Source organism: Bacillota bacterium (genome assembly GCA_013178125.1).
In the GTDB taxonomy this organism is placed as follows: Bacteria; Bacillota; SHA-98; order Ch115; family JABLXJ01; genus JABLXL01.
In genome coordinates, this window is the sequence record JABLXJ010000005.1 from 1 (window position 1) to 209951 (window position 209951).

Annotated in this window: 172 protein-coding genes, 1 pseudogene, 1 riboswitch and 1 other annotated feature; of the genes and pseudogenes, 43 read left to right on the plus strand and 130 right to left on the minus strand. The window is 55.8% G+C overall.

The features are described from left to right. Nucleotides 1-355: 355 nt before the first annotated feature. The 3 genes from HPY71_05560 to HPY71_05570 all read right to left on the minus strand — a co-directional run bounded on the left by HPY71_05560 (nucleotide 356) and on the right by HPY71_05570 (nucleotide 2208). On the minus strand, nucleotides 356-889 hold the full coding sequence (locus HPY71_05560; GenBank protein ID NPV52972.1) for an FkbM family methyltransferase: 534 nt from the start codon (nucleotides 887-889) through the stop codon (nucleotides 356-358). Then, a complete protein-coding gene (locus tag HPY71_05565; protein ID NPV52973.1) occupies nucleotides 786-1142 on the minus strand; it encodes an FkbM family methyltransferase in 357 nt (118 codons plus the stop codon). The genes HPY71_05560 and HPY71_05565 overlap by 104 nt, the downstream gene beginning before the upstream one ends. A 70-nt stretch (nucleotides 1143-1212) precedes the next feature. Continuing rightward, complete coding sequence (locus HPY71_05570) at nucleotides 1213-2208, minus strand: hypothetical protein (protein NPV52974.1); 996 nt, start codon at nucleotides 2206-2208, stop codon at nucleotides 1213-1215. A gap of 1606 nt (nucleotides 2209-3814) precedes the next feature. Between HPY71_05570 and HPY71_05575 the strand changes: the two genes are divergently transcribed. Further along, on the plus strand, nucleotides 3815-4933 hold the full coding sequence (locus HPY71_05575) for a radical SAM protein (GenBank protein NPV52975.1): 1119 nt from the start codon (nucleotides 3815-3817) through the stop codon (nucleotides 4931-4933). A gap of 145 nt (nucleotides 4934-5078) precedes the next feature. Here HPY71_05575 and HPY71_05580 read toward each other — a convergent pair whose 3' ends face one another. The 4 genes from HPY71_05580 to HPY71_05595 are packed head-to-tail and all read right to left on the minus strand — an operon-like array spanning nucleotide 5079 to nucleotide 12261. Further along, a complete protein-coding gene (locus HPY71_05580) occupies nucleotides 5079-6611 on the minus strand; it encodes a hypothetical protein (GenBank protein NPV52976.1) in 1533 nt (510 codons plus the stop codon). After that, nucleotides 6562-9897: a hypothetical protein gene (locus tag HPY71_05585; protein ID NPV52977.1), complete on the minus strand. Its 3336-nt coding sequence runs from the start codon at nucleotides 9895-9897 to the stop codon at nucleotides 6562-6564. Before HPY71_05585 ends, HPY71_05580 begins: the two co-directional genes overlap by 50 nt. A 4-nt stretch (nucleotides 9898-9901) precedes the next feature. After that, entirely contained in the window at nucleotides 9902-10804 is a 903-nt protein-coding gene (locus HPY71_05590) for a DUF4194 domain-containing protein (protein ID NPV52978.1), read from the minus strand. After that, entirely contained in the window at nucleotides 10801-12261 is a 1461-nt protein-coding gene (locus HPY71_05595; GenBank protein ID NPV52979.1) for a hypothetical protein, read from the minus strand. The genes HPY71_05590 and HPY71_05595 overlap by 4 nt, the downstream gene beginning before the upstream one ends. A 618-nt stretch (nucleotides 12262-12879) precedes the next feature. Between HPY71_05595 and HPY71_05600 the strand changes: the two genes are divergently transcribed. From HPY71_05600 to HPY71_05615, 4 genes are all read left to right on the plus strand, one after another. Beyond that, nucleotides 12880-13437 (plus strand): O-acetyl-ADP-ribose deacetylase, encoded by a 558-nt coding sequence (locus HPY71_05600; GenBank protein ID NPV52980.1) that lies wholly within the window; start codon nucleotides 12880-12882, stop codon nucleotides 13435-13437. 220 nt (nucleotides 13438-13657) lie between these two features. Further along, complete coding sequence (locus HPY71_05605) at nucleotides 13658-13876, plus strand: hypothetical protein (GenBank protein NPV52981.1); 219 nt, start codon at nucleotides 13658-13660, stop codon at nucleotides 13874-13876. Then, the gene (locus HPY71_05610; GenBank protein ID NPV52982.1) at nucleotides 13873-14331 is read left to right on the plus strand and encodes a PIN domain-containing protein; all 459 of its coding nucleotides are present in this window, start codon (nucleotides 13873-13875) and stop codon (nucleotides 14329-14331) included. Before HPY71_05605 ends, HPY71_05610 begins: the two co-directional genes overlap by 4 nt. Before the next feature lie 242 nt (nucleotides 14332-14573). After that, nucleotides 14574-18098 carry a glycosyltransferase gene (locus HPY71_05615; protein NPV52983.1) on the plus strand — a complete coding sequence of 1175 codons (3525 nt, stop codon included), beginning with the start codon at nucleotides 14574-14576 and terminating at the stop codon, nucleotides 18096-18098. 145 nt (nucleotides 18099-18243) lie between these two features. On the opposite strand, the gene HPY71_05620 is transcribed toward HPY71_05615, so the two are convergent. The 8 genes and pseudogenes from HPY71_05620 to HPY71_05655 all read right to left on the minus strand — a co-directional run bounded on the left by HPY71_05620 (nucleotide 18244) and on the right by HPY71_05655 (nucleotide 29588). Continuing rightward, a complete protein-coding gene (locus HPY71_05620; GenBank protein NPV52984.1) occupies nucleotides 18244-19074 on the minus strand; it encodes a flagellin in 831 nt (276 codons plus the stop codon). A 477-nt stretch (nucleotides 19075-19551) separates the two neighbouring features. Further along, nucleotides 19552-20757, minus strand: a complete 1206-nt coding sequence (locus tag HPY71_05625) for a hypothetical protein (protein ID NPV52985.1) — start codon at nucleotides 20755-20757, stop codon at nucleotides 19552-19554. Continuing rightward, on the minus strand, nucleotides 20757-23420 hold the full coding sequence (locus tag HPY71_05630) for a DEAD/DEAH box helicase family protein (protein ID NPV52986.1): 2664 nt from the start codon (nucleotides 23418-23420) through the stop codon (nucleotides 20757-20759). Before HPY71_05630 ends, HPY71_05625 begins: the two co-directional genes overlap by 1 nt. A gap of 340 nt (nucleotides 23421-23760) precedes the next feature. Beyond that, on the minus strand, nucleotides 23761-25347 hold the full coding sequence (locus HPY71_05635; GenBank protein NPV52987.1) for a HAMP domain-containing protein: 1587 nt from the start codon (nucleotides 25345-25347) through the stop codon (nucleotides 23761-23763). Nucleotides 25348-25622: 275 nt separating this feature from the next. Then, nucleotides 25623-26084, minus strand: a complete 462-nt coding sequence (locus HPY71_05640) for a winged helix-turn-helix transcriptional regulator (protein NPV52988.1) — start codon at nucleotides 26082-26084, stop codon at nucleotides 25623-25625. 156 nt (nucleotides 26085-26240) lie between these two features. Next, a pseudogene (locus HPY71_05645) lies at nucleotides 26241-26621 on the minus strand (response regulator). A 268-nt stretch (nucleotides 26622-26889) separates the two neighbouring features. Further along, the gene (glpK, locus tag HPY71_05650) at nucleotides 26890-28464 is read right to left on the minus strand and encodes a glycerol kinase GlpK (protein ID NPV52989.1); all 1575 of its coding nucleotides are present in this window, start codon (nucleotides 28462-28464) and stop codon (nucleotides 26890-26892) included. A 275-nt stretch (nucleotides 28465-28739) separates the two neighbouring features. Next, a complete protein-coding gene (locus HPY71_05655; GenBank protein ID NPV52990.1) occupies nucleotides 28740-29588 on the minus strand; it encodes an aldo/keto reductase in 849 nt (282 codons plus the stop codon). Between the two features lie 582 nt (nucleotides 29589-30170). On the opposite strand from HPY71_05655, the gene HPY71_05660 reads away from it, so the two are divergent. Next, nucleotides 30171-30800: a periplasmic heavy metal sensor gene (locus tag HPY71_05660; protein NPV52991.1), complete on the plus strand. Its 630-nt coding sequence runs from the start codon at nucleotides 30171-30173 to the stop codon at nucleotides 30798-30800. A gap of 165 nt (nucleotides 30801-30965) precedes the next feature. Here HPY71_05660 and HPY71_05665 read toward each other — a convergent pair whose 3' ends face one another. After that, nucleotides 30966-32384, minus strand: coding sequence for a DUF401 family protein (locus tag HPY71_05665; protein ID NPV52992.1), 1419 nt, complete (start codon nucleotides 32382-32384; stop codon nucleotides 30966-30968). Nucleotides 32385-32532: 148 nt separating this feature from the next. Between HPY71_05665 and HPY71_05670 the strand changes: the two genes are divergently transcribed. Then, nucleotides 32533-33555, plus strand: coding sequence for a hypothetical protein (locus HPY71_05670; protein NPV52993.1), 1023 nt, complete (start codon nucleotides 32533-32535; stop codon nucleotides 33553-33555). 216 nt (nucleotides 33556-33771) lie between these two features. On the opposite strand, the gene HPY71_05675 is transcribed toward HPY71_05670, so the two are convergent. The 7 genes from HPY71_05675 to HPY71_05705 form a co-directional block, all read right to left on the minus strand. Continuing rightward, a complete protein-coding gene (locus HPY71_05675; GenBank protein ID NPV52994.1) occupies nucleotides 33772-34107 on the minus strand; it encodes a phage holin family protein in 336 nt (111 codons plus the stop codon). 133 nt (nucleotides 34108-34240) lie between these two features. Then, nucleotides 34241-35095: a class II fructose-bisphosphate aldolase gene (locus tag HPY71_05680; GenBank protein NPV52995.1), complete on the minus strand. Its 855-nt coding sequence runs from the start codon at nucleotides 35093-35095 to the stop codon at nucleotides 34241-34243. Nucleotides 35096-35323: 228 nt separating this feature from the next. Next, a complete protein-coding gene (locus HPY71_05685) occupies nucleotides 35324-36994 on the minus strand; it encodes a hypothetical protein (GenBank protein ID NPV52996.1) in 1671 nt (556 codons plus the stop codon). A 51-nt stretch (nucleotides 36995-37045) separates the two neighbouring features. Continuing rightward, nucleotides 37046-37885, minus strand: coding sequence for a carbohydrate ABC transporter permease (locus HPY71_05690; GenBank protein NPV52997.1), 840 nt, complete (start codon nucleotides 37883-37885; stop codon nucleotides 37046-37048). Nucleotides 37886-37903: 18 nt separating this feature from the next. Beyond that, nucleotides 37904-38809 (minus strand): sugar ABC transporter permease, encoded by a 906-nt coding sequence (locus tag HPY71_05695; GenBank protein NPV52998.1) that lies wholly within the window; start codon nucleotides 38807-38809, stop codon nucleotides 37904-37906. A 190-nt stretch (nucleotides 38810-38999) separates the two neighbouring features. Continuing rightward, nucleotides 39000-40307, minus strand: coding sequence for an ABC transporter substrate-binding protein (locus HPY71_05700; protein NPV52999.1), 1308 nt, complete (start codon nucleotides 40305-40307; stop codon nucleotides 39000-39002). Between the two features lie 116 nt (nucleotides 40308-40423). Next, the gene (locus HPY71_05705) at nucleotides 40424-41287 is read right to left on the minus strand and encodes a MurR/RpiR family transcriptional regulator (protein ID NPV53000.1); all 864 of its coding nucleotides are present in this window, start codon (nucleotides 41285-41287) and stop codon (nucleotides 40424-40426) included. Between the two features lie 218 nt (nucleotides 41288-41505). Between HPY71_05705 and HPY71_05710 the strand changes: the two genes are divergently transcribed. Both HPY71_05710 and HPY71_05715 read left to right on the plus strand, forming a co-directional pair. Then, the gene (locus tag HPY71_05710) at nucleotides 41506-41712 is read left to right on the plus strand and encodes a type II toxin-antitoxin system HicA family toxin (protein ID NPV53001.1); all 207 of its coding nucleotides are present in this window, start codon (nucleotides 41506-41508) and stop codon (nucleotides 41710-41712) included. A gap of 16 nt (nucleotides 41713-41728) precedes the next feature. After that, the gene (locus HPY71_05715) at nucleotides 41729-42157 is read left to right on the plus strand and encodes a type II toxin-antitoxin system HicB family antitoxin (protein NPV53002.1); all 429 of its coding nucleotides are present in this window, start codon (nucleotides 41729-41731) and stop codon (nucleotides 42155-42157) included. Nucleotides 42158-42198: 41 nt separating this feature from the next. Here the strand turns inward: HPY71_05715 and HPY71_05720 are convergent, their stop codons facing one another. The 8 genes from HPY71_05720 to HPY71_05755 form a co-directional block, all read right to left on the minus strand. After that, nucleotides 42199-43035: a lipoate--protein ligase family protein gene (locus HPY71_05720; protein NPV53003.1), complete on the minus strand. Its 837-nt coding sequence runs from the start codon at nucleotides 43033-43035 to the stop codon at nucleotides 42199-42201. A 111-nt stretch (nucleotides 43036-43146) separates the two neighbouring features. Further along, nucleotides 43147-44268 (minus strand): radical SAM protein, encoded by a 1122-nt coding sequence (locus tag HPY71_05725; protein NPV53004.1) that lies wholly within the window; start codon nucleotides 44266-44268, stop codon nucleotides 43147-43149. Further along, complete coding sequence (locus HPY71_05730; GenBank protein ID NPV53005.1) at nucleotides 44265-45062, minus strand: radical SAM protein; 798 nt, start codon at nucleotides 45060-45062, stop codon at nucleotides 44265-44267. The genes HPY71_05725 and HPY71_05730 overlap by 4 nt, the downstream gene beginning before the upstream one ends. Then, nucleotides 45026-46669, minus strand: coding sequence for an aminomethyl-transferring glycine dehydrogenase subunit GcvPB (gcvPB, locus tag HPY71_05735; protein NPV53006.1), 1644 nt, complete (start codon nucleotides 46667-46669; stop codon nucleotides 45026-45028). The genes HPY71_05730 and gcvPB overlap by 37 nt, the downstream gene beginning before the upstream one ends. Nucleotides 46670-46794: 125 nt before the next feature. Beyond that, on the minus strand, nucleotides 46795-48459 hold the full coding sequence (gene gcvPA / locus HPY71_05740; protein NPV53007.1) for an aminomethyl-transferring glycine dehydrogenase subunit GcvPA: 1665 nt from the start codon (nucleotides 48457-48459) through the stop codon (nucleotides 46795-46797). Between the two features lie 33 nt (nucleotides 48460-48492). Continuing rightward, nucleotides 48493-48885: a glycine cleavage system protein GcvH gene (gcvH, locus tag HPY71_05745; protein ID NPV53008.1), complete on the minus strand. Its 393-nt coding sequence runs from the start codon at nucleotides 48883-48885 to the stop codon at nucleotides 48493-48495. 82 nt (nucleotides 48886-48967) lie between these two features. Next, entirely contained in the window at nucleotides 48968-50458 is a 1491-nt protein-coding gene (locus tag HPY71_05750) for a glycine cleavage system protein T (protein NPV53009.1), read from the minus strand. 308 nt (nucleotides 50459-50766) lie between these two features. Then, nucleotides 50767-50886: riboswitch (glycine riboswitch) on the minus strand. Between the two features lie 398 nt (nucleotides 50887-51284). Beyond that, nucleotides 51285-52187 (minus strand): radical SAM protein, encoded by a 903-nt coding sequence (locus HPY71_05755; protein ID NPV53010.1) that lies wholly within the window; start codon nucleotides 52185-52187, stop codon nucleotides 51285-51287. A gap of 157 nt (nucleotides 52188-52344) precedes the next feature. Here HPY71_05755 and HPY71_05760 point away from each other — a divergent pair, with 157 nt between their 5' ends. Further along, on the plus strand, nucleotides 52345-52494 hold the full coding sequence (locus tag HPY71_05760; GenBank protein NPV53011.1) for a hypothetical protein: 150 nt from the start codon (nucleotides 52345-52347) through the stop codon (nucleotides 52492-52494). 24 nt (nucleotides 52495-52518) lie between these two features. Here HPY71_05760 and HPY71_05765 read toward each other — a convergent pair whose 3' ends face one another. The 18 genes from HPY71_05765 to HPY71_05850 all read right to left on the minus strand — a co-directional run bounded on the left by HPY71_05765 (nucleotide 52519) and on the right by HPY71_05850 (nucleotide 78502). After that, nucleotides 52519-53202, minus strand: coding sequence for a DUF554 domain-containing protein (locus HPY71_05765; GenBank protein ID NPV53012.1), 684 nt, complete (start codon nucleotides 53200-53202; stop codon nucleotides 52519-52521). Between the two features lie 467 nt (nucleotides 53203-53669). Then, nucleotides 53670-55001, minus strand: coding sequence for a type I glutamate--ammonia ligase (gene glnA, locus HPY71_05770; GenBank protein NPV53013.1), 1332 nt, complete (start codon nucleotides 54999-55001; stop codon nucleotides 53670-53672). Between the two features lie 49 nt (nucleotides 55002-55050). Beyond that, nucleotides 55051-55494 carry a MerR family transcriptional regulator gene (locus HPY71_05775; protein NPV53014.1) on the minus strand — a complete coding sequence of 148 codons (444 nt, stop codon included), beginning with the start codon at nucleotides 55492-55494 and terminating at the stop codon, nucleotides 55051-55053. 146 nt (nucleotides 55495-55640) lie between these two features. Further along, nucleotides 55641-56504, minus strand: a complete 864-nt coding sequence (locus tag HPY71_05780) for a hypothetical protein (GenBank protein ID NPV53015.1) — start codon at nucleotides 56502-56504, stop codon at nucleotides 55641-55643. A gap of 51 nt (nucleotides 56505-56555) precedes the next feature. Then, complete coding sequence (locus HPY71_05785; protein ID NPV53016.1) at nucleotides 56556-58055, minus strand: 4Fe-4S dicluster domain-containing protein; 1500 nt, start codon at nucleotides 58053-58055, stop codon at nucleotides 56556-56558. Between the two features lie 112 nt (nucleotides 58056-58167). Continuing rightward, complete coding sequence (locus HPY71_05790; GenBank protein NPV53017.1) at nucleotides 58168-59373, minus strand: glutamine amidotransferase family protein; 1206 nt, start codon at nucleotides 59371-59373, stop codon at nucleotides 58168-58170. Continuing rightward, nucleotides 59370-61784 carry an FAD-dependent oxidoreductase gene (locus HPY71_05795; protein NPV53018.1) on the minus strand — a complete coding sequence of 805 codons (2415 nt, stop codon included), beginning with the start codon at nucleotides 61782-61784 and terminating at the stop codon, nucleotides 59370-59372. The genes HPY71_05790 and HPY71_05795 overlap by 4 nt, the downstream gene beginning before the upstream one ends. Nucleotides 61785-62146: 362 nt before the next feature. Next, entirely contained in the window at nucleotides 62147-62365 is a 219-nt protein-coding gene (locus HPY71_05800; GenBank protein NPV53019.1) for a hypothetical protein, read from the minus strand. Between the two features lie 64 nt (nucleotides 62366-62429). Further along, the gene (locus tag HPY71_05805) at nucleotides 62430-64871 is read right to left on the minus strand and encodes a beta-glucosidase (GenBank protein NPV53020.1); all 2442 of its coding nucleotides are present in this window, start codon (nucleotides 64869-64871) and stop codon (nucleotides 62430-62432) included. A 1089-nt stretch (nucleotides 64872-65960) separates the two neighbouring features. Next, nucleotides 65961-68402: a beta-galactosidase gene (locus tag HPY71_05810; protein NPV53021.1), complete on the minus strand. Its 2442-nt coding sequence runs from the start codon at nucleotides 68400-68402 to the stop codon at nucleotides 65961-65963. 192 nt (nucleotides 68403-68594) lie between these two features. After that, nucleotides 68595-69524, minus strand: a complete 930-nt coding sequence (locus HPY71_05815) for a hypothetical protein (protein ID NPV53022.1) — start codon at nucleotides 69522-69524, stop codon at nucleotides 68595-68597. 257 nt (nucleotides 69525-69781) lie between these two features. Beyond that, nucleotides 69782-70633 (minus strand): carbohydrate ABC transporter permease, encoded by an 852-nt coding sequence (locus HPY71_05820; protein ID NPV53023.1) that lies wholly within the window; start codon nucleotides 70631-70633, stop codon nucleotides 69782-69784. 6 nt (nucleotides 70634-70639) lie between these two features. Then, nucleotides 70640-71530, minus strand: coding sequence for a sugar ABC transporter permease (locus tag HPY71_05825; protein NPV53024.1), 891 nt, complete (start codon nucleotides 71528-71530; stop codon nucleotides 70640-70642). Nucleotides 71531-71623: 93 nt separating this feature from the next. Beyond that, complete coding sequence (locus tag HPY71_05830; protein NPV53025.1) at nucleotides 71624-72928, minus strand: sugar ABC transporter substrate-binding protein; 1305 nt, start codon at nucleotides 72926-72928, stop codon at nucleotides 71624-71626. Between the two features lie 582 nt (nucleotides 72929-73510). Beyond that, nucleotides 73511-74599 carry a hypothetical protein gene (locus HPY71_05835; GenBank protein NPV53026.1) on the minus strand — a complete coding sequence of 363 codons (1089 nt, stop codon included), beginning with the start codon at nucleotides 74597-74599 and terminating at the stop codon, nucleotides 73511-73513. 387 nt (nucleotides 74600-74986) lie between these two features. Then, nucleotides 74987-76009, minus strand: coding sequence for a LacI family DNA-binding transcriptional regulator (locus HPY71_05840; GenBank protein ID NPV53027.1), 1023 nt, complete (start codon nucleotides 76007-76009; stop codon nucleotides 74987-74989). Between the two features lie 517 nt (nucleotides 76010-76526). Further along, on the minus strand, nucleotides 76527-77807 hold the full coding sequence (locus tag HPY71_05845) for a hypothetical protein (GenBank protein ID NPV53028.1): 1281 nt from the start codon (nucleotides 77805-77807) through the stop codon (nucleotides 76527-76529). A 167-nt stretch (nucleotides 77808-77974) separates the two neighbouring features. Beyond that, nucleotides 77975-78502 carry a hypothetical protein gene (locus HPY71_05850; GenBank protein ID NPV53029.1) on the minus strand — a complete coding sequence of 176 codons (528 nt, stop codon included), beginning with the start codon at nucleotides 78500-78502 and terminating at the stop codon, nucleotides 77975-77977. 24 nt (nucleotides 78503-78526) lie between these two features. Between HPY71_05850 and HPY71_05855 the strand changes: the two genes are divergently transcribed. After that, nucleotides 78527-78967, plus strand: coding sequence for a PIN domain-containing protein (locus tag HPY71_05855; GenBank protein ID NPV53030.1), 441 nt, complete (start codon nucleotides 78527-78529; stop codon nucleotides 78965-78967). Nucleotides 78968-79113: 146 nt separating this feature from the next. On the opposite strand, the gene HPY71_05860 is transcribed toward HPY71_05855, so the two are convergent. After that, a complete protein-coding gene (locus HPY71_05860; GenBank protein ID NPV53031.1) occupies nucleotides 79114-80481 on the minus strand; it encodes an SIS domain-containing protein in 1368 nt (455 codons plus the stop codon). 576 nt (nucleotides 80482-81057) lie between these two features. Between HPY71_05860 and HPY71_05865 the strand changes: the two genes are divergently transcribed. Beyond that, the gene (locus HPY71_05865; GenBank protein NPV53032.1) at nucleotides 81058-81438 is read left to right on the plus strand and encodes a hypothetical protein; all 381 of its coding nucleotides are present in this window, start codon (nucleotides 81058-81060) and stop codon (nucleotides 81436-81438) included. A 99-nt stretch (nucleotides 81439-81537) separates the two neighbouring features. On the opposite strand, the gene HPY71_05870 is transcribed toward HPY71_05865, so the two are convergent. From HPY71_05870 to HPY71_05895, 6 genes are all read right to left on the minus strand, one after another. Beyond that, on the minus strand, nucleotides 81538-83412 hold the full coding sequence (locus tag HPY71_05870; GenBank protein ID NPV53033.1) for a GTP-binding protein: 1875 nt from the start codon (nucleotides 83410-83412) through the stop codon (nucleotides 81538-81540). 498 nt (nucleotides 83413-83910) lie between these two features. Then, entirely contained in the window at nucleotides 83911-84339 is a 429-nt protein-coding gene (locus HPY71_05875) for a PIN domain-containing protein (protein ID NPV53034.1), read from the minus strand. After that, the gene (locus HPY71_05880; protein ID NPV53035.1) at nucleotides 84329-84571 is read right to left on the minus strand and encodes a CopG family transcriptional regulator; all 243 of its coding nucleotides are present in this window, start codon (nucleotides 84569-84571) and stop codon (nucleotides 84329-84331) included. Before HPY71_05880 ends, HPY71_05875 begins: the two co-directional genes overlap by 11 nt. A gap of 132 nt (nucleotides 84572-84703) precedes the next feature. Continuing rightward, entirely contained in the window at nucleotides 84704-85264 is a 561-nt protein-coding gene (locus HPY71_05885) for a flavin reductase family protein (protein ID NPV53036.1), read from the minus strand. 22 nt (nucleotides 85265-85286) lie between these two features. Continuing rightward, nucleotides 85287-86117, minus strand: a complete 831-nt coding sequence (locus HPY71_05890) for an amidohydrolase (protein NPV53037.1) — start codon at nucleotides 86115-86117, stop codon at nucleotides 85287-85289. 12 nt (nucleotides 86118-86129) lie between these two features. Next, on the minus strand, nucleotides 86130-86579 hold the full coding sequence (locus HPY71_05895) for a D-tyrosyl-tRNA(Tyr) deacylase (GenBank protein NPV53038.1): 450 nt from the start codon (nucleotides 86577-86579) through the stop codon (nucleotides 86130-86132). 116 nt (nucleotides 86580-86695) lie between these two features. On the opposite strand from HPY71_05895, the gene HPY71_05900 reads away from it, so the two are divergent. The 3 genes from HPY71_05900 to cadA all read left to right on the plus strand — a co-directional run bounded on the left by HPY71_05900 (nucleotide 86696) and on the right by cadA (nucleotide 90479). Then, nucleotides 86696-87280, plus strand: coding sequence for a hypothetical protein (locus HPY71_05900; protein ID NPV53039.1), 585 nt, complete (start codon nucleotides 86696-86698; stop codon nucleotides 87278-87280). A 564-nt stretch (nucleotides 87281-87844) separates the two neighbouring features. Beyond that, nucleotides 87845-88222: a helix-turn-helix transcriptional regulator gene (locus tag HPY71_05905; protein NPV53040.1), complete on the plus strand. Its 378-nt coding sequence runs from the start codon at nucleotides 87845-87847 to the stop codon at nucleotides 88220-88222. Nucleotides 88223-88463: 241 nt separating this feature from the next. Next, on the plus strand, nucleotides 88464-90479 hold the full coding sequence (cadA, locus tag HPY71_05910; protein ID NPV53041.1) for a cadmium-translocating P-type ATPase: 2016 nt from the start codon (nucleotides 88464-88466) through the stop codon (nucleotides 90477-90479). Between the two features lie 95 nt (nucleotides 90480-90574). Here cadA and HPY71_05915 read toward each other — a convergent pair whose 3' ends face one another. The 10 genes from HPY71_05915 to HPY71_05960 all read right to left on the minus strand — a co-directional run bounded on the left by HPY71_05915 (nucleotide 90575) and on the right by HPY71_05960 (nucleotide 100247). Then, nucleotides 90575-92101 carry a hypothetical protein gene (locus HPY71_05915; protein ID NPV53042.1) on the minus strand — a complete coding sequence of 509 codons (1527 nt, stop codon included), beginning with the start codon at nucleotides 92099-92101 and terminating at the stop codon, nucleotides 90575-90577. Nucleotides 92102-92153: 52 nt separating this feature from the next. Beyond that, nucleotides 92154-92945 (minus strand): aldolase, encoded by a 792-nt coding sequence (locus HPY71_05920; protein NPV53043.1) that lies wholly within the window; start codon nucleotides 92943-92945, stop codon nucleotides 92154-92156. Between the two features lie 129 nt (nucleotides 92946-93074). After that, nucleotides 93075-94076, minus strand: coding sequence for a dihydrodipicolinate synthase family protein (locus HPY71_05925; GenBank protein NPV53044.1), 1002 nt, complete (start codon nucleotides 94074-94076; stop codon nucleotides 93075-93077). Nucleotides 94077-94243: 167 nt separating this feature from the next. Beyond that, nucleotides 94244-94933 (minus strand): amino acid ABC transporter permease, encoded by a 690-nt coding sequence (locus HPY71_05930; protein NPV53045.1) that lies wholly within the window; start codon nucleotides 94931-94933, stop codon nucleotides 94244-94246. After that, a complete protein-coding gene (locus HPY71_05935; GenBank protein ID NPV53046.1) occupies nucleotides 94902-95657 on the minus strand; it encodes an amino acid ABC transporter permease in 756 nt (251 codons plus the stop codon). Before HPY71_05935 ends, HPY71_05930 begins: the two co-directional genes overlap by 32 nt. 220 nt (nucleotides 95658-95877) lie before the next feature. After that, nucleotides 95878-96723: an ABC transporter substrate-binding protein gene (locus HPY71_05940; GenBank protein NPV53047.1), complete on the minus strand. Its 846-nt coding sequence runs from the start codon at nucleotides 96721-96723 to the stop codon at nucleotides 95878-95880. A gap of 264 nt (nucleotides 96724-96987) precedes the next feature. Next, nucleotides 96988-97719, minus strand: coding sequence for an amino acid ABC transporter ATP-binding protein (locus HPY71_05945; GenBank protein ID NPV53048.1), 732 nt, complete (start codon nucleotides 97717-97719; stop codon nucleotides 96988-96990). Between the two features lie 106 nt (nucleotides 97720-97825). Next, nucleotides 97826-98980, minus strand: coding sequence for an aminotransferase class I/II-fold pyridoxal phosphate-dependent enzyme (locus HPY71_05950; protein ID NPV53049.1), 1155 nt, complete (start codon nucleotides 98978-98980; stop codon nucleotides 97826-97828). A gap of 61 nt (nucleotides 98981-99041) precedes the next feature. After that, nucleotides 99042-99371 (minus strand): hypothetical protein, encoded by a 330-nt coding sequence (locus HPY71_05955; protein ID NPV53050.1) that lies wholly within the window; start codon nucleotides 99369-99371, stop codon nucleotides 99042-99044. Between the two features lie 18 nt (nucleotides 99372-99389). Then, on the minus strand, nucleotides 99390-100247 hold the full coding sequence (locus tag HPY71_05960) for an IclR family transcriptional regulator (protein ID NPV53051.1): 858 nt from the start codon (nucleotides 100245-100247) through the stop codon (nucleotides 99390-99392). A gap of 390 nt (nucleotides 100248-100637) precedes the next feature. Here HPY71_05960 and HPY71_05965 point away from each other — a divergent pair, with 390 nt between their 5' ends. After that, nucleotides 100638-101528 (plus strand): hypothetical protein, encoded by an 891-nt coding sequence (locus HPY71_05965; protein ID NPV53052.1) that lies wholly within the window; start codon nucleotides 100638-100640, stop codon nucleotides 101526-101528. 363 nt (nucleotides 101529-101891) lie between these two features. On the opposite strand, the gene HPY71_05970 is transcribed toward HPY71_05965, so the two are convergent. Next, nucleotides 101892-102383, minus strand: a complete 492-nt coding sequence (locus HPY71_05970; protein NPV53053.1) for a tryptophan transporter — start codon at nucleotides 102381-102383, stop codon at nucleotides 101892-101894. 305 nt (nucleotides 102384-102688) lie between these two features. After that, nucleotides 102689-103097: a binding site (T-box leader), on the minus strand. 124 nt (nucleotides 103098-103221) lie between these two features. Continuing rightward, complete coding sequence (locus tag HPY71_05975; GenBank protein ID NPV53054.1) at nucleotides 103222-108234, minus strand: DEAD/DEAH box helicase; 5013 nt, start codon at nucleotides 108232-108234, stop codon at nucleotides 103222-103224. A gap of 272 nt (nucleotides 108235-108506) precedes the next feature. Between HPY71_05975 and HPY71_05980 the strand changes: the two genes are divergently transcribed. The 3 genes from HPY71_05980 (at nucleotide 108507) to HPY71_05990 (ending at nucleotide 113120) form a co-directional block, all read left to right on the plus strand. Further along, nucleotides 108507-110288: a hypothetical protein gene (locus tag HPY71_05980; protein NPV53055.1), complete on the plus strand. Its 1782-nt coding sequence runs from the start codon at nucleotides 108507-108509 to the stop codon at nucleotides 110286-110288. Between the two features lie 91 nt (nucleotides 110289-110379). After that, on the plus strand, nucleotides 110380-111483 hold the full coding sequence (locus HPY71_05985) for an NADH:flavin oxidoreductase (GenBank protein ID NPV53056.1): 1104 nt from the start codon (nucleotides 110380-110382) through the stop codon (nucleotides 111481-111483). Between the two features lie 188 nt (nucleotides 111484-111671). Further along, nucleotides 111672-113120: an NAD(P)/FAD-dependent oxidoreductase gene (locus HPY71_05990; protein ID NPV53057.1), complete on the plus strand. Its 1449-nt coding sequence runs from the start codon at nucleotides 111672-111674 to the stop codon at nucleotides 113118-113120. 138 nt (nucleotides 113121-113258) lie between these two features. On the opposite strand, the gene HPY71_05995 is transcribed toward HPY71_05990, so the two are convergent. From HPY71_05995 to HPY71_06010, 4 genes are all read right to left on the minus strand, one after another. Beyond that, nucleotides 113259-114461, minus strand: coding sequence for a methyltransferase (locus tag HPY71_05995; GenBank protein ID NPV53058.1), 1203 nt, complete (start codon nucleotides 114459-114461; stop codon nucleotides 113259-113261). A gap of 289 nt (nucleotides 114462-114750) precedes the next feature. Beyond that, the gene (locus tag HPY71_06000; protein NPV53059.1) at nucleotides 114751-115893 is read right to left on the minus strand and encodes an ABC transporter ATP-binding protein; all 1143 of its coding nucleotides are present in this window, start codon (nucleotides 115891-115893) and stop codon (nucleotides 114751-114753) included. 43 nt (nucleotides 115894-115936) lie between these two features. After that, nucleotides 115937-116149, minus strand: a complete 213-nt coding sequence (locus HPY71_06005; protein NPV53060.1) for a hypothetical protein — start codon at nucleotides 116147-116149, stop codon at nucleotides 115937-115939. 14 nt (nucleotides 116150-116163) lie between these two features. Next, entirely contained in the window at nucleotides 116164-116574 is a 411-nt protein-coding gene (locus tag HPY71_06010) for a hypothetical protein (GenBank protein NPV53061.1), read from the minus strand. A gap of 131 nt (nucleotides 116575-116705) precedes the next feature. Here HPY71_06010 and HPY71_06015 point away from each other — a divergent pair, with 131 nt between their 5' ends. Further along, nucleotides 116706-117542: a hypothetical protein gene (locus HPY71_06015; protein NPV53062.1), complete on the plus strand. Its 837-nt coding sequence runs from the start codon at nucleotides 116706-116708 to the stop codon at nucleotides 117540-117542. Nucleotides 117543-117580: 38 nt separating this feature from the next. On the opposite strand, the gene HPY71_06020 is transcribed toward HPY71_06015, so the two are convergent. From HPY71_06020 to HPY71_06080, 13 genes are all read right to left on the minus strand, one after another. After that, complete coding sequence (locus HPY71_06020; GenBank protein ID NPV53063.1) at nucleotides 117581-118801, minus strand: class I SAM-dependent rRNA methyltransferase; 1221 nt, start codon at nucleotides 118799-118801, stop codon at nucleotides 117581-117583. A 10-nt stretch (nucleotides 118802-118811) separates the two neighbouring features. Then, nucleotides 118812-120194 (minus strand): NAD(P)/FAD-dependent oxidoreductase, encoded by a 1383-nt coding sequence (locus tag HPY71_06025; GenBank protein NPV53064.1) that lies wholly within the window; start codon nucleotides 120192-120194, stop codon nucleotides 118812-118814. A gap of 76 nt (nucleotides 120195-120270) precedes the next feature. Continuing rightward, on the minus strand, nucleotides 120271-121566 hold the full coding sequence (gene asnS / locus HPY71_06030) for an asparagine--tRNA ligase (GenBank protein NPV53065.1): 1296 nt from the start codon (nucleotides 121564-121566) through the stop codon (nucleotides 120271-120273). A 288-nt stretch (nucleotides 121567-121854) separates the two neighbouring features. Then, nucleotides 121855-122691: a DUF4384 domain-containing protein gene (locus HPY71_06035; protein ID NPV53066.1), complete on the minus strand. Its 837-nt coding sequence runs from the start codon at nucleotides 122689-122691 to the stop codon at nucleotides 121855-121857. Between the two features lie 249 nt (nucleotides 122692-122940). Continuing rightward, nucleotides 122941-124416, minus strand: a complete 1476-nt coding sequence (guaB, locus tag HPY71_06040) for an IMP dehydrogenase (protein ID NPV53067.1) — start codon at nucleotides 124414-124416, stop codon at nucleotides 122941-122943. 100 nt (nucleotides 124417-124516) lie between these two features. Then, nucleotides 124517-125434 carry a hypothetical protein gene (locus tag HPY71_06045; GenBank protein NPV53068.1) on the minus strand — a complete coding sequence of 306 codons (918 nt, stop codon included), beginning with the start codon at nucleotides 125432-125434 and terminating at the stop codon, nucleotides 124517-124519. 175 nt (nucleotides 125435-125609) lie between these two features. Continuing rightward, on the minus strand, nucleotides 125610-126806 hold the full coding sequence (locus HPY71_06050) for a hypothetical protein (protein NPV53069.1): 1197 nt from the start codon (nucleotides 126804-126806) through the stop codon (nucleotides 125610-125612). Nucleotides 126807-126901: 95 nt separating this feature from the next. Continuing rightward, on the minus strand, nucleotides 126902-127765 hold the full coding sequence (locus tag HPY71_06055; GenBank protein ID NPV53070.1) for a hypothetical protein: 864 nt from the start codon (nucleotides 127763-127765) through the stop codon (nucleotides 126902-126904). 356 nt (nucleotides 127766-128121) lie between these two features. After that, nucleotides 128122-128643: an NAD(P)H-dependent oxidoreductase subunit E gene (locus tag HPY71_06060; GenBank protein ID NPV53071.1), complete on the minus strand. Its 522-nt coding sequence runs from the start codon at nucleotides 128641-128643 to the stop codon at nucleotides 128122-128124. A gap of 198 nt (nucleotides 128644-128841) precedes the next feature. After that, complete coding sequence (locus HPY71_06065) at nucleotides 128842-130677, minus strand: 2Fe-2S iron-sulfur cluster binding domain-containing protein (protein NPV53072.1); 1836 nt, start codon at nucleotides 130675-130677, stop codon at nucleotides 128842-128844. A 98-nt stretch (nucleotides 130678-130775) separates the two neighbouring features. Then, nucleotides 130776-132674, minus strand: a complete 1899-nt coding sequence (gene nuoF, locus HPY71_06070; GenBank protein ID NPV53073.1) for an NADH-quinone oxidoreductase subunit NuoF — start codon at nucleotides 132672-132674, stop codon at nucleotides 130776-130778. Between the two features lie 70 nt (nucleotides 132675-132744). Beyond that, nucleotides 132745-133092 (minus strand): (2Fe-2S) ferredoxin domain-containing protein, encoded by a 348-nt coding sequence (locus HPY71_06075; GenBank protein NPV53074.1) that lies wholly within the window; start codon nucleotides 133090-133092, stop codon nucleotides 132745-132747. A gap of 103 nt (nucleotides 133093-133195) precedes the next feature. Beyond that, on the minus strand, nucleotides 133196-133657 hold the full coding sequence (locus HPY71_06080) for a hypothetical protein (protein ID NPV53075.1): 462 nt from the start codon (nucleotides 133655-133657) through the stop codon (nucleotides 133196-133198). 527 nt (nucleotides 133658-134184) lie between these two features. Here HPY71_06080 and HPY71_06085 point away from each other — a divergent pair. Continuing rightward, the gene (locus HPY71_06085; GenBank protein NPV53076.1) at nucleotides 134185-134613 is read left to right on the plus strand and encodes a hypothetical protein; all 429 of its coding nucleotides are present in this window, start codon (nucleotides 134185-134187) and stop codon (nucleotides 134611-134613) included. A gap of 490 nt (nucleotides 134614-135103) precedes the next feature. Beyond that, nucleotides 135104-135850, plus strand: coding sequence for a hypothetical protein (locus tag HPY71_06090; protein NPV53077.1), 747 nt, complete (start codon nucleotides 135104-135106; stop codon nucleotides 135848-135850). 283 nt (nucleotides 135851-136133) lie between these two features. On the opposite strand, the gene HPY71_06095 is transcribed toward HPY71_06090, so the two are convergent. The 4 genes from HPY71_06095 to HPY71_06110 all read right to left on the minus strand — a co-directional run bounded on the left by HPY71_06095 (nucleotide 136134) and on the right by HPY71_06110 (nucleotide 143547). After that, nucleotides 136134-137192 (minus strand): SIS domain-containing protein, encoded by a 1059-nt coding sequence (locus HPY71_06095; protein ID NPV53078.1) that lies wholly within the window; start codon nucleotides 137190-137192, stop codon nucleotides 136134-136136. Between the two features lie 114 nt (nucleotides 137193-137306). Next, nucleotides 137307-139001, minus strand: a complete 1695-nt coding sequence (locus HPY71_06100; protein NPV53079.1) for an AAA family ATPase — start codon at nucleotides 138999-139001, stop codon at nucleotides 137307-137309. Nucleotides 139002-139138: 137 nt separating this feature from the next. Continuing rightward, nucleotides 139139-140626 (minus strand): sigma-54-dependent Fis family transcriptional regulator, encoded by a 1488-nt coding sequence (locus HPY71_06105; protein ID NPV53080.1) that lies wholly within the window; start codon nucleotides 140624-140626, stop codon nucleotides 139139-139141. 101 nt (nucleotides 140627-140727) lie between these two features. Further along, on the minus strand, nucleotides 140728-143547 hold the full coding sequence (locus HPY71_06110; protein ID NPV53081.1) for a PAS domain-containing protein: 2820 nt from the start codon (nucleotides 143545-143547) through the stop codon (nucleotides 140728-140730). 285 nt (nucleotides 143548-143832) lie between these two features. Between HPY71_06110 and HPY71_06115 the strand changes: the two genes are divergently transcribed. Both HPY71_06115 and HPY71_06120 read left to right on the plus strand, forming a co-directional pair. Continuing rightward, nucleotides 143833-144906 (plus strand): isocitrate/isopropylmalate dehydrogenase family protein, encoded by a 1074-nt coding sequence (locus tag HPY71_06115; protein ID NPV53082.1) that lies wholly within the window; start codon nucleotides 143833-143835, stop codon nucleotides 144904-144906. 494 nt (nucleotides 144907-145400) lie between these two features. Next, entirely contained in the window at nucleotides 145401-146537 is a 1137-nt protein-coding gene (locus HPY71_06120) for an aldo/keto reductase (protein NPV53083.1), read from the plus strand. A gap of 34 nt (nucleotides 146538-146571) precedes the next feature. On the opposite strand, the gene HPY71_06125 is transcribed toward HPY71_06120, so the two are convergent. From HPY71_06125 to HPY71_06145, 5 genes are all read right to left on the minus strand, one after another. Next, nucleotides 146572-147723, minus strand: a complete 1152-nt coding sequence (locus HPY71_06125) for a TolC family protein (GenBank protein ID NPV53084.1) — start codon at nucleotides 147721-147723, stop codon at nucleotides 146572-146574. Between the two features lie 150 nt (nucleotides 147724-147873). Then, nucleotides 147874-149088, minus strand: coding sequence for an FtsX-like permease family protein (locus HPY71_06130; protein NPV53085.1), 1215 nt, complete (start codon nucleotides 149086-149088; stop codon nucleotides 147874-147876). After that, on the minus strand, nucleotides 149085-149786 hold the full coding sequence (locus tag HPY71_06135) for an ABC transporter ATP-binding protein (protein ID NPV53086.1): 702 nt from the start codon (nucleotides 149784-149786) through the stop codon (nucleotides 149085-149087). Before HPY71_06135 ends, HPY71_06130 begins: the two co-directional genes overlap by 4 nt. A gap of 88 nt (nucleotides 149787-149874) precedes the next feature. Continuing rightward, nucleotides 149875-151215, minus strand: coding sequence for an efflux RND transporter periplasmic adaptor subunit (locus HPY71_06140; GenBank protein ID NPV53087.1), 1341 nt, complete (start codon nucleotides 151213-151215; stop codon nucleotides 149875-149877). Nucleotides 151216-151311: 96 nt separating this feature from the next. Further along, nucleotides 151312-152901 carry a TolC family protein gene (locus tag HPY71_06145; protein NPV53088.1) on the minus strand — a complete coding sequence of 530 codons (1590 nt, stop codon included), beginning with the start codon at nucleotides 152899-152901 and terminating at the stop codon, nucleotides 151312-151314. 823 nt (nucleotides 152902-153724) lie between these two features. Here HPY71_06145 and HPY71_06150 point away from each other — a divergent pair. Next, the gene (locus tag HPY71_06150; protein ID NPV53089.1) at nucleotides 153725-154621 is read left to right on the plus strand and encodes a class I SAM-dependent methyltransferase; all 897 of its coding nucleotides are present in this window, start codon (nucleotides 153725-153727) and stop codon (nucleotides 154619-154621) included. A gap of 14 nt (nucleotides 154622-154635) precedes the next feature. Here HPY71_06150 and HPY71_06155 read toward each other — a convergent pair whose 3' ends face one another. Beyond that, a complete protein-coding gene (locus HPY71_06155) occupies nucleotides 154636-155016 on the minus strand; it encodes a MerR family transcriptional regulator (protein NPV53090.1) in 381 nt (126 codons plus the stop codon). Nucleotides 155017-155305: 289 nt separating this feature from the next. Here HPY71_06155 and HPY71_06160 point away from each other — a divergent pair, with 289 nt between their 5' ends. Both HPY71_06160 and HPY71_06165 read left to right on the plus strand, forming a co-directional pair. Next, on the plus strand, nucleotides 155306-156988 hold the full coding sequence (locus HPY71_06160; GenBank protein NPV53091.1) for an ammonium transporter: 1683 nt from the start codon (nucleotides 155306-155308) through the stop codon (nucleotides 156986-156988). Between the two features lie 16 nt (nucleotides 156989-157004). Next, a complete protein-coding gene (locus HPY71_06165) occupies nucleotides 157005-157343 on the plus strand; it encodes a P-II family nitrogen regulator (GenBank protein NPV53092.1) in 339 nt (112 codons plus the stop codon). Nucleotides 157344-157382: 39 nt separating this feature from the next. On the opposite strand, the gene HPY71_06170 is transcribed toward HPY71_06165, so the two are convergent. Both HPY71_06170 and HPY71_06175 read right to left on the minus strand, forming a co-directional pair. Further along, nucleotides 157383-157574 carry a hypothetical protein gene (locus HPY71_06170; protein ID NPV53093.1) on the minus strand — a complete coding sequence of 64 codons (192 nt, stop codon included), beginning with the start codon at nucleotides 157572-157574 and terminating at the stop codon, nucleotides 157383-157385. Continuing rightward, nucleotides 157567-158475 carry an HAD family hydrolase gene (locus HPY71_06175; protein ID NPV53094.1) on the minus strand — a complete coding sequence of 303 codons (909 nt, stop codon included), beginning with the start codon at nucleotides 158473-158475 and terminating at the stop codon, nucleotides 157567-157569. Before HPY71_06175 ends, HPY71_06170 begins: the two co-directional genes overlap by 8 nt. A gap of 419 nt (nucleotides 158476-158894) precedes the next feature. Between HPY71_06175 and HPY71_06180 the strand changes: the two genes are divergently transcribed. The 4 genes from HPY71_06180 to HPY71_06195 all read left to right on the plus strand — a co-directional run bounded on the left by HPY71_06180 (nucleotide 158895) and on the right by HPY71_06195 (nucleotide 163958). Beyond that, entirely contained in the window at nucleotides 158895-159590 is a 696-nt protein-coding gene (locus tag HPY71_06180) for a response regulator transcription factor (GenBank protein ID NPV53095.1), read from the plus strand. Beyond that, nucleotides 159590-161407, plus strand: a complete 1818-nt coding sequence (locus HPY71_06185) for a PAS domain S-box protein (protein NPV53096.1) — start codon at nucleotides 159590-159592, stop codon at nucleotides 161405-161407. The genes HPY71_06180 and HPY71_06185 overlap by 1 nt, the downstream gene beginning before the upstream one ends. A gap of 84 nt (nucleotides 161408-161491) precedes the next feature. Next, nucleotides 161492-162259 carry a phosphate ABC transporter ATP-binding protein gene (locus tag HPY71_06190; GenBank protein ID NPV53097.1) on the plus strand — a complete coding sequence of 256 codons (768 nt, stop codon included), beginning with the start codon at nucleotides 161492-161494 and terminating at the stop codon, nucleotides 162257-162259. Nucleotides 162260-162479: 220 nt separating this feature from the next. Further along, complete coding sequence (locus HPY71_06195) at nucleotides 162480-163958, plus strand: proline--tRNA ligase (GenBank protein ID NPV53098.1); 1479 nt, start codon at nucleotides 162480-162482, stop codon at nucleotides 163956-163958. A gap of 121 nt (nucleotides 163959-164079) precedes the next feature. Here HPY71_06195 and ltaE read toward each other — a convergent pair whose 3' ends face one another. The 14 genes from ltaE to HPY71_06265 form a co-directional block, all read right to left on the minus strand. Beyond that, nucleotides 164080-165147 (minus strand): low-specificity L-threonine aldolase, encoded by a 1068-nt coding sequence (gene ltaE / locus HPY71_06200; protein NPV53099.1) that lies wholly within the window; start codon nucleotides 165145-165147, stop codon nucleotides 164080-164082. 119 nt (nucleotides 165148-165266) lie between these two features. After that, nucleotides 165267-165998 carry a dTMP kinase gene (gene tmk, locus HPY71_06205; protein ID NPV53100.1) on the minus strand — a complete coding sequence of 244 codons (732 nt, stop codon included), beginning with the start codon at nucleotides 165996-165998 and terminating at the stop codon, nucleotides 165267-165269. A 194-nt stretch (nucleotides 165999-166192) separates the two neighbouring features. Next, nucleotides 166193-166630 carry a F0F1 ATP synthase subunit epsilon gene (locus HPY71_06210; GenBank protein NPV53101.1) on the minus strand — a complete coding sequence of 146 codons (438 nt, stop codon included), beginning with the start codon at nucleotides 166628-166630 and terminating at the stop codon, nucleotides 166193-166195. Between the two features lie 45 nt (nucleotides 166631-166675). Continuing rightward, nucleotides 166676-168238, minus strand: coding sequence for a F0F1 ATP synthase subunit beta (gene atpD, locus HPY71_06215; protein ID NPV53102.1), 1563 nt, complete (start codon nucleotides 168236-168238; stop codon nucleotides 166676-166678). Between the two features lie 91 nt (nucleotides 168239-168329). Beyond that, nucleotides 168330-169217, minus strand: coding sequence for an ATP synthase F1 subunit gamma (atpG, locus tag HPY71_06220; protein ID NPV53103.1), 888 nt, complete (start codon nucleotides 169215-169217; stop codon nucleotides 168330-168332). Further along, nucleotides 169196-171028 (minus strand): F0F1 ATP synthase subunit alpha, encoded by a 1833-nt coding sequence (locus tag HPY71_06225; protein ID NPV53104.1) that lies wholly within the window; start codon nucleotides 171026-171028, stop codon nucleotides 169196-169198. The genes atpG and HPY71_06225 overlap by 22 nt, the downstream gene beginning before the upstream one ends. Nucleotides 171029-171098: 70 nt before the next feature. Then, on the minus strand, nucleotides 171099-171599 hold the full coding sequence (atpF, locus tag HPY71_06230) for a F0F1 ATP synthase subunit B (protein NPV53105.1): 501 nt from the start codon (nucleotides 171597-171599) through the stop codon (nucleotides 171099-171101). A gap of 200 nt (nucleotides 171600-171799) precedes the next feature. Then, nucleotides 171800-172036: an ATP synthase F0 subunit C gene (gene atpE, locus HPY71_06235; GenBank protein NPV53106.1), complete on the minus strand. Its 237-nt coding sequence runs from the start codon at nucleotides 172034-172036 to the stop codon at nucleotides 171800-171802. Between the two features lie 70 nt (nucleotides 172037-172106). Continuing rightward, the gene (atpB, locus tag HPY71_06240) at nucleotides 172107-172772 is read right to left on the minus strand and encodes a F0F1 ATP synthase subunit A (GenBank protein ID NPV53107.1); all 666 of its coding nucleotides are present in this window, start codon (nucleotides 172770-172772) and stop codon (nucleotides 172107-172109) included. 233 nt (nucleotides 172773-173005) lie between these two features. Next, entirely contained in the window at nucleotides 173006-173293 is a 288-nt protein-coding gene (locus HPY71_06245; GenBank protein NPV53108.1) for a hypothetical protein, read from the minus strand. Then, the gene (locus tag HPY71_06250) at nucleotides 173290-173472 is read right to left on the minus strand and encodes an AtpZ/AtpI family protein (GenBank protein ID NPV53109.1); all 183 of its coding nucleotides are present in this window, start codon (nucleotides 173470-173472) and stop codon (nucleotides 173290-173292) included. The genes HPY71_06245 and HPY71_06250 overlap by 4 nt, the downstream gene beginning before the upstream one ends. A 381-nt stretch (nucleotides 173473-173853) precedes the next feature. Beyond that, the gene (gene dgt / locus HPY71_06255) at nucleotides 173854-175089 is read right to left on the minus strand and encodes a dNTP triphosphohydrolase (GenBank protein ID NPV53110.1); all 1236 of its coding nucleotides are present in this window, start codon (nucleotides 175087-175089) and stop codon (nucleotides 173854-173856) included. A gap of 96 nt (nucleotides 175090-175185) precedes the next feature. After that, on the minus strand, nucleotides 175186-176523 hold the full coding sequence (locus tag HPY71_06260; protein NPV53111.1) for a hypothetical protein: 1338 nt from the start codon (nucleotides 176521-176523) through the stop codon (nucleotides 175186-175188). Between the two features lie 330 nt (nucleotides 176524-176853). Next, entirely contained in the window at nucleotides 176854-177930 is a 1077-nt protein-coding gene (locus tag HPY71_06265; GenBank protein NPV53112.1) for a hypothetical protein, read from the minus strand. A gap of 568 nt (nucleotides 177931-178498) precedes the next feature. Here HPY71_06265 and yyaC point away from each other — a divergent pair. Further along, on the plus strand, nucleotides 178499-179113 hold the full coding sequence (gene yyaC, locus HPY71_06270) for a spore protease YyaC (GenBank protein NPV53113.1): 615 nt from the start codon (nucleotides 178499-178501) through the stop codon (nucleotides 179111-179113). 42 nt (nucleotides 179114-179155) lie between these two features. On the opposite strand, the gene HPY71_06275 is transcribed toward yyaC, so the two are convergent. The 19 genes from HPY71_06275 to rpmH all read right to left on the minus strand — a co-directional run bounded on the left by HPY71_06275 (nucleotide 179156) and on the right by rpmH (nucleotide 195495). Then, nucleotides 179156-179416, minus strand: coding sequence for a YkuS family protein (locus HPY71_06275; protein NPV53114.1), 261 nt, complete (start codon nucleotides 179414-179416; stop codon nucleotides 179156-179158). Between the two features lie 103 nt (nucleotides 179417-179519). Beyond that, entirely contained in the window at nucleotides 179520-180161 is a 642-nt protein-coding gene (locus tag HPY71_06280; protein NPV53115.1) for a phosphoribosyltransferase, read from the minus strand. Nucleotides 180162-180256: 95 nt separating this feature from the next. After that, nucleotides 180257-180427, minus strand: a complete 171-nt coding sequence (locus tag HPY71_06285) for a hypothetical protein (GenBank protein ID NPV53116.1) — start codon at nucleotides 180425-180427, stop codon at nucleotides 180257-180259. Between the two features lie 114 nt (nucleotides 180428-180541). After that, nucleotides 180542-180970: a polymer-forming cytoskeletal protein gene (locus tag HPY71_06290; GenBank protein NPV53117.1), complete on the minus strand. Its 429-nt coding sequence runs from the start codon at nucleotides 180968-180970 to the stop codon at nucleotides 180542-180544. A gap of 150 nt (nucleotides 180971-181120) precedes the next feature. Continuing rightward, nucleotides 181121-181987 carry a peptidoglycan DD-metalloendopeptidase family protein gene (locus HPY71_06295; GenBank protein NPV53118.1) on the minus strand — a complete coding sequence of 289 codons (867 nt, stop codon included), beginning with the start codon at nucleotides 181985-181987 and terminating at the stop codon, nucleotides 181121-181123. Between the two features lie 900 nt (nucleotides 181988-182887). Continuing rightward, nucleotides 182888-183448, minus strand: a complete 561-nt coding sequence (locus HPY71_06300) for a DUF4446 family protein (protein NPV53119.1) — start codon at nucleotides 183446-183448, stop codon at nucleotides 182888-182890. A 204-nt stretch (nucleotides 183449-183652) separates the two neighbouring features. Next, entirely contained in the window at nucleotides 183653-184510 is an 858-nt protein-coding gene (locus HPY71_06305; GenBank protein NPV53120.1) for a ParB/RepB/Spo0J family partition protein, read from the minus strand. A gap of 4 nt (nucleotides 184511-184514) precedes the next feature. Beyond that, nucleotides 184515-185372, minus strand: a complete 858-nt coding sequence (locus HPY71_06310; protein ID NPV53121.1) for a ParA family protein — start codon at nucleotides 185370-185372, stop codon at nucleotides 184515-184517. A 70-nt stretch (nucleotides 185373-185442) separates the two neighbouring features. Then, on the minus strand, nucleotides 185443-186786 hold the full coding sequence (locus HPY71_06315; protein NPV53122.1) for a hypothetical protein: 1344 nt from the start codon (nucleotides 186784-186786) through the stop codon (nucleotides 185443-185445). 517 nt (nucleotides 186787-187303) lie between these two features. Beyond that, a complete protein-coding gene (locus HPY71_06320) occupies nucleotides 187304-187477 on the minus strand; it encodes a hypothetical protein (protein ID NPV53123.1) in 174 nt (57 codons plus the stop codon). 29 nt (nucleotides 187478-187506) lie between these two features. Further along, the gene (locus HPY71_06325) at nucleotides 187507-188478 is read right to left on the minus strand and encodes a ParB/RepB/Spo0J family partition protein (GenBank protein NPV53124.1); all 972 of its coding nucleotides are present in this window, start codon (nucleotides 188476-188478) and stop codon (nucleotides 187507-187509) included. Nucleotides 188479-188666: 188 nt separating this feature from the next. Then, entirely contained in the window at nucleotides 188667-189464 is a 798-nt protein-coding gene (rsmG, locus tag HPY71_06330; protein ID NPV53125.1) for a 16S rRNA (guanine(527)-N(7))-methyltransferase RsmG, read from the minus strand. 20 nt (nucleotides 189465-189484) lie between these two features. Then, nucleotides 189485-191329, minus strand: coding sequence for a tRNA uridine-5-carboxymethylaminomethyl(34) synthesis enzyme MnmG (mnmG, locus tag HPY71_06335; GenBank protein ID NPV53126.1), 1845 nt, complete (start codon nucleotides 191327-191329; stop codon nucleotides 189485-189487). Between the two features lie 398 nt (nucleotides 191330-191727). Continuing rightward, complete coding sequence (gene mnmE / locus HPY71_06340) at nucleotides 191728-193107, minus strand: tRNA uridine-5-carboxymethylaminomethyl(34) synthesis GTPase MnmE (protein NPV53127.1); 1380 nt, start codon at nucleotides 193105-193107, stop codon at nucleotides 191728-191730. A gap of 195 nt (nucleotides 193108-193302) precedes the next feature. Beyond that, nucleotides 193303-193968, minus strand: a complete 666-nt coding sequence (locus HPY71_06345) for a protein jag (protein NPV53128.1) — start codon at nucleotides 193966-193968, stop codon at nucleotides 193303-193305. Next, entirely contained in the window at nucleotides 193943-194734 is a 792-nt protein-coding gene (locus tag HPY71_06350) for a membrane protein insertase YidC (GenBank protein NPV53129.1), read from the minus strand. The genes HPY71_06345 and HPY71_06350 overlap by 26 nt, the downstream gene beginning before the upstream one ends. 46 nt (nucleotides 194735-194780) lie before the next feature. Then, on the minus strand, nucleotides 194781-194993 hold the full coding sequence (yidD, locus tag HPY71_06355) for a membrane protein insertion efficiency factor YidD (GenBank protein NPV53130.1): 213 nt from the start codon (nucleotides 194991-194993) through the stop codon (nucleotides 194781-194783). A gap of 1 nt (nucleotide 194994) precedes the next feature. Beyond that, complete coding sequence (rnpA, locus tag HPY71_06360; GenBank protein NPV53131.1) at nucleotides 194995-195345, minus strand: ribonuclease P protein component; 351 nt, start codon at nucleotides 195343-195345, stop codon at nucleotides 194995-194997. Nucleotides 195346-195360: 15 nt separating this feature from the next. After that, complete coding sequence (gene rpmH, locus HPY71_06365; protein ID NPV53132.1) at nucleotides 195361-195495, minus strand: 50S ribosomal protein L34; 135 nt, start codon at nucleotides 195493-195495, stop codon at nucleotides 195361-195363. 1072 nt (nucleotides 195496-196567) lie between these two features. Here rpmH and HPY71_06370 point away from each other — a divergent pair. From HPY71_06370 to HPY71_06420, 11 genes are all read left to right on the plus strand, one after another. Beyond that, nucleotides 196568-197407, plus strand: coding sequence for an ATP-binding protein (locus tag HPY71_06370; protein ID NPV53133.1), 840 nt, complete (start codon nucleotides 196568-196570; stop codon nucleotides 197405-197407). 311 nt (nucleotides 197408-197718) lie between these two features. Then, nucleotides 197719-199065: a chromosomal replication initiator protein DnaA gene (dnaA, locus tag HPY71_06375; GenBank protein NPV53134.1), complete on the plus strand. Its 1347-nt coding sequence runs from the start codon at nucleotides 197719-197721 to the stop codon at nucleotides 199063-199065. A 357-nt stretch (nucleotides 199066-199422) separates the two neighbouring features. Then, nucleotides 199423-200529 (plus strand): DNA polymerase III subunit beta, encoded by a 1107-nt coding sequence (gene dnaN / locus HPY71_06380; GenBank protein ID NPV53135.1) that lies wholly within the window; start codon nucleotides 199423-199425, stop codon nucleotides 200527-200529. A 128-nt stretch (nucleotides 200530-200657) separates the two neighbouring features. Beyond that, complete coding sequence (locus HPY71_06385) at nucleotides 200658-200882, plus strand: RNA-binding S4 domain-containing protein (GenBank protein NPV53136.1); 225 nt, start codon at nucleotides 200658-200660, stop codon at nucleotides 200880-200882. Nucleotides 200883-200923: 41 nt separating this feature from the next. Continuing rightward, nucleotides 200924-202057, plus strand: a complete 1134-nt coding sequence (gene recF, locus HPY71_06390) for a DNA replication/repair protein RecF (protein ID NPV53137.1) — start codon at nucleotides 200924-200926, stop codon at nucleotides 202055-202057. Nucleotides 202058-202189: 132 nt separating this feature from the next. Then, nucleotides 202190-202738 (plus strand): DUF721 domain-containing protein, encoded by a 549-nt coding sequence (locus tag HPY71_06395; protein NPV53138.1) that lies wholly within the window; start codon nucleotides 202190-202192, stop codon nucleotides 202736-202738. A gap of 2 nt (nucleotides 202739-202740) precedes the next feature. Next, nucleotides 202741-203016 (plus strand): DUF370 domain-containing protein, encoded by a 276-nt coding sequence (locus HPY71_06400; protein ID NPV53139.1) that lies wholly within the window; start codon nucleotides 202741-202743, stop codon nucleotides 203014-203016. Between the two features lie 192 nt (nucleotides 203017-203208). After that, nucleotides 203209-205119, plus strand: coding sequence for a DNA topoisomerase (ATP-hydrolyzing) subunit B (gene gyrB, locus HPY71_06405; protein NPV53140.1), 1911 nt, complete (start codon nucleotides 203209-203211; stop codon nucleotides 205117-205119). Nucleotides 205120-205190: 71 nt separating this feature from the next. Beyond that, nucleotides 205191-207623 carry a DNA gyrase subunit A gene (gyrA, locus tag HPY71_06410; protein NPV53141.1) on the plus strand — a complete coding sequence of 811 codons (2433 nt, stop codon included), beginning with the start codon at nucleotides 205191-205193 and terminating at the stop codon, nucleotides 207621-207623. A 12-nt stretch (nucleotides 207624-207635) separates the two neighbouring features. Then, the gene (locus tag HPY71_06415; GenBank protein ID NPV53142.1) at nucleotides 207636-208112 is read left to right on the plus strand and encodes an archease; all 477 of its coding nucleotides are present in this window, start codon (nucleotides 207636-207638) and stop codon (nucleotides 208110-208112) included. Between the two features lie 92 nt (nucleotides 208113-208204). Then, the gene (locus tag HPY71_06420; protein NPV53143.1) at nucleotides 208205-209671 is read left to right on the plus strand and encodes an RtcB family protein; all 1467 of its coding nucleotides are present in this window, start codon (nucleotides 208205-208207) and stop codon (nucleotides 209669-209671) included. Nucleotides 209672-209951: the final 280 nt, after the last annotated feature.

Below are 209951 nucleotides of genomic sequence, written 5' to 3' on the forward strand. Positions count from 1 at the left end.
CATTTGACCATTGAATTCTTGGCCTTACTCTTCGTGGTGTCATTCACAATCCCCCCAAATTCCTTTGAGAAGATTATACACCACTATCAACCATATTGCAATGTTATTTTACGAACTGACTACTAGTTCTAACACCCACTTGTAGCTTCGCGACTGTCAGCACCGCCTTTTCCCCAAGTCGAATTACCGCTAATCAGCAAGATTCAACGAGGCATTGCGCGGATCCGGTTATAGAGAGCCTTTTTAATTCACTAGATATTTCCCAGATAATATGGCTGTATTGTCTTGTATCAAAATGTAATTCCTTTAACCGGTATTTTCGGCATGTCCAGCCTCGATCCGGTCTATTTCCCTTTTACTTCATGACAACGTGAGGGCTGGACCCATGATGGAGCAATAATGAAAGATCTGCCGGAATGGGTTCACCTTCCGCTGAAAGCGCATAAAAGGATAACCCTATGCTGTTTCGTAATTCGTAGAGAAGGTTGCAGAGCGCATCCCAGTCATCTTGGAGCATAGGTTTGTTCAATTCAAAAATCAGAGTACCTATGGCTCTTCCATATAAAAATTTCCGCATGCCCAAGAGGGCATGATATTCACCACCCTCGATGTCCATCTTTACAAGATCTAGCCTAGGAGTTTGGGCCAAGAGGGTATCTATAGATTCGGTGAAGACTTCCACACTCTCCACAGTATCATTATAATGGAGGAAATAATCATCGCCATGTTTATGGATCGACGAATTACCGGTAAATCTCTTGGTACAATGAAAGCTGAGGGTCCCTTTATGATGAATATATCGCTTTATTAATGATGCTAGTACGATCGCTAAGGTAGTTAATTGACAAATTGTCTGCGAGAATCGGTATGAGATAGGGATTGGCTTCACAGGCGAATACATGCCCAACCGGACCTACAAGGTGGCCCAATAAGACCGAATAGTAGCCGATATTCGCCCCTATGTCCACCACCACCTGACCTGCCTTTACTTGATGCAACAGGAATTTGGTCAGAGGCAACTCTATTACTCCATTGATGATTAGATCGGGGCTAATACTTAAATCATCCGCGGGGACGATTAGCCTCCCGCCCCATAATGGCGAAACCAGCATCCTATTATTGCCTATATATACTCCGTGCATCCTATATACTCCTCACTCTATTATGACTGAGACTATTAGTCTATCGGCCCTATTATCAAAGAATGGGCAGTTACTCGATCCACCTAATCAAGTTGGGTTGCGGGTCCAGGATAGACTCATACTGTGGCAAAATACCATATACTCCTTTGGGATCGAGCGTCACATACCGTTGGTACTTGATCTGCCGATCCTCTAACGTCGCCCACCCAAAATGTTTAACTCGCAAGTCTGTCCGAGTTCCTGGCAAAAGGAAAAGGTTATTTGGCAATCGGCCACAATGTAGCGGCGTCTCACGCCATGTATAAACAAAATCGGGCTGATACCTCACCAAAAGGACTCTGTATGTCTTATGGGCCTGCCAATAGAGGTCCTCTCGATAATGCGTAGCATCCCAAAAGTCGTAAAGACGAAAGGAATAGTGGTCGTAGAAGGGCTGGTCGATGAGACCCCGGATGGTCGAGGCCGCTCTATCCTCCAGCATCTCATCTGCATCGAGGACTAGAATCCAGTCAGGGTTTGTACTTACGACAAGGTTCCATAGTTGCTTTCGTAGCTCGATTTCATTGGCAAAACCAGGCTGTGCATTTGATACTATCGTAAGTGGAATACCTTTGAGGGTCTCCTTACATATCTGAACTGTATTATCCTCACTAGCATCATCAAGGATCACTGCACTATCAATATATTGGGCGGCATGTCTGAGTACCTTGCAAAGATATCGATCAGCTTCATTTCTTACGAGCATGGCTAGAGTAAGCTTATTTCTTTCATATTTGATAATGCGATTTTCCGGGAATTTCGCCGGATCGACCTGGGTACCCTTCCTGAATTCGACGCCTCCTACTAGCCATTGCCCGTCGCATCCATCCTTTGCTGCCAGAATAGTACAATCGTAGTATTCTCGAAAATATCTGTCATTCTCAATCCCGTGTGTTAATACGCGGGCACCCAATAAAGCCTCCTGTGCATTATCATCTAAGTCGATAACGAAATCACTCAAGACCTCCGTCTTTGAGATTAGCTTTGCCTGTATTGAGGTAATGGAATCTTTCTCATATCCCTTCATAATCTGATCGCGATACCCTGGCGTAAAGAGCTCTATACCATCAAGCCCTCGCGGACGCCTGAAGTCAAAGCTCCAGAAGCGCTCAATAGTCTGTTTGGCGACTTTTAGAGCTTCCTCAGCCTCCTGCTGCGCACCAGCCGATTTCAACAGTTTTATTGCGATATCATGGTTGCCTGGATCGGCCTTCGTGATATTTATAATGCGATATTCCTGTACCCCTGCAAGATCCGATTCCCTGTAAATATGGTAAGCAGGATAGCAGGTATCCACATACAGCTTAAATCCAAGTGCTGCTGCCCGTATGCAAAAGTGCCTGTCTTCACCCCAGAATGAGACATTTGGAATCTCACTAAATGAGACGCCGGCCTTCAATGCGTCCCTACTAAGCAGCGTACATGCTCCTAAGCCCCCTATTTCATATAATCCAGGAACCCTTAAGCGCTCTAGAAAAACTCGGAGCCTCTTATTCTCTTCTTCTCGAGTAAGGCGTTCTCCGCGTGTGTGTTCGAATAGTGTATACTGATCGTATAACCAGACTTGCGGCAGCGGATCGGCCTCTGGCTGCCACTTTGTCCAAAAAACCTCTGACACGATAGGTCTACAGCAGGAGATTAGATGCCGGAGAGTCATGGGGTGAAGGACAAGGTCGGAATCTACCAGAAAAAGAAAATCATAGCCCTGATCTATCGCTAGATCAATCATACGATTCTTGTATGACGCAACCTTCCAGATCAGTCTCTCATTCCAGCGGTGGGTTTGATCGTCACGTACATACACAGTGCTTTCTTCACGATTTTCCCCTTCCCATATAATAACTGAACCGGCCGCACTCGAAGACCGAAATTCAGAAAGAAGGATAGATGAGTCCTTTAATTCGTTGTCATCAACGAACACATAGTCTACTGAGAGACCATTAAGATCCATATCAATAAGCGATTGTAAGAATTCCTTGAGGATTATAGGTTTTTGGTTGATCGGACTACCAATCAGCGCCCTGGGAACGCAAGACAACGCTCTCATCCTTTCAAAGCACATGGGGGTTGGTATTTCTTGTGATACTACCTCTTGCATAAGCACATCCTGTGCCAGGGATTAAATGCAAGGTTCAAATGTTCGAGCCGGAAACAACCAATTGCCGAAGTGTGGAGAATGTCGCTTGAGTAGGTGAGTTCCAATGCCATGAGACTGCGCCAGCCTTTGTTTTGCGGAGGATGGGAAGAAGGGGAAATGAAGCGCGAAAAGGTTAACAAAAAGTGAGTAGTTTCTTCACACCCCTGTTCGCTCAAAGAAGGTCCACCGACTATCTATTGTCTGTTTCAATCGGTTATGTTAGCGTATCAGATAGGATGATCTCCATGTGTCCCTGCTTTTCTGTCCCGGAGGAGAGAAAGGCTATAGATAGCATCCTAGACCGGATTACAAGATACGCTGGGCACCCCAAGAGTGGAATCGTCCTGGAACCGCTCAAACAACATTTATCTCTTGTGGCTCCAATCACTCTCGGGGAGTCTGGCCCGGTCAAAATGAACTTGGCTGCTGGGCCTGATATCTACAGAGAAAGGCTAGACCCTTGATGCCGGTAGATATAGCGGGATCAATGAACCATATGAATATCAAAACCATCGAAAGCAAATCAGCTCTAAACAAATCCGGTATCGGCGGCGTGGACTATGTCATCAACCCCTATGTAGGCTGCGCGCATGCCTGCGTGTACTGCTACGCTGATTTCATGCGCCGGTTTACAGGACACGAGGGTGAGGTTTGGGGGACTTTTGTGGATGTAAAGACCAACATCGTCGAGCGGTTGAAGCGGGAGATCTTTGGAAGAATTGACCGGTCAAGGGAGACGCGGCTGCGGCAGCCTGGTTTACCGGGGTCTCTACCTGGATTGTCCAGCTTCCCCCCTGGACCGCCCAGCTCTGCCCACCCGGCTGTTCCCCACTCAGCTGTTCCCCGCCCGGCCACCCACCGCGCCCGCTACACCGGCGAAATCATGTTCTCCAGCGTAACCGATCCCTACCAGCCCCTGGAGGCCGAATGGAGGCTTACCCGAGGTTGCCTTGAATCGCTTCTCGCAGTGGAATCTATGGAGTTGGCAGCAGAATCTGGCGAGGTAGAGATAGGAACAGGAGCAAAACCAGGGCCTCGGCCGGGGGCCGCCGGGCCTGAGAGCTCCCCACGCAGGGCCCGCAGGGCCATTTCCATCCTCACCAAATCCGACCTCGTAACGCGGGACATAGACATCTTGAAAGACTTTCAGGACTGCACCGTCGGCCTCACCATAACGACGGCTCGCGATGAAGTGGCAAGAATCTTCGAGCCTGGCGCGCCCTCACCATCTAGGCGCCTTGCCGCCCTTGAAAAGCTCAATGAAGCCGGGATCAAAACCTGGGTCTTTATGGCGCCGGTATTGCCTTACTTCTCGGACCGGCCTGAGGAAATGGAGCTATTATTCAAGGCTGTCGCGGCTGCAGGCACGCAGGAAATATCCATGGACCCCATGAATTTCTACCCATCTGTGAAATACCGGATGAGCAGCCTGTTCGACCGCGTCTCCCAAAGTGGGAACCGCACGAGCGCGGGACACACAGGTGGAGAGCATGCAGGCGCACTCGCTTACTTAAATAAAGTCATGCGCGATCCGGAGGGCTGGAGAATAGATATCAAGGCTGGCGCGCATAAGGCGGCGGACAAATACGGGATTCATATGAAATTCGCCTTTTAAGTGTAGGTTCATGAGACCGCTTCTTATTCCCTCTCTTGGACCCACTTTTCCGGCCACTCGGCAGGGACACCGGATGTGCCTTATACCCGCGCTGCCAGCCATTAATCTCAGAAGGCGGACTCCGGCAGGCATCGCGGCGGGAGAATCAAACCAACGCCTCCTGCTCCAGCCTTATGCCTTTCTCCAGCATATACTCTATCACCGGGTGGAAGCATTCAAATTCAGGGTTATCCAGCAGCCGGTGGAGGCGGGCGGCGTAGCCTCTTGGCAAGGGTTTCGCAAACTTCTCATATCGAATCAAAGTGTCCAGGTCCATCATGTAAGGCTTGATCTCGATTCCGAGGCTCTTCCGGAGATGCACGAATATGGAGAACCCGCCATAATCGATGTCGCCCCAATGGTAGAAGTCGCAGGCGACGCCCGGAACTGGATTATCCCGAGATTGGCGGGAATTGTCCCGAATACTGCGGAGGTTGTCCTGAACCCGCTGAAGATTGCCCGAAACGCGGCGAAGATCGTCCCGGATGCGGCGACAATTGTCCTGAGTATAGCGGTAGATGCGCCGGAGCAGCTCCCTCCGGGGTCGATTGTGATAGCCTCCAAGGTAGATCGCGAGATATCTTCGGCCCGAAGCATCACGGTGGCCTGGATTGGCCCTCAGGAATTCATGGTAGCTGGTGAGGTTTTCTATTGTTATCACATAATCCGCCGCAAGATCTATTATTTGGAGATGCTCTATCATAGGGGTGGGGAGACCCACATCCGGCATGAAGCATCCAAGGTCTAGCGATCGCCCGCGCGATTGGCGCTCGACATGATCTGGAGACCTCCCGCCATGATTTGCCTCAACGATATCTAAAAGCCTCTCGTCAAGTTGGACCTCTATCTGGCCACTCAGGTATACATATTGAAAGGTGTCTACCAGGCCGAGCTCTGCCAAAATCTCCTGCGAATCCCCTCCCATGGGATGGAAATCCCTCAGGATCGCCCTAACCCGCCCTTCGATCCGCCCAAACGCCTTGCTATCACCGAGCGCCCGCGCGCTGAATACCCTCTTGGGCGTTTCCTCATCGAGGTCCAACAGCGCCACAAGCGCGCAAAAGATCTTCTCCGCCTCCTCATGGTCCGCTATATCAAAATACCGAGCCACACTTTCCCGCTTCAAAAGCCTCTCAAGGGCATAATCAAAGAACTGCGAAAGCCAGCCCTCGGATCCCACCCTATCCCGGTAGGTCCGGATCAACTCAATCGATCTGGTCACATGATCATACTTGGGCGTCCTCCCGGCAAACTCGTATGCCGCCTGCACATGGTCAAGCGCAAGGTCTATCCTGTCAATGAGGTTCCCGCGCTCGTGCTTTACCCACCTGATGCAGATGATGCCTCGCTGCTCCAGCATTTCCGCCCCCTGATTGATCTCCTTCTTGAATCGCGCGGTGGAATCATCGAAGTACGCGGGCAGAGTGTCAGGCCTCACGGAAAATGAGATCCGCCTCTTAACCAGGCTGTCGCCGCGATAATGGGCGCTCCGCTCGTATCTATCGAGGAGCGCGTTTAAAATAGAGCGCAGGTAATCCATGGTAATCCCAACGGCTGTGATAGCATCGATAACGCTCGGCCTCCCGGCGTCATACAGCGTCCTTGAGCTGTTCGCCGTCCTCGAGTTGTTTATATTCATAGTCCTTGAGCCGTTTGTAATCCTCAACCCAGTTGTAGTTGCCATTGCGCATCACAAGCAAGGTGGTGGTCACGTGCGGCGTAATATATTCGCACTTTTCAGTAGGGGCCGCGATGATGCACTGGAGCCCCAGCGAGGAGATGAACCTCAGGCTGTTTTCGATCCTGTCGCTGTCCATGCGGTTGAACGCCTCGTCAAACATCATCAGCCTGATTGTCTGTTCGCTGGTGCGCGCGCGATAGAGCTGCAGGAAAGATGCTACAATGGCTACATAATACGGGGTCTGGGTCTCCCCGCCGGACTTTTCCCGGCAGACCCTGGAAAAGAACGCTTGCTCGCCGGCTGAATTCGTGATCCGTATGTCGTAGTCCAGGAATGTTCTGTAATCCGTAAAGAGGTCAAGGCTTTCATTCAGCTCTTCCTCTGATTCCGTGAGAATGCGTTCAAAGAAGGTATCGATGGCCTCCTTGTGCCTCGACTGGAACGCGTCATCAAAGAGCGAGCCTTCCACCAGGTGGACGTCCATTATCATGTCGTAGAATTTCTTGTATTCAGCTGCCGGCGTGACCATGAAGTGATAATGATCGCCTCCGAATTCTACCTCCTTCAAGGCATCATTCAGGAGGTTGAATTCCATCTGGGCGGTTTCGATATTCTCCTTGAGCCGGTACACGAAATGCTCCTTGAATTCCTCCTCGGCCTCCTTCTTGGCCACATTGATCTTTTCCTCGTATTCAGGCAGCTCGCTCTCAATGAGCTTCTTGCGCTCTGCCTCGTATTCGCCGATATCGTCCGGATTCGTGAGCCCGCCGAAGTGATAGGCGCTGTTGTAATTCATCTGGAGAAGGGTGAGCTCCTCCCGCTTCTTCGCTATTATCGTCTCCAGGCCCTTACGGCTTGCAGTGAAGTTGGCGATGATCTGCGCTGCCGGCTTGCTCGCTCTTTCGCGCCTGTAGCGGTCTTCCCATGCCTCTTCCCGCCCTGGGTGTCTGGCCAGGAATGACTCCAGATCAGCTGCCCTCTGCTCCCGCGCCAGGTTTGCTTCGACCTGGCGTTCCTGGCAGGCCTTGATCTCCGAGGTGAGCTGCCCCTCCTGCCGGCTCAAGCTGCGAATGCGCTCCCGCGCGCGGTCCAGCTCGGCCTTGATTTGCGCCATCTCATCCTCGATGCGCTTTACATCGGAAACATCGATCGAATCGAGCTCCCTCTCCAGCGCGGCGAGCCGGCGCTCGAGGTCCTGCAAGTCCTCGAACGCGCCGAGGTTTTCCCGTATCCGGTAAAATCGCTCATCCTTGCCGGCAGTGAGGTCCACGAGTCTCTTCCCGCGCGCGCATTCCGCCTTCAAGGCCTCGCGGGATGCGTCTATCTCGCGAAGCTGTGCCTCCTTGAGCGCAATCTGGCGGGCATAGGCTCTCTGGCCTATAAATGGCGTCTCATAGACGTGGAAAGGAATCTGCCGCGCCACGTTGTTTCGGTATGTCATGCATGTCGACGTGATGGCCTGGCGATAGCGTTTCAGCTCCTGCTCATTCTCGCACTTGATCACGCGGCCCAGCAGCTGATTGATGTAGGCCCTGGCATGGGGATCGTTGGTTTTGACCTCGGTGGCCAGGGAATTCGGTTCGGCGCGGTATCCGCCCTCCAGCACCTTGCCCGTGTTGACCAACCCCACGCCGGATATGTTCTTGGCCCGCTTGTACTTTTCATATATTGAAAGGGCAAAATCGAAATACCTCGGTGGCACTATGAGATCGAACCTTTGCGTATTGAGGAAGCCCTCCACTGCATCCTGCCATTTTTCGTTGGGCACCTCCAGGAGCTCGCACAGGATAGCCGGCTTCACGTCCGCCTGCAGGTCCTCCCAGGCCCTTTCGGCGATGAGGTCCCGGAGGTCCGTGATCTTCCTGTCATACACGAGCTTGTGGGCGCGCAGGCTCTCGAGTTCCTTCTCCAATGCGCGAGCCTGCTGATCAAGGGACTGCAATTCGTTCTGGCGCTCCCAAAGTTCCTTGCTCCACCTGAAATTGAGGTTGGCGAATAATTCTCTGGCCCTCTCAACCGTCGAGGCGCAATCCTTTACCCCTTCATCCTCATGCTGGATTGCATCAAGGAGGTGGCGGAGCTCGTCCAGGATCTTCCGACCTTCCTCCAGGGCTTCAGGAGAAGCCGCCTCGACAAGGGCTGAGACCTCTCTGGATTCCTCCGCAGCAAGCCGCTTCAGATCCGAAATTCGGACCCTGATATTGCTCCTCTCCTGATTCAGCCGGCCGATCTCAGCCTGGAGCTCCCGTATGCGTTGGTAAGTGGCGTTCGCCGCAAGCAGGTCGCGGCAGGCGATGTAGCGCTGGTCCAGGGAATCCTCGTCCTGACGCGCCTCACCCAACGCGGCCAGCACCCGGTCCAAGGCGGCATTCTTCTGGGATTCCCCGTTTGAGAGCTCCTGGAGCCGCTCCTCCTCCTGCTCCAGCGTCGCCCGGCAGATCAGGTAATCCTGGGTGAGCGCGCGCTCATGTTCCTGGCCGATATCTTCATACTTGGCCCGAATTCCCTCGAGCGCGGCGATCTTCGCCTTCGTCTGTTCGACCAGATCGCTGTATTCCTTGTACCGCTCGAAATTCTCGCGCATGATGTCTATGTTCACGCGCTTTTCGTCCAATACATAGGAATAGACGAATTGGCGGATATCAGTGATCGGCTTGAATGAAATAGCTTTCACGAAGAGGGTGAAAAAGCGCTCCCCGAGAGAGCCCAGCTTCATGAGGAGGTCTTCTCTATATTGCTCGACAGAAGGATAGACAATCGCGTCATAGCCCTTCATGTGAATCTTGAATTCGCGAATATTGCGCGGGCGCTTGCCGGCGAGAAAGAGGTCGTCAGTTATCCGCTGTCGCTCGATCTTGAAGAAGTTGGTCTTGTAAGTCATCCCATCCGCATATGAATCCATCACCGCGCCGACGATGAAGTATTCGCCTTTGGAATGGTCGCAAAACTCAAGGGCGATGTACGAAGTGATATCTCCCTGACGTAGGGACTTCTCGCCGTTTTCGGTAGCGACGCCGGTCTTGCAGCGGAGGTAGCCGAGAAGGTCGCGCCTTGTTTCCTCATGGGCCGATACGTTGAATCTCACCTGGCGCAGATCAGCCACGAGGACATATTGTATGGCATCGAGGATCGTAGACTTCCCTGTGCCGTTATCGCCGGTGAGAAGGACGCTCCCCTTGATATTGAGCTCCTCGTTACTGAAATAGTGCCAGTTGATGAGCCTGATCTTGGTCAATTCCTTCATGGATTCACGCTCCCCTTGTCGCCGCGACTTCAGCCGCGACTTCAACTTGAATAGCCTCGAGCTCAGCCTCAACGGCGGCGGTCTCGTCGCCCGTAGTATCGCCTTCCACGGTATAGCCCTCCATGGCTTCAGCTCCCGCGCCGCCGTTCCCCCCGGCTTCAACCTCCGTGGCTTGAGCCTCCATAGCGTCGCCCGCAGCAGCGTCGCCCTCGCTGGCGTCACTCTCGGCAGTGCCACTCCCGGCAGTGTCACTCCCGGCAGTGTCACTCTCAGCAGCCTCACCCTCGTCAGCTTCGCGCCCGGCCTGGCGATAAGAAGCCAGCTTCTCATAAACCTGGCGTATGTCGTCCACCCGCACGGCAAGCAAGATCGAAGGCAAAAGGACCAGCCGGCAGTCGGGATCAATAGGGTTTCGATCGAGGACATCCACCAGGTTGAACCTCTTCATAAGGGAAATCGCATCCCGGAGCCCTTTCTTATCTATGGGTCTATCTCGTATTTGAAGGGCGGCATACTTCTCCTGGATCTCCCGCACCCTGATTACCACGTTTTCGGCAAGCGTAAGCTCTCGCCGCTTCTCCTCATAGCAAAGGCGGGCCAGAAGCAAGATTATGCTCTCCTGGAGCCTGAGCTGCAGCCGGTTGAACCCGTCCCGGTTCACAGCCTGGTATACCCCGAGCCCCTTGTCCCCTATCAGGTCCCACCCGGACATCCCCAGGTATTCACGAATCATGGACTCATGCCGCTCGATGAAATAGTAGTCACGCCGCTGGTCTTCTTTTCTCTTGGTAATGTAGGTCTGCGCGAGGAGCTTGTTCACTATTCTCCTAAAATCCTCGCGCTGCCCCGCGGTGAAAGCCTCATACTCAACAACCCAATTCATCATCGGCACCATCATCGGCATCATCGGCCCGCCTTTATCTTTCGCTTGATCAGAATATCCTTGAGCTCAAGTAAACCGTCAGCGCCCATTGCACTAAAACGCCGGCCGTCAAATTCCGCGGTATAGTCCACCATTCTGGAATGGCTGTATGCCGCAACATAGATCATGCGGACTAGATCTTCTATTGTCTCCAGGGGGAATTGGGACACGCGCGCGCTTTCTCTCTCGCCAAGTTGCTGCAGGACAAATTCATTTATATGTTCACGCGTCATTTTGTTCGCGAGTCGTTCCTTGATCCTGGCGAGCGTCCGGGCGCGCTCCTTTGGATCCAGCTCCGCAAGGCTCACAAGGTCCTCCGGGTTGTGGCCCCTGCTGATTTCCCTTGCCGTATAGAGGGAGGCCACATCAAGGAAATTTTGTTCATAGATGCTGAAAAGCCCTCTTATTGGAGCCGGCACGCTACTATCCTTTCCAAATGAAGATTCCTTTAACAAACCTGCCAGGTATTTTAATACCTCCAGTAGCTGGCCCTCTGTATCCCTGCTGCTGTTGAGGATGTATTTTATCTGCATAAACGAGGAATTCGCGTACTGGGCGTTGCGCCTGTCGATTTCTTCGAGGAGGTTGTCCATGTTGAGGTAGCTCTGACGAATGAAATCCAGGCGCCGGTAAGCATCCTGCTTCGCCTCGTCAATGGTCCTAAACCGGCCGCGCCTGACATCCGCCGCCGCTATCTCAGCGACCCACAGGTCATTCTCGTACCATTCGCTGATCTTGCTGATAATCCGCGGCCGGTATTTGGAGACGTTGTCCGAGGTCTTGAGGCGGTGGTACGAACGGTCCAGTATCTCCTGCTTGTAATCCTCGAAGTGAATCTTGAGGATCTCCTGAGGCTTCTTTTCCTTGAGCACGAGCTCGATGTAGCGCTTGATATTATGGTTTAGCGACTTTAGCCCATTGATCAGCTGCTCGGTCTGCTCATACGCCTTTTCGAGGGCAATATGTCCCTGTTTCCCCGCTTCCTCAGAATAGAGCAAGGTATAGGTGGCATACACGTAGCCCTGGTACTCCGCCTGGTAGCTGCGCCTGATCTTGTCCAGCGTGTCAATGATTCTGATGGCGTAGTCAGTGAGATTGACATATTGCTCATAGTTGCTGTAGGTCTCGATTGCGACCCATCCGCATTCCTCGAGCTTACGCAGGATGAAACTGGCCCTATCCCTAACGGTGGCGGCGGCAAGCATGGAATTCTCCCATATTTCGTCATCCAGGGCCCGGGTCAGAGAAGCATCTGAGTTACTTGCCATTTCCTCCTCGATGACTTCAACCAGGCAATCTATGACGACCTCCCGCGGGAGACCGAAGTTTATGAGGAGGTATTGCTGGTAAATGGCAAAGATGGCCTCTGAATACAGGGCTTTTAGTGGGCTCGCAAGAATACTGAAAAACTTGTCCGGGACAATGTCAAATAGCTTTGCCATGAGCACCGTCCTGAATAGCATTTTATGCCGCTGAGTGCAGGTTCCTTAATCTGCGCTAATTTACCAACACATTCCAAGACTCACGGTGCTTGCGCGACGGGATCTTTGAAACCTGGCAGGGCCCTCGCGCCAAATTTCAACGGAGCCGCGCCGCAAGCGCGTCGCCCCCGGCGTGCAACACCGTAACTTGCAACACCGTGACTCCTAGAAAAGTAGCGATAGTCTTCGAACCTACACTTGGCGGTTAGATCAGCCCGGCCCACGGGCACTACTGATGACGGGCACTACAGATATTATAGCATAAACAATTATGGCATAGATAATATTCGATATCACGTTCCTGCCACGCCCCTCACACCCCTCGCGCCTTCACGCCCCGGCACTTGCCCATCAGCCCCGACATTTGCGATCCAGGGTTCCATCAGACGTAGATCACGGGTGGAGCGGGAAGAGTAATATGAGTCACGAGCTAGGTGGGGCGTATGATGTATAACAGCGTTTGGGTCCGCTACCCTGGAGCGGCGCGGCGCCTGTCATTAAGCTTTACATTATGATAAAATACCTTTGAAGAGTTCTTTCTAAAAGATCGTTTCGATGTTTCAATATGGGGGAATCTATATGGAGATCAAGGTCAATGGCGCATCACTCCGGCTAGTCCGGGGCGATATCACGGCACAGGAGACCGAGGCAATCGTCAATGCCGCCAATTCAAGCCTCATGGGCGGTGGCGGGGTGGATGGGGCGATACATAGGGCCGGCGGGCCGCAGATCCTTGAGGAATGCAAGAAGATTCGCCGGGAAAAGGGCCCCTGCCCGCCCGGGAAAGCGGTGATTACCACCGGAGGGCGGCTCAAAGCCCGCTATGTGATTCATACTGTCGGCCCGATCTGGCAGGGCGGGAATTACGGTGAGGATCAGGTCCTCGCCAACGCATACCAAAGCAGCTTGAAGTTGGCGAAGGAACACGGGATACGCACCATCTCCTTCCCGTCGATCAGCACAGGGGCTTACCGGTTTCCGATAGAGCGGGCAGCCAAGATAGCCCTCAGCACCGTAAAGGAGTTCCTGGCAGCCGAGGACGGGTTCGACGAGGTGCGGTTCGTCCTGTTCAGCAATGCGGATTTGAGGGTTTATGAGGAGGCGGCAACCCCTTCCGGCCCCCTTTCGGATTTGTAAGATATATTATACCGTACAATCCCGGGATTAGGCGCCCGAGCGAGAAATTATCCTCACCGCGGGGCGCTCTAAACATGTTATGTCAGTTGGCATAGGTTATCCCAGGCGGATCGCGAGTCTCGACCCTTTTCGTCTTACAACATCTTGGGACGATCCATAAACTTTATGCCTATTGACTATATCTATTGATTATGCTACTATGCTACTGGAGGTGATTCCCGTGCAACTCAATATCTACATTCCTAAAGAGAAAAGTGGCATATTAACGGCCCTAGACCGGGTCGCGGAAACGACCAAGCGTCCCAAGAACGAAATAGTCCTTGAAGCACTCGAACGTTATTTGCCCGCCGTAGCTCCAGTTACGCTCGGGGAATTCGGCCTGGGAAAGATGAACAAGGTCAGCCGTGCAGATCTCTATGAGGGAAGGTTAAAGCCTTGATTCTCGTGGATACAAATGTCCTGGTCTATGCCATTAACACCGATGTTCCGCAACATGAAATGAGCCGGGCGCTAGTAAAGGCTGTCCAAACAAGACAACTCGACGGCGCATTATTACCTCAGATCCTCCTTGAATTCTTCGCCATAATCACAGATCGCCGCCGCGTTACAAAGCCTCTCGGAGCGAAGGAAGCATGGGAGCAGGTGGAGCTATTGAAGGCCATCTTTCCGGTGCTGGATGCGGGGCTCAAGTCTCTGGACTACCTCAAAGAGGTGCTAACAGAAGGGAAGGCAAAGGCCAGCGACATTTTCGATGCCTATTTAGTTGCCCAGATGAGAGCTTGCGGCATCTCCGTCATTTGCACTTACAATACCAGGGATTTCCGCAAGTATAGCGGTATCATCGCACAAACACCCGAATCACTCATCCTTCACCGGCAAGATTCGGCACATTGAGGATTCTCCCCGCGTCACTCTATGTTTTGCTTATCGGCGGACGCGTCTCGTGCATCCGTGAAATATTTTCCCATGGTTCTGTCTTTCCTAGTATTCCTTATCGGTTTTACCCGCCTTTCTGCATGTGATCCAGCCACTGGCCCCACATAGTTATAGCTTGCCATGTACCCTCCTCATGCCGCCGCATCCGTGTTCCCCGTCGGTATGAATATTGCTATAAATTGGGCCGAGGGGGGATAGAATTGATACCCGAAATCGAATATATGACGTGTTATCTTGACGGCAGGTTGGGCCGCGCAAAGGAAATTCTGCGCAAGCTGATTGCTGAGCATCCCGATTATGCCGCTTTTCACGCCGACCTGGCGCTGGTGTATTTGCAGCAATGGGAGATCGCTGAAGCGCGAGAGGCAGCGGAAAAAGCTCGGGCGCTTGTGGCCTCCGGAAACGACGCTACGCCGCCAGGCGAGGAGCTTTCGAGCGATACTTCCTCAAGCAATATGTCCTCCGGAGGATCAGTTCCCGCCCGTCCCGGCATCCTAGCTGCAGTCGGATTCGTCCGCGAAAGAATCGGCGACCATGAGGGTGCGCTGAGTCTCTATGAGGAAGCTAAGTCCGCTACCTCATCAATGGGTAGGCGACGGCTCTGGATCGACTATGCCATAGAACGGGTGAAGAAAAGGCTATCGGGCCATGAGGGCCTGGAAGAAGATAAGGAAGGCCAGAACGATTCTAGACCTCGACATGTCCAGGCTCAGCTTAGAATTTCATATTTCTTAGATCCAAACCTCGGCCCTGACGCGCTTCGGTTGGTATGCGAACACATGAATCGGCTCATAGCGCGAGGTCACAAGGTCTATGCAATTGCGCGGGTAGACAAGCTAGACGGGCTTTTGGCAGAGATCATCCGTGTGCCGGCGAGAGAAGAACTCTATGAAAGGACGCCTGATTCCGATATAGTCGTGGCGACATCCTGGAGGACTGCATTCGATGCGGCGCGGGTCCCCGGGGCAGCACCTTTCTATCTTGTGCAGCCTTCGCCGTGCCTCGAGCCGAAGAGGGGGCTAGCGGAAGGAAGCGGGGCGGAAAGCGCCGACCAGGCCTCAAAGAACCTCGAAGCCTCATTCAGGCTCCCCTTGAGACTCATTGCCTCCAGCGATTATGTGCGCAGCGTTCTGAAAGCGCGATATAACCGGAAGGCTGATGTAGTCCCTTATGGGGTGGATCTTAATATGGCGCCCAGCTTCCCTGGTAGGGTAGTACGGGCCGACAGTATATCCGGTACCAGCAGTATGCCCGGTGCCAAAGGTCAGACGAATGGGTCCACCGCCATGGTTCCGGATCCCAGTATGCAGGAAGTTGGTAAACTTCAAAGCGCAAAAGACCGTCTCACCAGACTTCTAGTGGTCGGTTCCGATGAAGATGAATGGATGGAAAATATCTATGCTGCGCTGAGGCTCATCGTCGAGCGACGGCAGAATGAGGTGGAAGTGGTCCGGGTTTCCTCATCCCGGCGGCTGGACTTTTCATTCCATGTAGCAACGTGGGTCGAAAACCCCGACAGTAGCCAGCTCGCCCGAATCTTCTCCGATTGCGATGTTTTCATCACGGGCTCTCCCGAGGGTATTTTCTCACAGGGAGCGCTGACAGCCATGGCATATGGCCTACCCGTGGTTCTTTGCGCGCGGGAAGAAGGGATTTCTTCGTATATGGGTAAAGAGATCGCTTCGCATAAAGAAGAGATCGCTTCTCATACAGATGGGGAAGAAAGAACCCGTATCAGCAATCTCGCGACGGGGCACGATATAGCGGAAGGATACACCGAATCTGCCCCATATCTGCTAGTGCTATTGAATGATGCAGAAGCGATAGCCAGAGCTATCGAAACCCTGATCGACGATGAGGATCTCCGGAAGAAGGTCGGCTCGAACGGTCAAGAGATCGTGAAGGCTCATACTTGGGACCGGGCTATTGACCAGCTTGAAGGGCTCCTCCTGGCTGCAGTAACCGATGTGCAATTGGCTTACCCTTCAGCCGCGGCGCTCGGGGTTACGCCTGCTACCGGGAGAGGCATGGGTGGTGATCGCGTCACTTTCGAATCGTCACCCCATGAATCAGTCTCCCAGGCATCCAGATTATCACCCAGGCGCCGCCCCACCCTCAGCCTCTGCATGATCGTCAAGAACGAGGAGCGCTTCCTCGCCCGCTGCCTCGATAGCGTCAAAGATGTCGTAGATGAAATGATCATCGTTGACACAGGCTCCACCGACCGCACCGTCGAGATCGCCAAGAGCTACGGCGCCAAAGTCTACTTCCATGAATGGAAGAACGACTTCGCCGAGGCACGCAATGCGTCGCTGGAGAAGGCGACGGGGGACTGGATACTGGTGATGGATGCGGATGAGGTGCTAGTGCCGTCAAGCGTGGAGGAGCTCTACAGGCTCGCTGCAGCTGAACCTAAAGCTGTCTACTGTGCCCGGATTGTAAATGAAACAGGTTGGGATGACAATCAGGGCGAGGGATATGGGTTTGAGCATTATATGGCGCGGTTTTTCCCGAATGAGCCGGGGATAAAATATCATGGCGCGGTGCACGAGAGGATTGTCCCCGAACCCGGCGCTGAGGTGCCGATCCTCGCGGCAAGCGGCATCATTATACGGCATGCCGGGTATCGGAATGACATATCCCTCGGAAGGACGAAGCGCCTCAGGAATCTAGAATTACTTGAAAAAACCGTAAAGGATTATCCTGACCACCCTTTCTATCGTTATTCTCTCGGCGGAGCCTATTACGAGGCGGGGCGTCTTAGGAGCGCCCTTGAGCAGCTGCAGATTGGGTATGAGACGGCTCTTAAATGGCCAGACGAACTCTTCAGCAGGGGAATCGTAGTAGCAATCCTACAGCTCATGTCCACTATAAGTGACGGACTAGAGGAATCAGATTTACCCAAACGTTACCTGGAGCACGCGCTGGCGATCGAACCCAATAACCCCGATACTCTCTTTGCACTGGGTGAATTCTATAAAAAGACCGGTGATTTCGAGAAGGCGATTGACTTCTACAACAAGGCTGCTGAGCCGGGTTCCAGGCAATTTGTAGGTATGAGTCATAACCCTTCAACAAACACATGGGGGCCGAGACTTGGACTGTGTGCTACATATTGTGCTATGCAAGAATGGGATAAAGCCAGAAATGAACTCGTCACCGGGATACGTCTTTTTGGCAACGATAAAGAATTCGTGACTGCATGCAGACGCCTTTCCAAAATCATTGGAAAAGAGAATAATCCCGAAGCAGGTCGGATTGATTCCTGTCTGAAGGAATTCCTGTCTCAACATGAATCTGCAAACAATCATGTTCTGAGCTCGCCTGTCGATGGCCTTAGGAAAGTAGAATCTAATAGCCAGCAACCATTGCAGCTCGATGAGAGGGCGATGCCTATAAGTCAGGATGGACCCGAAAGCAGCATCACTTTAATGGGCGGGAAGCACGGCGATAGTAATGAAGAGACCCTTAAAGCAGCGGCGACGGCTTACGACATGGGCAATTATACAGAAGCTATTGCGCTTTATGGGAGAGTGCTCGATATTGACAATGTAGGTAGTCCAGATCTTTATCTTCGATATGGCCGCGCCCTCAAAATGGCTGGATATAAGAGGGAAGCCTTGCCTGTACTACTGAAAGCGCTAAATTACCAACCGAACGACCTGATCCTCATACAGGAACTAATAGACCTCACTGCGGAACTCAAAGCTCAGGTAAGTCTCTAGCAAGGCAAACCGTGCTACGTTCGTGTTGATGATGAACATGGAATTCCCCCTAAAATGGATACCGCGGAGGTCTTATGACCCTCGCGGTATTTCGTCCTGCTCATGTTATGGTTCTGATGAACAACCCACTTAAATTACTACATATTTACCGGAAGAGGCTCAAGACCGCCTGCGGTGCCACATTCGCCTGCGCAAGCATAGCAGTAGCCGTCTGCTGCAGGATCGAGAGCTTCATTGCCTCAAGTTGCTCGGCAGCCATGTCGGCATTCATGATCCGGCTGTAGGCCGCCTCGTTGTTGGTCTTCGCGATAGTGAGATTCTCTTCCTTAGAAGTTAGGCGTGATACCAATGCACCTATCGTGGTCATTGATCTTGAAACTGTCTCTATAGCGCTATCCACTGTGCCGATGTAGGCATCTGCGGCCGTGTAGGTGCTAAGATCAAGGGTGCCATCTAGTCCTAAAGTGGTAAGATTCGCTGACTGCGCTGAGAATTCCGTGTACTGACCGCTTTCAACTCCAGTCTGGAATGTAAAGGCTCCGGTCCCACTGATCAGATCCTTCCCATTCCATTTAGTCTCTTTTGCTATTGTATCTATTTCAGTTAAGAGCTGGTTGACCTGTGCCGCTATTGCATCACGCTCTGCGCTAGACAATGTATCGCTCGCCGCCTGCACCGTCTTATCACGTATGGTCAGCAGTATGTCGCTGATCTTAGATAGCCCACCCTCTGCCACTGCGAGCAGGTTCTTCGCATCGCCGATGTTATCGATCGCCACACCAAGGCCCCTGACACGGTAGTTGAACTTGACCCCAATCGTCAACCCCGCCGGATCATCCGCCGCCTGGTTGATCCTCTTACCGGTTGACAGGCGGAGCTGATGGATGCCGAGTTTGGTGTTGATGTCTTTCAGGGCATTCAGGGCGTTCAGCCCTGCAATGTTACTAGCGATTCTTGTGAGATCGCTCTGTGCCATTTTTGATTTACCTCCTTCTCGCATATGTCCGGCCGTTCAGCCGATTGTGTAGACACAGTTTTTGATTCTAAAGCTTGAACCCTGGATCCTTGATCCTGCCTGCGGTGGCGATCATACCCGCAAAATCTGCGACATATGGGCACCGCTTTCTTCTCTCGTGCCCTCTCCTCTTGTCTCTTTCCGAGATTATCCACCTCCCCGCACCAGGATATCACTGTGTTCCGCGTCCACTATGTTTATCGGCATGTATCCAGGGGAGTTTAGCTTTGCAGGTGAAGTAGCTGAAAATTTGGCGCGCCGGACGAGGCGGTTGACGGGAATTTACCGAGATTTACAGGATTTACCGAGAATTTACAAGAAGAGGATTTGCGACGGTAGAATTAGAGAAAAATGAAGAGAAAGAGAGAAAAAGAGGAGAAAATGAAGGAAGAGGGGAAGAAAAAGGGACAAATGTGTTAAAACCAGGGGAAAACCGCCCTATTCCGCCTCCTCCGCCCTGCACACAAAGGAGCCGTCTCCGGCAGGATAAGCCGAGAAGAACCTCCTGCCGCACCTCGGGCAGGTGAGGGGCTCTACCGAGCTCGTAGCAAGGTTATAGAAAACCTCCTGCGTGTAGGTACGGTCCTTGTGTCTCACATCGAGCAGGGCTCTAACCTTCGGCATGACCTGGAGCACGACGCTGTCGAGCCGCGCCTCCACCCTCATCCTGTATTTATTGACCACATCCGACACACGCCGCTGTCGCTCCAGGCGGGAGGCCTCTATCTTAGCATCTATCCTGGCCTTCTTTTCGGTATCCCCGGCTGCGGCCGCAGCCTCCCCCCTCGCCGCCAGGTCCGCCAGGGTTTTTTCATAGAACCCAAGCACCTTTACGAGCTCCTTCTGGCAAAAGCCGCTTACATCCGCCTGGTACATGGCCAACCCGGGCCTGACCCTCTCCGGGAGGCGCGCCAGCGCGGCATTCAGGACCTCGCCATACGGGCGCCTCTCTGCGACCGGGACCCCCGACAGCTCCTGCGGGTCCCCGCCGAAGAAAACCCCCCTCGTTTCCGGGAGCAGCCCCGTGTCGTCTGCCAGGGTAGCGCTATCGATCGCAACGGTCAGGGAATCGCTAAACTTCTCATCGGAGATGTATGAGACTACAAATTGGAATACGGCCCTTTCATAAGCCTGGATGGACGTCGTCTTAAGGGCCGGCCTCCTGCAACGGTTAAACCCGACCTTGCTTTCGATTCTGTCCATAAGGTTGGGAGGGACCCTGATTGCGGAGCCCATGGCAAACTTCCTCGTTACACGCCCGATCTCGCTGCCGAGCGAGATAAACCTATCGAGCGCGGGGCTCCCAAAGGTCACGAATTCCGCTCCAGGGGTTTCTTTCGCTACGTCGTAATCAAAGGCAAGAACCGCAAATTCCGGGAGGGAAAACTTTCCTGCCAAGTCCTCTGGTAAAGCCATATGAATAAGAGCATAACTCGGAGTCTCAGTGACCCCTCCGGCCGCAGCTATGACATCACTGACAAACCTCTGGAGGTCGGCGCGGTGCCCTGCAACTGCTTCCACATATCCCTGCCCTTGCCCAGGCCCAGGCCTGAACCCGGACCCAGACCCGGAAGTCACCTGCTCAAAAGGACGCGCCGAATCGCGCGCAAGACCGGATGCGGATACGGATGCGGATGTGGCCATCACTTATCCCCTCCTCCCGATCCTAACTCAGAGCCGAAGATATTATCCTCATACATCTTCGTCTCTTCATACTGGGCCCGGGCTCGCGCCAGCCGCTCCCCGAGTTCACCAAACCTCTCCTGGAGTTCCTCCTCGGTCTTCGCCCCTGCCCAGAGGTCCATGATCGTATCCTCGAAGTCCTCTTCCTCTTCGATATTGCCCAGAATCATATCAAGTTCACCAACTACCAGCTCGAACATATTGATCTTCGCATCAAGGATGTCGAGTATGTGCGCCTCGAGGGTCCTGGCGGCCGACAGGTTGAAAACGAAGACGTCATTCTCCTGGCCGATCCTGTGAATTCGCCCGATCCGCTGCTCTATCTTCATGGGGTTCCAGGGGAGGTCGAAATTTACCATAACATGGCAAAATTGAAGGTTCCGCCCCTCTCCGCCCGATTCGGTCGAGAGAAGCACCTGCCTGTCCCCCTTGAAGGCTTCAACAGCCCGCTCCTTGTCCAGGCGGGGCATCTCCCCCGAAAACGTTGCGAATGAAACCCCAGACTTCTTCAGGAATTGAGCGAGGAATTCCAGGGTTGCCGTATATCCTGTAAATACCATGACCTTCTCGTTGATATTCCTCAGGAGCTTGAGCAATGCCTCAGCCTTCGCTGAGCTCTCTATAGCCTGTCCCATGCCGATGAAATATTCGAGCTCTTCCTTGGAATCGGCGAAGTGTCCCGACTCGCGCATGCGCCTCAGGGTCGGCACAGCCGCAAATGCGCTGGAGCCAGCCTCCTTCTGGAGGGTCTTCAAGGTGAGCCGGGCGGTTGCTCTGCTCGCCTTATGCACCTTATGTGCCTTATGCCCATCACGCACATCATGCGCATCATGCATATCATGTTCGTTACGCCCACGCTCGTTACGCTCGTCATGCTCATCATGCTCACTCTGCTCACCATGCTCGCCATGCTCGCCATGCCTACTATACTCATCATGCCCACCATACCGGGCTCTCACAAATTCACTTACCCTTGAATAAAACTCGGCCTCCTCCGGGCTAAGGGCGACCTGCACAGTCTCCGCCCTCCTCCTGGGAAGCTGGATGCCGCATGTCTCGCGGCGGTTCCGGATCATGACCTCCCCCATGAGGGTGCGCAGCTCGGTGACGTTCTTAGGTTTGAGCCTGTCCCCCCTCGTAATGAACCTCCGGGAGAAATCAGATGCCGTCTCGAGCTGGCCGGGGCGGAGAAGGGTTATAAGGTTGAAAAGCTCATGAAGGTCATTTTGCACCGGTGTCGCAGTCAAAAGGAGAATATATTTCTTCTTTAGCCCATTTACAAGTTTCCAATTGAGCGTGTTCCGGTTGCGGCACCGGTGCGCCTCGTCAACGATCACCAGATCGAAGGGGGCAGACTGGACCAGCTTGCTATGGGGCTCACGTTTTGCAGTGTCGATAGAGGCAACGATCCTGTCTATCTCGAGCCAGGGGTTCTCCCGCCCGGTGAAAGACGGGTCATCAGATGCAACAAAATCCATGTTGAATTTGGATCGCATTTCATCCATCCACTGGGACATGAGGGGCGGCGGGCACAGGATCAAGACCCGCTTGGCGAGCCCCCTGAGGATGTATTCCATCATGACGAGGCCGGCTTCGATGGTCTTGCCGAGCCCGACTTCATCGGCAAGGATCGCGCGGCCCCGCATCCTTCGGAGGACCTCTTTTACCGCCCCGACCTGGTATGTGAATGGCACGATGTTGCGAACGACATCGAGTGAGATGAGCCTGTCGAAACCCGGGCTCGTCGAGAGGAGAAGGGCCTGCTCATGCACATCCGCGCTCTCGAGGCTATCGAATCGCCCCACCTGGAGCCTCTCGAGGATGAGGTCCACGGACGCCCGATCAATAGAAATATCAATAGAAGGCGCGCTATTATCGTCCGGGGCGGGGAGAAGAAGCTGGTCCTTGATTATCTCGCGGGCCATCCCCTCTAGGTCGATGCCATTAACAACGGATTCATTAAGGCCCATAAATCGATCTGGTGATCGATCCGGCCGCTCCGGTTTACCGTTATGCCCCTCCGGCCGCCTCCCTGGTTTGTGCTCTGCTTTTTGCCCTATTCCCTGCTCTGGTTTGCGCTCGGGTTCCTGTCCTAGAGTTTCCCGGAAACGAGCCCCCTCTCGAGGCTCGACCTCCCTTACCGCCGGCTTCTTATCTATCGGCTCCTTCTCTTCCTCTGCGGGTTTCTTCTCTTTCTCCGCGAGCCCCTTCTTTGCCGGTTTTTTCTCTCCCGGCCTTTTCTCTGCCAGCTCCTCCTCTATCAGGGTCTCTATAACATCATCCGCGGCGCGGCGCCCCCGCCGGCTTACATTCAAAAACCACGAGAACCTTATGAAGTCATCGACATGAGCTGCGTCAATTTCCAGCGCCTCGGCAAGCTCGGCGCGCGTAGCGATTATATAGGTGTTTCTGACATTGAAAGCCTTCCCAATATATAGACGAGGTTTCCTGCGCCGGAGGCCATCTCCCTGGAGGCCGTCCCCAAGGATCTTCTGAAAAAACCCCTGCAAACCACGGGCATAGATGATTCCATCTTTGCAATGAAATTCCACATCGATCGCGATATCATGAGAAAGACTGACAAACGTGAGAGATACCACACGGACCCTCGCCGGAAGAGCCATCCGAAGCCCCTCATCTATAAGCATGATACCTCTGCTGAGTTGCGTAGTGTCCAGACGGAATCTTATGAAGTCGCGCGGGTGGACATGAACTCTGGACAAATGGAATTACCCCTATTCTCTCGCATATATTTTCGCACATATTCTTGCAATATTATACCACAATGTCACAATATCACGGCAACAAACGCCGTCACGATAACAAGCGCCGCACCGCGCACCGCAATGATACAGTGATACATACAATAGTAATATCATGGCTCAGCTGCAAAATTCTGATTCAACCATGGCATAATTCGCATAAAGGCCTGCATATGATACCGCTATGATGCTTCACAGCGCGCTATATTGCCGCCCGCAACGTGAACCAGAACTCGCTCCCGCGTCCGACCTCGCTCTCGACTCCGACCTCGCCGCCGTGCGCCTCGACGATCTGCTTGACGATGGCAAGGCCAATGCCCGTGCCGACGCCCTCAGCCCGGCTCCTCGCCTTGTCCACCTTATAGAAGCGCTCCCACACAAACGGGAGGTCTTCGGCCGGGATCCCCTTGCCGGTATCGCGGACGCTCACGCGCACATAGGATGCGGGGGCGGCCTGCTGTTTTCGGGGAATAAACGGGAAGGGGGGTACGACCGCGGCGGACAGGGTTATCCGCCCTCCGGCTGGCGTCGCGTGAATCGCGTTATCAATGAGGTTGGTGAGGACCTGCTCAATCCGGTCCCCATCCGCCATGACGAACGGCAGGCCATCCGGCTCCGCAGGCACTCGGTCCTCGATAGTTATGCCCGCACTGGCCGCGCGCAGGGCGACCTTGGCCACGGCGCTCTCGATAATCTCCTTCAGGCTGACCGGCGCCAGCTCCATCCTGATCTTGCCCGCCTCGAGCCGCGATAGATCAAGAAGATCGCTGAGGAGCCTGTTCATCCGGATAGCTTCATCCCGGATAAGCCGTAGATACTTCTCCCTCTGTTCCTCATCCTCCACCGTCCCGTCGATAAGGGCCTGGATAAATCCGCGGATCGTGGTGAGGGGCGCGCGAAGCTCGTGCGAGACATTTGCCACGAATTCGCGGCGGTTCTCCTCGATGCGGCCGAGCTGCTCGGCCATGTGGTTGAATGAGCGCGCGAGCTCGGTGATCTCGTCGCCACCCCTATTCATGGCTATGCCCCTATCCTCATGTGCATCTGCATCCATGCCGACCGGCACACGGCCCTTGAAATCTCCACGCGCCATCCGGGCCGTGGCCTCGCTCATTTGGCGGATCGGCAACGAGATACGGCGCGAAAGCGAATATGCCAACAGGAGCGAGATGGCTAGCGCGGCCAGGCCCGCATACAAGATATAGCGGCGGAGCTGGGTCGTAGCAGCCAGGATGCCCCTAACTGGAGAATTGAGGATGATCCCGCCAACGACCTCTGGCCCCCTCCATACAGGAATCCCGGCGGAGATCACCTGCTGGTCCACGAGTGAAATGCCGCCTTCGCCAGGCAGAGGCATGCGAGGCTGCATATGGCGCATTACCCTGGACAAGGGGGCCCTCCGGAGGACGACCTCGCCAGCCAAAATCCGTTGGATGTCCTCGTGGACGAGCCTCACCCCGCGGAGCCGCCCCCAACCGTAGCCGCGCCCCATTCTCATCTCCATTCCCATTCCCATGCCCATACCCGCGCCCATTCCTCCGTGCGACGCAGCCACAATCAGTCCTGTGCGGTCTATCACCCAGACGCGGGCATCGACAAATGAATCAAGCGCATCCAGGATGCGGTTAGTGCTCGCCTCATCCGCCCTGCCCTCCAGGAAATCGGCGGCGATCCCGGCGATCTCCTGACCCTTTGCGACAAGTTCGCGCTCCTTGGCAGCGAAAAAATAACCCTGGATGAGCTGGGATAATGCCAGGGCGGGGATGCCGAGCGCCACCACGATAACCACGATATATGTTATAAGGAGCCTTGCAAAGACTGTTCTAGGAAAAATGGATAGCGACAGGATGATTCACCTCTTATTCACCTCTTAAATAATCGCCTCATTAAGATAACCTTGAAGATAACCTTGCAATAGATAATTTTCAATCAAAGATAATCTCCAGCCAGTAACCGTAACCAATAACCGCCGCAACGACTAATCCTCTCCTAAAAGCCGCCCAATTAACTCAAGAGACATTTTTATTCTCTATGGCGCTCTCGGTGGCGCCAGCGCATAGAGGCCTACTCCAGCAACTCAAACTTGTATCCCACGCCCCACACGGTTTTTATGCGCCAGGAGTGCTCGAACCGCCCAGCCGCCCGGCGACCCACCCGGTCTGCACGGCCTGTGTCGCCCGTCTTGCCTGTCTCGACCGTCTCGCCTATCCTGTCTACCTCTCCTACCTGGTCTCCTCCGCCTCCCGGGATCCAAGCGCCCCTAACCCCTTCACTGAGCTTTTCCCTTATCCGTTTTATATGAACGTCCACGGTCCGGTCGTCACCGTAGAAATCCCCTCCCCAGACGCGCTGGATGAGCTGCTCCCGCGTGAACGCCCTCCCGGGGTTGCTTGCCAGGGCCCAGAGGAGCTCTATCTCCTTCCTCGTAAATGGCACGGGCTGGCCGTCCACCCGCACTTCGTAATCGGAAAGGCTCACCGAGAGGCCGGGGTAGGTCACGACCTGCTCCTGGTCCATCCCGTCCATCCCGCGCGGGCTCGCACCCGCAACGCCGGCGCCAGCTACACCAGGTACACCGCCCGCGTCACGGCCTGCACCGCCAGCATCACGGCTCGCGCCGCTGCTGCCGTGGGCGCCGCTGCCCTCAACGTCGCCTGCGCCGCCGCCGCTTCCTTCACAGGTACGCCTCAGGACCGCCTTGACCCGCGCGACGACCTCTATCGGATTGAACGGCTTGGCCACATAATCGTCGGCGCCGAGCTCCAGGCCCAGAATCTTGTCATGGTCCTCGGACTTCGCCGTGAGCATGATCACGGGCGTCCTGTTTCCATTCTCCCTGAGATGCTTCAACACCGCCCACCCATCCAGGTCCGGCAACATCACGTCCAGGATGATAAGCTGCGGCTGCGGCGCCGGCCCCTCGCCGCGCGCCATATGCAGGGCCTCACGCCCGTCCTTGGCGCTCACCGTCTGAAAACCTTCCTTCTTTAGATATAGGTTCAGCAGCTCGATGACGTTGGGATCATCATCAACGAGCAGTATTCTTACATCCTCTACTCCCATACCATACACCCCATAATATACCCTATATACCCCCATACGCCTGACCCGGCACAGACCATAGCCGGAAAATCCGGCCGAAAGCTGGTCGAGAAAAACTCCACCAACCGGTCGAGAAGATCGAAAAAAGAGGATGAGAAGAAAGAAGTCCTTTACTTCTTATCACTTCTCATCCTACCGTACATGAAATGATCCTACAAGATGCAAGGGTTTATGGGTTTACACGGAATGAACGGGCTATTGTAGGAGCATTGTAGAGGCCTATCTTTGGTCAATGCGCCCACCGCATCGCGCGCTCCACAGCGCGCTGCCAGCCGCGATAAAGCTCATCCCTGCGCCCCGCCGCCATCGCCGGCTCAAAGCGCGCCCCCAGTTTCCACCTGTGCGCTATCTCGTCGCGGTCGCGCCAGAACCCGACCGCGAGGCCCGCAAGATATGCCGCCCCCAGCGCAGTCGTCTCAGTCACCGCCGGCCTCTCCACCGGCGTGCCGAGGATATCAGCCTGGAATTGCGCAAGGAAATTATTCCGGATCGCCCCGCCATCAACGCGCAGGCGCAGGCCAGAGCCGGACAGGCAATGGCTGGCCTCATCTCGAGGATCCACCCCGTCATAGAGACCGGCCTCGCCGTGGAGACCGGCCTCGGCGTAAAGACCAACCTCATCGGCCATGACCGAGATCACGTCGCGGGTCTGGTATGCAATCGATTCGAGCGCCGCCCGCACAATATGGTCCCGGGAGGTCCCCCGCGTGATCCCGACGATCGCGCCGCGGGCGTACATATCCCAATAAGGGGCGCCGAGCCCGACAAATGCCGGCACCACATAGACCCCGCCCGTATCGGCTACCCGTCGCGCGCACGCCTCCGATTCCGGTGCCGACTTGATGACCCCCAGCTGGTCCCTGAGCCATTGGATGACCGCCCCTCCGATGAATATACTCCCCTCGAGGGCATATTCAACCCTCCCGTCCACTCCCCAGGCGATGGTGGTGATAAGCCCCTTCTCTGAACGGACCGGCTGATGGCCCGTATTCATTAATATGAAACAGCCTGTGCCGTAAGTGGCCTTTACGGAGCCCGGGGCGAAGCACGCCTGGCCGAAGAGGGCAGCCTGCTGGTCTCCGGCGTCCCCTGCTATGGGAATCTCGGCGCCGAATATCTCCGCCCGCGTGAGCCCGTAGATGCTGCTGGAGGGCAATACCTGCGGCAGCATAACCCCGGGTATGCCAAGGGTTTCAAGCAGCTCGTGGTCCCATTCCAGCGACCCTATATTGAACATCATCGTCCTCGACGCATTGGAGTAATCTGTCGCATGAACCCTTTCCCCCGTAAGGTTCCAGAGGAGCCAGGAATCCACGTTCCCAAAGGCGATGTCCCCGCGCTCGGCCCGCTCCCTCAGCCCGGGAACCTCATCCAGGAGCCACCTGACTTTTGTAGCTGAGAAGTAGGCATCGGGGATGAGCCCGGTCTTCTCGCGAATCTCATCGACATGCCCCGATCTCGCCAGTTCATCACATATCGGCGCGGTCCTACGGCACTGCCACACGATAGCATTATAGACGGGCTCACCCGTGGCCCGGTCCCACAGGATCGTCGTCTCGCGCTGGTTCGTGATCCCTATCGCGGCTATATCCCGGGAATCGATCCCTGATTCCCTGATGACCCTCTGCGCTGCATCGAGTTGTGAATTGAGAATGTCCATGGGCCTGTGCTCGACCCACCCGGGCCTGGGATACACCTGCTCGAATTCCCTGGCCGCCATCGCAACAACCTGGCCGTCAACGTTGAACAAGATCGCGCGCGAGCTCGTAGTCCCCTGGTCCAGGGCCATGATATACCTTGCCATAACCGGATGCCCCCGCTCTATACTTCTCGCTCTGGCTTCTCTCTATGTTTTCTCTCTTCATGCTTCCCACTACCTGCTATCCCTCTATGCTTCGATGCTTCGATGCTTCCTCTATACTTCCTACTTCCATACTTCCCGGCCACCTGTTATACTTCGCCTATTATACTTCGACTACTATAGCTATTCTACCTGCTGCCTACCATACTTCGACCACTATAGCTATTGCTATTATCCCTGCTGCATTACGGCTATTAGAATACCAGGATATGATGGGTTCATGCACACCGGAATATAGGTTCCAGCCCCTTAACCCGTTCTCGCAAGACTTCAATCTCGGCCGCTGAAATCCTCGTAAACCGCTCCCCGACATCGAGCGCGACCCGGAAGAGAGCTGGCTCGCCAGGCGGGATCGCCGCAGCTACCGGTTGGGAAAGCGTGAAACGCAGGGCCAGGGCGGCCAGCTCGGGATCGTCTACCGGCTCGTACCAGCACTTAGCGTATCTCCGTTCCCGCCCTTCCGGGACGAGCGTCCTGGCCATGGCCTTTATCGCCAGGCACCCCATACCTTTCATCTGTGCCCGCTCGAGCACCTGTGGACCAAAGCCAGCATTGAAATAATTGACCCAGTTGACCGGGAAGAGCACTGTATCGAATTCAAAGGCATCTATCAGCTTCAATGCTATCTCCACGGAGTGAGCTGAAAAGCCCAGGTGCCGGACGAGCCCCTCCTCCCGCGCCTCGATGAGCGCCTCAATGGCGCCGCCCGGGCCCATCGCCTGTTCGAAGTCCTCCTCCGTGGCCATCCCGTGCAGCTGATAGAGGTCGAAATGGTCTGTCCTCAGCTTGCGAAGGGATTCGCGAAGCTCGGCCGATGCCTCGGCCTTCCTCCTCTTGCCGGTCTTGCATGCAAGGAATATTCCATCCCGCCTGTGCTCGATCGCAGGCCCGAGGCGGTCCTCAGCGTTGCCGTAACTTGGGGCCACGTCAAAATAATTGATGCCGCGGTCGATCGCCTCGGCCACGATGGAATTCGCCTCGCCCTGCTCGAGGTTCATCACCACGATACCACCAAACCCGATTATTGAAACCTCCTCGCCGGTTCTCCCCAGCATACGCCTCTCCATCGCCATTATCCAGATGACCTCCTTCTCTCTATCGCCATTATTCAGATGACCTGCTTCTTGCCACGCTCATGCTCGTTGACCCTCTCATGCTCCCTGTTTTATGCTCGATAATCATATCGGCTATATAGCCTGCCCAGGGTGGTCATACTGGTCATGCCACGCCCGGGTGAGCGCGCCAGGCTCGAGACGGGTGTATTCCTCAACATGGTCATACGAGCTGGGCTGGGTATAGCATATTAGCCAGTTTAATAATAGGCTGATTTATGTTAATCGCGTAACACAACAGTATATAAGACATGGCAACACAGTGTGCGGGCCAGCTTAAGCTGATCATAATAGGACCGACGGTCCGTCAACAAGTTCCTACACTACAATTTTAAGAAAATCGTTCTACTAACTCCGAAAGTTCCCTCCAATCCCGAAAGTTTCATGCTCAATTCATATATGTTTCTCCCTTTCTTCAAACTTTCTTCATATTGACATGCTACAATCAAATCGACTCGAAAAGGAATTCGAGAAATAGAGAAAGAGGAGTCTAAAAGAATCAGTCCAAAAGAATCTGGGAAAGGGGTTGCAAAGACGGTGATGAGAAGGTTTATAGGGTTAGCTCTGGTAACATTACTTATCGTGGGGACGGTAGGCATTGCAGGGGCCGCAGGCAGGCCTGGCAAGCTTGGAGGTCCAGGAGCAGGGGCAGGAGCCTGGGGTGCCGGACCAGCGGCCGGGGCCGCGGGAGGATTCGGCTTCAACGCGAAAGGACTTGAAAGGCTCGCCGGGTATCTTGGGCTCTCGGCCGACCAGCAGCAGCAGCTCCTAAAGCTTCGCCAGGATTTCATAGCAAAAACCCAGGATTTAAGGTTCCAGCTCCAGCAGAAGATGCTCGAACTGCGCCAGCTCTGGTCCCAGACCCCGCCGGATGAGCAGAAAATCTCTGCCAAGACCGCTGAGGTCACCTCGATCCGGGTCAGACTGGCTAACGAGGCGAAAACCCTATTTGATGCGATGAGGAACGTATTGACGCCCGAGCAGCAGAAGAAGCTCGACGATGCCAGCGCCCAGCAATATGGCTGGGGCGCCAGGGGCGGCCGTGGCGGTCGTGGTGGTAGAGGCGGCTTCGGCGGTTTCGGCGGCGGATGCGGCATGATGGGCGGCGGCCTTGGCCCGTGCGGCGGCTATTATGGCAACGCGTGGAGCGCAGGTGCAAACCAGTAATCATCACAGCCCATAGCGCCAGGAATATATAGTTCGGTAAATATATAGTTCGGTACAGTAAGATAACATCAAATAACCTTGCTCGTATCCGGGCCTGAATACCGTGGCCCGGATGCGAGCCTTTCTATAGCCTTTCTGTATACAAGCCTTCTATGATTCAAAGATTCAAAGAAATGCGAGCAATAGCGCCGCAAGCTCAACCGCCAACGCGGGCGCCCAAAGGGAATTCTGCACCCTTGTAAAGCTAGCCTTGAAATAGTCCACTGTGAGAACAAGGCATAGGTGGGCTGGCGACAGCATCGCCCCTACAAAACCGCTCACGAAGGCGAATACTACGAGAGAAAGGTCAACACCGCCTGCGGTGCGCAATATCCCCATAAGGAGTGGGAACGCGATCCCAGGGACCGTGACCCCGAGGCCCGTCGAAAACGCCACCAAAAACGGCAGGATGCATAGGAGAATCATGGGCGGGACTCCTGTAGCACCGAGGAAAGCAGATATTTGATTCAGCGCGCCGCTTGCCACGAGGATATCCCTGAACAGCATAACCCCGAGGACGAGGAAGACTACATTCAAAGAAAAGCCTTCGCGCACAAGCTTCCATACATCCCCTGGCGAATACATCCCCACTATTATCATAATCATGAGGACGGCTGCGACGGCAACCGCTATATCCAGTTTCAAGATCGTGACGCCCACCACGATCGCGATGACCGGACTGAGCGCTGTCAGGGCATCAAGCGCGCAGGATATCCTATTCGCTGGCGCCGGCCCCCCCGCCGCCTTCACTGGTGCTAACGTCGCCGGACCTGCTGACGTTGCCAGGGGTTCCAGCGCTGGCGGCGTCAGTGTTGCCGTGGCCGCGCTCGCTGCCTTATCGCTCGCCATCTCACCGTTCCCCGTCTCCCTGCTTATCATCCCCTTGCTCGTCATTCCCTTAAATGCAGGAATCATCCCCGCCACGACCGTAATCGGTACCATGGGGAGCATCGCCATTATAAGCCGGTCCAGGGGTAAATTCAGAACCTGACCCGCCACGATGATAGAAGGGTAGATCGGCATGACGCACTCCCAGATATGCCTGTACCAGTAGTTGATAAATGCCTTGCGCTCGGGGACGATCTCGAGGTCCGTTGTGACCTGGTGGACCAGGGGCGCAGAGAAGCGCGCCCCGCCCGCCGACGGTAGGAGCCCGAGAAACGCCGGCAGGGCAGCCATGATAATGCGCCGGTCCGCAATCAGGACGCGAAGTGCGCCCACCATTCTCTGCATCAGCCCTGCACGTCTCATCGCATGCTCCAGAAACGCGATCAAGACCAGGGCGATGATAAGCCCCAGCGTATCAGGGGATGTAGCGGACTTTATAGCGGTCACACCCAGCGACGCGACCCCCATTCCTGAACTGACCCCAAGTGCTGCCGCGGCAAGGAGCATCGTAAGCCCGAGATTCAGGTTGCGTCGTAGCAGGACTATCATAAGTAGGCAGACTGCGATAAGGCGCAGGAGTTCTAACATGTGGTTTTCAAACCTTTCTTTTCGAATCTTCTTTCGAACCTTCAATATAGGTTCTTCGACGGGTTGCACCTGAGTCCTCCCGGGCGGGATCGAGTACTCTTACAAAATATGTCTAAAAAATACCCCCTTGACTTGCCAGGAAAATAATGGTATGATGAAGACAGTAAATATATACACTCGCTTTCTTGCTCACAGTCTCCCTGCGGAGGGAAGCGCTTTGGAATTGGATGTAGCACATATCGTACCTGCCCAGGCTACGCTAGCTGGAGATGAGCGTGCTTCGCGCAGCGAAATCGCCACTACCGGCGAGGATACGGAGGGAAGGTCCAAGATGGACTGGCAGGCTAAGTATCTGGAGAAACTAGGCCAGGATATAACCGACTTGCGCATGGATATCCGCCAGCTCGATGACCGCCTTTCAGCTTCCATAGAACGCCTATCCTCAGAGGTGACGGAGGTACACTCCGTGCTCGTCACGCGGGCGGAATTCCATTCCCGAATGGATCAACAGAAAAATGAACTTATGAGCCAGATAAGAATCGAGCTCTTGGAGAGAATAGACCGGCAGCAAAACGAGCTCATAGGAAGATCGAATCAACAAAAAGGTGAACTCTCGGATAAGATTGACCTGCAAAGAATTGATCTCACGGACAGGATGGACCAACAAAAAAATGAGCTCTTTGAGAGAATAGACCGGCAGAAAGACGAACTCGTAGGGAAAATAGAGCAGCAAAAGACTGAACTTATAGATAGGATGAACCTGCAAAAGGATGAACTCATAGATAGGATGGATCGACAAAAGGATGAGCTCATAGATAGGATGGATCGACAAAAGGACGAGCTCACAAAGAGGATGGATCAGCAGAAAGACGAGCTCATAGATAGGATGAACCTACAGAAAGCCGAACTTATAGATAAAATTGAGCAGCAAGGGGCCTATCTTAATGATAGAATGGAGCGGCAGGGAATCTATCTTATTAACAGGATGGAGCAACAAGGGGTCCATCTCATGGACAAAATGGAACAACAAGGGGCCTATCTTGCTGATAGGATCGACCGGCAGCGGATCGATCTCTGTGACAGAATGGATAAACAGGATTCACTGCTCGGCATGCGAATGGATCGCCTCGAGGGCGAGATGAAAATTTTACGGCAGGAGCTCCATACCACAACCCGCTGGATGATAGGCACAGTGATCACTATGGTTATCGGGTTCGCCACGATCCTGATGAAGATTTAAACTTGAGAGCGCCAGGATCTTTACCACCGGCGCTCTCTCACATTTTGACTCATACCGTCTGAGGCGTTTGCCGTCAGCCACCAGGATCAGGCTGCCGGGTTAAGTTGCTAAGTTAACCACCGTCACCGTTTCAGCCGACCTCAGCCAATAACCACCACTCCACTACTTATGCTTATCGTTATACTCATGCTTATCCGCTCACCGGACTTTACAGGCCTACCGGATAGTCGTCGGGATGAACATATCAATCAGCCCAATAACAAACGCGGCTATCAACGCCCCCAGCACGGTCACGCGCATGGTCGGCACGACGAACTGCGCCACGTAGATCACGGCAGCGGATACCAGAAATCCGACGATCCCGCGGCCGTAAGGCGACACGCCCCTTCCGATAACGGCCTCAATGATGTAGCCGATTATCGTGATTACCGCAGCTGCAATCAGGGCGTTGACGAAACTCAAAGTGCTGAACCCCGGGACAATTAGCCCGACAAACATTAAGACCAGCGCGGATACGATAAACCTCACCAGGTGACGTATCCAATCATTCACTTGGCTTCACCCCCCATGACATAGGATTTCCTGACTACACTACACCTATATCTTCACCATATCCTCGATAAATATGCATGCGATAACAGCAAGGATTTACAATAGGGGGTGATTTTACCGGGTCACAACCAGGTCACACCTTATTATCGCTCCCAAGCATCCTGATAACAGACCTCACGACCTTCTTCATCGACTCCTTGGCATGCCCCATCACTTTCATCAGGTCAAGGTTTTCAGGATGTTCACTGCAAAATTCCATAAAGTTCCTTATAAGCGCCTCCCGGGATGCCGTGCTTATATTGAGCTTCGCCACGCCGAGGCTTACAGCCTTCTTGATATCCGCTTCAGATAGGCCCGTCCCGCCGTGCAAGACTAGAGGCATGCCAAGAAGCTTATTTATCCTATCCAGCCTGTCGAAATCCAGTCTAGGTTCATGCTTGTAGAGGCCATGCGCTGTCCCAATGGCAATCGCAAGGGTATCGACATCCGTCTCCTCAACGAAGCTCCTGGCCTCCTCGGGATCTGTCATGAAGGCATCAGGACTCGAATTTCGTATATCGAACTCTTCGCCTCCGATCCTTCCCAGCTCGGCCTCTACAGTCACGCCAACAGCGTGGGCTACCCTCACGATCTCCCTGGTTTGAGCGACATTATCACGGAACGGGAGGGTAGAGCAATCGATCATAACCGAGGTGAGGCCGCTGCGGATGCTCCGGATCGCATCATCGAATGTCTTGCCGTGGTCGAGGTGCAGCGCGAGAATAACACCGTGGTTATCAGCGATGCTTCTCACCATACCCGGCAGGACATTCCACCCCGCGTACTCGAGCTCTGACGGGGCCGCCTGGACTATCACAGGGGAATTTTCCTCCTCGGCGACCTCTATCACAGCCTGGACCATCTCCAGGTTATTTACATTGAACGCCCCGAGCGCATATCCTTTCTTGTAGGCTTCGTTCAAGAGTTCAATCATTGGAACGACTGGCATATTAAGTTTCCTCCTAGAAATCTGTATTATGAGACCCGATCATTTGTATTATGATTTACGAGACCTGATTATGAGACCCACGACAAGTCCGCGTCACAGAACTCACAATCTCGTGTGATCACTTCGTATGGTAAATCCAGCTAACCCAGCCAATTTGCCTGACCCCGCTAATCCGGGACCAGACCAGTCAGAACCAGGTCTGCCGTTAATAATACATGGCGCCATCAATTAATACATAGCCAGAATCCCTGCGGTATAGGAGTCACCCAGCCCCACCGTGCACGCGGGCCGCTCCACGTTCCTGGCCGGGGAGAATACAATCCAGGCGCGCCCGCTGCTCCATCGCCCGTTGGCCCGTCGCCCGCTGACCCCTCCTTCACCGGCGTCGCGCCACTGCCCGGACTCCTGCACCTTCACAGGCCGCTGCGCAGGCCCGGCGGATTGCCGGCCGAGCACGATCTCCTTTCGCCCCCCGGCGAGCCCGATGCTCTCCTGCAACCGGCGTTCAACATCCAGCCCCCTGACGCTCAGGGGCAGGCTGGTATTCCGAGCGACCGCCTCGAGATCGCCGAACGCCCCGGTCCTCGCCCTGTTGGCGGCGAGAAGGGAGGCCACCAGCTGGGCCCGCTGCTCCTTCTCCGGGTCCAGGCGCGTTGCAGATAGTGAGAAATCCCGGGTATGCAGGTTAACCCTCTTAAGCCCATAGGCCTCAAGCAGCCCCATCAGTGTCTCGACGGAGCGCACCGGGTCGCGGTCCGCCTGAACCCCGGTGATATCTCGAAATTCATCCTCATTCATCCCTACGCTATCCACCATACGGTAGAGGTGCTCAATCATATATCTCCGCCCTTCACCGCACCTCGTATCCCCCTCCTCGAGGTGAATAAGCGCTCCGGCATTGCGCGACCGGAATTCTCTCACGAACTCCGCGACGCGGTCCACCCGGTCGACCCAGTCCTCATCAGCCCTCAATGCATTGAAACCCGTGACGAGCAGCGAGCTGATGGCGGGCGCGTGATTCAACACGTAGTCTATGAAATCACCATCGATCTCGAAAGACGAAAGCATACGATCATACGGCAGAATGATCCTATTTGAGGTAACAGGCCGTATCGTCCTCCCCGCGACCGTGACCTCCAGTCCAGGGTCATATTCGATGATGAAATGGAGCTCATCCGGATCGCTCTCCCTGCAGGCCTCGAGCGGCGCGAGGAGATCCCCGCCCCGGGGAATCCTGATCCGGCTGTTGAGGTGTTTAGCCTGCCCACATGAGAGGTTTGGGGCATGCAAGGCGCATTGAAAACCCAGGCTCGATAGGGCGTTGGCTGCCTGGGCCCCGGTCCCCCCGATCTTGAAGTCCCCCGGGAACTTCACCTTGAGCCATTCCGCCATCTCCCCCGTAGCTACCTGCCACTCGCCTCCCCTGCCCTCCTCCAGGAGGCGCACCAAAACCGCGATGAAATCCTGCGGGGTCCTTATCACCCGCGGCAGGGATGTATTGCCCGTATTGCCAGGCCTGCCACCTGCTATATCGATAGGCATGCCGCCTGGCATATAGCCGGATATGCCATCGCCGGATATGCGGACCGGGCCACCCTCGTCCACCCTCTTTGAGCCCTGCGCCGGCCCCCGAGCCTGCTCGTCTCGAGCCTGCCGGTCCCGCGCCCATGCCGCTACCTCACCCATGACCTCCTCTATGACCTGGCCCGTCTCCCTGCTTTGAAGCTTGTGGACCATATCTAGATTAACCGTGAAGCCGCACGCTATAAGCCATCCTCCATCCTCACCCTCACCTTTATCCTCTTTTCTCGCAAGCCGTCGCTTTCTCTCGAGCTCCCGGCGGAGGGCATCCAAGGCCTCACGATATTTTTCATGCCAATATGCCCCACTTGTTTCCATCAATTCTATTGATCCCGTTCCTATTGATCCCGTTGATCCCATTACCATTATTTACCCCTTAACAGCCCCGGCAGTTAGCCCCGAGATTATCCTCCGCTGGAAGACCAGCACGAGTATTATCAATGGAATAGTCACTATAACTGACGCCGCTGCGATGCTCCCCCATGGCACGTGGTACATGGTCGGCAACATGGCGATCCCGACCGGGATCGTCTGAGCCTGAATTGTTTTTGTAAACGTAAGGGCGAAGAGAAACTCATTCCATGCCGCAATGAAGACCAGGATGGCTGTGGTGAACATCCCGGGAGCCGCAATTGGCAGGATCACCTTCCAGAATGCCTGAAGGGGCGAGCACCCGTCGATCTTTGCGGCCTCCTCCAGCTCCGCCGGGATCTCCCTGAAAAAGCTTGTTAGAATCCACAGGGTCAGCGGCATGGCGAAAGTAGTATATGGCAATATGAGGGCCGGATACGTATTGAGCAGCCTCAAATTGCGCATAACTATATAAAGGGGGCTCACGATCGCGATCTCAGGGAACATGGACACGGCGAGCACCATGCTCAGTATGATCATCTTCCCCTTCATCCGAAGCCGCCCGAGCGCGTACGCGGCGAACGACCCCACCACGAGGCAGAATACCGTAGTGGCCGAGGCCACTATCACGCTATTCATGATGTACTTGCCAAACGGCCGCTCAAACACCCTGATGTAGTGTTCCACGGTGACCTGGCTCGGCAAGAGTGGTGGGAGGGTCGTCAGCTCTCTTGCAGGCTTTATGGATGTTATAATCTGCCATGCAAAGGGCCCCACGCACCCCAGCACGATAAGGAAGACGAGAAAATAAAATGCCCCTCTGCTGAGCCAGTCCTGCGTATTTCGAGAGAATCTCATGTCCCAATCCAGCCCTCCCTAACTCGACCTGCTCCCTAGCCTGATGAAGTTCAGGAAAACCAGGCTTATGATGGCTACGGAGATAAACATGCTCACCGCAAGGGCCGACCCATAGCCGAAATTTGACGTCGAAAACAGCACCTTATATGTATAAGTCGATAAGACCTCCGTCGCGTCCGCTGGCCCGCCGCCCGTCAGGACGAAAATCAAGGCGAACACCCTGAAAGCATCCAGGGTCCGCAAAAGCACGGCAACCAGGCCTATGGGAAGCAACAGCGGCAGCATTATGCGGGTGAAGCGCTGCCACCAGTTTGCCCCATCTATCATCGCAGCCTCATACAGGTCATGGGAGATCGTCTGCAAGCCAGCCAGGAGTATGAGGGCGATGAAGGGCGTGGTTTTCCAGACATCCGCCATGATCGCGCAGCCCATTGCTAGCTTCCCATCTCCAAGCCAGTTGAGATAGGTGGATACGATGTGAAACCTCTTGAGGAGGAAGTTGAGCAAGCCATAATCCGTGTTGAAAATCCACTTCCACATGGTCGAGGTGACCACCGTTGGAATTGCCCAGGGCACGAGGACGGACGCTCTGACAGCGCCCCTGCCTCTAAACGCGCCGTTCATGACCAGCGCCATTACTAGGCCCAGAAGGGCCTCCAGGGCCACAGATACAGCCGTGAAATACACCGTATTGTGCAGGGCATTCCTGAACCCCGGGTCGCCGGCCATAGTCCTGAAATTCTCCAGGCCTATAAATCTATTAGTCCGGAAGATGAGAGATATATCATGAAGGCTCATCCAGAACGCCGCCAGGGTGGGCCAGAAGGCCATGACAGCCACAACGGCCAGCGCCGGTATGACAAGGAAATAGCCGAGATTCTTTTCGGATACCTGCAATTTCCCCAATTTCCCAATGTATGTCATGTATGTCACCTTTCTAGATGACACAGAGGGGCGCCCCCGGAGGCCGGGATTCCGGCCAGGCCCCGGGGGCCGATCCTCTGCACTTCTGATTGCTTCTTAGGATTACTACAGACTTCAGGGTGCTGCAGACTTCAGGGTATCTTAGACCTCAGATTATCTTAGACTCCAGATTACCTCTCCGGACTTCGGATCACTTCTTCAGAAGCGCCTTTATCTTCTCCGCCGCAGCGTCCACCGCCTGCTTGGGCGTCTGCTTATTAGTCAGGAGCTTTGAGAACTCCGACTGCAGAACCAACGATATCTCAGGGTATCGCGGGTGTATCGGCCTCGGCGTCGCGTATACGAACACATCCTTGAGCGATACAAGGAACGGGTTCTGCTTCGCGAGCTTCGCATTGTCATACACCGCGGGTCTCGTCGGCGCAAAGGATATCTTTTGAGCGAAGTAGAGCTGGGACTCAGGGTTGGAGAGGAATTTTGCCAGCTCTGCAGCTTCCTTCGGGTGCTCGCTGTACTTATTCACACCAAACTGGTAGCCGCCAAGGCAAGATGCGCTCTTGGAGCCCTTGAACGCCGGTATCGGCGCAATGCCGACCTTGCCGACGACCTTCGACTCCTTGGGATCCTGGGCTATGTTCCATACATAGGACCAGTTGCGCAGGAATATCGCATTGCCCGAAGTGAAAACCTGGCGGCTCGGCTCCTCGTCGTAGGTGTTTACGGACTCTGGCGTTATCTTGTATTTGTAGATGAGATCATACATAAGCTGCGCCGCTCGCAGCCCCTGCTCGTTATTGATCACAACATTCCCCTTGTCATCCAGGACGGCCCCATCGCTACCAAGGAACTCAACAAGGTCGCACACGAGAACCTCCGCTTGCCTTCCCTGCCAGATGAAGCCGTGGAGGTTGGGGTTCTTCTCTCCCTTCAAGATAACCTGGGCCTGGTGAACCAGCTCATCCCATGTTTTCGGCGGCTTGAACCCGTACTTGTCGAGGAGATCTTTACGGTAGTAAAGCATACCTGCATCAAGATACCAGGGCATGCCAACCTGGTAACCCTTATACGATACCGTCTCAATTGCTCCCTTGAAATAGTTGGCCTTCTCCTGCGCTGCTATATAAGGGTCCATATTGAGGAGCCAGCCAGCCTCGCCGAATTCGGGGAACCAGATACAGTCGATGGTAAATACATCGATGTCCCCCGTTTCGCCGGCCAGCGTTGTCACGAGATACTGGTGGATCTCAGTGCTGTAATTGGGGGAAGGCATCTCAACGAATTCGACCTCGACATTCGGATGAAGCTTCTCAAAGCGCCGTATCAGCAACGGCATCGTATCGATCCCGAAGGTCTTCATGCTCGCGAGCGTGATCTTTATCTTCTCCTGAGCCCCTGCTACCGGGACCATCAGAGCAGTCAAAAACAGGCAGGCGAGCAGCCCCGAAATCAGAATCCTCCTCACTATCATACAGCCACGGTTGCCTATTAGAGTCTTCATTGTCATCCTTGACCTCCTTCGTTCCTTCGCGAATATTTGCCGGTATGCCCGGCAACACTCATCGGTAAATGCTCTCCAACTGTGAAATTTATTTTCATGGACGATACAAAAAATGCCTAAAACTTCCTATCAACCACCACCTCCCCCGTCTTTCTTATGTACGCAAGCGATTGCGAGAAGCGGCGGAGAGCAACACCGACATATAGGGTATCGATGATTGCGAATTCAGCGATGCGGGACGCCATGGCCTCGTCCCTGAACGTCGTCTCATCCGATGTGGTGAAAAGCTGGATCGCCGCGACCTGGGTAATAGGCGACTTGGAATGGTTGGTTATGCAAATTGTAGTCGCGCCAGCCTCTCTGGCCAGTCCCAGGGACTCCACTGTATCTTTGGAGCTACCCGAGTGGGATATGCCGATTGCCACATCGTATTTGGTTAACAAGGTCGCTGACATGGCCTGGATGGCGGGGTCGAAATAAAGCGAGGACGGCACGCCGATCCTCAAAAACCTGTAATGCGCATCCAGGGCCACGGGAATGGAGTTCCCCGCGGCATAGAACTCGACCTTCCGGGCCACCGCTATAGCCTGGACCGCCTTCTCTATTTCGGCCGCGTCAAGTATCTTCTTTGTATCATGAAGCGCCTGCATATCCGAGTGGAATACCTTTTCGATCACCTGAGCCACATCATCGTCTTCTCTTATATCCTCATGCACGAGGCGGAGGGGGGAAACTATCTCGCCGGCCAGGGTTATCTTGAGCTCATGATACCCTTTATAGCCAAGGCTCTGGCAAAACCTCACCACGGTAGCCTCACTCACGCCGCTCCTCTCGGCGACCTCAGTAATCGAGAGGTGAATTATGTCCTCCGGGTGGCTGAGGACAAAGCTCGCGACCTTCTGCTCGGCCTGGTAGAGGGATGAATACATTTGACGAATCCTGGCGAGACATGCACCCGCCTGGTCTGGTTGGACCGACATGGCTCCTTTTCCCCTTGACATGCAAATTTCTGTATGTAATTTCTGTATGTGATGTTTACTACACGTTATATTTACTACATGTTAAGGAGAATTCCTTCTTCCATGAAAGAAAATTTTATAAACAAAAAATTCCTATATAATCAGCCTGCGCTAGAAAAGATTTGACACGTATCCATAACACGTGCTATAATCAACGCACAAGGCAGGGAGCCAAAAGGTTGAAGAGCTATTCATCACGGAAAATCCTTCAAATATTATACAAAGATGGTTGGATGGAGAAAAATCAAAGAGGATCGCATATACAACTTATTCACCCAACCAAACCAGGTAAGGTAACGGTTCCCCATCCTAGAAAAGACCTAGATCCTAAGACGGTGATGACCATCCTCAAGCAGGCAGGGCTCAGCAAAGACAAGCTCCGCTGAAAAGGAGGCTAAATGCATGGATAAATATATATTTCCGGCTATCTTCGAGCCAGGGGAGAAAAAGGGGTACTGCGTAACCTTCCCCGACCTACCTGGCTGCGTTACCGAGGGAGATTCCCTGGAGGAAGCTCTCCGTATGGCCAGGGAGGCTTTGGAACTCCACTTATATGGTTTGGAGGAGGATGGAGACCCTATACCCAGTGCAACCCCCCCAGACAGGATTAATGTCCCAAGAGGAGCCTTTATAACCTTTATTGAAACATGGATGCCTCTTGTTAGAGACGAAATGGCAAACAAGGCTGTAAAGAAAACCCTAACCATACCAAAGTGGCTCAATGACCTGGCAGAACAGCAAAAGGTCAATTTCTCTCGTGTCCTGCAGAGAGCTCTAAAGGATTACCTCGGCATCCATGACTACTCCGGCCACCCCAGGAAGCAACCCTAGCTAAGCGGCCGCTACCATCATCTCCGCGCCGCCTTATCTTATTATCTCTGCGCCGTCCAGGCGTCCATCCCGTACTTGGTAGCCGCGAGCTCCTCGGCGAGGGCAAGTTCATCGGGGGTGAGCTGGCCCTCCTCAAAGTCAATCTCGAAGTCAACCTGCATAGCAGAGCCTTGCATCGCATCGCGAAAATACTCTCGAACCCCCCAGGCGACGGCGTCGCAGACCTCCTCAAATCCCACAGGCCGGCCGAGCAACTCCGACAGCGAAGTAGCCTTTTCCCGGAGCTCCGCGGCGACCCTATCCTGCTCGGCGGGATCCTTGAACTTAAAAATGCTTACAAGCTTTTGGATATCGAAGTCAAGCAAAATGGAGCCATGCTGCAAAAGCACACCCGCGATGCGGGCCTGGGCGCTGCCGACGAGCTTGCGGCCGTCCTCCGCTACAACCTCATACCAAGAGGGGGCATCAAAGCATGCAGCGGACTGGCATTCACGGGGGGAAGCCTCGCGATGCGGGCCTGGACGCCCGGCAAGCCGGCCGCCCTGAATCCTGGCTGTCACGCCGAACCGGCCGAGCCCCTTGATTATCCCGCTCGTCGCAATGCTGAAAGAGGCGCCCAGGTCCCGTGGGATGAACGGGTTAGATTCGCTTACGATGAAGCTGTAAGTAACCTCCATGTCATGGAGCACGGCCCGGCCGCCCGTTGGCCTTCGCACGACGTCCACGCCGAGCCGCCTGCAGGCCTCGGTGTCGACCTCGCGGTGAAAGGACTGGAGTCGTCCGAGGGATAGGGCCGGAGGCCTCCACCCATATAGCCTAAAGGTCGGAGGGGCTTTCCCCTGAGCATGACACCTCAATATGGCCTCATCCACAGCCATATTAAAGGCCCCTGTATTATATCCTGTTCGCAGTAGCCGCCATTTCGTATTCAACCAGCGCTAGAGATCCCGTCCACCCGGATGGGGAGAAAAGCGCCGTCCCTCCCTTCATCAATATGATAGCCCGGGCAACCCCATCTCCTCGATAGCTTGCCGCACCTCATCCCCCGCAAGCGACCTCGGGTAGTTGTAAATCATACCCCCAGGCCTTTCGTTATAATAGGGCCGGTTACACTCAACGCACCCCGAGGTCCTGAAGGCGTCCCCTGGCGCGAGAATGCGCGCAAGCTCGGAGGGGGAGATGCCTAATCCAGCTACCCTCGACTCCCCACCTTCACCGCTAAAGGTGAAGGACTCGACCCTGGAGATGCCCTTGACGATAAGGTGCCTGCCCGCCTGGATGCGCCGGTAGGCCCCGATATCGGGCGGGCAGCGGTTCTCCAGCGGCGTTCCCTTGACCGGGGTGAAGGCGAACAGCCCAACGGCGATACCGCCGTCATGCAGACGCTGGATTAGCTTCAAAGCCTCCTCCTCGGTCTCGCCCAGGCCTACTATAATGTGCGTGCTCACTTTTCCCGGGAAATTTCTCGCCGCGCGCTCGAGTAAATCAAGGGTTTGCGTGAACGAGCCGCCCTTTATGTCGCGAAATATCCGCTCGTTCGCGGCATCCAGGGCTATACCTATCCTCTCCACTCCGAGGGCGAAGAGCTCCTCGATCTCATCGAGCCGCCCTGGGTGATATGAGACCGAAATAGGGATGCCCGGCACGCTGCCAGCGGCACATCCACTGTGACCACTGGCCCCAACACCAACCATGGCCCCAGCGGGCCCGATCCCCGCAACCCCGGCGACCTCGCGGCGAAACGCCTCCTGCAGGGCCATGACAGCCTCCTTCACGTCCTCCAGCACACCCGGCCTGCTCGTGACCTGAAAGCACACCCGCCTGATCACACCCACAGCATTTCTCGCTATCGCCCCCACCACATCGTCCAGCGGGAAGGATGGCCATACAACCCGGGACAGCATATCCTTCTCCTTCACCACGACATCCTTCTCATTTCTCTCGTCGCCGGCGCGCCCGCTCGCTACCGCGCTCGCCTGGGCGCAAAAGGCGCAGGCCCTCACGCAACCGCCCTCCGTCAGGAGATATGCGGTCGTCGGGTCGACATTGTTCCTCCCCCTGACGAGCCCGAGCAGGATCGCGGTCCCGAGGGAAACCCGGATAGACTTCAAAATGAGCAACACTCCTCTCGCCACGCAACATCAATCCCAAGGCTTTCAGCGTAGGCCACAGCCCCTCTAGCCGGGAGGACGATCCGGTCCAGCCCTGCATCGATGGCGAGCCTGTCCACCTTTTCCCGGTAAACCCCGTGTGGCCGCATGCAGCCCAGGTAGAGCGGGGTCCCCGGGAAACGCTGCCTCGCGTATTCAAAGACGCGCCCCACCTCCCGGAGTTCAGGCGGAGAGGCCGATTCATAGCGCGTGCCCCGCGTAGGAATGAGCACTAAAAATATGATAGCGTCAACCCCCAGCTCGTGTAGGATATCAATCGACCGGAACTCGCCGCGCACCTCGCCGCCTTTTATCCCGATACAGATGTGCGGCACAACTCGGGCATATCTTCGCAACGCGATATAGGTCCTCACATAATCCTCGCCCCGCCCCGGCAGCCCATAAACCTCCTCTATGGTTTCATCATCCACCACAAAATCGAAGGATACGACGCTCGCCACCTCGCCCAGCCTCCGCGCCTCGTCCTCATCGAGAAGCCCGGGGTGGATATTCAGCCTGAACTTCTTGCCCAGCTCCCTGACGGCATCCAGGCTCTCCAGAATCGGGACCTTCCCGTTCCTATCGCAGCCGCCGCTCACAAGACAGCTCCTGATCACATTCTTATCCAATTGCTCCCACCGATCCCGGGTAAGCATGTGCCGGAGATAATGCCCGTTGCAGTGCGCGCACTTGAGCGCACATGCCGTCCCTGTAACACTCACGACCCCGGTCCGGAATGGGTTGACAAACTCCAACGTAGCCTGGGCCTCCTTGCAGCAGTAACTTCATCCAGCCGCCCGACAACTGTAGTTTTCGGAGCAGCCTTGAGCTCCTCCGGAGCCCTCGCGGCGCGCTCCTTTATATCTATCATAGCGTCCACAAACGCATCCAGCACCTCTTTGGGCTCCGTCTCCGTGGGCTCGATCATAATGGCTTCCTTTATTATAGCAGGAAAATATATGGTTGGGGCATGAAAACCATAATCCAGCAGCGCCTTCGCAACATCCATTGTATGTACGCCATGCTCCGCAAGATCTCTTCCTGATAGCACGAACTCATGTTTGCAGTGGCGGTCGTAGGGCAGGATGTAATGCCCGGACAGCCTCCGCATCACGTAGTTGGCGTTCAACACAGCGTTTTCGGCAACCCGCCTGAGCCCGTCAGCCCCGAGCGCGCGGATATAAGCATAAGCCTTCACGAGCACCCCGAAATTCCCATAGAACGCCCTGACCCTGCCGATGGAAAGAGGCCGGTCATAATTCAGCCAGTAGCACACCCGCTCCCCACATGAATTTTGCCACCCATTCTGCCCCCCTTCCCGCCCGGCGCTCCCGCCTCGCCCGCTGGATTCATGCCCCTCGGACCCCGCCGGTATGACCTCCATCTCCACAGTCGGCACAGGCAGGAAGGGCACGAGATCGGAATTTACCCCAACGGGCCCCGCACCCGGCCCACCCCCGCCATGCGGGGTCGAGAAGGTCTTGTGCAGGTTGAAATGCACCACATCAAATCCCATGTCGCCGGGCCGAGCTATCCCAAGGGTCGCATTCATATTCGCCCCATCATAATAAAGAAGGCCACCGCTATCGTGAATAATCCTCGCTATCTCGACGATGTTCTCATCGAACAGGCCCAGCGTATTCGGGTTGGTCAACATCAGGGCGGCCGTATCCTCGCCCACCAGCGCCCTCAGGTCAGCGATATCGACCCCGCCACGCTCATCCGACTTCACCTCGACGACCTGATAGCCGCATAGCGCGGCGCTGGCGGGGTTGGTCCCGTGAGCCGAGTCCGGGATGATAACCTTCCTGCGCCGCCCACCCTCGCCCCTGTGCTCATGATATGCCTTTATCATCATGAGCCCCGTAAGCTCACCGTGAGCCCCCGCCGCGGGCTGTAACGTCACGCGCTCCATCCCGCTGATCGCCGCGAGGTAGCCCTCGAGCCTATACATGAGCTCCAGAGCGCCCTGCACCAACTCCTCCGGCTCATAGGGGTGCAGGCGCGTAAACCCCGGAAGGCTCGCGACATCCTCGTTGACCTTGGGGTTATATTTCATGGTGCACGACCCCAAAGGATAAAACCCCACATCCACACCGTAATTCAGCTGGGAGAGCCTCGTGAAGTGGCGTATGACCTCGATCTCGCTCACCTCAGGCAAGCGCGGCTCGCCCTGGCGCAAGAATTCAGGGGGAATCAGCTCCTCGACCTCACGCTCGGGCACATCGCATTCAGGGAGGGAATAGCCTCGCCGGCCATCCGAACCCAGTTCAAATATTAGCGGTTCAACCTCGCCCCTGGGCCGGCTGCGCCAGCCCTGCCGCCATTCTTGCCCGGGCTGCAACTGCTCCGCGCCATTCATCCGCTCCATGCACCACAACCTCCCCATTATCGTATCATCCTGGAGCCTGGCATTCAATCACCCGAAAGCATGATTTTCGAGTCTCGACCGCTTTTCTAGCCTCGATCGCACAAAGTATAGATGGGCTATCCTGGCAAAAGCGCGTCTGCAATGGCATCTACGAGCCTATCCATCTCGATCTTCGTCCTTTTCTCAGTTACGCAGAGGAGGGCGGCGTTGCCGGGCCTGAGACCCCATATCATGCCGTCCTTGTCTTTGTCCTTACCGTCGCTACCGGCACTGTTATCATTATGGCAGCTACCATTATGGCAACCGCCGCCCCCAGCGCTCTCAGTGCCCTCAGCACCATAAAAACGCGCAAGCGGGAGGGGCCCTATGATCTTCTCAGCGAGGAGCCTGCGGTTTATCGCGTCCCAGCTATGGCTATGGGCCGGGTTCCGGTCAGGAATCTCTACTACAAATTCCTTGAAAAAGGGCGTGCCGAATGGCAACCGGAATCCTTCCACACCCTTCAATCTCTCCGCCAGCACCCCCGCCAGATAATGCGACTTTTGCAGGCAAAGCCGCGCCACCTCGCGGATGCCCGCCTTCCCCAAAAGGGACAGGTATACCGCCGCGGCGAGCGCGCACAGGGCCTCGTTGGAACATATATTCGACGTGGCCCGCTCCCGCCGCACATGCTGCTCCCTGGCCTGGAGCGTGAGCACGAATCCCCTCCGCCCCGCGGCATCCCTGGCTTCCCCGACAACGCGCCCGGGCATATAGCGGACAAGGTCGGCGCGGCATGCGAAAAATCCGAGATAGGGACCTCCAAACCAGAGCGGGTTCCCGAGCGCCTGCCCCTCGCCCACCGTGATATCGGCGCCGTATTCGCCTGGCGGTGCGAGGAGCCCCAGGGAGATCGGGTCCACGCTCGCTACAAACAGCGTCCCTCGCTCATGAGTGAGCTCCGACGCCTCCCGCATCCGCTCGATGACCCCGAAGAAGTTCGGGCTCTGCATAATGACGCATGCTGTCTTATCGGTTATCGCATCCCCCAGGATGCCGATGTCTGTGCGGCCATATTCCCCGCGATCGCTTAGGTCCAGCCTCCCCACCGGGCCTGCGAGGATCGGAATCTCGCGCACGGTCATCCCGAGGTTGCGCGCATAGGTCCTGAGGGTGAGCCGGTGCTCCGGGTGAACCGCCTTCGACACCAGGACCTCGTCTCGTTTGGTAAATTTGCGCGCCAGGATGGCCGCCTCGGCAACCGCGCTCGCCCCATCGTAGAGCGACGCGTTGCTTATATCCATGGCCGTGAGCTCGCAGATCAGGGATTGGTATTCAAAGATGGATGTAAGCGTCCCCTGGCTGACCTCGGCCTGGTAGGGGGTATAGGCCGTGTAGAACTCCGATCGCCCGGCTATATGAGAAACCGCGCTCGGGATGAAATGATCGTACGCGCCCGCGCCCCGGAAGCAGACATATTCATCGAGCGTGCCGTTTTTCCGGGCAAGTCTAGCCATATGCTGCGTTAGCTCATATTCTGACATGGCCGCGGGAAGGGACATGCTGCCACCTGTGGGGCCGGCCCCGGTGGCGCCAGCTATCCCAGCTGAGCCCGATTTGGCCGATTCGGCCGATCTAGCCGGATCAGCCGGGCCGGACGGGCCGGACGGGCCGGACGGGCCGGACGGGCCGGGCGATCGCACCTCTCCGGGGATGTCCGCGAAAAGCTCTTCTATGGACGCCACACCTATAGCATCAAGCATCTCCTGGCGGTCCCTGTCCGTATTTGGGATGTAATCCATCACACCTCGCCTCCCCTCACCGGTCACCGGAACTCATCCTGCGCGAAGGCCCTGTATAAAGGCCTCGTATTCCCCGGCGGTCATCAGTGAATCTATCTCGCCAGGGTCGGACATCTCCAGCACGCAGATCCACCCCTCCCCATACGGGTCATCGTTGATATATTCAGGGTGACCCTCGAGCGCGCTATTCACCTCCACCACAGTCCCGCTAACTGGCGCGTATATCACATCCGCCGTCTTCATGGAATCAATATCCGCAAGCTCCCCGCCTAACTCAACGGCCTTGCCAATCTCGGGGAGGTCGATGCCGACCACCGCCCCGAGCTGGTCCTGCGCATACTGGGTGATCCCAACCGTCGCGCGCCCACCATCAACTCTCACCCATTCATGCTTTTTGCTGTACCTTAAATCCTCTGGATAATACATAATCCCAGCCCCCATCGCATATCGCTTTATTCCATTTATTCTATTATTACATCGCTATAATTGCTTTGCTACAGTCACGATCTCAGCGCCGCCTGACCCTGGACGGGACGAATGGAACCCTCGTTATCTCGGCCCTCACTTCCCTGCCCCTTATGACGACGCTGAGTTCATCTCCGTCGTCGCCATCGCCATAACCACCGCTACAGCCGGAGCCCCAGCTACAGCCATCGCTATCACTCCCGCCGTGCCTGCGACGTCCAAACCCGAGATATCCCAGGCCGATCCCCACGCCCAGGGTCGGCGAGAGAGTTCCGCTCGTCACAATCCCGGCCGGGAGACCCTCCCTCCTGAGCTCGCAGCCGGGTCGCGGCACCCCTCTCTCCTTTAGCTTGAACCCCTTAAGTCTCCGCGATATCGGCTTCCTATAAGCCTCCACCAGCGCTCCCCGCCCGATGAAATCCCCTTTATCCAGCTTCACCACCCACCCAAGCCCTGCCTCGAAGGGGTTAATCTCCTCGGTGAGTTCGTGGCCGTAAAGGGGGTACCCCGCCTCGACCCTCAGCGTATCGCGCGCGCCGAGGCCGCACGGGATGATCCCGAAATCGCGCCCAGCATCCAGTATTGCACCCCACAACCTGGTTGCCTGGCCCCGGCCTGGGTCGAAATATATCTCAAATCCATCCTCGCCTGTATACCCCGTCCTGGATACCAGCGAATCCACGCCGGCAACCTCGCCACAGGCACACCAGTAATACCGGAGCTTCCCAAGCTCGAGGCCTGTCAGGCGCTGCAACACCTCCTGCGACTTGGGGCCCTGGATGGCGAGGAGCGCCGTATCACTGGAACGGTCCCTTACCTCTGTGCCGCTCCCTGCGTAGCTACCTGCGCCACCGCTTGTGCCGCCTCTGCCGCCTGCGCCGCCTGCGCCGCCCACAAGACCCCCTCCCGGCCCGTACCCCGGGCTGGACCCTGTAATCACTTTCGAGCTTTCCCTAGGCTCCCAGCCAGCGCTCATGTCGCCCAAGTCACTTCCAGAGCTGCCTGCAGCATCTGGCAGGTTTGATATGCCCCAACCACGGTTAAACCACTTGTCATGGATCCATTCATAATCCTTCGTCGTATTTGCCGCGTTGACGACCAGAAGATAGCTGTCGTTCCCTCCGGCGCTGCCACAATAGTCACTGCCACCACGGTTACTGTCACCATGATCATTGTCGCCACGATCACTACGGCCCAAGCCGGCGCCGGGAAGCCTGTAAACGACGATATCATCCAGGATTCCGCCGTCCTCGCGACAGATCAGCGAATACTGGGCCTGGCCGGGCTCAAGCCGGCTTGCATCGTTAGTTGTTACAAGCTGGATAACCTCCAGAGCCCGGCGCCCCTCTACCTCTATCTCCCCCATATGCGAAAGGTCAAAAAGCCCGCAGGCCCCCCGGACGCGCCTGTGCTCCTCCAATATGTCGCCGTAGTGAAGCGGCATCTCCCAGCCCGCGAATTCGATCATCTTCGCGCCCGCTTCGATGTGTGATTCATAAAACGGAGTCCTCAGCGCCACAAGCACCATCTCCAAACCAATGTATTCCCTATTTCCTGCCTGATAACCCAATCAGCCCAATTCTCAGCCCAATTCATAGTATTCCCAATCATTGTTATGGGGTGAGAAGACATATAACCGAAACGCGCAAGCTAAGCTGAGCTAAAACAGGCCAAAAACAAAGGACAGCAGGAAACCGCTATATAGAGCCCGTTTCCTCTGTCCTGACCGCCTGAAAGATCTTCATCCCCGTCGGCGTCCCCCGGCGCGGTTCATACCAGTTCATACCGGTCCATGCTCAACAACATCGCACAAACCAACACCAAGGAATCTCTCCAGAGCGCCGTCCATCCAAGGTGCACTTGCCTGAGAGTTTCGATGTAGGAGGGCACCCCACACCTTACTCCTTCGGCGCCTTCGTGACCATAATAGAATGGCCCGGAGGTCTCTCCCTCGGATTTCATCCGGCCTTTATTTATTTCAGAATGTTTATCCTAGAACGCTATTTACTTCAAACCGCCCTTATGCAACCCTCCCCGGTTAATCTTAATACATAATATGCCATATCTTATCCTTCGTCCTCTCTATTTTTCATTCTCCATCTCATCGCATACTCCTGCTGAGATACCCAACGCATTAATGATTCCATATCCCGCATAAGCCCAGAGACAGAAATGTCACTAATTAAGAGTCTCCCTACCATGACGCAGCGAGACTGACTAATAACCTAGCCCAAACCCGAGCCCGGCCAGTCTTCCGATCACAGCCTCCCGCGAGTCCCATCAGATCAGGGTGTTGAGCCTCATAATCTAAGCCTGTTAGGCCGCCATCAGGTCTATCAGGTCGCTATAGCATAGCATCGCTATAGACCAGTCAAGTCGAAATCCGGCACAAAGTCCTCTCGCGCCGACGATTCCTCCTGCATATAACCGTTCTCAAGCCCGATTGAAACGAAATGGTCCAACACGTCGTCATATTCCTCCCTCGTCAGCCGCCTGTTGAGCTCAGGGTGACTCTTGGCCCTAAACATGGGCGTGTATTGCGACATAACGCTCACGTAAACCTCCAGCGGGAGATTGGCCCGTATCCAGTCGAGCACCCTCCTGGAATCTCCCACTTGGCCCGGCAGCACGAGATGACGCACAATAAGCCCCCGGGTAACAAGGCCGTGTTCATCAAATTGCGGCGGTCCCACCTGCCTCAGCATCTCCAGGATGGCCTGGGTTGCGAATTCGAAATAGCGCGGGGCTGCCGAATATCTAACCGCGAGTTCGTCGCTGGCATACTTGAGGTCGGGAAGGTATATGTCGACGAGTCCGTCGAGAAGGCGCAGGGCGTCCGGAAGCTCGTAAGCATTGGTGTTGTATACTACGGGAATTGTCAGGCCCCCGGCCCTGGCAGCCAGAAGAGCCTCTGTAATCTGGGGGATGAACGGCGTCGGCGAAACAAGGTTTATATTATGTGCCCCCCTCGCCTGGAGCCTCAGGAATATCCCGGCAAGCTCCCCGGCGGCGATCTCCTTGCCGAACCCGCCATGGCTTATGCGGTGGTTTTGACAGAATACACAGCGCATATTGCAGCGCGAAAAGAACACCGTCCCTGAGCCCCGCGTCCCGCTGACGCACGGCTCTTCCCAGTGATGCAACGCAGCCCGCGCAACCCTGGGCAAGATCCCGGCCCCGCAGAAGCCCATTTCCCCGGAGGCGCGATCGGCCCTGCAGCGCCTCGGGCACAAACGGCATTTAGAAAGTACACTGGACAGCATGCGACTGACGTTTCTCCTCTTTTTTAAAACCGTCTCCAGTTTCAGGCACACAAATGAACCATTAAATATATACTAATACTAGAACCTGAGGACCCGGACCCGGGAATCTGCCTAATCCACCTTGAGAATTTCCCCTGCTCATGACCTTGATACCCATATGATGGATATTATGGCGGCCCCGGGGATTGACTTAGAAAACCCGAAGGAGGCAAATCAGATGTTTGGGCTCCTCGAGCGCCTGCTCACCCCTATACTGAAGAAGCAGAAGAAAACCTGCATTCTGATCATCCGGCGCAGCAAATCCTGATTATAGGAATACCGAGCTGACACCTTAACCGAAGATCCTACCCAGGATTACAGCGATCACCAGGGCCGGGAGCATATTGCCCACCCTGACTTTTTTTAACTCTAGAAGGTTGATCCCTATGCCTATGATCATCAAACCCCCGGCCCCCGTCATCGCCGCGATGGCAGGGTCGCTGAGAAACGCCCGGGCGGACGCAGCCGCCAGGGTTATCGCGCCCTGGTAGACCAATATCACCAGGGCTGAAAAGCCCACGCCAATCCCGAGCGTCGAGCTGAAAGCGATAGATGAGAAACCATCCATTATGGCTTTTGTCAAGAGAATCTGGTAGTTGCCGCGCAACCCATCCTCGATGGCCCCAACGATGGTCATCGGCCCCACGCAAAAGAGGATGCTAGCCATGACAAAGGCTTTTGTAAAGTTCCCCCCACCGTCACCGCCTGCAAATCTGCGTTCGAGTTGCCTGCCGAGGGCGTCGAGCCTCGCTTCGATATCCAAGGCCTCCCCGATCATCGCGCCAAAAACCACGCTAAAGAGGACGACCAACAGATTTTTACTTTCCTGCGCCATGTTGAAACCCAAAAAAAGTGTAAATAGGCCAACCCCTTGCATTACAATGGTTCCGATGCGTGCAGGCATCCGGCCCTTCAGTGTCATACCAATGACCGTCCCAGCGATAACCGTCCCAAAATTAATAAGCGTCCCCGTCACGTTCCTCTTCCCCTCCGCGCACCCTCACCGTATAAGATAGCTATATATCGCCCGTGTGCCCGTATTGCTCATATTACCCGGCCGGTGAGCCTGTGAACCGGGCAAATACGAAATCAAATACCATGATCATGCAGCGCACGTTAGCCAAATTATAACCGATGCGGATGCTTCCTACAAGTGCAAAGTGCTTAGTGCTTCCCTGCGCAGAGTGCTTCCCACAAGGGTAAAAAAAGCCCCCCTGCCGTAATATGAGGGAGAGGGATATGAGGGTGGCAAGGGGGTATAAGCTTGGCTATGTCAGCTATATTGGTATGTCAGCTATATTGACTTATGTTAACTTTGCTATCTCACTTATTCCAGTTATTATCGGCTATATCGGTGGTGTCAGCTTTGGCATGCCGGTGCCAGCGCTAGCACCAGCATCGGCACCAGCGCCAGCATCAATACCAGCATCAGCATCATCCGGCTTAGAAGACCATCAGGTACTGATCGATCTCCCAACTATGGATCTGAGTGCGATATATATCCCATTCGATCTGCTTGGCCTCGATGAAACGCTTGAAGATATGGCTCCCGAGCGCCTCCTGCATCACTTCATCGCGCTTGAGCTCCTCCACCGCCTCAGCAAGGCTGCCGGGCAGGCTCTCTATACCGAGCTCAACACGCTCCTCCGGCGTCAACGCGTAGATGTTCTTATTCACCGGCTCGGGCGGCATTATCTTGTTCTTGATCCCATCAAGGCCCGACTTGAGCATGACAGCCAGCGCCAGATACGGGTTGCATGAAGGATCGGGGTTCCGGAGCTCTACACGCGTTTGTTTCCCGCGGGCCGCGGGCACCCTCACGAGCGGGCTCCTGTTGCGCTCCGACCAAGCGATATATACCGGCGCCTCGTAGCCGGGCACAAGCCGCTTATAGGAGTTCACGATTGGATTCGTGATCGCTGTAAAGGCGCGGGCGTGCTTCATCAAGCCGCCGATGTAATAAAGCGCCGTCTCGCTCAGCTGGTATTTTGCATTGGGGTCGTAGAAGGCGTTCTCCTCGCCCCTGAAGAGGGACTGGTGGGTGTGCATCCCGGACCCATTTATCCCGAAAACGGGCTTGGGCATAAAGGTAGCATGAAGGCCGTGCTTCAGGGCCACGGTCCGGACCACGAAGCGGAATGTCGCGATATTATCCGCGGTGCTGAGCCCATCCGCATATCGAAAATCGATCTCATGCTGGGCAGGCGCTACCTCATGGTGGGATGCCTCTATCTCGAAACCCATCTGCTGCAGCGTCAGCACCATATCCTTGCGGCAATCCTCGCCCATGTCCACCGGCGCCAGATCAAAGTAGCCCGCCTGGTCCCCGGATTCAGTGGTCGGCTTGGAGCCGTTCTTCTTATCAAAAAGGAAGAACTCCGGCTCCGGGCCGGCCATCATGGTGAACCCCATAGCCCCGGCCTCTTCGAGAACTCTCTTCAGCGCGCCCCTCGGGCACCCATCAAACGGCGTCCCGTCCGGGTTATAAATATCGCACATAAGGCGGGCTATCGTACCATTCCCAATGCTCCAGGGGAATACCGTAAAGGTCGATGGATCGGGCCGCAGGTACATATCTGATTCCTCTATCCGCACAAAGCCCTCTATTGAGGAGCCATCAAACATGAGCTTGCCATCGAGCGCATCCTCGAGCTGCTCGACGGGGATCGCGACGTTCTTTATAATCCCCAGAATATCGGTAAACTGCAGGTGAATAAACTTCACGTCCAGCTCTTTAGCCTTCCGCAGTACATCTTCCTTCGTAAGGTTCTCCATGTGCCTCTCTCCCTTTTCTCCAACTCTAACTCTTAATCTAATCCTTAATCTAATCCTTTCGAACCTTATCCAGCGTCCTCTCGAGCTCCGCCCTATCCGACACAGGGTAAAGGGACTTAAGCCTTGTGTAAGCCTCGGCACCACCTGGCACTCGCATCCCCGCTCCACGCGTTCTGTCGCGAGCCGCAGCAGCGTCACCGCCTCTATCGCGCCTCGAGAGTTCCTCTTTGATCTCATTTACCCGCATGCCGCGGTTTATGAAATTCTTGACCAGCTTGAGCCGCTCAACGTCCCTCGCCGAATACAGGCGCTTGCCCCCAGGCGTTCGCTCGGGGGTTACAAGCCCCATCTTGTCGTAATAGCGAATCTGACGTTCCGTCAAATCTACGAGATCCTTCACAACGCCTATTGGATAAACGGGAGTACTCGTCGGCGTGCCCACCCAGAAACACCTCCTCTCGCGCAGGATTTGCGCAGGATCCACGTTTTGCATGCTTAATCCATATTTTGCATGCCTCGCGAAGTGTAATATTTCCTTACATTGCGTTGCCTGCTGCCATTATATCCTGCTCGAGATCGGGTGTCAAGAAATATGTCAGGAAACCTGACACGCCATATTGATTCACCAACTACTGCCGCCTACTCCCCGAGGCACTCACCGGCCCCATCACCATTATACGAGTCATCCCTGGACCCCGCGTGGTAAAGCCCAGCAAAAGGCCTCAAAGATTTGGGAGAGAGCTTCAGGAAATTCTCATGCATTATCTCGTCAACATCATAACCAAATAACTCCGCAAACTCGCCCACCGCATCCGCTATGAGGCGCATATCATCCTCCGCCGGCTGGGAAATCTTGACCGCGGCCCCCAGCTGGTAAGGGTCCACCCTGCCCCGGATGAAAATCTCTCCACCGTGCATTCCCGTCCCGATGAAATTCGCCTTGTGATATTCCCCGGGGCCGAGGTTGAGCCCGAGCAGGATCGCCGTGCCCCCAGCCATATACTCGCCAAAAAAGTCATGCGCCGTCCCGCCGACAACGAGAAGCGGTCTCTTCTCGCCACACTCCTTCATGTGAATGGCACTTCTAGAGCCGACATTACCTCTGATGAAAATCTTGCCGCCCCTCATAGACATAGCCGCAATATCTCCCGCATTCCCATAGACAACGATCTTCCCGCTATTCATGGTGTTCCCAACGCCGTCCTGGGCATTCCCGTACACATATATCACTGGCCCGTCCATGAACGCCCCCAGGTCGTTGCCGGGGGTTCCATACAGCATGACCTCGATCTCGCCCCTGAGGCCGGTCCCGATGTACCTCTGTCCCAGGACGTTCGTGACCGAGATCCTGGATACGCCCCTCCTGGCGGTGAGAGCCCTCAGGGTCCGGTTCAGCTCACGGTATGACCTGCCCAGTGCATCAAGGGTAATACACCCCGCTCCTGGCGCCACTCCCGCCACCCCTGGTCTTGCCCCTGGTCCCGGCCCTTCTCCGTCCAGCATTTCCCTTACCCTTACCTTTAAAGCCTCTAAAACCTCAACTTGAACGCTCATCTACTGGCCAGCCCCCTTCACACCCAAGACTTCCAGTTCCCATTCCTGAAGGCCTATGCCTCGCAGGTGCAGCCTGTTCCCCCGCAAACTCTCAATGGAGTTTATCCCCATGCCACCCAGCATCTCCTTTATCTCCAGCGTCCAGGCGCGCACCAGGTTTACGAGCCGCCGGGTCGCTATATCGGGGTTGAGACGCTTGGCGATGTAAGGGTCCTGGGCTGTAATGCCCCACGCGCACTTGCCTGTGTTGCACTGCTGGCAGAGCGTGCAACCCATCGCCACCAGCGCGGCGGTCCCGATGTAGACCGCATCTGCGCCGAGGGCTATAGCCTTGATTATATCGGCGCTATTCCTGAACCCGCCCGCGACAAGGATCGATGCCCTGTTGCGTATCCCCTCCCTGCGCAGCCGCTCGTCAATGGCGGCGAGCGCAAGCTCTGTGGGGATTCCAACGTTGTCCCTGATGACCCTGGGCGCGGCCCCGGTGCCGCCCCGGAACCCATCAACCGCTATGATGTCGGCGCCCGCGCGCACCATCCCCGAAGCGATGGCTGCCGCATTGTGCACCGCCGCTATCTTGACCGAGATGGGCTTCTCATAGTTAGTCGCCTCCTTGAGGGCGTAAATGAGCATCGACAGGTCCTCAATGGAATAGATATCGTGCTGGGGCGCGGGCGAGAGCGCATCCGTGCCCTCCGGGATCATGCGCGTCGCCGCTACCGCGGCCGTCACCTTCTCGCCAGGGAGGTGACCGCCTATCCCGGGCTTTGCCCCCTGGCCTATCTTGATCTCCACGATCGCCGCCTGATTCAAGTAATCCGGGTCGACGCCGAACCTCCCCGACGCGCACTGGACGATGACGTTTCGCCCGAATCTACGAAAATCCATGGGCCACCCGCCCTCGCCCGTATTGCACAGGGTTCCAAGCTCCTGGGCGGCCTGCATGAAAGCCAGCTGCGCCTGGTAGCTTATGGCCCCATATGACATGGCACTGAAGATGATAGGCGTCTCTATCATCACCTGGGGGGGCATATCGGTTATGAGCCGCCCATCCTTGAACACCAGCCCATCAGGCTTGCGCCCGAGGAATGTCCGGAGCTCCATAGGCTCCCTCAGCGGGTCGATCGACGGGTTTGTGACCTGACTCGCATTCAGGAGCAGGTGGTCCCAGTATACGCGGTGCGGCTTATCATTCCCCATCCCGGTGATGGTGACGGCTCCGGTCTCGGCCTTTCGCTTGACATCCAGGAGCATCTCCTCGGACCAATTGGCGTTTGGCCGGAATTCATGGGGGTGCTGGCGTATGACAAGCGCCCCCGTTGGGCAAAGCGTCGCGCACCGCTGGCACCCTACGCACGCGCTCTCATTTGAGCGAATCTCATCATCCTCGTCGTCATAGGCGTGAACGCCGAAGCTGCACTGGCGGACGCAAACCTTGCACCTGATGCACTTATCATCATCTCTATACACCGCGAACTGCGGCAAAAGATAGCTCTTCATAAAAATCCCCCCGAAAATCCCACCGGAGTCCCATCAGAAATCCACCCCAAAAATCCAGCAAAACCCAAAAGCAGAAACACACCGGAAAAATCCCCGAGACCCCGTCACGGAATCAGCTTGCGGCGGCCCTCGACTCGGATCCGGTTATCACCCGTCCACCCAGGCGGCCTATGATCGGCTCGCCGCCCTTCACGGTCCACGTCTCATCGAGCTCCGGGCAGACCACCCGGATGGGCGCCTCCTCGGATGAGAGGTACAACATGTCATCCTTGATGCCGGCCACCAGTGGGCGGAGCTGTATCCTGTCCCTGAGGCCGATCATTTCGCCCTGACGGGCGATGATTATCGTAAATGGCCCGTTCATGAGGAGGGCCGGGTATGTGAGGCGCAGGGCCGTATGAAGCCGCCGCTCGGGCCCGGGCATCCTGTCAATGGCTGTCCATAGAGGGGGGGCCAGGACCTTTGCCACGATATCCATGGGCAGGCGGTGCCGCCTCGCCAGGAGATCGACGGCGTAGGCGATCACCTCTGTGTCAGTATGCATACAGCAGTAATACCCGTGCATCTCGAGAAAGGCCCGATTTGTGCCGTATGACGAGATCTCGCCATTGTGGACCACGCTCCAGTCCAGGAGCGAAAATGGGTGAGCCCCGCCCCACCAGGCCTGCGTATTTGTGGGGAACCTCCCGTGGGCCGTCCACAAATAGCCGGAATACTCCTCCAGGCAAAAGAAATTCCCTATATCCTCCGGGTAGCCCACGCCCTTGAAAACCCCCATGTTCTTACCGCTCGAGAAGACGTATGCGTCAGCGATCTGTGTATCGATGGTCATTACCTGCTTTACAACGTAATCATCAGCAACATCTTCCTCGATATTCTTGATATCCTTCCTGGCATCTTCCCTGATCATGTCCTTCAGGACATTCTCGGGGACCCTGACGAAGTATCTCCAAAGAATAGGCGCAGTCCCTGCAGTATACGCACCTCCTACCCTCGAGCTCGCCGGATCCCTATGCGGCATCTCCTCATCATGAACAAGATCAAATGCCGTGCGTATGAAGGCCTCAGTCTGTTCCTTGCCCGCCATGCTCTCATACATGACATGAAGCGCATAGCAATCCTCGTATTCAGGGTAGATGCCGTATGCGGCGAAGCCGCCCCCCAGGCCATTGCCGCGGTCGTGCATATTAGCCATGGCAAGTATGACATCCCGGCCCGAGAACTTCCTCCCCCTGGTGCTCATCATGCCGAACAAACCACAGTTGGAGATCACCTTGTCGTCGTTGAAAGGATTGGTGATTCTATCAAGCCCTTTCATACCCGCACCTCGCTTCCGTCACGGCTGCCAGCTCTCTTCAAGTCCGGGCAGCTCCCATCCCCAGGGTTAGCCTGGAAACTACCATAGCCCCGGCCGTTCTTGCAGCCCTTAACGCTACCCGACGGGGACTTCCATAGGGGCTTTCGCAGGAGCTCATCGCGCACCTCCGCCGGTAACGCCATGAGGTTCGCCTCGCTGAAGAGCTCGCCCTTGAATGAAGCTATATTTATTCCCCGCAGGATGCACTCGACGATGATCCCGGCCCGGTCGATGGCCCGGCCCGCCATGACCAGTCCTATGGGCACGCCGTCCTTCAAAACGATCTTTTTATAAGACGCTGCTACCACCCTACAAAGCACCCTACGAAGCCCTTCCTTATCTTCCACATCGCCGGCATTTTCCACGTCTCCCATATGATCCCCTTCAGGTGCCCCGCTCGCCCCGCTGAATTCCTGGAGCACCTCATAGCCTCCCGTCTCGGAGCCGCAGGCTATCCCCCCACCATTCGATGAAGCAGCGCCCGGCTCCGTGCTCACGCCCGTGCCGGCATTCCAGGTTGCTGGTGCCGGCGATGATGGTGCCGACGACGGTGCCAGCTTTGATGCCGCTGCCGAGGGTGCTACCGCAGGAGCTATTGCGGATGCCACCGCGGGTGGGTCGAAGATGCCCGCCGAGACGATCGAGAACCCAAAGAAATGGGCCGCATTCATGGCAAACCCCGACATGGTCACATCCTCGCGCCCGGCCATGTTAAACCCCGCAGTCCGCCCCTGCAAATATGCGTTTGGCCATATGGGGATCGGCCGGCGCCCGCCGAGGAGGAGGTCGGGGCCCTCGGCCACGTCGCCCGCGGCGAAGATGCCCGGAATGCTGGTCTCCATGCGATGCTCAACAAGTATTCCCTTGTTTACTGCAAGCCCGGCATCCACTGCAAGCTCCTTGCGCGGGACCACGCCTGTAGCGATAACAACCAGATCGCATTCGAGCTCGAGCTCATGCCCAGCACCCGTCTGGCCAGCGCCCATCCGACCGGCACCTGCTCGGCTGGCCTCTACTCGGCTGATGTCTGCCTGGCCGGCTGCCGCCTTCTTGTATGTAATAATTACCGATCCTGCCCTCCGGCCGGACCTCTCCCCAAAAGCCTCCTCCGCACCGGTCCCCTCCCGGATTTCCCTGGCGGATGCGCCTTTGATGATCTCAACGCCATGGTCCTTGAAGACGGATTCCACCATGGCTGCCCCTGCCGCATCCAGGGCGGGGGCGAGAAGCCTATCCATGAGCTCGACCACGGTTACATGCGCGCCCAGTTTCACGAGGGCTTCCGCAGCCTGGAGGCCGATCAGCCCTCCGCCGATGACCACGGCCCTGGGTCTGGCAGGACCACCGATTTCAGCCCTTCGAGCCCGAGCTATAGCATCGAACTCCGACCTGATCTTTCGCGCGTCCTCGAGGGTGGTGAAGGTGAAGACGTTTTCAAAACCAGCATCAGCCCCGGGCACCGGAGGGATAAATGGTTTGCCTCCCGTGGCGATCAGCAGTCGGTCATAAGATACCAACCACCCGCTAGTATTTATACTCGACTCAAGGTGGGATCCCGCGCTGGAGCCCCCGGGGTCCTTAACCGGCAGGACCAGGAGCCTAGATGATTTCGGCTCTATCCTCTCAACACGGCAACCCAGGAACGCATCTACCTTCATCTTCTCGTAGAAGTCCGGCGACCTATAGAGAATCTCTTCCCCATTGCGCTCCCCTGTAAGACAAAGTGAAATCAACGGCCTCGAATAGGGAGGAGTCGCCTCCTCTGAGAAAACCGCAATGGTCCCCTCCGAATCCACCTTGCGAATGGCCTCGATGGCGCCTACAGCCGCCACGGAGTTCCCGATTATCGCATATTTGTAGTGGTGACATCTTCCCGGACCCACCTCCCCGCGCCTGGGCCCGGATAACCTCTCTTCCGGCTCCTTGATAGACGGAGAAGGCTCCTCGGCGACAACCAGGGCCTCGTTCGGGCAGTTCGCAACGCATGCCGGCATCTCCTCGCCAGGGCACAGGTCGCATTTCAGACTCAAGCCCCGGGCCGCGTCGCGGATGATCGCGCCGTAGGGGCAAGCCAGCACGCAGGTCCAGCACCCGATGCATTTCCCTTCATCTATCCGGATGGCGCCGTCAGAATCGATATGGGCGGCCCCGGTAACGCACGCATAAACGCATGCTGGCTCCTCGCAGTGGCGGCACTGGAAGCCAAATGACACGGGTCCGCGTTCCTCGACCTTGACGCGAGCTACAGCCCGGGGTTGCTCCCTCTTAAAGGCCTTGATGATATCCCTGCTCCTGGAATGCGCAACCACGCAGTAGACCTCACACAACCTGCATCCTATGCAAACCTCTTGCCTTGCAAAGACCTTCTTCATCGCGGGTCCTGCCCCCTAGAGAGTTATATAGTCGATGTAGAGAGTGAAATATGTTTACCAGAGCTATTCATAAATAACCAAGTCCAAAGTTCAATGAATGCGCTGCTTCACCGTTGCCGGCGCCCCGCATATGTTCTATGCCTGGTTTAGGTCTGAGTTTGGTTGTCTATGTTGTCTATCAAGCAGAGCAAGGGCGAAAGTGAAAGCAAAAGCGAAAGAGAAAGTAAAACAAAAACGCCCACTTCAACGAAGCACCATCGCTCCGGTGAAGTGGACGTCATTGCCCACATTTACCTGCCTGCCTGGCCATTGGCAGCAGGATCAAACCCATTTTACCTTCTTAATCTCTGGTTTATCTCCAATTATAGCACGTAAACCTGACATGTCAAGAAGAATTTCCATAGCTTGCGTCCTTCTGCGCGAGCAAAAAGGTCCAGCCATCCCCTCCCGCCACGTATATCCATGATATCTATGCCATACCACCCGCTACGTACCGCCTCATATTTGGAAAGGGACGCGCCGTCTGGTGCGTCCCTGATTGCTAATATTACGCCGAATACTCCAATATCGTACTGGATCACATGGAGAATAGCCTCCCATGCCGCGGCGCGCCGCCACAGAGAATGGAAGTACCTTTATAGATACTCAACAGGCACCTTGGGCGAAGAATTCCCGCGAGCCTCCTACCTCTCTCTTTCCCCCGGCCACCTCGAACCTCCCAGTCAGCCTTATGTCCTCGGAGGAGCTGCCCACTATGACTTCGAAGGCGCCCGGTTCCACGACGAGGTTCATGTCCCTATCATGGAATGCGAGCTGGTCCGTGGAGATCACGAAGGTGAGGGTTCTCTTGCCGCCCGGCTCGAGGCTTACCCTCTTGAACCCTTTCAGCTCCTTGACGGGCCTCGATATGCTGGCCACAACATCGCGCACATACACCTGGGCGACCTCATCGCCCTTGCGGTCCCCGGCGTTTCTTACATCAAATCTTATAGTGATCCTCCCGGCCGGCCCCACCTTATCCGGGCTTATCTCGAGATTTTCATATTCAAACCTGGTGTAGCTGAGGCCGTGCCCGAATGGGAAGAGTGGCTTCGCGCTCGTGAATACGTAGTCCCTCCAGGAGGAAGGCCTGCGGTTATAATAAACCGGAATCTGGCCGACTTCCCGCGGGAACGAAACCGGTAGCTTCCCGGCTGGATTATAGTCGCCGAAGAGCACATCAGCGATGGCGTTACCACCTTCCTCCCCAGGCAGCCACGCCTCGAGGATGGCTGGCACGTTCCCGGCGATCCACCCTATGGTGAGAGGCCTCCCGTTCACGAGAACCACCACCACGGGAGTCCCAGTCTCGTACACCGCCCTGACCAGGTCCTCCTGGACGCCCGGGAGCCCCAGCTCCGCCCGGTCACGCCCCTCGCCGCACGTATCCGAATCCGACAGGCCGGACCTCCCGCCGACCACAACCACGGCCACATCCGATTCCCTGGCAGCTCGCACCGCCTCCTCGAATCCCGCGGTCGAGGTCCCCGCGATATCGCAACCCATGGCATAGCGAACCACGGTACCCGGGGAGACCTTATTCCTTATACCCTCGAGCACGCTCACGACCCGCACCGAATCCTCATCACGGGACAGGTGCGCCGTGTAGCTGTAATCCCCGAGGAGGTTCCGGGTGCTGGCGGCGCTGGGCCCTATAACTGCGATGGACTTTATGTCCTTGGCGAGCGGCAGGAGGCCGCCCCCGTTCTTGCCGCCATCGTTCTCGCTGCCCTTGTTCTCGCAGCCATCGCTCTCGCAACCCTCGCTCTCGCAACCATCATTCTTCAAGAGAACGATGGATTCGCGGGCCGCCCTGAGCGCCACCTGCCGGTGTTCCACGGTATCAAAGACGCTGGCGGCCTTGTCCGGGTCGACGTACCGGTTCTCGAAAAGCCCCAGCATGAATTTGGTCCTCAGGTGCCTCCTGACGGCCTCATCGATGGTCGCCTCTGATACCAGCCCCTTCTTCACCGCCTCGAGCAAGGGTTCCCCATAATAGTCGGCCTCCGGTAGCTCTACATCGATCCCGGCTTCGATGGCCATCTTCGCGGCTTCCATCTTGGTCGAAGCAACGTAATGGTGGGTTTGAAGCCTCTTTATAGCCCAATAGTCGGAAACGACGACGCCCCTGAAGCCCCATTCCTCTCTGAGAATATCAGTAAGGAGCTCCCTGGAGGCGACGCACGGTATTCCATCGATATCGTGGTATGCGTTCATCACCGACCCAGCATTTGTCTTCTTCACCGCCGCCTCGAATGGAAAGAGGAAGGTGTCCCTCAGCTCCCTCGGTGAGACGTGCACAGGGGCGCAGTTTCGTCCGCCCTCGGAAAAGCCGTGGGCCGCGAAGTGCTTGAGGGTCACGACCACGCCGGCTTCAGGCCTATCGCCCTGAAGGCCTTTCACATATGCCACACCTAACTGCGAGACGAGGTATGGGTCCTCCCCGAAGGTCTCCTCGACCCTTCCCCATCTCGGGTCCCTGACCACGTCGAGGACGGGCGCGAGGCCGTGGTGGGCGCCGGTCGCCCTCATCTGCCCTCTTATGATGGTAGTAATTTCCTGGACAAGCTCCGGGTCCCACGTGCTGGCCATCCCTATAGCCTGTGGGAAAACGGTGGCAGACGTCGCCATATAGCCGCTCAGGCATTCCTCGTGCACGATCGCCGGTATCCCCAGGCGCGTATTCTCGACCAGGAACCTCTGGATCGCGTTTGCGAGCTCCGCTGCTTCCTTTGGGCATAGCGGGCTCCCGCCGGCGACGCGGGTTATCTGGCCAATCCCGTTCTTAAGGAGCTCGCTGGCCTTCTCAGGGGAAAACCCCCCATCCACGAGGAGGGATCGAGCCCATATCGAGCCCAGCTGGGCGATTTTCTCCTCGAGCGTCATGCGGGACAACAAATCCTCGACGCGCGCTTCTATGGGGCGAGTGGAATCCAGGTATACCGGTGGGGCCGGGACCGCTACGATATCCCCCTTGCGGATGGCGTTCAATAGATACCCGCCCTTATCCCCCGCCGCCAGGAGCTGGTGCAGGGTATCCACCTCCATGAATACGCCGAGGCCCATAGGGGAATATTTCTCGTTGCAGAGGTCGACGAGGCTGCGGCAGTCGCGGCGCCAATCGGCGATTGTTGGCACGCATGCGAGCGAATCGGTGGTCGTGATGGTGACGATCTTGCCGTCCTTCACCTCTGCTATCAGGCTGGTCCAGATGTTCCACTGTGCCGTCGTGCCCTCGCCAGCATTGCCAGCCTCAGCTCCACAGCGTGCTTCCGCCGTTCCTGTTCCTATCTGGATCATCCGGCCTTCGCCTCGATCTCCCTCTCCTGTTCCTACCTTGCGCTCAAACACCGCCAGCATAAATGTGGAGTCATCCGGCATGGCCCTCCTGAGGAGCTCGCGGACTCCCTCCCAGTCATAAGCCCACCAGCGGTAGCTTTCCAGGGGATAGCATGTTATATATTTACGATACTCGGCCTCAAATAAATGCTTTATCTTGATGGCGTAATCGTCCGGGTCCTCATGCCGGTCATATCTCGCCTGAGCCTGGGCGGCAAACTCCTGGATCGCCCGGCGGTCGATCAAAACCACAGGCGACGCGTAGCCGTAACGTTCATGGAAACGTTCATAGATCACCCGGGCGAGCTCCTCGCAGGACTGCTCCTCGCAGGACCTATGCCTATGTTCGCTGGGTTGTTCGCTGGGATTGCAGCAGGGCTGCGAAGACGAGATCCCGCCAGCCCCGCCGCTAACCCCTTCAGGTTGCCCGCATTCCTGCATGCATCCTTGAGCAGGCCTAGGGGATCTATTAGATTCATATTCAGCCCTGTATTGAGTGAATTCGCATGGGTCGAGCCGCCCCCTGCGGCTGTGCACAAGCTTCACCAAGGCCCCGCCGTCGAGGATGCCATAGATTCGACCCTCTACGCGCCCCGCAGGGTGCCCCTCAAGCTCATACCCTTTCTGCTCATGATCCCTCTGCAGATACCCCTTCCCACTCTCATAGCCGCCTGCCTCGCCCGGCTCTATCTCGCTCGGCTGTCCCGAGCCCTGATTCCCTCCGCCCCAGAGCAGGTCATATAAGTTTCGCCACTGGCGGTAGTCTATATCAACCCACTTTACATCCTTTGAAAGCATCTACCGCACCTCCCATATCTGGATCGTGTAGGGCCCGAGCTCTAGCCTGAATCGAGCCTGAGCCCGGGCCTCGCCATCAGGCTGCGCATCTCCAGCACTTCCTGAGCTGAATCTTGCCCCTACGGGTTCCGCAACCCCTCTCCTGCTATGATCCGCGCTCTCACTTATAGGAACCACGGGTCCACCAGAGGCCGGCCATAGAGGCCTCAGCTCGCGGGCCGCCTGCAACGCTGGACCGGGTGCGAAGCTAAAAACCTGGGGTCTGGCAGTCGGGTTGGCTGTGAATAACAGTTTCCCCTGGCCACCGCCACAACAATCCCCCCGCGCGTGCAGGGCAAAGTCGATGGCCGGGTTATCACAGTCGACGAGCGGGTCAACCTGGGCCGCCTTCATTATCGCATCAACGATCGCGCCGGCCGCACCAGTGCCTGTACGAGTGCCCTCATCAGGACCTGCATCAGGGTCCGGGGCTGCCGCACTAACGCCTAGCGCTGGAGCCTCGCTCCCGGGCCCGGGCCCCGCCGGGATGGATTTCGCCGGGACGAACGGTACGTGTATCAAGGTGCCCTTGCCAATTCTATAAGCCCGCACTTGACGCGTTTGAGTCTGGATGCCGGCTGAGATACCAGCTGAAGCCTGAGCCGGGGCCTTAGCCGGAACCCCGGAGGGAACAGTGCCCGGCACCGAAGCTTGGGCTGACATCGAGGCCATAATCGGCACCGGCACCGCGGTGTGCATCGCGATGTCGATGTCTACGAACTCTGACCCCAAGGCGCCAGCCAGCCTGAAGGATGGTTGTATGAATTCATTCAACCTGGGCATGCGTGGCCCCATCACGAGCGTCCCGCCTCCCTCTACATAGCTTAGAAGCTTCGCCTGGACCCCTTCGCTCATGAATTCGAAGGCGGGGCAGATCACCACCTGGTATTGCCGCAAGACTTCAGCCGGGGACTCGCTATCCCCCATGCGGAACGCGTAATGGCCCTGTGTGAGCCCGTCGAAGAACGCGTCCTGCCAGGCTTCCTTTTCGACGGCGACCGCATCCTCGAACCCGAGCTTCCGCTCGCTTGCGAGGAGATTGCCGGGCAAGTCGGCGAAGATGCCCGCAAATGGCCCCATAAACGGCAACGACAGGAGGCGCGAGGCGAAATCCAGCCGCTCGTAGTCGCGCTCGAGAAGCAGCAAGACATCGATATGAGCCCTGTATGATGCGAAATCCGAATCATTCAGGAAACCGAGGAGGCTGCGGTAAAAATCGAAATACGGCTCGCGCACGCGCCCGTCCCTCGTGACCGGCGACCCGAGCCACCTTTCGCGCTCCACGATCATGTAATAATTGAAGCCTTTCACCCCGTGCATGAGGACCGTGAGTGCGTTAAATAACTGGTCGTCGGGCATGATCGGCTTGTCCCACGCCCAGATTCCGGCCCCAAACTCGGGGATCGTCGGGAACTTGCTGGTCCCCGCTATATATTGGCAGGCCTTCTTGGTGAAGGAGTAGCCCTCTTTATGCGGATAGAGGTCGACACCCTGCAAATCCAGGACTTCCTCGGTCTTAATCTGGTTGAAGGGGACGTTGTAGGCCGCGGGCAGATTGTGATAGACGGGGATGCCGGTGATCCCCCGCTGCCTGTACATGTCGGCTATGCGCTTCAACCCATAGTTCAGGTAGAATTCCTTGTACTCCGCCCAGTCCAGGAAATATGGGATATCATTCATGGTCTCTGCCGTAAAATCGCGCGGCGGCTCAATCTCATCGAAGCTCGAATAGGCTGTGCGATACGCCGAGTTGAGCCCCGCTATGCTCCCGTATTTCCCGGCAAGGAACCTCCTGTAGAGGGCCACGGATGCATCCGAATAGTCGACATCGTATGGCGTAAGCTTAAAGAAGTATGAGTTCTCGTTATCCGCCTGGATCGCTATGACCCCGCCCCGCGGGTACTGGTGTTTCGCGATGATGGGGCAGATGGCGTCGAACCACACGGCCACTTCCTCATAGAACTCGTCGCAGGCGTAGCTCGGGATCGGAAATGGCTTGGGCGGCACCGTGAGGATCGCCGGGGTGCCGGACGCCGTCCTGGCCTGGAACCTCGGGTCCTCGATCACCCTCTCAGGATAGCCGAAATAGGTGAGCTCGGCGTTGATATGCGGGCCCGGGCGGACAAGAATTTGAAACCCCTTTCCCTCGCAGAGCGTGAGAAATGCGTCAATGTCTTTGCTGGGGTCTATCTCGCCGAAATCGAACCTGCCCCTCTCGATCTCGTGAACGCCCCAGGGGATATACGTCTCGATCATCTTGAAACCCATGGCCCTTACCTTATCGAGAATCCCGGGCCACAGCGCGCGCTCGATCCGCCAGTAGTGCATCGTGCCGCTGTAAAAAGGAATCCTCGCTTTTCGATCCCCAAGATCGAAGCCGGTTTCTCCGATTGCAACTTCCACATTTTATTCCCCCAATGCTTGCTTCACTCATTCCATCATCCTATAATCTATAAAATGAACCTCGCCCTGCAAGAGCCGGGCCCTACCAGGCTAATCTTCATATGCTCTTGTACTTAAGGTATCCTCGTTGATTCCGTCGTTTCGTTGATTGACTACGCATGAAACACATGAAAACGCATTCTCTATAAAGATTTAGGCTGAAAATAGCTGTAGAATTTGCTCTCGATAATCATCATCCCATATGAGCTTCTTGCCTGTGGGCGTCGTGGCAAGGTCGATCTGGATAAGGAGACCCCGAGGGTCTTTCTTTAAAGTATGAATGTACTTCGCGTATTCGAGGAAGTCACTGAACTCGATATCCTTATTTAGACCCACCCTGGGAGTCAGCAATGCCTTGCCATCGAAATACCTGATAATCTCCACAAGAGGAACCTCCGTAACCCCAAAATCTAACCCGCGGAGGTTTGGTATCTTGCTCATATTCTCCAAGTTATGGGCGAAATTTCCGCACGAATGAATGAAAAGGCCCCCGAACTCCTCTGAAAGCTCTATCATATATGGCAAAGAATATTCAGCATATAGCTTTGGTCCGATTACAGCAGAGATATCTTCACTGATCGCTATGCCGAAACCGTCGGGCATCCAAATACGTGGAAAATGAATCGGTACGAATTCCCGCACGTGCTTTCGCTGTTCCTTTACAAATGCGATTATGAGGTCCGTAATCTTCCTCAGGAGGCTATGAACTTCCTTCGAGCCCGAATACATAGCCATCATTATATCCTCGTTATTCCAGATTAGATAGGCAACATCAAGCGGTCCCTGGATATCGGTAACCCTGATAGGATAGTTCATTCCTACTTTAGCATTAAAGAAATCAGTGTAATCCAGGACTCTCCCGAGCAACCCCGCCGTAACCGAAGGGCCCTTAAGGACTTCCGCATCTCGAGGGTTGTCAAAGATACGGGGGCGGGCCCAGGGGAAGGTATCTTCAAGCCATACAACATCACATCCGAAAGCTGATGGAAAAATTGCAGTACCTAAATCTGTGGATATTACCGGGACATAATTATCAGCTACTTCAGCCTTCGTCCTGAACTCCTTGAATTGGTGATCTAACATCCTCTGAGGATCCTCAATCATTTCTCGAAAAGACCCATCAGGCAAAATTTCATAATTTATTTGAACCCCAGGTCGCGCGACTTTTTCCAAATTCCATAGCCGCATCATAAATTCTTTCCGGGCTTCTATTAGTTCTTTTGTGAATGCACTCGCTGTCACACCGCCACTCTCCCTCATGTATGTCAATTTATATTCATAATTTGTATCAACATCAAATCAATATTAGTTTAGTATCTTCATTCCCGTACCGTATACCTTCATGATTTGACAGCTCCAAGAGTTAAACCATCAACTATATGACGCTGAATTATTAAAAACAAAATATAAACCGGGACAACTGCAAGGACGCATCCGGCTATAATTACGCCCGGCCTCATATTACTTGCGTAACCAACCAAGGACAGCAGTTCGGCGGATAGGGTACGATTCTGTGAAGACTGAATAAAAGTGATAGCAAACACGAATTCGCTCCATGACAACAGAAAACTAAACGCCCCCGCTGCTGCTATTCCAGGCCTAGCGAGCGGAACTATAATCCGCCATAATACCTGTCCATGGGTGCATCCGTCAATTCTCGCAGCCTCATCCAATTGCTTGGGAATAGACGAAAAAAAGCCAACAAGCATCCAAATCGAAAATGGAAGAGCAAACGTAGTATCTGCTAGGATTAACGACCATAGGGAATCGACTAAACCCAATGACCGAATGGTTATAAATAGCGGTGTCACTAACAGCACCGAAGGAAACATATAGACAAACAGTATGAACTTACTAAGAGCGCTTTGGCCTCTAAATCGAAACCTAGCTATTGAAAATGCTGCAATGGAACCGATTAGCAAGCTTAGCACCGTGACAAATGAAGCTACTAAAATACTATTGAACAATACACGGCCAAAACTGCCCAATCTGAATAGATACTCATAGTTTTGTAGACTAAACCGTTTCGGGAACAAGTGCGGAGGATACTTCCCAAATTCCGGTAAAGACTTAAATGAAGAAAAAAACAAGTCAACAAAGGGGAAGAGAATGATTCCGAGTATCATTAGCGCTACAGAGTAGAACCCAACGTAAATCACAAGCCTCCATATTTTTCTCTTTCTTTGAGCCATAGTTTTTCACTCCTCGATATACACATAACGAAGGTAGATCGACGCTAGAATTAATAGAATTAAAAACATAATTGTGGAGATTGATGAAGCATATCCTGCTTCAAGTGAGAGGAAGGCCGTCTTATAGCTAAAGGTACTCAGGAGTTCTGAAGCGTGTAAGGGGCCTCCTTGCGTGAGAGCATAGGTGAGATCAAAGTAATTGAATATCCATATAATGTCTAATAATGTCAGTATCGCTAATGTAGGACGTATTACAGGAACTGTAATGCTTATAAATTTCTCCCATGTGTTTGCTCCATCGACAGAAGCAGCCTCATACAATTCCTTAGGGACACTTTTCAACGCCGCAGTTAGAGCAAGCATAGCGAGGGGGAAACCCCGCCAAACCAAAGGGATGATAACAAGGTAGAGGACTATACGCGTGTTTCCCAATAAATTGATAGGGCCTGAACTAAGCCCGGTTTCTTTAAGGAAAAACGCGATCCATCCGTGATGATCATTATAAAGGTATTGCCAGATAATCGCAGCCCCGATTCCGGGTGTAATCCAGGGTAACATAAGAAGGGCACGGAAGATCCCAACACCCTTAAGCTTCTGGTTAAAGAATAACGCCAGTGCCAGGCCTAACAGTATACTACCTAGTGTTCCAAGCGCTGACCAAATCAGGTTATGCCACATAGAAACCCAAAATAGATTGTCTCTGAACAGCCTAGTAAAGTTTTTTAGGCCGATGAAGCTGTATTCATGAGTGAGAAGTTGCTTATCTGTAGTACTTAGCCATAATCCGTTCAATATCGGGTAGATTATTATAGTAAGTATGAGTATAACCGTAGGAACCATCGCACCGTATGGCCATATATACCTATGACTCCCCCAAAAAAACTTCTTGTTTTCCAATGCTACAACACCTCAGCCTCGGATGATCATAAATCAATAGCGAACGTGACGTAAAGGCGAGGCCATGGCCTTAGGCCTCGCCCAACCCTCGCCTTAGTATTTTGCAAATATGTCTTCGTAGATTCTCTGATATTTATCCAGAGCCTTGTATAGAGACATCCCGTTCACTATGTCAAGTATCATCTTTGAGAGGATATACCGTCCTTCAACCTCACCGTTAGCCGGGTGAGCACCATATCCTACACCATTACGAACAACCCTACCTGCCTCAAGTAAGTTAACGATCGACTTATTCCATGGCTGCATTTTCAAGATTTCCGGCGTGTTAAGCCGCTTCACTGGTGAAAGCCAGCCACACATCTTGATCCAACCTGTTAAATTATCATCCCGCATCATAAACTTAAGGAGTTCCTTAGCTTCTTTTTTATGCGGAGCCTTCGAGAATAACCAGATTCCACCTGTGGCGCCATAGCTTCCTGATACGGCACCGAGTGTATGCGGTATCACACCGTAACCTGTATTTTTAAACACATCGGGGTACTGCTGGCTATATAATGAGCCTAGCCAGCCATAACTCATCATCATAGCGGCTTCGCCGTTACCATATATCGGTTCAACGGGGTTAGTCCCGGCTCCACCTTCTACTCCAGGGGGCACAACCCTATACTTCATGTAAAGATCCACGTAGAATTGCACTACTTTCTTCATCTCTGGCGTATTAATAGCGGGGTGTCCATCCTCGCCTATTTCCCTCGCTTTGCTTGAAGCGATAAAGGACAAAAGAGCTTGGTTGGTGGCATACGAATCGTTATATGGTAGTGCAATCCCCCACTGGTCACTTTTTCCGTCACCATTAAGATCCTTCGTTAGTTTTTGGGCCTTTGTCAATAGTTCATCCCACGTTTGCGGTGGGCTGTTGATTCCAGCTTTGGCAAATAAATCTTTTCGATACATCAGGACCCATGCACCTTCGATATAGGGAACCAACCAATAATGGCCATTCCACTTGTACCAACATAAAGTGGAGTAATATTGATTAGGACCGCCAAGCCACTCTATTACATCATCAAGAGGCTCAAGCGCACCTTTAGAGGCAAACTGAATCCCAGCTTCTGTACCACCTGTTGATAAGTCGGGTACTGTTCCTGATTCGATAGCGGTCGTCCACTTGCGATAGACTTCAGCCCACGGTACGACTGTCATCCGAACTTTTACCCCTGTCTCTTTTTCAAACCGTGAAAATAGATTGTCGAAATACATCTTCGCCGCTATCGGATCCGGATCCCACGGCGTGTACCAGAAATCAATGGTTGTCGCAGCCGCTGCAGGAAGCACAAGTAATCCTAGAAACAATGCTATACTTACAAGGAAACATATAGCTTTGTGTCCCATTATCATAATTTTACACTCCTTCCATAATAATGGTAATAAGTAGATAACGTCGAGCGACCGACCTGTAGAGGGGGGCTTTTCCCCCCTACAGGCTTGTTAGGCTGAGCATTTCTGAGGTCAGGAGAAAGTTTCTCGCGAAACTGGCCCTGGCCGCAGCTGCCTGGATGTTATACAAACATGAGCAGAGCCTTTATCAGGTATTTCGTATCTAACCGAGTAGTACTAGATCATATTTTCATTGCCCGTAACGTTCCGTCAACACATAGGGGTCTACCAATAACTCTGAATTACATTTCCACCGCCTCCCCTTGAGTAGACCTAGACTCCCGGAGATTCCGAAGTCGCAATCACCAGATTTATACCCTCATCCCCAAAGAAGTGTGCCCTTTCCCTCTGCAAAGCCCCTAAGAGGGGCTACGAAGTAAGAGATACCCAGGCTAACACGCACCAGATCCACCATATTGTGGTGCTACATGAAGATTACGGTATTATCTCGTTTATCAAGGTGCAGTCATTACTCCCATTTAGTTGGGAGAAATCAATGGTCTCATGGACTAACTTAGACGAAAATAAATGATTCCCGTCATTTCAATTTATGACCTTTTTGTATCCCCTATGCTCAAGGCCATAGTCATACATAGTCTCAAATAGAGCTCTAACATTTTCTATTGGGGTATCAGGCATAATAGTATTTGCGGGGGCCAGCATAAAACCTCCTTCTTTTCTATCGAAGATGTCTATCACCCTAATCACTTCGGAACGTACTTGATCTGGGCTGCCGTACATAAGCTGTTGAACATCTATGCCGCCAAAGAAGCAAATCTTTCCCCCAAAATCACGAGCCACTCTTTCTATATCGTTGGCATGGGGCTGTACCGGATGTAGGATATCTAATCCGACATCGATGAGATCCGGGATAATTTCTTCTATATGACCACAGGAATGCAGTGCCGCATGTAGGCTGTATTTGTGGGCTTCATCTATCATCCTAGAATACCAAGGCTTAAAAATCTGCCTCCAAAGATTAGGATCTATCATGAGAGCGTTCTGGGTTCCCCAATCGTCACTGAAAAAAATTCCATCAACACCTGCATTAGCAAAGTTTCTGATTATTTCACAGTAAAAATCGACCAATGCTTCTCCCAGCTTTAATACATTCGCACGGTCGAAGTACAGATCGGCAAATAAATTCTCCATCCCTCTCAAAATGTGCATTCTTTCAAAAGGCCCGAGCCACCAATGCCCCATGATGTAAGTGTCCGGATTCTCCTTCACTAAACGATGCACATGTTCAAATCTCCCTGGCGCATTTGCATCCGGCATTGTAGCAATGTAGTCGTCTAATTGGGCCCAATCTTGAAGGGGATGATTTATAGGCCGAGATCCAACCCCGCCCTCCGCATGCTGAATCCGTACGCCCCATTCGTCTGTTCCTAAACCCTCGGATTCGGCAATCACAAGTACACCTACAGAGAACTGAAGCTGACCTGGATCCCGTTGTCTCTCAAGCGGAGGAGCATAAGATGTAATCAGGAGGTCATTAGGGTATTCCTTCTCAAGCGCTAATATCTGGTCGCGATTTCTTGATATAAACTCTTCCGAAACAAAATTGTACCAGACCGGGATCCTCTTAGGATAATTACGAGTTATGGCCCTCACAACTTCATCTCTGGACATTCGATTTAACCTCCTGCTAAATCGCTAATATATTTTAAAGCGGTTCCTTCACGGCAACTTACATGACAATGCCTCAAAATTCGTTACTCTTTGAATAACCCTGCCATTAATCTGATTATCAAACCCCAAATTGAATTATTCAACTTCCCCGTAGCCGGGGGAGTTATTTGGGGAACATATTACGAAGGAACATATGCAGATGCCAGCGTAGGGTCACAATTCCAAAGCAATCTAACCCTGCCATAACACCTTTATAACCTGTAGCTTGGAAGATAAGTTTTGTGATCCTTGTCAGACTCCTATTGATCAACTATGGCTTTTATCCCCTGTGGATCAAACCACCCTTTCGCCCCGCCAATCACATCCCCTTGGGCCCCTATAGAATTCTTAGCTTGATTCCCGCACCACCAGCTCCGGCTCAAGGGCTATCCGAATCACAGAATCCATGTTCCCTAGGATGACCTTATACAGCACATCCGCCGCCTGCTCGCCCAGGTCAAACAGCGGCTGCCTCACCGTGGTCAACGCCGGGCTCGTGTACGCTGCGGCCTCTATATCGTCAAACCCGATAATGGCAATATCGTCGGGGATACTCAGCCCCCTATCCCGTATAACCTGCATGGCGCCCAAGCACATGTTGTCGTTCGCAACAAATACCGCCGTGGGGGGCTCCGGCAAATCGAGTATGCGCCTCATACACTCTCGCGCGCTCGCCTTGTGGAAATCTCCACGAAAGATTAAACCATCGTCTACCGCCAACCCGGCGCTTTCAAGGGCCCGCCTATATCCTTCGAGCCGCGCCTCAGCCTCATGTTGTCCCGCTGGGCCTGTGATATGAGCAATCCTGGTATGTCCCCTCTTGATCAAATGAGATGTGGCCTCAAAAGCCCCCTTTACCTGGTCAACGATGACAGAATTGACATCAAAGATCGACATGTCCTGTCCTACGACCACAAACGGAAACTTACGTTGGACGAGTTCTCCTACATCCTCCCATCGAAGGGGCCAGTGAGAGAGGATCAGTAGACCATCCAACTTTCGTTGCCGCGCCACTTCGGCCAGCATCTCGGCCCGGCTCGACGATGAACCGCCTCTATTCTCCCCCTTGATATCTATCTGAAATGAATAGCCATACTCTCGCGATGCCTCGATCATGCCCTGGATGACCGGCATGTAGAAACCACCATATGGCTTGTCGCCGCTGATAAATGCGTAAAGGCCGATAGTGTTTGTGCGGCTTGTTGCGAACCTTTGCGCGATGCTGCTGGGGTGGTAATTGAGCTTACGTATAGCCTCGAGCACCCTGGACTTTGTCTCGGGTGCGACATTAGGCCTGTCATTCAATACAAGCGATACAGTTGATACAGATACCCCGGCCAAGCGTGCTACATCTCTTATCGTGGTTGACATCTTTTACCCTGCTCCCTATTTACACACGAGCCTCCGCTTCCAGTAGCCAAAAGATTAGAAGCTACGGCACCGAAGCAATTAAATCATTTCATATCAATAAATTAGCAGCTAAATGTCATATTGCCCCTCCACTATTAAACTAGTTCGACATTGATTTAAAAATTCCTTCCTCGTTTGCAAAAATTAATGCTACCCTTACACTCCCTGCGCACCTCGAACTCCCCTGAAAAATCAAGCTTGATAGGTCAATCTTACCATTACCCAACCCCATGATCACAAGTGCAGGAAATCTAAATCATCGAGCGTATTGGACTTAAACCAGTTCGACTAGATGACTAGTATTACTGAAAGACCCGGCGACTGCCTCGCATTTGTCGAACCGGGTCCCAAAAGCCTCAGTATACCTCATGATTATAGCTTAGGGGGAATGCGCCCTCTACCATCACGGCTTTCTCCTGAACAGAGTCTAGAATAAAATGGCATAAGTAGCTGATAAGGCACAAAATGGCTAGTAACCTCACAGCGCCTCAGCCTCCTCCCGCGCTATCTGGCACCAGCGAATCACATTCTGCGGGTTACGGCCGATTGTGTGATTGTCCTTCATGATAACCTCCACTCGGCAATTCCGGATGAGCTGCAGGGTCTCCCGGAGCCCCTTGCGGATGTATTCCTCATCCAGGTGCGGCACGGCCAGGTGGGCCGGGTTGGGTTTCATTGAATAGATATAACGATCCCCAAGGTTCTCAACCATAGCGGCCAGATTAGCCCAGGGGGACACGGAAACCCGCCGGAGCCGTGGAGCCTTCTTCACAACATGCCACCGCGGGTCCAATGGCTCGCAGCAACCATAACAGTTCAGTCCAAACCGTTCGAGGATCGGGAGCTGGTATTGGAACACGAACTCCTCAAAGGCCTCCGGGGAGAAGTAGACTGTCTCCTGGCTTTCACAGAACCCCCACATATCGCAGGTGCGCACCTTCTTGCCATCGAAGTCTCTTTGGGGAAGCTCCCGGGTGTACCCAAAGCCACCCGAACCTACATATGTCCCATCGTTATTTAGGCTCAATAAACCATTCTCCTCGAGGAAGTCAAGCTTGGCCAGGTGCCCGTCCCGCAGGATGCCCATCAACCGGTGGAGCTCATTCGGGTGGTCGTATATATCATACATAATCTGTTCTATGCCGCGCAGATTCACCAATGTCCACGTCATGCCCAGGCTCCACCACCAGACCCCCTTGAGTCGCACTATGAGCAAATCGCCCAAGACCTCCTGGGCCAGCGAAAGAACCCTCTGAGTCGTCTCGTAATCGACAGTTATCTGCGGAAAATGCAACTTATCTATATCCTTGTAATCCTTTAGAGGAGCCTCCCACCGGTAGGAACCACCGCCCGTCCCCCCGATTTTCGTCTCGTGCATCCCCCAGTCGCTCTCGGTGTAGGTATAAGGGATGTTAAAATAGGGTTCTACCACCCGGTCATCCCCCATGGATTCGCCCCAGAAGACCTCCTTGCGCAGGGTCATTTCCCACTGCCGCGCCAGCCCCCCCTCGCACTGCATCTGGTCCTCGGTTATGATCTCGTTCCAGCCGTTCTCCGGGTCGCAAAAGATCACCGGGCGCGTAGCCTCGAGTGCATTATGGCGGTACCAGAGATCCCGTTTCTCATCCTCGATAGGCCGCGCCGCGAGCTCGCGGACACGCGCAGCCAGGCGCCGCAATACCTCCCGGTCCCTCTGACTTACGCTTACATCCATCACTACACCCTTTTGTGTGCTCAAGGAAAATTGCGTTTGGTCCATTGCAGTAAATGCCCCCCTTCACTTAACACTTCCTCATATGTCTACAGCTACATTATACCTCGCTGTGCCTCGCTATGCTACTTCCTGGAAGGCCTGTGATCACACTGTTAATACACTTTGCTCTCTTCTCACAACCTGCACTGCTACTCCCTCACGGAGCATATCCCTCACATATCTATATCTGTAGCAAACCCATAATAACCATCTGATCTGGCGCCATTCACCTCCAGCACTTGAATTCTTGGATGTAGCAGGCCTGATGGAGCCGGTGGAAAAGGCACATCAACCTCATTAGGGGCCTCATGTAGAGTCCCACAGTCCCGGGTCCCGAGTCCCACCAGAGATTTGACAGCTATGCTGTAATACAGTATAATGTAAGTGAGGTGAGTAATATGGGAAAAAATAGATATCGGACCCAGCTCTACCTTGATGAGACGCAATACCTCTTTCTTAAGGAAAGTGCAGCAAAATACAATACAAGTATTGCCGGAGTAGTCAGGACCCTTATTGACAAGGAAATGGGAGTTGGGGAGCCAATCAAAGACGATGATCCCCTGTTTCATATTACGTCCACTGCTGTAGAGACGGGACGCGTGGATGGATCTATCGATCATGATCGTTATATTTATCGACAGAGCCACATGCGCCACACGCGGGCCAATCAGCAGCAAGAGCCCGATTAGGATGCTGTTCAAAATCAAGAATGGGGGTCATCACCGGTGACGCGCCTTGTTGAGTGGCTGTTTGTTGATACCTCGGCGTTTATCGCCCTACATGATGCAAGCGATCGCTATCATAAAATGGCAAAAGGCTTCTTCACTCCGGAAAGGATCCGGGACCTGAGGGTCCATCTGGTGACAACAAGTTTCGTTTTTGCCGAAGTATACTCTTACTTCTGCAAAAACCACACCGACGCCATAGCGGTTGGCAGTTATATCCGCGATAGCAAGATTCTGCGCCATATTCGTCCGGATCTGACCGATGAAGAAGCGGCGTGGCAGATTGCCAAGAAATACAACGACAAGGATTTTAGCTTTGTCGATTGCCTGAGCTTTGCCATAATGTTCAAGATCGGCTGTAATAAAGCCTTTACATTTGACTCACACTTTCGGCAGATGGGCTTCGAAGTATTCCCGTCCCCAATAAGGCTATCACCATAGATTACCCCACTTCCCTCTTTTTCTGTTCTCTGTAGACTCTCGGAAATTGCGAAGCCCCGTGGTTGCCAGATGTATAGGCTGGACACCTTTTCCCCGCCTCTAAAGAAATAGCTGAACGAGGAGATCCTCATCCTAAATTCATCAATTCATTCTAAATTCGCATGTCTATCAAACATCTTCTCAGGCTTCGCGCCCAGCCGCTCCGCGATTTGCATGATGAGGTCATCACAAAGCAGAAGGAGACACTGTTCGAAAAGGCTACCCATGGGCTGAATCGATTGAAGCTTAATCAGAGGTGCGGGAGAAGTTGGAACCGATTCAGGATTTGATAAATCAGATACCACCAGCGGCACGTCGTCGCCGTCATCGCCGACCTTGGCTTTTACCTTAGCCTTTGGTGTGTTTACCGGGATTTCTATGACAACCCCTCCCGCAGCACGTGTAAGCCGCCCAGATTCAGAAGTAGCCGAGGTGGTTATGACCGCGACCTGGACCCCAGATGTCCCTAACGCCTTCCGGATCATCTGAACGATTGATGGGGTCTCGCCCGACCCTGTTCCGGCCACGAGCAAATCCCCTCCCCTTATAGCAGGGGTCACTACCTCACCAACCGAGTAGGCAGTGAGGCCGAGGTGCATAAGCCGCATTGCGAACGCCTTCATCATCAAGCCCGAACGGCCCGCCCCGGCTAGAAAAACCTTCTTGGCCGCCAATATCCGGCTAAGAAGCGCATCCACGGCATCCCTATCGATCATCTCGAAAGCCCGGGCTATTTCCGTCAAAATGTCTTTAATATCTTTTGTGTGTGAGCCCATAGCGCCCAGGGATGGAGTCGATTCTATATCCCCCAGGTCTATCCCCGGGAAACGGGAACGTAACGCCCTTGCCGCCCCGGCCGGGTCCGCTGAACCCGTGATCCACGAGCCGACCACCACCACATTGGGCTTATAGCGCAGAACCTCATCGATCGTTTCAGGGCTTATCCCGCCCGCGACCATGATGGGCAGATTCGTCACGGCCGAAACCTGCGCGAGAGCAGCCAGCGGGTCTTGGCCAGTCGCCTGCTCGTCCGTTCCTGTATGCACCCCTATCATGTGCACGCCGAGTCCCTCCAGCCTCCTTACGGTCTCCACCCTCTCATGGTCATGGGTGCCCAGGAGGTCGGCTACAACCCTCTTACCAGTAGAATTCGCTGCACTTACGGCACCCACTATCGTAGCGTCATGCGCAAGTGCCAGGACGCTTATAACGTCAGCGCCCGCGTCAAAAGCCATCTCTGCCTCGCGTGCACCGGCATCTACGGCCTTCATATCAGCAACAATGACTTTATCTGGGAAGGCAGCCTTCAGGCGTTCAACCGCGCGTATTCCTTCTTTCTTAATTAATGGAGTCCCCGCCTCTATCCAATCGATATGCTTCTCTAGACGCGTACACAGGGAGAGTGCTTCGTCTAGCGGAATAAAATCGAGAGCAAGTTGTAGATTCAAGAGCGCACCTTCTTCTTTGGTATTCATTAAGTATTCCATTTAGTATCCATAGTAAATCATCTATCTCTAAACTTTTTTGCAGAGTGCAGTCCAGGAAGCTGGAAATTGACGTGGAGTAAAAAGGAAACAGACAAGACTGCACTTCTGTAGCATAAAGGAATTAACAAAGCTGCCTTTATCTAACAAGAGTGACAGCGCATGCCTACGCCACTTATAGTATAAGAAGATCAGTGCCTAGTCAAGATTCCTTTGCACCATGGTCTTTTACCCCATGGGTCAAAATCTGCGGTTGAAATAGTGCTCGGCGGCACGGGCGGGGCGGGAAGAGTTATATGCATCACGGGTTGGGTGGGAAGTGTGATGTACATCAGCGTTTGGGTCCTGACGCGTGACGTAGGGTACTGCTCAGGAGGAACCCGTGATGTAGGTCACCGGTCCCAGGAATCTCCGTATCCCCGTGGGCCCGGTCCTCATAGAATGGGCTAGGAAGGGGTATTTTGAAAGACACCCGGGTTAGAGCGTGAGTAATGGAAAGGCAGTAAGGATAGAAAGATAGAAAGACATTTAGGCAGGCGGTTAAAGATGATTAGAAGGTGATCGCCCGTGAAGTTCCGGTTATCCAGCCTCATTGGCTGGCCGTGGAAGGCTGTAGCGGGAAAATTCCGGAGACTGGGGGCGGGGCGTGCGATCAGGGCGAGAAAGGCGACGCCCCGGGCCGTGATTAGATCGAGTGGGGCGGGGGGGTTAGGGGTAATCGGCTCTGCCCCGAGCAACATGGACGAGGTAAGCGTACATCTCAACGGGTTTGAGATCTTCATGCAGCGCTGGTACACATATGATGTGCCCCATGAGGTCTCCATTTTCATTCCCCGGGCGGAGATGCGTACCCGCAGGGACCGCGGCGCCGAGGAGACAGAGCTGATTCTAAATACCATTACCATTGTCCACGCCCCGCGCTTCCCTCCGCGCCGTTCGACAGAATAAAACTTCGACAGAGTAAAATAAGGCAAGGGGAGAGGGAGGGAGGGAGGGGGAGAGGGGCACGGCGCCTACCAGACAACCAGACCCTACCAGACCTCAACCTTACCGTACCTCCCTCTTCCGCATTCTGAGCGACTTAGGCGTGACCTCCAATAGCTCGTCATCGGCTATGAATTCAAGGCACTGCTCGAGGCTCAACTGGCGCCGCGGCGTCAACTTGACGGCGATATCCGCCGTTGAACTGCGCATATTCGTGAGCCGCTTCTTCTTGCATACATTAACCATGATGTCATCCGCCCGGGCATTTTCACCCACTATCATCCCACGATATACCTCAACACCCGGCCCCACAAAGAGCTCCCCGCGCTCCTGGGCATTTTCGAGGCCGTAGGCCGTGGTCTCACCCGTCTCAAACGCCACGAGCGCCCCGCGAGTGCGGGTTGGGATGTCGCCCCCCCACGGCGCGTAATGGTGAAAGGTATGATACATTATGGCGAGCCCCTTGGTATCAGTCAGTAACTCCGAGCGCAGCCCAAATATCCCCCGCGTGGGGATGTTGAACGTCAGGTGCACATGCCCGTCCGGGCGGTTATTCATGTTGACGAGCTCCGCCCTGCGCTGCCCCAGCCGCTCCATTACGACCCCAACATAGTCGCCAGGGACATCCACGAGGAGCTCCTCAACGGGCTCGTGCTTGACCCCATTGATATCCTTTGTTACCACCTGCGGCCTGGATACTTCGAATTCATAGCCTTCACGCCGCATAGTCTCGATGAGGATGGAGAGATGAAGCTCGCCGCGGCCGTATACCACGAATGCGTCCGGCGAATCGGTCTCCTCCACCCGCAGGCTGACGTTGGATTCAAGCTCCCGCAAGAGCCTCTGGCGCAGGTGCCGCGATGTGACGTACTCGCCCTCGCGGCCCGCAAATGGGCTTTTATTTACCATGAATGTCATCGAGACGGTAGGCTCGTCGATTCTCACGAATTGGACCGGGGCCGGATTGTCTGGGTCCGCGATAGTGTCCCCCACATTTATGTGTTCCAGGCCCGACACGACCACGATCTCGCCCACCCCCGCCTCCTCCACGGGAACCTTCTTGAGTCCGTTGAAAACGTGTACCTCCGCGATCCGCTGCAGCCGGACCGAGGAAGAGGGGCCGGCTCCAGCCGCGCCGCTCGCACCGCTCGCGCCATTCGTGCCACTCATGCCGCTGACACCCGACACGGTAGCACCACCGCCACCCGGGATGATCGCGACATTCTGTTTCGCCCGGATTCGCCCGTTTAGCACCCGGCCTATAGCCTGCCGGCCGATGTATGAGTCGTAATCGATCATTGCGACGCCGATCTGGAGCGGGGCACCCGCATCGCCTCCTGGCGCCGGGATGTGGTGGATTATCGTCTCGAATAGCGGGGTCAGGTCCTGGCCCTCCATGTTTGGGTCGAGCGAGGCTATTCCCCTTGTCGCCACGGTGTAGACAACAGGGAAGTCGAGCTGTTCGTCGGACGCGCCAAGCTCGATGAAAAGCTCCAGGACCTCGTCCAGGACCTCGGCGGGCCGGACGTTCGCCCTGTCCATCTTGTTGATCACCACAATGGGCGTGAGTCCAGCCTCCATGGCCTTTCGCAGCACAAAACGCGTCTGGGGCATCGGACCTTCAAAGGCGTCCACCAGGAGCAGGGCGCCATCCACCATCTGCACGATTCGCTCCACCTCTCCGCCGAAGTCTACGTGCCCGGGGGTATCGACGATATTCAACCTGTAGCCTTTGTAAAAAACCGCCGTATTTTTGGACATAATGGTAATGCCGCGCTCACGCTCCAGGTCGTTGCGATCCAGGATGCGCTCCTCCACCACCTGGCCCTGGCGAAAGACGCCGCTCTGCTTGAGCATGCCGTCCACGAGAGTGGTCTTGCCGTGATCTACGTGGGCGATTATTGCAAGATCTCGAATGAATTCCCTATCCATAGTGATTTCTCCCTTGTGGTTGCTCCCCTATAGTTGCTCCTTTACTTACCATCGCCAGTAACATAGTCGACAATGATGACTGATTAAGATAAAGAGTGGGAAAGCTATACCGCCTCTATAATTTTAACACCCGGCATGGTTCCCCAATATAGGTACCAAAATGCCAAAGATGCTAAGTCGAAGTCCTCAGAGATGCCAGCGCCTTCGGTTGCAACGGAAGGCGGTGGATACCGGTTATAATCTTAGTCCAACATTCGCTTTCTGTAAATAGCCCAAGACCGCCAGACCGCCTAGCTACCCGCCCTCGGCCGGGGCGGCCTCGGGACGAAACGAAAGCCGATGGCCACTTCCGTAAGGCAGCACTAGAAACGCTAATGACGGTCGTAGGGAAAGAAAGGGTAAAAAGAAATGTGTCTGAGGAAGAAGTGATGGCCGATTTTGAAGCCTTCCGGAAAGATTACAGTAACCACTAGACTATTGGGCCCCGCGACCCGGACAATGATTTTAAGAAAATGGGTTCAGAGCCTTTACGCCTTCGTAGCATTGGCCGCAGTTAAAGTCTTCGGTCCAGATGACCTCGCACCCGAGGGCTTTGGCACTACGGAGGATGAGCGAATCCCAAAATGATAACTTGTTCCGCTGGTGTATGCGAATAGCTCCTAGGATATCGCTGATATCAGGTACATGCACCCTCCATTGGGACAAATCAGATATGACCTGAAATGCCACTTCCGGTTCGAGTGGCCTTACAACCTTGCGGACCATAGTCACGTAAAACTCTTGGAGCACCTGAATACTGAGACAACCGTTACCGCTGTTCCACATGTCAGTTATGAGGGCTTTGGCTCGCTCATGCTTCTCCCCCGCAGATACATCATGTGCGTAGACTAGCACATTCGTATCAACGAATTGGAGCACCGGACTATCTTTCATAGAGGTCCCCTCTCCCCCATGTTATATTGCCATGTGTTCCGAGGTCAGGGGCATCGTTTAATATCCTAATATGGTGTTCACGCGCCTTATTGTATGAATCTTCCTTTTGAACGAGATCCTCGAGGATCCTAGCCAGAAGGCCTGATACCGAGGTTTGTCTCTCGATAGCAATGTGCTTTACCCTTCGCAATAAATCTTTACGAATAGAAAGGGTGATATTCTGGTAATCCATTTAACTCACCTCCACGTAAATGAGTGTATCACTCCTTTACGTGGAGGTCAAGACCTACATCGCCTCGCCACTTTAGCTAAAGGTTACTCAAAGCTTCGAAAAGCCGCTCCTCAAACCCTTTCAAAGGCCTCATCAGGCTCTGACCTCGACCGCTGAAGCAGCCACGGCATACCAGTGGCCGCCCATATGGTGGATGCTCCTCGCATCAGGGTTCCCCATATGCCACCGGTCCGTGAAAAGCCCCTCCTCCGCCGATGCTGCGACTACCTCCGCGAAAAAGAGCGTGTCCTCACCCCAGGGTTTTGTCTCCGTGACACGACATTCAAGGTGGCCGATGCACTCCCCGACGAGGGGGGCCTTAACCTTTTGCGCAGGAACAGCCGTTAGGCCGGCAGCCTTGAATTTGTCGATGTCCCTGCCTGATACGTTGCCGCAATAGTCCACCTTCTCCACGAGCGAGCTATTGGGGATGTTCACTACAAACTCCCCTGTCTCAGAGATCAACTTGTGGGAGTAGTTCCCGGCGCCTACCAGCATCACGAGCGCAGGGGGCTCGAACCCCACCGGCGTGATCCAGGCCAGCGCGAAAACGTTGGGCTTGCCGAGCCCTGGATCATCCACGGAGATCAGCACCGTGGGGCCGTGGTTTATCAGGGTCACCGCATCGCTTAGGTTCACAGGTTTCTTCGCCACAAATATCCCTCCAAATGTAACTTTAATCTTGCCCCATCCCTCCGTTACTATTGGCACCCAGACCGAGGAGCGCGGCTGCGTTCCCGCCCAGAATCGTCTTCTCCATTTCGAGGGGTAGCCCGAGGTCGTGGATTTCGGCCACGGCCTGCGCCTGGTCCGCCCATGGAGAATCCGTGCCAAACAGGATACGGTCCACACCGTGCGCCAGGATGAGGCTCCGCATGCGGGCCGCTCCAAGCCACGGATAGGAATAAGATGTATCGAAATAGAGGGGCTGTCCGACCAGACCGGCCTCGACCTCATCCCAGCACCGCCACCCACCCATGTGGGCCGCCACCCACTTCCCCTCGGGGAGGCGTTGAATCACCTTGCGCAGCCGCTCCGGGGGGCAATGGCAGGGTTCGGGGAGCCCGATATCGATCCCGGCGTGAAACAGAATTACCAGTCCCTCAGCGCACAGCGCCTCATAAACCGGAAACACCCGCGGCTCATCGACATAAAACTCCTGGTAGTCGGGGTGAAACTTCACCCCTTTCAGGCCGTAGTCCGCAATGCGCCGGATTTCGTCGCGCCAGTCCCGGGAATCCGGGTGAATGCTACCGAATGAGAGTATCCTCCCCGGCGCCCGGGCGGTGCAGGCCCAGGCCCATTCATTTATACTGCGTTCCTGGCCGGGCCGGGTCGCCACAGGCTGAAGGATGGAGAGGTCGATCCCCGCCCGGTCCATAGACCTCAATAACCCGCTGACCGTGCCATCCAGATATGCCTTCTCGCCGGCGCTCTCCTCCAGCTTTGCGATGGCGCGGCGCGCCAGTTTGTCAGGGAAACAGTGAGTGTGAAAATCAATGACCATATCATCTACCATTTAGAAGGCCTTCTTGCTGTCCAAAAGGATCGTGACCGGCCCGTCGTTTTGAATCTCCACGAGCATCATGGCTCCGAACTCCCCGGTAGCTACTGCCAGCCCTTGCTCGCGCAGCTGCTGAACATATGCGACGTAAAGGGCGGTAGCGATATCGGGCGGCGCGGCCTCGGAAAAGCTTGGCCTCCGGCCGTGCCTGCAATCCCCATAGAGGGTAAATTGGGAGATAGCAAGCACCTCCCCGCCAACGTCAAGACAGGATAGATTCATTTTCCCGTTACTATCCTCGAATATCCTGAGGTTCGCGGTCTTCTCCGCAAGATAGCGGGCATCCTCCGGGCCGTCGCCGCGCCCGACGCCGACGAGGGCCACAAGCCCTCGCCCTATCTCGCCCTTCACGGCGCCATTTACGGTGACTCTACCGGAGCGAACCCTCTGTATCACGGCTCTCATTCAATACTTTCCTCGGCTTTCCTATTGAGAGATTATCTAGCAATCTCCTCGAGCTTGGCGACCCGAGTGACAAGATAGCGGGTGTCAGTGGAAATAGCTTCCAGCCTATTCTCTATGTGGCCAAGCCTATCCTCATGGGACTGGAACGCATCGAAAAGTATGCGAATTTTATCAATGACCTCATTTTCGAAGCGGGTCTCGAGTCGTATCTGCCCCTTCTCGATATTGTCAACACGAGAAGTGAGACTATCAACATGAGCGCTGAAACTGTCAACATGGGAACTAAGATCGTCAACATGAGAACTAAGATCATCAACGCGAGAACTGAGACTGTCAACATGAGAACTGAGATCCCCAACGCGAGAATTGAAACTGTCAACATGGGAACTAAGATCGTCAACATGAGAACTGAGATCCCCAAAATGGGAAGTGAGATCGTCAACACGGGAACTCAAACCGTCAACATGAGAACTAAGATCATCAACGCGAGAACTGAGACTGTCAACATGGGAACTGAGATCCCCAACATGAGAACTGAGATCGCCAACATGGGAAGTGAGATCGTCAACACGAGGAGTGAGATCGTCAACATGAGACGCAAGGCTGTCAACACGGGACGCAAGCTTATCTTGCCCCGCCTCGATATTATCAAGACGAGATACAACCTTAGCTTGCTGCGACTCCATATTGTCAAGACGTGACTCAAGCCTTGCCTGACCGGTTTTTAGATCGCTTACGTCGGACTTGGCACTCTTGATCTCGCTGAGGATCTCTTTTAGAAGGTCTTCCACGTGATTCACGCTCCCTAAATTCCTTGAAATCTCGCCTGCCTGACCAGTCTTTACTAGACGCAGCTATGTATCTATCTTACCCTGTTTTAGCACCGGTTCCTTTGGCTCTTGTAGTCTCTGGTTATTAACCTCTTGCTGTCACTGTTGCCAACCCCGGCATATTTGACATGATGATTATACCATAAACTGGATAAATGAGGCAAGCCCATGATCTAAAAATTTACTTCTAAAAATTGTATATAGCTCCCCGCCCTTTCAGATCCCATTTCAGGTGGCACGCCCTTGTTGCACGGCACTTTCGCGATCTCATACTCGAGCTTAAACTTATAAAGAAGCTTAAGACCGGCCTTGACATGATGGTCCACAACGAGCTATAGTTTATTTAAACGGTTGCTTAATTTATAAGTTTTTATTAAATCTCCGAGGCCTTTGATATTCCGGTGACTCGGCAAACGGGGGTGCATGTTATCACATATGAACGCCAGCCCTTCTCCTTCGAATGGGGACATCTGCGACGATTTCTGCCCATCCCCCGTGAAAAGCGGGAAAGATGCCCACCTCAGAGCTAAGCTCTTGGAGGTAGCAGGATTATCTGAGATATTCAAGGTGCTGGGGGATGAAACACGCACCAAGATACTTTATCTTCTCGCCCAGGAAGAGCTCTGCGTCTGCGATATAGCTCAACTCCTGGAGATGAGCCTCCCGGCCATATCGCACCACCTCCGGCTCCTGAGGGCCCTGCGCCTCGTTAAATACCGCCGGGGGGGCAAGATGGTCTACTATTCCCTGGATGATGACCACATCGTAAATCTCATCCGGCAGGCCCAGGAGCATTTTGCCGAGAACAGATAATCTGCCGGGAATAGATATCAGGGATAAATAACAAGTAATGATAACTAGCGCGGCTTCTGGCCCCGACTACCGGCTCCTGCAGGGCCACCCGGGCCGTTCTCATTATTTCATTGATTTCATCATTTCTTTACGGGCGAGGCTATCCGGGCGATTTTGATTCCGAGCAGGACTATCCAGGCTCTATCAAAGGCCATTATTATTGCGGAATCAATTATGAATCGATTGCGAAAGGAAGATAATAATGGGTTGCACTTCAACAGAATGCCCGCTACGAAGTGACGAGTCCGGGGCCACCGCCACCAAGATCGGGGCTGCCGGGGCTGGAGCCGGTGCCGCTTCCGAAGAGAAGGGCTCAGGCAACCGGAACCGGGTCCTCACCGTCATTATCGCGGCCGCGCTCTTTATATTTGGCCTCATATTCAGGCGCCGCCTACATGAGACGCCATACGCCTCCATGGAGTACCTCGTGTTTCTCGTCGCTTACTTCCTCGTCGGCGGCAGGGTTGTATGGATCGCCTTAAAAAATCTGGCGCGCGGCGAGTTTTTCGACGAGAACTTCCTGATGACCATTGCGACTGCCGGAGCCATCCTCATCCACCAGCTCCCCGAGGCCGTCGGGGTAATGCTCTTCTTCGCTGTGGGGGAATTCTTTCAAGACATGGCCATAAACCGCTCGCGCCGGTCCATTTCGGCCTTGATGGACATCCGGCCGGACTATGCCAACCTTAAAGTCGAGGGGGAAATCCAGAGGGTATCCCCAGGGGATGTCGCAGTAGGTCAGGTCATAGTGGTGAAGCCCGGTGAGCGCATCCCACTGGACGGCGTTGTCATCCAGGGAGCGTCTTTCGTCGATACCTCCGCCCTGACGGGCGAGTCAGTCCCCAAAAAGGTGGAGGCCGGCGAGAGGGTATTGAGTGGAATGATGAACGGAAGCGGCCTCCTCGAGGTCCGGATCGAAAGGAGTTTCGCTGAATCATCTGTTTCGAGAATCCTCGACCTTGTGGAGCGCGCCAGCGCCAGGAAGGCCCCCACGGAGCAGTTCATCACCAGGTTTTCGCGGCTTTACACCCCTGTAGTTACCGCGGGCGCTCTCGCCCTGGCGGTCGTGCCGCCGCTGGTGGTGCCCGGTGCCACCTTTGGGGAATGGGTATACCGGGCGCTCGTCCTCCTCGTGATCTCATGCCCGTGCGCCCTTGTAGTTTCCATCCCTTTGGGTTATTTCGGCGGCATCGGTGGGGCATCGCGCCAGGGCATACTGGTCAAGGGCGCCAACTTCCTCGAGGCGCTGACCCACCTCCACACTGTAGTGTTCGACAAAACGGGCACCCTTACTAAGGGGGTGTTCCGGGTTTCGGAGGTGGCTACCAGGAACGGTTTCTCAAAGGAGGAGCTCTTGCGCTTTGCGGCCCTTGCGGAATCGCACTCCAACCACCCCATAGCAAAGTCGATCCGGGAGGCTTACCTTGAGGAAGGCAGCGGGGAAGCTAGCGGCGGGCAGAGGCAACAGCAGGAGGTTGGTTACCAGGAGATCGCGGGCCATGGAATAAAGGCGCACGTGGATGGAAGGGTAATTGTCGTGGGCAATGACCGCCTGATGCACCGGGAGAATATACCCCACGACTCCTGCGACGTGGAGGGCACGGTAGTGTATGTGGCCATAGACGGGGTATTCGCGGGTTACATCGTCATCTCCGACGAGATAAAGCCTGATGCCGCCCGGGCCATTCAGGGCCTGAGGCGCCTCGGCGCCAGGAGGATCATCATGCTGACGGGCGATGACGAGGGGGTGGCCAGGATGGTGGCCTCAAAGCTCCGCATGGATGGGTATTTTGCGGAGCTCCTGCCCGAGGACAAGGTAGGAAAGCTGGAGGAGCTCGAGTCGTCGCTCGCCAGGAGAGACGGCCAGAAGCTGGCTTTTGTAGGGGATGGGATCAACGATGCACCCGTGATCACCAGGGCGGATGTGGGGATAGCCATGGGCGGGCTCGGGTCCGACGCGGCGATCGAGGCCGCCGACGTGGTCATAATGGAGGATATGCCCTCCAGGCTGGTCACTGCAGTCGAGATCGCGCGCCGCACCAGGGGAATCATAGTCCAAAACATAGCCCTCGCCCTCGCCACAAAGGGCGCCTTCATAGCCCTGGGCGCGGTAGGGGCGGCAACTATGTGGGAAGCTGTTTTCGCCGACGTGGGCGTCGCGCTCCTGGCCATCCTCAATGCTACAAGGGCCCTGAGATGCAATAGGATGATGCAATAGAGTGACGCAGTTGCAGGCCACATCTGGTCGAGAGGCGGGGACCAGTGGTAGGCCTGCTCCCACCCTAAAGATTCTACTATGAACTGAAACTGGAGCTATGAATGAAGCTTCAGGAACAACCCTTTCAAAACCCTGTAGGTAGCCTTATAGACCTCGAAAAGCTCGTCGTATTCCCCACGTCCGCCGGTAGACGGCTCATATACTGACGCTATCTTCACCATCCCCTCTGTGGCCTGACGAACGCTCTCGTAGATGCCCGCGCCAACAGAGGCCAGGATAGCGGCCCCGAGGGTCCCGCTCTCCACAACCTCCAGCACCTCCACGGGCCGGCCCAGCACATCCGCCCTCACCTGGCTCCACTCCCCGTTGCGGGCCCCACCACCCGCAAGGGCCACCGAGGTCGCCGTGACGCCGGAGGACTCCTCCGCTGTGGTGAGGACGTGCCTGACGCTGAATGCCACCCCTTCGAGCACGGCCCTTATGAAGTCGGCCCTCCCGTGCTCGCGGGTCACCCCGAGAAAGACCCCTTTCGCCAGGGGGTCCCATATGGGCGCACGCTCCCCTCTCAAATAGGGCAGGAATATGATAGGGCCTCTCGAACCCCAGTTCGAACTCGCGGTGCCCTCCCGCACCAGCTCGTCGAATGTGTCGAATGTAGTCGCAGTCACCGGCGGCCCAAATGCCTCAATAAACCACTTCAACGAATCGCTCCCGCACTGGGTTGGACCGTAGGTGATCGCCACCTCACCCGTTAGCTCCCGCGGCACCGGCACGAGGCCCAGCGGGTCGCTCACCGTGTCCCGCGAGCTGACCCCCGCTATCTCAGACGTCCCGGACAGGTTGAAGCCCCTGGCTGGACCGCTGAAGGCCTTCAGGGCGAGCATACCGCACAGTGCATCGCTCCAGCCCGAAACCACCGGTATCCCTGGAGGGAGCGATGTTTCCTCCGCGGCCCCGGGCGTCGTGTAACCTGCAACCTCAAATGGGCGGAAGCATCTTGGCGCGTGGCCGGCATCTACCCCAACAAGCTCCAGGTATTCATGAACCGGCCGGCCTGTTATGAGATGGACCAGGCCCTTCGATGACCATGAATCTGAAAAAAACTCCCCGGTGAGCTTGAAACCTATATAGTCCTTCGGCTGCAGTATCTTATAGGTCCGCTCCAAGCTCCCAGGTTCATTGCGGGATAGCCAGAGCAGCCTCGCGGGGGTCCAGGTGGGCTCGATGGGAAGGTCCATGCCCAGGAACCACTGCAACCGCTCCCGGCCCACCTCCTCCCTGAGCCACCTCGCCTCGCCTGCGGCCCTCGCATCCTGCCAGATTATAGCGGGCCTTACAGGGTTACCCTGCCTGTCTACAAGAACCTGGGTCGGGGTCTGCCCGCTGAGGCCTATACCCTTTATCGCCGCCCTATCCACTCCGGGGCTGTTCAGGACCCCGGCGATCGCCCGTCTCGCAGCCTCCCACCAGTCAGCCGGGTCCTGCTCCGCCTCCAGGGGCGATGGCCGCGACACGGGGTAATCCCCGCTCGCCTGCGCGATGAGATTCCCATGGATACCGTATAGCGTAACCTTACATGAACTCGTTCCTACGTCTATGCCAAGCAAACAAGCCTGCCCCATGCCCGCAGCTCCTAGTTCTTCCTAGTTCTATTCGTCCCTGGATATTCTTACCTCAATGCTTAATTGCAAATGCAGAGCCTTCTTTCAAATCCGCCACCATCCGCCTGCACGCCTGGTCGAAGATGGCCACGTCCACGGATATGGCTATGAACTGGACGCCCAGGGCTCGCCACCTGCGCGCCGCCTCCGGGGTATCAACGTATATACCCACAGCCTTCCCGGCCTCCCTGGCCAGGTCGACGATTTCCTTTACCTTCGCCACCAGGTCCGGATGGTCGATCTGGCCCGGTATGCCAATTGACTGCGAGAGATCGTATGGGCCGACGAATATCACGTCTATACCGGGAACCTTTAGAATATCACCGAGGTTCTTTACACCTTCGGCCCCCTCTATTTGAATGGCAACGAGGGTCGTTTCATTTGCCTGCCTGAGGTAATCGCCCTTTGGAACCTCTCCGAAGCCCGAGGAGCGAGCGTATATATCCATCCCGCGTTCTCCCTCGGGAGCAAACTTGGCAGCGATCACCACCTGCCTGGCTTCCCCGGCAGTGCTCACATGCGGCACGAGTATGCCGTGCGCGCCGCCATCAAGAGCCTTCAGGATAGCATTCTCTCGATTCTCGGGCACCCGGATTATAGCGTCGAAATTGGCCACGTTTGCGGCCCGGATGAGCCCCTCCACGGTTTCCGTGGTGTGCGGGCCATGTTCCATATCGATGAGGACGAAATCGAACCCCGCGTTGCCCATGACCTCGACGAGTTGAGGGGCCGAGCATTTCAAGAATGGCCCATAGACTGTTTCCCCCGTCCTGATCCGGTCTTTTACCCTGTTTATTCGAAGCACATTTTGAGCCCCCTGACTTCTTCAACCTGACTTCTTTACTTTAAAGTATGGAGATATGACCAGAGATACGACCTTGCCATGCAATCTGCCTATTCCATAACCGTCTAGAGACTATTCCACAACAATATCCTACTCTCCTGCCGCAATTGACACCTTCTGCGCCTTCTTGTTCTTATCTATATGCTCGTCTTTGCCTATATACCCGGGACCCCCTCCAGCCGCCCCCAGCTGCTCAGACTCCAGCCGCTCAAGAGCACGCTTCAACGCGGCCACTTCCTCCCCCGAGGCCCGCACCAGGGGCGCCCTGACCTCGCCAACATCCACCCCCCGCAGTCTGAGCCCATTCTTCAAAAAACTTATGTCGCCGCCATCCCTCAGCGCATCCTTAACCGCGTCTATACCCCTCTGGATTTCGCGGGCGCGACCGAGGTCGCCTGCCTTCCAAGCGCTATATAGCTCAACATAGGGCTCAGGGAAGACGCAGGCATTCCCCGAAACAGCCCCTCTCCCGCCCACGCACAACGAGGCCAGCAGCAGGCCGTCACACCCGAGGTAGACGGAGAAGTCCGGGGCCGGGGCCAGCTCCACGAATGAGCGGAATTCCGCAAGGTCGCCGGTGCTGTTCTTCACCCCGACGATATTTGGGTAATCAGACATCAAGCGCTTTACGACCCCCGCCCTGATCCTGTTCACCGTGCACTGAGGTATATTATAGAGAAGGAGAGGGAAATCAGGCACAGCCTGCGCAATCTGCGCATAATACCGGTAGATCCCTTCATCCCCGACATTATAAAAATAGGGAGCCACGATCCCGGCCCCTGCCGCGCCGATGTCGCGTGCGTGCCGGGTGAGCTCGATGGCAGTCTCTGCGCAGATGTGCCCCGTATGGATGATTACCGGGACTCGCCCCCGTGCTGCCTCGACCACGCTCTCTGCCACATATTTGCGCTCCTCCGTAGATAAGAGGAGCGCCTCCCCCGTTGTGCCACAGGGGTATAGGCCATTTACGCCCTTTTCGATCAAGAAATCCACAAGATTCCCGATGCAAGCTGCATCAACCGACCCTTCATCGTCAAATGGCGTGACCATGGCCACGATTATGCCTTCTATACCTTCGACCCTTGATCTCATCTAAACCGTCATTCCCTTCGTAAATTCCCTCCGTGCCGGCGCTCGCCCAGCTGCCCGCACGCCCGCACAAACATCCGCCCGGCATGTGCAACCGCTATATGTGCAACCGGTATCTACAACCTGTATTCACAACCAGCACCACCACATAACACACACGTATCACAGGATTAGTGCTTTACAGCTATTGCAAACCTGTGCTCGAGTCTATCGCTTAGCGCATTCAACGCCGAACAGAGCAACAAGTATATCATGAGGATGAAAACGAATATCTCGAAAGTAGCCGCGCTTTCCCGCCTCATAACCTGGGTGGCGGCGCCAGTAAGCTCGACAACCCCAATAAAATACGCGAGGGAGGTATCCTTTATCAAGCTTACATAAAGGTTGACAAAGGATGGTATCATATTGCGAAAGGCCTGGGGGAGTACAATATAAATCATCAACTGTAATGAATTCAGCCCTGTAGCGAGCGCAGCCTCGGTCTGGCCTCTGGGCACAGATAATATGCCGGCACGCACTATTTCCGTCGCATAAGCCCCGAAAAAGAACGTCAAAGCTATCAGCGCGCTCTGCACCTCCGTCATCTGCAGCCCGACCAGCCTGGGGAAGAGGAAGTAGAACCAAAACAGCGCCATTATGAACGGGATACCGCGCACTACCTCGACGTATACCGTCGCTATAATACGGATAAGCTTGAACCGCGACACCCGGCACAACCCAAACACCAGGCCGACCGCAAAAGATGCCACTCCGGCCACCAGGGAAAGCATCAACGTCAAGAGAAGGCCGCCGAGGGGGCCCTCCGGGAAGGCGCCTGAGAGCAAGAATTTACTGAAGCGCATTACTGTTCCCCAATGCATACCTGTTTCTCCTCTTTCTGGGCTTATCGTTGCGAGTCTCTATATTCAGGACCCGGCTGTTGTAGTAGTTCAAAACCAGCGAAGTCAAGAGGGATAGGATCAAGTATACGGACGTAGCCACAGTGAAGGACTCATACGCCCTGAAGGTATAAGACTCCACCCTCCGGGACATCGCCGTTATCTCAGCCACCCCGATCGTCATGGCAACAGATGAGTTCTTGGCTATGCTGAGGTATTCACTGATAAGGGGCGGCAAGCTCAGCCTGAAGGCTTGAGGCAGTATGATGTATCTCATGCTCTGCATATATGTCAACCCTGTAGATAGGGCGGATTCCATCTGGCTTTTTGGTATTGCATTTATCCCCGACCTGAAGTGCTCTGAAATATAGGCAGATGTATAGAGGATCAGGGCTACGGAGGCTGCTATGAACTCGAAATTCCTATCGTAGAGATAGGTGCGCACTCCTCCTGGAAGCACTGTGGGGAACGCAAAGTACCAGAACAGTATTTGAACAGGGAACGGAGTGTTCCGAAAGAAATGAACATATGCTTTTACTATGCTACCCAGGACCCGCTGCCCCGACATCCTCAAGACTATCAGAATCACGGCCAGCGCTGTGCTACCTGCGATCGCGACCCCCGTAAGCTTCAAGGTGGTCAGGAGGCCGCTCAGGAGCCACTCAAAATAAGGTTTTTCAAGCAGTATACTGAAGTCCAGTCCCAAGGGACGAACCCCCCGTCTTCGAGCATCGCATTTTCAATTTCAGAGGCCGGGGCCGCAGCAGATCAAGCCTCTATCAGGCTTCTGGCCGGAGAGCAAACCCCCCGCACCAAGCTGGCACTATTATCTCTCTGCTGCGGCCTACCCCCGTATAAGGGTATATCAGGTCACTCGGGTTATGGAGCTCGGCTTAGCTCATGGCTTACAGCTCGCAGTCTACGGCTTACGGCCACACTTCCATCTCGAAGTTCAACGGCAATTCATACTTGGTGCCAGGGCCATACCATTTATCGTAGATTTTCCGGTACTCCCCGCTTGTCCACAGCTCCATCAGGGCATTATTTATAAAATCGCGGAGCTTGGAGTCATTCTCGCGCATCGCAATCCCAAAAGGCTCCGAGCTGAAGTATTCACCCACAACCTTCCAAGCATTGGGATTCTTCGCATCCGCCTTCACGGAGAGCAATACGCTTTCATCACTGGATATGGCATCGACGGCGCCCTGCTGCAACGCCAAGAATGCAGTGGGGATATCGTCGAAGGCAAGGATCTTCGCCTTCGGCTGCTTTCTTGCAATATTTTGCTCGCTCGTGCTGCCCCGCGTCGTGCCGACCTTCTTGCCCGCTAAGTCCGCAATACCCTTGATGGAGCTATTCTTGGGCACCATTATCCGCTGGCCGGTTACAAAGTAGGTTATGCTGAAATCGACAACCTTATCTCTTTCCCGAGTATGCGTCATCGTCGCTATGACGATATCTGTTGCTCCTTGCTGGATCGATGGAATTCTGGTTGCATCGGTGAGCTGCTTGAACTCCACCTTGACGCCCAATTTTTCGGCTATGGCCTTTGCGAGGTCGACTTCGAACCCAACGATCTCGCCCTTCTCATTTACCATAGATGCCGGGGGAGCCGATGTCTGAACCCCGACGATGATTTTGCCTCTATGCTTGATTGTATCAAGGAGGGAATCGCTCGCCGAGGCAAAAGTAGCGAAGCCAACCACCAGCAGGGTTAGGCAAATTGCAACTGTAAATAACAACCACGGTTTCCCAGAAAACGATGTCTTCATAATCTTAGAACCTCCTCAGATATCTTTGGATATATCCTTGGTGTATCTATCTTTGATGCCTTACATTTTAAATTAAACACTCTAGCTAGCCGATTGCCTCCGGCCTTCAATTACAAACCCGGCCTCCTCATATGTCTCACTTATGCCTCACTCATACTTCACCTGTACTTAGCTCCCCATACCTCTGCTTCATTAGACTTGTCTTTTACTTTTACCCTCGCACCACCACCTCACCTCGTAGGAATCTCATGAGAAATCAGGGCATTAAAGTATCTGGCTCAAGAATTTCTTTGTCCGCTCCTCACGTGGGCCCGTAAAGAAGAGCTCAGGGGTCCCCATCTCTATAATTAAACCTTGATCCATAAAGGCGATCCTGTCCGCAACCTCCCTGGCGAAGCCCATCTCGTGCGTCACGACGACCATGGTCATCCCCCCCTTGGCCAGATCAATCATGGCATCCAGAACCTCGGCAATCATTTCCGGATCGAGGGCGCTCGTCGGTTCGTCGAAGAGCATTATCTTGGGGCTCATCGCCAGCGCCCTGGCGATCGCAGCGCGTTGTTGCTGGCCTCCTGAGAGAGCCGCGGGATATTTGTGGGCCTGATCCGCGATGCCCACGCGGTTCAGATAGGACATTGCTATCTCCTCGGCCTCGGCCCTCTTCATCTTTCTGACTTTTATCGGCGCCAGTGTTATGTTCTGGAGAACTGTCATATGCGGGTAGAGGTTAAACGACTGGAATACAAAGCCTATTTCTCTTCGAAGAGCTACCAGCCCTTGTCGACTTTTGACATTAAACCCATCCACTATAATCTCGCCGCCCTGAATGGCCTCCAGTCCGTTGATGCAACGCAGAAGCGTCGACTTCCCTGAACCGGACGGTCCTATCAGGACAAGCACCTCCCCGCGTTCGATAGTGAGGTCTATCCCTCTAAGCACGTGGTGACTTCCATACCATTTCTCTACGCCTTTGAGGCTTATGATGGTATCGCCCATCTAAAGACTCTCCTCTTCTCCTCTATTCCTTATCTACATCTACTGCTTAGCCTACCGTCTATTGCCTCTCTTATTGCCCCTCTTATTTGCCCCTGACCCCTCATGGCTAACTTCTCGCCGCCTTCATAAACTCGGCGATCCTCCTGGCGCCCTCAACGATCGACTCTTCATCCTTGCAGAACGATATTCGAACGTAATTGTCGCTCTGGGGTCCAAAGGTCAATCCAGGAGCCACCGCCACGTGTTTGGCCTCGAGCAACTTTAGAGTAAAGGTATATGAATCTAAACCTGTGTTCCCGATATCCAGAAGCATATAGAATGCGCCGGCTGGCTTGTACGCAACTACGCCAGCTTCAGCAAAAGCGCTCAGGATGATGTCCCGGTTGCGCTTGTACTGCGCAACCATTGCAGCTATAGAATCCTGCGGGCCTGTTATAGCCGCCTCCGCGGCCTTCTGCGATACCGAGCTGACGCATGAAACCATTGACTCGGAGAATTTGGAGAAATTCTTGCATATCTCCTCCGTGGTAGCTACATAACCGATCCGCCAGCCTGTCATCGCGTATGCCTTCGAAAAGCTGAAGACCGTAAGGACCCGGCCCTCGTCATCCCAGGCTCCGGGGCTGTAGTGTTTACCCTCGTACACGATATCCTCGTATACCTCATCGGAGATCAAGTATAGATCATGATCGCGCGCAAGATCGAGAATGCCTCGCAATACCGATTCCGGGAACACGCTCCCACATGGATTCGAAGGCGAGTTGATCAAGATAGCCCGGGTCCTCTCATTAATGAGAGAACGCATCTCGTCTACATCAGGCAGGAATCCTGTAGCCGGGTTCAGGTGGTAGTATACAGGCTCGACCCCGATAACCCGGGTCTGGAAGCTATAATTGGGCCAGCCGGGCTCCGGCAGGAGAACCTGGTCGCCGGCCTTGGCGATGGTGAAGAGCGCCGATGCGCACGCGAATACGCCTCCAGGGGTTACCGCAACGCCCTCGGGAGAGATATTTATCCCATTAATGTGCCTCAGCTTATCCGCAAGCAAGGCCCTGAGGGAAGGTAATCCTGCGTTGGGCGTGTACCTCGTATATCCATCCTGGAGCGCTTTGTTGGCGGCCTCCTTGATATGCGCGGGCGTGTCGTAGTGAGGCTGGCCAACCTCCAGGTGGATGACATCGTCCATTTGCTCCGCAACGTCCATGATCCCGCGGATGCCGGATCGTGGTATCTTCACTACATTGTCCGATAAAGGCTTCAACGGATCATTACCCCCTTCAGGATCGAGCTCTGTCCCCAATGATATCGCCTCAATACATATGTCATGTTATCCCTTTATCCCTGATATGTCGTTCTTGATATATCTTCATGAGATATGTGTTCCTGTATCTTTCAGGTGTTTCCCAGGATATGATTCTCGTCAGGTTATGCCTCCCGGCGGCTCCATCGTTCAGGAATACTGAACGATGTTCAAGAATTTTGGTGTAAAAATACTCGCCGAACATTCCGTAATCTACCCCCATGATTTGTCGGATCTCAACCCTGGCGTTAGCCTTAATATAACCCCTAGTTCCATAAGGAGTCAATGGACGTGTGACATACAGGTAAACTAAGCTGACACGCCCTATAAATATGGCGACAGCCCTACCCAACCCCAGGACAGTTGCCAGTCACGGTAGCCGCAAACCCTGTGCCACACCCTCGCCATGAGCTGGCAGGATAACTGCGTCAGAAAACGGCAGCTCCATGACCTTCCTGCCTATCTGTCGCGCGGTATCCATGACGAGCTCCGCATAATACGGTATACGCTCGTCTGAGAAATGCAGGGCGGGCCCGGATACGCTTATAGAACCGACCGCGTTCCCTGACCGCCTATCCCTTATGGGCACGGCTACACATTTGATCCCGGGGTCGTGCTCCCTGTTGTCTATTGAATAGCCGCGCTGCCGGGTGAGGGCGAGCTCCCTCTTCAGAGCCTGGGCGTCGGTGATGGTGTTCTCAGTATACCTGGTCAGGCCCTTTATGCGGATAATCTCGTCGACCACCTCGTCCGGGAGATAGGCGAGAATCGCTTTGCCAACCCCTGTGCAGTGCATTGGGGCCTTGCGTCCTACAATCGAGTAATGAACCAGCCGTTTCGATGGGTAGACTGCCTCAATATACAGGACCTCGCCCTCGCATGGGACGGTCAGATAGACTATCTCCTGGGTCTTCTCCTGGAGATCTTCGAGATAGGGAATCGCATACTCACGAATGCCCATGCTACAGCGAACTACGTAACCCAGCTCAAATATCCTCAGGCCGAGCCTGTAGCAATTATTGCTAGGGTTTTTCTCTACAAACCTGCCTTTCTCAAGGGTCGCGAGAATGCTATGCACCGTGCTCTTGGGCAGGTCGAGGCGCCGGCTGAGTTCGCTCACACCCCACTCGGGCTTGTCCTCGGAAAAACACCTGAGTATATCCATTACTTTAAAAAGCGACTTGACCGTGTTCCCACGGTCCCGGTCAAGCCCCTGGATGGCGCGCATCTAAAACCACCAGATCATCTCAATATTAGCTGGTACCTGGTAATGGCCAATTACCTCCAGTATCAAGAATCGAAGCTATCACGGCCAACGGCGAATTATTATCGCATCATCATGGTGTTCAGCAATACTGAACAATGTTCCGTATAAAATATAATTCTATACTCGTTATGTTTTTCCTTCTACCTTCCCTTAAAATTTAACGGGAAATTCCTCCAGACCAGTACCCTTGAGACTCACCCTATTACCTTCTATCGAATAACTTTACGTGCAGGAGTAAAATGCCAAAGCTCGGCTCGTTACGGAGATTCAGGGTAGCCCCGCGCAGCCCGGGTGAGAGTTAACCTGAGGTGAAACTTGAATCTAATAAGATGGGGGATGGAGGGATTCGTTGTGAAGGGCATTGTCGGCATAGAAAGATACCTCACGGGGAAATACGTTAAAGCAGCCCTAAAGCTAATCGCAGCCGCCATAGTCGGCGCTATCCTCTGCCTGGGGATTTACCTGGCCAGCCCCCCTGGCGTGCTGCTGCCGGTCCCCATGGGGGCGTCAGTTATGGAGGCGTCACCGCAAACAGCTCTGGCCGTTGGGCTATCGCAGCCGCCCAAATCGGGGTCCGGATCAGCCTCGTTTTCAATAACATTTACAGGATCGAGCGACCCCTCGGTATCCTTCCACCTGGCGGTCAACAATCCCGACGCGGAAGTCGCCGATGCCCTCTTCCTCGGCTGCATGTCAGCATTTTTTGGAGTGGATAATCATATGATCTTTGAATTCGAGAGCTGGGGGAGCGGATCAATGCCGCCTACGCCCACGGCACTCGTTTCCCTCTTTTATATATCAGCGGACAGCTACTATAGCCCCACAGAGGTCCTGGTGATGCGCCGGAAGGGCCACGGCTGGGGAAAACTGGCCTCCAGCATCATGAAGACCAAGAAGAAGGGTCACGGCTACAGTAGGGTTGCGGTTTATAGGAGATACAGCAGCTACAGCGGGTACAATGACGACGGATTCGAACGGGCTATGTACGCGAGGTTCCTCTCGGAATACTACGCCGTGCCGGAGCGCGATATAACAATCTGGCTCACGAAGGGCTATACATATTCTGACATCACTGTGGCCTTGAACCTCTCGGCGCGTGCGCGCGTGGCACCCGCCAGCGTGCTGGCCCTGAGGGCGCGCGGGACCAGCTGGAGGGGGATAGCCGGCAAATACAAGGTTAAGTATGAGGATATCTCCAAGCCTGTGCCACCAAGGCGCTCGTACCGGCTGCGCCGCGGGTGAAAAACAGCCGGCAAGGGGCAAATGAAGTAGCGGATCAGTTGACGGTACCGATTTATTGGCTGGTTAGCCTCCATTAACTGGTTAGCTTGCGCTGCGCGTAGGGTAGGGTGCCGGGAAGCACCCTACCTGAACGCGCGGCGAGGTCGGCTCGGCTGATGATGCAGGTCCATGCAATGCGCAGCCAACCACAGGCCACAAGAGGTGCACAATAGACAACGATAGGGGATGGGCCTGAGCCTATGAATGTCCATAGGCTCAGGCCTACAATTAGCCTGCAGTTAATACCTAATACACCATTAGCACTCGAACACTCGGAGATAATCTAATCTCCTGAACTCTTAATTTTGGCTCCACGGCTCTAAATCAAGTCGTCTTAAGTTTCTGCTTCCCGCTCACCGCTCGCTCGCTCATTAGGACCAGCGGGTAGAGGACGACTACTGCTATGGTATTAACCAGCGTAGCCGGGAGCACCACCGTTGTAAAAAGCACTTTGAAGGGCCCCGGCAGCCCGACGAGCAAGAGCGCTGACCCCAAAAATACCGCGCCGCTCACTATCGTCCCGAGTATGGGCACTACAAAAAGCAATATCCTGTCACTCACTCTATGGCGCAGCAGCCCTATTAACCCAAGCACGAAGAATGTTGTGATAATCTTGTCGATGAGGTTCGGGACTTGCCCTCCAGGAAACCCTGTCGTAAGCGCGGTCAGGATCCCACCAATGATCCCGGCTTCAAGTGCCAGTTTAAGATCGGTTTCCATCAAAATTACAATAAATAACATGCTGAGAAGGAGATCAGGTTTCATGCCGAGAACGATTGGAGGAACAACATAGTGGAGTATGAGCCCGATAGCCATAAGCAAAGCGACCCTGACGAATCTGTTCAATTTCACTCGTCACATCCCCCTTCTTTTCATTTACTTGTCTTTTGTTTTTTGCATGACTTCCTCTGGTTTCCCGATTCTCGGTTCCCCGGTTCCGGCTCCGACCCGCCTCAATGTTCCCTAGCCGACCGCTCCGTGACCACTCACTCCGCGACTACTCACTCCGTGACCATTCGACCATTCCACCCTCGCCGGCCCGTGGAGTAGAGATGGAGAACAGGGGGAACCGCCGGGGCTGAGCCGAGGACCAGGTGCATAACAAAAACCCCCGCCCCTGAATGAGGGACGAGGGTTTTCCCGCGGTGCCACCCTGATTGGCCTGCCCTGTAATATGTAGTAGCAAGCCCACTCTCATAAAGCACGGACCTCAGCGCACCCCACTACTCTGATGACGCAACAACATTGTCGGGACAACAGCAGCCCCAATTAACGCCAAACCAAAGCGACAACAAGAAAATAAAACAACATAGCGAGAGGCAGCTTTCGTCGATGCTCTCTCCCTGATAACGGTGGGAGCCTTCCGGCACAGCCTACTGGCGAGCCACCTCGCTATCTCCCGCGCTACCCCGCGTTCAGCCTGCGGCTCACGGGCCCATTCGGCACAGTCCACGGTGCCGGATTCCCACCAGCGCCGGCTCTCTTAGACCGTCACAGCCCGTGCCTACTCTCCCCGGTCATCGCCCTTATTTTACTGGCCCTATATGTATATAGTTTATTTTAAATAAATTATAACAGGCGGCATATAGCGCTGTCAATGACGAAATCTACATAATCTGCATACATCTATACGAAATCTATCCCAATATCCATCTCACGCCCATTTGATCATCGTTCTCGGACCGCGCTCGAAGCCAAGGCCGGCCAGGATCTCGCCGGCCGCAGTATCAGCAACCGGCCTGCCATTCCACTCGGCTATCTCTATGCGGTTGCGGCGCCCCCTCAAATAATGAACCCATCTAAGGACCCTGGTAAGTTCCCCCAGAGCACACGCCAGATCACTGGTGTTGTTATCAATATCACCACCAGAGGATGCAAGCGACACGATCTTCACCTTGTTACCCCCGGCAACGATAACCGGGGCTCCCTCCCTGAATACGACGGCCGATGGGATCAGAGGAAGCACCGGCATAGCTGAGCTAGCAAGGTGCGGACGCGGGACGGGTGAGGCAGGGCCGGGAGCAACAGGCCAGGGGAATAGGCTTCCCCATGGATTTGCCGGGTCGCCTACCACGAGCCCCCAAAATCTGGGTAGACCCGCATCGCGTGGCAAGCGAAGGCCATCTACTGCATCTGCCGTCGCGTACTGGATACCAGATAGCCCCCGGACATAGTATCCCCTGCGCACCCTGCCGGCCATCTCCCAACCTGCGAGGATCTCGTTCAGCGGCCCCCATGCAAATCCCTCCAGGGACGCCACTTCCCTGCTGACGATGCCGTAACGCGCCAGGAGACGCTTGCATGCCTGCGCCAGGTCACTCGCCATCCGGTCCTCGCTGGAATTACAACAATTACGACCTTCTCCAGGATTATCTTCTCTGTAACTATCCCCAAGACTATCCCCGCCGCAAGCATGCTGGCAGCCGCGGTGCATCTCTCCCGCACTCCTCCATCCTGTATTCCCCCGTGGAGCCCCGGCCTGCGGCCATTCAACAAGGGACCATCTCCCCATCTGGTTCAGCATAGAATAATTCAGGGCGGAGCGGCCTGAACGGCCTCCGATAGACCCGCGCCCGGCCTTGAATCCAGGCCCGACCCTCCTGATGCCCGGCCTCCAGCCTGAGCCTGCCTGGACCGCACCACAGCCTGCGCCCCCATCACGATCCCTCGGCCTGACACCGGCCGCAAGGATGCCTCTCAGAGCGCTGAATGTATCGTTTGTAACCTCCCCGCGGCGCACCATCTCCTCCAGGGCAAGGAGAATCTCATCAACGGATAACCCTGTTTGTTGCCAGATTTGCGGCAGGAAAAGCGCGCCTCTCCTCTCCATGAGGGCGGTTATCTCCGCGCGCGCATTCATGATCCGCGCGGAAACGCCCGCCAGATCAACCCCAGCCCCGTCCAAGCGAGCACCGGCGCCAACACTAGGATCAGCAGCAAAATCAATATTACCATTAGCACTAGCACTAGCTACATTAGCACCAGCTATTATATGGGCCACAGCGGGGGAGCTCCCGGGACTTCCGGGGAACTCGCCGGCCGGGCAGATGGCGATCTCGATTTCTTCCCCGTTTCCTCGCCCAAACCATGTGAAAAAGCCGCTGCTGATCAACTGGTCCAGGAGCCCCGGCTCATACCCGCGTATCCTGGCCTGCAGGACGCCACCTTCCCAGAGCCCAGCTGGTAGAAATACTCCCGCAAGTTGTTCGAGAGCCCGGCTGAGGGCCTCCACCCCGGCCCCGGGAGCGCCGATGCCCTGCCAGCGGGCGAGGAAGGCGCAGTAATCCTCAGGGGCGCGCGGCGCCACCTCCCGCCGGGCCTTTGCCAGGCTGCGCCGGTAAATCTGCTGCAACAGACCAACATCGCACCATTCAAGGCCCGTCCCATCAGGGAGGAACTCCCCGCTCCGGAGGAATCCGGCCGCCTCCAGCCTCAAGAGAGATGCCCTGACTTCCTCCTCGGAGAATCCATAAAAACACGCAGCATCCTCAACCTTGAACGGGCCGCGGGCCCGCGCGAAACGGCGTATAACCCTATCCCTTGCCTCCTCAGCGCCGCTTGGGGCGCCATCCTCCGCGAGGCCCAAGCCCGCATCCGCAAAATCGACTAGCTCCAGCCGGTTCCCCAGCGCGGCGCGGTAGTCCAGCAGGTTCTCGGCGGCGATCCAGGCCCGCTTCATCCTGCAGGCCCCACCGCCCGAACTCGATCTCCAACCAGATCTCGAACCCAATCCTAAATCGGAACCCGAATCGGAGCCCGCACCCGCGACCCACCCTATATGCACCGCCCGCCCCGCAGCCCGGAGCTCGGCTAGAAAACTGCAAAGCTTGGAATCGTCTCCGGTATCAGAGGACCTGATATCATCAAAGGACCCATCGCACTCGACCCATTCCCCGGCCCTGAGCAGCCATGCGTGCAGTTCATCGGCGCTTCGAAATTCCCGCCCTACCCCATGCCCCGCTCCGCCCCCGTGGAGGGCATCATCGATAACCTCGCGGATCACCTGCGGGTCGAGGACATGGCGCAGTTGAGCGTGACCGGCCCGTCCCAGCAGATCCCTGAGCGCGCTCTGATCCATGGAGAGGGCATGCAACCTGCGCTCCCCCTTGGGAAGGTCAGCCTCATACATATAGGCCGCTACAAGGCCGAAGACTAGCGGCTGGGCGAAGGGCGACGGGGCGGCCCGGCGGCAACGGTGCACCTGGATCGCGCCGGTGCGCAGCCCCGTGATCACCTCCCGCAACCCCTCAACATCAAAAACCTCGCTCAAGATCTCCCTGTAGGTCTCCATAACGATTGGAAAAGACGGATAGCGGTCTACTACCTGGAGCAGATCAGCCGCCTTGAGCCTGGATAGCCAGAGCGGCGTCCGTTTTCTCGCGTAAGGGCCGCGCGGCAGCATGAGGGCTCGCTCAGCGCTGTGCCGAAATACCATACCAAAAAGCGGGGTCGGCCTGACCAACACGGCAAGTTTCCTCTCCAGGTCGTCCGGGTCAAGGGACGCAGCAAAAGACGCGGGATCGATGAAGGGAGGCTCGGGGGCAGCGGGGCACAAAAACAGGATGCCGTCGTCGGTTCGCACGGATTCGACCTGGAGCCCGTATTCCTTATACAACATATCCGTGAGAAGCATCGCGAGGGGCCCGTTAACGCGCTGTCCAAATGGTGAATGGATCACGACGCGCCACTCCCCGAGCTCGTCGCGGAATTCCTCCACAATCATAGAGCAGTTCGACGGCAGGACCCCCGTCGCCCTGCGCTGAGCCAGGAGGTAATCCCGGAGGTTCCGGGCGGCAGCCTCATCCGTTAGGCACTCGCGCCTGAGCCACCCGGGGAGGTCAGGCTCATCCAGCCGCGCCGCGACCTCCTCGAGAAAACGACCCAGGGTGCATCCAAGTTCATAAGGCCGCCCGAATCCCTCTCCCCTCCAAAACGGAAGGACGGTCGGCGCGCCCCTGGCCGGAGATACTATAACCCTATCCTGCCGGATCTCCTCTATCTCCCATGTATTCGTTCCCAAGACAAACCGGTCTCCTACACGGCGCTCATATACAAACTCCTCGTCGAGCTCACCTAGGCGTACAGGTGAATCAGCCGCGTAAACCCCGAAATACCCCCTGTCGGGGATGGTGCCCCCGCTCGTGTATACCAGGTGCTTACCGGTTTCGCTCGCCCGCACGAGGCCGTTAACCCTGTCCCAGAAGATCCTCGGCTTGAGGTCTATGAATTCATCCGCCCCGAATTGCCCCGAGAGCGCGGCAAGAACCGCCTCAAAGTCCTTCCACGGGAGATGCCGGTAATTATATGCCCGCCTCACAAGCCGGTACAGGTCGTCCACCGGCGTCGCACGATCGACCGCCAGCCCCACGATTTGTTGTGCGAGGACGTCAAGGCAATTCATAGGGGCGCGGCTCCGTTCGATGCGGCCGGCCCCCATCTCACGGGCTATAGCCGCCGCCTCGAGGAGGTCCATGCGCGTCTTGACGACAACCCGCCCCTTGCTGGGAAGCCCCACAACATGGCCAGCCCGCCCCACCCGCTGAAGGCCTCGAGCCACCTCGTGCGGGGATTCCACCTGGATGACCAGGTCTATGGAACCGACATCGATTCCGAGTTCCATAGAGGAGGTAGCCACAAGGCAGCGCAGCTTGCCCTCTTTCAGGAGCTCCTCAACCTCCAGCCTGTGTTCCCGTGACATGCTCCCGTGATGAACCCTGGCGATGTCGGGAAGATCGTGAACATCACGGGCGAGGTCATTGAGATTGGCTGCTATCCGCTCCGCAACCCTCCTGTTGTTAACGAAGATAAGGGTCGAACGGTGCTCGAGAACCAGGCCCAGCAGGCACCTGTAGATTTCCGGCCAGACCGTCTTCTCGGGCAGCTCCCGCAGGTCATTTACGGGCACCTGAACCAAAAGGTCCAGCTCCTTTCGCTGGCCCGTATCAATGATCTCGACCGGGCGAGGGGTCCACTCCAGGCCGCTGCCGCTCGAAACGCCACCGCCGAGAAACGCTGCGACCTCCTCGAGGGGCCTCTGCGTAGCCGACAGCCCAATTCGCAGGAGGGGGTGCCCGGCCAGCTCCTCGAGGCGCTCCACGCTGATTGCAAGATGGGCCCCGCGCTTTGTCGGGAAGAGCGAATGGATCTCATCTACGATAACGAACCTGACGCTTCTCAATATCTCCCGCGCCCTGGAGCACAGCATCAGAAAGAGAGACTCCGGGGTGGTGATGAGGATGTGCGGCGGATGCTTCAACATCGCCTGGCGTTCCCTCGCAGGGGTATCTCCGGTCCGGATTGCCGAGGTCAAACGGGGTAATTGCAGGCCCATGCGTTCCGCCGTGCGCTTTATACCGTCTAACGGAATTTCGAGGTTGCGATATATATCATTATTCAAGGCCTTGAGAGGGGATATGTAAAGGACTTGAACTCCACCGCCGATATCCTCCCCCGCCTCGACTCGCTTGTAGAGCCAATTCAGGCACTGGAGAAAGGCCGCCAGCGTCTTGCCCGAGCCGGTAGGAGCCAGGAGAAGGACGTTTTTACCCCCGGCGATGGCAGGCCACCCTCGCGCCTGTGGCGGGCTCGGCTCGCGAAAGGTCTCCTGAAACCAGGCTGCTATCGCCGGATGAAATTGAGAAAAGGAAAAGTTCATAATCTCTTTCATCCCTCTCCTCATGACCCCCTACTTCGTTCTTACCTCTAAAGGTTCCTTTTTATGATATCGTAGTTTTATTCTAAAAACAACCTCCGCTGGAACCTGGACCAAGTATAATTAGGGCTTGAAGAAGATAAAATGGTAGGGTAGAATAGATATGGTATTCAATCCCAGATTTAGCCGGGCCACGAGGGCTCACCACAGACTCGCGAGGCCCGGCATGAAGCTATACATGAAGCTATATTTGTACGAGACATGATTGGGGCGGGGTGATGAATGACATGAAGCACCAAGGAGATCTAATTTATGCCATAGAGGAGAGGATAGGCCAGCCCGAGCTCTTTGTCGGGAGGAGAGAGGAGCTATCCTTTCTTGAAGAATGGGTGGATAATATACCCCGAAAGCTCTCCCGCTCCACAGCCCTGCTCTCCAGGAGGAAGAAGGGCAAGACAGCGCTCGTCGAGAGGCTGTATAATATCGTCTATACCCTGAACGGCAAGGTCATCCCCTTTTACTTCGAGGTAAAAGAGGGAAGCAAGTGGATAGTCGACTTTGCAGAGGTTTTCTATGCCACCTTTATATCACATTATATCGGGTTTAAGACCCGGAACCCCGGCCTTTGCAGGAAGTCTTCTAACCTTGATACCCTCGCTGAACAGGCCCGTAAGCATGGTCTGGATGTTGTGGCTGACGACATTCCATTATTCAAGGAGAAGCTAGCCCGCACACACATGGTTGACACCATATGGGACCACGCCCAATCTGCCCCACACAGGATCGCCAGTGTAACCGGGGACTACATAGTCCAGATCATAGATGAATTCCAGTTCCTGAATAGCGAGATATACTGGGACAGGGAAAAGACCAGGGTCGCTAATGACCTCGCGGGCTCGTATCTTTCACTTGCGGAGTCCAAGATAGCCCCCCTGCTCGTGACCGGTAGCTGGGTGAGCTGGCTCAAGAACATAATCCACATGCAGCTGCCGGGCAGGTTCATCGAGATGGAGCTCGGCAACCTCACAGAGGAGGAAGGCCTCGAGGCTGCCCTGAACTATAGCCTCATAACAGGGGTGCCTGTGGCAGAGGATGTAGCTGTATATCTCAATAAGCTCGTGGACTCAGATCCCTTCTACATAAGCGCTGTAATACGGAGCACGTATAAGAACAAGGATCTCACCACAGTGGACGGGCTCCTGGACACTATAGAGTATGAGCTCCGTAGGGGCACCATCTACGGGACATGGCTCGAGTATATAGGCAGGACCCTTGGGCAGGTGAATGACCTGAATGCCAAGAAGATAGTGCTCTTTCTCTCAAAGAACCGTGATAAGGAGTGGACAAGGCAGGAGATCATAGAGCGCCTCAAGCTCGACTACACTGACCGCGAGGCCGAGGAGAAGCTCCAGATGCTGGTCAAGGGGGACCTCATAGCTGAGGGGAGCACGAGCCTGAGGTATCGCGGGATGAGGGATGATATCTTCTACAAGGTATTCAGGTATAAGTATGAAGAGGAGATAGAGAATCTCCCCCTCGAGGATGCCCTGGCTGAGGAGAGAAAGAGGCAAAAGGCCGAGATAGAGAAGCTAAGACGAGAACTGCGGGGACTCAAAGGCCTGTATGGTTACCACAAGGGACACATCCTGGAGTATTTGTTGATGCGCTACTTGAGATTCGAGGAATACAAGAAGGAAGGAGACAGACTCAGGGATAAGGTGTATAACTACCAGGAGGGTGCCGAGTTCACCTCGTACCGGGAAGTGAAATCAGCCAGGATAAACCTCGAGGGAGGCCGGGAATACGAGATAAATATATGGGCAAAAAGCCTTGAAGAGGGTCAGGATCTCATAATAAATGTAAAGGGTCATGAAAGAAAGGCCGGGCAGGGCGAGGTGGAGGAGTTACTCAAGGTAAAGGAGACAGCCGACAGGCTCGGGATGAAAGGGTATTATATCTTCTATAGCAGCAGCGGCTTCGACGATAATGCAAGGGAACTGCTCCGTCAGAACAAAATCATGTATGCGGATAGGGAAAGCTGGAAGCTATACACCTGGTATAGCGAATAGCCTACATACTATATATACCTGTGACGACATCAAAGATGAAAATGGCCCTTGCAGAGGCATTCTCAAAGCAGAGAGGGGAAAGATGTCACGTATGATAAGCATGATCGGTATTCCACAACTTGATACCCCTTTAACCATAAAAAACACCCATATTCGCAATCGCATAGTGATGCCCCCCATGGTTAGATTTGGCTGGGCCGATGAGTCCGGCAAGGCGACAGACCGTTTTGTTGAGCACTACGCCCGCCGGGCGAGAGGGGGCGCCGGGCTTATAATCGTGGAGGCGACCTCGGTCATGCCCAACGGGAAGCTGGCCAGGTCTCAGCTTGGCATCTGGGATGACGAGCAGATTCCCGGCCTCAGGCGGATAGCCCTTGCGTGCCGTAAGGCGGGGGCTAGGGTCCTCATACAGCTGAACCACGCCGGCGCCAACACCAGTCGCGATGTTATAGGCGAGCTACCTGTAGCACCTTCGGCGGTCGTCGTACCGGGCTTGCGCAATGGCGACGAACCTCCCCGCGCCCTGTCACAGCCTGAGATTCGTGCGATCATCAGGGCTTTTGGCCTCGCCGCCGCTCGTGCGGAGGCCGCGGGTTTTGATGGAGTAGAGATACATGGTGCCCACGGATTCCTCGTAACCCAGTTTCTATCCCCTATAAGCAATAGGAGGTCGGATGAATACGGGGGTAGTCTCGAAAACCGGATGCGGTTTGCAATCGAAATCATCCGCGAGGTGCGGGGGCGCGTAGGACCGGATTTCGTCATTGGTTACCGGTTGGGAGCGGTGGATTTCACGGAGGGAGGGCTCACGCGCGAGGAGGGCCGGGAGGTAGCGCAGGCGCTCGAGAAGGAAGGCGTCGACCTTATCAATGTTTCAAGGGGCCTACCTGGGGATTCGGGTCCAGACCTGCCGGAGGACTACCCGTTTGATTGCCTCGTGAGCCTCGCGGCACCGATCAAGGAATCGGTCAAGGTCCCGGTGATCGCAGTGGGTCGTATCGTGGAACCGGCCACTGCAAAGGCCATTCTGGCCCAGGGCATTGCGGATATGGTCGCCGTTGGGCGCGGGATGCTGGCCGACCCGGAATGGGCAAACAAGGCTATAGCGGGTAGGGATTCGGAAATCATGAAGTGCCGCGGGTGTGCGGACGGCTGCAAGCGGGCGAGCGGCGGGTGCCCATGGGGGAAGGATTGACAAAATGGGGACCGGCAAGATCGACAAACCGGTAAAACCAACAAATTAGAATGGGACTAAAGACCAGGGTGGAATTAGGATAGGGTTGGGATAGAATTAGGATGATAGAATTAGGATAAAGTTAGTAGGATGAAGTTGGGTAGAAATAGAATTAGGAGGAAAGCATCTCGTCTCAAAACCCAGGACTTATGAGGACTTATGATGTCATCATCGTCGGGGCAGGGCCGGCCGGCTCCACTGCCGCGCGCCTCCTTGCCGCTCACGGCCTCGCCGTCCTGCTCATCGACGCGAAGAAGCTCCCCAGGGACAAACCCTGCGCCGGCGTCGTGAGCGCGAAGACGTTATCGCTGCTAGAACAGGAGGGCCTGGGGGTCCCGCAGGACCTGGTCGAGGCCGAGATATATGGCTTGAAGGCATTTGGGCCCCATATGGAGCCTGTATACGCGGAACCCGCATATGAGGTCTCTGGAATCTCCCTGCCCGGGCGCCCGAGGCTCGGGATCACTGTGAGGCGGCGAGCGTTTGACTGGTTCTTAACCGAGCCCGCGCGCAATGCTGGCGCCCGGCTCATTGATGATTGCCGGCTCCTAGGCCTCTCCGGCGTCGGCGAGACCTCCCAGGGGCCTTCGGCACTTCCGGCGCTCTCGCTCGATACGTCAAAAGGGGAGTTCGAGGCCAGGGTTGTTATTGGCGCGGACGGGGTCTTTAGCGCCACGGCGCGGCTGGCCGGGATACGGCCCCGCTTCCGATGGTGGGAGCTGGCCCGGACATGTAGCATGGATATATCCGTTGCGCATATCGCCAATTGTCGCAATCGTCCGGCTGAAGATACGGGGGTTAGAATTGACGGGGGAAGCATGAGAAACGCTGGCGAAATATGCTTTCCTCCTGTGCTCTTCGGGTCGGGTTGGCTTTTCCCGCATGGCGACCATGTCAATGTAGGCATCGGCTGCGCGGCTTTCGCTTTTACCCGGCGGATGTCCATAAAAACGCTATGGTCGACAGCTCCGGCAATCCCTACACTACCATCACCACCATCACTACCATTAGCCTCCTTCCCAGGTGAGCCGCCTTCTCAAAACGAGCCGCTTTCTCAAAGCAAGCCTCATCAAGCATTCTTAGCCTTCCTTGATAGTCTGGCCCGCGCAAAGGGCTGGGAAATCCGAACGATTTCCCCCGCTAAGCAGGGGGGACCGAAGGAATATCTCGTGCCCGCCGGCGGCTTCAGGCGCCCGATAGCACGCGGTCAGGTCCTGCTCGTTGGCGATGCCGCCGGCCTCGTGGATCCCTTCACGGGCGAGGGCATATTCAATGCAATGAGAAGCGCAAACATAGCCGCGGAAACCATAGCGGGTTTCCTCGGTCGTGATCATGATGACTATGGTGATTATGATAACGGAGTCCCGGGGCACCCCCTGGCGCGCGAGTATACCAGGAGGTGCTATGGCGCCCTCCTGCCCGAGCTTCGACGCTCGCTCCTCCTCACTGCTATCTTTTTCAATAAAGGAGGTCTGTTCTTTCGCCTCCTGCGGCGCGACCCGCGCCGCGTCGCCTGGCTCGCCGAGATAATGCACTCCGAGGGGGCTTACGGCCGGATTTTGAGTGAGCTTGCTCCATGGCGTAGTCCCCGGGACTAACGCACAGGCGTTTGCTGGGCTTCTCCAGGGCGTCATAACTCTTAATGCTAATGCTCAGGTCGCTATGAATATTGCACGCCGGCCTGGCCTGCCGGAGTGCCCTAACAGCCCTGCAGCCCGTAGGCGGCCCGAGAGGTTTTAGCGCCCCTGCGCCGCCGCATAGGCCGCAACGATGTTCTCCGGCGGCACGCCGGGCTGGATGTTATGGACCTGGTTGAAGACGTAGCCGCCGCCAGGCGCGAATATAGAGAGCCTCTCCCTGACCTGCTTCCTCACCTCGTCGGGCGTCCCGAACAGCATCACGGTCTGCGTATCGACCCCGCCTCCCCAGAAGGCTATATCCCTGCCAAACTCCCTCTTTAACGTGGCAGGGTCCATCTTGGCGGCCGTGGTCTGGACGGGATTCAGCACATCCACCCCGATTTCGATGAGATCGGGGATCAAATCGTATATACTCCCGCATGAATGCAGGAAAACCTTGACCCTCGGGTTCAGCTTATGCGCCGCCTCATACACCCGCGCCTGGTACGGCTTTATAAGTTTCCTGTACATTTCCCGGGAAATATAGAGGCCGTTCTGGGTGCCGAGGTCGTCACCCATCTGGATGATGTCGATATAGTCCCCTACGGCATCCATGTACTTCTTGAGGTTCTCCACATGCTTATCAGCCATGCGGTCGAGGAAATACTCCACGAGCCTCGGGTTTATCGCAATCTCCGTCAGGAACTTCTCTATCCCAAATGTAAACATACCGTTCTCGAATATATTCCCGCCGAAGGCGCCGAGCACGGCATACTCCCCCATGGTGGCCTTAAGCTGTTTCGCCTCTTCCCTCAGGAACTCGAGCTCCTCCCCGGTTATGTCCGGGAACTCATATTCATCAATATCTTTATAGCTCTCCGCGTTCGCCAGCGGGAAATAGGCAAAATCATACCAAAAGCCATCCTTAGGCATCCTGGCGACCACGGTGCCATCCTGAACGATCAGCTTACTGCCATCCTCAGCAACCACGGGGTTAAGATCTAGCGGGTACTCACACTCCGAGCCATCAAGCAGGGTCCCCTTCTTCCAGGCCCGTATATTCACCCCGAAGCTCGGCTCATACCGGTGAAGCTGGACAACGTCGCCCCCCAGTATATCGAGCACCTCCTTCTCCGGCTCCGCAAGCTGCTGCATTATATCATAGACCCTGGTCCTCCCGCCCGCGAGCCCGAGGTGCTTCTTGAGCTGGTTGTAAGCCATGGCGTGAATCCCCGTGGACCGCATCCCACCGAAGTCAATAGCTACCCTATCAGGCTCCTCATGATTTAGAGATGCTAGCACCCTCTCCCTGTGAGTCATCGCGCATTCCCCCTACTCTGATCGGACTTGGTATCGGACCCGGCTAAATTCTGACCTGGCCGGGGAAATCGGCTAGATTTTGACCAGGTTAACCAGGGAAACCGGCTAAAGCTTGACCGGGCTATAAGAAAAACCGATTGAATTCTGACCCGCTTTGGGGAAAGCCCGGGTTCAATTTTAACCAGGTGCCGGTCTGATCTTGGCCGGGTGGCGGTCTAACTTTGACCGGGTGCCGGCCCGGGTTCTGACCGGCTTCATCCTAAGGCGCAACCCAAAATAATACTAGTACTTACACCGGGTAGATCCTCTTCTCTGTTTCGACATCAAACAGGTATATCCTCTCGGGGAATGTAAGAAACGCCTCGCCCCCGACCCTCAGCTCCTCGGCAGTCGGAGCCACGACCGTTATCTCACTCCCCCCTACACCAACTGAAATATGCAGCTCGCGCCCGACGATCTCTACCACCTCAATCCTGCCCGCGATGTGCCACGGGAGGATCCCACCCGGGAGCGGAGACGGCGGCACACACGAGACCCGTATATCCTCCGGCCTAATACCGACGCTCACCGTGCCGCTCGTCCTACCCACCTCGAGCGCCCTGGCAAGCGGCCCGGGCAGGGGGAGCTTGAAGTCATCCATATCTACCCAGAGCCCCCTGTCGCCTATGCCGCCTGCATCCCCTATGTCACCCGTAGTAACCTGCCCGATGAAGATATTCATCGCAGGGCTGCCTATGAACTCCGCAACAAACCTGTTCGCGGGGTTCCGGTAAACCTCCAGCGGCGTGCCCGCCTGCTGAAGGACCCCGTGGTTCATGACGGCTATCTTCTGGCCCACCGTCATGGCCTCCTCCTGGTCGTGCGTGACATAGAGGGTCGTGATGCCGAGCCTGCGGTGCAGCTTCTGGAGCTCGGCCCTCATCTGGACCCTCAGCTTGGCGTCGAGGTTGCTGAGCGGCTCGTCGAGCAGGAATACATGGGGCGACCGCACGATAGCCCTCCCGAGCGCGACACGCTGGGCCTGCCCCCCACTGAGCTGCGAGGGCCTGCGTTCCAGGAGGTGCTCTATCCTGAGGAGAGACGCCACGTTCAGGACGCGCTCCTTAATCTCATGGTTTGGGACCTTTTTCACTCGCAGAGGCGAGGCGATATTTTCAAAGACATTCATATGGGGATAGAGGGCATAGTTCTGGAATACCATGGCGATATCCCTATCCCTGGGAGAGATGTCGTTTACGACCCTATTCCCTATCCTGATGATCCCGCCGTTCGGGCGTTCGAGGCCCGCCACCATCCTGAGGGTTGTCGTCTTCCCGCATCCCGAGGGACCAAGGAGAATAAGGAATTCACCGCTCTCGACCTCAAGGTTCAGGTCCTTTACAGCCTCAACGGCCCCAAATCTCTTGCTCACATTCTCAAACGCTACACGCATGAGGATTCCTCCTGAATCTTTCAAGCTATGTCGGATAAACCAGCTATGTTAGATACAGGCCGCCCAGGAACCAGCGCGGCGGCATGGCATAGACCTCGAGCGGGCTCTTAAAGGATGTACTCACCACCCAGTATATGGGAAACAAGGTGATCATGATGAGAATTATGAGAGCTGCATAAAAAAGCAACTCCGTCAAAAGCCTGCCCTGAGTGCCCCGAGATGCTCCTGTCAAGGTCCTTGTCTTTTCGGTATTCAAGCGAACTCACCCCTTTAATAGCATCCCCAAAATAGCTTTCCAAGTTCCAACTTCGAGCTTTGCCCTATGACCACCATCCAGCCAAGGGAATTGACCCTGCTAAAGGAGAGGAGATCCTCCCCCCTCCCCTGGATGCCTTCTCTAACCTCGACCAGCCCCCGATCCCGGCCTTCTATTAGCGAAAATACCTGCCTAACAACGGCCCCTAGTAGCATAGCTGGAAGGGCCGAGACGGCGACTATTAAACCTCCCGACCTTCCGGCTTCCGGCCACAGGGCTCTAAATGAAGGCCTCTCAAATGTTTCATAAATATTGTCGGCCTCATAAAATATTCTCGCTTGATAAGTTAAAGTCAGCAGGAATCGGCGAAATATTGGAGAAAATGACTCATCGGTTACAGGGGATAATCTAATAAGAAAGATCAAGAGAAATAGAGAGCCAAAAAGCCAGGAGAAAGAATGGCCGGGAAAAGCCCTCGTAGCTCGTCTTTATTTGCTTCCACGTATCCTCCGCAGCTGCCGGGGGGTTTTGGGGGAACTTGTGAGGGGGGATTGGGGTGAGGAATGCCGAGTATGTTTGGGGGGATGACCCCATAGAATCCATAGTAATCCCCGGGGTTGGAGTAGCGGGATCCGTGCGCATGACCGAGTTCCTTATTGCAACTGACCTTGTTACGACCCTGGGGCAGCTAGCGACAAGCGTAAACCACAGGCTGCGAGGGCCCCTTACATCAATGAAAGGCATGGCCCAGGTGATCGGCCTCGGGCTGGCAGATATGGAAACGGCCAAACGCTATGCCGGGAAGATAATGAAGGAGATCGATCGCCTCGACCATATGCTCTCTCAGGTGCTGCTCTTGATGGACCAGCAAAGGCACGATCCCCAGCCAGTAGATATCCACGAAATGATGGATGAGGTGTTGCTCCTGGTCCAGGCCCAGGCAGCCTTGCAGGCGGTAACCATATCTAGAGCCTATGCCACTGATATCCCTGAGTTCCTGTGCGATGCCCGCCGGATAAGGCAAGCCATCTTGAATCTTGTCGTTAACGCTTTACAGGCGATGCCGGATGGGGGAGAGATCAGTATCAGCACTTCGTTGAGCAAAAGCAAGAGCGACGCGAAGACCAATAGAATCGATATCAAGTTCAAGGATTCGGGCCCCGGGGTCCCACGAAGTTTAATACCTCGCATATTCACGCCGTTTTTTACCACAAAGAAAAACGGCACTGGTCTTGGATTAACTGTAGCCCGGCACATAGCGCAACTCCACGGCGGCAGCCTCGAGCTCAAACGCTCCCCGGGCCCGGGAGCTCTATTTGTGCTGAGCCTCCCGGTTGAGCCCCAGTCTCAGGCGTTAGGCCCCGGCTCCGTCCTGGATCCTGGTTCCGTCTAAGCAAGCGTCTAAGACCTGGAACGCCGCACACTCCTCATTCATAGAACCTGGAGAATTGCGCATTTCAGGTAGCGCGTTTCTGGAACGGCGAGGAGCACGGGGTGGTCCTTTGCCTGGGTTCTCATCTCGATGACCCTGAGCTGCCTCCGCGCGTCCGCGGCCGCATCGTAAATCATCGTCATGAAAAGGTCCTCGGTAACGTGATAGGAGCAGGAGCAACTCACGAGCACTCCGCCTTCGCGAAGGAGCTTCATAGCGCGCAGGTTGATCTCCTTGTACCCGCGGAGAGCGCCCTCGATCGCCCGCTTGCTCTTCGCGAAGGCCGGGGGATCGAGGATGATCATGTCGAAGCTCTCACCTGCCGCCTCGTACCCGCGCAACTCATCGAAGGCATTCGCAACCGCGAAGGTGCACCTGTCGCCGACCCCATTTAGCGCCGCATTCCGCCGCGCCATCTCGACAGCCGCCCCCGAGATGTCAATACCCATGACCTCTGCGGCGCCGTAGGCTGCCGCGTGGATCGCGAACCCACCTGTGTATGAGAAGGCGTCGAGGACCCGCGCGCCAGGGCACCATGGCTCAATAGCAGCGTGGTTTTCTCTCTGGTCGAGGAAGCTGCCCGTCTTCTGGCCCATATCCACGTCGATCAAGAATCTGAGCCCGTTTTCGCTGATTTCGAATTGGGTCCCCGGCGGCCCGTCACCGCCGCCCAGGCCCGCCAGGAGGAATCCCCGCCTGGGCGGCAGCCCCTCGAGACTCCGCGAGGGAGCATCGTTGCGTTCGTAGATCCACCTTGGCTTCAAAATTCCCCTTACAACCCCGGCTATAGCATCCTTTCGAGCATCCATCCCGCAGGTCAGGGTCTGCAGGACAACCAGGTCCCCATACTTGTCGACGATGAGGCCGGGAAGGAGATCGGCCTCGCCAAAAACCATCCTGCAGGACTCAACCCCTGGCGCGACCCTGCGCCGGTAGGCGACGGCGCGCTCCACCCGCCTCCGTAAAAAGGCTTCATCTATAATTTCCGCGGGGTCCCTCGTGAGAATCCGCACCAGGATGTTGGACGTGGGGCTTATGAACCCGCGGCCGATGAAATTATGCCTGGCGTCCAGGACATCGACCACATCCCCGGGCCCGGGCCCAGGCCTAAGCCCTGAATCCGCCGCACCTTCGATGCCCGCGACCTCCCCCCGGTATACCCACAGGTGCCCCGCCCTCAGCCTTCCCTCCCGGCCCCTCTTGAGAACAACCTTCGAAATCATCGGCCCTTTACTCCTTATCAAGCCGCCTTAAAATTTCATGGGCGACGATCGCGCCGGACACCGATGCCTGCATCAGGCCGCGCGTCACGCCGGCCCCGTCCCCGATGGCGAAGAGGTTCTTGATCTCCGTCTCGAGGACGTTGTTGAGGTTGAGGCGCGAAGAATAGAACTTGACCTCCACCCCGTAGAGAAGCGTATTCCTGGCGTAAATGCCCGGTGCCAGCTGGTCAAGCGCCCTGAGCATCTCCATTATGCTGACGAGGTGCCTGTAGGGAAACACCAGGCTGAGGTCGCCCGGGGTGGCCTCTTCAAGGGTCGGTCTCACGGTTCCCTTCGCGATCCGCTCATGAGTCGAGCGTCGCCCCGCCTCGAGGTCGCCAAGCCTCTGGACTATCACCCCGCTGCTCAACAGGTTTGCGAGGCCTGCGACATACTTCCCGTATTTGATCGGCTCCCTGAATGGCTCCGTGAAGGTCTTGCTTACAAGCAGGGCAAAATTCGTATTCGTCGTCTTGTGCTCCGCGTGGGTGTGGCCATTCACCGTTATCAAGCCGTCGCTGCTCTCCATGACCACCTCGCCGTAGGGGCACATGCAAAAGGTCCGGACCTTGTCATCAAACGACTTTGAGTGATATATCAGCTTGGATTCATATATGACATCTGTAAGCGGCTCGGCAACAACCGCAGGCAGCTCCACGCGCACGCCGATATCCACAGGGTTCACGGCCATCTTGAGGCCGAGCCTCTCCGCCTCCCTGCTGAGCCATTCTGAGCCTTCCCTGCCCGGGGCGACGACAACATATTTGCCGTGTATAACCTCACCGTCGTCCGTTTCCACCCCGGTCACGCGCCCGTCCTCGGAGATGATCCTGGTGGCCCCCCTGCGCAGAGCGATATCAATGCGGCCCTCAAGATAGTTCTTCATCCCCTCGAGGACCTCCTTGGTCCTGCCAGTCCCCAGGTGCCTGATCCTCGACGGGATCAGCTTCAATTCAGCGAGTATGGCCTTGCGCTCCAGGTCCCGTATGGAATCCTCATCGACCCCGTAAACCTTATCAGGCGCGCCGAATTTTAGATAAACATCATCCACGTGCCGGATGAGGGACTCAAGCTCGGCCCGCTTGATGTATGAATCAAGGATGCCGCCGACCTCGGGGGATAGGGTCAATTTACCGTCGCTGAATGCCCCGGCCCCGCCCCAACCACACACGATATTGCACGGCTTGCAGCGCTGGCACGTTGTCCTCCGTGTGCGCGATAGACACGACCGCGCGTCCAGGTCGCCGCCCTTCTCGAGCATCATGACCTTGGCGCTTTCCCTGGCTGCAAGCTCGAGCGCCGTGAATATCCCGGCGGGACCCGCGCCGATTATGATAACGTCGTATTCCATACTTAACCTTCTTTCCCTATCATGCGGGAGTGGTGAGGAAGTAAGACTTAGCTTCGCAATAAATCCTAAGGGCATACTAGGGGTATATCCTGTTTAAAAGCCGCGGGAACGGTATCGCCTCCCTCACATGGTCGAGGCCGCATATCCACGCCACTGTCCGCTCAATCCCGAGGCCGAAACCGGAGTGTGGCACAGAGCCGTACCTCCGGATGTCCGCGTACCACTGGTAGGCCTCCTCCGGCAGCTTATGCCCCTTTATCCTGGCCTCGAGCAGCTCGAGGTCATCGATCCTCTGGCCTCCCCCGATTATCTCGCCGTAGCCCTCAGGCGCCAGGAGATCTGCGCTCAGGGCTACCTCGGGCCGGTCCGGGTCGGGCTTCATGTAGAACGCCTTACACGCCGCAGGGTACCTGTGTACAAACACAGGCTTGTCGAATTTCTCGGCAAGGATGGTCTCATCGCCGCCGCCGAAGTCGTTGCCCCACTGGAAATCTACACCGTTGTCTCTCAAGATTCCAACGGCCTCGTCATATGAAATCCGGGGGAATGGGGGCTCGATTTTCTCGAGTCTCGAGGCATCTCGCTTCAAGACGTCAACAAGCTCCTTAGAGCGCCTCGAGAGAACTCTCTGTACTATATATGAAACGAACTCCTCCTGGAGCTTCATGTTATCATCGAGGTCGTAGAAAGCCATCTCGGGCTCGATCATCCAGAACTCCATCAGGTGCCGGCGCGTCTTGGATTTCTCGGCCCTGAACGTCGGCCCGAAGCAATACACCCTGCCGAAAGCCATCGCCCCGGCCTCCATGTATAATTGGCCGCTCTGGGTCAGATAAGCCTTGCGGTCGAAGTAATCCGTTTCGAAGAGGGTGGTCGTCCCCTCGCATGCCGCTGGCGTGAGGATGGGGGCATCCAGGAGGACGAACCCCCTTTCATCTAGAAAATCCCTGCACGCCTTGACGACCTCGCTCCGGATCCTCAAGATCGCATGCTGGCGGGGGGCTCTGATCCACAGGTGCCTGTAATCCATGAGAAAATCGACGCCGTGCTCCTTGAGGGATATAGGATACTCGCCTGCGACTTGTATGATCCTCGCATCCTTCAAGGCCAGCTCAAAGCCGCCTAAGGCGCGCCGCTCCTCGCGCACAACCCCGGTCACCGTAAGAGATGACTCCTGAGTGAGCGCCCCGAGTGTTTCAAAGAGCTCCTCCGGGACTTCCTCTTTCGCCACTACAGCCTGCAAAAAGCCCGTCCCATCGCGAATGATCAAAAAATGTATGCTCCCGCTCGACCTCTTGTTATAAAGCCACCCGCGAATCTCAACCTCCTCACCCACATGAGCCCCGATATCCGAGATATAGACAGTCTCCACCGCTCGGATCACCCCCCTGAAATGTAAAGGAAAAGGAAGCGCCTTCATCTGCTTATCCGCCATCCGCATTACATCTTCTATTATATTATGATGCCCAGCCTTTTGGAAGGTAGTAACAAGAAGACAAGAAGGGGGAAAGCGACAGGAAGGGCCGGAGGACGGGAAATTAAAGGGCCTCATGGCATGCCGCGCCGGCGTGCTACGAGGCCACAAGTCTTACCTTTCCTGCCTAGCCCAGGCTTTATCTCCGGTCCTCATCTTCATCTTCTCATTTTCATTCAGCCTGGCTCAGTCGATCCGCTGCATATTCGCGCTTATGTAGAAGGTCCCGGGATAGGTTATGCTCATGCGCCGCGTATAGGTGTAGTAACCCTGCTTTATAAGGGTTATCTCATGGTTGCCGAGCGGGATATTCCTGAACGTGGTCGGCGTATATCCCATCTGCTCCCCATCGATGAAGACGAGGGCCCCGGACGGGGAACTCCATATGCTGACAGCCGCAGACTCAACCGGCGGAGGTGGTAGTGGGGGCGGCACGATGGGACCAGCCTGTGGCGGCCCACCAACATAAAAGTACGTAGACGTCGAAACCCACGCAGTAGCCGGTATAACCTGGATCTTGGCCCTTATATTCTTCGTTATTATCTCCGCCTGTCCCTGGATCCTCGGGGCAAACTGCCCGGAGCGGATGGATTGCTCCAGGTAGGGCATGTCGAGCGGCTGCGTGGATGCGAACAGGATCAGCCACTCTGTGCCCGGCGGTCCCTCGACCTGGAGGTTGTACCGCCCCTCAGGCAGGGTCCTCGCCTGATTTGCCGGCAGGTAGTTGTTGCCCCACCACGTGCTCGGCAGGAGCCACTTATAGTTGCCCGAGGTATCGATATCCAGCAGGTAAACGTAACACGACCTCGTGCTCCTGAAAGATATGCGTATATTGTCCCCGGGATAATAAGTTGCACCCTGACCCCTATCAACCCACATCTGGACACTGAAACCCGGGTCCGGCGTAGGGTTGATGAAGAGTTTGGCCTTTGGCTCGTCCGCAAGACCTACGGCTGACAGAGCAAGCACGGCACATAGCACCAGACCCAGCACAGCCCCCCTGAAAACCCTGGCATTACCCATGGCTTACACTCCTTCCTTTTCCTTCACAATCTACCGGCCATCGAGGGCCGATGGACGCAACCTGGCGGGAAGCAAGACCTCCAACACACGCCCCGGAGCCTCCCCCTCCCGGCAGGCCATGGACGATAGGCTGCGAGCGGTAACGGTGATAACCTCTTTTATATATATTCGCTATAAGTGAAGGATTTCTTGCCCGGGCATGCCATTTAATTAAAAATTTACCGTGTAAAAATCTACCGTGGGTGAGCCCTACTCCCGCTCGACTTCCTCGTTAAACAGGCTATAGTTTGGCGCCTCCTTAGTGATGACAACATCGTGTGGATGGCTCTCCCTGAGGCCGGCGCCGGTTACTCGGATGAATCTGGTCTTCGTCTTCAATTCCTCGATGTTCCGGGTGCCGCAGTAACCCATGCCGGCCCTCAGCCCACCCACGAGCTGGTAGATCGTGTCCGCCGCAGGGCCCTTATAGGGAACGCGCCCCTCGATACCCTCGGGGACGAGTTTCTGCTCGTTTTCCTGGAAATACCGGTCCCGCGAACCTTCCTTCAAGGCGCTGATTGAACCCATCCCGCGGTAAACCTTGAAGCTCCTGCCTTTATAGATAATCCTCTCGCCCGGGCTCTCCTCCGTGCCAGCCAGGAGGTTCCCGATCATCACGGCATCGGCCCCTGCCGCGATGGCCTTTGTGATATCGCCAGAGTACTTGATCCCACCATCCGCTATGATCGGGATGCCGTGTTTCCTGGCCTCCTCCCAGCAATTCGCGATTGCCGTTATCTGTGGGACGCCTATGCCAGCGACAACCCTCGTAGTGCATATGGAGCCCGGCCCGATGCCAACCTTGACGCAATCCGCACCCGCCTCGATGAGGTCTCGAGTCCCCTCCGCGGTGGCGACGTTGCCGGCAGCCACCTCGACGCCCTTGAAATTCGCCTTGATCTTCTTCACCGTCTCTATAACGCCCCTCGAGTGGCCGTGCGCCGTATCTACGACAATAAGGTCGACGCCCGCCGACACCAGAGCCCCGGCACGCTCCAACACATCAGCGGTAACCCCCACTGCCGCCCCGACCCTGAGCCTGCCCCTGGGATCCTTTGCCGCGTTGGGGTACTGCTTCGCTTTGAGAATATCCTTTATTGTAATAAGGCCCTTCAGATTGAACTCATCGTCAACGAGAGGCAGCTTCTCGATCTTGTGCTTCTGCAGGATGGCCTTGGCTTCTTCGACCGTGGTGCCCACGGGGGCCGTGATGAGGTTCTCCTTGGTCATGACATTCTCGATGGGCTGGTCGTAATTGGTTTCAAACCTCAAATCCCTGTTTGTGAGGATCCCCACAAGCTTCCCGTTCTTCGTTATCGGGACCCCCGATATCCGGTAGCGCTCCATGATCCGCAGGGCATCCCTGATCGTATCGTCCGGCCCAAGGAATATCGGGTCCACTATGACGCCATGCTCCGAACGTTTGACCTTATCGACCTCCAGCGCTTGCTTCTCTATGGACATATTCTTATGAACAACACCAAGGCCACCCTCCCGCGCGATGGCGATGGCAAGCCTCGCCTCGGTGACCGTATCCATTGCTGCACTCAAAAGCGGGGTACTGAGCTTTATATTCCTTGTGAGATAGGTGGAAGTATCAACTTCCTTCGGCAAGACATCCGATTTCGCCGGAATCAGGAGCACATCGTCAAAGGTAAGCCCCTCGAGCCCGAACCTATCGGCCAGTTCCATGATATAGAAACCCCCTGTCCCGTTTATGTTTTCTTAATCATAGCAGAAAGGCCGACCAAACTCAAGGGGCTCAACCTCGGCTCGCGCTCTTACTCTAATACTTTATGGTAACTCGATCCCCCACCTGGATCCTGGGCAGGGCGCCCTGGGTCTCCACGGTGCAGATCGACACCTTCTCCTCAGTGGAGACCACATTCAAGACGGCTATCTCGGTCTTCTGCTCGGAGAGCACCTCGCCTGTGAACGGGTCCTTGATCACCTCTCCAGGCCTGTAGACCAGGAGCTTCATGCCCTTTGACACGCCCGCCGGGCGCCCCAGATTCGTATATACTTTGTCGCCAATCTTCGTCACCACATACCCCTCGACGGGGTAGAGCTGCATTATCTTGGCTATGAGCTGGTCGACGGCCTTCGAGGTTGCCTTCCCCAAGATCGTATTGTGAAAGCCGGAGCTTCCGAAGGCCATGGGCGGGATCCCCTCGAGGGTGAGCACCACATTTGCCTGGCTCTCCTTGCCCTCGGCGCTATCCGCCAGCAGGATGGAACCTGTATTCGTATCGACCACCCTGATATGAATCGTGACTGCCGCTTCGGAGGCGGCCACATCCCCCAGGAATGGCAACCTCACCCTGTCTGTCTTGATCGTAAACTGGGTCACGCTCCCGAGAATCATCGCCTGGACGCCCAAGAGCCGGCCGATCTGCGCAGCGGTCGACGGATCCACCATCCCGGTGGCGCCGAAGCCCTGCTCCTGCATTATGGTATCCAGCCGCTCACGCTCGATTACATCAAACTGCCCCGTTTTTACAAGCCTGGTTTCAAATTCAACCCTCATCCCGCGGCCAACAGCCCACTGGGGGTTATTGGTCTGGTCCAGGAAATCCATCACCGCAATGCGTTTCTTGGTCGCCTGGGGTTGGAGCCCCTGCCCGTGAGCGGGCGTTAAAAGAAGCCCCGTCAATAGCATGATCACCAGCGCCAGCGCGCCAGCTCTCGGCAAAATCCTCTTCATAAAAGCACCCCCATAAGCTTCCGCTAGAACTTTCATGTTCATGCGGGCGCTACCCACCATCATGCTTTGTCTCATCCTCACCCCATCTTCATCTCATTCTCATCCTAATGCTCTGTCTCATTCTCCATCTCATTCCCTGTCTCATCTTGCCCTGAATTTCACCTTGACCTGAATCCTACCTTACCTTGACCTCGAGCTTATCCCGGGTCACCATGACAACCTCGAGGCGCGGATTCTGCATGACATCCAGCCGGGCTGCCAGGTCGTCGACATTTCCCGTGGTCTGAATATCTATAACCGCTATGTTGTTTTCAAACGTACGGCGGTTAACGCCGGTGACCCCGCGCATGTCGCTGAGCGCCCTCATTATCTGATTCATCTGGGTGTAGTTACATCCATTGATGATGATCTGGATGGTCCGGGCGACTCCTCCCGTGCCGCCCACAGCCTTCGGGATATCCCATACGAGCTGCGAAGCCACCTTGGCTGCAAGGGACTTGATAGCCTTGATGCCTGCAGCCTCCGGGGAGAGATCCGCCTGGGTATCGTCAATATTCGAGCTCATCAGGAGCTGGGCCGTCTGGGTGAGGACAACCCGAATGTCGGAAAACGCCTTGCACGAGTGAAACGTGAAGTTCCCGCTCCGCGTGGACGTCAGGTACTTAGAATATACTGTGCCGGTGATCACTATATCCGCAGCAAACCTCTCGCCGAGGGTGACCGCCGCCGAGATATCGCCGGACATGGCCCGCTTTGCCGTGTCGCTTGCCTTTATTGCCTCGACCTGGCGCGGGTCGACAAGGTGATAGCGCACGGCCGTGAGTTGCCTGATTATCTCGGATTCGGCCTGGGACGAGGGCTGCTTACGGTCCAGGTTTAGTTCGTCGATCATCACCATTATGACGGGATTCCCCATCATGTCTATGAGCATCGCGAGGCCATCGAGGTCGTTCCGTATATCGCCGCGCACAACGCGTGCGCGTATCCTCACGTGAACCAGCCCGTCAGGCGTCTGCCAGGGCTCCCCTAGTATCTGATAGGATTGGACGTAACCGCCCGCCTGGGATACAACCCTGTCATAGAACACCTTGAAGTCCCTCATGTCGGTCCGGCTCGCTATGGAGACGCCGGCACCCTGCTCAATGGCGAGCCTGTATGCATCCCGCAGGGCCTCGTCGCGGGCGCGCCCCACATCCTCCCCGACTATAGTCCCGACGCCCTCAACGGTGACCTCCACCGCCGCCCCGGCGGCCTGGGCGGCCTCCGCAACCGAGGCTTGAGTGCAGACTGAAACGCCCGGCAGCAAGACAGCCAGCGCGGGAATGGCCAGGGCGAACAGCATGTTGAAAAGCACCAACCTGTATCTTCCCATAGTTCCCCTTTCCCCCCGGTAAGGTAACCCTTGGTTTTTATGCGATACCTCCTCATACCACGCCTCATACCACGCCACGTGCCGCGTGCCGCCTGTCACGGGGCTACGACGACCACCCTGCACTGCTGCAGCACGCCGCTCATGCCGGCCACGATCACAGCAACATCATCGCTAACGATAATGTCGCCGTCCTGGACCCTCACGGCCCTAATGACGTAGGGATTCCCGCCGATCCTATCCTGCAGCCTCTGCTTCGCTTCGATGACCGAGTTGATATAGGTGGCAAGCCTCGACTGGCAGGCATAATCGTAGTTCGCGACGCCTATCCCGTAGAGGACCTGGCCGCTCGTGGTAACGACCCGGAAGATAGCGCTCTTCCTATACTGCGGGAACATGGATACATCGATAACGATGCCCGTATAGGGGGACGCTGTTGTCGTGATTACGGCAGCTGTCGAGAACTCCGCCTGCCGCGAGGTGTAAATTACCTGGAAGAGCTCCCTGAGGTACATGAGGACCGTCACGGTGCAGCTTATACTGCCATCATCCTCGGTCGTGAAGGTTTCGCTCCCGGGCACGGGCACCGCCCCCTTTATCAGCGCCTCCGTGGCCGCCCTGACATCGTCATTGACCACCATGTAGTCGCGCATGAGGGTCTCGCCCTCGACGTAGACCCCCCTCACCATCTCGGCGAGCTGCCGGTAGGCATCAACTATGGCCCCCCGCCGCGCCAGTTGTTTCTCCTGGGCTATATTCCCCCTCTTCGGAGCCACGGCCGTTCCCTGGACCCTGATCACGCCGTTTGTCCAGTCGATGATCCCGTAATCCGTCTGGGTTATGACTGTGGACGTGGTAATCTGCGTTGTAAAAGTCGTCTGCGCCGACCCCGCGAGCGTGGCGATGACCATTATCCCAGTCACGCACGCGACCATACAGGCTACTCTGATTGCTCTACCCACCTGAGAATCCCCCCTTAAGCGATTAAAATCCCACAATATACTATTTCGTGAGACTGGTGGAAATTCCTCCAGGAGTATCATGCGAGACCTCTGGGCCCTGCTGGCTTGAACCCGGAGAATCCCAATTTTCTGTCGCTCGAGGGAGTACTAAAAGAATCTAAAAAAATGGTGAGGGTCCGTAAAATTGGAAGAAAAATTAAAGAGGGGGCTCTATAAAACCAGAGTCCCCTCTACGCGTGGGGCGGAGATGTCTATGGAGATGTCTATATTTAGCTATACGAAGATATCGCTTCGAGAGATATCAAGATATCACTTCTACACGAACTCTATACGGAGATATCACGGAAATATCGCTCTTAGTGGTATTCCTTTAATATCTCCGGAATCTGCTCGGGCCTGACCCGGCCGTGGACATCGTCCCCGATCATTATGACAGGCGCGAGCCCGCAGGCGCCCAGGCACCTGACGACCTCGAGGGTGAATCGCCCGTCTTTCGTAGTCCCATTGACAGGAATATCGAGCTCTTTTTTCAGGGCCTCCACAACCTCCGCTGCACCCCGGACGTAGCAGGCTGTGCCCAGGCATACGCCGATCTTCCACTTGCCCCTCGGCCTGAGGGTGAAGAACGAATAGAAGGTCGAGACACCGTAGACCTCGCTCGGAGACACCCCGAGTCCGCTCGCAACCCTCTCCTGCACATCCTCGGAAAGGCACCCGAAGAGTTGCTGGGCCTCGTGCAGCACGGGAATCAAAGCCCCGGGGTTCCCCCTGTATTTCCCTATGATTGCATCCAGTTTTGGGAATCTATCATCAACTAAATTGCTCGAGTTGCCCTCGCAGCGGCATTTACACGTGGTAACGCCTGTAACGGCGCTCATAGCGGCCATCTCCTCTCCTGGTTCCTACCATTCCTACCATTCTATGTTATAGCCCTACGTTACAGCATCTCGTCATCCTGTTATGGCCTCTCAGACGCTATGCCATGCCATCCATGCCATGCCACTCATTATGCATTTACCGTTTATACCATCTTAGTCTTATATGCCCATACATCTATGCCTATATGTCTTACACGTCTACACGCCCGCGGCCGACATCGTCTGCCTCTCGAAGGCTGCACGATGGGCACGACCCTCGCGCACGAGCCTTGCGGCATCAGGACCATAGGCAGTATGCAGGAGACGGTGGGCGAGTCCACTCCCCGGTTCCCCGAGGAACGTATCGTAAAGCCGCCGGACTTCGACGTTCTCATGGGACTTGCGGATGGCCTTGCACTCATCTTCCCGGTAGAGGACGGCCGCCCTCAGCTCACGCACCGCCGGGTCCAGGGAAATCGGCTGGCCGCCGCCGCATATGCAACCATTGGGACAGGCCATGATCTCCACAAAATGGTATTTATCAGGCGAATCTTGGGTTCCCGCGAGGAACCTCCCGGCGTTGCCCAGGCCATGCACCACGGCGACCCGGACCTGGGTGCCCGCCACATCGATGGTCGCATGCTTGACGCCATCAAACCCCCGGACCCCCTCAAACCTAACATCTCCAAGCGTCTTCCTGGTTACGATCTCGTATACGCTCCTGAGGGCCGCCTCCATGACGCCGCCCGTGACGCCGAAGATGGTCCCGGCGCCACTCGACATCCCGAGAGGTGAATCAAACTCGCCATCCTCGAGGTTCGCGAAGTCGATACCCGCCGCCTTGATCATCCGGGCGAGTTCACGTGTAGTGAGCACTGCGTCGACATCCTGGGTAAGAGCGCTCGAGGTCCTCATCTCGGGCCGCCCGGCTTCGTATTTCTTGGCCGTGCATGGCATTATCGAAACGCTGAACATCTTCGAGGGATCGATGCCTTTGACCTTCGCATAGTATGACTTTATAACCGCGCCCATCATCTGCTGGGGTGATTTACAGGTCGAGATATGATCGAGGAATTCCGGGTGGAATTGCTCACAGTACCTTATCCAGCCCGGGCTGCACGATGTGACAAGGGGAAGCACCCCGTGCCCGTTGAGCCTTTCGATGAATTCATGCCCTTCCTCCATGATCGTGAGGTCGGCAGCGAACTGTGTATCAAAAACCGCATCAAAGCCCAGCATATGAAGGGCCTGGGCGATCTTGCCCGTAACCGACGTCCCGGCCGGCATGCCGAACTCCTCACCGAGTGCGGCGCGGACCGCCGGCGCGACCTGCACCACCACGTGCTTCCCGGGATCATCCAGAGCATCCCACACGATCCCGGTATCATCCTTCTCGGTGATGGCCCCCACAGGGCACACGGTCGAGCACTGGCCACACGAGGTGCATTTCGCCTCGCCGAGGCCGTGTTCAAATGAGGGCGTAACCAGGGTCTTCCGTCCGCGGTAAGCAAAGGCGAGAGCCCCGACGCCCTGGATATCGCGGCACATTGTGACGCAGCGCCCGCACAGCACGCACTTATCGGTATTGCGGACAATGGACGGGCTCGATGTATCGGGCTCGCGGTGTTCCTTATCACTGATATGATACCTGACCTTCCGGATGCCAAGGTCCCTTGCGAGCGCCTGCAGCTCGCACTTGCCGTTGCGCTCGCAGCTCAAGCAGTCCTGGGGGTGCCCGGCGATCAACAACTCGACTACCGTCTTGCGCGCGGCCCGGACCGCCGCCGTATTGGTCCTGACCACCATTCCCTCGGCCACAGGGTACACACACGAAGCGACCAGGGTCCGCGCGCCCTCGACCTCGACGAGGCACACCCGGCACGCCCCCGAGGGGCCGATGACCGGATGATAACAAAGCGTGGGGATATTGATGCCGGCCCTGCGCGCGGCCTCGAGCACCGTGGCCCCCTGTTGGACCTCGACTTCGCGTCCATCTATAGTAAGCCTGACTGTAGTAGGTTTTGCACTGGCGTTTTTCGCATTCGCAGTCTCCATGATTCTCCTTCCTCTCGTCTCACGTGATGGACCCCACCTATGCGACCTATGAATAGCCCCATAACCCTATAAACCTGTGGCCCTATAGCCCTGGAGCCCTATACTCTAGCTATCGCCTGGAACCTGCACTCGCGCATGCAGACACCGCACTTGAGGCACTTATCCTGGTTGATTACCAGGGGTTTACGCTTTGAGCGGGTAGCGACGGCTGTGGCTACTCCGGCCCTGACACCCGCACCAGCCTCGGCTGCCCCAGCCATAGCTGGCTCTTCCCCGATGAGATCGAGTTCCTCGACGCTCTCCTCGATCGCCCCGGCAGGGCACGCCTTCTGGCACAGGCCGCACCGCCGGCACTTGTCCTGAACGATTTCATACTTGAATAGCGCCTGGCATACTCCGGCGGGGCACCGCCTCTCGCGGATGTGAGCCTCGTATTCATTTCGGAAGTATCTGATTGTGCTCAGAACGGGGTTCGGGGCCGTCTGCCCCAGGCCGCACAGGGCTGTATTCTTGATCGTCTTGCCGAGGTCTTCCAGGAGCTCGATATCGCCCTCCTGGCCCTTGCCCTCGGTTATCCGCGTAAGGATATCAAGCATGACCTTGGTTCCCTCGCGGCACGGTGTGCACTTGCCGCACGACTCGTCCTGCGTGAACTGGAGGAAGAATCGAGCCATGTCGACCATGCATGTGTGGTCGTCCATCACGATAAGGCCGCCCGACCCCATCATGGCGCCCAGCTTCACCAGGGAATCATATTCCATCGGCACATCAAGGTGCTCGGCCGGGATGCACCCGCCAGAGGGGCCACCGGTCTGAGCTGCCTTGAACTTCCTGCCGCCCGGGATCCCGCCGCCAACTTCATAGATGATCTCCCGGAGCGTGGTTCCCATAGGGACCTCCACAAGCCCGGTATTGTTGATCTTCCCGGCAAGGGCGAACACCTTCGTGCCCTTGCTCTTCTCGGTCCCGATCCCGGCGAACCACTCCGGCCCATTGAGAATTATGGGCGGGATGTTGGCATAAGTCTCGACATTATTGATGAGCGTCGGCTTGCCCCAGAGCCCCTCGTTTGCAGGGAATGGCGGCTTAGGATGCGGCATGCCGCGCCGTCCCTCGATGGAGGCGATAAGGGCCGTCTCCTCCCCGCAAACGAAGGCGCCAGCGCCCATCCTGATCTCCAGGTCGAAATCAAAACCCGTGCTGAATATGTTCTTCCCGAGAAGCCCGTACTCCCTCGCCTGCTTGATGGCGATACTGAGCCTCTCAATGGCCAAAGGATACTCCGCCCTCACGTAGATATAACCCTGGTTCGACCCGACAGCATAGCCTGCTATGGCCATAGCCTCGATAACCGAATGTGGATCGCCCTCGAGCACGCTCCTATCCATGAACGCCCCGGGGTCCCCCTCATCCGCATTACAGACCACATACTTGGGTGAGCCCGTGGCCTTCGCGGTGAAGCCCCATTTCACGCCGGTCGGGAAGCCAGCCCCGCCCCTGCCCCTCAGGCCTGAGCGCTTCACAATATCTATGACATCCTCCGGCGCCATCTCGGTCAGGACCCTTCCCAGGGCTTCATAGCCGTCGCGGGCTATATATTCCGTTATATCCTCGGGGTTGATGACCCCGCAATTTCTCAAGACGATCTTTCGCTGCCTCTTGAAGAAGCCTATGTCCTCGAGGCTGACCACGAGCTCGCTCGACTCATCCTTATAGAGCAGCCGCTCGACGGGCCTGCCCTTCAACAGGTGCTCCTCGACGATCTCTGGCACATCCTCGGGCCTGACCTTGCGGTAAAACGTCCCCTCGGGGTAGACCACGACCACGGGTCCCTGGTCGCATGAACCCACGCAACCCGTCTGGATGACCTTGACCTCCTCGTCGAGGCCCTGCTGTGAAACCTCAGCCCACAGGGCCTGCTCTACCGCCTTACACCCGGATGATACGCAACCCGCGCCCGCGCATACCAGGACATGCGCCCTGTAAAATGAATTCATAGGTAGAACTAGCCTCCTTCTGTTCCCCGATAACAATGCAATACCGCGGCCTATCGCGGCCGGTTGCCAATTATTGCCCGACAGCCGCCCTGGCTGCAACAAGGTGCCTTACTACGATCCTTCGCGCATCCTCAGGTGTTACCCTGGTGTATGTCAGGGAAGCATGGCCAGGGATGAGAAGATCCACGACCGGCGGCTTTGCATGTAGTCCTGTGACATCGGTCTGCGTCACCAGGCAATCTGTCAATCCCTGCCGTCTTAGTTCATCGAGAATCGCCATCATCACGTCGCGCGCACCCGCGGCAAGCCCATCGGTCCCCATGTGAACAACAAAGGTGACCCGCGTGCGGGCAACCCTGGGTCCTATACCTGTCATGGCCTCTCGCCTAATCCGCTCAAGCTCCCCAATGGACTTCATCAATAAGTCACCTCGCTCCTGAAATGCTAGACGCTACCCACCCTCCCGACGCCATCCTTTTCATATCGCCTGTGTCTTATCACCTATATCTCCTAGTTTTGATCTAGTTTTGATCGAACCTAGCGCCCATCCTCGCATCCAGGATCTCCCGCTCCATCTCAGCGGACCTCTCGAGCCATTCCCTGTTTGGCCCGATCGTGTTGTACTCCGCCTCGATCCTCGCGTACTCGGCATCGGCATCATAGTCGCCCGCCGCGCGACCAGCAACGTTATACATCCTGCATGCGTCGCCAGCATTAACGACCTTCCTCTCACCTGAATTCACTATAACCCTCGCAACGGCGCCTCTCATCGCCATTCCCTCCTTGCCTTTCAATACCAGCCACACAGTTATGCCAGCCATACCAACCATCCCATCACCCGGTCGTTTCAGACTGGCGCTCTCACCCTTATTTGAGCCGGCATTTAGACTGGCACATTTGCCTGCAGCATTTCGGCCAATCCCCTCGCCCTTGTCATCGCCCTTCACCCTTTTATAGAGAGCAATACTTGTGCCAACTTTCACAATCCCACCTGGCCGAGGGAAAAATGTAGCCCACACCCCCCAACAAAGGGACGGTGTGGGCGGGCCAAACTGAGAAATGACGCACGTTCCCGTATCTTTCCGTAGAATCGTGAAATCCATTATTCCTATATGCCGACCACGCATCACCGGGCCAATTCCGGTCCCCCATCAGGACGTAGTCCACTATTCTGTATGCGGCGCGAGCCCGGGGCCATCAATTCCGTCCCGGTGGGCGGCGAAGCGCGATACTATATGCCATTGCCGGCGTCCAAATATCTGGACGATGCAGTCCATATTCTTGGATTTACACCGAACAGATTCCAGCCTTTGAGGAATATATAGCATATTGGGAGGACAGGCATAGCCCCACCAGCTAAGTCATGGGTTTGAATATAGACTTGGTATTTCACGGGAGTAGATTACATATTCTAGTACCACTATTCGTATATTGAAGTCATAATGAAAGGAGCAACGAGAGACCAATTTGACGTCTAGGTATAGTAATACTATAATAAGAGGTGAAAGAGGTGAAATGGATGAATCTCGCGCTCAAAAAAATCGAAACTCAATTCGGTCCTGAAGTGGCCAATGGGGTGAGGCAGGTTCTTCAAGAACAGTTTGCTCAGGAGTTTGACCAGCAACTTGCCGTCTTGCGGGAGCGTTTGATCGATTCCTTGGAGTCATTCCGCCAAAACGAAATGCTTCCCGCTGGCGAATTACAAAGGCAATCTTACCGGACGCTTGAACAAAAAATCAAAGCGATCGGCAAGATTCTACTTCTCTACAACTCCTCCCCCTCCGCCGTCATTTTCGATCTTAACAAACTACAGGAGCTTGTCGAGGAGATTGAAATGCACTTTGCCGTTCTTGAACGACTCGAATTCCTTGATGAGGGGGAAGGGGTCTCTCCCTCTGAATTTTGGACGTCGCTCGCGCAAGCGCGGCCAGAGGCTTAACAGAATTGCATCCCGCTAAATTTCACCCTTCTATACTGGCAATTGACGTTCCCAGACTACGCGCCATATTTACGACCCCCGCCGCCTGGGATGAACTCAGCCAGCAAATCAAGGTGATTATCGAAGCGATCTGCGCAAACCCCACAATCGGCCAAAGTCTGCACCCTCCCCTTCAAAAATGGCGACGGGTGCGTTTCCCTTCTGCCCCCAAGCCTAATTGGCATATATGGCCAGAATGCGGATTATCTACAAATTTGAAAACGAGGTCGTCGAGTTTTTGCTACTCGGGAGGAGAGATCCCGGAAATCCTAATGATGTCTATCGTTTGGCTGGGCAACGCCAGCGGCAAACCTGACCGGAGTATTATGACACTCTCTAGCGCATAGTAAGACCAAATAATGACCCAAATCTCTACGATTTCGAGGTCGAATGGCCCTCGAGCCCCGAAAAGTTCGAGTTGGGGCATGAAAGGAGCGACAGTAGAAGGACTATGCCAAAAAAGGATAGGGCGAAGATGCTTGACCGGCAAAAGAGGCAGGAAAAGCGCGCAGCAAAGGAACGGCTCAGGCGCAAATCAGCTCAACAGCGCCCGGCCCACGGGGGGTTCTGGGAGCATATCCTAGCATCAGGCGCGCAAGCCCCGCTATACGGCTGCTGGGTTAACGAGGACTATAAGGAAGCGGGTATGGCCAGCGTAATAGTGGCCCGCAGGCTCCCAAATGGCCGCCTGGCCTTTGCGGCTTACCTCGTAGATATACTGGGTCTCGGGCTCAAGGATTGCTTTGGAGATATGAATGCCACTGAAGAGAAATTCCGAGCAAGGATCCTGGACCAGGGGGACGAGGGACTCAAGCATGTTCCATGTAGCTTGCTCCTGGCCCAGCAACTTGTGTGGGGAGGGATGAGGTACGCCCAGCAAAATGGGTTCAGGATCCCCTGGGAATTTAGCACATGGCAGCATATAGTCGGGCCCCTTCCTGAGAAAGAACAGATCCCTCCTGACATGTTTGGGAGGGACGGCAAGCCCTTGATAATCGGCGATCTCGATGACATCGTATCCAGGTCGGTCCGACATTTTGATCCCGGCAAGCTCAAAGAAGAAGGTATAGACTTTATCATAGGGACAGCTTTGGAGAAGATGGAAATAGACATGGACGAGCTCGATGCTGAGAGTTATGATGACGAGGAGGACGAGGGCGGGGAGGACGGGGACGGGGAGCATGCCGGCCATAGGTAATGCACCTCTGTCCCGTCCCCACTCCGCCAAGAAACTTGGCAGGCTAACCCGTGGGTAGGGCGAGACTGCCTAAAATCTTGGCACTTTTACGCGTGACCTACCTAGAAAATAGACATTACCCCAGCTAAGGCCATTTTCATTCCCTGCTGGTGCCGCCCAAGGCGGCATGGGCGTCTGCCAAGAAAGTTGCCACCGCGCACGCTTGCGCGTGATTGGCGCATGCTCAGCACATGATTGGGCTTAAACGCATTCTGTTCTCGGGGCTAAATAGAAAACTATTAATCTATCTTGTAAGCGTAACCTTTTTCAGCCCCCTGGGCTGGTCGGGGTTGAGACCCTTGACCAGCGCGAGATGGAAGCTAAAGAGCTGCATGGGAGCTATATATACGAGGGGCGTGAGCACCTCGTCGAGCTCAAATGGGATCTTGAGCGGGACGGTTCCCATCTCTAAAATCTCAGGCGCCGAGCTCAATACAATGGTCTCCGCCTTCCGGTCGCGAAGCTCCGCGCAAAGCTCCATGACGTTTGGGAACGCCTTGCCCGGCGGCGCGATAACGAAAGTCGGGAAGCCCTCCTCTATTATGGCGATCGGGCCGTGCAAGAAATCAGCGACAGAATAGGGCTGAGACCCCACATAGCATGTCTCCTTGACCTTGAGCGCAGCCTCGAGCGCAGTGCAGTAATTGAACCCCCGGCCGGTCACCACGCACTCCTTCATATAGCGATAGCGCGGCACGATCCCCCTGATGCCCTCCTCCATGGCCAGGACCCGCTCCATATACCCGGGCATTCGTGCAAGCTCACCGAGCAAATCGCTCCTGCCGGCCCACTCGAGCGATAGCATGTAAAACCCCACCAGCTGCGCGACATAGGTTTTTGTCGCAGCCACGCTCTTCTCCTCGCCGGCGCGGCAGAAGATCGCGTGCTCCGCCGTCCTGGCCAGGGCTGATCCCTCGTTATTGGTTATGCCGATCGTCACCGCACCGGCCTCGCGTGCGTGCTTTACGACCTCGACGACATCAAGGCCCTCGCCGGACTGGGAGACGCCAAGGACAAGCGCCTTATCGAGCTTAACCTTCGCCCCGTACAACGTGTAGATCGACGGCGCCGCCAGCGAAACGGGCACGCCGTTTATATACTCGAACAAGTACCTGGCAAGCTGCGCAGCGTTATCAGACGTGCCGCGGGCCGCGATGACGATGCAACCAATATCCCGCTCACGCACGATCCGGGCGAGCCCCCGTATCTTGTCGCCCTCCATCTCCATCATGCGCGCCACCACCTGCGGCTCCTCCATGATCTCGCGGTGCATGTGATAAGAATGGTAGTCTATTCCCGTCACCAATGATCACTCCTTCATGATTCCTCAAATCATTCTCCGATTATCTCAACGATTATCTCAACCAGCACCCCTTTGTCCTTCTCACCATCAAGCTTTGCCATAAAAGATTTATTCTCAGGGACCAAACCCGCCCCTTACCCCCTTACTCAATAGCCCCGCCAATCTCTTAAGCTGTCCAGCGCCAGAAAAAAATACCCCCAATCGCTGGCATTCTGCTCTTGCCCCCTCGGTGAAGCCCCCCTTCGAGATTAGCCATGGTTTCGCGTTCAACATTTGGGCCACTTTCACAAGGGCCTTAACCTCCTTGAGGCCTGCCGCTCTCTGCCGCCATTTAACCTGAACCGCCCACCTTTCCTCCCCTATGCCCAGGCATTCCAACTCCACTTGCCCATCCGCGGTAGAAAATGAGGTGACTTCCGTGAAGCGGGGCAAGACAATTACTCCTTCCCTCCCTAAGAGCTGGCCTTCAATTTCCTGTCCAGCGAATTTGCGCATCAACTCCCGTACCTCCGCCTCTTTGGAAACACCTAGCTCAGTCGAGACAGCTTGAAACTGCTCCTGAAGACGGCGGAGCAGATCCTCTAAGATTTCCTCGGACGGCCAATCCTCAATCTCGATGCCATTATTGATATTCAAAAGCCAGTAACGCAGGACTGGATCGACAAAATAATACCGTTTTTCTCTCTCGCGGAGCAAATCTACATCCAGAAGGGATCGCAGGTAATTTCCCACGGTAGAGTAAGCCACGCGTAGTTTTTTCGCTAGCGTGCTTGCCGTTTGTCCCTCTTCGAGGGCGAGAAGACGCAGTATCTGTTGTAAGGCCGCAAAACCTCGCGCCTTTTCCAGAGAAATATCATATTGATACCGACAAAAGTCATAAATCTTTCCCTCCGTTGACAGGGTTTCTAACACGAAGGCAATACGGATCAGACCAGGTTCAAAGGGCAGGCCATCGCGTTCATGTAGGAGCTGGGCGCGGGAGCATAACTGGCGAATATAAAAGGGATGGCCGGCGCTCAGATGGAAGAGCTCCCGCAAAATTGCCTGGTTCCCCTTCAGGCCGGGAAAAAGTTTGCTCGCCAATTCTGCGGTATCTCTCTCGTCAAAACCCCGGAGAACAATCTTGTTGAACTGCCCAAATAAGGGGCTTTGGTGTTCAGCGACGATCTGATTCATGACGGTGATGGCTGAACCCGCTAATAAATAAGAAACGCGGCTTTGTTTTTCCATCGCCCCGCGAAAAACGGCCACCACATTTTTACATTCAGGGTAATTGGACAGGTTCACCAGCGTCTGGAACTCATCTAGACAAAGCACCACCTTTTTCCCGGTGGCTTGGCCTAGAAGTTCAGGGAATCCGAAAGCGAATTGTAATAGTCGGAGGCGGTCGGGCTTTTGTTTTTCCAGTTCTCGGAGTAAATCTGTTAGCATTTCATGCGCCACTTGCGGTCCGCGTGTCTTCGCGCGTATTAAGAGGTCAAGGGGGGAGAAGTAGCCAAAGGGACTGGTATTACCGTGTTCCCAAAGCCAGTAAAGGCACATGCCCAGGTAGCCGCTGGCAAAGGTCTCCGGGGAACTGGTGATATCTTCAAAATCAATATAAATGGGAAGAATCTCTGGCCTCTTGCTAAGGAGCTGTCGAAACCATTCCTTGATGAGAAGGGTTTTGCCAATCCGCCGGGGGCCAAATAAGGTAGTGTGCTGAGGGATCCCCCTCAAATGCTGCTCCAGATAAAAATCCAGGGTTTTTAGCTCTTTCCGGCGATTCGTAAATAAACTGCGAACCCCTTCCGGGTAGAAGAAATCCATGTTCACCCTCCCCCGCTTAGCTCATTTGAGCGTCACGGTCAGATGAGCTAAACAAAGATAATATACCACAAAGCGGGGTAGAATACAAGCCATTCTGCAACCGTGCAACCGTCGCCACTGTCAGCTGGTGATTGCTATCACCGCGCTGGCGGCTCGGTCGGTATCCGTAGCCTCTTTATGATCTCGTTGAGCGTTGTGCGGCCCATGCCGAGCCGCTCTGCGGCCCTCGCCTGCACCCAGCCGGATTCCTCGAGCGCCTCCAGGATGAGGCGCCTTTGATATGCCTCGACGGCCTCCTTGAAGGAAATCTCCCCGGAGGCTCCACCCACTCCGGGTGTCCCGGGTGCTCCAGGCGCTCTAGGCATTCCAGGCATTCCAAGCGCTCCAGGCGCCCCAGGCACCTCACCGCCGCCTGCCGCCGTTCCCGCCCCCCGCTGTCGCGCCAGCGCCTCCCGCACCTCCTCCGGGAGGTCCTCGAGCACGATAACGGACCCCTCGCCCAGGATCATGGCGCGCTCAACGACATTCTCGAGCTCCCTCACGTTCCCGGGCCAGTCGTAAGCCACCAGGGCCTCCATGGCATCCGGGGAGAACCGCGTCGGGCCCTTGCCCACCTTCTCCCAGACCTTCCCGGCGAAATGCTTGGCGAGGAGCGGGATATCATCCTTGCGCTCCCTGAGCGGGGGCAGGGTTATATTTATGACATTGAGCCTGTAGAATAAATCCCGCCGGAATGCGCCCTTCTCAATAGCGGCCTCGAGGTCGCGGTTGGTGGCGACGATCACGCGCACATCCACTCGCCTGGTCGTCGTCTCCCCAACCCTTATGAACTCCCGGTTCTGGAGAAACCTGAGGAGCTTGGCCTGGAGCGCGAGGCTGATGTCGCCTATCTCATCAAGGAATATAGTCCCCGAGTCGGCCTCCTCGAATAAGCCGCGCTTGGCCGAGACCGCGCCCGTAAACGCGCCCCTGGCGTGCCCGAAGAGCTCGCTCTCCAGGAGGTTTTCCGGCAAAGCGGCACAGTTTATGCTCACAAAGGGCTTCTCGCTCCTGGGGCTGTAATGGTGAAGCGCCCTCGCCACGAGCTCCTTTCCCGTGCCGCTCTCCCCCCGGATAAGCACGGTTGAGTCGGCCTTTGCCACCTTCTCTATCAACTGGTAGATCTCCTGCATCTTCCTGCTGTTGCCCACGATTCCACTGAATCTGCCCCTGGCAGCCTTCAGCTCATCCTTGAGGCGCCTGTTTTCCCGGATTATCCTCCGCTGGTCGATGGCCTTTCGGATGACCACCTTGACTTCCTCTATCTTGAACGGCTTAGGGATATAGTCATAGGCGCCCTTCTTCATGGCCTCGACCGCGGTCTCGACGGTCGAGTAGCCTGTAATCATGATGATTATGGCATCGGAATTGAGCTCCCTCGCCCGCTCCAGGAGCTGCATCCCATCCATCCCAGGCATCATAAGATCCGTGATCACCACGTCGAAATCCTCTTCACGCATCCTCTTGAGCGCATCCTCGCCGCTCGTGGCGGAGGAGACATTATAGCCATCCTCCGATAGGATAATCTCGAGGAAATCGCACATCTTCTGCTCGTCGTCAACGACAAGTATCCTCTCCCCTGCCATGCCATTCACCTCATTTGACGTGCCGGACACACTACGCTGACCCGCCATACATATTATTCTTGTATTACTACTCCACTTTTTACTACTCCACTTTCCATCTATCACCTGCTGAGCGGGAGCTCTACTACAAAGGTGCTCCCCTTATTCACCTTGCTTGTAACCCTTATACTACCACCATACTTCTTCACGATCCCGTAGCTGACGGAAAGGCCAAGCCCGGTCCCTTGGCCCACCTCCTTGGTGGTGAAAAAAGGATCAAATATCCTGCTCAGATTCTCCTCGGGGATGCCGCATCCAGTGTCGGTGAACTCAACCTCGAGCCACCGGTCCACCTCCGCCCCGGCTCCCGCTCTCCCCGGGCTTTCCGCCTGCCCCGCCTCCAGACTCTCATCGCATGCAGGTCCCGCTGGTGCCGTCCTCAGCGGCGCCGCCCCAGCCACTGTTATCCCAGCCACTGCCGCCCCCGCCGCTTCCGCCCTCACCGGGGCGGGCGGGGCCCCTGCTTCCGCCACTGGTCCCGGTCCCGATCCCGCGGCCGCATCATGCTGTTGCCTCTGCCTATCAACAACCCGGGTCGCGACCGCCAGCCGCCCGCCGCCCCGCATCGCCTGGATGGCGTTCAGCACTATATTCAGGAATACCTGCTCCAGCTCGCCCTGGTCGGCCAGGACCTCGGGATCCAGCTCCTCCGCTGCCATGTCGACGAGAAGCTCGATCCCTCTATAGGTCATCTGCCGCTCGACCAGGCTCAAGGTCCGCCTGATAGCCTCATTCACCTTACATTTCTCGGATGTCCGCGGGGCAGGCCGCGCGAAGCTCAGGAGGCTCCGCACGATCTCGGCGATCCGGTCAACCTCCTCTGCTATAATCCCGAGGCGCTTTACCGCCGCCCCCCCGCCCTTCAACTCATTCAGGAGAAGCTCCGTATAGCCGGATATCAAAGACAACGGGGTGTTTATCTCGTGCGCAACCCCGGCGGCAAGCTGGCCGAGCGCCGCAAGCTTGTCAGATTGCGCCAGCTTATCCTCGAGCCGCTTCTTCTCGGTGACATCCTCCGTTATGACAACGGCACCGTGAACATTCGAAGTCCCGTTCCGCAGGGGATACATCTTTACATTCACGATCACGGTGCGGTCCTCGATTTCATACTTGAACCCCGTGATCTCGACCGGGCGCGCCTGCCTGATGGCCCGGTCCAGGGCCCTCATAAATTCCTCCGTCCCCAGCCCAGGGAGGGCATCGGGTAGATACCTGCCGACAACTGCGCGCCCGCCGCTCAGCGCCGAGACCCTTCCCCCTGCGTCGTTGAACGTCGTGATCATGCAGTTCCTGTCAACAACTATAATGCCCTCCGTGATGCTCTCTACGATGTTCCTGTTGTAATCCCTCAGGGCTGCGATCTCTTCATTGGTCTTCTCGAGCTCATTTATCAGATAAGGGAGGCACATCTTGTTCTCCGCGAGCCCGCGATAAACAGCGATGGCCTTTTCCCGGCAGGTATTATAGCCGCAGGCCCCGCAATTGAGCTCATCCTCGGGCCTAGTCTTGTTAAGCTCCCGCAGTATCCTCTGGATATCAGCTTCACCGGGGACGGGCAGCTTGACGCTCTTATCACCATATGCGCGGCGCGCCACTATCTCCGGGAAGGAAGGGTCCCCCTTTTGTCGTGCCTCTTGCCCTTCCTGTCCCCGCTGCCTCTCTTGCCCTTCACGCCCCTCATTCCCCTCGCGCTGCCCTCTCCTTGCGAAATCTACGACAACCTTCCTCCGGACATAGCTCACCAGGGGGCTTGTCATCATGGGCCCATTGATACAGCCCTCGCAAAAGAGCATGTCGACAAACTCGGGATTCGCCGCCCCGCGGGAGAGCAAGTCCAGGAACTCGAGGCAGTTATCCTTTCCCTCTACAACAACGATGTCGTTTTCCATCATGTCGGCCCGCATCGCCGCGCTCTTCAAGAGGCCGCCCGAAACCGGGTAGAGCCTGCCCAGGGAGGCTGTGGAACCGTCAAACGAAGCTGGCTCAAGGGCCTGGGGCTTTATCCCGGCGGAGCCAAGCATCCTCTTGAACTCCTGAAACGTCAGCACAGCATCCACCGCATCGCTGACGTCCTCATCCAGGATCTCGCTCTTCTTGGCAACGCACGGGCCGATAAAGACAACCTTGACCAAGCTATCGCCTGTATCATAACCCACGTTGTCAGTAATGTCGCTATCAACACCGTCATTGACACCATTATTGACACTGCCATTGACACCGCCACCGGCGGCGCCAATGGCGGCACTACAAACGGCGTCCCTTTCACCCTGAAATTTTTGTCCCTGGGCCTTTTGCTTCTGGGCCTTGATCATCCTGCCGAGCGCGACCATGGGCGAGACGACGGGAGCGAGCCTGGGGATCAGGTTCGGGTATCGCTTCTCAACAAGGTTCACCACCGCAGGGCAGGGCGTGCTTATCATCCCACGGGCGCGGTTCGCCGTCTTGAGCAAGTCAACATACTCCTGGGTTACCCTGTCCGCGCCCCAGGCCACCTCATAGACCGCGTCAAATCCAAGCTTCTTAGCGGCAGCTACAACCTGGCCCGGGCGGCAACGCGGGAATTCGGCGACGAACGATGGAGCAAGGGCCGCGATAACTTCCCCATCTCTAGTCCCATTCCTGCCTCCATCCCCATCCCCATCCCTATCCCTATCCCTATCCTCATCCCTATCCCTGAAGAACCCCGCGACCCTTTCGGTGTCGTCCTGGATCCGCTTGGCGTTCTGAGAGCAGACGCGGACGCAGTGCCCGCACGAGATACAGAGCTCCGGGATGACCTTTGCTTGCCCGTTTTCGACCTTTATAGCCTTTACGGGGCAGTTGCGTATGCACGAGTAGCACCTCTTGCACTTGCCCTCAATGGTTGTGACGATCTCCACCATGGCTCCGGCTTCACTCCCCTCGTTCCCCTCGATTCATAATTCTATCATTTTGCGGGGAAAAAGGTAAGGGGACAGCAAAACGCCAAAGCGCAATAGCGCGCGCCCCTCCATTCCATCCGGCGGGCTCTTGCGCACAGGCCTGACAAAGGATGCGAAGGTTAAGGTTATTGTAATGAAGCTGGGAATATAGTAGGATTATGTTTGACCGAAAATCGCTACATTGCCAAGCTACAAATTCAACTCTCAGTAAGAATGCGAAGTAAGAATGCGAAGGAGAGAACTCAAGTGCAGCATAGGGTGACACTCATTCCCGGCGACGGGACAGGCCCTGAATTGACGGAGGCGGCTGTGAAGGTGATAGAGGCGACAGGCGTGAAAATTGACTGGGACGTCCAGGAGGCGGGCGCGGATGTGATCGATAAATACGGCACGCCCCTGCCCGATCATGTCCTCGACTCGATAAGACGCAACCGCGTCGCACTAAAGGGGCCTATAACCACGCCCATAGGAACGGGCTTTCGCAGCGTCAATGTGGCCCTGCGCCAGGTTTTGAACCTATATGCCTGTGTAAGACCCTGCAAGAGTTATCCCGGCGTGAGGTCGAGGTATAGCGGCATCGACCTCGTGTTGATAAGGGAAAATAGCGAGGACCTCTACGCCGGCGTTGAGTTCGACCTGGGCTCCCCGGAGGCGAAGCAGATAATCGGCATGGCCCGCGGGAAGATCCGGGACGACTCCGCGATCTCCATAAAGCCTATATCGCGAACGGCCTCCGAGCGGATCGTCAGGTTCGCCTTCGAATACGCCCTCGCAAATGGCCGTAAGAAGGTCACAGCCGTGGCGAAGGCGAACATTATGAAGTTCACTGATGGCCTCTTCTACCAGGTCGCGCGGGAGGTTGCAAAGGATTACGAAGGCCGCATAGCGTACGAGGAGCGGCTTGTCGACAACATGTGCATGCAGCTAGTCCAGGTGCCGGAGGCATATGATGTTCTCGTCCTCCCAAACCTTTACGGCGATATCCTCTCCGACCTCGCTGCGGGGCTGGTCGGCGGGCTCGGCGTCGCGCCGGGGGCCAACATCGGCGACGGCGTGGCGATATTTGAGCCGACCCACGGCTCAGCGCCGAAATACAAGGGGCTCAACAAGGTCAATCCCACGGCCCTCATCCTGTCCGGGATGCTGATGCTGCGGTACCTTGGGGAACGCGAGGCAGCAGGCCGCATCGAACGCGCCGTAGCAGCGGTCATCGCTGAGGGCAAGTATGTAACATATGATATGAAAGCAGATCGGAATGACCCATCCGCTGTGGGAACCCGAGAGATGGCAGATGCAATAATCGCTAGTATGAATCAATAAGCGCCAGCATGGGTTGAATGTTGTTGAACATTATTGTTAAACATTCGTGATGGCTCTGATATCTGTTGATCCTCATGCTGCCCGCGGCTATACCAGCACCCGTGGCTAAACCAGCTCGTGGCATCATGTCTAGACAGGTAGGGGGATGAAAATGCCTATATGCCTGTGCTAAAAATGCCCGAATTGAAGATCTGTATATTTATGAAGCATCCTCCATCTGGTCAGGATATGAGAATAAAAGTTAACTGCAATACAGAAATATAACCCCGATCGGGGTTATATTTTTAAATATTAGATACGCTACTAGATATGCCACTCAAGTTTGCATGTGACTGACATGATTTCATGGTGCAGTGTATAAGTCAGAAGTCAGCGCGTATAGCGTGAGGTCAGCGTGCACAGCGTATAACGCGTACAAGCTTTTGCTCCACGACTCTCACAGCGGGCGTGCGCCGCCTGCGGCGCCCGCCCGGCCAGCATCAGGAGGTGGCACCATGCAGTATAGGGATTTCGGGAAAACGGGTGTAAAGGTATCAGCCCTTGGCTTCGGGGCGATGCGGCTCCCGCAATCGGAGAAAGACGCGATCGATCTCCTCCGGCAGGGCATGGATCTCGGTATAAACTACATAGATACGGCCTTCGTCTACGGTGAGAGCGAGATCCGCGTTGGTAAGGCTGTGAAGGGGCGCCGTTCCGCGGTATACATTTCAACCAAGAACCCCATCAAGAACGCCTTGGGCACGACCTGGATGAACCAGCTCGACACATCGCTCAGGCGCCTGGATATGGATTACGTAGATTTCTACCATATGCATTCAATCACGCTCCAGGACTACGAGAGCAAGATAACGGCGCCACGCGGCCCACTGGAGGCCGCGGCAGAGGCGAGGCAACGCGGCAAGATACGATTCTTGAGCTTCTCGAGCCACGACAAGCCCGAAAACGTAATCAAGATTATAGACTCAGGGGTATTTGACACCATGCTGGTCCAGTATAACCTCCTCGACCGGCAATACGAGGGGGCCATAGCGCATGCCCACGCCAAGGGCCTTGGGGTTGCGATCATGGGCCCGGTTGGCGGGGGAAGGCTGGCGGCACCCTCCGAGGCGATCCAGCGCATGATCCCGGGGGGCACGAAAAGCAGTGCCGAGATGGCGCTCAGGTTCGTCCTGGCGAATCCGGCCGTTTCCGTCGCGCTATCGGGAATGGGCACGCCCCAGATGCTCACGGAAAACGTCGCAACGGCGTCACGCACCGAGCCGCTGAATGCAGAGGAGATCAAGCGAGTGCAGGATATACTCGATGAGAAGAAACGCCTCGCCGAGCTCTACTGCACCGGCTGCAAATATTGCATGCCGTGCCCCAATGATATCGACATCCCTGGAAACTTCCTGTATATGAACTATTACAGGGTCTATAGCCTCAAAGATTACGCCCGGGAGCAGTACGCAAAGCTATCGTTCCCCGGCGACACGCGCCAGCAAGGCGACTCAGAGCCCAGAGGCCTCCGCGCGGAGTGCTGCCTCGAGTGCGGCGAATGCGAGCCTAAGTGCCCTCAGCATATCCCGATCATCCAGCAACTCAAGGAGGTTGCACGAAAGCTTGGGACAGGAGCGGCTCAACAAACATGATCCACCCCTGGCACCAGCACCCCGGGCCCCGGACCTACCTGGACCCATCGTTGGACCTCTCCTGGAGAGACAGGCTTAGAGACTTGTAGAGTCTGGCAAGGGCGACATTGTAATCAAATACCGCCTGCAGCCGCGCGGTATCGGCCTGGTAGAGCGCCCTCTGGGCATCAAACAGGTCTATGCTGGTTATGACACCCGCGTCATAACGCGCCTTGGCTATCTTGAGGCTCTCCTGCGCCTGCGCGAAGGCCTTCTCCTGGAGGGCGATCCGCCTCTCGGCATCCTTCATGGACTCATAATTCTGCTTTATCTCGAGCAACACGTTTACCTTCGTGTCCTCTAGTTCCACTTCAGCCTGGGACAGGCCGATCTTGGACCTGGCGAGGTCCAGGGCAGGAGTGAAGTCGTTGTTGTTGACCTCTACTTCCTTCTTGGCAAGCTCCACCGCATCTTGTGCCTTCAATATCTCGAGCCTGCTCGCAAGGGCACGCTCGGTCTCCTTCTTCATGTCCAGGGTCACGGGTTTATATCCAAAATCGCTCGCGAGTTCCACGGGAACCTCGAGGTCCCGTCCTATAATCTGATTGAACCTCATATTTGCAAGCGCCAGATTGGCCTCGGCCTTGCTGAGATCCACCTGGGCTCCCGCGACTTCCGATTCAGCAGTTATTACATCCAGCCTGGCTACCATGCCAAGTTTGAACTTGCTACGGATGATCTCGAGCTGCTTATTCGCCCTCTCAACATTCTCTTGAGATATCACGAGGCCCCGCTTCGCCTTCTGGACATCATAATATGCCTGTTCCACCTGGAGCGCCAGATCGGATTTGGCGATCTCATAATTCTTCTGCGCGGCCTGCCAGGTAGCCTCAGCCTGCAGGTCAGCGAGGATGGAAGCCCTGATAAGCTGGTCGGCTTTGGCCTGCTGATAAGCGAGTCTTGCAGTGTCAAGGGCGAGAGATGCCAGCTTCATGGCATTGCTATGTTGAAGCGCGAAATCCACCGCCTCTTTGAGTGTGAGCTTGCCGCTGCTACCCTTGGCCTCTGGCGCCCCCGACGCGGCATCCGGCTTCGTCGTGGCCGCGAGAGTAGATCCTGCGAGGACAGTGGCGGCCAGGGTAGATATCAAAAGCACAGCACCTATAAACATTACCATCATTCTACGTGACACTGTACAGAGTCTCACCTTAGCGTCCCCCCGTTCGTTTAATCGTTGGATTCCCTGGATGCCCCTTCTCTTTAATAGAAAACAGGATAGAAAACAGGGAATGAAATTGGCGAACCATAGATGCCCCATAAATATAGCCAGGTCAGCGGGGCATCAATTATATGCGTTTCACTCGTATCTCAGGGCTTCAATAGGATTCAAGCGGCCGGCCCGTTGAGCTGGATATATCCCAAAGAAGAGGCCGACTCCAACGGAAACCGCGAGGGCGATGGCCACCGAACGAATGGACACCACCGTGGACCAGCCACCGAGATGCGAGATGCCCCGCGAACCGGCAATACCGAGGATAATCCCGACAATCCCTCCCAGAGAGCTAAGCATAGATGCCTCTATGACAAACTGGCCTAGGATATCCAGGGGCTTTGCCCCTATTGCCTTACGTATGCCTATCTCCCGCGTGCGTTCAGCCACAGACACCAGCATGATGTTCATCACGCCAATCCCGCCAACCAAGAGGGAAATGCCTGTGATGCCTGCGAGAAGTAGGGTCAGGGTATTCGTCGCGTTCTCAACCGTCTGCAACACATCCTGTTGATTCGTTATGCTAAACTTCTCCGGGTCCCCCAGCCTGCGCATGAAGAACCTCTCAAGCCCGGCCGCCACAAGACCGGTATCCTGAGGTGTCAATGCCTGGACCCCAATGCTTTGAATATATCTACTCCCACTCAAGCGCTTTTGGGCCGTCGTCAACGGCACAAAGACCTGATCACCGAGATCCCTCCATCCCTGCCGCTTTTCCTCCATAAGGCCCACAATCGTGAAATTTACATCCCCTAACCGGATGGTTGCACCAAGTGAGACATTCTCTGCGCTCCCGAAGAGGTCTGCGGCGACCGTCCGGCCGAGGACCACGACCCTCGTCATATTATTGAGGTCATAATCGCTTATAAATCGCCCACGTTCTACCTTGAAATTATTTATCTCGCAGTATTCTGGGGTTGTGCCCACCACCGTAGTCGTGGCATTATTCTTACCGTGCCTCGCCACCTTACGCACACTAGACTGGGCTGTTATGCTCGCCACACCGGGGAGCCTCTCCTCTTTCAACTCGAGATAGTGAGAATAGGTCAAAATATCTGGGCTACCCCTCGCACCAAAGGCCATACCTGGTAATGCCCGGACCCGCCCGGGCATTACCGTTACGAGGTTCGATCCCAGGCTCCCTATGCTGGACGTGACCCGATGTCTCGCCCCCTCGCCGATGGAGACCATGGCCACCACCGACCCTACTCCTATGATAATGCCCAGCATCGTCAAAAAAGAACGGAGTTTGTTGGCGGCGAGGCAGGAAACCGCTGTACGAAGGCTTTCCAGAAAGCTCATATCGCCGCCGTCGCCCCCATATCAAGTTCGTGTAGCCTTACCTCGGCATCAATTGGCTCCGGCACAATCTCCTCGGCCTCGATCAGGCCATCACGGAACCGGAGGATTCGCCGGGCATGCATGCCGATATCCGGCTCATGGGTAACCAGGATAATGGTCTTACCTTCCCTATTGAGACGTTGGAATATCCCCATGATCTCCTCGCCAGCGTTTGTATCCAGATTTCCCGTCGGTTCATCCGCAAGGATTATCGCGGGATTGTTGACGAGCGCCCTTGCGATCGCCACCCTCTGGGCCTGGCCACCCGAGAGCTGGTTCGGCTTATGATGCATCCTATCCGCCAGCCCGACCTGTTTGAGAGCATCCTCGACAGCCGCGCGGCGCTTCAAGCGAGGGATGCCTGCATATATGAGCGGTAGTTCTACATTCTGAAATGCGTTTGATCGCGGCAGGAGGTTAAACGTCTGAAAGACGAAGCCGATCTTCCGGTTACGTATCTCCGCAAGGCGCCCCTCTGGAAGGTTGGACACCTCTTCCCCCTCGAGCCGGTAGGAGCCACTTGTGGGACTATCAAGACACCCTATGATATTCATCAAAGATGACTTCCCCGACCCCGAAGGCCCCATGATAGCAACAAATTCCCCCGAGTAGATTTTAAAAGACACTCCCCGCAAGGCTTGAACCCCAACAGAATCCATCCTATATACCCTGGTCAAATCCGCGACCTCAATTAAAGGGCTCCCTCGCTCCATGAATTCCACCCCCTCTACCTTCTTAGGAACAAAGCTAGAGCCCGGGCATCATCCTGATCATTGGAGCCCCGGTCCGACGATTGCTCTGGACTGCATCCTGGCCCCGGCCGGATGAACCGTAATTGCCTGAAGATGGCCTGCCTTCCAGCGGAAGAACTACATTGTCCCCCGGGGCCAGACCATCAACGATCTCGACCATGGTATCAGTCCGCAAGCCGGTAGTCACCTGTCTGGATATGGGCCCCTTCTCCCCGGATATCATGACTATTGTTCTCCCACCTCGGTCTATAAGTGCATCTACAGGAATGATAAGCGTGTTCCGTTTGGATCGCAGGACGATATTTACGTCCACCGTCATCCCGGGCCTCAACCTGCCATCGGGATTCGGGACGTCAGCTGTAACCTCATAAGTCACGATGTTATCACGCACCATACCCTCGTAGCCGATCTCTGTGACCTTCCCAGAGAAACGCTCATTGGGTAGGGCATCTACCCTAATGAGGGCTTCCTGGCCATGCCGTAGCTTTGGAACGTCGATCTCATTCACAGGAATCACTGCCTTCATGTGTGCAAGATCAGCAACTACTGCAAGGGTGGCGCCGGCATTGACCATATCGCCTTCCTGCACGGGGATATCAATGACCGTCCCGCCAATCGGGGCCCGGATGCTCGCAGACTCAAGATCCCTGCGTGCAGCTGCAAGATCTGCCTCGCCCTGGGAGACCCGGGCACGCGCCGCATCTACATCCTCCTTCCTGGGGCCGGCTTGGAGATCGTCAAGTTTTTTCTTGGTGGCTAGAAGTTGCTGTTCGCACGTTTTTAATTTGGTGCTGCTGTCCTCCCACTGTTGCTTCGACAGCGCCCCTTTATCATACAGGGCCTTATCCCTGGCGACCTGATCCTTGGCTGATTGTAACGCAAGGCGCGCCTGCTCATATGCGCTACTAGCCTGAGCGAGATCGGCCTCGCTCGGGCCCGCAAGGAGCTTGTTGAGGTCGGCCCTGGCGGAAAGGTAATTAGCCTCCGCTTGTTTGAGTTTAACCTCTAGGTCTCTCGTATCGAGTTCTGCGATAACCTGATTCTTCTTGACAATGTCCCCTTCGGCAACGAGAATCCCCCGTATCCTCCCAGCAAGCTCCGCCTTTAACTCGACGCGCGTCGCCGGCTCCAGTGTGCCGAGCGCCGAAACGGTTTCGGAAATGTCGCCGATCCTCGCGGGGATCGTCTGCACCCGGATCTGATCAGCCGCCGTCTTACGAGTGGCTGACCTAGTAATCCCAAGGGTGATCGCGACTATGGCTATCGAAATCAAGATGACGGCGAAGAGAATGTGAAGTCTCCTCTTGACGAAACCGAGAATACGGCTTTGATTCACTTTATCGCCCCCTCACAGGGGATCCTGTCCGCAGGATCAACCACTCCAAGCTGGTCGATTGTATGATTTAGTCTATGATCCATATCTGCCCCCACCTTATCTGCTCGTACCTTGACCTGAATCCGAATATCCCTGGATCTCGATGGGTTTCCCGGCAGAACGCTCGAGGGCAGCTTTTGCGAGTATATAGTCATAAACGGCGAAGGCATGGTCGGCCTGGGCCTGAAGCAATGCCAGCTCGCTCGCTGCCAAGTCCCTCCCGGTTGCGAGCCCGGCTTCATACCTCAACCGTGTGACCCTGAGCGCTTCCTGGGCCTGGCTCACCCCGAGGTCGGCGCCTGCGACCGCTTCCTCCGCGGCCTGAAACGCATAATATGCCTCGCGCACGGCAAGGGTTACCGAGGTCTCCTGGATCGATACGGCCCTTTCAAGCTGTCTGAGGTTGATCTCGGCCTGGAGCCTCTTCTCGCGACTCACGCCCCCGTCAAAGGGCGACCAGCTCAAGCCGACTCCGGCATACCAGCCTTTCAACTTCCTGTCCCCAATGGGGGAACCCATCGACCCTCCCGCCCCGCCTAGGGCGGTCTGCCCTGTGGTGCCTTCCTCGTGGATCCCTGTTATCTGCCACGCCAAGTTCCAGTCTGGACTCGCAAAATCAAGCCCTGCCGACCAGGTATCATCCGCATAGCCTCCCTCAATGGTAACAACCGGCTTGCCTGCTTCGATCGTCTTCTCCAGCGTGAGCCGGCCCCTTGTGAGGTCGTCGCGGGCGCGCTGGACCTCGACCCTGTGTTCGAGGGCGTGCGCCACCAGTTCATCGAGGTTCTCCTGGACAGGCTCATACTGGAGATCGCCTGCAAGGCGCACAGACATATCAAGATCCCGGCCCAGGGCCTGGTTGAACCGGGAGTATGCCGTTTTCAGCCTGGATTCGGCCCCCGACACGCCTGCTTCAGCCTTCCGGACCGACCGGCGGGCATCAAGGACATCGGCCTCGATAGCGTTACCCGCCTGTTTTTTGGCCTCAGTATCTGTAAGCGCTACCCTGGCCTGCTCGAGCGAACGCTCCGCGAGGTCGAGCGACCTTTCCGCCTTGAGGACCTCTACATAGGCTGAAAGCACCGTGTATTTAACGCCTTCCCGGGCATCGGCCAGCATACGTTCAGCATCACTGACCCCCAACCGGGCATTCTGGACCTCGAAAGATGACCTCCCTATATACTTCCCCGTCGGGAGCACATCTCTCAACGAGATAGTCAACTGGCCCCCGGAATTCGTGACGCCGCTCCCGAGCTCCGAGGTGGATGCGTTAAATCCGGCCTCGAGGCTCATATTCGGCTCAAACGCCCCTTCAGCCTCGCGCTCCTTCGAGCCAGCCAGCCCCAGGGCATCTCTCGCCTGAATAACCTCCGGATTGTTTTCGAGGGCGATCTCAACGCTCCGGGCCAGGGTCAGGACCTCGCCGGTTGTCTGGGCAGCAAGGGCTACGTCGCCTCCTGCGTGCCCCCGCCCCAGACTGAGCCACATATACCCCGCATATAACAGCAGCAAGAGTAGCAGGATCGTTGAGACCCCGAACCTCCCGGTATCAAACCTCAATATTCTAGCTGGGGCTCGCAGCGCTCGCAGCAGCGCACGCGCCCCACGGCAGCAACACCCTCGTGCAGGCACAAGCCAGTCAACCATATCCTGCAATCTACCTCCATGTTACCATGATGCTAGGGCCCACCCTCATGATCCTATCCAGAACGAACAATAAAGATAAACAATATCCAGGCAATATAAATAACGCTATATCCTACTAAAAGTTCCCGGTTGTGGCAATTAAATATGAGCACTTGATCTATAATTCCGCAGCCGCGGACTGCCCAAATCCATAATTGTCAATCGATACTTAACCGACATGCTATCACCCATAGCCCAGAGGCAAGTTAAGTATACCGCAGGTCAAGTCTCGCGTAAATCACCCGAAAGTATGAAAAATCTGAGGGGGATTGCCAATCAGCCCTCCGGGAGTATTGAGACCGTGGATTATTACCACCAATCATTACCACCAACTGACGTAGCACATTGTAGATATACATTTATAGATATAACGAAGCCATACGGATTTGAAGGCATCGGGCCTCACCATTATATGGATGATTTGGGCAACGGCTGGAGAAAATCGACGGTCTCAGCACTAACATGCACATAACATACGATCCCCGATTATATTATACCTGGAATCGTTTCTCGAAACGATCCGTCCTGCCTGCCCTGCATGTCCTGGCCTGCGGCCAGGGGCCGGACCCCCCTAGGGCGAGATAAAATAAATAAGGATATACGCGAGACGCGCGCGGGACATGTGCGGCGGGACACGCGGCAAAACGCGCGGCGGGATACGAACATCGGAATGCGCGCGTCGGAATGCGCGCTACACGCGAGAAGGGGGCGAAATCATGAGCAGCGATATCGTGGACGATGCTGTAGACGATAACGATGCTATGATGCTATAGACGATGACGCTGTGAACAATAATACCAGGGACCTCACGGAAATGGGGCCGGAGGGCTTGGACTGCCCAGATGGCTCGGAGGACTTTCTTGTGGCGCCCCGCGACATCTGTGACCTTTGCCAGGGGAACAGTGCCGCCCCTGTTCTGGAGCTTCCACCGCATAGGCTCGTCAGGTGCCAGCGGTGCGGGTTGATCTATGTTATCCCGCGCCCGCCCCTTGACGACATAATAAAGATCTACGACGAGGCCTACTTTACAGGGCAAGGCCCCGCCGGCTACAAGCCGGATGAGAATTACCTGGGCGACGACTCCAGGCTCGACCTTTTCATCGAGCGAATGCTCTCAATAGAACACTACCGGAAGCCTCCTGGTTCTATGGTCGACGTTGGATGCGCGAGCGGTTTCTCACTCCGTGCGGCACGGGAGCGTGGCTGGGACTGCCTTGGTGTGGATGTATCAGACTTTGCGGTCAACTTCGCAAGGGAGCAGTATAACCTCAACGTAATCAGAGGAACCCTCCGCGACGCGACCCTGCCCGATGAAAGCATGGACGCCGTGACGATGTGGGACCTGATAGAGCATGTCCCCAGCCCCCTCCAGAAGTGCCTAGAGGCGAGCCGCATATTGAAACCCGGGGGAGCCCTGGGGCTCGCCACCCCTGACGCGGACGCCCCCGACCCCGATCCAGAGAACCGGGATCCTGCCAAAACGGCCTTCTGGCAGGCGGATCCCGGTGAACACCTTCAATACTTCTCCCCGGCCACGATCTGCCGGCTCCTCCATGAAACAGGGTTTCACGTGGTGAGCCTCACTTCATTCGGCATCGGGGATCGCCGCCTGGGGTCAATGGAGGTGTATGCAATAAAGACGCGCCGGATTCCAACCCCGGTCCAGCGCGCCGAATCCTAAATTTCGACTCCATTCTAACCCCGATCCATGTCAAGCCTCTTGTTTAGGCCTGCGTGATCGTTGATGGGAAAGATCGAGCTCACCCGCGGGATCCTCGCGGCCTCCGAGGAAGCCGGGGCGACACGCCTCGCGTCACCCGCCCCAGGTGCCCTCGATACCAGCTCCCCGGCCAGGAAGGCCAGCCTGATCCCCTCCAGCGCCCAGCCCTGGTTGATTTTTTCCCTGATTTTCAAGAGAATCTCTATATCTCTCTGAGAGAACATCCTATGGTTGCCTCTGGAACGTGCAGGTGAAATCAGGCCGTAGGATTCGTAATAGCGAATCTGCCTCGCGGATAATGCGGTGAGTTTTTGCACTACGCCTATGGGGTAGACTGCTTCAGATAATGCGATCATGACCTCCCGCCTCCTGAGCTTGTTGATTCTGGCAGCCTTGCCCGCCTGACACTATCTTCCCACACCCGGGCCTAGATGTCAAACTCTATGTTAGGTTTATGTTATATAACATTACAAAAGCATGACGGTTTAATTGACTCCCTCATCACACCGGCGTTAGAATCTACCCAATAAGATTCCTCATAAAACAAATCCATAAATCAATCCACCAATTCACAAATTCATGAAAGGGGTGTCCCGTATGATCTTCAGTAGAGCCCTCCTCCAGATGTATGAGACAGCCTGCCGGATGCTACATCAACGCCGCGTATGGCTGTTCAGCATTGCCGGCTTCCTGCTCCTCCTGCTTGCAGCGACCACCCTCACCCTGGCAGGATCAGGGGACCCGACAGGCGCCACCACCGGCACCGTGGCCGATGTCGCCGCGACCCAGCCAGGTGCCCCCACCTTTATCGAACTGGCAAACCAGGTCGGGCACGACAAGATCGGCCTGAACTTCATCTGGACCCTGCTCGCAGGCTTCCTGGTTTTCTTTATGCAAGCTGGCTTTGCCCTCGTAGAGACCGGATTCACCAGAGCTAAAAACGCGGCCCATACCATGGCCATGAACCTGATGGTGTTCTTGGTGGGCGCTGTAGGCTACTACCTCATGGGATTCGCCCTCCAGTTCGGCGGCGTGATGTCGGTCGCAAACCTCGGCGGCGTCTCCGCCCTGGACCGCGAATTCACCCTGGGCGGCCTGGGTCTCTTCGGCCTCAAGGGATTTGCCCTCACAGGCGCCGCTTACGATGTAGGAGTCTTCGCATTATTCCTGTTCCAGATGGTATTCATGGATACCGCCGCGACGATCCCCACAGGCGCCATGGCGGAACGCGTCAAGTTCCTGGCTGTGGTGATATCGACGCTCTTCATCTCTATGTTCCTCTACCCGATCTTCGGCAACTGGGTGTGGGGAGGCGGCTGGCTCGCCCAGCTCGGCGCCAAATTCGGCCTCGGGCACGGAGCCGCGGACTTTGCAGGTTCCGCGGTGGTACATATGATGGGCGGCATGGCGGCCCTTGCAGGAGCGATCGTCCTCGGACCCCGGATCGGGAAATTCAAGAAAGACGGGACGCCCGTCGCGATACCCGGCCACAACATCCCCCTAGCCGTCCTGGGAACGATAATCCTGTTCTTCGGGTGGTTTGGATTCAACCCGGGCAGCACCCTCTCAGGCGGCGATCTGAGAATATCCATCGTAGCTGTCAACACCATGATGGCCGGGGCTGTAGGCGGCCTCACCGCAATGCTGTATATGTGGTTCAAATACGGGAAACCCGACCCATCGATGACCTGTAATGGGGCCCTTGCGGGGCTCGTGGCGATCACCGCACCGTGTGCCTTCGTAAACGGGGTTTCCGCCCTCATCATAGGTGCCATCGCGGGCATCCTGGTCTGTGCCGGCGTAGAATTCATCGAGAGGAAGCTCCATATTGACGATCCCGTGGGCGCCATCGCCGTGCACGGTCTCAACGGGCTATGGGGCGTGATAAGCCTCGGGCTCTTCGCCGACGGCACTTACGGTGCCGGCTGGAACGGCATCGGGGCCCAGGTCTACCAGGGCGTTGCGGGGCGCGGCATCGCCGGCCTCTTTTACGGGGACCCCGGGCAGCTCGTCGCCCAGCTCATAACGGGCGGCGCGGCGATCCTCTGGGGATTTGGGGCATCCTATGCCTTCTTCAAGGTGCTTGACTGGGCCATCGGCATCCGCACAAGCGCCGCCGATGAGGTGATAGGCCTGGACCTCCCGGAGATGGGCGTGCTGGCATACCCGGACTTCCTGGTATCATCACAACAGTCCGATCCTTATGAAGGCGGCGGTCCTGCCGGCACGGGCGCGCCCGCTCCTATCCCGCAGCAGGTGACCGCCTGGATATCCGGTCAGCAGGTCTCCACCGTCACAGCCGAGGCGACCGGCAAAACAGGGGGTTGAAAGGGGTCGATCAGCTATGAAAAAGATTGAAGCGATAATAAGGCCATCGAAGCTAGAAGAGGTGATTGAGGCCCTCGAGAGGGCCGGGATCGTAGGCATGACCGTCACTGATGTGCGTGGATGCGGCAAGCAAAAGGGCTATGTCGAGGTCTACCGTGGGATCCCGCGCAAGATCAACCTCCTGCCCAAGGTCAAGATCGAAATGGCCGTCGCCGACGGCATGGTGGAGAAGGTGATCGAGGCAGTCGTCAAGGCGTCGTATACCGGGAACGTGGGGGATGGCAAGGTGTTCGTCTACTCCCTCGAGGAATGCGTGAGGGTTCGCACGGGCGAGCGCGGCGAGGACGCTATATGAGCTATATGAATTCAAATCAATTCACCTCAATTCGTTGGGTTAATTCAAATCCCTCACCTCCGCCCCGCAATCCCGGCCAGGCGGGCAAGCCCCGTGCTGCTCGCCCGGCCGGTTCAACGGAAACCGGCCGATCCCAATCCCAACTGAACCGGCCGGCGGCCCTGGCTGCATGATTCCTTTCGTGCAGTCCAGGAAATTCATCGTATCAACTAGGCCGAGAGCCCTAAACATGAGGAAGACGGGCACCAGGATGGTGACAGACGGAGATATCCTTTACGGATTCCAGAACCACGTCAGCCAGCGGCTCGAGGGCCTCCCGGGTCCCGGCGCCCGTCAGAACCCCGACCCTGCAGGCCACGCTTGCGTTGTGGCCCGTCCGCATATCCGTTATGGTATCGCCGACATATACTGCCTCCCTGCAGCTCACCCCGAGTTCCTTACACACCCGGAATATGGCATCCGGGTGGGGCTTGCCCCGCTCGACATCGTCCACACCAACAATTATATTTATGACATCCTCTAAACCGGCTGTCCTCAGGGTCGCCTCGGCCCGAGCGTGCGTATCGGTTGTCGCCACAGCCGTGGCCACGCCGACGGCTATGAGATCCCTTAGAATATCATAGGCGCCCTCTACCGGAATGCTGATAGCCTCGAGGCTGAGGCTGCGCTCAGCCTCGCTATACGCATTTTCCGCAATTATAAGGGCATCATCCCACCTGAAACCATGCTGGTAGAGGGTCGTAGCGGTCATGACAACCTCATCGCGGCATGATGCCAGGACAAGCGGGCCCCGCCGGTCTATGGCCCCATCATCGCCGATGCCCAGCGTTGCCCTGTAGCTCGCGATGATCTCAGCGATGGCCCCCTCGATGCCCTCGATATCCCCGACCTCCAGCCCCCGGCCTCCTTCTTGAGCCCGATCCTTCACCTGATACTGCCTCCGGCACTGCCTCTGATGCTGTTTCTGATACTGCTCCTGATACTGCTCCTCCAGTTGTTCCTTCAATATCCTCGTCCTGAGCCCTGCCAGCTCTTCCCAGAGCCTGTAACCATCCAGTAGGGTCCCATCCTTGTCGAATATAACCGCAGAACAGGCCACCACCCTGGAGCCAAACCTGACCTCCACAGGCACCTCGATCCGTCCTCCCCCAAACGCCTTCTCTCTGTTTCTTCGCTCTTTGTCTCTCGTCTCTTGTCTCTTTAATCTCTTTTTTGTCTCTTTGCCCCTTTGTTTCTTTCTTTCCTTAATTTCTTTGTTGACCCGACCCACCTGTTCCTCAGCTGGCCCGCCCGTACGGCCAGCCCGCTTATTCCTATTCCTGCTCGCTTATTCCGTATGGCCACAACCCGATCAATTTTATTCCATATTATCATATCGAGCCTGAATGATCTAGAGGGCGGCGCGCCCTTTATTCCGTCCGATGGGCACTGCCGGAGGGGCGGGTAGCAAGCGGAAGAAATCCCATTTGCCCGTTTGCAGCGCGGTAGCGCAATGAATCCACAGTATGATATAATTTCGATAGAAAACGCAAAAAGGGGCGAGGACCTGCTATGGCAGCCAGGGTGCTCATAGTCGATGACGAGCCCTCGATAGTCGAGCTTGTGAAGTTCAACCTCGAAAAAGAGGGATTTACATGCACGGGCACGTATGACGGCGAGAGCGCGCTCGAGGCCGTCCGCCGCGATAAGCCCGATCTCGTCATACTGGATGTAATGCTCCCGAAAAAGGACGGCTTCGAGATATGCAAGATACTCCGGCAGGAGACCAAGATACCCATAATAATGCTTACGGCCAAGGATACCGAGGTGGACAAGATACTCGGGCTCGAGCTGGGGGCTGATGACTATATAACGAAGCCCTTCAGCCCACGGGAGCTAGTTGCAAGGGTGAGGGCGATCCTGAGACGCCTCGGAAAGGGAACCGGTGATAGTGGTTACGGCGGCTACCTCCAGGTGGGCGACCTCGTCCTGGATGAAGCGCGCCACGAGGCCTCCGTAGGCGGCCGGAAGCTGGATCTCACTCCCAAGGAGTTCGAGCTCCTCAGGCTGCTCATGAGCAACCGTGGTCGCGTTATGACCCGCGATTTTCTCCTGGAAACCCTCTGGGGTTATGAATACTATGGTGATACGCGCACGGTCGACGTCCATATCAGGCGCCTCCGGCAGAAGCTGGGTGATGACCCTGCCACGCCCAGGTATATCGAAACAGTCCACGGCGTCGGCTACAAAATCAAGGAGGCAACCTGATGATGATAAGGAACTGGAGCATCCTCGCAAGGCTCACCCTCGCATTCTTTCTTCTGATCCTGCTCGCCACGATCCTGACGACGGTGAACTTGAATGGTGCGATTGGGCAATACTATCTCGATAAGATGGACTCATCTCTTTCATCCAGCACGGCGCTCATCGCCGACATGCTCCAGGCTTACACCCTTTCAGAGTCAAACCGCGCCGTGCTCCAGCCCCTGGCGCAGGACCTCGCGCGCAAATCTCAGGCCCGAGTCACGATAATCGGCAAGGATGGGATTGTCCTCGCCGATTCGCAGGAAAACCCCATGAGAATGGATAATCACAGGTATAAGCCCGAGATCCAGAGCGCCTTCTCCGGGAAGATCGGCAGGGAAATGCGCCATGATTCTGCAGGCGGAGCCGCCATAAAATATGTGGCCCTCCCCATCATGAAGGATGGGCAACTGGCGGGCGCGGTCAGGCTATCCATGCCTCTCACGGAGATTCATAGGGTTATCGCGGGCATCCGGGGCATGCTCATCAGGATGTCTCTGATATCGATCCTTCTCTCGCTTGCGCTCGCCTACCTCATCGCGCGAACCTTCACCGACCCCCTCCGGGAGATGCTGGAAGCGGCACTCGCGGTCGCCAACGGCGATTTCGGGCGAAGGCTTCACGTCACCTACGGTGGGGAACTGGGCAGGCTCGCCTCAGCGCTGAACGAGATGTCCCGGCGGCTCAAAGAGACTATACGCAGCATGGCCGATGATAAGAACAAGGTCCAGGCGATCCTCGCCAGCATGGTGGATGGGGTGATCGCCGTCGATAACGAGAGCCGGGTCATGCTCTTGAACCCCGCGGCCTGCAGGCTGTTTGGGGTGAGCGAGGAGGCGGCGCTGGGCCGGAAGATACTCGAGGTCATACGCAACTCCGAGCTCGCGGACGCCTTTACGGCTTCAACCCGGCAACAAGATGCCGGGGATGAAGTCAGCGTAAAAGAGTTCCGGGTCTTTTCCCCCGAGGAGATGACGCTCCGAGTTCACGTTACCGGAATCAGGGGCGAAAACGGGAGCGCCCTGCCCGTAGGCGCAGTGGCCGTGATTCAGGATGTAACCGAGCTCAGGCGGCTCGAGCAGGTCCGGACGGAGTTTGTCGGGAATGTATCCCACGAGCTCAGAACCCCCCTGACCTCCATAAAGGGATTCGTCGAGACCCTCCTGGATGGCGCCGTGGAGGAACCCCAGATGGGAAGGAAATTCCTGAAGATAATCCAAAAGGAAGCCAATCGCCTCGAAGCGCTGATAAGCGACCTGCTCGACCTTTCGAGGATCGAATCGAAAAATTTCGAGCTGCGGAAACGCCCTGCACGACTCCGGAAGATCGCCGAAAACGCCATAGCCACACTCGAGTTCAAGGCTAAGGAGAAGAATCTTCAGGTAGAGGTGTTGATTCCGCAGAATATGGGGAGTGTGCCCGTGGATAGGGACCTCCTTCTCCAGGTCTTCGTAAATCTCGTTGATAATTCGATTAAATATACCCCTGAAAACGGAATTATAACGATAAGTGCGGTGGAGGACTCCGACTGGGTCACCGTGAGCGTCAGCGATACGGGCATCGGCATCCCAAGGCAGCACCTGTCGAGACTCTTCGAGAGGTTCTACCGGGTCGACAAGGCCAGGTCGAGGGATGTGGGCGGGACGGGGCTCGGTCTGGCCATCGTGAAGCACATCGTCGAACGCCACGGCGGCAGGGTAAGCGTCGAGAGCGAGGTCGGCAGGGGCACGAGCGTGAGCTTTACGCTCCCCAGGCGGAATCAACCCCCCTCCTTAACATGATGTTAACATTCCGGAAACGTGGGGTTTACCGCCATTTTGTAGAATTTAATTTGTCCCCGTTTGATAAGCTGGGAGGAAAGTGCGATGGACCCAAGGCTCGCTTATAAAATCGTTACCCGTGACCTCTCGGTCTACTATGGCGACGCGCCAGCCTTGAAGGATGTGAACCTATCGATACCCGTGAAAAGCGTCACCGCCTTGATCGGGCCGTCGGGTTGCGGGAAATCAACCTTCTTGAGAACCCTGAACCGGATGAACGACCTCGTCGATAATGCTAGGATCCACGGCGAGGTTCTCCTGGATAACCAGAACATCTACAACCCTGAAACGGACATTATCAGCCTGAGGAAGCGCCTGGGCATGGTTTTCCAGAAGCCAAACCCGTTCCCGATGACGATCTTCGACAATATCGCCTACGGGCCGAGGGTGCACGGCCTGAGGGACCGGCAGAGGCTAGCTGAGATCGTCGAAAAAAGTCTTATAGCGGCGGCCCTCTGGGACGAGGTCAAAGACCGGCTCAGAGATTCCGCCTTGAGCCTTTCAGGCGGCCAGCAGCAGAGGCTTTGTATCGCACGGCTCCTCGCAGTCGAGCCTGAGGTGCTTCTGATGGATGAGCCATGCTCGGCGCTGGACCCCATATCCACCTCGAGGATCGAGGACCTGATCCAGGAGTTGAAGCGGGAGTATACGATCGTGATCGTGACCCATAATATGCAGCAGGCCGGCAGGGTTTCGGATTATACAGGATTCTTCCTCACAGGCGAACTGGTGGAATTTGGACGCACCAGCGCGCTTTTTGAAAACCCGGCCGACCGCCGCACAGAGGATTACATAACGGGCAGGTTTGGTTGATCGGCCTGCCGCCCCCGTTAGACCGGCTGATAGGCCTGCAACCCGGTGGGGTTGTGAAGCAACTGGGGGTCTTGAAGTAAGCGGGAGCGTATGATATATTGGATTCATAGACCCGCCCTTTCGTCTCGACGCATAGCCTGACGAAGGGGTTTTTTGTCGAGCCGGTCTTTGCCGACCTTTCTTTCACATTATCTATCTTCTTCAGAAGGGAGCCAGGTGCATGGCAGATAAAAAAACGGATAAGGCAGGTAAACAGGAAGGGTTCGTCGAGCATATAACCCCGAGATCCGTGGACTTCTCACAATGGTATACCGATGTCGTCCTCAAGGCAGAGCTTGCTGACTACGCCCCTGTCAGGGGGTGCATGGTCATTCGACCGTACGGTTACGCAATTTGGGAAAATATGCAGGCCGGCCTGGATCGCCGGATTAAGGAAACCGGTCATAAAAATGCCTACTTCCCCCTCTTCGTCCCCGAGAGCCTCCTCCGGAAGGAGACCCAGCATGTAGAGGGTTTCGCTCCAGAGGTTGCGTGGGTCACCCATGGAGGGAGCGAGGAGCTGGCCGAGCGCCTCATCGTGCGACCGACTTCCGAGACGATCATCTGCAGCATGTATGCGAAGTGGATAAAATCCTGGCGCGACCTTCCCGTGCTCATCAACCAGTGGGCAAATGTCGTCAGGTGGGAGAAGACCACCAGGCCATTCCTGCGGACCGCTGAATTCCTGTGGCAGGAAGGCCATACAGCTCACCGCACCCTCGAGGAGGCCACCGAGGAGACCCTCAAGATGCTCAACGTCTACATCGATTTTGTTGAAAACGACCTCGCCATACCGGTCGTAGCCGGCAGGAAAACCGAGAGCGAGAAATTTGCAGGGGCCGTCGACACTTACTCCTTAGAAGCCCTCATGGCCGATGGGAGGGCTCTCCAGGCCGGGACTTCACACAATCTGGGACAGAATTTCGCGAAGGTGTTCGACATTACGTTCCTCGACGAAGACAACCAGCTCAAACACGTCTGGCAGACCTCCTGGGGCGTGAGCACAAGGCTGATAGGCGCGATAATCATGGTCCATGGGGACGAGAGGGGATTGGCCTTGCCCCCAGCCATAGCCCCTGTGCAGGCGATCATAGTGCCGATAATGACACCCGGTCACAGAGATGAGGTCCTGGCGAAGGCCCGGGAGCTCAAGGAGGGGTTCAAGCGTGACTATCGCATCGACATCGACGCGCGTGAGGAATATTCTCCCGGTTGGAAGTTCAATGAATGGGAGCTCCGTGGCGTCCCGGTAAGGCTTGAGGTTGGCCCGCGGGATATCAAGGCAGGCCAGGTCGTGCTGGTCCGCAGGGATACGGGCGAAAAGCTGACTGTCAGGGAGGAGGCCCTCGCGGCCACCTTGAAGGATGTCCTCAACCAGGTTCACCGGGGTCTCTATAACCGAGCCAGGAAATTCATGGATGACAACACACACGAGGTTAGCAGCTACCAGGAGCTGAAGGAGCTCATGGAAACCCGGCGAGGCTTCGCCATCGGTCCCTGGTGCGGGGATGCGGCATGCGAGGCCTCAGTGAAGGCAGAGACGGGCGCCACCATCAGGTGCATCCCGCTCGAGCAGCCCAGGAAGCTTACTAAGGAAGACAGGTGCATATTCTGCAACGGTCCTGCGGAGACGCTGGTTTACTTCGCCAAGGCCTATTGAGCTAGAGTCTGCTGGGCCAGGGCCTGGCTGGCCTGCCAGGTCCTGTTGACATGCAGGGCCAAATTCTACTAACGGAGCTTGCTAGCAGCGCAGCCGGGGGTCCGGGCCCCGGAGCTCCTCGCTAGAGGTCGCGATTCGCGAGTCTCTTGATCGCGATTTTCCTAATGATATCAAGGGTTTCGAGGATGTTTTCCCGGGAAATATGCCTGTGCGTAACCATCCGCACATGGTATGGAGGTCTGCCCGAGGCCCTCACACCGTGCCTGGCGAGCTCGCGGATGAAGCCATCCGTATCGAAGCCAAGGTCTGAAACGTCGACATACACCATATTGGTCTGGACGCTCTCCAGGTCCACCCGCAGGCCATCTATGGTGGAAAGGCCCTCGGCGAGGAGCCGCGCGTTTTCATGATCTACACGCAATCTATCTACCATCTTCTCGAGCGCAACGATGCCGGCCGCGGCGATGACGCCAGCCTGCCTCATCCCGCCGCCGAGCATCTTTCTATTTTTGCGAGCCCGTGCAATGAACTCACGGGAGCCGCAGATGAGCGAGCCGACAGGGGCGCTCAGGCCCTTGGAAAGGCAGAACATAACCGAGTCGAACGGCCCTGCTATCTCCCGGGGGTCCACCGAAAGGGCTATAGCCGCGTTGAAAATCCTGGCCCCATCCAGGTGCGTGGCGAGGCTGTGGTCCCTGGCGATCCGGCAGATCTCCTCCATCACGGGAACAGGGGTCACGGTGCCGCCTCCCCGGTTGTGGGTGTTTTCCATGCAGATCAGCCTGGTCCTGGGGTAATGAATGTTGGGCTCGCGAATGGCCCGCATGACATCATCAGGGTCCATGATGCCCCTGCGCCCGGGCACAAGGCGGGGAGTGACGCCGGCGATGGCGGAGACGCCCCCGACTTCATAATAGTAGGTATGGGATTCAGCCTCTAGGATGGCCTCATCCCCGCGGTCGCAGTGGGTCATGACGGCGACGAGATTTCCCATCGTCCCGCTCGCTACAAAAAGCGCCGCCTCCTTGCCCATCCTGGCTGCGGCCATTTCTTCGAGCCGATTTACGGTCGGGTCCTCCCCCGCAACATCATCGCCGCAGATTGCGTTCTTCATGGCCTCCCGCATCTCGTCTGTCGGCAGGGTCACGGTATCGCTGAACAAGTTGATCTCTTTTTGACTTGGCTGCATTTACAATAGACTCCTCCTCGCGAAGGGTGATGAAGATGATAGAGGTGATAGGGGGCATATATGGTGACCATGACCATATATGGCGGCCTGGCTGAAGACCTGGATCCGAAGACGCGGGCTTAGATATCGAGCGGCAAGCCCTGTAGTTCGCCAGCACCGTCATCCACCTTTGCCCTGCCCTTCCTTGCCCTGGCACCCGCACCCCCGGACGGCGCGAGCACGCTCCTGACTATTTTAGTCACATCCCTATGCACCTCGGCCAGCGGCCTGTTGCCATCCACTATCTCTATTCTCTCGCCCGCCTTCCTCAGGTCCCCGATTATATTCAGGTAATTCTCCCTGACCCGCTCGAGCTTAGGCGTCTCTTCATAGAGCTCCACATGCCACCTGTCCCGGTTCCGCCTTTTCTCGGCCACGAGCGGTGGCACATCAAGCATGATGGTGAGGTCAGGCCTCCGGCATTCCCTGTTGATTTCCTCGAGCCACGCGAGGTGGACATTCAAAGACTGATAGGCGTATGACGACAGGTAATACCGGTCGCATATGACCACGATCCCGCTCTCGAGCTTCGGCAGGATGTCCACCTCCAGGTGGTCTATGCGGTCTGCGGCGAAGAGAAGGGCGAGGCTCCGGGGATCGATGCTTTCGAGCCGGCCATCGCGCGTGGGGACCCCGACTCGTTTCGCGAGGATGGTTCTTATCAGGCCCCCGACAGGCCCGTCAGTTGGCTCCTTCGTCAGGTGAACAGGGAGCTGCAGTTTGGACGATACATATTCCTTCAATCTATGCGCCTGGGTAGTTACCCCGGACCCGTCTATCCCTTCGAAGACTATCAGCTTTCCCTTTTGCATCCTGTAATTCCCCCATATCCCCGTCTATGCCCCGCAATATCCGCTCTGTAGCAGCTGGCAACATGCAGGTCTAGAATGTATATGTTTTACGTTTTGCAACATACATGTCTCGCAACATACATACTGCTGCTATATATTCTCTGTATATCCCCTGGAATCCCGAGCAGCAACCGCCAGCATCCGGTCGCACAGGTTCAATCGCGCGGCTCGTGCAGTGGGGACCCGCTTTCATCCTTCGGGCCCTTCTGCTTCGCCACCTTTAAGCGATTAAGGGCACGCTCGAGCGCGGCACGCGTGGCGATGTAGTCCATATGCTCGGTGCTCTTCGATAGAAGCTCCTCCGCGCGGCGCTTGGCCTCGAGGGCTCTCTCGACGTCGATCTCCTCTGCCATCTCTACGGCCTCGGCCAGCACTACAACCTTACCGGGCGTGACCTCCATATAACCCTCGCTGACGGCGAAATCTATCGTGCCGCGCCCATTCTTAACCGTGAGGACCCCCGTGCGAAGCATGGTTATCAAGGGCACATGGCCCGGCAGCACCCCGAGGTAGCCATCGTAGGCCGGCGCTATGATGCTCTCCACGTCCTCATCGAATTCAATCTTGGTCGGCGTGGCCACTACCAACCGCATCCTCCGCCTCGTCTCTGCGCCCCCCACACCTGCCATAGCATCGCATCACCCGGCCTTTACCTCTGCCTTTACCCCTGCCGCGTGCGTAAGCCTCTCTGCCTTTTCCACGGCCTCGTCGATCGTGCCCACCATATAAAATGCCTGCTCAGGAAGGCCATCATGCTTGCCCTCCACTATCTCCCTGAACCCCCGTATCGTCTCCTTCAGCGGGACGAAGCGGCCCGGGGTTCCCGTAAAGGCTTCCGAGACAAAGAACGGCTGCGAGAGGAACTTCTGGATCCTGCGCGCCCTCGCCACTATGAGCTTGTCTTCGGGTGAAAGCTCATCCACCCCAAGGATAGCGATAATATCCTGGAGGTCCTTATACCTCTGCAATACCTCTTGAACTCTCCGCGCTACGCTGTAATGTTCCTCGCCGATAATCCCCGGGTCCAGGAACCTCGACGTGGATGCAAGAGGGTCCACGGCCGGGTAAATACCGAGCTCAGCGATGCTCCTGTCCAGGTTGGTGGTGGCATCAAGGTGAGTGAAGGCCGTGGCTGGAGCGGGGTCAGTATAATCATCCGCCGGCACGTAAACAGCCTGAATGGATGTGATGGAGCCACGCCGCGTAGAGGTTATGCGCTCCTGGAGTGCGCCCAAGTCGCTCGCCAGCGTCGGCTGGTAGCCGACGGCCGATGGCATCCTGCCAAGAAGTGCAGATACCTCCGCACCCGCCTGGATGAACCTGAAGATGTTATCAATGAAGAAGAGCACATCCTGTCCCTCGACATCACGAAAGTATTCCGCCATCGTGAGGCCCGTGAAAGCCGCCCGGAGCCTCGCCCCCGGTGGCTCATTCATCTGGCCGAAGACCAGCGCAGCCTTACTCATGACACCGGACCGCTGCATCGAGAGCCACAGCTCGTTACCTTCGCGGGTCCTCTCACCAACCCCCGCAAACACGGAATAGCCGCCGTGCTCCTCCGCTACATTGCGGATCAACTCCATGATAAGAACGGTCTTGCCAACCCCTGCGCCACCGAAGAGCCCTATCTTGCCGCCGCGCGGGTAGGGAGCCAGCAGGTCGATGGCCTTAATGCCGGTCACGAGTATGGTATTTGTCGTCTCCTGGTCCTCGAACGACGGGGCCTTCCGGTGGATGGATGCGAACCCCTCCGTCTTAACGGGGCCAAGATTGTCGATGGGTTTCCCGAGCACATCAAAGACCCTGCCCAGGACCCCAGGGCCTACCGGGATGCTGATCGGCCCCCCCGTCGTCCTGGCTGGCGCGTTGCGACGCAGTCCCTCAGTCGCCGATAGGGCAATACACCTCACCCTGCCTCCAGGCAGGTGGCTCGCCACCTCGGCCACGATCTTCCGCGCCCCCGCCGCATCTAGCTCTCCATCCTCTCCTGTCTGTCCCACCCTCTCCGCTTTCTCACCCTTCTCGGCCCCCCCACCGCATCTACCGGCCGCGCCCTCCTCGCCAAGCCCGCCATCCCCGGATGGGCATATGATCTCGACCGCGGCGTTTACCGGAGGAAGGTCTCCCTCAGGAAACTGTATATCAAGAACGGGCCCGGCTATCTTGACGACCCGTCCCCAACGTTCGCGACCGGGATCCATCCCGACTATTCCTCCGTCTAAGCCATTATTCATCTTGACGGTCCTCATGCTTACTCCACTTATTCCACTTATTGCGCTTCCCGCCCCGTTGCTAATTTGTCCCGCCATTCGCCACCACCTCCGCTCCTCCGATGATATCCGCGATCTCCCGCGTTATCGTGGCCTGCCGCGACCTATTATACCGAGCGACAAGGCGCTCTATCATCTCGGCAGCATTGTCCGTGGCAGCCGACATCGCCGTCATGCGAGCCCCGCGCTTACTGGCCTCCGTCTCCTGCAACGCCCGGAAGATCTCTACCTCAATATACCGCGAGACGAGGTGTTCAAGGACTATCCCGGGAGAGGGGTTGAAAATAAAAACATCAGGATGAGGTCGTGGTGCCCTGGTTCCATCCTCCACAACGGGAACCACCGGTATAAGCCTGAATACCTTGGGCCGGTGCGTCATGGTCGAGTAGAACCTCGAGTATATAATATACACATGGTCCACTGTCCTGGCCTCATAAAGCTCCAGGACCTTCGAGGCTATCTCCCTCGCCCACCCAAAGGTGGGGCGCTGGGATAGCCTGATATAGGACGCGGCTATGTTGAAACCATTCCGGGTAAAAAACTCCAGTCCCTTCCTCCCAACAACGATCATGACAGCCTTCCCCTTGCCGCCCAATGCTTCAACCTGGGCCAGCGTGGTGTCGAATATATCATGATTAAACCGGCCGCACAAGCCCCGGTCTGAGGTCATCACTATGAAGCCAATCTTGTTAGCGGGGCGTGCGGCCATCAGCGGGTGAAGGGGCTCCTGCGTCCACTGCGCAATATCCAGGAGGACCTCGCTGATTTTCCGGGCGAACGGCCTCGCGGCCTCGGCCTCATCCTGGGCCTTCTTGAGCTTGGCGGCAGCAACGAGCTTCATGGCCCGGGTGATATGCTGAATCTCCCGCACAGCCCTTATGTGTCGCCTTATCTCTCTGAGCTGCTCCATGGTTGCTCACCCACTAGGAAATCCCTCTTGAACTGTTCAAGGGCAGCCATGAGGCTTCCCCTATAATCATCCGGGAGCGTCCCCGCCTCGCGGATCTTGCGCAGGACCGCAGGGAAATGCTCCCTCATGAACGAGATGAACTCCCTCTCGAACCAGGCGATCCCATCCACCGGCACATCATCCAGGCCGTGATTTGCAATGGCGTGGAGCAGGACCACCTGATCTTCCACCCTCATTGGCGAGTGCTGTTTCTGCTTCAGGAGCGCAACAATCCGCTCGCCCTGGGCAAGCTGCGCCCTGGCCGTGCTGTCGAGCTCGGCTCCAAACTGGGCAAACGCCGCCAATTCCCTGTACTGGGCAAGCTCGAGCCTGAGCCTCGTGCCGACCTCCTTCATGGCGGGTATCTGGGCATCCCCGCCGACCCTGGAGACGGACAGCCCGGGGTTTACAGCAGGCCGCACACCCGCAAAGAAGAGATCGCTCTCGAGGAATATCTGCCCATCCGTTATCGAGATGATGTTCGTCGGTATATATGCTGAGACGTCCCCGGCGAGGGTCTCCACTATGGGGAGGGCGGTCATCGAGCCACCCCCCGACCTCTCCGCCAGTTTTGCCGCGCGCTCGAGGAGGCGCCCATGAAGGTAGAAAATATCCCCGGGATATGCCTCCCTGCCGGGTGGCCGCCGCAGGAGGAGAGACATCTCCCGGTAGGCCACGGCATGCTTCGAGAGATCATCGTAGACGACCAAAACATCCTCGCCGGAATACATGAATTCCTCGGCCATGGCACACCCCGCATAGGGGGCTACGTACTGCAATGGCGTAGGATCACTCGACGTCGCAACGACCACGATTGTATAGGGCATGGCCCCGTGCTGTTCCAGCGTATTCACGACCTGTGCCACTGTCGAGGCCTTCTGGCCTATGGCAATATATATGCATATAACGCCGCTATCTTTTTGGTTTAGAATGGTATCCACCGCTATAGTGGTCTTCCCGGTCTGCCTGTCGCCGATGATCAATTCGCGCTGTCCCCGGCCGATCGGGACGAGGGCGTCGATCACCTTCAGGCCTGTATAGAGAGGCCTCCGCACCGGCTCCCTGTCGGCCACTCCGGGTGCGGGTGATTCGACCGGCCGACTCCTGGTCGCGAGGACGGGCCCCCTGCCATCCAGGGGCCGCCCGAGGGCATCAACAACCCTGCCGAGAAGCTCGCGCCCGACGGGCACCTCGACGACCCTTCCCAAGGCCCTGACGGTATCGCCTTCACCCACCATCTCGCCGGGTCCGAGCAGGATGCACCCGATAGAATCTTCATCCAGGTCGAGGGCGATGCCGGGCACCCCGCTCTCGAACTCCACGAGCTCGCCGGACATTGTATCCTCCAGATCCGTCACCCTGGCGACGCCATCGCCTACCGAGATGACTTCTCCGACGCTGTCAAGCCCCACATCCGGCTGGTAATCCTCCAGGGCCGCCCTCATTACGTTCATCATCTCTGATGGCGAGAGCTCGCGGCCAGCCATCGCCATCTCCATCCTCCTGGCAAGGGTGGACTGGAGAGCGGCAAACCGGCGCCTGATGCTCCCGTCGACAATCCTGTTTCCTGCATGTATTATCATGCCGCCAATGATCCCGGGGTCCACCTTGAACGAAACGTTGAGGGACGGACTCCGGGCCGTGGATCTCAATTTATTGATTATATCCTGCCGGAGCCCTGGGCCAGGAGGCACAGCAAGGGTCACCGTGACTCGCCTGGGCCGGGCCTGGCGCTTGAAAGCCTCTTCAAATAGTTTTGTTTTCTCGATCACAGTAAATCACCTGTTGATCATGGTAAATCGCCTGATCGCGCAAATCGCCTGATCACTCATTATAGCCAGATTATAGGGAATCACCAATCCTAGAGAAAACAGGATCATTCAATAGATCCCTGATAATTTTCTCCTGAGAATCCCGGTCAACCGATACCGATGCAACCTTCGACGCCGCGAGGACCGAGAAGGCGATGAGCTGGTCACGGAGCTCTCCCCAGGCTCTAGCCTCCTTCATGCGAGCCTCTCTCTCCGCCTTTTCCACGATCCGCTTCGCCTCGCTGCGCGCACTCTCGATGATCTCATCCCGGGCATGCTCGCCTTCCCGGACCGCATTCTCGATGATATTTTGAACTTCCTTGCGCGCCTGGGCTATATGCATCTCATATTCCTCTTTGAGTCTCGCAGCTTCCTTGCGGGCCGCCTCGGCCTCGGCTATATTCCTGGATATAAGTTGTTCGCGCTCCTTGAGAAATCTTTTCATCGGCTTGTAAAGGAAGGCGCCGAGCAACGCCACGAGTAGAATGAAATTGATTATACTTGCAACGAAGGTCATGTCGATCTGAACCAAATCCCTCACCTCCGACCCGGGCAAACCCAACCCCGGACGAGCCCCGATGCCCACGTCCGCCCTGATAGGGGTACGTATAGGGCAGGGCGCTGACGGGGGTGCCATACTCCATTTAGAAATATAGAAATGCCCCTGCGACTATGGCATCATGGAGTTCTGCGCTAGGAAATCCTTAAATAACCCGGATAAATAATCATTCTTTATAGAAATGGATTCGCATAAAGAAGAATCAAGGCCACAACCAGCGCTATAATCGGTGTCGCCTCCACCAGGCCGATCCCTATCAACATCGTCGAAAAGATCGAGGCCTTGGCCTCGGGTTGCCTCGCGATCCCCTCAACCGCACGGCTCGCCACCTGGGCATCGCCCAGACCGGCTATTGCAGCAGCTACACAGACTATAACGCAGATGGCGGCTATAGATGCCAGTTTGATCAATACTACCTCTGCCAACTTAAGATTCCTCCTTCAACGCTCTAAAGCTCCCGCTTCCTCGTTATTGCCCCTCTTACTCCTCCGTCGCGACCGATACATATGCAACGGATAGCATCATGAATAGATACGCCTGCAGGACCCCCACAAACACGTGAAATGCCTGGGCCAGCGTGGGAACTGCATACGCAACTAAATTCCCGAGGATGATTACGAGCACGTCGCCTGCAAACATGTTTCCAAAAAGACGAAATGCAAGCGTCAGGGTGCGCGTAAATATCTCTATGAGATTCAAAGGGAGAAAGAGCGGGTTCGGCTTGATGAAACCTATCAAGTAATTTTTAAGGCCCTTGCTCCTGGCTCCCGCGTAGATGGTTAACCCCATGACCACCGCGGCCAGCGCCAGGGTGACATTCAGGTCGGCCGTCGGGGATTCAAACCCCGGGACCACACCAAGCAGGTTTGAAAAGAGTATAAACAAGAAAAGCGACGCGATGATGGGCGTACACGGGCGCGCAGCCGGAGAGATGTTGGCGCCGATCGTGCCATCTAACCATTCTATGGCAAATTCGATCACATTCTGAATTCCTCGGGGCACTAGCCTCATCTGGTGCGTCGCGAGCCAGGAGAGGACCACCAGCAGCGCGATGACGACCCACGTCATAATCACGGTATCGAGGTGAAGCGTGCTACCGGCGATATGAATTATGTGGTGAGCCCCTATGTGTTCCGTCCCGCTCATAAGATCCTGCCCCCTGCTCCTATTCCCGTATCCATCCCAGACCACGCGTCCGGCATCCCAGATGGCCTATTCCGGCCCACCCAGGCGACCATTATCCGGTGACTGCCCAATACCGTATCACTTGCTCATCAATTACCATTCTATAATTAATCCTGTATTAATCCTGGAAAGCCCGGAGAGCTCTTGCTCCCCGGAGGGTTTAGGGCCAACCTTCTATCGCATCGCTCTTTCTATCATATTGGTCCCCTGCGGGCGTTTTTGGCGCTAACTATGAGCATTATACTCCTCATAACGATAAAAGCAACGACCATCAACATGAATGCCACACCGCCGAGAACCATTACGCCCACGAAAAGCGCAATAAACGTCCCCAGAAGTCTCGCAGCCGCGCTCAGGCGAATTAAGGCGATGGCCTGCTCGCGCTCCTTCTTGAGGGCCTTCTGTGTCGTGAGCACCAGGATCCGGGAGTCGGCAATTCCAAGTAAAACCCCCGCCAGTATACCAAGGGCTGGCAAAATCATCCCTGCCCGCGCCCCCTGTCCTTTTTCTTCTCCTTCTTATCATCGAATTCGGACATTATGAACTTATAGGTACCCCAGAACCCGGAGAACGCGCCCAGAAGGAACCCTGCCAGGGAGAACCACGGGTGCGTGCCAGCGCGCTGGTCCAGAAGACGCCCCAGGTAGAAGCCTGCTATCATGGAGCCTGCTATGTTGAACCCGATGGTCCCGAAGAATTTCAGGGCCCTGATCAGCTCGGGGTCAAACCACCCGCTGCCATTCACCCACGACTCCCCCTGCCGGGGCGGAACCGCGGTTCTCCGCGGCCGCTAGTTATCAAGCTATAAAGGCCCGCTCAAGGACGTATTACCGCTACCGCCGGGCCATAGCCACGCCAGACTACCAAACTGCGTCGAGATGTCCATGCATGAAGGCTTCCCGGGGAACCCGCCGACAAAGTTAGTCTAGCATAAAAGGCCTCGCACGTCAACGCGCCCAAGCGCGGCGAGCGCGGCCACCCAAGCGACCCAAGCGCAGCAAGAAACGCGGCCGCCCGGCGTCCTGGCTGGCACAGCCGGTAGTTAGCGTATGCCTCTCAAGGAGCTCTCGTAAGGTTCGAAGAGGATATTATATAAATCCATAGCATGCCGGTCCGTCATGCCCGAGATATAATCAGCAATCACCCTATGGACATCCTGACCCCGCTCTATCCTTTCCTGCGTTATCCGGGGGAGCATACCCGGGTTTTCCAGAAAAACGTTGAACAGCTCCCTCACAATCATTCTCGCCTTATTGCTCATCCTGAGCGTTCTCGGATCATTATAAACCCTGTCTGAAAGGTATGTCTTCAAGGAGCCCAGCCACGGGTAGGTAGGCTCACTGAAGAACACCATGGGCTCGTCCGCGATTCGCACATCGTCAGGGTGCCTTATGCTGTGTCGCTCCAGGCGTCTCATAGTCTCCGCCGCCGCATCCCGGATAAGATAATCTATAAGGTTGCGGATCGCAAAACGACGCGCCGCATCCCTCTGGAGCTCGGGGGCGCCCTTCAGCCGCCCCCATATCGCCTCCTCACCGCCGCCAGGAGCGTTCCCCCCGCCACGGTCGCGGTAGCCCCTCCGGCCGGCTATCTCCCTCCAGAGCTCGATTTCGGAGCGCAGCTCCTCCTCGGTCACGAAGCCAATATAGAGGGCATCCTCCAGGTCGTGTGTGGAATATGCTATCATATCAGATACGCTCGAGATCTGGGCCTCGAAGCCGGGGTGTGGAAAGCTCGAGAATTCGGAAACGACTCGGGGAGCGTCAAAGAAGGTTTCATGCCTGGCTATCCCCTCCCGGGTTTCCCATGTAAGGTTGAGGCCAGGGCACTCTGGATAGCGCTCCTCCAGTTCATCAACTATCCTTAGCGCCTGCAGGTTGTGTTCGAACCCGCCGTGCTCTGCCATTAAGTCCGATAAAGCCTCCTCGCCTGCATGTCCAAAAGGCGGGTGGCCGACATCGTGTGCAAGCGATATAGCTACCACGAGGTCCTCGTTGGCACCGAGCATGCGAGCCAGCGTCCGTCCGATCTGAGCAACCTCGAGGGAATGCGTAAGCCTGGTCCTATAAAAGTCCCCTTCATGAAATACAAAAACCTGGGTTTTGTACTGTAATCTCCGGAACGCCGTTGAATGCAGGATCCTGTCAGTATCCCGCTGGAATGCGAGGCGCGGGTCGTCGCCATCCTGGGCGCACAAGCGCCCCCGCGTCGCTGCAGACCGTGCCGCATACGGAGGAAGCAGCTCCTCTCGCCTGGCCAGGTCCTCCTGGTATAGAATCCGGTAGCCGTAGCTGCCGTAGCTAGAATATTCCCGCTCCACAGCACATCACCAGCCTTGCGTATCTTGCAGATTGACGCTCAGACTCCATAAGCCTTATAAGTAGTTGTCTGCCGGTTCCCGGCCCCCGACACCGATTCTTACAATAGTCGGCCGGGGGTCATACTGGTCCACCGATACCAGGTCCCTCCTGAGTTCCAGGCCATTTCTGGATATAACCCTCCAGACCTTTACCACATAGCCCGGGGCGCCTTTCTTCTCAACCTTCTTCTCGCCGGGCTTCAACGTCCGGTCCTCCTTTTCGATGATCCCAGGCTCTATCCTGTCGATTATCTCTGTCTCAATGGAAACAATATCTAGATCATCTGTAGGCGTTCCAAATAGCCTCACTTTAAGCACGTTACCCTCAACGGCAGTTGTAACCAGGATGTGACTGCCCGTGGTGTTTTTGAACTTGAAATCAAGGTAATCGTAGGCCACGGTGGCATCGCGGCCGGGCGGGACGTAAGCCGGCGCCAATGAATGGTTGCTCCGGGCCACAACCTCCAGGCCCGCCAAGAGCACGGCATTATATAGCGTCGTTGATACCTGGCAGATGCCGCCCCCTATATCTGGAACAAGCTCCTGATTCAGCACGACAGGCGCGCGCCTATAGCCCATCTTCTCGCTGCGTGGCCCTACCACCTTGTTAAAGGAGAAGATCCCGCTGGGCGGGATTATATAACCATTGAGGGCGGCGGCCCCGGTGGCTATATTGTGTACCCGATCAGCATCCCCGGGGTCGAATACAGTCTGGTAAGACCCTAGGAGCCGCCTGATTCCCATGGCCCGGGCTTCACCCGTCGTCAGGCCTGGCCTTATCTCCCTTACCGTTAGGGGCAAGGTCCTGTCGTAAGACCTGGTTATCGCAGCCTGGATCCTTGGTGGGAGATCCGAGGCGTCAAGGCGGGCGCCAGGGCTGCTCTCTTCTATCTCGACCGTCCCGTCCTCCTGTGGGACGAATACCGCATCCCTGGGCGCCTGGTCGATCTCAGCCCGCAGGTTAGCGATGAAAGCCCTGAAGCGCCCCTCATCGACCGTGAATCGCAGGGGGACCTCAATCCCCAGGGTGCGGGCCTCGCGCCTTTCCCTCATCCGGCGGAACAACCCGCCCGTGCGGCCAGTGGCGAGGGCCCTCGCCACCGCCCCTCCGATATCCGGCGAGATGCCCATCTTGCCCGGGGCCAGGTGCCATCTCTGCTCCTGGTGCTCGAGGATAATAGGCCGCTCCAGCCAGGCTGTAGCTCGCTCACCCAGCATCTCCCGGGCCTCCGCGGCGGTGCGGCCGCCCACGTCGACCCCTGCGATGCTCACCCCGGGGATTATCCTGCCAGGCGAGGTGCGCCGCCCAAAGCCAGCACCAGACATGATAGCCGCTATACCAAGCAATGCCAACAAGATTAGCCATTTTTCGAGATTCGATTTCGATCGCCCTGCGGATACCTTTCTGCTCATTTCTTCACCTGGTCTGCCGTTCACCCCTGTTCATACCCACAAGCCGGGGGCACCCACAGGCCTGAGGAGGCCTGAGTATCCACTTCTTGTAAACGATGATTCAGCAGTTGTATCATACTTCGACTCCCCCGCAGCATTTCCTGCAAATCCAACCGCAGCCTTGCAACTGGAGCCTCGCAACCCACCAGCCGAGCCGTGAACTTCTATAAAATATGACATAATATTTATATGGCATGATACTATTGCGGTCCATCTCGTCTTTCTACCCTTCTATCTGGCGCGCAGCGCAGCCAGGGCCAGGAATACCATACACGCCAGGCCCACGTAACCAAACAAAGGGTAGATTGTCCCGACCAGCCTCGAAAAACCAAGCATAGCGGGGCCCACGGCTCCTAGCGCGATGAGGGCCCCTGCGCCGCTGGGGCCCAGGTACGGGCACCCGTTCCCGGCGATACGCTTCCCGAGCGTAAAGGCACACGCCACAGCCGTGGTGATCATTGCAAACCAGATGGCAAGGGCGTATCCAAGGGCAAACACCCTGCCCAACCCCTGCGCGATATAGAGCATCGGGATCTCGATCTCCGTCAATATATCCCTGTAGGGGCTTATTGTGGCCACGATAACCACGGCCAGAACCGTCAGGCAAAGCCCACCCAGGCTGCCGCCCCATATAGCGGCCCTGATCGAGGGGATGCTACGCCCCATGGAGGCGAGAACCCCTATCCCCAGGAGTATGTTGTAGGAAACGTATATCACCGCCGCGACCTGCCATGTCGGAAGCACGTTAAGCCCCCATGCCAGCACGGGGAAGCCGGCACCCGGCTGTGGCTCAAACCACGACCGTACCCCCACAATCACTGCAGCTATTATCATCCATGGGACCATGATCACATTGGCCCGGGTGACCCCCTCTATTCCTGCCAGGACCGCGATTCCGGTAAGCGCGGCTGTAATAAATACTCCAATCTCCGGCCTGATCCCGAGCTGTTGCTGGAACAGGGCACCGCCCCCTGCAAGCATTACACATAGGGAAGACAGGGAGAAAGCCATCAATATGATATCAAATGCCCGCCCGGCGGGCCGCCCGAAGATGTATTCCAGGAACTCTCCTGTATGCGCCGGTGCAACTCTATAAGCCAGGCCCATGATGGTTACCCCATAGCCAATGAAGAGAAGACCGGAGATGAGAATGGCGGCACTCCATCGCTGGCCAAAGGAAGCAAAAAACTGCAGGCCTTCCTGGCCTGATGCAAACCCCGCACCCACCACCGACCCGATATATGTCGCTGCCAGCTTTACTGTGGCGATAACATCTGTTTTCAAGGCTACGCTGCTGGTGGTGCGCATAACAATCGCCCTCCACATTTACACGCACAGCTACGTTCAGAGTTGGCTGGTTCTCATTAATCTATATGCCAGCCGGGCGGCGCGCTTCACTCCTCTTTTCAGGCGTCCCGCACCAGCCTGACCCATCTTCCCGCCCTCGCACGAGAATCCGGCTACCTGCTCCCCTTCCCGCACCCAGTTTCCTAGAATACCACCGGGAATATCGCCCGGAATACTATCAGGTTCCTGACACATACCATACGGACTACCCCACTATCGCAACGCCGGCTATCCCAGTATAAACGCAGCGTGGATGCATAGAAAGCCTCTCCCCTTCATATAATGGCAATATCTAGGCACCGGGCAAAATAACAACGCCAGGGCGTTTAGCAGGAGCCTCCAGGCCGGAATAGAGGCGACCCACCCGGTGTGTTGTAGCCATTCAATTACTATCTAAACCGCTACCCAAGGTAGCCCTGTAAACTTCTGCATATAACTCAGGAGTAACTTAGGAGGGCGGCGGCAGAAGGCTGAAACTCCCTTCGAGGTGAACGCGATGTTCAATCTGATCTCCCGTTGCCGAGGCGCCATGCCGGTTCCCGAGAAGGTCCATATTGAAAACCCTGAAGCCCCGATTCTCCTGGCATCGGCGCTGGCCCGACATATAGAAACAGATTTCGCGGGTTCCGGGCGGTCGCAGGACATCGTGCTGCTCTGCATCGGGACGGATAGGTCGACAGGGGATTCCCTCGGGCCTCTTGTCGGGACCAAGATGGCGCGCCTGTGCATGCCCGGACTCTCCATTTACGGCACCCTCGACGAGCCCGTGCACGCGGCAAACCTCGAATCGGCGATCCAAAAGATCAACTCCATGTCACGGAACCCCTATATCATTGCGACTGACGCCTGCCTTGGTCGTCTCGAAAGCATAGGCATGATCACGGTAAACAGGGGGCCGCTCAAGCCAGGGACCGGGGTAAATAAATCTCTCCCGCCTGTAGGGAACCTCCATATTACTGGCGTGGTGAACGTCGGGGGCTATATGGAGTACCTCGTGCTCCAGAATACGCGCCTGAGCCTGGTTATGCGGATGGCCGATATAATCGCCGAGGCCCTCGCCGGGGGGCTCGAGGGGGCGATGCGGGGTATCGCAGCCGCAACCGGGGGGATGGCCCCCAGTGCTGATTCCAGGCGAGAGAGATAGCGGGCCCGAGATTATGGAACGGCCCGCTCCCCCCGGGTGGCCTTAATCTCGGCGCATCCGTGCCTCAACCTCGGCGAGCACGTCCTCAGCTGATTTGCCGGTTGCATCGAGGACCGGAACCTCTGTGGAGATAGCCTGGACGCCCGACATATCGGTATCAATGCCGCTTATAACTACGGCATCGGCCCGCCCCCTGGCTTCCTCGATATCCACAACATCATAACCCGCATCCTTGAAGGCTGCCCGGACATTGCCAAGGCTGGCAGATACAGCTATGACCCCTTTGCTATTCATCTTCAACACCTGCTACACACCTCCATCGGCTGGGGCCTCCGCGACCGGAGCCTCCAATCCGAGTATCATAACACCGATATTACACCGATATTATGACATGGATCGATGCAGATTATGAATCGCCGCGCTTCCATCCAAGAAGCTCCTGGACCTCATCGTCGGTGGTGGGGTCAAAATTCCAGTAAAATTGCCCCACCGCATAGAACGGCTCGGGGGTGGCCAATATAACGGCCTCATCAACCTCTCGCGAAAGCCTCTGTGCCGTATCCGGCGGCGCTACAGGCACGGCCATGACGACCCTGGCCGGCGAGCCCTTCCTTATCGCCCTAAGGGCCGCAAGCATTGTGTACCCTGTTGCGAGCCCATCGTCCACGACGATCACGGTTTTCCCCTTGAAGCACGGGAAAGGGCGCCCGCCACGGTACCGCTCCATCCGGCGTTCTGCCTCCCTGTGCTCGCGTTGCGCCCCTTCATCAATATACCCAGCATCAACACCAAGCATCCTCACAAGCTCCTCATTTAATACAAGCGTCCCATCGTGCGCCACAGCCCCTATAGCGAGCTCGGGGTTATCCGGCGCACCGATCTTTCTGGGCGCTATGATATCGAGATCAGACTCGAGCGCTCCTGCAATCTCGGCGGCAACCGGGACCCCGCCCCGCGGGAGGGCTATGACTATGCATGGAGATCCCTTATAGTGTTTAAGTCGCTCCGCAAGCATCCTGCCCGCCTCATGCCGGTCGCTAAACGCTATCGCGGCCATATCCCGCCGCCTCCTCCTCACCGGATTAGTGGAGCTCGCCAGGCCGCCTGCAATGGGCACCGGCAACTCCTTTTATGAATCCCGGTCTATACTATAAGCCTCCGGCCCATTTCGACCAGCTCAATCTTAAACCTCACGACATAGTCTGCCCAGGCCGGGACTTTACCTAACCGGTCCAGTACGAAATCCAGCCTCTCATATGCGTCTCCACTGCATCCCCACGTGACCCCCAGGGCGAGCGGGCGGGGTGTCTCCATCCCGCTCTAAAATGCATTCAAAAAGGCACCCGCCGGCGGGCGCCAGCAACGTGCCTCCTAACCTTCGATGTTCGGTAACCTTCCGCCGTTCCCCTTGTTCCCTGGCCGACCCGTCTAGGAACTCCCTGGCGCTTCATGATCAACCCCTTCATCCTCCACTCGCCCCGGGAGAAGCTTAGGCTCGCCGGAATCAGGGCGCGTCATCTCGCAGGCGCCCCTGAAAATGGCGCCGTCCTCGATCACGAGCGTAGCCACCTTCACGTCTCCATAGAGCCTCCCTGACGGCACTATCTCCAGCCGCCCATCAGCCACGACATTCCCCTCGACGTGACCGGCGATCACCACGTTCTTCGCCCGCACCGCTGCGGCAACCATACCGCCCTCGCCGATTATGAGATCACCAGTTGTATCTATTTCCCCGCGGAGGCGCCCATCGATACGCACCGCGCCACTTGCAACCAGCTTTCCCTCGAACTCTGTATCCTTCCCCACCACCGTATCGACGCCCTTCACGAGCTGGGATTCCTGCCGTCTGGTAAACATACATCGCTCCCTCCCATCCCCCGCGTGGAGACGATACAATAGTCTGCAGTCCACGACCCCGGCGGGCGCAACTGGCAGGCGAGCCGGGACCGATATCGGGGAACCCGGCGGATCCCTACAACAGCGCCTAAATGACTACGGGGCGCTGGCTCAGCGCATATAGCGCCGTGGGTCTACGGGCCTCCCGTGGAGACGAACCTCATAATGCACATGGGGCCCCGTGCTTGTCCCTGTGCTGCCTGAGTAGGCGATCACCTGCCCCTTTCCGACTCTCTGACCCCCGCGCACCACCAGGCGAGAGTTGTGACCATAGACTGTGGTGACCCCTCCCCCATGGTTTATGATTACGACGAGGCCGTAGCCACCCTGCCAGCCTGCATATGAAATAGTACCCGCTGCTGTAGCCCGCACGGGCGTTCCCGTCCTAGTTGCGATGTCGATTCCTGTATGATGATGGTAGGTCCCGGTAATTGGGTGACGCCGGCTCCCAAAGCTCGAGGATATACGCCCACGGACAGGCCAAAGGCTCGGCTTACGGTCATTCAAGTCCTGGTAGACCTGTGCCGTGTGCCTCAGAGCCTGAAGTTCGCGCTCCTCGCGGCCAAAAGCCTCCTCCAGGGCACCAAGGGTTTCCCCCAGCGCCTCGAGAGCAAAGCCGTTTTCACCCGGAGAGGAGGCATCCGGCTCCCCACCCCCCACGGCGGGCCCGGAGGCGCCGCCATCCGAGGTCATCCCTGGTAATCCCCGGCCAATCCTGATGTCTTCGCCGCCCCTGCTGGCAACCCTGCTAACGCGCGTTACGCCAGCCTGTTTGATTATTGCGTTTATATCCCTGCCCAGGGCGTCCAGCTTCCGAAATCTTTCCTCAAGGCTCCTGGCCTTCCCGGCCAGCTTTTCGATCTCCTTGGCCTGCTCCTCATGGAGTTGCTTTAGTCTGGTATTCTCGAGCGTAAGCGCGCGAATCCTCGCCTCACTGGCTGCCTTGGCGGAGCGAAGCTGGGCCGTCGTCACGCCCATCCCCAGGTATGACCACACGAGGAACGCCAGGGTTAATATCGCAACAAAGCAAGCTGCATAAAAGGCCAGCAAGGGAACTTTAAAGCAGTGTACTGAGCCCTCAGTTGATGGTATTGTCATTACTGTGACGGTGGCCCGCCTGTGCCGCAATAGCCTGCGTCTCAGGGCCTTTCGCCACATGGGCCTCTCCCCTTTCTGGAGGTGATAATCGATACCCGCTCCGTGGGTATAGATCAGGGACCGCCTGAAATGTTGGCGCAACGCCAGAATGCCCCTTCTGCCATGTTATCCAATTTGATGGGTAAAAATACAGACAAAGATATGTTCCCGCATTCCAGGGCTGATCTTTCCACCATGCGATGCGTGGCCCCTGCCACCATATTGTCGCACATCTGATGGAACTAATCTAATAGAATCGACAAACTGATAAAGCCGATTTGCCAACGTTTACAGGCAAACCTTCGTCTGTCCTCGCACGTGTTCACGAAACCCGGCGCAGCTCGGATACCTTTTGAAATACTCCTACCGGTGTGAGCGCTCCCAGAACGAAAAGACAAACCCTGAGCCAAACCAAAATAGACCCTCCGGCAAAGGCGCTCTGAAACGCTACGCCCTATGAGCCGCTACCCAAGGGTCTGGGTATCAGGTCTATATCCGGCCTACCCAGACAAAATAGATTCAGGTAGTTGAGCTATAAAGGGAACATGCTCCATTTATGGAAGTCTGCTATTAGGGAATTTCGCCACTACCCTTCAGAATCCTGCCTGAGAAAATAGATTTGTGGTTGGATTATTGCCCCTCAGGCGACATGATCCCGATTATCATCATCTACAGGTCCGCCAGGCCCCTTCAGGTCGTTGCTCAGATGGCTCCTGCGTAGCTATTGCGTCGATGATTTAGCTAATGATCAGTCCAATCTTTGCGAACAGCCCTGACAACCGCAGCGCGTTCCTCATCAGATAAAGGGTAAGAAGACGACCCTGATTGCAGGGGTTTGGCGTAGACGCAGCTTTCCTCGCGACCATGAAGCGCTGTGATAACAACTCCATCACCGTTGCCATCAACGAGTGCCAGGGAGAAGCTTTGCTCGCCCCCCACATCATGAAAGGCATTGAACCTCACAATGCCTATTCCCTGTATGCAGCCCGGGCATTGACGCTCCCGCTGCGTGCGAAACTCCTCGAGGTCCGAGAGTTTCCGGGAAAGCGCGGCAATGCCATCGCGGAGCTGGTGGATAACATCCTCGAGCTCCCCTGCGTTATCCACCGGCTCGTTAGGGAGGTGGCGTTCAACCCGGGTTACGCGTTTCACCAAATATAGATTAACGAAAAAAAGGACGATCCCTGTTATGGTAGCCAGAGAAGCTATCATGGTCGAATAGGGGCGGGTAATCAAATGAAAATGATAGAGATAATATGAAAGCATCAAACGAAGTTGCTCGAGGATATTATCAAGGCTCATAGTAAGCAGCTGTAAACCCCACCTAAATAATAGAGTCTACGTTTCACATCCTCGTTTCATATCCTCTACCCCGAGGTGGGCCGCAGCTAATCTCCTTTCCGCACAACCTGGTAACACAATATCATCACATTATCGTACTGCCGGGCAAGACATTCATTAATACCAGTATATGCAACTATAACAACATTGCAGTAGCCCGTCTAGCTAGAGCACCAGTGCTAGTATCCTTTCAAGATCCTCACTACTGTAGAATTCGATTTCGATCTTTCCCTTCTTCTTTCCGGGAAGGATGCGCACCTGCGTCCCCAGGGCGTGTTTGAGCCTATCCTCGATATCCAGCAGATTTGGATCAATACGCCTGACCCTTACCGGTGTTTCACGTGAAACATTACCTGGCCCCGCCCCGGATATGAGCCTCTTCACGAGCTCTTCTGTTTCTCGGACGGAGAGCTCCTCGCGGATTACCCTTTCACACACCGAACGCTGCAAGGCCTCATCCGCGAGCGCAAGCAGGGCACGAGCATGACCAACAGAAATTGTTTCACGTGAAACACTCTCTTGAATATCGGCAGGCAGGCTCAATAGCCGCAATGCATTAGCAATAACAGGCCGGCTACGTCCCAACATTGCGGCAAGCTGTTCCTGCGTAAAGGAAAACTCGACGATGAGCCGCCGGTAGGCCTCGGCCTCCTCTATTGGGTTCAGGTCCTGGCGCTGGAGGTTCTCCACCAGCGCTATCTGGATCATCGCCTTGTCGTCCAAATCGCGGAGGATCACAGGAACCTTCTTCAAACCAGCCTGCCTTGCCGCCCGCCACCTCCGCTCGCCGACAACAATCTGATACCCTTCTCCAACTCGCCTTACGATGAGGGGCTGCACAATCCCATGCAACCGAATAGACTCGCTCAGCTCGCGGAGCTTCTCCGGGTCGAAATCCCTCCGCGGTTGGTAAGGATTCGGGGCCAAGAGATCGATCCCGACCTCCACCACGCCCTCTTCGCCTTCCGGGTTAGCGTCAGGAATCAGCGCCCTTAACCCCTTCCCAAGTCCTCCCTTAGCCACCTAATCAACCCTGCCCTTCCGCTTGCTGAAAATCGCCGTGCCCCTCGCCCGCGCCAGCCATCTCGACCGCAAGCGCCCTGTAAGCCTCTGCACCTTTCGATTTGTCATCATAGAGTATGATGGGCTTTCCATAGCTCGGCGCCTCACTCAATTTAACATTACGCGGTATCACCGTATTATAAACCTTCTCCTTGAAAAATTGCCTGACCTCCTCACTGACCTGCTGCGAAAGGTTCGTACGTGAATCGTACATCGTCAAAAGGACACCCTCGATATGAAGCCCGGGGTTGAGATGCTTCTGCACCAGGCTGACAGTATTCAAGAGCTGGCTCAACCCTTCAAGGGCATAGTACTCACACTGAATCGGAACCAGCACGCTGTCTGCGGCTGTCAGGGCATTCAGCGTCAGGAGGCCCAGGGATGGGGGACAGTCGATCAGAACGTAATCATATCGCCCACGAACCTCCTCCAGCGCCCTGCGGAGGCGAACCTCCCTCGACATAACAGGGACGAGCTCAATCTCCGCCCCCGCGAGCCGTATGGTTGCAGGCACGAGATCGAGGCCGCCGACCTCGGTTTTCACGGTCAAAGCCGACACCGGGCGCTCGCTTATAATCGCATCATATATACAGGCTTTTATCTGACCCTTATCGACGCCCGCCCCGCTTGTAGCGTTCCCCTGCGGGTCTACATCAACCAGGAGCACCCGCCGGCCCAGCACAGCCAGGCAGGCTCCAAGATTTACCGCTGTTGTACTCTTGTAGAGTAGGCACAGAGCGCACAGCGTCACCCGGCCCCATAGGCCGTGTGACCGTGTCTCCCCATGCCCCTCTCCGAACCGGACGTGCGCCTTTCGACGCATCCGGCTCTCCGGAACTGCGCTCGCCTCTCCGCCGTCATCGATGATCTGCCCGCCTCTTGCCGTGCATGCGCTAGCACCCGGAGGACGCCCGGCGGTGAACCAGCCTATCAAGCAAGACAGGTCCCCTGTGCCCCTCCACAATTATACCTTGCCTCGAACAGGATCTCCTGAAAACAGTCCCTCTGGGGATTCCAGGGTGCCGCTTACACAGTAACGCGAATACCTTCCGGCGCGTCCAGCTATCAAGATAAGAAAACGTCCTCCTGCTGCTGGCAGCCCCGAAACAAACCCTCCACTCCTCGATAAGCTCATTGATCGCCGTGATAACCTCACCCAGATCCTTGAGTGGAGAACCCTTCAGGCTGGTGAGCCTCCTGACCCGGGACTTGTAGTAGCTTATCGCCGACTTCCCGGGGTAGACCGTGAATCCCACCCCGTTTCTCCCTCCCCGGCGCCTGAAGCAGAATCCGAGAAATTCCAACTCCGGCTCGCGGGGCACGATATCCAGCACAACCTTCTCCGGGCTCAGTCCAAGCTCGGATACTAGATATTCGCGAGCCTGGGTTACGACGGCCTCAAGCTCATCACGAGTTCCCGGGACCAGGAGCATGAGGAAACCACCATAATGAAACGACCGGGCAGGATAATACCGTGACATCTTCCCGAGCCACTCTTCGAATATGCTGAGGAGAATCCCAGCCAACAAGGCATGTAGACCCTCACCGGCCACAGATACGGGGCTAGCAACACCCAGGCAATCACCCCGCCAGGCAGCTCCCCGGGTCTTTAGGACACCAGTCAGGACCTCAATAAATCTCCTATCCTTTACACGTGACTTCAGCGCCCTAATCACTGACTTGCGCGCAGCACCTGATGCCCAGCCGCCGAGCCCCCCCTGGATGACCCACTCGCACGAGGCCCAGGGGCCGGCCTCAAAGCTCGCTCTGATCTCCTTCGCAATATTCCGCACCCTCCAGGCCCTCCGCAATCTCCCGGGCATATCCCACAACTCCGGGGGCCCAGCCCATAACACCGGGGACCTGGCCGCAGCGCCCGCATATAAAGGCTCGAGCACCATGCAGAGGGCTTCTTCCAGGACGCACCAGTGAATATCATCGAAACCCCATTCCAGCGCACCACTGCCGGTGCCACCCACGGGGTCCTCTTCCTCGCGCGCCCTAGCCACGGCGGCCAGAACCCGCCCAACAACCCCATCCACATATCTCAAACCCGGCCCATCCCCGAGAACGGCCCGGGCCGCCCGCTCAATCCAGGGCCGCCATTTCAATATTCCGTAAAGATCGGTAAACCTCTCCCCCTCCGGCATACAAAGAGACGCACGGTAGAGACTCCTCTGCTTTCGAGTTACGGGGTCATCCACCTCAACGGTGACACCTCTTGCCGATGCATGCACGGCTCAACGTCCCTCTACTTCCATGGAGTTTTCGCAGTTCCTGGGGTCCTTCGCCATGTGCCCCGCTTTCCAGGGCTCCGACTACTACGACCCCTCCGCCCCCACCTGGTGACCCTGTCACCACTATTCCCAGCGAGCCCATCCACGATGATATCGCCCGGCCGGGCTTCCATCAGGTCTCCCAGGCAGGTTCCCAGGTTCCATGCAGGACCCCTTCACACCAGACCTTAGGCCGCCCCTATGCCCATGCCGCCACAGGGAAACGGGCCCATCGTCCAACCTGTCCATCGTCCATATCCCCACCCCGGAGCTCCGCAGGCACGTAGGCCAAGCCCGCGCAGCTAACGGCGGCTCACCCGCATTCACACGCCTCACGTGGCTCTTCATGCCCCGGGAGGACAAATGCGAAATGCGGGGCAAGGCGCTAAATGGGCTTTACACGGGGCTTCCTCGCGTAGCCATAGCCTGGATTCAGGCTCGCCCTCAGCTCACCATCCTGCCACCGGGATCGTGAGGTTCAGGCTTGTTCGATGGGCTCCGGAACGGGGCTCCTCTCGGAAACCCGCCCCGCCATCTCAGCCTTACCGGCGGAAACTCGCAACCCGCCGAAACCCGCCGGCATCCGGAATCCTACCGGCATGGCCCTACATAGCTTCCTGGCGCACGCCCACGCCGCCTTTTTGATTGACAATGGCAATAACCTTGCTCATCCGTTACCTTTTAACTCCCTTCCTTTGACTCAGTCTTCTGCGGCTCCGCCTCAGATCCCGCAGCTATCCTCGCCTTTACCCTCGCACCCGCCTCATGCGCAACCTGTGCCGCCATGGTGCTCAGGCTCTTCTTCGAGATGCGGATGCGCACCTCGAACCAGTCTTCGCGATCATCCTCGTCAACGGACACCCGGATACCTGTCGCCCTCAACTGCCTTACAACATCGCGAATTGAATTGAGGAATAGCCGGATATCCTTAAAAGCCCTGACGACCACCCGCCCCTCCGGCGAGCCCTGCCGCCTGCCACTGGTTTTGAGCCTCTCCAACCTCCTTTCGATCAAGCGCTCCGTCTCGGCGACAGTCAAGTTATCCTTCAATACCCTATCCAGCATCTCCAGCTGGTCCTTCTCGCTGTCAAGCTTGAGAAGGGCGCGGGCGTGGCGTTCCGTGATTATTTCCCGGGAAATACTCTCAATCACCCTGGGCGGGAGCTTCAAGAGCCGCAATTTGTTCGCGATTGTCGACTGCCCCTTTCCAAGCCTCCTGGCAAGGTCCTGCTGCGTCATGGCGAACTCCGTCATCAGGCGGTGGTATCCAGCCGCCTCTTCCAGGAAGTCCAGGTCGCGCCGCTGGAGATTTTCAATAAGGCAAATCTCGGCGGCTTCCTGTGGGGCAATATCCTTGACAATGGCAGGTATCGTCTTCAAGCCTGCCAGCTTGCAGGCCCTCAGGCGGCGTTCTCCCACGATTAGCTCATATCTATCATCCTCGCCGTCGATCCGCTTCACCAGGACCGGCTGGATGACACCGTGCTCCAGGATGGACTGCGAAAGCTCCCTGAGGTCCTCCTCGCTGAATCTCACCCTGGGTTGGTAAGGGTTCGGCACAATCGAATCAACCGGGAGATCCTTGATAACGTCCCCCCCAACCTCGCCCTTCCCTTTTCGCAACCCAATGAATTGCGCAAAACCCCGTTTCATCCCCTCGCGTGGCGCAAAACCCAGCCCCTGGCATCCCGCAGAAAGCGCCACTCCCCCCTCCCCTCCCGCCTGGAACCCACATGCAGCGCATGCCAACAGCGGGCATGTGAATCCGCCGAGGGAAGCCTTCTTAGTCCAAATGGAATCCGACCCAACTTGGTCCAAACAAGAAGTTCGTCAAAGATTCTCTAATTCCTTCCGCGTGGACACCTAATCGGCCTTTTCTCTGGGATACCTGTCCTCCTTGGAAATTCCCCGGGCGAGGGCCGGATCTTCTCAATCAGGACCAGGCTTCTCTCTCCGTAGCCCCTGGGTAGGCTCGCATGCACGACCTCCCGAACCCGCCCTCCGAGCTGCTCCACTGAATATTCGGCCTCCGAAACCTCGGACCTGGCTAAAGGCCCCTTAAAGGCGATAAATATCCCCCCGCACCTGATAAAGGGAAGGCAGTATTCAACCAAGACAGGGAGCCTAGCTACCGCCCTCGCCACCACCCTGTCAAAGCTCTCCCTGTGGGGACTGCCCCGCGCGGCATAATCCTCGGCCCGCCCCCATATGACATCCACACCGCTGAGGCCGAGCATGGCAAATATATGCCGCAGAAAGTCAACCTTCTTACGCGTCGCCTCAAGCGCAACAAGTTCGATATCCGGGAACATAATCTTAAGCGGGACCCCCGGGAAACCAGCACCGGCCCCCACATCCAGCAGCTTGACTCCCCGGTCGAACCCTCCAAGCCGCCAACATGAAAGCGAGTCGATGAAATGTCTAAACACTATATCCTCGGGGTTGGCAGAGCCTACAAGATTGACCCGGCTATTCCACTTCGCAAGCTCTTGATAGTATCTGGCGAATATCCCTATCTTCCTTTCGTCAAGCGGAATCCCGGCCTCCCGGATCCCTTCCCTCATCAGACAGCTGATTCTTTCGAGTCCGTCCTTATCATCCGGGTTGACCGGGGGGCCCTTCTTATCAAGACTTTCCATCTAAATCCTCCATCTTATTATTAAAGTCCCCCATCCGCGCGCCGCTCTGCCCCCCTTCTCATGCTTTCCAAGTGTATCATCAGGACTGAGACGTCCGAGGGCGATACACCCGATATTCGTGACGCCTGTCCGAGCGAAAGCGGGCGTATCCTGCTGAGCTTCTCCCTGGCCTCCGCCGACAGACCGGACAGCGCCGAATAATCCAGCCCCTCTGGAATCTTCTTCCCCTCCAGACGGTGGAACCTCTCGACCTGCTCCTGCTCTTTCTTAATATAGCCGGCATACTTCAGCTCGATCTCGACCTCTGCGATAACGTCAGCCGGGAGCCGCGATGATCGTCTCTTATCAATTGGCTCGAGATCCGTATATGTGAAGCCCGGCCTCTTTAATAGATCAGCCAGCGTCATCCCGGCGACCGGGCCGCTTGTGCTCTCCAGCCTGCGGATCTCATCCCGGATCGCATCCCTGCGCCTGCAGAACCTGTCATAGCGCTCCTGGGAAATGAGCCCCAGCCTGTAGCCTCGTTCCGTGAGCCTCAGGTCAGCATTATTCTGCCTGAGAAGCAGCCTGTACTCAGCCCTGGATGTCATCATCCTGTATGGCTCCGCGGTCCCTTTCGTTACAAGATCGTCAATGAGCACGCCTATATATGCCTCCGACCTGTCGAGAATCACTGGCTCCAACCCCTTCACTAATAGGGCGGCATTTATCCCAGCAATCAACCCCTGGGCGGCCGCCTCCTCGTAGCCCGAAGTCCCGTTGATCTGGCCGGCGCAAAAAAGCCCGTCCATGCCCCTGACCTCGAGCGAGGGCTCCAGCTGGGTCGGGGCAATGCAATCATATTCGATGGCATAGCCGGGTCGCGCCATCCTCGCATTCTCGAGCCCGGGGACGCTATGCAGCATTTCAACCTGGACATCCTCCGGCAGGCTGGTCGACATCCCGCTAACATACATCTCCTCAGTTTCCAGCCCCTCAGGCTCCAGGAAAACCTGGTGGCGCTCCTTCTCCGGGAATTCCACAACCTTGCTCTCTATCGACGGACAGTACCTGGGCCCCCTGCCCTTGATCGCGCCCGTGTACAGGGGCGCCCTGTCCAGGTTATCCATGATGATCTCATGGGTCCTCCCGGTCGTATACGTCAGCCAGCAGGGAACCTGGTCAGCACGGGTCCTCTCCGTCTCATGGGAAAATCCCATATTGAGTATCTCGCCTGGCTGGATCAGCATCCTGGAAAAATCCACAGACCTCTTAAAAACCCGCGGGGGCGTCCCCGTCTTGAAACGCATAACCTCAAAGCCCGTGCTTCTTAACCATTCCGAGAGCTTCAAGGCCGGGTGCTGGCCCTGAGGCCCGGATGGGTAGTTGATCATCCCAATATGCACCCTGCCCCCTAGGTATGTGCCTGTCGTCAGGATGACAGCCTTCGCTCCATATTCGATGCCCGTGCTGGTCCTCACCCCGATGACGCGGGATCCCCTCAACAAGATCTCGTCAACGACCCCCTGGCGGAGGTCGAGACCCTCTTGGCGCTCGAGGACCTGTTTTAAAGCCGCCTGGTAACGCTTCTTATCGGCCTGAGCCCGCAATGAATGCACCGCCGGGCCTTTTTTTGTGTTAAGCATCCGAATCTGGAGGTATGTCTTATCAATATTCCTGCCCATCTCCCCGCCGAGCGCGTCTATCTCCCGCACGAGCTGGGCCTTTGCGGGGCCCCCGATGCTCGGATTGCAGGCCATCAAACCTGTATTATCTATATTCAAGCTGAGCGCCAGCGTCCTGCAACCCATCCGCGCGGCTGCAAGCGCCGCCTCAGCGCCAGCATGCCCTGTTCCGATAACTATGACATCGTAGTTTTCCATCATCACATCCCTTCACTCCTTCTACGCCCCTTCGACCTCGACCGCTATCCCGCCCGACGCAAAGGGTGCATGCATCTGTTCAGAGTATCCTAAGCGTGAGTTCGAAGATTACCGCCGCTTTCCCAGGGGTTGCCGGTGTTGCGCTCCGGGGACGGCGCGCCTCCGTTGAAATTTGGCGTTAGGGCCTTGCCAAATTTCAAAGGCCCCGTCGCGCAAACACCGGCAACCCCTGGAACGTGCTGGTAAATTGGCACAAATTAAGGAACCTGCACTTAGATGGGGAGGAAGAGCAAGCAAGTCTGCAAGCGAATTGACCACTGAGCGAGCAGGCTACTGCTCACCCTCCCTACATGGTACCTACTACGCAGGGGTCACGTAAGGGCGGGCAGAGCACGGCCTACCTATTTGCCGATGCAGAAATCGGCGAATATCCGCTCTATAACATCCGCGCTGGCGGTCTCCCCCGTTATCTCCCCCAGGGCCTCAATAGCTTCCCGCACGTCAACTGCGACTAAGTCAAGGGGGGTTCCGGCCCTCAGCGATGCCTGGGCATCCGCCAGCGCATCTAGTGACCTCTCGAGGGCCTGTTTATGACGAACGTTCGCGACAACACAGCTCTCCCGAGGGGGTACCCTCCCCCGGAGCACAGCGCCTGCGATGGCATCCTCGAGATCGCCAAGCCCCATGCCCGTCTCAGCCGAAACCATCACCAAAGGCACACCGGGCGCCAGCGCCTGGATCTCTTCCTCAGCTATTTTATGTTCGAGGTCGGATTTATTCAATGCAATGATCCAGGGCCTACCCGGCTTCATATGATCAACGATCTGCCTATCCCCATCCCTTATGCCCTCGCTAGCATCAAGCACCACGAGCGCAAGGTCAGCCGCTTCTAGTTCTTGCCTCGCACGTTCCACGCCCAAACGCTCCACAAGATCCAGGGATTCACGCAACCCCGCGGTATCTATAAGCCTCACGGGTATCTGGTGTATATCCACAAACTCCTCGATAATATCACGGGTTGTCCCAGGGATATCCGTGACGATGGCCCTGGATTTCCTGGCCAGCGCATTGAGCAGGCTGGATTTACCTACGTTGGGCCTCCCGGCTATCACCACGCTGATGCCTTCGCGGTAAATACGACCACTGTCGGCCGTGCTGAGGAGCTTCCTGATGCGATCCGCCAGATCTACAATAACATCGTATATTCGCCCGGTCTCCTGCTCACCTACATCATCTGGGAAGTCGATGGATGCCTCAATGGTGGCGAGAACTCCCAGAACATCGTGGCGTATCGCCCCAACCTCTTTTGATAGGCTGCCGGCCAGTTGAGCCATGGCGACCCTGCGACTGGCATCAGTTCTTGCGCGGATAACATCAATCACCGCCTCAGCCTGCGCCAGGTCTATTCTACCGTTCATGAAGGCCAGCCTGGTGAATTCCCCGGGCTCGGCAAGACGCGCTCCGCACTTAAGCACAGCCTCCAACACGGCCTGGAGGGAAACCACACCGCCATGGCAGCTGATCTCAACGATATCCTGACGGGTGTAGCTCCTGGGGCCCGGCATAAACCATAGCAGCACCTCATCGAGGCTCTCACCGGTCTGCGGGTGAAAAACGAAGCCGTGAAGAACCCGCCTAGGTTGCAGCCTGTCAACCGGCATGCCATCGGCACGCCGGAAAAGCCTTTTAGCTATTTCATGCGCTTTATTTCCACTTATCCGAATTATCCCGATCCCGCCCTCACCGATGGGAGTCGAGATTGCCGCTATGGTTTCCTCCACGCAAATTCACCCCGCACCAACTCAACCTGCCTCGATAAAGTTAAATCGCCAGATCAAAGGAAAAGCGTGTCCATACGACACGCACTCTCTCAAACCGCTTCTGTTACAATCATGCCCGGGAGTGGTTGACGACTATAATTAATTATATTGCCCCCCATTTTACCTGTTACCTGCCATCACGCCCACCATCACGCATCAGACCTCTACCTGGGATCTCTTCCTCGGCACGATCACTATTCTACGGTAGGGCTCCACACCCTCGCTGTATGAGGTCACATCCCTGTTATCCTGTAAAGCAAGGTGGATTATCCTGCGCTCCAGCGGGCTCATAGGCTCAAGCCTGGCCTGGCGGCCTTCACGCCGCACACGCTCTGCGACCCTAAAGGCCAAGCTGCGTAGCGCCTGCTCCCGTCTCTCCCGATACCCCTCGGCGTCCACAACGATCTGGTAACGGCCATGGTCACCAGCCAGTTCGCCGTCCTTGCGGGCCTCGCGGTTTGCCACTAGATTTACAAGGTACTGTACGGCATCCAGGGTCTGACCGCGCCTCCCGATCAACGTACCCAGACCCTTACCCATGATATTAAAGCGTATTGGCATCTCCCCCCTATCTACGTTCACAGTGGCGTTGATACCCAAGCCCTTCAGGATGCCGCCGAGAAAATGCTGAGCCTTATCAATACCATCCTCCTTGACCGTCACCCTGACACGCGCCGGCTTCGACCCCACCAGACCCCAGAAGCCCTTGTTACCCTCCTCGAGGACCTCGACAACCACCCGCTGCCTGTCCACTTCAAGCTCCCGCAGGGCGCTCTCCACGGCTTCATCGACGGTCTTACCTGTTCGTTCGACGCCTCTCATGTTTCTTAGCCTCCCCCTTCGCTTTCCCCTTTCTCTGGTTTTCGCGACCGGGATTCTTTACGCTCTCGCTCTTCTTAGTCAGGGCGCCACCTATTGCTCCCCCTGTCGTGGCTATCGCGACATCTGCACCGGAACCCGGGCCCACGGGCTGGACCTCGGCTGGCGCCTGTCGCGCCAGCTGACGCGATATAAGATACTGTTGCCCTATGCTAAACAGGTTGGTAACGACGAAATATAGAGCTATACCGGCCGGGAAGCTTATACTAATCCACGTCATGAAAACTGGCATAATCAAGTTCATTACATTCTGAGATGCGTCGGTTTGAACCTGTTTGCTCTGGATATATGTTGTGACGCCCGCCAAAATGGGCAAGATGTAATACGGGTCTGGCTTGCTCAAATTTCCAAGCCAGAGAAACTTCTCTGCGGTGAACTGGAAGGTCCGCAGGACGTTGAAAAGGGCATATATGAAAGGAAGTTGTAGGAGCAGCGGCAGGCACCCACCAAGCGGGTTCACCTTATGCTCCCTGTAAAGCTCCATCAATCTCTTCTGGTATTCCTCGGGCTTCCCCTTATACTTAGCCTCGAGCTCCTTGACCTTGGGTTGGAGTGCCTTCATCTCCTCCATCGCCTTGGTTTGCTTCCAGGTAAACGGGTAAAGCACGAGTCTAATTAGTATAGTCAGCAGAATTATCGCTACGCCGTAATTCCGGGTGAGGCCGTACAAGAATTCAAGCGCCCACCGGATCCCTCCACTAAGGCTCAACGCATCCCCCTCCTCCTTCCTTACCAGCACAACGCCCCCAGGGAGTCTATTCTACGGGATCGTAACCGCCAGGGTTAAATGGATGACATCTCGCCAGACGGCGTAACGAAAGCCATAAACCCCTACCGACTCCATATCTTCTAATCGCCTCTTCGGCATATGCGGAACATGTCGGGTAAAACCTACATGTGGGCCTGAGCTTTAAATTAGAAAGAAACACCCGGTAAAGGCGAATCGCGGCCAAAACCAACCCCTGCACCCTATTCCCTCCAGAGTCCCGCCTTTTTCACAAGCGCCTGCAATGCATCCTTTATTTCTATAAAACCCGAATAGTTCGCGCGCCACCGGGGAAGCACGATCAGGTCAAACCCCTCCTTGACGCGCTCATCAATCGAACGGTAAGCCTCCCGGAGTAAACGCTTTAACCTGTTTCGCCGGACCGCGCACCCCAGCCTCTTACTGACCGAAAAGCCAACCCGGCTGGTGGGTAGCCCGCTCTCCAGGGTATATAAAACTACAAGATCATGGACATGGCTTTTCCCTGTCTTGAAAACCCTCTGAAACTCGCTGCCTTTCCTCAGGCGGCCCCTCTTGCCCTTTTCCAGAATCAATGCCTCCCCGCCCAGTCAGGCACTGAGCCTCTTGCGTCCCTTCAGGCGCCTTCTTTTCAAGACAAGCCGCCCGGCCCGGGTAGACATCCTTTTCATAAAACCATGAACCTTGCTCCGTCGACGAACCTTAGGCTGAAAGGTTCTTTTCATAGTGCATCTAAACCCCTTCCCGTGTGTAACCCCTTTATCTTGCTCGACCTCTTTATACAAACAGAAACCCAGAAAAAGAGCCCGGGCATCACCCCGGCCGATATGCCCAACAGCGTCATATCAATGAAATTATAGCCTAATCCATTCCAGCGTGTCAAGCATATCAGCTAGCCGAGCTAGCCGCCCCCGGCCGACCGGCCGGGGGCGGCTCCAGTGGCCTCCAGTGGCCGTAGGAAACCTATCCATGGCCACCCACACTGTGATTCCACGGCTCTTATTCACTCTCTCCGCCTCATCCCTTCTTCTGACTATCTATCTACCGTCAAACTCTTTTCACGTCTTCCCGGCACGCAATATCCACAGCAAACTTTCTCCCAACGTTTTCTCCCTTCCTTTCGCTTAGCCAACCCCGGCTTGCCCGCCCCGAAAATATCTGTTATCATTGTATTTACTGATCTCCCATACTTTCCACTAAAGGGAACAACAATATATTATTCCCAGATATACACAAGCTTATACACAGGCTGTGGATAACATTGTGGATAACCTGTTGATTCCCCCACACATATTCTCAGCCCCACCAAGCGGGCTTTTTAGAAAGGCCTGTGGATATTAGAACACCCCTGCTAAACAGGGATACAAATGTGAAAAATCCTGCCCTATGCGGGTAAAGTTATCAACAAGTCCTGTGGATTATCTAGGTGATTCCTTGTGAATAAACCCTGAATTACCCTGGTTTCCTAAGGTTTTTCACAGCTGTGGAAAACCTTGTGGATAACTTCAGCGCATCCGCCAAGTGGCGTTGTAAACTACCTGGTGATGTATCTCCATGATGCACTGGCGCAGGCGTCCGGAATCCTGCCGACGTTGAGCCGGGCTGAAACCGGGTGGAATTCGATAGTTATCCACAAAATCCTGTGCATAGCGTGTGGATATTTTCTTCACCTTCTCGGCGGGAGGAAAGTTGAAAATGGCGAGTTTTCTCCTTCGACTTTTTGGAAAGGGGAAATCAAAAGAGAAAACTTCCCGAACTCTCCCACACTCCCAATCCGGGAAGCGAAAAAGGTATGGGGTGAGGATAGCCATATATGATTCCATGTCCACCGTTCCAAGGATCATGGATATCGACTCAGAAGATCTTAGCGGGCTCCTTGATGAAATTGCCAATAAAACATATTCACTCTCTCACGAAAAGGGTGGAAAGGTCCCATACATCGCTATCAAAGAAATCGTGGAGAATCTCCTCCATGCGGAATTCAAGGATGCCGTGATAAGCATCCTCCCGGATGGGAATACTATAAGAGTCTCAGACCAGGGTCCTGGCATATTAGAGAAAGAGAGGGCTTTCCTTCCTGGATTCACAACAGCCACCCAGGAAATGCGCACGTATATTCGCGGGGTCGGGAGCGGCCTCCCAATTGTGCGGGACTCTCTGAGAGCCATCGGTGGGATGATGACAGTCGAGGATAACCTGCGATCGGGTTGCGTTGTCACACTGACGATACCCGGTCCGGACTCCGGCCCCCGGCCCGAACTTGCTGGGGTTATAACCCAGGCCAGGACCGATCCAGCAGCCAGCTCAAGGACAGAACCGACTGCGAATTCCTTCGTAGGGGCGGTAGAAAAGCCTGAAAAGCAGGAGAAAGGGGGCAAACCTGATAGACTCTCGGCCGAGCACGAAAAGCTTAATGAAATCCTTTCACCACGTCAGAAAAAGGTTTTCCTCCTGATCGCGGATATAGGCGAGGCGGGGCCTTCTACCATTGTGAAAGAGCTCGATATAAGCCTGAGCACGGCATACCGCGATCTCGTTACCCTGGAGGAACATGGCCTCCTCATGCCGGTTGACAACACTGGCAAGAGAAAACTCACTGAAAAGGGCGTGGCTTACCTTGGTGCCCTTTTCCAGTGAAGCGTGCCATGTAGCTGCGGGTTTTCATAATTTCGGGACAGGCCCCCCATACTGTGGCGCCGCGGTGCAACGCCACAGAGAAAGAGAACGTCTTTGGAAGTAGAGGATGTCTCTGAAACTAACTGGGCCATTCCGAGGGTGACTATGTGTATATCGGTCCATGCTGGGTTCGTCAGGATGCCAGGAGAGGGTGTATAAGTGTAGGGGGGGTATACCGGGCGCGGCTAAAACCCTGAATAAAGGCCGCCTGGAAAGAAAGCTTGGTCGGAAGGGATTTTAGTCGGAGGTAGATTTAGGAGGTAACGCGTATGGTGGACCGTGTTTCAAGTCTTTGGGAAAAGGTGCTCGAGATATTATCAACGGAAATAAGCAAACCGAGCTTCGAAACTTGGCTTAAATCAACACGAGCCAAGGATATGGATGAGAATTTCATAGTTATCGAGGTGCCTCATGAGCTGGCAAAAAACTGGTTGGAAACCCGTTACATAAGTACCATACGCCGGACTGTACAAGCCCTGACAGAAAAGGACTATAACCTTAAATTTGTCACGCGTTCCTCCCAGGCGGAAGAGACCAGGCAGGATTTGAACCCCACGACTCCATCGCAGGGTCAGCAGGAGGAGATATACCCTCTCGTCCTGAATCCCAAATATACCTTTGAATCGTTCGTCGTGGGCAACAGCAACCGCTTCGCGCACGCGGCTGCCCTCGCGGTCGCGGAGGCGCCGGGCCGGGCCTATAATCCCCTGTTCATATATGGAGGAGTGGGGCTGGGCAAAACCCATTTAATGCAGGCCATCGGCCATTTCGTCCTTTCCCAGAATGCATCGATGAGGGTCGTTTACGTCTCCTCGGAGACATTCACGAATGATCTCATCAATTCCATCCGCGATGACACCACAGGCGAGTTTAGGGAGAAGTACAGGAATGTAGACGTCCTCCTCATTGATGACATACAATTCCTGGCTGGCAAGGAGCGAACTCAGGAGGAATTTTTCCATACTTTTAATTCACTCTACGAGTCAAATAAGCAGATCGTAATCTCAAGCGACAGGCCGCCCAAGGAGATACCTACACTTGAGGACAGGCTGCGCTCTCGTTTTGAGTGGGGCCTGATAACAGATATCCAGGCGCCAGACCTCGAAACGCGGATAGCTATACTTAAGAAAAAAGCAAGCCTTGAGCGACTAGAGGTATCAAACGACGTCCTCGTCTACATTGCCAATCAGATTCATTCAAATATACGCGAGCTAGAGGGAGCCCTAATCAGAGTTGTGGCATATGCCTCCCTAAACAATAGGCCGATTTCCGTGCAACTCGCGATGGACGTATTAAAGGACATCCTCCCTTCAGCGAAATCTAAGCAAATTTCGATAGAAATGATCCAGCAGACGGTCGCGGATTTCTTCCAAATAGGTTTTGACGAAATGAGAGCAAAGAAACGCTCACGCAATGTCGCCTTTCCAAGGCAGGTTGCAATGTACCTGGCAAGGGAACTCACCGAGGCATCTCTACCGAAAATAGGAGAGGAATTCGGCGGCAGGGATCACACTACGGTGATACATGCCTGCGAAAAAATCCAAAGCGACATGAAGGGGAATGCATCCTTGTCATCTACTTTAAAAGAGATAATAGCAAGGCTCCAGCAAGGGGCATGAACCCCCTGCTTCATTTGAAATCACAGGTACCATCTAAACAGTTTTTATTTGAAATCGTAGGCCTGTGGATAAATCAGGGGATAACCGGGGGATAAGCTGTGGTAAATCCTGTGGACAACTTTCATGACGTATATAGCTATGGATAATGTGGACAACTTCGAATGGATATCAACAGGATAATCAACATTCGACTTGCAGTTTTCATCGATTCTTCACGCATATATCCACATAATCACAGTGCCTATTACTAGTACTCCGTATTTTAATATATAATCACGTTAGTAAATAGAAAAGGGAACCATCGGGCAATCGAATATTTATTTAATGGTAGAATGAGCAGATTTAGGGGGTCTAAGAATGAGGTTTGAGTGCCGCAGGGATGACCTTGTATCAGGGGTCCAGACGGTTCAGAAGGCCGTGTCTGCCAGGACGACGCTACCAATACTTTCAGGGATTCTCCTTGAAGGGAGGGACGGCAAACTCAGGTGCGTGGGGACTGATCTTGAATTGAGCATTGAGACCTACATTACAGCTCAGGTAGGGGAAATGGGAAGCCTTCTTTTACCTGCTCGTTATATTTCGGATATATCGCGGAAGCTCCCTGAGGATCATGCGGTAGTAGAAGCTTCAGAAACTTATATCGCAACGGTAAGCTCGGGGAGGGCGGTATTTAAAATTAACGGGATGGATCCCTCCGAGTATCCCATATTCCCCGTTATTGATGAAGGGGTGAGGTTCGGCATCAATGGTGGGATTCTCAAAAACCTCATAAGGTACACATCTTTTGCCGCGGCTCTCGAGGAGACGCGGGCCTTTCTTACAGGTGTTCTTTTTGATGTAGCCCCAAAGGGTATAAACATGGTCGCGACCGATACGTTTAGGCTGGCGATGAAGCGTGAACAATACAATATGGAGCTCGAGGGGGAGAGAAGAGTTATTGTACCAGCAAGGGCCTTAAATGAGGTTATGCGCTTGATAAGGGAGAATGATGAGATTGTAGAGGTCTCGCTGGGTGAAAACCAGATAGCCTTTAAGTTTGGTGAGACTACCATAGTGTCGAGGCTTATAGAAGGACAGTTCCCAAATTATGCCCAGGTAATACCGAAGGGTTTCAAGACGAGGCTGCTTGTGGAGACCGACAAACTCCTAGCCGCTGTTGAAAGGGCATCGCTTGTTGGAAAGGACGAATTTGGAACTGTGAAGCTTGCGGTGAGCAACGATACGCTTATGATAAGGGCGAATTCCCCCGATGTTGGGCAGGCCTTTGAAGAGATAGCTGCGTCGAGAGAGGGGGAGGATGGAGAGATAGCCCTGCGCTCCAAGTATCTTACTGATGTGCTAAAGGTGATCGACGGAGAGAGAATATATATAGAGCTTACAGGGGCTATCAGCCCTGCATGTTTTAGGGAAGAAAAGTCTGATGATTATATATATCTTATAATGCCTGTTACAAATATTGTGTAGGGAGCACTGGGTGCTACCCATTGTTATTGCTTTTTACTACTCGGATTGAACCGGGGATGGAGGCTGAAGTGCGTCAACGGTAGATTACATTATGCATGCCAAGCAAGAAGGACTCTATGAAGAACCCTATGAGGGAAGTTGAGATTCACACTAATAATATAAAGCTCGACCAGTTTCTGAAATGGGCGTGCGTCGCCTTTACAGGCGGGGAGGCCAAGCGCATGGTGGCCCGCGGCATCGTAAGGGTAAACGGTGCCATTGAGCAGAGGCGGGGTAGGACACTGGTGCCCGGCGATGTAGTCGACGTAGATGGATTTGGTTCCTTTCGCCTCGCGGACCGTGCCAGGCCTTGAGTAGCGCGGCCGCGTTGCAGTGGCAGTGGGGGTTGGGGATTTTGCTTGTCCGTCGCATATTCTTATCCAATTTTCGCAACTACCATAAACTGGATATCCAGGTCGATCCTGGTCTAAATATACTCGTGGGAGACAACGCCCAGGGGAAGACCAATCTTATAGAGGCGATTCATATAGTCGCCACCGGGAGGTCCCACCGCTCAGCCCGTGACTCCGAGCTTGTGAGATGGGGGAATCAGGGCTACCTCGTCAAGGCCAGGGTAACTAGGGGGGAAGCCGATTCCATAGTTGAGGTCGAATACAACCTTGCTCGGGGGAAGGAGATAAGAGTTGATGGGCCTGCGCGCCGCCTGGCGGGATCCGGCGGGGTGGGAACCGTTGTGGTATTTTCCCCCGACGAGCTTCAAATTGTAAAAGGGGGTCCCTTCCTCCGGCGGCGATTTCTCGATCTTTTGATCGTCCAGGTAAGCAAGGGATACCGTTATGAGCTCGTGCGTTACGCCAGGGTGCTCTCGCAACGCAACGCCGTGTTGCGCAGCTCGCGATTCTCTCGTTCCGCCCTCACCGAGCTCGACATCTGGGATGAACAGCTTGCGGATGCGGGTGCAAGGGTCGTCGAGAGGCGAAGGTTCGTAGTTGAGAAGCTGGCTCGTGTCGCGGCAGCAGTTCACCCTATGATCGGGGGAGCTGGAAAGCTCGACATACTGTACATTCCTTCTGTAGCTTTTACAGCCGGAGCTTGCCTTGATGTCTTAAAGAATGAGTTTGCCGGGAATCTCAAGAAAATGAGACGCGAGGAGATCGCGAAGGGTGTAAGCCTTGTGGGACCACACAGGGATGATCTCGTTTTCACGATCGAGGGGATGGATGCGAGGACCTATGCCTCCCAGGGACAGCAACGTTCAATTGTCTTATGCCTCAAATTTAGCGAACTTGAATTCATCCGGTCGGAAACCGGTGACGCCCCCATATTGCTTTTGGATGACGTCATGTCGGAGATCGATAAGGCCCACCAGGAGCTCCTCCTGGGTTACGTCAGCCATAATCTACAAGCTTTTCTTACAGCAACGCACCTGGCACAATTAGATATGCGGGGGCTGGATCATAATAAAGCATCAAGGGTAGTATTCACTGTGGAGAATGGGACGTGTAAACCCATGAGTATCGGGGCCTGAGCTAAAACCAACCAGTTTAGGTGTTCGAGCAAATTTCAAATGCGCGGCACCCGGCGCGAACTGGCGCGAGTCCTGGAAGGGCGTAGATTCATCTGCCTAAACCACCTCAATTTTGAAGTGCGGGTGTAAAATATGCTTGTGAAGATCGGCAGCGTCCTGGAGAGGAGCCTCAAGCAGCTCGGGGTATCAAACCGCGTAAAGGAAAAGCAGGCGGTTCAGGTATGGTTTGATGAGGTTGGTCCGGAGATCGCTAGGGCTGCAAGGCCTGTGGATTCTCGAGAGGGGATACTATTTGTGGCGGTGAGGACCTCCGCTTGGGCGCAGCAACTTGCATTCCTGAAGGAAGACCTCCTGGTGAAGCTCAACCGGCGCCTCGGCCGCAGGGTAATTAGGGATATAAAATTCAGGGTCGGCCCGTGGCCTGAATCGCCGTTTGGTGAGGAATATCTAGAAACCTCCTGTGGCCGGACCTGGCCGGGGTGCGCTGGATCCGGAGAGATGCTGCTGCCCGGCACCAGTCTTGCTGGAGGGGTGCGATCCGAGCAGCTACGATCCGAAGAAGCGAGCGAGCTTGTGAAGCGGCTCGGTGAAATGTTTGAGTATATACCCGATGATAAATTAAAGGGGGCCTTCATAAAGGCCGTGGTGGCCTGCAAGATGGCCTGTGAAAGGGGAAAGTAGATATGTTTCTGCATTTGGGCGGCGATGTGTCAGTCTCTACTAAAGAGCTCATAGCGATCCTGGATATGAACCTCGCCACGAAGTCCGGCGCGACAGGAGAATATCTGAGGGCCATAAAGGAAGAGGGATTTGTAAGGGACGTTTCCGGCGGCTCGCCCAAGTCAGTGGTCATAACTGGCGGCCATGTATATTTGTCAGCTATTTCACCCTTAACCCTGAAACGCAGGGCTGAGTATGGTGGCTTGGCCACTGAGGGCGCGCCGGATAATGAGGCTTAGCTTGTTTCAAGGGCGGTGCTACATGCGCGGCAGATCTGCGCGGCTATAGTGGTGGCTAAGGAATGATTAACATCCAAGTTTTTCCAAGAGAGGCGCCCGGTTTAACTTGACTCGCCGCGCCTATTTGGCTACAATAAAAAGGTTGGGCTAAGGTTCTCAGATAGGATAGCCCCGGATGGGGGGTATATTTCGATGAACAAACCAGCTAATTCACTTCCATACAGTGCCGAGCAAATTCAAGTCCTTGAAGGCCTGGAGGCTGTACGCCGGCGGCCCAGCATGTATATAGGCAGCACATGCGCGAGAGGCCTTCATCACCTGGTTTATGAGGTCGTCGATAACAGCATCGATGAGGCTCTGGCTGGATATTGCGATGAAATAGAAGTCACCATCAATAACGACGGTTCTGTAACGGTTGAGGACAATGGCAGGGGCATACCGGTGGATATACACCCCAAGCAGGGGAAGCCGGCTGTCGAAGTGGTCCTCACCACCCTCCACGCAGGCGGGAAATTTGGCGGCGGCGGCTATATGGTCTCCGGCGGTCTTCACGGCGTCGGCCTGTCAGTTGTAAACGCGCTGTCTGACTGGTTAGAGGTTGAGGTCAAGAGGGATGGCAGGGTGTACTTCCAGAGGTATGAGAGGGGCAAGCCGATTACCGGGCTGAAAGTCATAGGGACATCTGACGCTACAGGGACAAGGGTTACCTTTCACCCGGACGGGAAGATATTTGAAACGGTCGATTTCTCGTTTGATACTATAGCGCATAGATTGCGCGAACTCGCCTTCTTGAGCAGGGAAGTCGGCATCAATCTAAAGGATGAAAGAACCGGAAAGCAGGCGGCTTTCAAATATGAGGGCGGCATAGTATCCTTCGTTGAACACCTGAATAGAAGCAAGGAGCCTGTACACCCGGAGATCATTTACCTTCATGGAACCTCCGATAGCACAAGCGTCGAGGTGGCATTCCAGTATAACGATGGGTATCTGGATACTACCTTTTGCTTTGCGAACTTCATAAACACCGTAGAGGGCGGGACTCACCTCAGCGGTTTCAGGTCGGCGCTGACGCGGACCATGAATGACTACGCCCGCAAGATGGGTCTTCTCAAGGAAAATGAGGAAAACCTCTCCGGCGACGATGTCCGCGAGGGGCTTACTGCTGTCATCAGCGTAAAGTTGTTGCAGCCTCAATTCGAGGGTCAGACAAAGACGAAGCTCGGTAATAGCGAGGTTCGCGGCATCGTTGAATCTATTGTCTCGGAGGGGCTGGCGGAGTTTCTCGAGCAGCACCCCCAGTCGGCTCGCAAGATAGTGGAGAAATGTATCAACGCGGCGCGAGCACGGGAGGCTGCTCGCAAGGCAAAGGAGCTTACGAGGCGCAAATCGGCGCTGGAGGTCTCATCGCTCCCCGGGAAGCTTGCGGATTGCTCTTTGAGAGATGCCGACCTGTGCGAGCTCTATATAGTTGAGGGCGATTCCGCTGGTGGCTCCGCAAAGCAGGGGAGGGACCGGAGGTTCCAGGCCATAATGCCCCTGAGGGGTAAGATTCTAAATGTGGAGAAGGCCCGTCTCGATAAGATCCTCAACAATGAAGAGATCAGAGCCATGATTACAGCTCTCGGGACGGGGGTCGGCGACGATTTCGATGCGAACAAGCTGCGGTATCGCAAAATAATCGCCATGACGGACGCGGATGTTGACGGAGCTCATATACGAACCCTTCTATTGACCTTCTTTTATAGGTATATGAGGCCGCTTATTGAAAACGGTAACGTATATATTGCGCAGCCGCCATTGTTCCACGTGAAACATGGGAAGAAGGAATACTATCTATACAGCGAGCGCGAGCTCGAGGAGCTGCTGTCGAAGGTTGGCCACGATGGAATTACAGTCCAGAGGTACAAGGGCCTTGGGGAGATGAATGCCGAGCAGCTTTGGGAGACAACGATGAACCCTGAATCGCGAACGATACTCCAGGTGACCATGGAGGATGCGATGGCCGCTGAAGAGATATTCTCGACCCTTATGGGGGATAAGGTCGAGCCGCGTCGCGAGTTCATCCAGGAGCACGCCAGGGAAGTGACAGAGCTGGATATCTAAGCCGGGCCCCACGCGATGTTTGTGGGGGATGACGCGCACTGACTTGGCGAATAGGAGGGGTCAGGAATTTGATCGAATTATCGGATGGAAAGGTAGTTCCGATAAATATAGAACATGAGATGAAGAAGTCCTACCTGCTTTATTCGATGAGCGTTATCGTGGGGCGCGCGCTCCCCGATGTCCGCGATGGCTTAAAGCCGATCCACAGGCGGATATTATACGCCATGAACGAGCTGGGACTCACGCCTGATAAACCATACAGGAAATCGGCCACGATCGTTGGTGAAGTCATGGGCAAATATCATCCTCATGGCGATGCCGCAATATACGAAACGCTGGTGAGGATGGCACAGGACTTCTCTTATAGGTACCCGTTAATCGACGGCCACGGGAATTTCGGCTCGGTGGATGGGGATCCCGCCGCCGCGATGCGTTATACGGAAGCCCGGATGACCAGAATCACCATGGAGCTCCTGGCGGATATCAACAAGGATACCGTGGATTTCGGCCCCAATTTTGATGATTCTCTCAAGGAGCCAAAGGTCCTCCCATCTCGTTTTCCAAACTTGCTTGTGAATGGCTCCTCCGGCATAGCTGTCGGCATGGCCACCAATATTCCGCCTCACAACCTTGGCGAGGTCATAGATGCGACCACGATGCTCATCGATAACCCGGAGTGCACTGTGAGGGATTTGATGAAGGCTATTAAGGGGCCGGATTTCCCCACGGCCGGCCTCATTCTGGGGCGGGAAGGCTTCCGGGAGGCTTATGAAACCGGCAGGGGCACCATAAGGATGCGGGCAAGGGCTCAAATCGAGACCGCGCTGAACGGGAAATCCAGTATCATTGTCACCGAGATACCATTCCAGGTGAATAAGGCGCGGCTCATCGAGAGCATCGCAGAGCTGGCACGGGAGCGCAAGATCGATGGGATCGCCGATCTCAGAGATGAATCTGACCGTTCGGGGATGCGCATAGTCATCGAACTCCGGCGGGACGCGAATCCAAGCGTTGTGCTGAATCAGCTCTACAAGCATACCCAGATGGAAGCGTCCTTCGGGGTTATAATGCTCGTCCTGGTAAACGGCGAGCCCAAAGTGATAAACCTGAAGGAGACTCTGTATTACTATATTGAACACCAGAAAGAGGTTGTAACGCGGCGGACCAGGTTTGATCTCAATAAAGCCGAGGAGAGGGCTCATATCCTCGAGGGTTTGAGGATAGCGCTGGATAACCTCGATGCCGTTATCAAGCTTATTCGCCAGTCTCGCACTCCTGATATAGCCAGAGAGGGTTTGATGAGGGAATTTGGGCTCAGCGAGCGCCAGGCCCAGGCTATCCTCGATATGAGGCTGCAACGCCTCACAGGCCTTGAGCGCGATAAGATCGAAGCGGAATACAAAGAGGTGTCCGAGCTGATCATTAAGCTTAGGGGCATCCTCGCAGACGAGCGCAAGGTCATGGGCGTGATCAAGGAGGAGCTCCTCGCGATAAAGGAGAGGTTTGGCGACCCGAGGCGAACCCAGATTACAGACGAGGCGACCAAGCTTGAGATCGAGGACCTGGTTCCAAGCGAGGATATCGTGGTCACCCTGACCCACGACGGCTATATCAAGCGGGTGCCTGTGAACACCTACAAGAGCCAGAGGCGGGGGGGTAAGGGTATCACGGGCCTGAATACAAGGGAACAGGATTTCGTAGAGCACCTTTTCGTTACTAACACCCACGATTTCATACTGCTCTTTACAGACAGGGGACGGATGTACACCATAAGAGGGTACGAGATTCCAGAGGCCGGGAGACAGGCCCGGGGGGTATCTATTGTGAATCTCGTGTCCATGGCGCCCGGGGAGAAAATCAGGGCCGTTATTCCCATCAAGGAGTTTAACCCGGACCAGTACCTCCTGATGGTGACGAAGCATGGCACAGTCAAGAAGACGCCTGCCTCGGAATATGATACGGGGCGGAAATCAGGGCTCATAGCTCTCACGCTCGACGAGGGCGATGACCTGATAGCTGTCAAGTTAACCCGGGGAGACCAGGAGATTATCGTTGTTACCGCGAAAGGGCTTGCTATCCGGTTCCCCGAGGAGGAGATCAGGTCGATGGGCAGGACGGCCCGGGGGGTTAAGGGCATCCGGCTGCTAGAAGGGGATGAGGTCGTCGCCATGGATACAGTGAAGGACGGCGCAGATTTGCTCATCATCACAGCGAACGGCTATGGCAAGAGAACCCCGATCAGCGAGTATAGAGTGCAATCCCGCGGGGGCAAGGGCATCAAGACACTCAATGTTACGCCTAAGAATGGCCCCATAGTTGGCGCCAAGGTCGTCAGGGAGGAGAATGAGCTCATGGTGATCTCCGCCGGGGGAACCATCATCCGCATGCAGGTGAGCGACGTTCCTGTGCATGGCCGGGGCACGCAGGGTGTGCGGCTCATGAAGACAGATGATGGAGATTCTGTTGTTGCTCTCGCGCAGGTCGCTGCCAGGAATGGTAGTTAAGGGGATGGTGGCATGGGTGACACAAGCGGTATGGCGAAAAAGGGTGCTGAAAAAGGCGGGGGCTTTGAGGTTTTCGATCACACTGCCGATATAGGCCTCAGCGTATATGGCTCTTCGCTTGTTGAGACTTTTGAGAACGCCGCCCGCGGCATGTTTCATATCATGGCGCCGTCGGCTTCTGTGTTTCCAAGGGAGGTCAAAGAATTCACGCTGCGCGCGGATACGAGAGAGGAGCTCCTTGTTGCCTGGCTATCCGAATTGATCTACCTGTTCGATGCGGAGTCGTTCATGCCGGGCGTAATCAAGATTACGCAACTCGAGGAGAATTCCCATGGTCCCGTCTTGAGAGCGAGGGTTTCCGGGGAGCCGCTTGACCAAAAGAGGCATAACCCCGAGACGGAGATAAAGGCCGTGACATATCATCGTTTGGAATTAATGCAGGATGAACAGAATAACAATTGGACGGCACAAATTATTTTCGACGTATAATGCATAACGAATAACTCGCTTTCATCACTTCAGGGATCGGGATGCTAAGGGTCGTCGGGATAGCTTCGCCGGGGGGCTATGGGTGATGAGCTATGGGTGATGAATGGAAAGGGCCGCTTGAAAAGATAGATGAGCACAGGTGGTTGATTCCCAGATCTTATAAGGATGGTATGCGAGTTCCAGGGCTGATATATGCCGATGAACGTCACCTGGACCAGATAAAAGGCGACCAGGCCCCCGAACAGGTCGCCAACGTGGCTTACCTGCCCGGGATCGTCGGATGCTCGCTGGGGATGCCGGACATTCACTGGGGTTACGGATTTGCCATCGGGGGTGTTGCTGCAACCAGGGTTGAGGACGGCGTCATATCCCCGGGTGGCGTGGGCTTCGACATCAACTGCGGGGTAAGGATGCTGAGGACCGGCCTGAGTGAGAAAGACGTGCGGCCGAGAATCGAGGAGCTTGTTGGGCGGCTTTTTCACGATATTCCTTCGGGGGCCGGCTCATCAGGCGTCATAAAGCTGGGGCGAGATGACGTGCAGGAGGTGCTCGTCAAGGGGGCGCGGTGGGCCGTTGAGCACGGTTACGGCTCAACGGAGGATCTTGAATGCACCGAGGAGGGCGGGCAGATGGAGGGCGCCCTGCCGGAGAAGGTGAGCGATAAGGCTATTAAGCGAGGGATGCCGCAGCTTGGCACGCTCGGGTCCGGGAATCACTTTCTCGAGGTTCAAGTCGTCGAGGAGATCTATAATCCGGAGGTAGCCGGGGTTCTGGGCCTGGATCGAGGGCAGGTCGTGGTAATGATCCATACGGGTTCCAGGGGGTTTGGCCACCAGGTCTGCACCGATTATCTTGCCATCATGGAGCGGGCTGTCCGGAAATATGGCATCTTTATCCCTGATAAGCAGCTCGCCTGCGCTCCCCTTGATTCTCCGGAGGGGCAGGATTATCTCGCTGCCATGGCGTGCGCGGCCAATTACGCATGGGCAAACCGCCAGTGCATAACCTACTGGACGAGGGAGGCCTTTGCCAGGGTCTTCGGGGCGGGGGCAGGGACTGGTGGGGAACTCGGGATGAGTTTGATTTATGATGTCGCGCATAACATAGCCAAAATCGAGATGCATAATGTTGACGGGAAAAATATACGGGTATGCGTCCACCGCAAGGGCGCGACCCGCGCCTTTCCTGCAGGCCACCCTGATATCCCCGGTGCCTACCGGTCCATTGGGCAGCCCGTGCTGATCCCGGGGGATATGGGGAGGAACTCATACCTCCTTATCGGCGCGGAGCAGGCGATGAGGGAGACCTTCGGCTCCACTTGCCATGGCGCAGGGAGGACGCTGAGCAGGGGGGCCGCACGGCGTGGTTTGAGCCCCGAGGGTGTAAAGGAGATGCTGCGGGCGCGTGGCATTGTTGCGCTTGCAGCGACCAGGGCATCGCTGGTCGAGGAAGCGCCCGAGGCCTACAAGGATGTCAACGAGGTCGTTCATACCACCCATGAGGCCGGGATATCCTTGAAGGTCGCGAGAATGCGCCCCATCGGGGTAATAAAGGGCTAGGGTTCGGAGCGACAAAGGCTCGATATCGTGAGTAATATTGAGGAATATCCTGTATCATGCTAGTTTTTCGGGGCTAAATCGTCCTGGAGGGGCATAGACGGTGTTGAGATAGCCTTCAGTACGTGGTATAGTTATCATTGCTCCCAACGGGGAGCGGCAAACGGAGGGACGGCAACGTTTCTCGAATGCTCCTTGAAAACTAAGCAGTGATGAGGGACTGAGCGAGTGGTTATGATTAGGCTTGTGGTAGCCAGGTCTGCGGTGGTCGTGGAGCTGGTTA

What these genes read in the sequence shown, in the direction of transcription:
- HPY71_05565 (NPV52973.1), bottom strand. Translation starts at nt 1,142, where the DNA reads ATGCACGGAGTATATATAGGCAATAATAGGATGCTGGTTTCGCCATTA.
- HPY71_05570 (NPV52974.1), bottom strand. Translation starts at nt 2,208, where the DNA reads ATGAAGGGATATGAGAAAGATTCCATTACCTCAATACAGGCAAAGCTA.
- HPY71_05575 (NPV52975.1), top strand. Translation starts at nt 3,815, where the DNA reads ATGAATATCAAAACCATCGAAAGCAAATCAGCTCTAAACAAATCCGGT.
- HPY71_05580 (NPV52976.1), bottom strand. Translation starts at nt 6,611, where the DNA reads ATGAATATAAACAACTCGAGGACGGCGAACAGCTCAAGGACGCTGTAT.
- HPY71_05585 (NPV52977.1), bottom strand. Translation starts at nt 9,897, where the DNA reads ATGAAGGAATTGACCAAGATCAGGCTCATCAACTGGCACTATTTCAGT.
- HPY71_05590 (NPV52978.1), bottom strand. Translation starts at nt 10,804, where the DNA reads ATGATGCCGATGATGGTGCCGATGATGAATTGGGTTGTTGAGTATGAG.
- HPY71_05595 (NPV52979.1), bottom strand. Translation starts at nt 12,261, where the DNA reads ATGGCAAAGCTATTTGACATTGTCCCGGACAAGTTTTTCAGTATTCTT.
- HPY71_05600 (NPV52980.1), top strand. Translation starts at nt 12,880, where the DNA reads ATGGAGATCAAGGTCAATGGCGCATCACTCCGGCTAGTCCGGGGCGAT.
- HPY71_05620 (NPV52984.1), bottom strand. Translation starts at nt 19,074, where the DNA reads ATGGCACAGAGCGATCTCACAAGAATCGCTAGTAACATTGCAGGGCTG.
- HPY71_05625 (NPV52985.1), bottom strand. Translation starts at nt 20,757, where the DNA reads ATGGCCACATCCGCATCCGTATCCGCATCCGGTCTTGCGCGCGATTCG.
- HPY71_05630 (NPV52986.1), bottom strand. Translation starts at nt 23,420, where the DNA reads ATGGCTCTTCCGGCGAGGGTCCGTGTGGTATCTCTCACGTTTGTCAGT.
- HPY71_05640 (NPV52988.1), bottom strand. Translation starts at nt 26,084, where the DNA reads ATGGACGGGATGGACCAGGAGCAGGTCGTGACCTACCCCGGCCTCTCG.
- glpK (NPV52989.1), bottom strand. Translation starts at nt 28,464, where the DNA reads ATGGCAAGGTATATCATGGCCCTGGACCAGGGGACTACGAGCTCGCGC.
- HPY71_05655 (NPV52990.1), bottom strand. Translation starts at nt 29,588, where the DNA reads ATGGAGAGGCGTATGCTGGGGAGAACCGGCGAGGAGGTTTCAATAATC.
- HPY71_05680 (NPV52995.1), bottom strand. Translation starts at nt 35,095, where the DNA reads ATGCCAGTCGTTCCAATGATTGAACTCTTGAACGAAGCCTACAAGAAA.
- HPY71_05685 (NPV52996.1), bottom strand. Translation starts at nt 36,994, where the DNA reads ATGGAAACAAGTGGGGCATATTGGCATGAAAAATATCGTGAGGCCTTG.
- HPY71_05690 (NPV52997.1), bottom strand. Translation starts at nt 37,885, where the DNA reads ATGAGATTCTCTCGAAATACGCAGGACTGGCTCAGCAGAGGGGCATTT.
- HPY71_05695 (NPV52998.1), bottom strand. Translation starts at nt 38,809, where the DNA reads ATGACATACATTGGGAAATTGGGGAAATTGCAGGTATCCGAAAAGAAT.
- HPY71_05700 (NPV52999.1), bottom strand. Translation starts at nt 40,307, where the DNA reads ATGAAGACTCTAATAGGCAACCGTGGCTGTATGATAGTGAGGAGGATT.
- HPY71_05705 (NPV53000.1), bottom strand. Translation starts at nt 41,287, where the DNA reads ATGTCGGTCCAACCAGACCAGGCGGGTGCATGTCTCGCCAGGATTCGT.
- HPY71_05715 (NPV53002.1), top strand. Translation starts at nt 41,729, where the DNA reads ATGGATAAATATATATTTCCGGCTATCTTCGAGCCAGGGGAGAAAAAG.
- HPY71_05720 (NPV53003.1), bottom strand. Translation starts at nt 43,035, where the DNA reads ATGGCTGTGGATGAGGCCATATTGAGGTGTCATGCTCAGGGGAAAGCC.
- gcvPB (NPV53006.1), bottom strand. Translation starts at nt 46,669, where the DNA reads ATGAATGGCGCGGAGCAGTTGCAGCCCGGGCAAGAATGGCGGCAGGGC.
- gcvPA (NPV53007.1), bottom strand. Translation starts at nt 48,459, where the DNA reads ATGGATTACATCCCAAATACGGACAGGGACCGCCAGGAGATGCTTGAT.
- gcvH (NPV53008.1), bottom strand. Translation starts at nt 48,885, where the DNA reads ATGTATTATCCAGAGGATTTAAGGTACAGCAAAAAGCATGAATGGGTG.
- HPY71_05755 (NPV53010.1), bottom strand. Translation starts at nt 52,187, where the DNA reads ATGCTGTCCAGTGTACTTTCTAAATGCCGTTTGTGCCCGAGGCGCTGC.
- HPY71_05760 (NPV53011.1), top strand. Translation starts at nt 52,345, where the DNA reads ATGATGGATATTATGGCGGCCCCGGGGATTGACTTAGAAAACCCGAAG.
- glnA (NPV53013.1), bottom strand. Translation starts at nt 55,001, where the DNA reads ATGGAGAACCTTACGAAGGAAGATGTACTGCGGAAGGCTAAAGAGCTG.
- HPY71_05775 (NPV53014.1), bottom strand. Translation starts at nt 55,494, where the DNA reads ATGCAAAACGTGGATCCTGCGCAAATCCTGCGCGAGAGGAGGTGTTTC.
- HPY71_05780 (NPV53015.1), bottom strand. Translation starts at nt 56,504, where the DNA reads ATGCTGGACGGAGAAGGGCCGGGACCAGGGGCAAGACCAGGGGTGGCG.
- HPY71_05785 (NPV53016.1), bottom strand. Translation starts at nt 58,055, where the DNA reads ATGAAGAGCTATCTTTTGCCGCAGTTCGCGGTGTATAGAGATGATGAT.
- HPY71_05790 (NPV53017.1), bottom strand. Translation starts at nt 59,373, where the DNA reads ATGAAAGGGCTTGATAGAATCACCAATCCTTTCAACGACGACAAGGTG.
- HPY71_05795 (NPV53018.1), bottom strand. Translation starts at nt 61,784, where the DNA reads ATGAAGAAGGTCTTTGCAAGGCAAGAGGTTTGCATAGGATGCAGGTTG.
- HPY71_05805 (NPV53020.1), bottom strand. Translation starts at nt 64,871, where the DNA reads ATGGAGGTGGATACCCTGCACCAGCTCCTGGCGGCGGGGGATAAGGGC.
- HPY71_05815 (NPV53022.1), bottom strand. Translation starts at nt 69,524, where the DNA reads ATGTTAGATCACCAATTCAAGGAGTTCAGGACGAAGGCTGAAGTAGCT.
- HPY71_05820 (NPV53023.1), bottom strand. Translation starts at nt 70,633, where the DNA reads ATGGCTCAAAGAAAGAGAAAAATATGGAGGCTTGTGATTTACGTTGGG.
- HPY71_05830 (NPV53025.1), bottom strand. Translation starts at nt 72,928, where the DNA reads ATGATAATGGGACACAAAGCTATATGTTTCCTTGTAAGTATAGCATTG.
- HPY71_05835 (NPV53026.1), bottom strand. Translation starts at nt 74,599, where the DNA reads ATGTCCAGAGATGAAGTTGTGAGGGCCATAACTCGTAATTATCCTAAG.
- HPY71_05840 (NPV53027.1), bottom strand. Translation starts at nt 76,009, where the DNA reads ATGTCAACCACGATAAGAGATGTAGCACGCTTGGCCGGGGTATCTGTA.
- HPY71_05845 (NPV53028.1), bottom strand. Translation starts at nt 77,807, where the DNA reads ATGGACCAAACGCAATTTTCCTTGAGCACACAAAAGGGTGTAGTGATG.
- HPY71_05860 (NPV53031.1), bottom strand. Translation starts at nt 80,481, where the DNA reads ATGAATACCAAAGAAGAAGGTGCGCTCTTGAATCTACAACTTGCTCTC.
- HPY71_05875 (NPV53034.1), bottom strand. Translation starts at nt 84,339, where the DNA reads ATGAAAGATAGTCCGGTGCTCCAATTCGTTGATACGAATGTGCTAGTC.
- HPY71_05880 (NPV53035.1), bottom strand. Translation starts at nt 84,571, where the DNA reads ATGGATTACCAGAATATCACCCTTTCTATTCGTAAAGATTTATTGCGA.
- HPY71_05890 (NPV53037.1), bottom strand. Translation starts at nt 86,117, where the DNA reads ATGGTCATTGATTTTCACACTCACTGTTTCCCTGACAAACTGGCGCGC.
- HPY71_05895 (NPV53038.1), bottom strand. Translation starts at nt 86,579, where the DNA reads ATGAGAGCCGTGATACAGAGGGTTCGCTCCGGTAGAGTCACCGTAAAT.
- HPY71_05905 (NPV53040.1), top strand. Translation starts at nt 87,845, where the DNA reads ATGAACGCCAGCCCTTCTCCTTCGAATGGGGACATCTGCGACGATTTC.
- cadA (NPV53041.1), top strand. Translation starts at nt 88,464, where the DNA reads ATGGGTTGCACTTCAACAGAATGCCCGCTACGAAGTGACGAGTCCGGG.
- HPY71_05915 (NPV53042.1), bottom strand. Translation starts at nt 92,101, where the DNA reads ATGGGGCAGGCTTGTTTGCTTGGCATAGACGTAGGAACGAGTTCATGT.
- HPY71_05925 (NPV53044.1), bottom strand. Translation starts at nt 94,076, where the DNA reads ATGAGATCAAGGGTCGAAGGTATAGAAGGCATAATCGTGGCCATGGTC.
- HPY71_05930 (NPV53045.1), bottom strand. Translation starts at nt 94,933, where the DNA reads ATGCATTGGGGAACAGTAATGCGCTTCAGTAAATTCTTGCTCTCAGGC.
- HPY71_05940 (NPV53047.1), bottom strand. Translation starts at nt 96,723, where the DNA reads ATGAAGACATCGTTTTCTGGGAAACCGTGGTTGTTATTTACAGTTGCA.
- HPY71_05945 (NPV53048.1), bottom strand. Translation starts at nt 97,719, where the DNA reads ATGGGCGATACCATCATAAGCCTCAAAGGCGTAGAGAAATGGTATGGA.
- HPY71_05960 (NPV53051.1), bottom strand. Translation starts at nt 100,247, where the DNA reads ATGCGCGCCATCCAGGGGCTTGACCGGGACCGTGGGAACACGGTCAAG.
- HPY71_05970 (NPV53053.1), bottom strand. Translation starts at nt 102,383, where the DNA reads ATGGCTATCGGGCTCATACTCCACTATGTTGTTCCTCCAATCGTTCTC.
- HPY71_05975 (NPV53054.1), bottom strand. Translation starts at nt 108,234, where the DNA reads ATGAAAGAGATTATGAACTTTTCCTTTTCTCAATTTCATCCGGCGATA.
- HPY71_05980 (NPV53055.1), top strand. Translation starts at nt 108,507, where the DNA reads ATGAAGCACCAAGGAGATCTAATTTATGCCATAGAGGAGAGGATAGGC.
- HPY71_05985 (NPV53056.1), top strand. Translation starts at nt 110,380, where the DNA reads ATGATAAGCATGATCGGTATTCCACAACTTGATACCCCTTTAACCATA.
- HPY71_05990 (NPV53057.1), top strand. Translation starts at nt 111,672, where the DNA reads ATGAGGACTTATGATGTCATCATCGTCGGGGCAGGGCCGGCCGGCTCC.
- HPY71_05995 (NPV53058.1), bottom strand. Translation starts at nt 114,461, where the DNA reads ATGACTCACAGGGAGAGGGTGCTAGCATCTCTAAATCATGAGGAGCCT.
- HPY71_06000 (NPV53059.1), bottom strand. Translation starts at nt 115,893, where the DNA reads ATGCGTGTAGCGTTTGAGAATGTGAGCAAGAGATTTGGGGCCGTTGAG.
- HPY71_06025 (NPV53064.1), bottom strand. Translation starts at nt 120,194, where the DNA reads ATGGAATACGACGTTATCATAATCGGCGCGGGTCCCGCCGGGATATTC.
- HPY71_06035 (NPV53066.1), bottom strand. Translation starts at nt 122,691, where the DNA reads ATGGGTAATGCCAGGGTTTTCAGGGGGGCTGTGCTGGGTCTGGTGCTA.
- HPY71_06045 (NPV53068.1), bottom strand. Translation starts at nt 125,434, where the DNA reads ATGAAGAGGATTTTGCCGAGAGCTGGCGCGCTGGCGCTGGTGATCATG.
- HPY71_06050 (NPV53069.1), bottom strand. Translation starts at nt 126,806, where the DNA reads ATGGGAAGATACAGGTTGGTGCTTTTCAACATGCTGTTCGCCCTGGCC.
- HPY71_06060 (NPV53071.1), bottom strand. Translation starts at nt 128,643, where the DNA reads ATGAGCGCCGTTACAGGCGTTACCACGTGTAAATGCCGCTGCGAGGGC.
- HPY71_06065 (NPV53072.1), bottom strand. Translation starts at nt 130,677, where the DNA reads ATGGAGACTGCGAATGCGAAAAACGCCAGTGCAAAACCTACTACAGTC.
- nuoF (NPV53073.1), bottom strand. Translation starts at nt 132,674, where the DNA reads ATGAATTCATTTTACAGGGCGCATGTCCTGGTATGCGCGGGCGCGGGT.
- HPY71_06075 (NPV53074.1), bottom strand. Translation starts at nt 133,092, where the DNA reads ATGAAGTCCATTGGGGAGCTTGAGCGGATTAGGCGAGAGGCCATGACA.
- HPY71_06090 (NPV53077.1), top strand. Translation starts at nt 135,104, where the DNA reads ATGCCAAAAAAGGATAGGGCGAAGATGCTTGACCGGCAAAAGAGGCAG.
- HPY71_06100 (NPV53079.1), bottom strand. Translation starts at nt 139,001, where the DNA reads ATGGATTTCTTCTACCCGGAAGGGGTTCGCAGTTTATTTACGAATCGC.
- HPY71_06105 (NPV53080.1), bottom strand. Translation starts at nt 140,626, where the DNA reads ATGGCAGGGGAGAGGATACTTGTCGTTGACGACGAGCAGAAGATGTGC.
- HPY71_06110 (NPV53081.1), bottom strand. Translation starts at nt 143,547, where the DNA reads ATGGTGGAGATCGTCACAACCATTGAGGGCAAGTGCAAGAGGTGCTAC.
- HPY71_06120 (NPV53083.1), top strand. Translation starts at nt 145,401, where the DNA reads ATGCAGTATAGGGATTTCGGGAAAACGGGTGTAAAGGTATCAGCCCTT.
- HPY71_06130 (NPV53085.1), bottom strand. Translation starts at nt 149,088, where the DNA reads ATGAGCTTTCTGGAAAGCCTTCGTACAGCGGTTTCCTGCCTCGCCGCC.
- HPY71_06135 (NPV53086.1), bottom strand. Translation starts at nt 149,786, where the DNA reads ATGGATTCTGTTGGGGTTCAAGCCTTGCGGGGAGTGTCTTTTAAAATC.
- HPY71_06145 (NPV53088.1), bottom strand. Translation starts at nt 152,901, where the DNA reads ATGGTTGACTGGCTTGTGCCTGCACGAGGGTGTTGCTGCCGTGGGGCG.
- HPY71_06155 (NPV53090.1), bottom strand. Translation starts at nt 155,016, where the DNA reads ATGATCGCATTATCTGAAGCAGTCTACCCCATAGGCGTAGTGCAAAAA.
- HPY71_06160 (NPV53091.1), top strand. Translation starts at nt 155,306, where the DNA reads ATGCTACATCAACGCCGCGTATGGCTGTTCAGCATTGCCGGCTTCCTG.
- HPY71_06165 (NPV53092.1), top strand. Translation starts at nt 157,005, where the DNA reads ATGAAAAAGATTGAAGCGATAATAAGGCCATCGAAGCTAGAAGAGGTG.
- HPY71_06170 (NPV53093.1), bottom strand. Translation starts at nt 157,574, where the DNA reads ATGTTTAGGGCTCTCGGCCTAGTTGATACGATGAATTTCCTGGACTGC.
- HPY71_06180 (NPV53095.1), top strand. Translation starts at nt 158,895, where the DNA reads ATGGCAGCCAGGGTGCTCATAGTCGATGACGAGCCCTCGATAGTCGAG.
- HPY71_06185 (NPV53096.1), top strand. Translation starts at nt 159,590, where the DNA reads ATGATGATAAGGAACTGGAGCATCCTCGCAAGGCTCACCCTCGCATTC.
- HPY71_06190 (NPV53097.1), top strand. Translation starts at nt 161,492, where the DNA reads ATGGACCCAAGGCTCGCTTATAAAATCGTTACCCGTGACCTCTCGGTC.
- HPY71_06195 (NPV53098.1), top strand. Translation starts at nt 162,480, where the DNA reads ATGGCAGATAAAAAAACGGATAAGGCAGGTAAACAGGAAGGGTTCGTC.
- ltaE (NPV53099.1), bottom strand. Translation starts at nt 165,147, where the DNA reads ATGCAGCCAAGTCAAAAAGAGATCAACTTGTTCAGCGATACCGTGACC.
- tmk (NPV53100.1), bottom strand. Translation starts at nt 165,998, where the DNA reads ATGCAAAAGGGAAAGCTGATAGTCTTCGAAGGGATAGACGGGTCCGGG.
- HPY71_06210 (NPV53101.1), bottom strand. Translation starts at nt 166,630, where the DNA reads ATGCGGTTGGTAGTGGCCACGCCGACCAAGATTGAATTCGATGAGGAC.
- atpD (NPV53102.1), bottom strand. Translation starts at nt 168,238, where the DNA reads ATGGATCCCGGTCGCGAACGTTGGGGACGGGTCGTCAAGATAGCCGGG.
- atpG (NPV53103.1), bottom strand. Translation starts at nt 169,217, where the DNA reads ATGGAGCAGCTCAGAGAGATAAGGCGACACATAAGGGCTGTGCGGGAG.
- atpB (NPV53107.1), bottom strand. Translation starts at nt 172,772, where the DNA reads ATGAGCGGGACGGAACACATAGGGGCTCACCACATAATTCATATCGCC.
- HPY71_06245 (NPV53108.1), bottom strand. Translation starts at nt 173,293, where the DNA reads ATGATTTTGCCAGCCCTTGGTATACTGGCGGGGGTTTTACTTGGAATT.
- HPY71_06250 (NPV53109.1), bottom strand. Translation starts at nt 173,472, where the DNA reads ATGATAGCAGGCTTCTACCTGGGGCGTCTTCTGGACCAGCGCGCTGGC.
- HPY71_06265 (NPV53112.1), bottom strand. Translation starts at nt 177,930, where the DNA reads ATGCGCACCACCAGCAGCGTAGCCTTGAAAACAGATGTTATCGCCACA.
- yyaC (NPV53113.1), top strand. Translation starts at nt 178,499, where the DNA reads ATGCCGGTTCCCGAGAAGGTCCATATTGAAAACCCTGAAGCCCCGATT.
- HPY71_06285 (NPV53116.1), bottom strand. Translation starts at nt 180,427, where the DNA reads ATGGAGACACCCCGCCCGCTCGCCCTGGGGGTCACGTGGGGATGCAGT.
- HPY71_06290 (NPV53117.1), bottom strand. Translation starts at nt 180,970, where the DNA reads ATGTTTACCAGACGGCAGGAATCCCAGCTCGTGAAGGGCGTCGATACG.
- HPY71_06295 (NPV53118.1), bottom strand. Translation starts at nt 181,987, where the DNA reads ATGGGCGTGACGACGGCCCAGCTTCGCTCCGCCAAGGCAGCCAGTGAG.
- HPY71_06300 (NPV53119.1), bottom strand. Translation starts at nt 183,448, where the DNA reads ATGAGCCTTGATAATATCCTCGAGCAACTTCGTTTGATGCTTTCATAT.
- HPY71_06310 (NPV53121.1), bottom strand. Translation starts at nt 185,372, where the DNA reads ATGCGTCGAAAGGCGCACGTCCGGTTCGGAGAGGGGCATGGGGAGACA.
- HPY71_06325 (NPV53124.1), bottom strand. Translation starts at nt 188,478, where the DNA reads ATGAAACGGGGTTTTGCGCAATTCATTGGGTTGCGAAAAGGGAAGGGC.
- rsmG (NPV53125.1), bottom strand. Translation starts at nt 189,464, where the DNA reads ATGGAAAGTCTTGATAAGAAGGGCCCCCCGGTCAACCCGGATGATAAG.
- mnmG (NPV53126.1), bottom strand. Translation starts at nt 191,329, where the DNA reads ATGATGGAAAACTACGATGTCATAGTTATCGGAACAGGGCATGCTGGC.
- HPY71_06345 (NPV53128.1), bottom strand. Translation starts at nt 193,968, where the DNA reads ATGAGAGGCGTCGAACGAACAGGTAAGACCGTCGATGAAGCCGTGGAG.
- rpmH (NPV53132.1), bottom strand. Translation starts at nt 195,495, where the DNA reads ATGAAAAGAACCTTTCAGCCTAAGGTTCGTCGACGGAGCAAGGTTCAT.
- dnaN (NPV53135.1), top strand. Translation starts at nt 199,423, where the DNA reads ATGAGGTTTGAGTGCCGCAGGGATGACCTTGTATCAGGGGTCCAGACG.
- HPY71_06385 (NPV53136.1), top strand. Translation starts at nt 200,658, where the DNA reads ATGAGGGAAGTTGAGATTCACACTAATAATATAAAGCTCGACCAGTTT.
- HPY71_06395 (NPV53138.1), top strand. Translation starts at nt 202,190, where the DNA reads ATGCTTGTGAAGATCGGCAGCGTCCTGGAGAGGAGCCTCAAGCAGCTC.
- HPY71_06400 (NPV53139.1), top strand. Translation starts at nt 202,741, where the DNA reads ATGTTTCTGCATTTGGGCGGCGATGTGTCAGTCTCTACTAAAGAGCTC.
- gyrB (NPV53140.1), top strand. Translation starts at nt 203,209, where the DNA reads ATGAACAAACCAGCTAATTCACTTCCATACAGTGCCGAGCAAATTCAA.
- HPY71_06415 (NPV53142.1), top strand. Translation starts at nt 207,636, where the DNA reads ATGGGTGACACAAGCGGTATGGCGAAAAAGGGTGCTGAAAAAGGCGGG.
- HPY71_06420 (NPV53143.1), top strand. Translation starts at nt 208,205, where the DNA reads ATGGGTGATGAATGGAAAGGGCCGCTTGAAAAGATAGATGAGCACAGG.